Raw genomic sequence first — 230,686 nt, 5'->3', positions numbered from 1 at the left:
GTCGTCTTCGAGGCTCACAGCGATGCTCCCGGCTTGAGGGTCGGCGGGGTCAGGTCGGCGCGCAGCCGGGCCAGGCCGCGGGCGGCGTGCACCCGGACGGTGCTCGGCGAGGACCGCAGGATCTCGGCGATCTGCCGGTCGTCGAGGTCCTCGTAGTAGCGCAGCACCAGGACGGCGCGCTGCGTCCGGGTGAGGCCGGCGAGTAGGCCCCACATGTCCTCGCGAGCGGCGTGCTGGTCGGCGAAGTCGCCGAGGACCGCGGCGCGGGCCGGCTCCGCGCTCGGTCGCTCGCCGCTGGAACGACGGCGCAGCCAGGAGATGTGCGACCGGACCAGGGCGGTGCGCAGGTAGCTGTCCGGCTGCTCCGCCTCGATGCTCGCCCAGCGCCGGTGCGCCTTGACCAGCACCTCCTGCACCAGATCCTCGCCGAGGTGCCGGTCACCGCAGAGCAGGTGGGCGAAGCGGCACAACGCCTCGCCGCGCGCCCTCACGTACTGCTCGAATCCGCTGTGCACCCGTCCCCCCGCCCACCGCGCCGAAAGCCGTCTCCATCTAAGACGCCCCGTGCACGCCCATCCGCTTACCGGGCGGGCGGCAAAGGTTGACCGCCGGGCACAGAATCGACGCCATGCAGCCCTTCGCACCCTTCACCGGTGTCCTGGTGCTTCCCGACCGGGCGGTGTTCGGCAGCACGTCGCCGGTCACGCTCGGCAACGGCGAGCAGGTCGCGACCGTCCGCTGGCACAAGTGGACGGCGCGGGCCCGTTTCGAGCTCCTCGACGCCGCCGGATCGGCCGTGCTGGCCTCGGGATCCCGGACCGGCTTCTGGGGCCGCACCTACCAGGTGCTGGACTCGCGGCAGGAACCGGTCCTGGACCTGAGGATCAGCGGGTGGGGCCTGTCCGGGCGCTCCGTGATCACGCTCCCCGGCGGCCGCGTCCTGCACGCCAAGGGCAACTGGTCGGCACGCAGGTTCGCCGTCGCCGACGAGGACGGCGCGCCGGTCGCCCGGCTGGTCACCACCGGCTCGACCTTCAGCCTGCGGCCCGACAGCCTCGCCCTGGAGCTGACCGCACCGGTGCTCTCGATCGTCCAGGGCGCCGGGCTCGCGCAGTGCCTGCGCGCCGCCGCCGAGGCGGCGCGCGACTCCTCCGCCGCCGGCTGAACCGCACCCACCGCACCGATGGTCGTCGATACACATCGGGCTATGATCCGTAGCACGGTGTGTGAGCGGAGGTGCCGCGGTGGTCGGCAGCGGCGAGGGCCGGGGATGGTTCGAACCGTCGCCGCGTGCCGACGGTGACGAGGCGACCCAGGTCCATCCCGTGGTCCCCGCGCGGCCGCCGACGGTGGCCGCCCGCGCGGTGATCGTCTACGAGGAGCGGCCGCGCCGCCCCTGGCGGCTCTGGGTGTTCACGGTGGCGCTCGTCGCGCTGACCGTGGGTGTCGTCCTCGGGCAGACGGTCGCGTTCGAGCCGGTGTACCGGCAGGCGGCCGGCGCCGGGACCGTGCCGGACGGGTCCGCGTCGCCGGCACCGCCCGCACAGCCCTTTCCGGACGCCGCGCACCGGGTGACCGCGCCGCTCGGCTCGGTGCGTACCCGGCTTCTCGAGGTTGCCGGCGCCTCGGCCGTGGTGCGGGTGCGCAGCGAGGACCTCGGCGCGACGCTGTTCGACATCGCGACGACGGACCGGGGCGCGGTGCCGGTGCTGACCGAGAGCGCGCGGGGTCACCGGCTGGAGCTGCTCCGGACCGGCGAGGCCGGCACGGCGGGCGCCGAGATCCGGCTCAACGCGAAGGTGGCCTGGACCCTGCGGTTCACCGGCGGCGCTACGGAGCGGAACATCGACATGCGGGCCGGCGGCCTGCGCGGCGTCGCGGTCGACGGCGGCACCACACACCTCGTGCTGCAACTGGGTAAGCCGAAGGGCACGGTGCCGGTCACGATGGCCGGCCCGGTCGGCGAACTTGTCGTGTACGCCGGTGCCGGAACGCCGGTCCGGTTCCGGCTGGGCGGCGGCGCGGGAACCGCCGTCGTCGACGGGAACACCCGCCGCGGTGTCAAGGCCGGCGCCGAGCTCACCCCGGCCGGGTGGTCGGCCGCCAGGAACCGCTACGACGTGGTCAGCTCCGGCGCCGTCGCCTCCGTCGTCGCCGCGACGTTCCCCGCCGCTAGCCGTTCGGCCGGATGACGACCTTCAGGCCGGTACGCGCGGCGGCGGTGGCCATGGCGGCGCTCACCTCGCCGAGCCCGAAGACGTCCGAGACGAGCGGCGTCAGGTCGACGAGCTTCCGCGCGGCCAGGTCGATGGCGCGGGGGTAGACCTCGCCCATCCGGCGCACCAGCACCAGGGTCAGGCCCTTGCGGCGGGCCAGCGCCGCGCTGAACGTGGTGCTGTCGCCGTCGGGGATGCCGACCAGCACGATCCGGGCGCCGGGCCGGGCCAGCCGCAGCGCCGTGTCCACCGCGCCGTCCGAGCCGGAGACCTCGAAGACCACGTCCGCGACGCCCTCGGCGCCGGCCGGCTCCGCGCCGAACCCCGCCGCGGCCGCCATCCGGTGCGGCAACGGCTCGGCGGCGAGCACCCGGGTGGCGCCGTGCCCGCGCGCGAGCTGGACGAGCAGCAGGCCGATCGGGCCGCAGCCGACCACCGCCACCGTCGAGGCCATCCGCAGGTGCGCGAGGTCGAGCGCGTGCAGCGCGACGCCAAGCGGCTCCAGCAGGGCGCCGTCGTCGGCGGTGAGCCCGTCGGGCAGCGGGTGCAGGCGGTCGGCCGGCCAGGTCAGGAACTCCCGCAGGCCGCCGTCGCAGGAGCCGTGCCCGGCGAAGACGATGCCCGGGCAGAGGTTGCCGTGCCCCGCCCGGCAGGGCTCGCAGGCGCCGCACGGCTGTGCCGGGTCGATCGCGACCGCGATGCCGTCGTCCGGCCCGCCGCGGATCACGCCCGCCATCTCGTGGCCGAGCACGAGCGGGCGGGCCAGCACGGCGTCGCCGATCCCGCCCTCGGTGAACCAGTGCAGGTCGGAGCCGCACACCCCGACCGAGGTCACCTCGACGAGCCGCTCGCCGGCGCCGGCCGGCCGGGGCCGTTCCTCGGTGTGCAGCCGGACGTCCCCGGCGCCGTGCAGACGGGCCACTCGCATGCTCAGCTCGGTCACCTTTGGACGCTAACACCGGCGGCCGGGATCGCGGGCCGCCGATGGATCAGTCATGATCAGCAGATGGACCGACCCGAGGCGCACCGATCATGACCGCCGCCGACCTGCGGGCGATGCTCGTCGCCGGCCGCGTCACGCACGCACCGGGCGTCTACGACCCGGCCAGCGCCGCGCTCGCCGTCCGGGCGGGGCACCGGGCCGTGCACCTGTCCGGCCCGGCGGTCTCGGCCACCATGCTCGGCGTACCGGATCTCGGCTACGCACCGGCGACCCAGATCGCCGACCGGGCCGCCGTCCTGGTCCCGGCGCTCGGCGGCGTGCCGCTGCTGGCCGACGCGGACGTCGGCTACGACGGCGCGGACCACGCGGTGTGGACCGCGCTGGCCTACCAGCGGTCCGGCATCAGCGGGCTCTGCCTCGACGACGGCGAGGACGCCGGCCTGTCGGCGGTCCGGATCGCCGCGCTCGCCGAGGGCGTGCCCGGCGTCGCGCTGATCGCGCGGGTCCGCGGGGGCACCCTCGACGAGATCTTCGAGCGGTGCCGGGCGTACGCGGTGGCCGGCGCGGACGCCGTTCTCCCCGTCGGCGTCCCCGAGGCGGACGTCGGCAAGCTGCGAGCGGTGCTGCCCGGCGTACCCATGGTCGTCTGCCGGTCCGAGGACGAGGCCGGGGGCGACCGCCTGACCGACGCCGAGCTGGCCGGGTTCGGGGTCGGCCTGGTGCTGCATCCGCTCGCCGCCGTGCTCGCCGCGCTGAGGGCGGCGTCGCTCGCCTACCGCGCGATCGCCGAGGCGGGCGACGCGGCGCGGGTCGACCGGATGCCGCCGGCGGTCCTCGCCACGCTGATCGACCGGCCGCCGGCGGAGCCGGGCGGCGAGACGGACAAGATTGACACCTGACCGGGTGAATGATCCGTTCGAGTTCGAAGATCGTCTGTTCGGCCGGTATCCGCATGCCGGGAATTCTGTTTTAGTCGGGCGTTCTCTCTGTCTTACCAATCGTTAAGCTTGCCCGAGAAAAGGTAGTCATGCGGAAACTGGCGCCGATACACCGCAATCCCATCCTTCGTGCGGTGTTCTGCGTCGCGGTCGTGCTGCTGTCGGCGACGACCCTTACCCGGGCGGACGCGACCGTCACCGCGACCGCGGCGGCGACCGTCCAGCCGGGAACCTTCTCGGGACCCGCGTTCGACGCCTGCACGGCACCGTCGAGCGCGAGCATGGCGGCGTGGAAGGCCTCGCCCTACAAGGCGGTCGGCATCTACTTCGGCGGCAACAACCGGGGCTGCACCCAGGCCAATCTCACCGCCGAGTGGGTGCGCACCCAGGTCGCGGCCGGCTGGCGCCTGATCCCGCTCTACGTGGGCCCGCAGGCGTCCTGCACCCTCGCCACCAAGAAGAAGAACCTGATCGACAACGCGAAGGCCGCCGCGCAGGGCGCCGCCGCCGCGCAGGACGCCGCGGCGCAGGCGCGGGCGCTCGGCCTGGCCGCGCAGAGCGTGCTGATCTACGACATGGAGGCGTACAAGAACGGCGACGCCGCCTGCCGCTCCGGCGTCCTGGCGTTCATGGGCGCCTGGACCGCCCGGCTGCACGACCTCGGCTACCTCTCCGGCTTCTACAGCAGCATGGGCTCCGGCGTCGCCGACCAGGTCGCCAACTACGCCGTGCCCGGCTACGTGCGCCCCGACTACATCGACTTCGCCCGCTGGGACCAGGTCGCCACCGTCACCGACGCGGGCATCCCGGCCGGACACTGGACGCCGCACCGCCGGATGAAGCAGTACCACGGCGACCACAAGGAGACCTGGGGCGGCGTCACCATCAACATCGACAGCAACCTCGTCGACTTCGCGCCGCTGCCCGCCGCGAAGCTGGCCGACTACAACCGCAACGGCTGGTCGGACGTGCTGGCGCGGACGTCGAGCACCGGCAACCTCTTCCTCTACCCGGGCAACGGCACCTACGCCGACGAGAAGGCCCGGAAGAAGGTCGGCGGCGGCTGGAAGTCCATGAACGCGCTGGTCCGGATCGGCGACCTGAACCGCGACGGGTACACCGACGTGGTCGCGCGGGTGGCCTCCAACGGCTACCTGTACTTCTATCCGGGCAAGAGCGACGGCAAGCTCGGCGCGCGCAAGCTGCTCTCGAAGAGCTTCAAGAAGATGCGCGAGATCACCGCGATCGGCGACCTGAACAAGGACGGGTACGCCGACCTGATCGCGGCGCAGACCAGCAACCACAACCTGTACCTCTACCCGGGCGCGAAGGGCACCAAGCTGGGCACCCGCAAGGTGATCGGCGCGGGCGGCTGGCACACGATGAGCGAGCTGGCCGGCGTCGGTGACTTCAACCGCGACGGCCACGTCGACCTGGTCGCCCGCCAGACCTCGACCGGCAAGCTGTTCCTGTGCCCGGGCCGTGCGGGCGCGCTCGGCACCAAGAAGCAGATCGCCACCGGCTGGAACGGCATGCGCGACCTGATCGGCGCCGGCGACTTCGACCGGGACGGCTACACCGACCTGGCCGCGGTCCTCAAGTCCAACGGCAGCCTGACGCTGTATCGCGGCACCGGCACCGGGCTCCGCCCGGGCCTGCGCCTGGCGACCGGCTACGGCGGTCGCTCGCCGCTGCTCTGAACCGGGCCGCGGTCCGGGGAACCGAGGAACCCGCCCAGCAGGCGGGCCCATTCCCCGGGCCGCTCCAGGTGTACGTCGTGGCCGGCGTCCGGGATGACGGCGTGCGCGACGCCCGGCCGCAGCTCCAGCATGCGGATCACCTCGGCCGCGGTCGTGGTGCCGTTCCCCCCGTACGCGAGAAGGGTCGGCGCCCGCACCTCCCGCCATTCCTCCCAGCGGGCCCGCTCGGCCACCCCCTCGATGGCGGCCCGCATCACCTCGGGCTCGAACCGCGGCCACAGCCCGTCGGCGCGCCGCTCCAGGTCGCACAGCCACGACCGGGCTATCGGGGTCGAGCCGAGAAAACCGGCCGCGGCCCGCTCGTCGGCGAACGGCACCGGCCAGGACGCGAACCAGTCGCCAAGCCGGGCCGGATAGTCGTCGTCGGCCGCGCGACCGCCGACCCCCGCCTCCAGCATCACCAGCCGGCTCACCAGGCCGGGATACCGGGCGGCGGTCAGCATCGCGGTGTGCCCGCCCATCGACTGGCCGACAAGGGTCACCGGCCCGCCGTCCGCGAGCCGGTCGATGACGGCGGCCACGTCGTCGACGTACGCCGAGCGGGAGAGGTCGCCGGGCCGGCGGGTGGAGTGGCCGTGGCCGCGCTGGTCGATCGCGATGACGCGGCGGGCCGGCAGCAGGCTCTCGGCCGTCTGCCACATCTCCCGCGCGCTCCCGGCAAGGCCGTGCAGCAGGACCACCACGTCGCGGGCCGATCCGACGTCCAGGCAGGACAGTATGACGCCGTCGCGACGGATCTCCACTCTGCTCATCACGGCCATTGAACCCGGCGGCGCCGGCATGATCAACGGGAAATCGGCGGCCCGGTGACCTTTCCCGCGCGGGCGGCCGGAAGGCCGCGGACCTCGGCGAGCACGGCGGCCCACGGGAACGAGCCGCCCGGATCGTGGCGGGGGCGGTCCGGCCGGGTCTGCTCGGTGAGCACCACGCAGACGCCCTCGGCCCGCAGGCAGGCGATGCTGCGGGCGTAGGCGCCGTGGCCGGCCAGGGCGCGGTTCAGCCACGGGGCGACGATGATCGGCGTGCGGTCGCCGATCGCCTCGCAGACCACGCCGGCCGCGAGGGTGTCGCAGATGCCGTTGGCCAGCTTGTTGACGGTGTTGAAGCTGGCCGGTGCGACCACGCAGGCGTCGGCGCGGGGCAGGACGTCCGGGTCGGCGGGATTCTTGTACGCCGACCGGACCGGGTGGCCGGTGAGGTCGGCCAGGTGCGCCACGTCGACGAACCGGGCGCCCATCGGGGTGGTGATCGCACACACCCGCCAGCCGTCGTCGATGGTGTCGGCGATGAAGTCGTAGCTGCCGGCGGCGTTGCTCGCGCCGCAGATGACGACGTAGAGCACAGGCGATGCCAGGGTCAAGTTGTGCCTCCTGGGTGCGGATACGGGCGCGCGTGGGCCCGGCGTCCGGCGGTGCCGCGGTCGAGCACCGCCTGCCGGGCCCACGCGCCCTTGTCGTCCCGCCGGGACCTGCCGTCCCGGCCTCGTCGAAGACGCTCAGCCGGCGATGTCGAACTCGCCGTCCTTGGCGCCGCCCACGAACGCGGCCCACTCGGCGGTCGTGAAGACCAGCGCCGGCCCGTACGGGTCCTTGCTGTGCCGGACGGCCGCGCCGTCCTCGAGCAGCGCCACCTCGACGCAGTTGTTGCCGCCGTTGCCGTTGCTGCGGCTGCTCTTCTTCCACTGTGCGGCGTTCACCTCGGGAGGATTCATGATCGGGTCTCCATTCGCTGTGCGGGATCAACGGATCGCACGCCATCCACGCCGGCGGCCCTCGCTCGGCCGGGCCGCCGGCACGACGATCGTCGATGCCGTGCTGCAAACCAGGGTGTGTCCGCGTGGCGGCCCTGGGTTGCCTGGCTGGCAACGTCGCCGTGCAGGTCAGGAGTGGCCGAGGACGCCGCACCGTTCGGCGAGGCCGCGCAGGTCGGCGCCGCCGGCCCGGCGATGGCTCTTGTCCAGCAGTTCGCTGACGCAGCGCGACACGACGGGGCTGAGCCGGACCCGCAGCGGCGCCGCGCGCTCCGCGCGGCGGAACGCCTCGATCGCCTCCGGCCGGCGGTCCAGCTGCTCGAACGCCCGGCCGACGTCCACCCAGAGGTACGACATGCGCTCCCGGTTGGGCACGGGCCGCTGGCAGAGCGGGTACGCCGCGTCGACGGCGGCCGCGGGGTCGCCGCCCTCGACCTCGATCGCCACCCGGTGCATGATCACGTTCCAGGTGGCGAACGAGGTGTGCCGCGCGATCAGCGTCGGCCCGTCGAGCCGTTCGGCGAGCCGGCCGGCCTCCGCGACCAGTTCCCGGGCGCCGTCGATGTCGCCGAGCTTGGCGCTGGTGGAGGCGGCCACCAGCAGGCACGAGCCGCGCGCGGCCAGCCCCTCCCGGTCCGTGACGGGCATCGCCTGCGCCATGGCGTACGCCGCCGCCCGGGCCCGGCGCAGCGCGCCGGCACCCACCAGCGCATGCGCCTGCGCGTACGCGGCGAAGCCGAGCGTCGCCGGATCGACGGTGTGTTCCGCGGCCGCCCGCATCCGCTCGGCGGCCATCCACGCGAGGTCGTACTCGCCGAGGTTGCGCATCATGAACACCGCGGCGTACGCGGCGACGACGACCCGCTGGTACGCCGCGGGCGTGCCCAGCATCAGGGCGCTCTGCTGGGTCCAGCGCAGCAGGTCCGGCACCACCCGCGCCTGGCCGACCGGGTCGCTGGAGTTCATCAGCAGGTCGAGGCCGTCGACCCCGGACGCGATCTCCGCCTCGGAGCGGGGCGGCCCGCTCGGGTCGAGCAGCGCGAGCCGGGTCTCCGTCACCCCGGGCCGCAGGTCCGCCGCCGCCCGGCCCCGCGGGACGTACGGCTGATCGGTCAGGTCCGGCACCGGCACCTGTAGCGCCGACGAGATCCGGTTCAGCAGGGCCCGGGAGTTGAGCGAGCGCTCACCGCGCTCCAGCCGGGAGAGGTAGGGCTTGCTGATGCCGGCCAGCCCGGCCGCCTGATCGAGGCTCAGCCCACGCGAGCGCCGGTAGCGCCGGATCCGTTGGCCGATGCGCACGTCGTCGCTCATCAGTGCCCCCTCGTGACAGCCGCTAAGCGCAGTGACCTCGGTGAGGAACCTGATCAGATTCTGCGCGCCGGCGCGCGGGGGACACGCACGCCGCTGCTGTCGCAAGGTCTCCTAGTCGACCGGCACGGCCTCCGGTGTGGCCGGTTCGTCGTGCGGCGCCGGGCCGGCAACCGGTTCGATCCGGCCGCGGGCCTGTGCGTAGGTGACCAGCGCTGCCACGGCCCACAGCAGGTCACAGCACGCCGACGTCACGGTCAAGCCGACCGCACCCCAGGTCATGTTGGCCAGCTCGGGCAGGACGACCAGCGCCAGCGTGGCCGCGGCCAGTCCGATCACCGGAATGGGGGACAGCAGCCGCCAGGCCCGGGGCAGGCTCTGGCCGGGCTCCACCAGCACGACGCAGCCGACCATGCCGGCCACGGTGAGCGCCACGGTCCAGATCAGGTCCAGCGCGACGGTCATCGCCAGGTCGGTGGCCCTGTCGAGCATGACGCCGGACAGCGAGAACAGCAGCGAGGGCGTGAGCATGACGACGTAGCAGCCGGCCAGCCACAGCCAGAGCGTCCCGAGCCGGGCGGCGATCGACCGCCACACCACGGCGGGCCGGGTTTCCGCGGACGCCCTCGCCGACACCACGCCGACAGTGCCGGCCAGGCAGATCATCAGCGGAACCGGGGAGAGCACGATGAAGGCGAGGACCCACAGCGGAAGCATCACCGGACCGAAGCCGCCGACCAGCGTCACGAGCACGTCACCGGCCCGCACGATCAGGTGGTAGGTCGCCAGCGCGGCGAGCCCCACGATGAGCGCGAGCGGCGCGGCCGCCCCCCACAGGACCGCACCGGCCCCCTGGACCCACCCATGCAGCCCCGGACCGACCGACGGCACCGGCAGATCGGCGGCCTCCGCCTCCAGCTCCGCCGGCTCCAGCTCCTCGGGCTCCAGCTCCTCGGGCTCCAGCTCCTCGGGCTCCAGCTCCGCCGGCTCCAGCTCCGCCGGCTCCAGCTCCTCCGCCTCCGGCGGCGCCTCGCCGGCTTCGGCCGGCTGCGCCGCGGCGTCGTCGGACTCGGCTTCTTCCTGCGGAGCGTCGTCGGGCTCGGCCTCTTCCTGGGCGGCGTCGTCCGGGTCGGCGTCGTCCGGGTCGGCTTCCTCCGGCGCGGCCTCGTCGGGCTCGGCCGTGCCGGGCTCGGTGGGCTGCTCGGCCTCCGACGTCGTCGTCTCCGCCTGCCCCGATTCGGGGGAGTCCGGCGCGGGCACCGATGTTCCGGGGTCGTTCGATGCGGAGGCGGCGGCGTCCTCGGTGCCATTCATAGCGACACCCTGCACTACAAGTGGATCATGCGCTACCCCGTCGTGCCGCCGTCAGGACGGGGGAGCCGGCGGCCGGGGCAGGTCGCGGGTCAGCACCTTCCCGGTCGCGTTCCGCGGCAGCCGCGGCAGAAACACCACATCCCGGGGTACGCAGAAACGAGCCCGGTGACCACGCACGTGATCGCGGACCTCGTCCGGGGTGAGCGCCCCGCCGGGGTGAAGCACCAGATACGCCGCCAGCCGGCTGCCGTACTCGGCGTCGTCGACCCCGATCACGGCCACCTCGCGGACCTGGGGCAGGTCGGCGAGCAGGTTCTCGACCTCGGACGGGAACACGTTCTCCCCGCCGGAGACGATCATGTCGTCCTCGCGGCCGTCGACGAAGACCCGCCCGGCCGCGTCCAGGTGGCCGAGGTCGCCGGTGGCCAGCAGGCCGTCGCGGACCTCCCGGGACCGGCCGTTGGTGTAGCCCTCGAAGAGCATCTCGTTGCCGACGAACAGCCGCCCGGACGCGCCGGCCGGCACCGGGGCGCCGGCCGCGTCGAGCACCGCGACCCGGGTGCCGTGCGGTGGCCGGCCCGCCGTGTTCGGCGCGGCCCGCAGGTCGGCCGGGGTGGCGATCGACGCCCAGGACACCTCGGTGGAGCCGTACAGGTTGTAGAGGACGTCGCCGTACCGGTCCATGAAGCGGGTGGCCAGGCCGCCGGGCAGGGCGGAACCGCTGACCGCGACCACCCGCAGCGGCGGCCGGGTTCCGGCCGGCGCCACCTCCATGAGCTGCTGGAGCATGACCGGGACGGCGACAAGGGCGGTGCACTCGTGACGCACCATCGCGGCCAGCGCGTCGTCGGGATCGAACTTGCGGCGCAGCACGACGGTGGCGCGCAGCGCCAGCGCGATCTGCAGCCCGGCGTAGCCCCAGGTGTGGAACAGCGGCGCGGCGATCAGCACCCGCTCGCCGGCGCGCAGCGGGATCCGGTCGATCATCGAGCACAGCGGACCGAACCCGCCGGGGGTACGCCGCAGGGCGCCCTTGGGCACGCCGGTGGTGCCGGAGGTCAGCACGATCGTCCGCCCCTCGCGCTCGGGCGGGCCGAGCGGGCCGGGCGGGGCCTTGTCGATCAGCGCCGCGCGGGAGGCCTCGCCGATGCCGTCGACGCCGTCGGGCGGCGCGAACCCGTCGTCGTGGATCAGCGTCCGGAGCTCCTGGTCGCGGGCGACGGCGACGAGCTGGTGCCCGGAGAGGCCGGTGTTGATCAGCACCGGGTCGGCGCCGAGCGAGGTGACCGCGACCAGGGTCTCGATCATGCCGACGGAGTTGCGGCAGAGCAGTCCGACCCGGTCGCCGGGCCGGACGCCGGCCGTGTCGCGCAGGGCGCGGGCCAGGCGCTCGGCCCGGTCCAGCAGCTCGCGGTAGGTCAGGGCGTCGCGTTCGTCGACGACGGCGAGCCGCCCCGGGTCGCGGGCGGCGGCCTGCCGGAGCTCGCCGGCGAGGCCGAAGCCCCACCGGCGCAGCACGGAGAGCTGCCGCACGACGTCGGCCGGCGGCGCGGGCCGGAGCAGCCCGCGTCTGGCCAGCGTCGTGAGGAGGAACGGGACGGCCACTGTGTACCCCACCTGACGGGTCAGCGGATCGCCATGCCGGAGATCGCCCGGGAGATGACCAGCCGCTGGATCTCCGACGTGCCCTCGAAGATGGTGTAGATCTTGGCGTCGCGGTACATCCGCTCGACCGGGTGTTCGCGCAGGTAGCCCGCGCCGCCGAGGATCTGCACCGCCTTCTCGGTGGTCGCGACGGCCACCTCGCCGGCCTTGAGCTTCGACATCGAGCCCTCGCCCGCGGTGAACGGGCGGTCGTTGCGGCCCATCCAGGCGGCCCGCCAGACCAGCAGCCGGGCGGCGTCGATCTCCGTGCGCATGTCGGCGAGGGCGAACGCGACCGCCTGGTTCTCGATGATCGGCCGGCCGAACTGCACCCGGGTCCTGGCGTACTCGAGCGCGTACTCGTAGGCGGCCCGGGCGATGCCGATCGCCTGTGCGCCGACCGCCGGGCGGGACAGCTCGAAGGTGCGCATGGCGGCCTGCTTGCTCGCCCGCTGCCCGGTGCGGGCCCGGGCCAGCCGCTCGTCGAGCGCCTCCTTGCCGCCGAGCAGGCAGCTGCCGGGCACGCGTACGCCGTCGAGGAAGACGTCGGCGGTGTGCGAGGCACGCAGGCCGAGCTTCTTGAGCTTGCGGGTCGCGGCCAGGCCCGGCGTGCCGGGCGGGACGACGAAGGCGGCCTGCCCGCGCGAGCCGAGTCCCGGGTCGATCGAGGCGGTGACCACGTGGACGTTGGCGATGCCGCCGTTGGTGGCGAACGCCTTCTGTCCGTCGAGGACCCATTCGTCCTTGGCCTCGTCGTAGACGGCCCGGGTGCGTATCGCGCCGACGTCCGAGCCGGCCTCCGGCTCGGTGCTGCAGAACGCGCCGAGCTTGGGATCGGCGGCGTCGCCGAAGCACTGCGGCACCCACTCGACGAGCTGGTCCGGCGTGCCGGAACCGTAGATCGCGGCGACCGCGAGCGCGGTGCCGGAGATCGCCATGGCGATGCCGCCGTCGCCCCAGAACAGCTCCTCGTTGGCCAGCGGCAGCGAGAGGCCGGTCGGATCGGACCAGGTGTTGGCCAGGAACTCGAACCCGTACAGGCCGATCTTCGCCGCTTCCTGGATCACCGGCCAGGGCGTCTCCTCGCGCTCGTCCCACTCCGCGCCGGCCGGGCGGATGACTCCCTCGGCGAAGCCGTGCACCCACTCGCGCAGGTCGCGCTGCTCCTCGTTCAGGTCGAGCCAGAACTCCATGGCGGACCTCGCCTCCCGGCAGTTCGTAGAGTTATTACCCGCCGGTAACGCTACGGTCACGTAGGTTGCCCCGCAAGATGGCCGGTCAAGTGGATCCGGTCAGTGCCGGCGGAGCGCAGGTCGAACCGCCGGCCCTCGCCGTCCGGCATCACGGCGAAGGCCACGGTCGCCGGCAGCAGGATCGGCGCCTTGAAGGCCACGTCCACGGTGTACGCCGCCGGTAGCCGGCCCTCGAGCGCCGCGAGGCAGCGCGCCTTGCTCCACATGCCGTGCGCGATCGGGCGCGGGAAGCCGAACAGCCGCGCGCCCAGCCGCGAGGTGTGTATCGGGTTGTGGTCGCCGGAGGCGGCCGCGTAGTCGCCGCCCACCCGCGCCGGTACCGTCCAGCGCGCCGACGGCGCCGGCCCGGCCGGCCGCTCACCCTGCTCGCGGCGCTCGGCCGTGCCCTCCCTGCGCAGGTACGTGGAGACGCCGCGCCAGGCCTCCTCGCCGTCGACAACGGCGGTGGTGACGATGTCGAACTGCCGCCCGCGATGGTGCGGCCGCAGGTCCGCCGCGCGCACCGAGATCTCGAGGGGCGCGCCGGCGTCGATCGGCCGGCGCACGGTGATGCGGTTGGCGACGTGCACCAGCCCGACCACCGGGAACGGGAAGTCCGGCGCCGACATCAGGCGCAGCGCGAGCGGGAAGGCGAGCACGTGCGGGTAGGTGGCCGGCAGCGTGTCGGCGAGCCGGAAGCCGCACACCCGGTCGTACCGGGCGAGGTGCTCGCGGTCCACCGTCACCGCCAGGACGGCCGGCTCCCGCGCGGGCAGCGTCGCGGGGCGCCGCCGCGGCAGCAGTCCGAGGGCGGCCCGGGCGGTGGTCAGGGCCGCCACGACCTCACGCGCCCAGCAGGCTCTGGCCGCAGACCCGGACCACGTTGCCGGTGACCGTGCCGGAGCCGGGCGAGGCGAACCAGGCGATCGTCTCCGCCACGTCGACCGGCAGGCCGCCCTGCGCCATGCTGTTCATCCGGCGGCCGGCCTCGCGCAGCAGGACCGGGACCTTGGCGGTCATCGCGGTCTCGATGAACCCCGGCGCGACCGCGTTGACGGTGATGCCGCGGCCGGCCAGCACCGGGGCGGTCGACTCCACCAGGCCGATCACGCCGGCCTTGGAAGTGGCGTAGTTGGTCTGCCCCCGGTTGCCGGCGATGCCGGCGATCGAGGACACCCCGATGATCCGGCCGCCCTCGCCGATCAGGTCGCGCTCCAGCAGCACCTCGTTGATCCGCTCCTGGCTGGACAGGTTGACGTCGAGCACCGAGTCCCACCGCGCGGCGTCCATCCGGGCGAGCGTCCGGTCGCGGGTGATGCCCGCGTTGTGCACGAGCACGTCGACGCCGCCGGCGAGATGGGCGGCCAGCCGCTCGGCGGCGTCCGGCGCGGTCAGGTCGAGCTGCAGGGCCCGGCCGCGCACGTCGTTGGCGACGCCGGCCAGCGCGTCGCCGGCGGCCGGCACGTCGAGGGCGACCACCTCGGCGCCGTCGCGGGCGAGCACCCGGGCGATGGCCGCCCCGATGCCCCGCGCCGCGCCGGTGACCAGGGCGGTCCTGCCGTCCAGCGGGCGCTCCCAGTCGGCCGGCGCGGTCACCGTGCCGGCGCCGACCCGGATCACCTGGCCCGAGACGTACGCCGAGCGGCCGCTGAGCAGGAAGCGCAGCGTCGACTCGATCGCCGCCTCGCCGCCCGGCGCCACCAGGACCTGCTGGGCGGTGACGCCGTGGCCGAACTCCTTGCCGATGCTGCGGACCAGCCCCTCGACGGCGCGCTGCGCGGTCGCCTCCCGCGGCGATCCGCAGGCCTCGGGCGGGGTGCCCAGCACCACGACCCGGCCGGAGGCGAGCAGCGAGCGGGCCCGCGGGTGGAAGAAGTCGTAGAGGGCGCGCAGGCCGGCCGACTCGGTGACCCCGGTGGCGTCGAAGACCAGCGCGCCGTAGCGGGTGCCCTCGGCGGCGGACTCGGTGACATCGAGCAGCTTGCGCACCGGATCGGCGAGCCGGCCGCCGGGCGCCGCGCCGAGCAGCACCGGCCCCTGCGTCAGCGGGTCGCCGGGTTCGTGGCGCCGCAGCCGGGGCGGGTCGGGCAGCCCGAGCCGCCGCACCACGGTCCGGCCGAGATCGGAGTTCGCGAAGCTCGCATACCTGTCGCGCACGGGCGTAGCCTACCCGTGGGTAGGTCATCCGCAATGCAACTGGAGGAAGTCGTGCAGTCCGTGCGCCGCGTCGCCGTCGTGGGCGGAAACCGCATCCCGTTCGCCCGGTCCGGCGGCCCGTACGCGCAGGCCTCCAACCAGGACATGCTCACGGCCGCCCTGGACGGACTCGTCGCCCGGTACGGGCTGGCCGGGCAGCGGCTCGGCGAGGTGGTCGCCGGCGCGGTGCTCAAGCACTCCCGCGACTTCAACCTCACGCGCGAGGTGGTGCTCGGCTCGCGGCTGGACCCGCGCACGCCCGCGTACGACATCCAGCAGGCCTGCGGCACCGGGCTCGAGGCCGCCATCCTGGTCGCCAACAAGATCGCGCTGGGTCAGATCGACGCCGGCATCGCCGGCGGGGTCGACACCACCTCCGACGCGCCGCTCCAGCTCAACGAGGACATGCGGCGGGCGCTGCTCGAGCTCAACCGGGCCCGTACGCTCGGCGCCCGGCTCCGGGCCGCCGCCCGGCTGCGCCCGCAGCAGGCGTTCCGGCCGGAGGTCCCGCGCAACGCCGAGCCGCGCACCGGGCTGTCGATGGGCGAGCACGCCGCCGTCACGGCCGTGCGGTGGAACATCGACCGCGAGGCGCAGGACGAGCTGGCGCTCGCGTCGCACCAGCGCCTCGCGGCCGCGTACGAGCGGGGCTTCTTCGACGACCTGGTCACGCCCTACCTGGGGGTGAACCGCGACCAGAACCTGCGGGCCGACACCAGCATGGAGCGGCTCGCGCGGCTCAAGCCGGTCTTCGGCACCCGCGGACCGGACGCCGGCCGCGCCACCATGACCGCGGGCAACTCGTCGCCGCTGACCGACGGCGCGTCCACCGTGCTGCTCGCGTCCGAGCAGTGGGCGCAGGAGCGCTCGCTGCCGGTGCTTGCCTACCTCGCCGACTGCGAGACCGCGGCCGTCGACTTCGTGCACGGCGACGAGGGCCTGCTGATGGCGCCCGCGTACGCGGTGCCGCGGATGCTGGCCCGCAACGGCCTCACCCTCCAGGACTTCGACTTCTACGAGATCCACGAGGCGTTCGCCTCCCAGGTGCTGGCGACCCTCGCCGCCTGGGAGTCGCCGGAGTTCGCCAAGGAGCGCCTCGGCCTGGACTCCCCGCTCGGCCCGATCGACCGGGCCCGGCTCAACGTCAACGGCTCGTCGCTGGCGGCCGGCCACCCGTTCGCCGCGACCGGCGGCCGGATCGTGGCGAACCTGGCCCGGCTGCTCGCCGAGAGGGGCTCCGGCCGCGGCCTGATCTCCATCTGCGCCGCCGGCGGCCTCGGCGTCGTCGCGATCCTGGAACGCTGAACCACCAGATGGAGGGTTCATCGCACATCTGAGGGATCCTTGGCGGATTACTACGTGATCTAAGCTGCCGCTGGGAGTTGTCGGGGCCGAGCGGGACGATCGTGCGGTCCCACGATCTCAGGAGAACGCTGTGCGTAAATGGTGGCCGCTGATCGCGATCAGTCTCGGTACCTTCATGCTGCTCATCGACGTCACCATCGTGAACGTCGCGCTGCCCCAGATGGCGATCGATCTCGACACGTCGTTCGACTCGCTGCAATGGGTCGTCGACGGGTACGCGCTGTCGCTGGGTGTCCTGCTGCTGGGCGCCGGGGCGCTCGGCGACCGCATCGGGCACCGCCGGCTCTACCTGGCCGGGCTCGGCCTCTTCGCGCTCGCCTCGCTCGCCTGCGGGCTGGCGACCGACGATATCGCGCTGATCGGGGCCCGAGTGCTTCAGGGCGTCGGCGCGGCGGCCATGTTCACCACCACGTTCGCCCTGCTCAACAGCGCCTACCAGGGCCGCGACCGGGGCGTGGCGTACGGCGTCTGGGGCGGCGTCTCCGGCGCCGCCGCGGCGATCGGGCCGATCCTCGGCGGGCTGCTCACGCAGGCGCTGAGCTGGCGCTGGATCTTCCTGGTCAACCTGCCGGTCTGCCTCGCCGCGGTCGCGCTGACCCTGCTGGTGCTCGCCGCCGACCACGCGCCGCGCCGCGGCCGATTCGATCTGGCCGGGACGCTCGCGTTCACCGCCGCCGCCGGGGCGCTGACCCTGGCGGTCATCCGGGCCAACACCGCCGGCTGGGCCGCGGTGCAGACCTGGGGGCTGCTGATCCTCACCGCGCTGGCGGCGGTGGCCTTCGTGGCGATCGAACGGCGCAGCCCGCACGCCATGCTGGACCTGGCGCTGCTGCGCAACCGCTCGTTCGTCGGCTTCCTGCTCGCCGCGCTGCTCGTCAACTTCGGCGCGTTCGCGGCCTTCACCTACACCTCGATCTGGCTCCAGTCGGTCATCGGGCTGTCCCCGCTACAGGCGGGCCTGACCGGTCTGCCGATGTCGATCGCCGCGGTGCTGGTCTCCGGCGTCGTCGGCGCCCGGCTGCACGGCCGGTCACCGCGCCTGCTCATCGGCGGCGGCATGCTGCTGATCGGCGCCGGCGGCGCCCTGTGCGCGGCGTTGCTTGGCGCCGGGTCGAGCTGGCCGGCGCTGTTGCCCGGGTACGCGGTCATCGGTGTCGGTGTCGGCCTGGTCATGCCGACGCTCGCCGAATCGGCGATGGGCGCGGTGCCGGCCCAGCGCGGCGGGATGGCGGCGGGCGTGGTCAACACGGCCCGGCAGCTCGGCTTCGCGATCGGCATCGCGGTGCTCGGCACCGTCTTCGCCTCCCGGGCCGAGGGCTACCTCGGCGACGCGGGCGCGCCGGATCCCGCGCGGTCGGCGCACGGGCTCGCGGCCGGTCAGGCGGGCCGGATCCTGGCGGCGCTGCCGGACGGGCTGCGCGAGACCGTCGACCGGGCGCTGCACGGCGCGGCGGCGGCGGGGCTCGACGCGAGCTTCCTGGTCGCCGCCGGGGTCGCGGTGCTCGGCGGGATCGCCGTGCTGGTGCTGGTGCGACCGGGCGCGCCGGCCGCGTCAGACGACCGGCCCGCGGAGCACGCCGCCGTCCACCAGTGACATCGCCTGCTTGGCGCGGGTGAAGATGGGCACCGTCTCGCAGGTGCGCACCTCGGGGATCGCGGCGACATCGGTCGTCAGGTAGCGGTACAACTCACCGGCGTCGCGGCACAGCGCCGTGGCGGTGATGTTCGTGGCGCCGGTGATCGCCGCCGCCCAGGCCAGCTGCCGGTGGTCGGCGAGCCGGGCGCCGACCGCGGCCAGGTCGGAAGGTGCGACGGTGAACCACAGGTTGGCCACCGCCCGGAACCCGATGAGCGTCACCGCCGCGTCGATGTCGAACCGGACCGCGCGGCTGCCGGTCAGCGCCGCCAGCCGCAGGGCGACCTTGCGCTGGGTCCAGCCGGTTGCGGCGGCGAGCTGCGCGTAGCCGGCCCGGCCGTCGTGCGCGATCGCGGTCAGCAGCGCGCCGTCGCCGGGCTCCACGCACGCGCCGGAGTCCGGGTCGCCGTGCTCGGCGCCGTCCAGCAGCCGTTCCCGCTGCGCGGCGTCGAGCTGGTCGTCGGCGGCGATCCAGTTCGCCTCGCCGCGCCCGGCGAACTGGTGCAGGACCTGGTGCGCGCTCAGGGACAGCACGTTCGCGGCCCGGGGCAGCTGGTGCAGCAGGCCGTCCCGCAGGCCGCGGCGGTCCTCGGTGATCCACGTGGCGCAGGTGAGCTCGGCGCCGCCGGCGTCGATCGTGACCCAGGCGGTGTCGGTGCGCCGGGCGAGGGCCTCGGCGATGGCCGTCGCGGCGCCGGGGCGGCAGGAGATCCGCAGCGCCCAGGACGTCGTGCCCGGCATCCGGGCCGGGTCGGCCTGGCCGAAGACCCGGACCAGGCCCCGGGTGCGCATGCGCTGGTAGCGGCGGGCGGCGGTCTGCTCGGAGACGCCGAGGGCGGCGGCCAGCCGCGCGAAGGGCACCCGGGGAGCGATCCGCAGGCTGTGGAGGATCTGACGGTCCAGCCGGTCGATGGCGGCGGATTCCTCGTCCTTGCCCGTGATCATGGTGGGAATCCTACGCCAGATGGCTATATATCGATGGTCATTGACATCGATTCCGGAATGATGTGTCATTCATCAATGGCCCGAACCGCGGAACCCGGACGCCGGGACTCCATCCTGGACGCCGCGCACGCCGTCTTCGCCCGCAAGGGCTACGCCGCCGCGGGCATCGCCGACCTCGCCGGCGAGCTGGGCATCGGGCACGGCACCGTCTACCGGTACTTCGAGAACAAGCGCGACGTGGCCTCGGCCGTCCTCGACCGGGCGCTGGGGCGCATCGCCGAGGTGGTCGCCGCCGACCCGCCGGACGCCACCGCCGGCCTCGACGAATACCGGGCACAGGTCTGGCGCATCGGGCGCCGGCTCTACGCGCTGTTCGCCGCCGACCCGGCCCTGGGCCGGCTGGTCTTCTTCGACCTGGCGACCGTCGACGAACGGCTGCGCGAGCAGCACCGGGAGGCGCTCGACCGCTTCGCCGACTACACCGCCGCCTACCTGCGCAACGGGCAGGAGCGCGGCTTTCTCCGCGGCGACCTCGACGCGCGCGTGACCGCCCGGGTGGTCAACGGCATGGTCTTCGAGGGCGCCGCCCAGGTGGCCCGCGACCCCACCGCGGTGGCGCTGCGCGACGCCTGGATCCGGGCCGTCGTGATGCTGATGTTCGACGGGCTCGCCCAGCCCGGCCCGCCGTCCTGAAGGGAACCAGCCATGGTCCAGGTCGACGTCTTCTGGTCGTACGCCATCGGCGCGGGCTGCGGCGCGGCCGCCGCGCGCGCCGGCATGCGGGAGCCCGCCCGCGAACCGCTTGACGACCGGCGGCTCACCGCGACCGTGCTCTTCCTCGCCTGCGTGTTCGCGCCGAGCGGGATCTGGCTGCTCTGGCGGTTCCCCGGCTGGGAGACGATGCACGCGGCGGGCGCGCACGCGGACCTGCCCGGCTGGCTGGTCGCCGCGTTCGCGGTCACCAACATCAGCCAGGGCGTGATCGGCTATCTCGTCGCGCGGGAGCTGTGGCGGCGCGGCCACCACTACCTGTCCTGGCTACAGATGCCGCTCGGCTACCTCGCGATGTTCTTCGTCCTCGCGTACGGCTGGGACGGCACCGGGTACCGCCGGTTCTTCGCGCCGACCACGGCCGACTGGCGGGCCGGCGGGTTCGACCCGGCCGCGTTCCTCGCCAGCGACGTCGCGCTCACCCTGTACGCCATGGGGCTGGTGCTGGTGCCCCTGCTGCTGTGGATGACGGCGGGCTGGTGGTCGCGGGGCCTAGAACACCCGGACGCCCCGGGTCCGGCCCGGCTCGCCGGGCTCATGCTCCTCGCGATCTTCGGCCTCGGGCTGGGCACGGCGGCCGGCGCCGCGGCGCTGCTCACCGTGCTCGGCCCGGCCGCCGGGGCCGTCGCGGTGGCGGTGCTGGTGGCGGCCGCGGTGCACCCCCGGGGCGCGGGCGGCCTGCTGGCCCGCCCGTTCCTGGCCGGGGCCTGACTATGCTCACGCTGCGCCTACCCGAAAGGAAGATCACTTGGACAGCACCGCGGACCTCTTCGACAAGTACGGCGAGCAGCTCGGGTCCTGCGACACCCAGCTGCGCCAGTTCGGTGGCGAGGCCGCGTTCCACGGCCCGGCGGTGACCGTCTCCTGCTTCCAGGACAACGCGCTGCTCAAGTCGGTGCTGGGTGAGCCCGGTGCGGGCCGGGTCCTGGTGGTCGACGGCGCGGGCTCCCTGCACACCGCCCTGATGGGCGACCTCATCGCCGGGCTGGCCGTGGCGAACGGCTGGGCCGGCGTGATCATCCACGGCGCGGTCCGCGACGTCGCCGCGCTGCGCGCGCTGCCGATCGGGATCAAGGCGCTCGGCAGCAACCCGCGCAAGAGCACCAAGACCGGTGCCGGCGAGCGGGACGTGGTCGTCGAGTTCGGCGGCTGCCGGTTCACCCCCGGCGCGCAGGTCTTCAGCGACGACGACGGGATCGTCGTGCTCGACGAACGGTGACGGACCGGAACGGCGGCGCCGGCGTCCCGGTCCCGCCCGGTCACCGGTCGGTCAGTTCCCGCTTGAGGATCTTGCCGGTCGCGGTCATCGGCAGCGACTCGACGAACTCGACGAGGCGCGGGTACTTGTAGGCGGCCATGTTCTCCCGGCACCACGCGATCAGCTCGTCCTCGGTGACGTCCCCGCCGCGGATGACGAACGCCTTGACCTCCTCGCCGAGGCTGTCGTGCGGCACGCCGACGACCGCGGCGAGGGAGACGGCCGGGTGCGTCAGCAGCACCTCCTCGATCTCGCGGGGGTACACGTTGAAGCCGCCCCGGATGACCATGTCCTTGGCCCGGTCGACGATGTAGTAGAAGCCGTCGCCGTCGCGGCGCGCGAGGTCGCCGGTGCGGAACCAGCCGTCGCGCATCACCTCGGCGGTCGCCTCCGGCCGGTTGTAGTAGCCCTTCATGATGTTGTGCCCGCGGATGGCGATCTCGCCGACCTCGTCGGTGCCCTCGATCGTCTTCCACTCGGGGTCGATCAGCTTCACCCGTACGCCCCAGATCGGTACGCCGATCGAGCCGGGCCGCGGGTCCCGCTCCGGGTCGCTGAACGTGGCCACCGGCGAGGTCTCCGACAGGCCGTACCCCTCGAGGATCTGTACCCCGAACCGCTCCTTCACCTGCTTGATGATCTCCACGGGCAGCGAGGCGCCGCCGGAGACCGCCACCCGCAGGTTGCGGGCGATCTCCTCGACGTCGACGCTCCCGTCGAGGGCGCCGAGCAGCCCCCAGTACATCGTCGGCACGCCGGCGAAGAAGGTGATCTTCTCCCGTTGCAGCAGCCGGACCGCCTCGTCCGCCTGGAACCGCGGCATCAGCACCAGCGTCGAGCCGACCGCGAAGCCGGCGTTCATCTGCACCGTCGAGCCGAACGAGTGGAACAGCGGCAGCGTGATCAGGTGCCGCTCGTGCTCGGTGGCGAGGCCGCCGAACAGCCGGTTGCAGGTGAGCGCGTTGAACACCAGGTTGGCGTGCGTCAGTTCGGCGCCCTTCGGCTGCCCCGTCGTGCCGCTGGTGTAGAGGATGACCGCGGTGTCGGTCTCGTCGGTGTCCACCGACTCGAACGTGCCGTCGACGCCGGCGAGCGCCCGCCCGAGCGTCTGCGCACCCTCGATCGGCGAGGCGGCGGCCGGGTCGGCGGTGATGAGGAAGAACTCCTCGCACCCGTCGGTCTGCCCGAAGCCGGCGAAGCCCTCGGCGCCCATCGGCAGGTCGGCGGTCCCCTCGAAGCAGAGGTACGCCCGGGCCGCGGAGTCGGCCAGGTGGTAGGCGATCTCGCGGCCCTTGAGCAGCACGTTGAGCGGCACGACGACCGCGCCGGCCTTCAGGATGCCGTAGTACGCGATCGGGAAGTACGGCAGGTTCGGGCAGGACAGGGCGACCCGGTCGCCCGGCCGGACGCCCCGGCTCGCCAGCAGCCCGGCCACCCGGCCGGCGGCCGCGTCGAGCGCGGCGTACGAGAGCCGGGTCTCGCCGAGCACGACCGCGTCGCGATCCGGGTGCCGGCGGGCGCTGTCCTCCAGCAGGGTGGCCAGGTTCAGGGTCATCGGGGTGCCTCCGGGTGGTCGAGTTCCTTGATCAGTGGTTCGGCGCCGGGCCAGTCGCCGTAGCCGGACGCGGGGTTGAGGTGGCCGACGGCGCCGAGCTCGCGGTATTCGCTGCCCCAGGCGTCGGCAAGGGACCGGACCAGGGCCGGGTCGCCGAGCGCGTCGTCGGCGCTGGCGGCGACGATGCTCGGGAACGGCAGCGGCTGTCGCGGTATCGGGAGCCAGCCGAGGCCGGCCAGGGCGGACAGGGACGGGTACTCCGCCGGCAGCGGTCGCGACAGGTCCGGCGGGGTGGCGAGCAGGGCGCCGCGTACCCGTCCGGCGGTTCGGCCGGCGGCCCAGTGGACGGTCGTGATCACGCCGGCGCTGTGCGCGACGATCACCACGGGCCCGGCGGTCGCCTCGATCGTCTCTTGCAGCGCCGCCACCCGCTCGTCGAGGCTCGGGTTCTCCCGGCCGAGCGGCGGGACGGGCCGCACGTTCGGCAGCGCGGCGGCGAGCCGGGTCTGCCAGTGGTCCGGCACCGGCCCCCGCAGCCCGGGCACAGTGATGATCACTGTGCCCGGGCCGGAGGTCACGCCGGGCCCCCGTCCGTGGCGCCGGTCGTCTCGGCGAGCTCGAGCCGCCGGATGCTGGCGGGGTAGGCGCGCCGCCCCAGGAACAGCAGGACGACGGCGGCCACGGCGGCCAGCGGGACATACCTCATGGCGGTCGCCAGGCCCAGCCGGTCGGCGAGCACGCCCGTGATGACCGGGCCGGCGGCCAGGCCGAGCACGTTGTTGAAGAGGGTGAGCGTGCCGAACGCGGTGGCCCGGATGGACTCGTGGGTCAGCCGGGCCACCATGGCGCCGGTGGGCCCGGTCGTGCCGGCGGCGAAGAAGCAGCCGATGGCGAGCAGCAGCATCTGCGCCCCGCCCGGCTCGACGGCGAAGGCGGCGCCGAGGAAGACGAACGTCACGGTGGCGAAGACGATGGCGGTGGTCCACTTGCTGATCGGCCGGCTCCGCCCGACGCGGTCCGTGATCATGCCGCAGACGATCATGCCGGCGCCCATGATCAGAATGAACAGCGCGGCGACCTTGGCGGCCTTGTCCGGCGCCATGTCGTGCGCCCGGTTGAAGTAGCTGGGCAGCCAGGCGAAGAGCGAGCCGGCGATGAACAGCTGGAGGCCGCCGCCGACGTACGCGAAGATCACCGCGGGGGTGGAGAAGAGCGTGGACAGCTTGGCCCGCCGGTGCCTGGCGGCCAGCGCCGGCCCGGTGCCGGGCGCGTCGTCGACGCGGTGCGCGGCCAGCTTGCGCTCGTTGATCAGTACCCAGTAGAGGCCGGCGAGCACGAGGCCGAAGACGCCCATCACGGCGAACGCCCAGCGCCAGCCGAACTGGACGGCGAGCAGGCCGCCGAGCGCGACGCCCAGCACGGAGCCGAACGATCCGGCCGCCATGAACGCGCCGGTGAGCGAGGCACGCCGGCGCGCCGAGAAGACCGCGAGGACGACCGCGAGGCCGACGCTGCCGTACGCGGCCTCGCCGACACCGATCATGAGGCGGGCCGCGAGCAGGTGCCCGTAGCCGGCGGCGAGCGCGCAGCCCAGCGTGGCGAGGCTCCACACGACCGCCATGACGACGATCGCCCGTACCCGGCCCCAGCGGTCGCCGACCAGCGACAGCGGCACCGCGAGTACGCCGACGGCCAGGGCGACGATGCTGGTCAGGCTGCCCAGCTGGGTGTCGGTGAGGCCCCACTCTTCCTTCAGGAACGGGAAGACCGCCGACAGGACCTGCCGGGACATGTAGTCCGACAGCAGCAAACCGAAGGTGAGCGCGAAGACGACCCACGGAAACACCCGGGATATCCGGGCGAGAGGCGCGTCGGGGGCCGCGACTGCCGGTCTGACTTGCATGGCCATGATCGCTCCAAGAATGAGCCGGAGGGGTGAGGTAATAGGTATGACCAGACGGGTATGAGCGTGGGGTGCGGCGTACCGCACCCCACGCAGGCGGGTCGAGGGCTCAGGAGTGGAACGTGAAGCCGAGCTGGCCGGGCTTGCGGTTCGGCGGGAAGCCGAGCCGTGCGAGGGCCTCGTCGGTGCTGTCCCAGTACTCGCCGATCTTGTAGATGTCGCGGGCTTCCTTGCCGTCGGCGACCTTGCGGCCCAGCTCGTCGGCGATCCGGACCAGCTTCTCGACCTGCTGGACGGTGGTCATCTTCTCGCCCTTGAGGCCCCAGAGGGTGTCCTCGTTGCCGCAGCGGGTGTGCAGGCCCATCGCGATGCCCATGGTGTTGATCGGCAGGACCGCCCGCATGATCGATTCCAGGGTCAGCGACGCGCCGTCGGGCACGCGGCGGATGAACTCCATCATGTTGTACGGGTTCGGGCCGTCGAACCCGCCGCCGATGGCCACCCAGCTGATGTTGAGCGGTCCGGTGTAGAAACCGCGCCGCACGAGGCGTTCCACGGTCTCCAGCTGCGCGACGTTGGCGAGCTGGAAGTGCGGCTGGATCCCGGCGGCCCGCAGCCGCCGCAGGTGTTCCTCGACCCAGGCCGGCTCGGCCGGGACGACCATGTTCCGGAACGCCTCCCAGAGCGCGGGCCGTTCGAACGACGTGCCGGCGATGTCGTCGGCGGTCATCAGCTCGACGATGTTCATCTGGTTGGTGTTGATGGCGATGGTGACCTGGTCCGGTGCCGGGTCGAGAGTGGTCAGCAGGTGCCGGGCCTCGTCCTCCAGCCACTTGGCCTGCTCGCCCTCGTTCTCCGGGGTGAACGAGATCGACCCGCCGATCTGGAGGATCATGTCCGGCACGGCGTCACGGACCCGGCCGAGCAGCTCGTTGAACATCGACATCCGCTTGGAGCCCTTGCCGTTCAGCTCGCGGACGTGGATGTGCAGGACGGTGGCGCCGGCGTTGTAGCAGTCGACGGCGGCCTGGACCTGCTGGTCCATGGTGACCGGGATGTCCTCGGGGAAGTCGCCGGGTTCCCACTCGGGTCCGTAGGGTGCGGCGGTGATGACCAGCTTCTCCTGGGTCTCGGGCCACAGGGAGTCGTCGAGGAAGTGCATGGGGGGTCTCCTGTCCGGGGTTCAGTAGGTGGTCTCGCCGATGACCCCGGCGCGCTCCATCTTGCGAACGGCGGGCCAGTAGTCCTGCACGGCGTAGTGCTGGGTGCTGCGGTTGTCCCAGATCGCGAAGCTGTTGGGGGTCCACCGCCAGCGGACCTGGAACTCCGGCACCGCGGCCTGGCGGATCAGGTAGTTGAGGAGTTCGCTGCCGCCCGGGGTGTAGTCGAAGCCGAACCGGATCCGTTCCGGGGTGTGGTAGTTGGTGAAGTGGGTGGTGAAGGCGTTGACGAACAACACCTTTTCGCCGGTCTCCGGGTGAGTGCGCACCACCGGGTGCTCGGCGTCCGGGAACCGGGCGTGCAGGGCGAGACGCTGCTCGGTCGGCATGTTCGCGCCGAAGCTGGCCTCGATGCTGTGCCGTGCGCGGAGCCCGGCGATGCGCTCCTTGACGTCGTCGGGCAGTCGCCGGTAGGCCTCGGCCATGTTGACCCAGATGGTGTCGCCGCCGACCGGTGGACCCTCGACCATCCGCAGCACGCAGCCCATCGGCGGCGCCTCACGCCAGGTCGCGTCGCAGTGGTATGCGTTCTCGTAGTGTTCCGCCGGGCTGTCCAGGTCCTTGTAGATACGCACCAGGCCGGGGTGGTCCGGGTCGCTGCCCGCGACCGGGTGGTCCTCCAGCCGGCCGAAGCGTTCGGCGAGGGCCACGTGCTCGGCGCGGGTGATGTCCTGGTCACGGACGAACAGCACCTTGTGCCGCAGCAGCAGCGCCTTGAGCTCGGCGAACAGGTCGTCGTCGCGGGCGACCTCGGCCAGGTTCACCCCGCGCAGCTCGGCGCCGATGTGGACCGTCAACGGGTGCGCCTCGATGGAGCGCGTCGCGTTCTCGATGATGTCGGTCATGGGTGGTCTCCCAACGGGTGTCAGAGGCTGAAGACGGAGGAGCCGATGCTGCGGCCGGCCTCGAGGTCGCGGTGCGCCTGGACGGCGTCGTCGAGCGCGTACCGCTGATTGATCTGGATCTTGATCCGGCCGGCCGAGACGTGGCCGAAGAGCTCGCCCGCCAGGGCGGCGCGCTCGGTGTCGTCGGCGATGTAGTCGGCCAGCGCCGGCCGGGTGACGAACAGCGAGCCCTTGATCGCGAGCTGCATCGCGTCGATCGGCGGGACGGCGCCGGACGCCGTGCCGAAGCAGACGAGCAGCCCGCGGCGCCTCAGCGAGTTCAGGGACTGGTGGAACGTCGTCGCGCCGATGCTGTCGTAGACCACCGGCACCCCGTGGCCGCCGGTCAGCTCGCGTACCCGGGTGGCGACGTCCTCGCGGGTGTAGACGATGGTGTGCGCGCAGCCGTGAGCGCGGGCGACCGCCGCCTTCTCGTCGCTGGAGACGGTGCCGATCACGTCGATACCCAGCAGGCTCGCCCACTGCGTGAAGATGAGGCCGACGCCGCCGGCCGCGGCGTGCAGCAGCACGGTGTCGCCCGGCGCGAGCGGCGCGATCCGCCGCAGCAGGTACGCGCAGGTCAGGCCGCGCATCGTCATCGCCGCGGCGGTCTCGAAGCCGATGTCGTCCGGCAGCTTGATCAGCGGCGCCGCCGACATCACCCGTTCGGTGCTGTAAGCGCCGAGCGGGCTGCCGGTATACGTGACCCGGTCGCCCTCCTGAAAGCCGATGACCCCGGGCCCGACCGCCTCGACGACACCCGCCGCCTCGACGCCCATCCCGGCGGGCAGCGCGGCCGGGTAGAGGCCGCTGCGGAAGTACGTGTCCGCGAAGTTCAGCCCGACGGCGTGGTGCCGCACCCGCACCTCGCCCCGGCCCGGTTCACCCACCTCGACCGTTTCCGACCGCATGACCTCGGGGCCGCCGGGCTGATCGAAGCGGATGGCCTTGGCCACGTGTTGCCTCCCAGTGTTGTGCGCCGTGATGCAGGCAACAGTAGGCGTGATGCCCGCCACATGCTTTACTCGGTGAGACATATTCCTTATCCCTAGGGGACATCTGGTGGGCGGTTCGAAGCCTTCTATCCGGTACGCCACCCTCAGCGGCTACCTCCAGCTCACCCAGTCGTTCGGGGCGGACCCGGCCGCCCTGATGCGCGCCGTCGACCTCGACCCGGCCGACCTGGCCACGCCCGACAAGTGGGTGCCGGCGGTCCGCGCCGTGCGGCTGCTGGAGCTGTCCGCCCGCGCCTGCGACCACGCCGACTTCGGGCTCAAGCTCGCCGAGTTCCGCGGGCTGTCGACGCTGGGCCCGCTCAGCCTCGCCCTGCGCGGCGAGAACACCCTGCGCGACGCGCTCGGCCTGCTGATGCGCTACGAACACACCTACAACGAGGCGATCCGGATCCGGCTCGTGGAGACCGAGGGCCTCGCGTCCATCCGGCTGTGGTTCGAGCTGGGCGAGCCGGCGCCCTCGACCCAGGCCGAGGAGCTCGCGGTCGGCGCGCTGCACGGCATCGTCCGCGCGGTCCTCGGCCCGCGCTGGCAGCCCCTGTCGGCCTGCTTCTCGCACGCCGCACCGGCGGACGTCGAGACGCACACCGCGCTGTTCGGCGGGCGCGTGCACTTCGGCCACGACTTCACCGGCCTGGTCCTTTACGCCAAGGACCTCGACGCGCCGAACCTGCTCGCCGACACCGGGCCCGGGCGGCGACTCGACGAGCTGCTCACGTCGCTGGCCGCGCCGCGGGGCCGCACCACCTCGGACCGGGTCCGTGACCTCGTGGAGGTGCTGCTGCCGACCGGCCGCTGCGCCGTCGACCAGGTCGCCCGCACCGTCGGCATGGACCGGCGGACCCTGCACCGGCACCTCGCCGCCGAGGGGGAGACGTTCACCTCGATCGTCGACGTGGTCCGGGCCGGCCTGGCCGAGCGGTACCTGTCCAACGAGCGCTACCGGCTGACCGAGATCTCCGACCTGCTGGGCTTCGCCGCACCCAGCGCCTTCTCCCGCTGGTTCCGCAACCGCTTCGGCGACAGCCCCAGCCAATGGCGCGCCCGCCGAGCGGACCTGCCCGCCGCGTGACGGCTCAGGCGCGCCTGGTCATCACCCGCAGTGTGACGGCCAGGCCGGCCGCGCACCACGCCGTCAGCACCAGGAACGGGCGCGCCGCGACGCCGTCCGGCGGTGAGGTGAGCGCGTCGCGGACCGCCTCGGCCATGTACTGGAACGGCAGCACCTGGTGGATCGCCTGTAGCCAGCCCGGTAGCCGGTCGGCCGGGAAGTTGATCGGCGAGAACATCAGCGCGATGAAGACGATCAACTGCGTGACCATGTTGGTGACGGCCGGCGTGGTGGCGTACGCGATCGCGAAGCCGATGGTGGTCGCGGTGAGCGCGACCAGCAGCATTGCCGGACCGGCCGCCCAGCTCGGGTGCAGGGTGAAGTCGAAGCGCAGGGCCGCGACCAGCAGTCCCAGGATCAGCCCCGGAGCTCCGACTACCAGCCAGACCGTGACGTCCGCGCCGAGGACCGCGGTGCGCGGCACCGGCAGGGTCTGGTTGTAGGCGAACGTCCCCTCGGTCTTCGCGGTCGCGACGAGCTGCGGCGCCATGACCATGCCGATGGTGATGAGGCCCAGGGTCGGCGCCCCGGTGGACAGGTAGCGGGCGGTGGCCGGGTCGACCTGGGGGAGCAGGAACGCGAAGCCGATGACGATCCCGACGGACAGGAAGATCTGGATGACCATGACCAGCGGAAGCAGGAAGCGGAGCCGGATCGCCGACCAGCGCAGCAACAGCAGATAGCTACGGAACCAGTGCCGCATCGCGGTCGACCTCCGGGTCGTCGGAGAGGGCGAGGTAGACGTCCTCGAGGCTGACGGGGTTGAGGGAGTAGCGGGCGGTGAGCGACCGCGCCCAGGCGACGGCGAGGTGCGCGTCCGGCCCGGCGACGCCGACGGTGAGGCGGTCGCCCGCGCGGTCGGCGCGCAACGCCCAGGACGGCAGCGGGGGATCGGCGGGCAGGGTCAGCTCCAGGCTCATCTCGTGGCCCGCGGCCAGCGTCGCCGGCGTGCCCGCGGCGGTGACCCGGCCGTGGCGCAGGACCACGACGCGGTCGATCGCGCGCTCGGCCTCGGCGATGTTGTGGGTGACCAGGACGACCGCGCGGCCGTCGGCGGCCAGCGCGCGCACCTGCTCCCAGAGCAGCCGCCGGCGCACCGGGTCGACGTCGTTGGTCGGCTCGTCGAGCATGACCAGGCCGCCGGGCTCGACGATCGCCATGCAGAACGCGGTGAGGCGCCGCACGCCGCCGGAGAGCCGCTCGCCGGGCCGGTCGGCCCACTCCTCGATGTCCAGCGCGGCCAGCAACTCGGCCGTGCGCCGTCGCACCGCCCGGTGGCCGCCGCCCCGGATCCGGCCGGCGATCTCGATCGCCTGCCGGGTGGTGACGCCCATCAGCGGTGCCTGCGCCTGCGGCTGGAACGAGCAGACCGAGCGCGCCCAGGCGGGCTCCGCGACCGGGTCGCGGCCGAGCAGGGTGATCCGGCCGGCGGTCGGTCGCACCAGGCCGACGACCTGGCCGAGCAGCGTGCTCTTGCCGGCGCCGTTGTGCCCCAGCAGGCCGATCACCTCCCCGGCGGCCGCCTCCAGGCTGATGTCGGCGTTGGCCCGGACGCCGCGGCGGTAGACCTTGGTCAGGTTGTCGATGCGCAGCATGATCGCCTCACATACCGATCGGTATTCGAATACCATTCAGTATCTGGATACCGGACCGAATGTCAACCGGGTAGATTCGGCGCCATGACGGAGCGACTCACCCGGGCGCAGCAGCAGGCGGTCACCCGCACGCGCCTGCTGGACGCCGCGGAGACCCTCTTCGGCGACAAGGGGATCCACCAGACGTCGCTGGACGGGATCGCGGCGGCCGCGGGCCTGACCAAGGGCGCGGTCTACGCGAACTTCGCCAGCAAGCGGGACCTGATCGCGGCGATCCTGGAACGCAAGCTCGGCGCCGACGAGCCCGATCCGCCGAGCCCGTCCCTGGCGGCCTGGGCCGGCCGCCTCGGCGACAGCTACGAGTCGGCCGTCGACCGCCCCGAGATCCGCCGCTTCGCGATGGCGTTCGTCGAGCTCTGGCTGCACGGCATGCGCGACGAGTCCGCGCGGGCCCCGCTCACCCGCTGGTTGCAGAGCGTGCGGGACGCGCACGCGAGGGAGGCGGCCGAGCTGGCCGACGACCTGCCGATCCCGGCGGATCAGCTCGCCGCGCTGCTGCTCGCCCTCGACATCGGAGTGGGCCTCCAGCGATGGCTGGATCCCGAGGCGGTACCGGCCGACGTGTACACCGCCGGCCTCAAGGCGATCCTGGGGCGCGCACCGCGGTGACCGCCGCCGGGAGGCTGTGCACGATCGCGGCCTCCGCCGCCGCCCAGGTCGCGACGGGCCGCACCCAGCCGGGCGGCGGCGCGGTCTGCGGCCCGAAGAGGTACCGGTGCGCGACGACGCCGCGCAGCGCCCGGTGCACGTCGAGCCGGTCGTCGACGAAGTGAGTGATCCCCAGTTCGGCGCAGTGCACGGCCTTGTCGGGCCGCGCGCGGCAGAACCGGACGTCGTCCCGGGAGATACCGGTACGGGCCCAGAAGTGGTGGTGGTCGAGCCACTGCCGGGAGCGGCGCTGCACCCGCTCGCCGCACTTGGAGACCAGCCACACCCGCTCGAAGCGGGGCACGAGACGGGACAGCGCGTCGAACGCACCGGGTACGGCCGGCGTCGCCAGCATCCGGGCGGTGTCGCCACCGAAGAACTGCGTGTCGCTGCTGCCGGGTACGACGCCCCCGCCGATGATGACCCGGCCGATGTCGACACCGAGCCGGACTGTCTGCGTGTTCATGCCGATCAGTCTGGTGACCCGGGGAGCTACAGCAGAACTATCAATGTCGGCGCGGCTATAGTCTCCGGTTATGGATGAGCGGGCGGTGTCCGCCGACGCGCTGGCGTCGTTCGCCGTCTTCGCCGATCACCTCAACTTCACCCACGCCGCCGCCGAGCTGCACATCTCCCAGCCCGCCCTGCACGTGAAGATCCGCAAGTTGGCGCAGGCCCTCGGCCGGCCCCTCTATCACCGCAGCGGCCGGCGGCTGGTGCTCACCGCGGACGGCGCGGCGGTCGCCCGGTTCGCCCGCGCGCACGACGAGCGGCTCGCGCACTTCCTTGCCGAGTTCGCCGGGGTCGCGCCCAGCCGGCCGGTGGTGCTCGCCACGGGCCAGGGCGCCTACCTCTACCTGCTCGGCGACGCGATCCGGGCCGTGCTGGCCGAGGAGCCCACCCGGCTCCGTCTGATCAACTGCGACCACCGGCAGATGCTCGCCTGCGTCCGTACCGGACAGGCGCACCTCGGTGTCGGCGTGCTCGCCGCACCGCCCGACGACCTGAGCGCCGTCGAGCTGGCGTCGTTCCCGCAGACGCTGCTCGTGCCGGACGGCCACCGGCTGGCCCGGCGCCGGTCGGTGGCGCTGCGCGACCTGGCCGGCGCGAGCCTGGTCCTGCCGCCCCGGCCACGACCGCACCGGACGCTGCTGGAGCGCTCGCTCGCCGCCGCCCGGGTGGACTGGACGGTCGCCGTCGAGGCCGAGGGCTGGCCCCTGATCACGCACTTCGTCGCACTCGGCGTCGGCGTGGCGGTCGTCAACGGTTGCGTGCCGGCGCCGCCCGGGCTGGTCGCCCGGCCGGTCACCGACCTGCCGCCGGTCACCTACCACGCGGTGCACCAGCCGGCGGCCCTGTCGGACCCCAGGGTCGCCGGCCTGCTGGACCGCCTGCGGACACCCACGCCCTGACCGCGTGTCGACAGTGGACCGTTGTGGAAAATGTCGGACCCGGCCGCTACGGTCCCCGCATTCACGCGCCGAGGGCGCGCCGTAGATCATGCCGAAGGGTGGCTCCGATGCCAGCGGAAACGACGTACCTCGAGCTCTCCGAAGACGCGGGGAGCGCGCACAAGTTCTATGAGGTGGCCGTCGACGGCACGGAACTGACCGTCCGCTTCGGGCGGATCGGCGAGCGCGGCCAGGTCAAGCAGTCGTCCTTCACCAGCGCCGACAAGGCGAAGGCCGAGGCGTCGAAGAAAATCGGCGAGAAGATCCGAAAAGGGTACGCGCCGGCCGTGCAGGGAGGGCGGGCGCGACGTGCGGTCTCCCGGCGGCAGATCGTCAGCACCCGCTCGACGGCCACCCGGGCCCCGGTCCTGTGGCGCTACGCGTCGGGCAGCCCGGCGTTCGGCATCTTCGTCGACGACGACGTGTGCATGGTCGGCAACGAGAGCGGCCTGATCACGACGCTCAGCCACGACGCCGAGGTGGTGCGGCAGTTCAGGCTGCCCGAGGGCGTCAAGTGCATCGTCGCCGACGACGGCTGGATCTACGCCGGCTGCGACGACGGCAATGTCTACGACCTGTCCGGCAAGGTGCCCCGCATGGCCTACCGGATCGCGCCCGAGATCGACATCTACTGGCTCGACATCCACGACGGCGTCCTCGGCGTCTCCGACGCCGACGGCGGGATCTCCGCGATCGACCACGAGGACGAGTTCCTGTGGCAGCGGCCCGGGCGCGGCAACTCGGCCTGGATGGTCCGCTGCGACGCCGACGCCGTGCACCACGGCCACTCCCGCGGCGTGACGAGCTACGACTGGCGCACCGGCCGCGAGCTGTGGCACACCGGCACCGGCGCGGTCCTGTTCGGCTGGCAGGAACGGGACACGCTCTACGCCGGCACGGCCACCCGGCAGATCGTCGAGCTGGGCAAGGACGGCACGCAGCGCCAGACCTACCGCTGCGACGCGCCGGTCTACTCCTGCGCCACCGCGCAGAACGGCCGCTACGTCTTCGCGGGCGACAGCGCGTCGTCCATCTACTGCTTCGACGCCGACGGCACCCGGCTGTGGAAGCTCGGCACCGGCTGCGGCTCGGCCTACTCGATGCAGTACCGCGACGAGCGCCTCTACATCGTCACCACGGACGGCTCACTGGCCTGCATCGACGCCAGCGAGAGCGCGATCCGTTCCGCGGTGGGCGGCACCGTCCCCCAGGCGCGCGACGTGAAGGCGCCGCCGCGCATGCCGGCGGTGACACCGTCCAGCACGGTCGAGATCGTCCACGACGTCGCGGACGGCGTGCTGGTCGAGTGCATCGAGGACGGCGGCCGGCTGCGCGTGCGGGTCGTGTCGTCCGGCTACCACCAGGACTGGCAGGTCCAGTTCCCGAAGGGCATCCGCGAGCGCGGCAGCCGCTACGTGGTGACCGGTGTCCGGCCCGCGACCCGCGGCGGCTTCTACCGAGCCTACGGCGAGATCCGCCGCCTGCTCTAGGCGCCAGCACATGGGAGCGTCCCGCCCCCGGACGGCGGGCGGGACGCCGGACCGACCATCAGGCTGGTGTGGTCGTTCAGTACACCTCGATGAGCTTGAAACTCACCCTGGAATTTGGGCGGCTGTCGCTGTCATCGAATTCACACTCGACCCCCTCGGGGGTATCGCAAGTGTATTTGGTGTCGCCGGAGTCCGGGTTCCTCCAGTAGAAGTTCACCGGGCCCCATTCCGTCGCATAGGTGACGGTGCCCTCGGTGCCGTCGCTGTACTCGGCCGACACGGTGCCGAACGCGGCCTTCATTCCCTTCCCGATGGACTTCGGCGGTTCCTTCGTCCAGAAGCCGCGGTCGACCGAGTGCTCATCCCGGCTGAGCCGCAGGTCGGTCTGGTTATTGACCTTGACCGAAACGCTCCTCTCGTCCCAATTGAATGCGGCGGAGGGGGCGGCGTTGGCGATGCCTGGCAGCACCGCGGCGAAGGTGGTTGCAGCCAGTACGGCGGCACTCGTGGTACGCATCATCGAGGTGCGAGAACGAGACAGGTTCATGCGGTATTTCCTCCTGGAGATTAGCTTCAGCCCTTCTGCTTGCCGTGACCAGGACCGGTCTCGGGCGGGCCGTTGCCAAGTATTGCGGATATCGCTTCACCTTCTCCTATAAAACGATAGATATTGATCGAGTAAACGATTTGCATCGTTCCCTTACGTCGGACCTTTTGGCGTCCGATGTGGATAGCTGGGTGGGTGGTGGTGGTGCTACAGGCTGCATCCATGGGTGAGCCATTTTCAATCTCGCCCGGGCGGCAGTTTCCGGGCTCGTACACCCGGACCCGAGGTGTGGTGGGTGCGCGGCGGTGCGGGGCACCCCGCACGTGCGCCGCCCGCCGTGCCGGGAAGGACGGTATGCCGGTCCTTCCTGGGGACGTCCTCGCCGCGAACGGCGGCCGGACCGGCGCCTCGCCGGCGTCACGGCCGTTCGAACACCGTCCACAGTGTTCGAGCCGCTACCGTCGGCGGCATCGCGGATCACGCCCGGAGGACCGGGCCAGATTCGCCGGGCGGCGGCGGGGTCAGCCGTTGCCGAGTAGGTCCCAGCGGTTGCCGGCGATGTCGAGGAAGACGGCGACTCGGCCGTAGGGCTCGGTGCGTGGTTCGCGGAGGAACGTGACGCCGGCATCGGTCATCCGGCGGTGTGCCGCGTCGAAGTCGTCCACGTGGAGGAAGAAGCCGACCCGGCCGGCGGCCTGGTCGCCAACGGCGGTGCGTTGCCGGTCGCCGTCCGCGCGGGCCAGCAGGAGCCCGGTCTGCGCGCCCGGCGGGCGCACGACGACCCACCGCTTGGGGCGGCCGTCGTTGGTCAGCGACGGCGAGTCCTCCACGAGGTCGAAGCCCAGGACGTCCGTGAAGAACGCGATCGCGGGGTCGTATTCGTCGACGATGAGGGCTACCAGATCCATTCGCACGGGTCAGATTATCGCGATGCCGAGCCAGGCGGTCGCGACCGCGGCCACGAGCAGGGCGATGTTGAGCCCGATCAGCCGGGCCTCGCCGCGGGACAGGTGGACCGCGATGCCGCCGACCTGGATCAGCGCGAGGCCGATCGCGGCGGCGACGGCGAGCCAGGGCGCGATCCCGGTCAGCGGCGGCAGGATCAGGCCGGCCGCGCCGAGGAGCTCCAGCGTTCCGATGGTGCGTACCAGCGGCATGGGCACGGTGTCGACCCAGCCCATCATCGGCTGGAGCTGTTCCTGGCTCCGGGCGACCTTCATGCCGCCGGCGTACAGGTAGAACGCCGCCAGCAGCGCCGCGGTGATCCAGTAGGCGATCTCCATGAGGGTCCCTCGATGCCGTAGAAACAATGGGCCGTGAGCAACCACATGATGCGCGACCGTGGGACGGCTTACAAAAGGCACACGCGTGTGCCTGAGGCACAGGGGGTTGTCATGTCGCAGTACGAGCACACCTGCCTCATCCGGGGAGACGGCGGCCGGACGATCCGGGCGATCCTCGACCGGATCTGCAACAAGTGGGCGCTGCTGATCGTGACGACCCTCGACCAGGGGACGCTGCGCTTCACCGACCTGCAACGGCAGATACCGGGGATCTCGCAGCGGATGCTGACCCTGACCCTGCGGAACCTCGAACGCGACGGCCTGGTGGCCCGGACCGTCTACGCGGAGGTACCGCCCCGCGTCGAGTACGCGCTGACACCCACCGGCAAGAGCCTGATCCCGCCCGCGCTGGCCCTCGCCGGCTGGGCCATCGAGAACATCCCGCACATCGAGGCCAGCCGGGCGGCGTACCGATCGCGGTGAGAAAAGCGGTGGGAAAAGGGGGTTCAGGCGACGGCGCCCGCGCGGGTGGCGCGGCGGCGGTGCCGGTCTGCGGGTACGACCATCGGGGTGCCGGTCTCGGGGTCGGCGATCACGCGGCACGGCATGGCGAACACGTCCTCGACGAGCTCGGCCGTCATCACGTCCGCGGGCGCGCCCTGCGCGATCACCCGGCCGGCGCGCATGACGACGAGTTCGGTGGCGTAGCGGCAGGCGTGGTTGAGGTCGTGCAGCACCGCGATGACGGTGCGGCCCCGCTCGTGCAGCTCGGCGCAGAGGTCGAGGACCTCGAACTGGTGTGACAGGTCGAGGAACGTGGTCGGCTCGTCGAGCAGCAGGATCGGCGTCTGCTGCGCCAGGGCCATGGCCAGCCACACCCGCTGGCGCTGGCCGCCGGAGAGCTCGTCGACGAAGCGGTCGGCCAGGTCGGCGACCTCGGTCATCCGCATCGCCTCGGCCACCGCCTCCTCGTCCTGCCGCGACCACTGGCGCATCAGCCGCTGGTGTGCGAACCGTCCCCGGGCGACCAGCTCCTCCACGACGATGCCGCCGGGCACGACGGGTGACTGCGGGAGCATGCCGAGCTGCTTGGCGATGTGCTTGGCCGGGTACGAGGCGATCGCGTTGCCGTCGAGGTGCACGGCCCCGGCCTGCGGCTTCAGGACCCGGGCCAGGGCGCGCAGCAGGGTCGACTTGCCGCAGGCGTTGGGGCCGACGATGACGGTGAAGGAGCCGTCGGAGATCCGCACGTCGAGGTTCTCGGCGACCACCCTGCGGTCGTAGGCGAGGGTGAGGTCGGTGGCCCTCAGGCGGGCGTCGTCGGTCATGGGTGGTGGTTCCTCATCCTCGGGTGCGTCGTTCGCGGAACAGCAGCCAGGTCAGGTAGGCGCCGCCGAGGGCGGCGGTGATCACGCCGACCGGGATGTCGTGGCCGGGCAGCGCGTGCTGCGCGGCCCAGTCGCCCGCGGTGAGCAGGGCAGCGCCCATCGCGGCGCTCGGCAGGATTCCGGCGTGCGGGGAGCGGGCCAGCCGCGCGGCGAGCGGCGGCGCGGCGAGCGCGACGAAGGCGATCGGGCCGGCCGCCGCGGTCGCGCCGGCCGACAGGCCGACGGCGGCGAACGCGAGCACGGCCCGGCTGCGCCCCACGGGTACGCCGTGCAGGACGGCGATCTCGTCGCCGAGCGCGAGCATGCTCAGGTGGCGCCCGTGGTGCAGCACCACGGGCAGCAGGACGATGACGGCGACGGCGACCAGCACGACCTCGGTCCAGCCGCGGCCGTTGACGCTGCCGAGCAGCCAGACCTGCGCGGCGAGCGCCTCGTCCAGCCGGCCGCGGTAGATCAGGTAGGAGTTCGCGGCCTCCAGCAGCGCGGACACGCCGATGCCCATGAGCACGAGCCGGAACGGCTGCATGCCCCGGCGGAACGCCAGCAGGTAGATCGCCACCGCGCAGAGCAGGCAGCCGATGATCGCGCCCGCGGCGACCTGGATGCCGCCGCCGTCGAGGATCAGCATGACCACGAGCGCGCCGGTGGCCGCGCCGACGGTGAGGCCGACGAAGTCGGGGCTGCCGAGGGGGTTGCGGGTGAGGCCCTGGAAGACGGAGCCGCTGCCGCCCAGCGCCGCGCCGACGAGCAGCGTGATCAGCACCCGGGGCAGCCGCAGCTCGTAGACGATGAAGTCGGTGCCCGCGTCGCCCCGGCCGGCGAGGCTGCGGAGCACGTCCGCGACGGGTATGTCGAAGTCGCCGCTGGTCAGGTTGACGAGCGCGACGGCGAGCGCGGCGAGCGCCAGCGCGGCACCGGCGACCAGGGCGCGTACGTGCAGGCGGACGGAGAGGCCGCCGCCGCGGAGCACGATCTTCGGGCCGTGGGCGCTCACAGGGCACTCAGCCGGCGCCGGCGGCACATCGCGATGAACAGCGGCGCGCCGAGGAAGGCGGTGACCACCCCGACCGGCAGCTCGGCCGGCGCCACCGCGACCCGGCCGAGCACGTCCGAGGCGAGCAGCAGGGCTGGCCCGATGACCAGCGAGTAGGCGAGGATCCAGCGGTGGTCGGAGCCGGCGATCATGCGCGCGGCGTACGGGACGGCGAGGCCGAGGAAGAAGATCGGCCCGCAGGCCGCGGTCGCGGCGCCGCACAGCAGGGTGACCGTGACGATGCCGAGCGCCCGGATCCGGCCCGGGTGCGCGCCCAGTGACGTCGCCGACTCGTCGCCCATGCCGAGGGCGTTGAGCTGCCGGCCGAGGGCGAGCGCCAGCACGATGCCGGCCAGCAGGAACGGCATCACCTGGAGGATGGTGGCGGTCTCGCGGTCGGAGAGCGAGCCGACGTCCCAGTGCCGGTAGCGGTCGAACGCCTCGCGGCGGGTGACCAGGACGGCCCACACGATCGCGCCGAGCACCGAACTGAGCGAGACGCCGGCCAGGATCTGGCGCTCGGGGGTGTGCCCGCCGGCGGAGCCGCCGAGCGCGAAGACCGCGGCCGCGGTGAGCGCCGCGCCGGCGAACGCGAACCAGACGTAGCCGGTGGCGTTGACCACGCCGAGGAACGCGATGGCCAGTACGACGCCGGTCGAGGCGCCGAGGCTGACCCCGAGCAGGCCGGGCTCGGCAAGGGGGTTGCGGGTGAGCGCCTGCATGACGGCGCCGGCCAGGCCGAGTGCGGCGCCGACGCCGATGCCGAGCAGGGTGCGCGGCAGGCGCAGCTGGTGGACGATCACCGACTCGGGCGAGCCGTCGGGGTGCCAGAGCACCCGCCAGACGGTGCCGAGGTCGACGTTGCGGCTGCCGATCGCGATGCTCAGCGCCACCGCGGCGACCAGGACGGCGATGCCGACGGCCAGGCCGGTCCAGCGGCGCGCGGATCGGGAGGACGGCCGTCGCGGCCCGCCCGGCGGGCCCGTCCGCTGTTCCGGGCGTACGCCGGTGGTGCCCTGTGTCAACGCGTTCCCGTCCATCCCGCTCATGAAGTTAGGTGAGGCTAACCTACACTCTCGTCCGAGGTCGCCGACCCGGGGCCTCGTTACGAAGGGATCATCAGCCGTGCGGCTATTCACGATCCGGCGGACCGCCACGGTGGCGGCGGCCGGACTCATGCTTCTTCTCGGCGCCTGCGGACCGAACTCGGAGCCTCAGGGGAGCGGCGGCGGCAGCGCGGCGGCCGCGGCGACCGGCTTCCCGGTGGCTCTGCCGCACAAGTACGGGACAACCACGGTGAGCGCGGAGCCGAAGCGGATCGTCACCGTCGGCCTGGTCGAGCAGGACGCCCTGCTCGCGCTCGGTGTCGTGCCGACCGCGACCACCGAATGGTTCGGCGGCAAGCCCGGCGCGGTGTGGCCCTGGGCGCAGGCCGCGCTCGGCGGCGCGACGGCGCCGCAGGTGCTGACGAACACCGACGGCATCCAGTTCGAGAAGGTCGCGGCCCTGCGCCCGGACCTGATCCTGGCCGTCTACTCCGGACTGACCGCGGAGGACTACGCGACGCTGTCGAAGATCGCGCCGACCGTGGCGCAGCCGAAGGACACCGTCGACTACGGCGTCAGCTGGCAGGACCTCACCCGTACGGTCGGCTCGGCGGTGGGCCGCAAGGCGCAGGCCGACAAGGTCGTCGCCGACGTCGAGGCCCGCTTCGCGGCCGTGCGCAAGGAGCACCCGGAGTTCGCGGGCGCGACCGGCCTGATGGCCACCACGTGGGAGGGCTACTACGTGTACGGCCCGCAGGACTCGCGCGGCCGGCTCCTCACCGACCTGGGCTTCAAGCTGCCCGACGGTCTCGCCGAGGTGACCGGCAAGGAGTTCGGGGCGAACCTGAGCAAGGAGCGCACGGACCTGCTCGACGTCGGGGCGCTGGTCTGGCTGGTCGACAAGTACGCGCCGGACAAGGCGAAGGTGCAGGCCGACCCGCTCTACGCCAAGCTCAAGGTCAAGACCGAGGGCCGCGACGTCTACCTGGAGAACGAGGAGCTGGTCGGCGCGGCCACGTCGTTCGTCACGGTGCTGAGCCTGCCGCCGCTGCTCGACCAGTTGGTGCCGCAGCTCGCGGCCGCGGTGGACGGAAACCCGGCGACGGCCGTGCAGCGGGCCGCCGCCGGCTGACCGGAGCGAGACGCGCGGTGGGCGACGGGCCTGGGGCCCGTCGCCCACCGCTGTTTTGTGTCCGGTATTACCCGTCTGGCGAGGTTTTCCAGCGCCGAAATCCTCAAGTTTCGCCGTTCGGGTCGGTCGCAACCGGGCGGCACCTGTTCGGGACCGGGTCGCGCACCTGCCGCACCGGAATCTCTAGTCATGCCCGGCCGAACCTGGCGCCGGAACATGCGGGGGGAAACCAAAAAGTGCGTATCAAGTTTGCGAAGTCGTTGACCGTCCTGGCCGCCATGGCCGTCGGCGCCGGTACCGCGATGGCCGGCACCACCGCCGCGACCGCGGCGCCGGCCAAGCCGTGTGTCACCGACAAGAACTTGGTGCCCTCCTGTGGCGTGTTGTGGGGTGCCGCCGCGGGTGGTTTCACCACCAAGCCGCGCGACGTCGAGCTGAAGAACTGGGAGAAGCTGTCGGGCCGCACCGCTTCGATCTTCCACACCTACCACAAGGGTGACGAAGCGTTCCCGACCAAGGCCGAGATCGCGATGACCTCCGACCCGGCCAACCCCCGCGTCCTGCTGACCAACTGGAAGATCGCCTACGGCTCGAACTGGGCCAAGGTCGCCAAGGGCGAGCAGGACAAGCGCATCGACGCGTTCGCCGCCCGGATCAAGAAGACCTACGGCGACAAGAAGTTCTTCCTCGTGCTCAACCACGAGCCGGAGAACGACGTCATCGCCAAGAAGGGCTCCGGCTGGGAAGCCAAGGACTTCGCCGCCATGTACCGCCACACCATCAAGCGCCTCGAGAGCAAGGGCGTCGACAACGCGATCAACGTGATGGCGTACATGGGTAACGAGAAGTGGATGGCCCAGTCCTGGTGGGCCGACCTGTACCCCGGCGACGACGTCGTCGACTGGATCGGCCTCGACTCCTACGTCAGCGCGGAGAAGGGCTACTACCACTACGGCAAGTTCGCCGACCTGCTCGACCGTAAGGCCACCGGTAACAAGGGCCTGGGCTGGTACGACTGGGCCACCACCAAGCACGCGTCCAAGCCCATCATGATCGCCGAGTGGGGTGTCTACCACCGCATCGGTAAGCCCACCGACAAGACCGCCGGCTACAACTCGGTGCTGCCGGAGCTGGCCAAGCGGCCCGGGATCAAGGCCATCGTCTACTTCGACACCAAGAACGACGACGAAGGCAACCGCGACATCAGCATCAACTCGACCAAGAACAACCTGGCCGCGTTCAAGAAGCTCGCCGCCAACCCGATCTTCAACGTCAAGATCGGCTAACCCGCACGATCGCACTTCCCCACGAGCCGCCCGGCATCCGCCGGGCGGCTCGACCGCGTTCAGGGCACGTGGACCGGGCGGGGGATCCGGAGCGTGCAGAGCAGCGCGGCGAACAGCGAGGCCGCGAAGACCACCATTGCGATCGAGTACGACCGCGGGCTCGGCACGCCGCCCGACCCCGCCGACCAGGTCAGCACGGTCCCGCCCAGGGTCGCGCCGAGGCTCCCGCCGACCGTGCGCATGACGGTGTTGATCGCGGCGGACACCCCGGTCTGCTCGCGCGGCACCGCCTCGACCACCAGGGCGCCGACGGCCGCGAAGGCCAGGCCGACCCCCGCGCCCATCACCAGCACGGCGACGCACACCTGCGCGAGCGTGCCGTGCAGCACGGCCAGCATCAGGTACGCCGTTCCGGCCGTCGCGGTTCCGGCGGCGAGCGCCGCGCGCGGCCCGTGCCGGCGTACCAGCAGGCTCTGCACGGGCATCACCAGCAGCGTGCCCAGGGCCGTCGGCAGCATCACCAGCCCGACGACGGTGGGGCTGGCGCCGAAGCCGATCCCGCTGCTCGCCGGCTGGGCGACAAGCAGCGGCACCAGCATCCAGGAGCCGAACATGCCGACGCCGAGCAGCAGGGTGGCGGCGTTGGTGGCGCGCACCGTCGGCAGCGCCAGGGTGCGCAGGTCGACGAGCGGATGCCGGGTCCGGCGCTGGACGACCACCCACAGCGCCGCGACCGCCGGCACGGCCAGGCCGGGCACCAGCACCCGTGGCGACGTCCATCCGTAGGTGCCGGAGAGGCTGATCGCCAGCAGGAGCAGGCCGAGCCACGTCGCGAGCAGCACCGCGCCGGGCCAGTCGACGCGGCCGCCGTCGTCTCGCCGGGTGCCGCGCGGCAGCAGCGCCGCCACCGGGATCGCGGCCAGCGCGGACAGCAGCGCGGGGATGCCGAACAGCCACCGCGACGACGCCACCGAGAGCAGCGGCCCCGCGGCGACCGTTCCGGCGGCGCCGCCGACGCTCATCACGGTGGAGACGGCGACGAACGCACGGGGGCGGCGCTGTTGTGGCAGGTGGTCGCGGATCAGGGCGAAACAGAGCGGGAAGACCGCGCCGCCGAGGCCCTGCACCGCCCGCCCGGCGACCATCGGCCCGAGCCCGTCGGCGAGCGCCGACATCGTCGAGCCGACGCTCATCGCGGTGAGCGCGCCGAGCATGACGCGGCGCTTGCCGTGCAGGTCGGCGAGCCGGCCCAGCAGCGGCGTGGAGACCGACGCGCTGAGCAGGAACGCGGTGAGGATCCACGCGGCGCCCGACGGCGTGGTGCCGAGCTCGCGGCGGAAGACGCCGAGGGCGGGTACCACGAGCGACTGGAGCACCGAGTAGGCGGAGGTGGCCAGGCAGAGCCCGGCGAGGACGGCCGGTGCGCGGGGTGCGGTCAGGTTCGGCCGCCCCGGCGGCGGTCCGGCGGCGGCCTGCGCCGCCGGACCGCCACCGAGGACCGGGACCTCGGTCAAGATCGCAGTGCGGCGGGCGCCGCGGCCTTGGTGGTGGTGTTGCGGTTGGCGGGGCGTGGCAGCCCGTAGTGCTCGCGCAGCGTGCGACCGGTGTACTCGGTGCGGAACCGGCCGCGCTCCTGGAGGATCGGCACCACCTCGTCGACGAAGCGCGTGAGCGAGGACGGGAGCACCGGCGGCATGATGTTGAAGCCGTCCGCCGCGCCGTTGTCGTACCAGTTCTCGATCGCGTCGGCGACCTGCGCGGGCGTACCGGCGAAGGTGAGATGCCCGCGCCCGCCGCCCATCCGGGCGATGATCTGGCGGACGGTGAGCCGCTCGCGGCGGCCGAGGTTGACCACCAGCGTGCGGCGGCTCTTCGCGCCCTCGATCTCCTCCTCGGCCGGCAGGTTCGCCGGCAGCTCCTCGTCCAGCCGCAGGTCGGCGATGTCCACGCCGAGCAGCTCGGCCAGGATGGGCAGCGCGGTCTCGGCCCGGATCAGCCGGCTGAGCTCGGCCTCGAGCTCCCTCGCCTCGGCCTCGGTCGCGCCGATCAGCGGCACGATGCCCGGCAGGACCTTGACGTGGTCCGGGTCCCGGCCGTGCTCGGCGGCGCGCCGCTTGATGTCGTCGTAGAACTCCTGCGCGTCGGCGAGCGTCTGGTGCGCGGTGAAGATCGCCTCGGCGTAGCGGGCGGCGAAGTTGCGCCCGTTCTCCGACGAGCCGGCCTGCACCAGCAGGGGGTGGCCCTGCGGGGTGCGCGGCACGTTGAGCGCGCCGGCCACCCGGAAGTGCTTGCCGTTGTGCTCCGGCGGATAGATCTTCTCCTGGTCACCCCACACGCCGCTGGCCTTGTCGGCGAGCACCACGTCGTCGTCCCAGGAGTCCCAGAGCTTGAGCGAGACGTCGACGAACTCGGTGGCCCGCTCGTAGCGCTCCCGGTGTGTCGGCAGGTGGTCCAGGTTGAAGTTGCGGGCGGCGTCGAGGTTCGCCGTGGTGACGATGTTCCAGCCGGCCCGGCCACCGCTGATGACGTCGAGCGAGGCGAACCGCCGCGCCAGGTTGTAGGGCTCGTTGTAGGTGGTCGACGCGGTGGCGATCAGGCCGATCCGCTCGGTCGCCCCGGCGAGCGCGGTGAGCAGCACGGTCGGCTCGAGCACCCCGGACGGGCGGCGCCCGACCTGGTCCCAGAGCACCGGCCCGTCGGCGAGGAAGAGCGAGTCGAGCTTGCCCCGCTCGGCGATGCGGGCCAGGTTCTTGTAGTGCTCGACGTCGACCTCGGCGTGCGGGTCGCTCTCCGGCAGCCGCCACGCGGCCTCGTGGTGCCCGACACCCATCAGGAACGCGTTCAGGTGAAGCTGTCCCGGCCGGCGGCTCATGCCACCGCCTCCGCTGGCGCTCCGGCGGTGCCATTCGGTGGGCGCTGAGTTGATGGTTCGCTCGCAAGCTCGCTCACGCGGCCGGCCTGCGGGGTGTAGTGGCCGGCCTCGTCGCCCTCGAGCACGTGGCTCTTCGCGCCGTCCGCGCCGACCGGCACGTCGCCGGCGACGGTCACCCGATGCAGCTTGCGGGGCAGGTCGCCGTAGTCGTCGGCGGCGTAGTGCTGGGTGGTCCGGTTGTCGAAGACCACCACGTCGCCGACCGCCCAGTGGTGCCGCAGGGTGTTCTCCGGCCGGGTCACATAGGACTGGAAGAGGCGCAGCAGGTCGCGCGACTCGGTCTGGGACAGCCCGATGATGCTGCTCGCGAACCCGCCGATGAACAGGTTGGGCGCGCCGGACTCGGGGTGGATGCGGACCACCGGGTGCGCGGTGCGGTAGCGCTGCCCGACGAAGACCTTGTGGTACTCCTCGGCCTCGCTGGTGCGGAACTGCGGGTGCTCGGCGTAGTCGTGGTCGTTGGTGTGCACCGCCCACAGCCGGTCGGCGAGCAGCCGCAGGTGCTCGGGCAGGTCGGCGTAGGCGGCGGCGGTGTTCGCGAACAGGGTGTCGCCGCCGTACGGCGGGATGACCAGGCTGCGCAGCGTGGTCGCCTTGGGCGGGGCGACCACGAAGGTCACGTCGGTGTGCCAGGCGTTGGCGCGGGCACCCTCGCCGCCCTGTACCGCGAGGATGTTGGCCTGGCCGTCGACCGACGGCACGGTGGGGTGCGCGGTGGTCAGCGGGCCGAAGGCCCCGGCGAACCGCAGATGTGCCTCGTCGTCGAGGTGCTGGTCGCGGAAGACGAGCACCTTGTGCTCGACGAGCGCGGTGTTGAGCCGGGCGCCGAGGTCCGCGGTGATGTCCCGGGACAGGTCGACCCCGACGATCTCGGCGCCGATGCGGCCGCCGATGCGGCGCACGTCCGGGGTGGTGGGAGCGATCGTCATGATGCGGTTCCTTCCTAGCTGGTGGTGCGCCACGTGGAGAAGCGGCGTTCGGCGATGACCAGGAGCTGGTTCACCACGAGGCCGATCGCGGAGATCGTGATGATCCCGGCGTACATGTCGGGCACGGCGAAGTTGTACTGGGCGTAGTTGATGAGGTAGCCGAGCCCGGCCTTGGCGCCGACCATCTCGGCGGCGATCAGGATGAGGATCGAGTACGCGCCGGCCAGCCGGATCCCGGTGAAGATGGTGGGCACGGCGGCGGGCAGCACCACCTTCTGGAACAGCCGCAGCGGGCCGAGCCCGAGCGACCGGGCCGACTTGATCAGCAGCGGGTCGACGGTGCGCACGCCGCTCACCGTGTTGAGCAGGATGGGCCACGAGCAGGCGTAGAAGATGATCGCCACCTTGGACGTCTCGCCCAGGCCGAGGATCAGCACGAAGACCGGCAGCAGGGCCAGCGCCGCGGTGTTGCGGAACACCTCGAGCAGCGGATTGAGCAGGGTCGCCGCCGGCTTGTACCAGCCGATCAGCAGGCCGAGCGGGATGGCGGCGAGTACGGCCAGGCCGAACCCGGCGAGCGAGCGGCTCAGGCTCGCCTGGGTGTGGTCGAGCAGCTCGCCCGAGAGCACCAGCTGCCACCAGGCGCTGAGCACCTCCGAGAGCGGGGGCAGGAACGTCGCGTCGACCAGCCCGAGCCGGGGGAACACCTCCCAGACGACCGCGAGGGCGGTCACCGCGACCAGGCTCGTGGCGACGGAGCCCGCGCCGCGCAGGACGCGGCGGACCCGGGGGTAGCCGGCCGGCGCCGAGGCCACGACAACGGGGGAGGAGGGTGCGGCGACCGGCGCGGGCGGCGGCGCCTGGCGGATCGCGACCGGGGAATCGGTGAGGCTAGACACTGGCCGGCTCCTTCGTCTTGTTCTCCGGGCCCAGCTCCTCGCTGCGGGCCTTGGTCACCTCGTCGCGCAGCAGGGTCCAGATCTCGCGCCGGTACCGGGCGAACTGCGGGTCGGAGCGCAGGTCCTCGGTGGCCGAACGGGCGGTGATCGGGATGTCGACGACCTGCTTGATGCGTCCGGGACGGGCGGTCATCACCGCGACCCGCTGGCCCAGGTAGACCGCCTCCTCGATGCCGTGGGTGATGAAGACGACGGTCTTGCCGGTCTTCTCCCAGATCCGCAGCAGCTCGTCCTGGAGGCCGTCGCGGGTCTGCGCGTCCAGCGCCGCGAACGGCTCGTCCATCAGCAGCACGTCCGGGTCGAAGGCGAGGCTGCGGGCGATCGCCACCCGCTGCTTCATGCCGCCGGAGAGCTCGTGCGGGTACCGGTCGTGGAAGCCCGAGAGCCCGACCAGGTCCAGGTACTCCCGCGCCCGTTCCTTGCGCTCCCTCCGGGGTACGTGCTTGGCCTCCAGGCCGAACTCGACGTTGGCCAGCGCCGTGCGCCACGGCAGCAGGGCGTACTGCTGGAAGACGACGCCCCGGTCCAGGCCGGGCCCGGTGATCGGCCGGTCGTCGACGAGCACCCGTCCGCTTGTCGGTTTCGCGAGGCCGCCGAGCAGGTCGAGCAGGGTCGATTTGCCACAGCCGCTAGGGCCGACGATGACCAGGAACTCCCCGGCGCGTACCTCGAAATTGATCTCTTGCAGCGCGGTGACCGTCGTTCCGCGGGCCTGGAATACCTTGCCGACGTTCTCGAATTTGATCTTCGGGGTGCTCACTGCGCGCCGCCCGTGGCCAGCTCGTTGTACTCGTTGGTGTAGATGTCGGCGGGCTTGAGCTTGTCGTTCTTGAGCTCGCCGATGCTGTCCAGCCACTCGATCCAGGTGCTGAACTCGGTGTCGACGATCGTGCCGCCCTTGCCGGCCACGCCGTAGCTCTTCCAGAACTTGAGCTGGCTGTCGTCCTCGTTGCGGCCGCGCTTGGCGATGATCGTGCGGAACCGCTCGATCACGGTCTCGCGCGGCTGGGTGCGTGCCCACTCGATCGCCTTGGCGGTGCCGGTGACGAACGTGCGTACCGTGTCGGGGTTCTTCTTGAGGAAGTCGTTGCGCAGCACGTAGCTGCCGCCGGTGAACGGCCCGAGCAGCTCGAAGTCGGTGTACAGCGGGCGGACGCCGCCGCGCTCGAGCGCCTTGTCCCGCAGCGGGCCGCTGAGCGAGGCGACGTCGATCTGCTTCTGCCGCAGCGACTGCTCGGTGTTGACCGGGGGCACCACGACCAGCTCGACCTGCTTGATCTCCTCGGGCGTCAGGCCGTTGCGCTTCAGGTAGGTCTTGGTGATCGCCTCGGAGTGCGCGCCGAGCGTGTTGACGCCGATCTTCTTGCCGATCAGGTCCTTGGCGGTCTTGATCGGACTGTCGTTCAGCACGAAGAAGCCGTTGTAACTGTCCTTGTCGGAGCCGTAGTAGCCGATCACCGCGGTGATCGGCGCCTTGGACGCCTTGAGCTTGACGATCGCGCCGTTGAACGCGCCGCCGAAGTCGATGTCGCCGGTGGTCGCGGCCTGGATGTCCTGCGGGCCGCTGATGGTGTTGCCGATCCATTTGAGCTTCACGTCGCCGAGGTATCCGAGGTCCTCGGCCAGCTCGGTCGGCGTCACCTGACCCACCCAGCCCTGGTAGCGCAGCTCCTTGGTCTGTGCGCCGCCGGCGTCGTCGGACGAACCGCAGGCGGTGAGCGCGGAGGCGGCAAGCAGTACGCCGGCCAACGAGGCCGCGACGGCGAATCTGGGTGTCTTCATGGAACGCTCCTTGCGCTGGGTATGTGGCGACGACCGGCCGGTGTGGATCGCCGGTCGGTGTGAGGGCAGGTTTCATCGCGCCGCGTGCGTCAGTGCAGACGGCGTGGGGAGAGTGGTGACGGCGTGGTCAGATGACTGCTGTGCGGTGCGCGGCCGCCGTCGGACTCAACAGGCGCAGGTACACACCCGGAGGTAGTCGACGAAGCGGCGCCGCGTCAGGCGCTTGCTTCGATTCATGTGAGCAACCTAAGTGCCGCGGCATGTCCACGTCAGCTACTTTGTGATCCAGCTCACATACATATCCCATAGGTTGGATGGGATATCCGGAAGGGGTGCGGGTGGGTCGTTCGCTGGGGGCCGGGGGGAGGGCGCGGCGGCTATGGGACGGCACCCACCCTCACCTCCCCGGCTCGTCAGGTGAGGAGCAGGCGTTCCTTGCTGCCGTCCGGCCCCACGATGAAGACCGACTTGCCCTCGTCCTCGGCCTTGACGATGTAGGCGTAGACCTGGATCGCCCGGTTGAACGTGTCGGTCCGGTTGTCGCCGGTCACCTGGGTGGCGACCTCCAGTGCGCGAACGGCACGCCGGACCAGGTTGATCGTGAACTTCGTCAGTGTCGTGCCGGTTTCCGCTCGCTCTGCCACATCCGCGCTCGCCATGCGTCTCTCCTGCTCTTCGAGCGGGCTGACGCCCACTGAGTAACGGCCCTGAAAAAGGGCACCTGCTCATCCTCCTTCCGGAGGTGTGGGCATTCAATGCCCGCCCGGTCGCAGCGCGGTGATCATTCGGTTTCCGTGGCCGCGACAACTGGTCGCAGGTACCCGTCATACGCACCTCTCCGGGCAACTCTAACCCGTGTTCAGGAACGGTCCAACGGAACGTACAACGTCCGACAGAACTCACACCGGGTGCCCGCTGACCTGGGGTGGAGGGCACGCGTACGTCTTTAGCGCTACTACGGGAAAGGTATAACAACCCTGGTGTTCCGTGTATCCGTTTTTCTCGTCGGCGAATGCCATTCCGAGGAGACTCCTTGTTGCCGCGCGGAGCCTGGCGTATCTACATTTAACAGTAGGTAGTGATGGGCTTCCTGGAGGTTATTCAACAGACTTTTCGGCCAGGCGGAACCGAGGGGGAAGGCCTGTGTGGCAACTGCGCAAGCTGTGGGGGATGTCGGCCGGCCGCCGGATACAGCAGGAGCCAGAGCCGACACGACGGGTACAGGTCCGGCGGCCACCGGACGACGACCGTCCGTTCCTGATCGACGACGACGTCGCGGTCGACCCCGGTCCGGAGGAGGACCTGCGGCTGATCCCCGGCGAGGAACTGCACCCGGACCGGGCCGAGGTGCGCGGATCCATCGGGGCGATCTACGACCCCGAGACGAAGAAGTGGACGGTCGGCGTCATCGGCCGCGAACCGCTCGTGGTGTTCCTCGGCGGTTCGGGGATCGGCACCGCGGTGATCTGGCGCAGCGAGAGCCTCGCCGAGACCGCCGTGACGAAGAACCATCCCGGCCAGCTCCACCTGGCCGAGGTCGGCGTGGGGGCCGGCGTCCTGATCGTCCTGGCCTCCATCGCCGCCAGCTGGCGGGTCTCCCGCCGGAAGCCGGAGTGACCGGGGCCCGGCTCAGAGCCCCGTCATGCGCTGCTGCGCCTCGTTGTAACGGGCGCCCGCCACGCCGACGCGGGTGGCCGCCTGGTCCAGCGACGCGAGGTCGGCGCCGGACAGGTCGAGCCGGGTGGCGCCGAGGTTCTCGTCGAGGCGCGACCACCGCCGCGTTCCGGGAATCGGCACGAGCGAGGGGCGGCGGGCGAGCAGCCAGGCGAGGGCGACCTGCGCGGGCGTCGCGTCGTGCGCCTTGGCGACCTGACCGACCAGCTCGACGAGCGCCTGGTTGGCGGCCCGGTTCTCCGGGGTGAACCGGGGAATCGTGGCGCGGATGTCGTCGGGGGCGAAGTCGGTCGTGCTGCTGACGGCGCCGGTGAGGAAGCCCCGGCCGAGGGGGCTGAACGGCACCAGGCCGATGCCGAGCTCGTCGAGGACCGGCAGGATCTCGGCCTCGATCTCCCGGGTCCACAGTGAGTACTCGCTCTGCAGGGCGGTGACGGGGTGTACCGCGTGTGCGCGGCGGATGGTGCCGGCCGCGCACTCGGACAACCCGAAGTGCGCGACCTTGCCCGCCGCCACCAGCTCGGCGACGGCGCCCGCGACCTCCTCGATGGGCACGGCGGGGTCGACCCGGTGCTGGTAGAAGAGGTCGATCCGGTCGGTGCGCAGCCGCCGCAGCGACGCGTCGGCGACCCGGCGGATGTGCTCGGGACGGCTGTCCACGCCGTGCGTGCGGCCGCCGCCGATGTCGAAGCCGAACTTGGTGGCGATGACGACCCGGTCGCGCAGCGGCTCGAGGGCCTCGCCGACCAGCTCCTCGTTGACGTAGGGGCCGTAGACCTCGGCGGTGTCGAAGAACGTGACGCCGGCCTCGACGGCGCCACGCAGGACGCCGATCATCTCGTCGCGGTCGCCGGGGTTCGGCCCGTATGCCTGGCTCATGCCCATGCAGCCGAGGCCGAGGGCGGAGACCCGCAGTCCCTGGCCGAGCGTTCGAGTGTCCATGACGTCCTCCCGCCGACGACGCTATCAAGATACGGAGACGGCCGAGGCCCGCAGGCGGTCACCTGCGGGCCGGCGCCGGCTGACGGACCGTTACGCCTGTGTGAGGGCTCCTGAGGTGGTGACGAGGTCGATGACCTCGGTGAGCACGTCGGGCGTGCCGGGCACGGCGTCCATCGTGACGACGGTCTTGACCGTGCCGTCGCTGTAGCGCGCGACCACCTCGTAGCGGTAGCGGTCGCAGCAGGGGTTGGCGGGCAGGTAGGCCGGCCGCAGCACGCGGAACCGCAGCTCGGCGGTCACGCTCAGCGCCTCCTGCGCGCGTTCGTCGCGGTCGGTGGAGTCCACCGCGTACCACTCGGTGTGGCCGGCGAAGCCGCCGGAGCGGGTCACCGTGACCGACTCGGTGTGCGGCGCCGCGGCCGCGGCGGCCGGGTTGGCGGTGAGCAGGGCGGTCAGCACGGCGGCGGTCATGGTCAGGTTGCGGAACAGCTGCTTCATTGCATCGTCCTCGTCTCAGGCGTGGGAATTTCCGGGGTGGGTGTTCAGAAATCGAATACTTCGCCCGTGGCGCTGAGCAGGACGCAATGGTTCGGGAAAGTCTCGGTGTAGGCGACCGGGTCGCCCTGCCAGGTACCTCTCGCAATGGCGGTCACCGGCCGGTATTCCCGCGTGCAAATTGCATCGTCGTCGGCGAGTGCGGTGAGATCGCCGTCGACCTTGTGCAGATCGGCGCAGGCCGATCCCGCGGCCGCGTGGGTGCCGCCGTCCGGGTCGCACTCCAGGATCGCCAGCCGCAGTGGCCCGGTGGCCTGTCCTGCGGGAAAGACGGCGAGCGCCAGGCGGCTACTCGGCGCCGGTGCCGCCGGTGCCGCCGCGGCGGGCGTGCCCGGTGCGAGCAGCGCGGCCGTTGTGGACAGGCTGGTCGCCAGCACGCCGATGTGATGGATGGGGACCACGAATTCCTCCTTGTGGAAGGCACGGCTCATCGGGACGCATCCTTCTTGTGGAGGGCACGTCCGCGATTCGCTCGAATGGATCGCCCACACGCTAAGCTTTTCCCGGGAAAGCGTCAACTCGGCGCACTACATATTCGTAAATGGAATGCGAATATTTAATATCACGATTGTGTTGTCGCAGTGCGCGCCGTTGATCGGTTCAAGGGAACTTCACATCGATCGATATCGCCCGCCGGGCCGGGCCCACTCGGCGCCGACGGGCGATATCGGGCAAACCGGGCCTAGCCCGCCTGCGCGAAGATGCTGCTGCCGCGCACGTCGGCGGCGGTCAGCTCGGTCAGCTCGGCGAGGCCGACCGTCCCGCCGAGGGCGGCCAGCCGGATCGCCTGGCGCAGCCGGCACCGCTCGAGCGCGTTGCGGATGCTGCGCGCGTTGGCGAACCGCGGCATCGCCATCCGCAGCTCGACGTAGGACTCGAACGCCGCGCGCGCGTCCGGGGTGAACCGGTAGCTGTCGCGCGCCAGCATCAGCTCGGCGATCTGCACCAGCTCGTCGTGGCTGTAGTCGTCGAAGCGGATGTGGTGCGCCACCCGGGAGCTGAGCCCCGGGTTCGACGACAGGAACTTCTCCATCCGGTCCGCGTACCCGGCGAAGACCACCACCAGGGAGCCGCGCCCGGACTCCATCTCCTGGAGCAGGATCTCGACCGCCTCCTGGCCGTAGTCCCGCTCGTTCTCGGGGCGGTGCAGGTAGTACGCCTCGTCGATGAACAGCACCCCGCCGGCCGCCCGGGCGATCGCCTCCTTCGTCTTCGGCGCGGTGTGCCCGATGAACTGGCCGACCAGATCATCGCGGGTCACCGCGACCACCCGCGGCGTACGCAGGTAGCCGAGCCCGTGCAGCAGCTCGGCGATGCGCAGCGCCACCGTGGTCTTCCCCGTGCCGGGCCCGCCGGTGAAGCTCATGTGCAGCGACGGGCTGCTGGCCGACAGCCCGAACCGGGCGCGGGCCCGGCTCACCAGCAGCAGCGCCGCGATCTCGGCCAGGCGCCGCTTGACCGCGGTGAGCCCGACCGTCTCGGTGTCGAACCCGGCCAGCACCGCGCGGGCCTGCGCGGCGCCCTCGTCGGCGTTGATGTCGATGACCGCGTCCCCGGCCAGGAGCTCCCGCTCCGGCGCAGCCGGGCCGGGACGCATCGAGAATCCGCCGGTCATTCGGGCGAGTAGCGCGCGCCGGCGGGCGCCTCGGTCGCGTACGGCTGGAGGGTGTAGCGCTGGACCCGGTCGGTGGCCTCGGTGCGCTCCAGCCGGAAGCCCGGCTCGTGCGGCGGGCGCTGCACCAGGAAGCTCAGCGCCGTGGTCTGCCGGCCGAGCCGCGCGTCGTACGCGAGCACCCGGACGTAGTGCCGCGGGAACGCGGCGCGGCAGTCGTGGATCTCGTGCAGCACCGCGTCGGGCTCGGTCAGGTCGAACAGGGGCAGGCCCCACATCTCCCAGTAGACGTTGCGCGGGTGCGGGTCGTCCGTGTACTCGATCGAGACCGGCCAGCCGTTGTCGAGCGCGTACCGGATCTGGGCGGCCACCTCGTCGTCGGTCAGCTCGGGCAGGTAGGAGAAGGCTCCGTGGCGCAGGTACATGGGTGTGTCTCCTATCGGCTCGCGGTCGCGATGACATCGGGCGCGTCGGTGGCGGCGTAGTCGAACGTGACGTCCCCCCAGGTGGAGAGCGCCGCGTCGAGCGGGCCGCACCGCTGCGCGGCGGCGCGCAGCACGCCGGGACCCTCCCGCAGCAGGTCCTTGCCCTCGTTGCGGGCCTTGATGATCGCCTCGAGCGCCACCCGGTTCGCCTCGGCGCCGGCCGCGATGCCCATCGGGTGGCCGATCGTGCCGCCGCCGAACTGGAGGATGACGTCCTCGCCGAGCAGCTCGACGAGCTGGTGCATCTGGCCGGCGTGGATGCCGCCCGAGGCGACCGGCATGACGCCGGGCATGCTCGCCCAGTCCTGGTCGCAGTAGATGCCGTGCTCCGGGTTCGCCGGGATGTGATCCAGGCGCAGCGTGTCGTAGAAGCCGCGGGTGGTCGCCGGGTCGCCCTCGAGCTTGCCGACGACGGTCCCCGCGTGCACGTGGTCGATGCCGATCAGCCGGCACCACTTGGCGATGACGCGGAAGCTCACGCCGTGCGTCTTCTGCCGGGTGTACGTGGAGTGCCCGGCCCGGTGCAGGTGCAGCAGCACGCCGTTGCGGCGGGCCCAGTGGGCCATGGACTGCATGGCGGAGTACCCGATGGTGAGGTCGATCATGATGACGACGCTGCCGAGCTCCTTGGCGAACTCGGCCCGCTCGTACATCTCCTCGACGGTCGCCGCGGTGACGTTCAGGTAATGGCCCTTGATCTCACCGGTCTCCGCCATCGCCCGGTTCACGCCCTCCATGCAGTAGAGGAACCGGTCCCGCCAGCGCATGAACGGCTGCGAGTTGATGTTCTCGTCGTCCTTGGTGAAGTCGAGGCCGCCGCGGCAGGCCTCGAAGACCACCCGGCCGTAGTTGCGGGCCGACAGGCCGAGCTTCGGCTTGACGGTGGCGCCGAGCAGCGGGCGGCCGTACTTGTTGAGCATCTCGCGCTCCATCACGATGCCGTGCGCCGGACCCTGGAAGGTCTTCACGTACGCCACCGGGATCCGCATGTCCTCCAGCCGCAGCGCGAGCAGCGGCTTGAAGCCGAAGACGTTGCCGATGATGGACGAGGTCAGGTTCGCGATCGAACCCTCCTCGAACAGGTCGAGGTCGTAGGCGACGTGTGCGAAGTACTCGCCCGGCCGGCCGGGTACGGGATCGACCCGGTACGCCTTCGCCTGGTAGTGGGTGTTGGCGGTCAGCCGGTCGGTCCACACGACCGTCCAGGTGGCGGTCGACGACTCGCCGGCCACCGCGGCCGCCGCCTCCACCGGATCGACGCCGGGCTGCGGCGTCACCCGGAACACCGCCAGCACGTCGGTTTCCTTGGGTACGTAGTCGGCGTCGTAGTAGCCCATGCTCGCGTAGCTGCGTACCCCGGGGTTCCACCGGTCCTCACTGGTCATGCGATCGACCCTGCCGCTCGGACACTCCATCCGTCCAGCGAGCTTTCACCGGGTTCACTTGAGCGTTCGCTTGTCTATTGTGGGCCGATGACCCCGATCCGGTTGCAGACATTCCTGGCGATCGTCGAGTGTGGGTCCGCGCGCGCCGCCGCGCAGCGGTTGTCGGTCACCGAGTCGGCCGTCTCGGCCTCGCTGGCCGCGCTGCACCGCGAGGTCGGCGTCGTGCTGTTCGAGCGCAGCGGGCGGGGGCTGCGGCTGACCGAGGGCGGCGAGGTGTTCGCCGGTTACGCGCGGCGCATCCTCGGCCTGCTCGACGAGAGCGTCGCCGCGGCCCGGCGCGGCGTGGACGCGGAGCGCGGGCGGCTGCGGATCGGCGCGGTCACCACGGCCGGCGAGGCGCTCATCCCGGGCCTGCTCGCCTCGTTCCGCGAGCGCTACCCGCAGGTCGAGGTGACGCTCGACATCGGCGTCCGCGACCGGGTCGCGGCGCTGCTCGCCGATCACCGGCTGGACCTCGTCATCGGCGGCCGGCCCGGCGCCGGCCAGGTCACCCGGGCCACCCGGGCGAACTCGATGGTGGTCGTGGCCGCGCCGGGCGCGGAGCACGACCTCGCGACGGTGAACTGGCTGCTGCGGGAGGCCGGCTCGGGCACCCGGGACGCGACGCTCGCGCTGCTGCAACGGATGCAGATCGACCCGCCGCTGCTGACGCTCGGCTCGGTCGGCGCCGTGGTGTCGTCGGCGGCCCTCGGCCTCGGCATCACCCTCGTCTCCACCGACGCCGTCGAGGCGCACCTGCGCGCCGGAACGCTGCGCCGGATACCCGCGCCCGGCACGCCGCTGAGCCGGCCGTGGCACGCCGTCACCACGGCCGCGCCGACCGCCACCACCGAGCTGTTCCTGCGCCACCTCACCCAGCCGCGACACGCGGGCGAACTGGTGTTCCGGGTGGCCCGATCTCATCCGCCCACCCGCCCGCGCGGGTGAGGCACGCGGGCCGCCGCGCCCGTACGTTCGGCGCAGCCCGTGACGCCGCCGTCGCGGCCCGACCGTTGGGAGACCACCGTGCCCAACCTGACCGAGACCGCCGCCGGCCTGGTCGCGCCCCGCGGGCGCATCACGCTCACCCGGCACACCATCGAGCAGGAGCACCGGCATCTCGACTCGACGGGCGACTTCTCCGGCCTGCTCAACGCGATCGCCACGGCCGTGAAGATCATCGCCAACCAGGTCAACCGCGGCGGGCTGGCGGCACCGGCCGATCGCCTCGCCCGCGCGAGCAACGAGGTGATGACGGCGGAGACCCTGTGGGGCGGGCACCTGGCCGCCACCGCGTCCGCGGCGAGCGGGGGCATCGTGGCGGTGCCCGCGCCGTACCGGCGGGGCAAGTACCTGCTCGCCTACTCCCCGCTCGACGGCTCGGACGGCATCGACGTGAACCAGTCGGCCGGGACGATCTTCTCGGTGCTGCGCACCCCCCGCCCGGGCGCCGATCCGCGAATCGAGGACTTCCTGCAACCCGGCACCGAACAGGTCTGCGCGGGGTTCGCCCTGTACGGGCCGGCCACCATGCTCATCCTGACGACCGGCGACGGCGTCGACGGCTTCACCCTCGACCGCGACATCGGCGCGTTCGTGCTCACCCACCCGCGGATGCGGGTGCCCGAGCAGACCCGCGAGTTCGCCATCAACAGCGCCAACGAGCGCTTCTGGGAGGCGCCGGTGCGGCGGTACATCGGCGAGTGCCTGGCCGGGCGGAGCGGGCCCCGGGAACAGGACTTCACCATGCACTGGGTGGCTTCGCTGGTGGCGGACGCGTTCCGCATCCTCACCCGCGGCGGCGTCGTGCTCTACCCGGCCGACAGCAACCCCGGCCGGCCCGGCCGGCTGCGGCTCATGCACGCGTGCAACCCGATCGCGTTCCTCGTCGAGCAGGCGGGCGGGCGGGCCGGCACCGGGCGCGGCCGGACCATGGAGCTCGCCCCGGCGCGGCTGGACCAGGCCGCGCCGCTGGTGTTCGGCTCGCGGGCCGAGGTCGAGCGCATCGAGCGCTACCACGGCGAGCCGGGCGACGAGAGCTTCGACGGCTCGCTGTTCAACGTGCGCTCGATGTTCCGGGCCGGCTGATGTCGGCCGAGCACCCCGTCGTGGCCATCACCGGCTCATCGGGCGCCGGCACCACGTCGGTGACCCGTACGTTCCAGCACATCTTCCGCCGGGAGGGCCTCACCGCCGCCATCGTCGAGGGCGACTCGTTCCACCGCTTCGACCGGGAGGAGATGAAGAAGGAGACGGCCGCCGCCGCGGCGGGCGGCAACCCGAACTTCTGCCACTTCGGGCCGGAGGCGAACCTGCTGCCGGAGCTGGCGGCGCTCTTCGAGGAGTACGGCAAGACCGGCACCGGGCGGCTGCGCCGTTACCTGCACGACGACGAGGAGGCCGCGCCGTTCGGGCAGGACGCGGGCACCTTCACGCCGTGGGAGGAGATCCCGCCCGGCACCGACCTGCTCTTCTACGAGGGGCTGCACGGCGCGATCGTGACGCCGGACGCCGACGTGGCGCGCCACGCCGACCTGCGCATCGGCGTCGTGCCCATCATCAACCTGGAGTGGATACAGAAGCTGCACCGGGACCGTACCCAGCGCGGCTACTCCGAGGAGGCGGTGATGGACACGATCCTGCGCCGGCTGCCGGACTACGTGCACCACATCTGCCCGCAGTTCTCGCAGACACACATCAACTTCCAGCGGGTGCCCACGGTGGACACCTCGAACCCGTTCATCGCACGCACCATTCCGACCGCCGACGAGAGCTTCCTGGTCATCCGCTTCGCCGACCCGAAGGGCATCGACTTCCCGTACCTGCTGTCGATGCTGCACGACTCCTTCATGTCCCGGCCGAACGTGATCGTCGCGCCGGGCGGGAAGATGGAGCTCGCGATGCAGTTGATCTTCACCCCGATGATCCTGCGGCTGATGCGCCGCCGGATCCGGGCATGACCGCGGCGCGCGCCGCCGGCGGGCCTGTCGGCGCGCGCCCGGTCATGCTGGCGGTCGGCGGCGACAGCGGCTCGGGCAAGACCACGCTGGCGCGGGGGCTCGCCGAGGCGATCGGCCCGCGCCGCTGCACCTCGATCTGCGTGGACGACTACCACCGGTACGACCGGGCGCAGCGCTCGGCGTTGCGGCTGACCGCGCTGTCGCCGCAGGCCAACCACCTCGACATCATGGAACAGCACCTCCAGCTGCTCGCCATCGGCCAGCCGATCCTCAAGCCGGTCTACGACCACCGCCGCGGCACCTTCGCCCGGCCCGAATACCTGCGGCCGCGCCCGTTCGTCATCGTCGAGGGCCTGTTCCCGCTCTTCTCGAAGCTGTCGCGGGCCTGCTTCGACGTCACCGTCTTCGTCGACCCGCCGGAGGAGCTCCGGCACCGGTGGAAGATCCGCCGCGACACCACCGGCCGGGGCTACACCGAGGCCGAGGTGCGCCGCGAGCTCGCCCGCCGCGAGCCGGACTCGGCCGCGTACATCCGCCCGCAGCGCCGCTTCGCCGACATCGTCGTGCGGTTCGCGCCGGCACAGGACGGCTCCGACCCGCCGGGCGCGCCCTCCACCGCCGAGCTGCTGCTGCGCCCGACGGTGCAGCACCCGCCGCTGGCGAGCCTGCTCGCCGACGGCGCCGGCGCGGCAATGGACCTGGGCGTCGTCCGGGACGACGACGGCAACGCCGTCGACCGCCTCCGGGTGCACGGGCGCGCCGCACCCGAGGACGCCCGGCTGCCGGCCAGGGCGCTCTGGGAGGTGGTCGGCCGGGGCCGGGAGATTCCCCGCGGGCTCGGCCGGCTCGCCGACGGCGCGCACAGCGAGCCGCTCGCGATCACCCAGGAGATGCTGCTGTTCCACCTCATGCAGGAGGTGTACCAACGGTGAAGGCTTCCATGCCGCGCCCGCTGCGCGCGGTGATCTTCGACGTCGACGGCACCCTCGCGGAGACCGAGCGCGACGGGCACCGCCAGGCGTTCAATCAGGCGTTCCGCGACCACGGGCTGCCGTTCCACTGGGACGTGGCCGAGTACGGCCGGCTGCTTGCCGTGACCGGCGGCCGGTACCGGCTGGCGTGGTACCTCGCGGAGCAGGGCCTGAGCGACCCGGCCGGTGCGGCGCGGGTCCTGCACCGGACCAAGACCGCGCACTTCGCCGCCTGGCTGCGCGCCGGCCCGCTGTTCCCGCGCCCCGGCGTGCACGAGCTGCTGGCCGGGCTCCGCGACAGCGGCGTGCCCGTCGCGATCGCCACGACCGGCCGCCGGGAGTGGGTGAGCATCCTGCTCAAGCGACTGTTCGACGACATCGGGTTCGCCGCCGTCGTCACCGGGGACGACGTGGCGGAGCTCAAGCCGGACCCGGAGGCCTATCTGCGGGCCCTGTCCCGCCTGGACGTCGAGGCCCGGGAGGCCGTCGCCGTCGAGGACTCCCCGCCCGGGCTGGCCGCCGCGACCGCCGCGGGGATCACCTGCCTGGTGGTGGCCTCGGAGTACCACCTGGACATGCCGTTCCCGGGCGCCGCGGCGGTCCTGCCGGGCTTCCTGGCGACGGACCTGCCCGACGCGGGCCTGTCCGGCGTCTTCGCCGACGGGGTCACCGCGGACGCGCTGCGGTGGCTGCACTCGGCGGCTCAGGGCCGGGGCGCGCGCTGAGCGTGACTGTCCGATTACGACACCTCGACATCGACCGATGGCACCCGTACTATTCCCTGCAAATGCCGACCAATGACCGGGCCAGCCGCCCGGGCATCGGACCGGCATCGAGGCAACGGCGTCCGGCGCTGGTGACCAACCGGCGGGACCGGACGTGGTTGCGGCCGCGGCTGGACCACGCCCCGCCGCGGCTGACCGTGCGGCTGCCGCACGCGCCGGGCCCGAGCCCGTATTCGACCTCATCACCGACCGTTCACGCGGTGCGACGCCGCCTTCCCACCGGGGACACACCGCGGTACACGGCGGGGAACGGCTTGCTGGAGGAGTCCATCATGAGCAGCCCGCACCCGCCCGACCGGACGCCGATCCGGGTGCTGCTCGTCGACGACCACGAGATGGTGTTGCAGGGGCTGCGGGCCATGCTGGCCCGGTTCCCGGGCGAGGTCGAGGTGGTCGGCTCGGCCGGCGACGAGGCCGGGGCGGTTCGGGCCGTCACCGCGCACCGGCCCGACGTGGTGCTCTGCGACATCCGGCTGCGCCGCGACAGCGGCCTGGACGTGTGCCGCGCGATGCGGGCCGCGGAGCCGGCCACCCGGGTCGTCTTCCTCACCGTCTACGACGACGAGCAGCACCTTTACCAGGCGCTGCGCGCCGGCGCCTCGGGCTACCTGCTCAAGCGGATCGACGGCCACGAGCTGCTGCGTCACCTCGAGAACGTTCAGCTCGGCGACATCGTCATCGACCCCGGACTGGCCGGGCGGGTGGCGACGGCCGCCGCGCACCTGCGCCACGGCGAGTTCTGGCCCGGCGCCCGGCTGGGCCTGACCCAGCGCGAGAGCGAGGTACTGGCGCTGCTCGTCGGCGGCCTGTCCAACAAGGCCATCGCGGCGCGCCTGGTGGTCAGCGACGACACCGTCAAGACGCACCTCCGCGGCCTGTACCGCAAGCTCGAGGTCAACGACCGCGGCTCGGCCGTCGCCGTCGCGCTGCGCGAATGCCTCTTCCGATGAGCAGCTCATGACGGATCTTCTCGACCGCGTTCGCGGCTGGGTGACCCGCGAGCCGTCGCTGCCGGCGGTGCTCGACCGGGTGGCCGGCGCGCTGACCGGGGCGCTGGCGGCCGACGGATGCCTGGTGTTCCTCGTGGACGACGACGGCGACCTGGTGCTCGGCGCCGGCCACCCCGCGCCCGGCGAGCCCGGGCTTCGGCTTCCGCGCGGCTTCGGGGTGACCGGGCGGGTGGCCGCCGACGGGATCCCGGTCGTCCTGGTCGACGACCAGCCGCGCAACCCGCGCCACCGGGAGCTGCTGGGGCTCGGCGCCGGCGACCCGGTGTCGCGACTGTGCGTGCCCGCCCGGGTGCCGGACGGCGGATGCGTGGCCGTCCTGGCGGTGTTCAGCAGGCGGCGGCGCGCGTTCGGCGCCGACGAGGTCGACACGGCGCAGGCGGTGGCGGACCTCGTCGCGCTGCGGGTACACCTGTCCGCGCTGGCCGAGGCCGTCGACGGGTACCGGAACCTGCGTGACCGAGCGGTCGCGGACACGGTGTTCCTCCAGGAGGCCGAGCGCCGCCGGATCGCCGGTGATCTCCACGACGGGGTCACGCAGGCCATCGCCAGCCTCAGCTTCCGCCTGTCGGCCGCGAGGACGGCCCTGCGCGACGGCGACATCGGCGACGTCGCGAGGCAGGTCGACGCGGCGGCGTCGCTGGCCGATCTCGCCTTCGGCGAGACCCGCAGCGCCATCACCGGGCTCAGCAGCCCGATCCTCGACGACCTCGGCCTGCCGGCGGGCCTGGCCAGCCTGGCCCGCAACGTGCCCAACCTGCCGATCCGGGTCGACGCGCAGGACCTGTCGCTGCCGGACCACGTCACCACCTCGCTGTTCCGGGTGGCGCAGGAGGCGATCCACAACATCGTCCGGCACGCGGACGCCAGCCGCGCCGTGGTCCGGCTGGGCCGGCACGGGCGCACGGCCCTGCTGACCGTCACCGACGACGGGCGCGGCTTCGAGCCGGCGGCGGGGGAGTCGTGCCGGGTGCACCCCGGCGGCGCTCCGCGCGGCCTGCGCGGCATGGCCGAGCGGGTGCGCCTGCTGGGCGGCGAGCTCCGGGTCCGCTCCCGGCGCGACGAGGGGACCACGATCGAGGTACGGATTCCCGACGTCCTCTGAGCTAGCGGTGCCTCCGCCAGGACTCCCAGGCCGAGGCGACCGCCTCGGTCAGCGAGCTGCGCGGTCCGATGCTCATCCGCCGGGCGCGGCCCAGGTCGGCGACCACCTCCGCGGCGTCGCCGGCGCGGCGGGCGCCGGAGCGGAACGGCACCTCGGCGCCGGCCACCCGGCCGGCGATCCGGACGAGGTCGAGGACGGAGGTCCGCTCGCCGCTGCCCACGTTCACGGCGCGGCGCCGCCGCGGCGACCACGGTCGCGGGTCCGACAGGAGCTCGACGCCGCGCAGGTAGGCCCGGGCGACGTCCTCGACGTGTACGTAGTCGCGGACCGCGCTGCCGTCGCGGGTCGGGTAGTCGTGGCCCCGCACCACCAGTTCCGGCCCGTCGGTCAGCGCGCGGAAGACCGCCGGGAGCAGCCCGGTCGGCCCGGTGTCCGCCGCGTACGGGTGTGAGCCGGCGCCGACGACGTTGAACTGCCGCAGCGCCAGCGACCGCAGCGCGCCGCCGTACGCCGAGATGATCCGCTCGCCCTCGACCTTGGTGACGCCGTACGGGTTCACCGGCCTGAGCCGGTGCCGCTCCCGGACCCGGCGCCGGCCGGTGTCGCCGTACACCGCCGCGGACGAGGCGAACAGCAGCCGCCCGACGCCGGCCCGGGTCATCGCCGCGACGAGGTTGCGGACGCCGTCGACGTTGTCGGGCCAGTAGTGCCGGGCGTCGCGCGGGAACTCCGGCGCCGTCTTGCACGCGGCGAGGTGGACGACGCCGGCGGCCGGGTACCGCCCGAACAGCGTGTCGAGGTCGTCCGGGCTGGTCACCGAGCCCTTGACCACGGCGACGTGGCCGGGCAGGCGGTCGAGGCGGCCGGTGGAGAGGTTGTCGAAGACCACCACCTCGTGCCGTCGGCTCAGCAGGTGGACGACGTGCGCGCCGATGAACCCGGCCCCGCCGGTCACGATCCAGGTCAACGTCGTCCCTATCCAGCTCGCGGCTCCAGGCGCTGTCGTCGAGCACATGTTCACGGAAGGCGGCGGGTGTCCGGTCCCGCCACGCCGTGCGGTCGTCAGCGGTTCAGCGCGCCGATGATCACCACCGTCGCCACGATCGCCGTCGTGACGTAACCGGCGACGGCCGTCGGCACGCGGGCCGTCTCGGTGAACGTCCGGACGATCACGTAGGTGGCGCTGATGACCAGCCAGGTGACGCTGAGGATGGCGGCCAGCGCCGTCGCCGCGACGATGACGGCGGTCAGGTCGTGCGAGTATCCGCTCTCGGCGTACGGAGGGATTGCCACGATCGCTTCGGGGATTATGGTTTTCACGGGTGGGCCTTTCTGCGTCAACTGTCAGCGGGACCGCCCAGAACCAGCGGCGCCCTGGCCGGGGCAACGGCCGGGGCGCTCTGCTGTCCTGGAGGGGCGCGCGGCAACCGTCTGCCGGGCCGCGGCGGCTGACCCATCGAGGCCTCCCCAGGATCTACCTGTAGTACCTGTATCGATACTGTAAGTTACTGGAATTCTTCATCGCAACAACGATGGAGAGTGGACCATGCCTGTTCACTGTGCTGATTGCCTGTTCAGCCGTAGTACAGTGAACTTTTCTGGAGGTGCCCAGGTGGCCACTGTGGGCGATCCCGGCCGCGCCCTGGCCGTGCGACTGCGCAAGCTGCGCAAGTCCCGGTGGCCGGACATCTCGATCACCCAGGCGGAGCTGGCCGAGGCGCTGAGCGGGCGCAAGAAGGCGAGCGTCCAATTGGTCTCGTCGTGGGAGCGCACCTCGATCGTGACGCTGCCGCCGGAGGACCGTCTCAACGCCATCCTCACGTTCTTCTGCACCCGGCGATCGATCGAGGCGCGGCCCTACCGGCTGATCGGCGAGCAGGACCTGACGGCCGACGAGATCGAGGCGAGGGCCGTGCTCCGCGACGAGCTGTTCGCGCTGCGCGAGGCCGCACTCGCCCTCCCCGAGGCGCCGCCGGACGTACCGGCGCCGTCGCCGCGGAGCATCGTCGGTCGTGGACCGTGGCACTACAAGGTGGGCCCGGTCGTGATCGTCGTGGCCGATCCGGGCAACGAGGCGCCGTCGGCCAGCCTCGACCCGGACCGCTCGAAGCTGTCCCGCCTCGCCGACCTCGACTCCCTGATGGAGCTCTACGGCCATCTCCGGGCGGTCAACCCCGACCTCGACGTCCGCTACGTCAGTGCGCGGGACATGCAGGAGGACGACTGGACGGCACACCTGGTGCTGGTCGGCGGTATCGACTGGAACGAGGCGACGCAAGACGCCATGCGGCTGACCCCCGTCCCGGTGACGCAGCACTCCGACGACGACGATCCGAGTCGCGGGTGTTTCCGGGTCGTTGACCGGGGAGAGGACCTGTCGTTCGCCCCCGAGTTCGAGGATCGTGGCGGCGGCCGGGTCCTGGTACAGGACGTGGGCCAGTTCTTCCGGGCGCTCAATCCGATGAACCGGGAGAGGACCCTGACCGTATGCAACGGAATGTATGGCAGCGGAGTTTACGGAGCGGTGCGCACGCTCACCCACGACGTCTTCCGGGAGAAGAACGCCGAGTACCTGGCGCAGAGGTTCGCCGGTGACTCCTTCAGCCTGCTCTTCCGCGTGCAGGTGTTGAACGGGGTGGCGGTGACCCCGGACTGGACGGCGCCGGACACCGTCCTGCACGCCTGGCCGGAGGCGTAGGCGTGCCGGACCGGACGACGGTCCTGGACGCCAGGGAACTCCATCACGGATCACACGCGCACCTGCTGCGGGACGAGGACCTGCCGGACCGCGCGGCGACCGCGAGACTGGACGCGATCATCGTGCCGACCGCCTGGCCGGTCGACGCCCTGCGGCATGTCATGCGGGTCGGCAAGCGGATCGACTGTCCCGTGGTCGCGCTGTGCAGCCGGGCCGCCTCGGCCGAGCAGGCGCGCAAGCTCGCCGACCACGAGGAGGCCGCCCTGCTGGCGGTGGACGTCGACGACTCGCTCGCCCGGCTGCTGCCGTCGTTCGCCACCGACCGGCTGCTGCGCGGGGAGGGCTTCGGCAGCGTCAGCGACCTGAGCCTGAAACGCAACCTCGGGCTGGTCCTGGCGCGCGGCTCGGGCTGGCGGCGGGTGCTGTTCCTCGACGACGACATCCATGTCGACGACCCGCCGCAGCTGCACCGGGCGGCCGGTCTCGTCGACCGGTACCGGGCCGTCGGGCTGGCCAATCACGGGTACGCGGACAACTCGGTCGTCTGTCACGCGTACCGCAAGATCGGCGGGCCGCAGGACACCTTCATCGGCGGCGGCGCGATGATCGTCGACGCCGTCCGGACGACGTCGTTCTACCCGAACATCTACAACGAGGACTGGCTCTTCCTGCTCGGCGACGGCGTGCCGTTCCAGGCGGCGCGGGCCGGCGTGATGCGCCAGCGCGCCTACGATCCGTTCGCCAACCCGGCGCGGGCCGCGGCCGAGGAGCTCGGCGACACCCTGGCCGAGGGGCTGTACTGGCTGCTCGACTACGAGCGGAACATCGACACGGCGCGGCACGCGTACTGGGGTGACGCGCTGTTCCGGCGCCGCGCGTTCATCGACCTGATCATCGCGCGGCTGGGTGGCTCGGCCGAGCACGACCGGGTGCGCCGCTCGCTGGAGAAGGCGCGCGGCCGCAGCGCGGACATCACCCACTGGCTCTGCCAGAACTTCATGGTGTCGTGGAAGACGGATCTCGAGCGGTGGCGCGAGTTCCTCGCGGACGCGCCGGCCGGCTCCGGCCCGGACGAGGTCCTGCTCGAGTTCGGCGTGTCCGACCGCGCGCTGGCCTCCCGGACGTACGAGGACCGGTTCGTCTGCTGACAGCAGATCGGCTTGGTGCGCGGCCCGCGGCGGTCCCATTGTGGATCGAGTGGTCGCCTTCCGAGTACGAGGAGAAAGTCATGCAACTTGCCACCGGGATGACGCAGGGCAACGCCGGCTCGATCGACGACCAGCTGGCCACCCGGCTGCTGCATCAGCGCATCATCGTGCTCGGGACGGAGGTCGACGATCCGGTCGCGAACCGGCTCTGCGGTCAGCTGCTCCTGCTGTCGGCGGAGGATCCGTACGGAATGATCAGCCTCTACATCAACTCGCCGGGCGGCTCGGTCAGCGCCGGCCTCGCCATCTACGACACGATGCGGCTGATCCCCAACGACGTGAGCACGCTGGCGATGGGGCTGGCCGGCAGCATGGGGCAGTTCCTGCTCACCGCCGGCACGCCGGGCAAGCGGTTCAGCCTGCCGCACGCGCAGATCCTGATGCACCAGGGCTCGGCCGGCTTCGGCGGCACGGCGGCGGACGTCGAGATCTACGCCGACCAGCTCGAGCGGGTCGGCGCGACGCTGCTGCGGCTGACCGCGGAGCACACCGGGCAACCGATCGAGACGGTGGAGCGCGACAGCCGCCGCGACCGCTGGTTCACCGCGGAGGAGGCGCTCGAATACGGGCTGATCGACCACATCCTCGACCGCGTGGACGACGTGCGCCCCACCATGGGCCGCCAGCGGATGGGACTGGGCGCATGAGCCAGTACACGATCCCGACGGTTGTCGAGAAGACGCCCAATGGGGAGCGGGCGTTCGACATCTACTCGCGGCTGCTCTCCGACCGGATCATCTTTCTCGGCACCGAGATCGACGACGGCGTCGCCAACGTGGTGATCGCCCAGCTGATCCACCTGGAGTCCGCGGGAGACGGCGAGATCGGGCTCTACATCAACTCACCGGGCGGCTCCTTCAGCGCGCTGACCGCGATCTACGACACCATGCATTTCGTACGGTGCGACATCGCCACCATCTGCGTCGGGCAGGCGGCGTCCGCGGCGGCGGCCCTGCTCGCGGCGGGCACACCCGGCAGGCGCTCGGTGCTGCGGCACGCCAAGGTGACGCTGCACCAGCCGTCGAGCCAGGCCCGCGGGACGCTGCCGGACCTGGCGGTCGAGGCGAAGGAGGTGGCGAAGGTCCGCGCCGAGATGGATCAGATCCTCGCCGAGCACACCGGCCAGACGGCCGCCAGGATCCGGGCTGACACCGACCGGAGCATGACGCTGTCCGCGGAGCAGGCGGTGGAATACGGCCTCGCCGACCAGGTGATCACCGCCCGCCCGGCACGCCCGTTCCGCCTGGCCGAGGCCGGCTGATCAGGCGGCCAGCAGCATGACGGCGCCGCCGCCGTGCTGCTGCGGCCCCGCCGCGCGGTGCTGGCGCGGCGCGGAGCTCCCGAGCCGGATGAACACGGGGGCGCGGTCCATGGTGAGATCGCGCCCCACCTCGGCGAGCAGGTCGGACAGCTCGATCCGCAGCGAGTCGCAGACGGCGGCCAGGATCTCGGAGCTCGGCTCCTTGAGGCCGCGCTCGACCTCGGAGAGATATTGGACCGAGACGCACGCCTCCCGGGCGACCTCGGCCAGCGTGCGGCGCTGCTCCAGCCGGTGCCGGCGCAACACCTCGCCGACGAACGTGCGCAGCAGCGGCCGGGGCCGTGGCCTCCCGCCGGGACCGATGCGCGCGATGTCCGACATGCGGTCACGGTACCCACCGCCGGCGCGCCGCCGATACCCGCCGGCCGCCGGTTCCGCCAGCAGCGTAGAAGTCATCGCTCGGGATCACGCAGCGAGGTGGGTGAGAGGAACGGCCGGAGCGGGCCGTCGGCGGCGGCCGGCGGTAGGCGGCGGGCCATGCCGGCGAGGAGGTCGGCGATCTGCACCCGCGGGTCGTCGCGGGAGTCGACCGTCACGAGGCCGGCCAGCGGCGACGGGCCGGCGCCGTCGGACAGCGCCTGCTGAAGGCGGGTCAGCCGGCCGGCGGTCAGGGCGCTCTGCTCGTCGTGGATCACCAGCACCCGGCGGTGACCGCCGCTCCAGAACAGGACGGTCTCGGCGAGCGCCGGCAGCATCGGCTCCAGCGGTGGCGGTATCGACCGGTCGTCGTCGCTCAGCCGGGTCAGCACGGCCCACACGCGGGTGCGGCTGAGCCCGTCGAGGACGCCGCCGGCCGGTGCGCCGAGCCCGCCGCGTACCAGCGCGTCGCGGGCCTGGAAGAACCGCTCGAAGATCCGGTGGTCTGGGCGGTGCCGCCGCTTGATCCGGACCAGTTCGACGAAGGCGGCGAGGAACGCCGCCCAGTCGGGTCCGGCCGCGCGCCCGGCCCGGTACAGGCTGAGGGCGGCCGGGCGGTGGTCCTGGGTCAGGCGGGTGCCGGCCGCGTAGGACGGCTCGGCCAGGAACAGGTCGACGATGCGGGTGACGAGGTAGTACTCCTTGTCGACGACGTGGACGTGCGCCCGGCCGGTCAGCTCGGCCAGGAACCACTCCAGCGCGTCGGCCGCGTCCGGGCCGCGCAGGAACCGGCCGGACTTGAACTCGCTGGGCGAGTACCGGAAACCGGAGCGCAGCGCCGCGATTAGGGCGACCGCCTCGGCCACGCTCAGGTCGACGCTCGCGTGCGTGATCACCGGGGTGGCCGGATCGAGCAGGTTGGTGCCCGAGAACCCGGACTCGTCGCAGGCTATCTCCACGACGGCGCCGGTCACCGCCCCCGCCGGCGGCAGCCCGCCCTGAAGCGGCGTCCAGGCCCGTTCCCTCATGGCGACAATGCTCGCCCGCCCGGCGCGGGCGGGGCCACCCAATTGCGCCCCGCCCGCACCGGCCGGCGCTCAGCCCGCGTTCGGTGTGGCCGCGGCGACCGCCTCCTGTACCGCTCGGGCGCCGGCGGGTGTGCCCACCGGATCGGTGAAGGCGCCGTACGGGGTGACGTAGACCGGCGTGTCCCGCTGGGTGCGCCAGTTCTCGGCGAGCGGTCCGACGTCGACGGTGTCGTAACCGATGCGGTCGAGGAACTCGGTGACGGTGCGCTTGGCGTCGGCGTCGTCGCCCGCGATCGGCAGCGCGGTGCGGTCCGCCGCGCCGGCCGGGCGGTTCAGCGTCGCGAGGTGCTTGAAGTAGATGTTGTTGAAGCCCTTGACCACGTGGGCGTCGGCGAGGTGGCGCTGGAGCAGTTCGCCGGTGGTGGCCGCGCCTTCCTCGAGCTCGGTGATGACACCGTCGCGCTCGGGGTAGTAGTTGTTGGTGTCGATGACCACCTTTCCCTTGAGGGCGTCGGCCGGTACGGCACGGTAAGCCTTCAACGGGACCGTGACGACGGCGATGTCGCCGTCCGTCGCGGCCTGCTCCGGTGTGCCGGCGCGTGCTCGCGGGCCGAGCTCGGCGACCAGGTCACGCAGGGTTTCCGGGCCGCGGGAGTTGCTGAGCACGACGTCGTAGCCCGCGGCGACCGCCAGCCGCGCCACGGTCGAGCCGATGTTTCCGCTGCCGATGAGTCCGATTGTCGTCATGTCAGCGCGAACCTGCGGCCGTCGCGCGGGATTCCGGATCCGGGCCGCCCGTGACCGGCGGCACAGGTATCCGGCCGCCCGCCGGGCCGGCGGGGTATCTTCGGTGCGCTCGGGTACACGGAGGTTGATCATGGTGAAGGTGACCCGTCGGTTCGCCCTCTGGCAGGCGGATCTCGACGGCGGCGTCTGCGCCGTGCCGGAGGAGTGCGTCGACACCCTGCGTGAGCGGGAGCACATTCGGCTCGTGATCGAGCACCGGGTGCACGGCGGCGCGCCCGCGACCCGGGTCTTCGAGACCTCGCTGCGGCAGGACGTCGAGTGGCAGTTCGTCGACATCGCCTGGCCGCCGGACCTGCGGCCCGGCGTGCTCGTCACGGTCTCCTGGCAGGCCGCCAAGGACGAGGTCATGGTGCGCACCGCCGCCCTCGAGGAGCCGATGCGGGTCGACGGCGTCGACTACTTCCACGAGTACGACCCGAGGGTGGTCACCCGCGAGTTCGCCGCGGGCGGCTCGAACCGGGGGCAGGTGCTGCACGCGGTGCGCCGGCTGGGCCGGGTCTACTCCGACGGCAGCGCCGTGTTCGCCGAGTCGGGGCTCGCCGCGAGCTGCGGGCTCGGCCGGGGTGCCCGCGGGTCGTTCCTGCTCCGCAACGCCGTCGACCAGTTGATCCGCGAGGGCTACCTGACCCGGGTGCCGGGCAGCGTCGACGGTGCGGGCTATCCCTGCTATCCCGCCGCCGCCGGCCAGAAGGCCGCCGAGCTGCTGTTCTACTCGCCGCTGGTGGAGCCGGCGCCGTACCCGGACGAGGCGGAGGGCGCCGAGGGCGCCGACCGCCGCGACCACTGGGTCAACGGCTTCGTCCGCAGGCTGCCGCCGGGCGCGCAGCCGTCGGAGAAGCAGCTCACGCTCCACGAGCGGGCCGTCGAGAACGCGCAGGTCGCCACCGAACTCGCGCCCGGCTACACGTTCGTGAAGAAGCACCACCGCGGCGGCTGACCCGGGTGCCTTCAGGCGGCCGGCGGCGTGAAGACGAACCGTGAGCCGCCGGCCGGGTTGTCAGCGCGCCCGGCACATGGCTCAGCGTTGTCCCGGTCGTCGCCCTGGTGATCACGCCGTTCTACGGCTACACCGACATCGATCTCTGGCTGATGTACTTCGGCATCGCGCTGGCCATGGCCGCGGTCGACGGGCCGGTCGACCGCGTGCCGGCCGGGGTCTCAGAACGTGCCGCCGGTGCCGTCGTCCCGCTTGCTGTACGGATCCAGGCGTAGCCGCCCGCTTCCCGCGATGAAGCCGGGCTCGCTGTCGGCGGGCATCGAACCGGATCCGTTGCGGCGGCTGACGACGATCACCGCGCAGGTCGCGACCAGGACCGCCACGGCCCCGACCACCAGAAGAAAGATCATGTTTCGAGGCTGGCAGGCAGTATCGAGCAGCACGCTCCGGAAGTTCCATAAGCGCAGCGTCAACTTTCGGTGATGCGTCAGTCCGGTTGTAGGTCTTGCGACGGCGGGTCGAGCCTCGGAAATCCACCTGGTGGTGACCGTCAGGAAGCGTCGACGAAGGGCCTGGCGATTGACATTGTTCGATGCATTGCTCAACACTGGACGCATCCATCATGGGAGCGCTTCCATGGCACATCGCCCGAAAGTTTCGGGCCGTTGGCCGGCGTTGACCGCTTCCGACAGCCACGGAAGGAGGGTCCCGGTGACCACCAGATCGGGCCGCTTCAAGATCCGTTCGACGATCGTCGCGCTGGCGGTGACGGCGCTCGCGATAACGGCGGCGGCGACGTCGATACCGAAGGCCGCACCCGCCGCCGCGGCGGCGTCCGGCGTCGAGGACGAGGGCGCCGGCTGCGCGGTGCCCGGCCTGCCCGACGCGGGCTCGCTGCCCACCAACGCCAAGCTTCCCGACCCCTTCAAGAAGCTGGACGGCGCGCGCATCACCACCACCGCCGAGTGGCAGTGCCGCCGGGCGGAGATCAAGAAGCTGGCCGAGAAGTTCGTGTACGGCGAGAAGCCCGCGAAGCCGGCGAGCGTCACGGGAACCGTCTCCAGCACCGCCATCACCGTGAACGTGACGCACCAGGGCCGCAGCGCCGCCTTCTCCGCCAAGGTCGAGCTGCCCAGCGGTTCCGGGCCCTTCCCGGCCGTCGTCGTCCTCGGCGGCTTCGGCGCCGACACCGCCGCGATCAAGGCGGCCGGTGCGGCCGTCATCAACTACGACCCCTACGCGGTCGGCAAGGAGGGCACCCCGCGCAACAACAAGCAGGGCGCGTTCTACAGCGTCTACGGCTCGTCCAGCACGACCGGGCTGCTGATGGCCTGGGCCTGGGGCGTCAGCCGCATCATCGACGTCATCGAGCAGTCGAACGGCACGATCCTGCGGGCGGACGCGACCGGCGTCACCGGCTGCTCCCGGTTCGGCAAGGGCGCCTTCGTCATCGGCGCCTTCGACCAGCGCATCGCGCTGACCATGCCGATCGAGTCGGGCAGCGCGGGCGCGCCGATCTTCCGCGGCATTCCCGGCGAGGGCGCGCAGAGCCTGAGCAGCGCGTACGGCGAGCAGCCGTGGCTCGGCGACGCGTTCGGCACCTTCACCGGCAGCCCGGCCAGGCTGCCCGTCGACACGCACGAGATGGTGGCGATGGTCGCGCCGCGGGGACTGTTCATCATGGACAACCCGCACATCGTCAACCTGGGTCCGAAGTCCGCCAGCGTGGCCGCCCTCGGCGGGGCGGAGGTCTACAAGGCGCTCGGCGCGGGCGCGAACATCACGTACTGGTCCGACATCCAGGACGGCAACCACTGCGCCAACCGGGCCGAGTGGCGTACCCCGCTCCAGCAGCACATCCAGAAGTACCTGCTGGGCACGGGCAACGCGGCCGGCGCGATCCGGATCTCGAGCAAGGCGGCCGGCAACCTGGCCGAGTGGCGGGACTGGCAGACCCCGGTCCTCGGCTCCGGCCCGCCCAGCACGCCGCCGACCACCCCGCCCACAACGCCGCCGACCATCCCGCCCACGACGCCGCCGACCACCCCGCCCACGACGCCGCCCACCTCCCCGCCGACGGGCTCCGGCTGCACCGCCGCGGTGTCGGTCAACGCCTGGACCGGCGGGTTCGTGGCGACGGTGCGGGTCAGCGCGGGTGCGGCGGCGGTCAACGGCTGGCGGGTCGGCCTGACCCTGCCCGCGGGCGCCACCATCACCAACGCCTGGAACGCCGACCGCAGCGCCACCAGCGGCGCGGTCCAGTTCACCAACGTCGCCTACAACGGGTCGATCCCGGCCGGCGGGTACACCGAGTTCGGCTTCCAGGCCACCGGGACCAGCGCGCCGATGACACCCACCTGCGGCTCGCCCTGACCGCCGCGGTCACCGTCAGGGCGCGGTCACGCTCGACATCCAGCCCGGCTGGCCGTCGCCCTGGCGGTAGGCCATGACCCGGTACGCGGTCCCGGGCCGGCCCGCGGGGTCGGCCCACTGCTGCGTGCCGGTGCCGGCGACCAGGCCGAGCCGGTCGACGAGGTGCACGTTCCCGGCCGCCACCTTGTCGACCTGCACGAACACCTTGGCGTAGGCGGCTTTCGCCGGCGCGGCGCTGGTGTAGCCGCTGGTGATCCAGTTGCCGGCGCGGTCGACCGTGGCGGGGTTGTGGCCGGCGAGCCGGTTGATCCGGACCTTGTCGGCGTCGTAGTACTCGATGCCGGCGCGGGACCACCGCCCCGGCCCCGCGAGGGCCCGGAACGAGGCGACGGCGGTGTAGGTCCGGCCCGGCTTGACCGGGATCAGCCGGCCGGCGGCGTTGACGGATCCCGCGGCGACGGCGGTCAACGACAACGAGCCGGCGCCCAGCGCGCCGGCGCCGCTGCGGCGGGCCACCCGCGTGTTGGAGAACGCGGTCCAGCCGGAGGCGGTGGTCTCCATCCCGGCGTCGGCCTTGGCGACCAGGTTGGCCGGGATCGCCGCGCTGCCGACCGGCAGCTCGGCGACCAGTGCGCCCGCCCGGTACACCCGGTAGCCGGCGATCGGCGCATTGCCGGTCGGGTACGACTCCGCCCAGGTCAGGACCCTGTCCTTGACGATGAGCGGCGCCGGGGCGGCGGCAGCGGCCGCGGCCTTGCGCAGGGGGACGCCGATCACGCCGGCGGTGGTGGCGCCGGTCTTGGCGCCCGGGCCGGCGAGCACGGTGTTCGTGACGGTGCTGTTGGCGTTGCGGGCGCCGAGCTGGATGCCGTACCAGGTGGTGTGCGGGGTGCGGTCGTCGACGACCTTGTTGCCGTAGATCCGGTCGCCGTCGCCGATGGAGACGCCGATGCCGCTGGTCTCGAACGTGCCGCCGCCGGTCGACATCTCGGTCGAGCCGCCGTGGCCGGCGTTGACGATCGAGTTGCCGGTGATCGTGTCGGGGCGGTCCTTGACCCGGTCCATCATTCCGGCGATGAGGATGCCGGACTCGGCCGGGCGGACGATGACGTTGTCGCGGACGACGTTGCCGCCGCCCGGGCGCACGATGTGGTCGCCAGGCGCGGTGCTGCGGGTGTCCCAGTCGCCGACGGTGCCGTAGGTGCGGTCGGCGTCGGCGTAGTCGTCGTAGGTCACGGTCACGCCCGCGCCGAACGAGTCGTACAGGCGGTTGCCGCTCACTGTCGAGCCGCGCGGGTTGGTGATGTCCTTGTTCGCGCCCGCGTGCGAGTACTTGCCGTTCGACTGCAGGACGATGTGGCCGCCGCGCAGGTAGTTTCCGGTGACGGTGGCCTCCGGCACGCCCTCGAGGTACATGTCGCCGTACCCCGTGATCTTGCGCGCGACGGCGACGGCCCGGTCGGCGAAGACGGCGTTGGCCCGGATGGTGGTGCGGACCGCGTTGGTGATGTCGATCGAGTTGCCGCGGATCGTCCGGTCGAACTGGTTGTACTCGATCACCGCGCCGTCGTGGCGGCCGCCGCCGCCGATGTTGTCCTCGTCGCCGGACTCGGCGCCGCCCCAGTTGTCGAACCGGTTGTCGACGAGGTGCACGTCCTCGGCGTTGTGCAGCCAGAGCTTGAAGTACTCGAGGTTGGTGAAGCGAACCTGGCGCACCGTCCACCGGTCGCCGACGCTGACGCCGCCGCCGACGTTGGTGCCGGCGCCGCCGGCGCGGAAGTCGCAGACCTTGCCCGGTCGCGCGGGTAGGTCGGCCGGTTCCGGTGCGCCGGCGCCCTCCCGGCAGTTGCCGTTCACCGTCAGGTCGGAGACGAGGTTGGTGCTGCCGGGCGACGGCGCGGCGTCGTCCTGCGGGCGCACGAGGAAGCTGTAGCTGAAGCTGGGCCAGCTCGACGTGATCATCGAGAGGGTGGTGGCGGTGAGGCCGCTGCCCCGCAGATCGACGTTCGGCGGCAGGCGCAGGCCGGCGCCGAGCGTGTAGTCACCGGGCGACAGGAAGACCGTCGCCGGCCGCGCCGCGGTCAGCACGGCGCCGTCCGCGCCGACCTCGGCCGGTACCGCCAGCGCGGCGGCGGCCGCGACCGCCTTCTTGAGCGCGGGGTGGTTGTTGCCGGCGATCGGGGCGGGCGCCGCGACGCAGAGCGGATCGGCGGCGCAGCCGGCCGCGGTCATCGCCGCCGGGCTCACCGTCGCCGTGAGGGTGTACGTGGGCTCCGGCTCCTGCTCCTCGGCGAGCGCGTACGCGGTGGAGGCCGACAGGGCCGGCATCACCAGCAGCACCACGGCGAGCGCGCGGGAGGCGCGCGGGAACGGCAGCGGCATCGGTTCTCCGTGATCGGGGGGTGCGCCGGGCGCGGTTACGGATACGGTCGGAGCCTGCCTCAAGCTGGGCTCAAGGCAGGCTCAAGACTCATGCCCCGCCGTTGATGGCGCCGGTGCGCAGGGCGCCCTCCTTGACCTTCCACTCGTTCAGCAGCCGGTCGTAGGTGCCGTCGTTGATCAGCGAGTACAGGGCCGTCTGGATGGCGGTGGTGAGCTCCCGGCGGTCCTTCGCCACGCCGATGCCGTACGGGATGGCCTCGATCTGCGGACCGGAGAGCTCGAGCGTCGGCATCTTCTCGACGTCCAGCGCGGCGATGGGGAAGTCGTTGAGCGCCGCGTCGGCCTTGCCGTCGCGCACGGCCGCGGACGGGCCGGCCGTCGGCACGATGGTCAGGGACTTCTTGCCGCAGTCCTGCTTCTGCGCCTCGGCCATCTCGACGAACACGGTGTCCGGCTGAACGGCGACCCGGCGCCCGCAGAGCCCGGCCATGCCGCCGATGTCGCCCTGGCCCTTGGGGACCACGATCGACGTGCCGGCGTTGAGGTAGTTGACGAAGTCGGCCTTCTTCTGCCGCTCCGCGCGGTCGAACATCGACGACATCGAGAAGTCGACCTTATGGCCCTCGACCTGGTCGAGCAGGTCGCCGAAGCCGACGTTCTGCCACTCCACCTTGAGCCCCAGCCGCTCGGCGATGGCATTGCCGAGGCTGGCGTCCAGGCCGGAGAAGGTGGAGCCCTTCATGAAGGTCATCGGCTCGAAGCTCGGGTCGGTGCCGCCTTTCAGTACGCCGGCCTGTTTGACCGAGTCGGGCAGGGCGGCCCGGGCCTCGGCGAGCCGGTCCACCGGCTGACCGGTCTCCGGCTCGTCCTGGCCGGAGCAACCGGCGGCGCCCGTCAGCGTCAGTGCGACGCCCAGCAGCAGGGAAACGATCTTCATGACAACCTCCTGGGTACCTAACTGATCTCTTCGGTTCCCGGCGGGCCGACCTGAGCGGAAGGTGCCCGATATGAGCGCTTTCCGGTTAATCTTCGGTCAGGGAGGTTCCCGTGACGTTCACCATCCGGCGCCAGATCGCCGGCCTCGCCGTGATCGGGTTCGTGCTGGTGATCGTCGCCGGGGCGATCGGCTATCGCGGCACCTCGGCGCTGGCCGACCAGCAGGCGCAGGCGCGCAACTCGGCGGCGGCGCTCCAGGCGGTGCAGTCCACCGACCTGGCCCGGGCCCTGTACCGGGGCAACGTGCTGGCCGCACTGGTCACTAACAACGCGACCGAACGTCAGACGGTTCTGGACAGCATGGGTGCCAACGTGGCGCAGGCCCGGGCCGGCATCGACGACGTGATCCGGTACATGCCCGACATGCGGGAGCAGGCGGACGCCGTGCTGCCGACCCTGGACGAGCTGATCGCCTCCGGTCAGCGGATCGTGACGCTGGCCAGCCGGGTCGCCTCGGACCCGACCCGCTCCGCGGCCCTCGCGGCCCGGCCCGCCTACGACGAGGTCGACAAGAAGATGGCGCAGAGCCTGGACGCGCTGCGGTCCGAGATCACCGTGCGGGTCAAGGACTCCTACGACGAGGCCAACGCGGTCGCGGACCGGGCGAAGCTGCTCACCGTGGTCGTCGGCCTGCTGGCCGCGCTGGTCCTGGGCGGCGTCGCGCTGATGCTGGGCCGCCGGATCGCCCGCCGGGTGGACAGCTGCCTGTCGGCGGCCAAGTCCATCGCCGCCTACGACCTGACGGTGGACGCCTCCCTGTCGGGCAGCGACGAACTGACCCAGCTCGGTGCGAGCCTGAACGCGATCGTCGGCTCGCTGCGCGCCGCGCTGACCGAGATCTCCGGCAACGCGGGTTCGGTGGCGGCGGCCTCCGAGGAGCTGACCGCGACGAGCCGGCAGCTCTCCGAGGGCGCCGGCACGGCCTCGTCGGAGGCGGCGGCGGCGAGCCGCGACATCGGCATGGTCACGGCGAGCGTGGATCAGACGACGAGCGCGGCGCGGGGGCTGGAGGGCTCGATCCAGGACATCACCTCGGCCGTGACCGAGGCCGACACGGTGGCGAAGGAGGCGGTGGGGCTGGCGGTCACCACCAACCGCACCATCGAGCGGCTGCGCAGCTCCAGCGAGGAGGTGTCCGCGGTGGTCAGCATCATCACGGCCATCGCCGAGCAGACCAACCTGCTGGCCCTGAACGCGACGATCGAGGCCGCCCGCGCCGGCGAGCAGGGCAAGGGCTTCGCCGTGGTCGCCGGCGAGGTGAAGGACCTGTCCCGCGAGACGGCCTCCGCCACCGGGGACATCGCGGCGAAGGTGACCGCGATGCAGACCGACACCGCGCAGGCCTTCGAGGCGATCACCCGGATCAGCGCGGTGATCGACCGGATCGACGAGCTGCAACGCTCGATCTCCGAGGCGGTGGACGCGCAGACGAACGCGACCGGGCAGATCGTCGCGAGCATCTCGTCGGCGGTGGCGTCGGCGGCGGGGGTCTCCGACTCGATCGCCCGGGTGGCGGACACGACGAACCTGACCCACGAGGCGGCGAGCCAGACCGAGTCGGCGGCGGCCGAGCTGTCCCAGCTCTCCCAGCAGCTGCGCACGGTGTCCGACAAGTTCCGGCACTGAGCCCAGCCCGGCCGCCGTCAGGCCGCTACGGCCGCATCTCGTACGCGCCGCAGAGCGCGACGGTCTGGTCCCACACCGCGGCGGTGCGCGCCGCGTCGGCCACCGGGCGGCGGACCTGGGCCAGCGCCCACGCGGCCTGCTCGGCGGTGGTGGCGGCCTTGCCGTGCAGCTCGATCGCGTACGCGGAGAAGTCCTGCACGAGGATCGCGAAGATCTCGTCGACCAGGTGCCGGTCGAGTCCGGACAGCTCGGCCTGCTCCAGGATCAGCTGGCCGTAGACGACGAGCGCGAAGAGGTGGCCGATCGCGAGCAGGAAGTCCAGGTCGCGCTGCTGCTCCTCGCTGGGCGCGTCGCCGGTCAGCAGGGCACACAGGCCGTCGGCCTGCTCCCGGAAGCGCGCGACGTTGGGCAGGTCGGCGTGCGCGTCGTAGGCGATGCGCCAGTCGTGGAAGCGGATCGCGCCGAGGCCGCGGGCCGGGCCCTGCCGGAACAGGAACTCGTCGTCGGCCGGGTCGAAGCGCGGCGGCACCGGCGCGTACACGGCCGGGTTGAGCAGGTAGTTCGGCATGAACTTGAGGATCAGCGCGAGGTTGACGTGCACGGTGCCCTCGAGCTTGGGCAGGCCGCGGATGTCCTTGGCCGCCTTGTCGAAGTAGGTGTCCGCCTCGAAGCCCTTCGCGGCGATCACGTCCCAGAGCAGGTCGATGACCTTCTCGCCCTCGGTGGTGACCTTCATCTTGGTCATCGGGTTGAACAGCAGGTACCGGCGGTCGTCGGGGCCGGCGGACCGGAAGTAGTCGACGGCGCGGTCGCTGAACAGCTTCATCGCGACCAGCCGGGCGTACGCGTCGACGAGCTCGCGGCGCACGTGCGGGAAGTCGGTGACCGGCTTGCCGTAGAGCATCCGCCGGTGCGCGTGGGTGACGGCCTCGTACATCGCGTGCTCGCTGATGCCGATGGCGGCGGTGCAGAGGTTGAACTTGCCGACGTTGACGGTGTTGAGCGCGGCGTCGAACGCGGCGCGGCCGGTGTGCAGCACGTCCTGCTCGCGTACCGGGTAGTCCTCGAGCCGGAACTCGCTGACGTACATCTGCGCGTTCACGACGTTCTGCACCAGGTGGTACGCGGGGTGCCGGCTGTCGGCGGCGAAGAAGACGTAGCCGTCCGGCCCGTCGACGTCGGCGCGGCGGCCGAAGACCGACACGAGCCCGGCGACGTTGCCGTTGCCGATGTAGTACTTGGTGCCGCTCGCCAGGAAGCCGCCCGAGGCGTCCGGGGTGAGGATCATGTCGGTGGCGTAGATGTCGGCGCCGTGGCCGCGCTCGGAGAGCCCGAACGCCATGACGTGCCCGTCGGTGAGCAGCCGCGCCGCGTGTGCCCGGGCGACCGGGTTGGCGCTCTGCCAGACCGGGCCGAGGCCGAGGACGGTGACCTGCCAGGTGTACCAGTAGCCGAGGCCGTAGAAGCCGAGGATCTCGCTCAGGGCCGCGTTGCGGGCGGTGTCCCACCGCTTGGCGGGTTCGTCGCCGTCGGCCGCCGGGGTCAGGAACGTCGCGAACAGGCCTTCCTTGGCGGCGAAGTCCAGGAAGTCGCCGTACCAGGCCCGGTCGATGTAGCTGCCCAGGAGCTCCTTCTTACCGCGGTTCTCGAAGAAGTCGATGGTGGCGCGCAGCAGCCTGCGGGTCTCGGCGTCGAGGTGCGCGGGATCGTAGGTGTGCGGGTTGAACAGCAGCGAGTTCGCCATGACGGCGTTCCCCTTCCTCCGGGCGGGTGACGGGTGGGTGTAGAGGTCAGCGGTCGAGGCCGCGGAGCGTGGCGAGGACGTCGTCGAGCCAGTCGAGCACCATCCGCTCGTACGCGATGCCGCCGCGCAGCACCACGTGCTGGAGGCGTTGCCCGGTGTCGAGGGTGCCGGCGTCGGGGAAGTCCCGGCGCTCGCCGGTCAGGTAGCGGTCGAGGGTGTCCTCGTGGGTGGCGCGGTAGCGCTCGACCTCGGTGATCAGCGCCGCGCGCCCGCCGGCGTCGTCGAACGCGGCCCCGCGGATCTTGACGGCCAGCTCGTGGCGGACCGCCTCCGGCTGCACCGGTGCCCGCAGCCACGCGGTGAGCACGTCCCGGCCCGGCGCGGCAACAGACCAGGACCGCTTGTCGGGCCGCCCACCCTGGCCGATCTCGACGGCCGTGACCCAGCCGTCGGTCTCCATCCGCTTGAGGACGTGGTAGATCTGCTGATGCGTCGCGGTCCAGAAGCGGCCGATGGACCGCTCGAAGCGCCGGGCCAGCTCGTATCCGGACCCGGGCTGCTCCAGCAGGGAGACCAGTATCGCGTGCTCCAGGGCCATGGAGGCATCTTGCTATGCAACTCGTTGCATAGCAACGCCCGGAGCGGAAATCAATCGCGGGTCACACCCGACAGGTGTGGCCCGCAATTGATTCGTCACGCTATTCGGTGGTACCCGATCGGCTAGATCTGGAGGCTGTCGCCGTAGTCCTCGCCGAGGCCGGGGCCGTAGCCGTCGCCGTAGCCGTCGCCGAAGCCGTCCGGGTACCCGCCGTCGCCGAACCCGCCGTAGCCGCCGCCGTAGCCATAGCCGCCGGGCCAGTACGGGTTGTACAGCCCGTCGTCCTCGTCCCAGCCGTCGTACTGCCCGCTCGCGACCGAGCTGTTCGGGGCCGTGTGTCCGGTCGAGGGCGAAGCCTGAGCCGGTCCCGTGCCGAGCGTCGCGGCGGCGAGCAGGCCGAGGCCCATCGCCGCCATCCGTGTTGCCTTGTTCATGTCTCCCCTTCTGAGGCAGTCCTATTGCTCGCATATCGGACCATGTCCCACCGCCGGCTGTCCGCCGTTTACACGGAATGATTCCGGGCCGCATTGTCTACGGTTATCGCATTGGAAATATGCTCGAACAGCCTTTTATCTCGGCCTGACCTGGGCAAACGTGAATTGAATGCTCCCGTGCAATCGCACGGCTGTCGTGATACGCCGACGAATACAGAATCATCCCGAGCGGATGAGTCGCGGGATCGGGGTCACGGGTGAGGCTGGAACCCTGGCCCTACCGAAGGAGCGTCATGAGGATGCGGCCGGTGCGCCTCAACGCGGCGACCGCGAGCCTGTTCATCGTGGGCTCGTCCTGCTTCGTGCTGGGCTCGGTGCCGGCCTACAGCGACGCGGTCGGGGGAGTCGGCGACGCACTCACCTACTTCGTCGGCTCGATCTTCTTCACCTCGGCGTCGTACCTGCAACTCCTGCAGGCGCAGACCCCGGCGATGACCGATGTCGACGAGAGCGGGCAGCACGTGCCGCAGCCCGTGACGCTCTGGCGCCGGCGGCCGGACGACCGGGGCTGGCTCGCGGCGATCACGCAGTTCGCCGGGACGCTGTTCTTCAACATGAGCACCCTCGCAGCCCTGGTGCAGAACGCCTCGGTGCAGGCGCAGGACCGGCGGGTGTGGCGGCCGGACGCCGTGGGATCGACGCTCTTCCTGGTGTCGAGCGTCTTCGGCATCCTCGCGGTCGGGAGCCTCTGGTCCTGGCGGCCGCGGTCACTTCCGTGGACCGTCGCGTGGCTGAACATGGTCGGATCCATCTTCTTCATGGCGTCCGCCCTGGCCAGCTACGTCCTTCCCGGCACCGGCGACACGCTCGACGAACGGCTCGCCGTCGCCGGCACGCTGCTCGGCGCGCTGTGCTTCCTGGCCGGGGCCGTACTGATGTTCCCGGCCTGGAGACGGGCCGTCCGGCAGCGCCGGGTCCGCCCGGCGCCTGAACGACAGGAGAGCGAATGACCGCCATATCCGAGGCCGACGCCGCCTTGTTCGGCAACCGGTTCATCACCACGGAGGTGCCGTCCCGGGAGTTCCCGGCGACGGGCATGTCCGCGCAGGACGCGTTCCGCCTCGTCGTCGAGGACCTGGCGCTCGAGGGGGATCCGACGCGGAACCTGGCGACCTTCGTCACGACCTGGATGGAGCCGGAGGCGCAGCGGATCATCGCCGCGAACCTGCACCGCAACTTCATCGACCACGCGGAGTATCCGCGCACCGCCGAGATCGAGCAGCGCTGCATCCGGATGCTCGCCGACCTCTACCACGCGCCGGGCGAGACGACCGGCGCGCGCACGCAGGGCTCCTCCGAGGCGATCATGCTCGGCGGCCTCTCGCTCAAGTGGAACTGGCGCAAACGGCGCGGTAGCGCGACCGCGAACCCCAACCTCGTCTTCGGCGGCGACGTGCACGTGGTCTGGGAGAAGTTCTGCCGCTACTTCGACGTCGAGCCGCGGATCGTGCCGCTGCGGCCCGGCAAGTACACGATCGGCCCCGAGGACATCGAGGGACGCATCGACGAGAACACGATCGGCGTCGCGGCCGTGCTCGGCACCACCTTCACCGGGCACAAGGACGACATCGTCGGCATCAACGACCTGCTGGTGCGGATCAAGGGCGAGCGCGGGATCGACGTGCCGCTGCACGTGGACGCCGCCAGCGGAGGGTTCGTGTGGCCCTTCCTCTATCCCGACTCGGCCTGGGACTTCCGCCTCGAGCAGGTCCGCTCGATCAACGTCTCCGGGCACAAGTTCGGCCTCGTCTACCCGGGAATCGGCTGGCTGATCTTCCGCGAGACGGCCGACCTGGCCGAGGAACTCGTCTTCAAGGAGAACTACCTGGGAAAGACCGACTCGACGTTCACCCTGAACTTCTCCACCGGCTCGTCGATGGTGCTGGCCCAGTATTACAACCTCGTGCGGTACGGCCGGGCCGGATACACCTACGTCCTGAAGAACATGCAGACCAACGCCCGGGCACTCGGCGAGCAGCTGACGGCGATGGGCCTGTTCGAGCTGATCGGTTTCCATGACGAGCAGCTACCGCTGGTGGCGTTCCGCCTCGCCGCCGACAACGGTTTCGACGAGTTCGACATCGCCTGGCAGCTCTCGGCCGAGCGCGGCTGGATGGTGCCGGCGTACACCCTCCCGCCGGACGCGCAGGAGGTGACGATAATGCGGGCGCTGGTCAAGGAGACGATGTGCCGCGAGCACGTCGATACGCTCGCCCGCGACATCGCCGCGGCGTGCGCCACGCTCGCGAAGAAGGGCGGCGCGCACGAGTCCGAGCGACGCAAGATCGTCACGGGCTCCGGTCACTGAGCCGGCCCCCGGCATGCGCGAGGGCCGGGGCTCATGTCGAGCCCCGGCCCTTGCGATTCATCGGTTCGGTCAGTTACGCAGGTCCAGAACCACGGACCAGTAGAGCAGCGTCGCGGCCTCACCGGCGCTCAGCGGCGGGTTCTTGCCGACCGAGTTGACGATGACCTTGGCGCGGTAGTTCGAGTAGTTGTTCTTGGCCAGGGCCGACTCGAAGTCCTTGAGCGCCGCATCCTGGCCGCTGCCCAGGTACTCACGCGTCAGCTTGAGCAGCCAGGCGTCGCTCGCCTGGACCGTGTAGCTGACCGACACCGGCGCGGCGGCGTTGCCCGCCTTGTCGACGCCGCCCGAGCAGACCACGGTGTGCACGCCGAGGTCGTTGTTGCTGGTGGTCGCCGTCGCCTCGGTGGCGACGCCCGAGACCTGGTCCGCGGTGCGGCAGGTGGCGGACGGCACGCCCTCGGCGCCGTACCTGGCCCCGTTGGTCACGCCGGCCACCGACACCGCCGGTGCGGTCTTGTCGACGTTGAGCGCCAGCGTGCTGGTGGTGCCGTTGCCGGCCTTGTCGGTGCCCGTGCCCGCCACGCTGATGGCGGCGCCCTCGGTGGTGACCGCCTTGGCGGCGGGGCAGGCGGCCACGGCGGAGACCGTGTCGGTGCAGGCGTAACGCACGGTCGGTGCGGTCTTGTACCAGCCGGCGGCGTTCTTCGTGCCGTCCACCGTCGCGGCGATCTCCGGTGCCACCAGGTCGACGTTGACGCTGACCGCGGCGGTGGCGGTGTTGCCCGCCTTGTCGACGGCCGTACCGCTGATCTTCTGGGCGGCGCCGTTCGTGGTCACCGTCGTGTCGGCCGGGCAGGTGGCGATGCCGGAGCCCGTGTCGGTGCAGGTGAAGTGGACGGTCGGTGCGGTCTTGTACCAGCCGCCGGCGTTCGCCGTCTCCACGACCGTCGCCTTGATCGCCGGGGCGGTCCGGTCGACGTTCAGCGTGACGGAGGCGGTCTTGACGTGGCCGACCTTGTCCACCGCGGTACCCGCGACGACCTTGCTCGTGCCCTCCAGGTCGACGGGGGCGTCCGCCGGGCAGCTGGCGATGCCGGCGGCCGCGTCGGTGCAGGTGAAGTGGACGGTCGGTGCGGTCTTGTACCAGCCGTCGGCGTTCGCGTCGCCGATCACCGTCGCGGTGATCTCGGGCGCGGTCAGATCGGCGTTCAGCGTCACCGAGGCCTCGGCGGTGTTGCCGGCCCGGTCGACGGCGATGCCGCTGAGGGTCTGCGCCTTGCCGTCCTCGGTCACCTCGGTGTCCTCGGGGCAGACCGCGATGCCGGAGCCCGTGTCGGTGCAGGTGAAGTGGACGGTCGTCGCGGCGGTGTACCAGCCGTCGGCGTTCGCGGCGCCGGCCACCGTCGCGGTGATCACCGGGGCGGTGCGGTCCACGTCGACGAGCACGGTCGTGGTGGAGGTGTTGCCGGCACGGTCGACCGAGGTGCCGGTGACGGCCTGGTCCGCGCCCTCGCCGTTCACGGTCACGTCGGCCGGGCAGGTGGCGATGCCGGAGCCGGCGTCGTCACAGGTGAAGTGGACGGTGGGGTTGGACTTGTACCAGCCGTCCTCGCTCGCCGTACCGATCACGGTGGCGGCGATCGACGGGGCGGCCTGGTCGACGCTCAGGGTCACCGAGGTGGACGCGCTGTTGCCGGCCTTGTCGACAACGGTGCCGGTGATCTCCTGGCTCACGTCGTCCTTGGTGACCTTGCGGTCCTCGGGGCAGTCCGCGACGCCGGAGCCCGTGTCGGTGCAGGTGAAGTGGACGGTCGGCGCGGTGGTGTACCAGCCGTCGGCGTTGGTGTCGCCGGTGACGGTCGCGGTGATGACCGGGGCCACCCGGTCGACGCTGATGGTCACGGTGTCGGTGGCGAAGTTGCCCGCCTTGTCCCACGCGGTGCCGGTGAACTTCTGGTTGGCGCCGTCCTTGGTGACCGTGGTGCCGGTCGGGCAGACGGAGACGGTGTTCTGGCCCGAGACGGTGTCGGTGCAGGTGAAGGTGATCGACGGCGCGGAGGTGTACCAGCCGTCGGTGCCCTTGGTGCCGGAGACGTTGGTGACGACCACGGGCGGCGTCTGGTCGATGCTCAGCGCCTGCGTGACGGTGGCGGTGTTGCCGGCGGCGTCCGCGGCGGTGCCGGAGAAGCGCTGGCTCACCCCGTCCTTGTCCGCGAGCAGGTCGGCCGGGCAGGTCGCGATCGCGCTACCGCTGTCGGTGCAGGTGAAGTGGATCGTGACGGGCGTGTGGAACCAGCCGTTCTTCGGCGCCACCGAGAGCGTGGTGGTGATCGTCGGAGGCGTCCGGTCGTTGCCGGTGTTCACGGTCGTCGTGCTCGTGGTCGAGCCGTCGGCGGGCTCGGTCGCCGGGGTGCCGGGCGTCTCCGCCGGGTCGGTCGCCGCGGGGGCGCTCGGCGTGGGGTCGCCGGGCGTGACGGGCGGGGTCGGCTGGCTCGTCGGCGGGGTCGGTGCCGGCGTGGTCGTGGGCACCCAGACGGGCACCGTGCCGGTCACCGCGTTGCTGCCGCCGATCGCGTTGTAGGCCCGGACCTCGACCATCCACGACTTGGCGATGTCGAGGGTGAGCGTGGCCGAGGTGGCCGGCGCGTCGACCCGCAGCGACTTGGTGATCTTGTCGGTGCCGTAGCTCACCAGGTAGTAGGTGGGCGCGGGGCCGGACGGGGCCGGCTGCCACACCAGTTCGACGGTGCCCGCGGCGTCCGCGCGGCGCTGGAGGACCAGGCCGGTCGGGTCGGCCGGGCGGTACCGGTCGATCGTCGACTTGGCCGTCGCGCACTCGCCGAACTCGTTCGCGGAGGTGACGGAGAGGTTGTAGACGCGGGCCGGGTCGGCGCCCTCGTAGCGGAACGTGGTGTCCTTGGTGGTCTTGTCGACAAGCACGACACCGTCGCTGATGCGGGTGAAGACGACGTGGTAGCCGGTCAGCGGGGTGTAGCCGCCCCAGGAGGGAGCGGTCCACGACTCGGTGACGGTCGTGCCGTTGTCCTCGCGCCCGTTCACCACGCCGCCGACGTAGGTCGGGGCCAGCGACTTGAGGGTCCAGTACGTGGTGCTGGAGGTGTTACCGGCGGCGTCGGCCGCGCCAACGCGGATCTTGTAGTTGCTGCACACGTCGGGCGCGTCGACCGTGTAGCTCAGGCTCGTGGACGGCACGTTGACGACAGTCTCGACGTTGCCGGCGACGCTCTCGACGACGTAGTGGTGCGCGCCGGGGACCGCCTTCCAGCCCACGTTGATCTTCTTGACGTCGTCGCCCGCGCGGGCGACCGTAAAGCTCGTCGGTGCAGCCGGCGCGGCCGCGTACACCGCGTTCGGCGTGCCGACAACGATCACCGCCGCTCCGAGCAGTCCGAAGCTCACCTTGGTGAGCAATCGCCTCGCGTCCATCTGGCCTCTTCTCGATTTGTCACTTGTCGGTGGTCTCGATCGGCGAGAAAGCTCAAGCCGACCTCAAGCGCACCTCTGTTTTTGCGCAAGCTCGCGGCCCGGGGGCCGCACGGTCAGCGGGTCATGTCCGCCGCGACCGAGACCTGACCCGCGCCGGTGTGCCCGGCGGCGGGCAGGGTGAACCAGATCCGGGCGCCACGGCGCACGTTCGGGTCGGCGCCGATGGAGCCGCCGAGCCGCTGCACGATCCGCCGGCAGATGGTCAGGCCGAGCCCCGTGCCGGGGTAGGCGTCCGCGTGCGCCCGGTGCAGCTCGCCGAAGATCGCCTCGTGCTGCCCGTCGGGCACGCCGATTCCCTCGTCGGTCACCTCGACCATGACGAAACCGTCGTCACCGGTACGCGCGGCGATGTGCACCCGGGCCGGCTCGCCGGGCCGGACGTACTTGAGCGCGTTGCCGACCAGGTTCTCCAGCAGCCGCCGCAGCATCCCGTGGTCGCCGCGGACCGCCGGCAGGAAGTCCCAGGTGATCTGCGGCGCCGGCCAGGACGCGGCGCCGGGCCGCAGCTGTTCCACGGCTCGGTCCGCCACCACGTCGTCGACGAGCGCGGCGAGGTCGATCGTCGTCAGGTGCAGAGCCGTGCCGCTGACCGTCGAGTAGGCCAGCACGTCGTCGATCAGCCGGCTCATCCGGTCGGTGCCCCGGTTGATCTCCGCGACGAAGTCGTCGTAGTCCGCCGGGCGGGGGCTGCCGACGTCGAGGTAGGTGAGCAGCTGCGCGTACCCGCAGATGCCGGCCAGCGGCGCCTTCAGGTCGTGGCTGATCTCGCGGGCGAAGGCCTCGAGGTCCTGCACCGAGCGGCTCAGCTCGCTCACCCGTCGCTCCAGCTCCGCGTTGCGCAGGCGTTCGCGCTCAAGCTCGGCGTACACCTGCGCGGCGGGCCGCGGCGTCGTCGCGACGATGTACCGGCGGGGCAGCCGGACGATGCGCCGTCGGCGCAGCGACCACCGCTGTGCACGGGAGGACGCGAGTCGCATGGTCGGACCGTTTCGGGAGTCGTCGGACAGATCGGGGCTCGGGGAGTCAGCGTCGTACTGCACCATCGGCCCTCTCGTCGGCGAGGTATCCGGACATCACCCGGATCGCGCCGGCGACGGCGCTCTCCACGTCCGCGACCAGCGCGGTCAGGTCCTGTTCGCTGGTGCCGGCGATCGCGTTGCGCTCGACCTGGGCGCACGCCTCGGCCAGCGGATCGGCGCCCAGCAGGGCGCTCGACGACTTGAGCGTGTGCGCGGTGGCGCGCAGCGCGTCGTGGTCCTGCTTGCGCAGGGCCTCGGCCAGCGCCGAGCGGCGCCCGTCGAGCTGGGAGAGGAACGTGTTGACGGTGGTGACGACCAGCGCCCGGTCCTCGAGCTGCTCCTCCAGGTCGCGGAGCTTGCTCAGGTCCGGCAGGGCCTCGTCCGGCGCCGGCACGGGTTCGTCCGGCTCGGCCGCCGGTGCGGCCGAGAGGTACGGCGCCAGCGCGGCCCGCAGCTCGGGCAGCGTGATCGGTTTACTGAGGTGCCCGTTCATGCCGGCCTCGAGGCAGCGTTCCCGGTCGCCGCGCAGCGCCGTCGCGGTCAGGGCCAGGATCGGCGTGTCGCAGTCGGCCGAGCGGACCTGCCGGGTGGCCTCCAGCCCGTCTGTGCGGGGCATCTGCACGTCCATCAGCACCACGTCGTACGGCGTACCGCCGAGCAGCGCGCTCACGGCGGCGGAGCCGTCGGCGACCGTGTCGCACTCGACGCCAAGGAGCTCGATCATGCGACGGAAGACGGTCCGGTTGACGTCGTTGTCCTCGGCGAGCAGCACCCGGCCCCCGCCCAGCGGCGGCACCGTGATCGGCGCGCCGCGCACGCCCGTCCGCTCCCAGTTCAGCGCCGCCACCAGGCGGCGCAGCACCAGCGGGGCGGTCAGCACGTCGGGCTTGCGGACGATGCCGGTGCGCGGGTCGGTGGTGCTGATCATCTGGGCCCGGCCGGTGGGGCCGAGCAGCTCGATGACCGTGTCGGCGCGGCGCACGGCCTCCGGGTCGTGCGAGTCGTCGCACCACAGGACCGTGTCGACGTCCCGGACCCGCGTGGCGAGGTCCTCGAACGGCACCGGAACCGGCTCGGCGCCCGCGCTCGTGAGCAGCCAGGACAGGGCGAGCGTCGAGCGGGGCGACGGCGCGGCGACCGCGATCCGGCGGTGGGTCAGGGGCAGCGGCCCCTGCTCGCCCGGCGGCTGCGGCGCGGCAAGCAGCGGCAGCCGGATCAGGAACTCCGAGCCCTCGCCCGGCTGCGAGCGCACCGCGATCGTGCCGCCCATGCACTCCACGAGCCGGGCGGCCAGCGCCAGGCCCAGGCCGGCGCCCTCGTGCCGGCGCGCGGCGGAGGGGTCCGCCTGCACGAACGGTGCGAAGATGCGCGCCTGGTCGGACGCGGGAATGCCGGGCCCGGTGTCGGAGACGATGATCTGGTACGCGTCGTCGCCGTCGGGCGCGGCCGTGACGATGACCTCGCCGGTCTCGGTGAACTTGATCGCGTTGCCGACCACGCAGGTCAGCACCTGGCGCAGCCGGTGCACGTCGCCGAGCACCGTCGGCGGCAGGTTCGGCGCGGGCGCCGCCAGCAGCAGGATGCCCTTGCGGCGGGCCTGCTGCTGGAGCGGTTCGACGATCGACTCGAGCACCGGGCGTACCGCGACGGGCTCGCGCTCCACCCGCAGCACGCCGGTCTCCAGGCGGGCCAGGTCGAGCAGATCGTCGGTCAGGGCCTTGAGCGCGTGCACGGACCGGTGCACGCTGTCGACGACCTCGCGGACCTCCTGCTGCAACGGCTGGGCGCGCAGCAGCTCGACCGCGGCGACGACGGTGGTGACGGGCGTCCGGATCTCGTGCCCGAGCAGGGCCAGGAACTGCGACTTGGCCTGCGCCGCCGCGTCGTCCGGCCCGGCGTCGCCGTTCGCCGCCGCGCTCTCGACCGTGACCAGCCGCCGGTGCGCGCCGCAGTCGCTCTCCAGATGCGCGACCCGTACCCCGGTGCCGGGCGCGTCGCACCGGCAGGCCAGCACGGTCGGCGGCGACTGGGGCGTCAACTGGCGCGTGGCGGACAGCAGCCGGCCGTGCGCCGGGCAGCCGGCGTCCCCGTCGGCCAGCAGGACACCCTCGCCCGGGTACGCGGCGTCGCCGTCCGGCCGCCAGCGGCCGTTGGCGACCAGGACGCGGCCGTCGGCGTCCACGATCGCTGCCGGACCGGGGATCGCCTCGACGAGCGTGCGCGCCGCATATCCCATGCGCTGACCTTTCGGGGGAGCGGGACCCGGGGGGTCAGATCCACTCGCCAAAGGCTGGGGGCAGCTGGGGGCTTTCGGGGAAGCGTTCGGGAGCGGGTCGGTATCAGGCGGCGGAGGCGCGGGTCGAGCGGCGGCGGTGCAGGGCGCCCAGCAGGAGGCCGCCGACCGCGATCGCGCCGAGCGACCAGGGCAGGAAGTCGACCGGCCCGCGGACCGCGGCCCGCGGCGGGACCGCGGAGATCAGCACGCGCGACGCGCCGGAGACCGAGCGGCCGGCCACGATGATGCTGGCGCCGGACTGGCCGGCGGTGATGAGCGTCTGCGGCACCGAGACCCGGACCTGGCCGTTCTCGTCGCTGCGGGCCTGCTGGATCGGCTCGCTGCCGAGGCGGATGTCCACCACGGCCTTCGGCCGGTACGCGGAACCGCTCACCTGGAGCTCCTTGCCGCCGTCGGCCCAGCTGAGCACCAGCTTGTCGTTGCCGGACTTGGCGGCGGCAGCGGCCGGGACCGCCGGCGACAGGAGCAGTGCGCCGCACAGCCCGAGCATCGTCAGGATGGCGACGAGGACGAGGCGACCGGTGCTTGCTGAGTTCCGCATGTCCATCAGGTTGCGGCATCGCGGGCCCCGGTGGAATGGGTGCGAGTCAACCTTGCCCGCCGCCTGAGCCAACCTTGATGTTCGCTCCCAGCGCGGGCGGCGGGAAGGCTCAACCCGCGGCGGCGCACGCCGATGGAGGGAATACCGGACCCGGCTCGTCGTACAGGTGTCCGCCGATGCCGGGGAGAACGCGCCATGCCGTCCGAAGCGCCTCCGGGCCCGGCCCGCCACTACCGCGTCCTCGACCTGCCCCGGCTCGCCGACCGGCTGTGGCGGGTGCCGCTGGCCCTGGCCAGCGTCGTCTTCGCCGCCTGCGGGCCCGCGCACGCCCTCGGCAACACCGACCTCGTGTATTACGGCGCCCTCGTGGGCCTGGCGCTGAGCGCGTTCGCCGTGCCGCTCGGCCTGCTCGGGCTGCGCGCGCGGCCGCAATCCGACCGCTCCGACAGCGACACCCGGAGGAACACCCCATGACCCAAGCCGTCCGCGCACCGCGGCGGGCCGCGGTGCCCGCGCGACCCGGCCCGCACCGCGCGCTGAACGCGCTGCGGGCGGTCGCGGCCGTCCTGGTGGTCATGTACCACCTGCGCCAGCTGCTGCTCGTCGACCCGGAACAGGCCGGCGACGGCCTGCTCACCACCATCCTGTACGCGGTGACGGGCCTCGGCCCCGCGGCGGTGCTCGTCTTCTTCGTGCTCAGCGGCTACTGGGTCGGCGGCAGCGTCTTCGCCGCGTTCCGCCGGGAGCGCTTCCGCTGGGCGACCTACGCCACCGCCCGGCTCAGCCGGCTGTGGATCGTGCTCGTGCCGGCGCTCGCGCTCACCGCGCTGCTGGACCATCTCGGCCTGTCGCTGCTCTCCGGCACGTCCATCTACCTCGGCGACCCCGCCTACCACCACACGGTGCCGGTCGGGGACCTGGCCGGGCGGCTGGGCCTCGACACGGCCCTGGGCAACGTCGCCTTCCTCCAGACGATCGTCGTGCCCACGTACGGCACCAACGCCTCGCTGTGGTCGCTGAGCTACGAGGCGGTGTTCTACGCGATCCTGCCCCTGGCGCTGTACGCCTGGCGCGGCCGGGGCGGCGTACCCGCGCGCCTGCTGAACGCCGCGCTGCTGCTCGGCCTCTGCGCGCTCGCCGGACCGTCGGTGCTGATGTACCTGCCGGTCTGGCTGATGGGTGCCGCGGTGGCCTGGTACCGCGAGCGCATCGCCGGCTGGCTCGCCGCCCGCGGCCGGGGCTTCCTGGCCGTGGCCCGCGCCGGCGCGACGGCGGCGGTCGGCGTTGCGCTGTGGCTGACCCAGGCGAGCTACAGCGGGCGCAACGTGCTGCTGCTGGCGGGCACCACCACCGTGCTCCTGGTCCTGCTGGTCCGCGACCTCGAGTGGCGCGGGCTGCCCGGCGGCCTGCTCTCCACCGTCTCCCGGTACGCCGACTCCTCGTACTCGCTGTACGCGATGCACCTGCCGGTGGCCGCGATGATCGCCGCGCTGCTGACGCCGCGGGCCGGTAACCGCTGGCTGCCGACGCCGGCGCACTGGCTCGCCTACGCCGCGCTCTGCGCGCTGCTGATCCTGGCCGGGTGGCTCTTCGCGCAGGCGACCGAGCGGCACACCGACCGGGTACGCAAGGCCGCGGACCGCCTGATCCAGGCCGCCGGGCGGCGCGGCCGCGGGTAACGCCGGTGGGAGGCCCGCCGCCAACTCTCAGGGCGGCATCGCGGCAGCCGATGCTACGGGCAGCGCGCCCGGCCGGGCCGCGCCGCGGACGTGTTCGACGAGGAGGGGTGGCCAGGTGCGACGGCTCCTCCCGCGCTCCGCGTGGCCGGCCTCGCGGCCCTACCTGATCGTCCTCGCGCTCAACGCGCTCATCGTCAGCCAGTGGTTCCGCACCGGCACGTTCATCGCCGGCGGCGACATGGGCGCGTTCATCCGGCGCGGCTGGGCACCCGAGGCGACCTGGGCCTGGAACCATCAGACCACCGGCACCGGCTCGGCCGGGTACACCATGGCGCGGGGCTTCGAGTTCGTCCTGATCTACCTGTGCCGGGCCGTCGGGCTCACCGAGTACTCCGCGCAGTGGCTGTTCTATATCTGCATCTACGGGCTCGTCGGCTTCGGCGTGGCGTACCTGGCCGGCGCGTTCGTGCGCAACCAGGCGGCGATCGTGACGGCCGGCGCGTTCGGCCTGCTCAACGGCTTCTTCCTAACCCGGCTGCCGAACCCGCTGAACATCATCTCGGTCGGCTCGGTCGCCCTGATCACCGGCATCGCGATGCGGGTCGCGCAGGGCCGGCGGGTGCCGACGCCGATCGCCGGTTTCGCGCTGATGCCCACCTCGTTCCTCGCCTTCAACCCGCCGATGCTGGTGGTGGCCTACGCGTGGGCGGTCGGCGGCACCCCGCTGCTCGCCGCGCTGGTGCTGGGCCGCAAGCCGGCGGCGCGCCTGCTGAAGTGGTTCGTGTTCGCCGCGCCGTGGGCCATCGGGCTCAACGCGTACTGGCTGGTCCCGCTCGCGCAGAGCTTCGTCGGCGGCGGCGGCGCCACCGCGAACGCCACCTTCACCGACCCGACGAACTGGTCCTGGTCGCAGGTCAACAACGTGCCGCAGAACATCATCACGATGGTGGCCAACTGGGCCTGGTTCCGCCCGCAGTACCTGCCGTTCGCCGCGGACCTGGACCGGCCGTGGTGGCTCTGGATCCGCTACCTGCTGCCCGCGCTGGTGTTCCTGGCGCCGCTGCTGGCGCCGCGGCGGCTGCGCCGGGTCGCGTTCGGCCTGATCACCCTGGTCCTGGTGTTCGTGTTCCTGGCCAAGGGCCTGCGGCCGCCGTTCTCCGAGATCAACATGTTCCTGTACCAGCACGCGCCGGGCTTCTGGCTGTTCCGGGAGCCGATGAGCAAGCTGGGTCAGCTGCTCATCCTCTTCTTCGCCACGCTGCTCGCCATCGGCGTCGAGGGCACGGTGCTGCGGCTGAGGTCCCTGCCCCGCCTGCGGCTGCCGGGGTGGCCGCGGCGGCTGGCGTACGCCGGATCGGTCGTCCCGCTGCTGCTCGTGCTCGCCTATCCGTACCCGCTCTACACCGGCGGGGTGATGCCCGACGAGCGGCCGACCCAGCCGTCCACCCACGTGCGGGTCCCGGACGTGTGGTGGGACATGGCCGCACACATCGACGCCGACGAGCGGCCGGGCAAGGTGCTCGTCCTGCCGCTTGACGACTACTACCAGATGCCCACGACCTGGGGTTTCTTCGGCGCGGACAGCATCGCCAACCTGCTCATCGAGCACCCGGTCGTGGCGCCGAAGCCCGGCGGCTACTTCGGCGACGTGCCCGGCTTCGGCGCCGACGTGCACGCCGTGGAGACCGCGCTGCTCGCCGGCGACCTGGCGCCGGTGCCCAAGCTGCTCGACGCCATCGGGGTCAGCCGGGTCATCGTGCGGCACGACCTCGTCCGCGGCCTGCCCAACCGGTACTTCGCCGACGACCGCATCCTGGGCGCGGCGATGAGCCGGGTGCCCGGCGGGGAGCTCGCCGTCGACGGCACGTTGCAGCTGTTCCAGTTCAACGGCGGCGTCAGCCCCACCATGCGCACCTACGACCGGGTCCTGGACGCGCCGGCCCGCCCCGACGCGGGCGCCGCGGTGCTCGGCACGGTCGACACCCGTACGGCGATCGCCGCGCGCAAGGACACCTCGCCGGTCGCCCTGAGCCCCCAGGTGGACGACACCGTCACGGTCACGCCGGACGTCGTGCACTGGCCGGTGCCGGCCGTGGACAGCGGCACGCCCACCACGACCGTCGACATCGCGACGGCCGGCCGCTACACGCTCGCGCAGCGGGCCCGCGCGGCCGCGGTGCTCACGCCCCGCGTGGACGCCGCGAGGTCGCTGCTGCTGCTGGAGGACCCGACCGTGGTGAAGGTCGACGGCAAGGCCGTCTCCCGCCGCCCGGTCCTGGCGGTGCCGACACCCGCCGGCCGGAAGATCAAGGCGATAAGCACGGGCGGCCGTACCGTCTCGCTGGACGGCGCGGGCACCGCGGCGACGGTGCCGGTCGGCTCCGCGACCGACATCACCCTGCTGGCGAGCGCGCCGAAGCCGGCCGACACCACCGGGTATTCCCCGGTCTTCGACTGCAACAACTACGAGCCCCGGCCGTGGAAGGAGCTGGGGTTCACCCGGACCGTCACGGACACGGCGGCGGGCCGCACCGTGCGGCTCAGCGCCGCCGACCACGCCGCCTGCACCAAGGTGGTGGTCCGCAAGGCGGTACCGGGTCAGCTGTACCGGGTCCGCCTGGAGTACCGCAGCGTCACCGGCGCCCGCCCGCAGATCTGCCTGTGGCAGGCCGGGGTCGCCGGGTGCGAGCTGAGCGCCCGCCCGGTGCTCGACGACAAGTGGTCCACCTACGAGAAGACCGTCACGATGGACAGCCTCGCGGACGAGCTCCAGATCATCCTGCACGCCGACGTCGGCGAGCGGCTCAAGCCGAAGACGGTCACCGAGTACCGCAACCTGACCGTCGACGCGCTGGAGCCGGTCGACACCAAGACGGTCTTCCCGCCGGCCGTGCCCGAGGTCAAGGTGCACCTCACCGCGGGAAGTCACGAGTTGCGCGTAGAGGGCGGCATGTCCGGTTCGGCGCTCGCGCCGTTCGAGCCGCTGAACGACTGCTACCGCTACGACGACCAGACCGCCGAGCAGGCCGGGCTGGAGGCCGAGTCGGCCGTCGGCGCGGACGGGGAGACCACCTACACCCTCAAGGCGGTGCGGCACCTGGCCTGCATCGGCGCACCCGTCGCGGACATGGGCGCGTCGTCGCTGTACGAGCTGTCCCTCGAGGCGCGCAGCGTCGCCCTGCGCAACCCCAAGTTCTGCCTGTACCTGCGCGGCCCCGACCTGTGCCGCACGCTGCCGGCGGTGGCGCTGTACCAGGGCTGGACGTCGTACGAGGCGCTGGTCCCGCCCGACCCGGCCGCCGTCGACACCCGGCTCTACCTGTACGGGCTGCGCGACCTCGAGGAGGAGCGTCAGTCGCAGGTGGAGTATCGCGGGGTGCGGCTGCGCCCGGTGGCCACCACCAGCGCGATCGTGCTGGTGCGCGACGCCACGCCGGGTGATCGCTCCACGGTGGACTTCAAGATGGAGAATCCGGCCCGGTTCACCGGCACGATCACCAGCCCCGGCACCGTCACCGCGGTCGCGCTCGCCGAGAACGCCGCGCCCGGCTGGGTGCTCAGCGGCGTCAAGGGTGCCCGGAAGGTGACCCTCCAGGGCTGGATGAGCGGCTGGGTGCTGCCCGAGGGCGGCGGCACCGTGACCATGCAGTACGCACCGGCCGTGACCAGCCGCTACGCGATGTACCTGCTGCCGGTCGCGGTCGCCGCGTCCCTGTTGTTCATGTACGCGTTCCGGCTGCCCGCCGACCGCCCCGGGCTGTGGGCGATCCGGAACCGCTGGAACCGGCGGATGGGGTTGCTGCTGGCCCGCCGGCCGCGGCTGCGCCCGATGCTGCGCCCCGTGCTGCGCAAGCTGTGGAGGCGGTCCCGATGATCGGTAGTGCGCGCAGGCGGATCGGCGGTGTGCGCCGCCGCCGGCTGGTGGCGGCCGTCGCGCTGGTCGTGGTGCTGGTCCTCGCGGCGCTGGCATCGCTCAGCCGCTGCTCCACCGTGCCGGACGTCGTCCGGGTGGTCGCGGTCGGCGACATGGCCTGCGATCCGGACGACCCGGACTTCGCCACCGGCGCGAACGACCACTGTCGACACAAGCAGGTCTCGGACCTGGCGGTCGCGCTGAACCCGGACGTGCTGCTCGGCCTCGGCGACTACCAGTACGAGATGCCGACCCTGGAGGCGTACCGCACCGTGTACGGGCCGAGCTTCGGGCGGCTGCTGAGCCGCACCGTGCCGGTCGTCGGCAACCAGGAGTACAAGGTGCAGGACGCCAACTCGTACACCACGTACTTCGGCAAGCAGGTCAAGGACCCCGTCGGCTACTGGTCGCAGGAGATCGGCAGGTGGCACCTGGTGGTGCTCAACTCCAACTGCGCGGCGGTCGCCGGCGGCTGCGGCAAGGGATCGCCGCAGCAGACCTGGCTCGACGAGGACCTGAGGAAGACCGACCGCAAGTGCGTGATCGCCGCGTGGCACCACCCCCGCTGGTCGTCCGGCATCGCCGGCACCGACTCCCGCACCGCGGAGCTCTTCCGCACCCTCTACGAGCACCGGGTCGAACTGGTCCTCTCCGGCCACGAGGCCGACTACGAGCGGTTCGCCCCGCTCAACCCCGCGGGCAAGAACGACCCGCTCGGGGTGCGGCAGTACGTGGTCGGCACGGGCGGCCAGGCGCACTACCGCCCGGGCCCCAACGACGGCGGGCGCGACGAGCACGGCAAGCCGCCGCGGGGCGCCGTCAAGGGCGAGTTCGCGGACTTCGACCACCACGGCGTCCTCGACCTGGAACTGCGCCCGGACTCGTGGAGCTGGAGCTTCCGGGCGGTCGGCGCCGACCAGCCGCTCGACCGGGGCGAGGCGAACTGCCGATGACACCGGCGAAGAGCCGGCGCACCCGGGACTGATCTCCCACACCGTGCCACCCCCGCGACCCACGTCGCGGGGGCTTTGCCCTGTTCCCGCCGCAGGTCCCGATCCGGCGGGCAATCGAATGGAGAAACCTTGATCAGGAAATCCCCTCGGGCGTTGGTGGTGCTCGGCGCGACCGCGCTGACCACCCTCGGCGCCCAGCTCGCGTTCACACCGGCGGCACCGGCGTCGGTGCCGGAGGGGCCGGGGTACTCCCTGTCCCCGACGGTCGGCGACCCGGCACTGACCGCGGAGGCCTGCGCGGCCGACCCGGGCTGCGCGGTTGCCGCCGCGCCGCGCGGTGGCGGCCTTGACGACTACGCCGCGCTCAACGCCGCGATCACCGCGGCGGCCGCCCGCGGCACCTCCGCCGCACCGGCCACCGTGTTCCTGCCGGCCGGCGTCTTCACCCTGACCAAGGCGCTGAACCTGAAGCCGAACGTCAACCTGCGCGGCCGGGGCATGACCGAGACCACGCTGGTCATCGCGCCCGGCAGCCACGTGAACTTCAAGAACTCGTTCATCGTGCGGCCCGACTTCAACGCCACACCCGTCGCGGACAGCACCAACCTGATCTCGGACCTCGCGGTGAACGGCAACTGCAAGGCCGGCGCCGGGCTGACCGACGAGGTCGTCCCGCCGTCCAAGACCTGCGACCACGGCGCCGGCACCAACGCGGGCGGCGGCGTCTCGGCCGGCGACCGGTGGACCGTTCAGCACGTCCGGTTCACCAACGTCGAGTACTTCAAGCTGTGGATCCGGGGCACCACCGGCGTGCGGGCCATCGACAACCGCTTCGACAACCGCGGCGGCGCCGGCTCCGGCGACGAGGACAACGTCGGCGGCGGCGGCAACGCCACCGACACGGTGGTGGCGGACAACCAGTTCGACGGCACCGAACTCGGCAACGCCCTGGACTTCACCAACGCCAAGGGCCTGGTGTTCCACCACAACACCGTGTACGCCGACCCGGCGATGCTCACCTCGTTCAAGCGGGACGACAACGGCTCGGTCTACCTGGAGGCGGTCACCGACTCCACGGTGAGCGAGAACCTGTTCAACGGCGGGCACCTCGTTCTCAAGACCAACGTCGGTTACACCCCGACCGGCACCAACAAGGACGTCACCAACCCGGCGCGCAACATCGTGCGCGACAACCGGATCGTGGGCTCCTACTGGGCCGGCATCACGGTGAACTACCACGACTACAAGGACCCCGACCTCACCATCGGCCGGGTCGACGCGTACGTGGACCCCGCCGACACCACGAACCACACGGTGTGGTCCGGCGGCGGCAACGTGATCACCGGGAACAGCATCGAGAACCCGGCCGAGTCCGGCATCCTCGTGTACGGCTGCTACGAGGCCGCCAAGAGCATGGCCGACACCATCGCCGGCAACGTCATCACGGGTGCCGGTCAGGACGGTACGAGCAGCTACGGCACCGGCTGCGGCACCTTCGAGACGGTCGGCATCGGGCTGGGCGCCGGGCGCGGCGACAAGATCTACGGCAACGTCGTCACCGGCGGCACGAACACCTGGTACGGCGTCCAGATCGGGTCCCGCACGGCCACCACCACACCGGTCGGCACCGTGCTCACCGACCCTACCGGCACCTACCCGGACAACTCCTTCTTCGGCCACTTCGTGGTCGGCGACTACCGGTACGGGAAGAACACCCCGGAGACGGTCGAGGCGCAGCCCGCCGTCAGCACCCCGGAGGGGGTCAAGCTGAGCTGGAAGGACGTCTACGCGCTGCCCGACGTCTTCGTCGGCGGCTACCGGGTCTACCGCAACGGCGAGCTCGTGGCCGACCTGCCCGCGGGCGGGGAGATCCCCGCCAACCTGATGTCGGGTGACGCGGTCACGCTGGAGAACGGCCTCGGCGGCTGGACCGCCGCCAGCCGCACGTCGGTCAGCCGGATCACCGGCCCGGCCGCCCCGGGTGTCGGTGCCGCCTCGCTGGCGCTGACGACCACCGGTGCCGGCCAGATCGGTGCGGCCGGCCCGCTGACCCCGGTCACCGCGGGCCAGTCGTACACCGCGGTGGCCTCCTACAAGGCGCAGGGCGCAGGCCGCAAGGCGCGTACCGGCATCGCGTGGTTCGACGCGGCCGGGGTTGCGGTCGGCACGAAGCCGTACAGCACAAACAGCTTCACGTACGACGGCATGGACCGCTGGATCAACAGCACGGTCACGGCGACGGCCCCGGCCGGTGCGGCCTACGCCAAGGTGCTGTCGGCGATCGACAACGCAGTGGTCGGTGAGGTCCACCTGATGGATCGCATCGGGCTGGTCGCCGGCAACGTCACCGAGGGCTGGACCGACACGCAGGGCTCGGGCCCGTACGACATCGTCGCCTACCAGGTCGGCGGCCCGGCGGGCAGCGAGTACTCGATTCCCACCCGGGTATCGGCGCCGTAGTCCGAACGCGGCGCCGCCCCGGTGACGGGGCGGCGCCGCCAGGTCCTAGGACCGCAGCACGGCGGCGTACGCGTCGGCGGTCGTCTCGGCGACCCGGGCCCAGCCCATCCGCTGCGTCGCCGACTCCAGCCCCGCCTTTGCGTACCGCTGCCAGCTCTGCTCGTCGCGCAGCAGGGTGACCAGCGCGCGGGCCAGGGCCGGCGGGTCGGCCGGCGGCACGGAAAGGCCGTTCACGCCGTCCTCGAGGACCGCGCGGACGCAGGCGACGTCGGTGCCGACCACGGGCAGGCCGACGGCCATCGCCTCGACCAGCGCCATCGCCGGCGGCGAGGTGGTGTAGTCGAACTTGAACGGCCAGGTACCCACCTGCGCGGCGGCCAGCTCGGCCAGCAGGTCGGGCACGGGCTCGGTGACCACCTCGATGGCGTCGCCGGCCGCGCCGGCCCGGGCCAGGATCCGCGGCAGCTCCGGCCGGGGTATCAGCAGCAGCCGCAGCCGCGCGCCGGGTACCGCCGCCCGGACCCGGGTGAACGCGGCCAGCAGGGTGTCCAGGCCGCGGACGCTCTCCGCCCGGCCGGCGAAGACGATCGTCGGCCGCTCGGCGTCGAAGCGCGCCCGGCGCGGGTCGACCGGCGCGCCGGAGCTGAACCGGACCACGTTCAGGCCACGCCGGCGGCCGAGCCGGTCGGCGACCCGGGGGTCGGGGGTGAGCACGGTGGTCACCCCGGCCCGGCGCAGCGCGGCGGCGGCGAGCGGGACCGGTAGGACCGTGGTCACCAGGACCCGGGCCCGCAGCACGTTCGAGGCGCGCATCTCCGAGACGGTGGCCCGCCGCCACGCGCCCGGTCCGGGCAGCGTCGGCCACGCGTACGCGGTGAGCAGCTTGGGGTACGGCCGCAGCACCGGCAGCAGGGCCAGGAACGGGCCGAGCGCGCCGGCGTGCAGGTGCACCAGGTCCGGCCCGATCCGCCGCAGCGCCTCGCGCAGCTCGTCGGAGCGGCCGAGCGGGAACGTCTCCAGCGCGCCGCCGATCTCGTGCACGCCGGCGAACGCGTCCTGGCCGTCGAGCGCGTGGGTGGTGACGAGGTGGTGCTCGCCGGGCACCCGGGCGGCCATCTCGGTGACCGTGCGGCCCATCGCCTCCTTGGCGGAGAACTCGGCGATCACGTGCGCCACTCTGGTCACGCCGGGCCCCCGTGCCGCACCGCGAGGCGGTGCCGCACCTGGCCGACCGCGCCGGAGCCGAACTCGCCGACCTTCATCACCCACAGGCCGCCGTAGAGCAGCGGGTGCGAGAAGGCGTACGGGAAGTTCCTCAGGTACAGGCCGAAGCGGTGGAAGATGTTCGTCTGCCACCGGAACGCCTCCGGGTGCGCGGTGGCGAAGAGGTCGGCGGTGCCGGAGTACCCCAGCTTCTTGCGCATGGTCTTCTGGAGCCGCAGGTCGCCCTCGTTGTGGTAGAGGAAGTTGCGGGTGCGGCCGACCGCGTACCCGGCCTTGCGTACCCGCAGGTCGAAGTCCTTGTCCTCGGAGAAGACCATCCGCTCGTCGTGGCCGCCGAGCCGGTCGTAGACCGCGCGCCGCACGCAGCGCAGCGACTCGATCTCCTCCACCCCGTCGTAGATCTTCTTCTCCAGCCACTTGCACCGGGCCCAGAACGTGGTGCCGAACGCCTCCTCGGGGATGACCAGGGCGTCGTACCCGCCGGCGAGCAGCTCGACGCACTCGCCGAGCAGGCCGGGGGTGACCTTCATGTCGGAGTCCAGGTGCAGCAGGATCGATCCCCGCGCCTCGGCCGCGCCGCGCTTGCGGCCCTGCGCCATCGAGTGGTTCTCCCGCAGGTAGGTCACGTCCAGGCCGTCGGCCCGGAACTGTTCGGTCAGCGCCCGGGTGCCGTCCGTCGAGCGCAGGTCGTCGTTGATGATCACCTCGAAGTCGCGGTACTCCGAGGTGAGGCACGCGCCCAGGAAGTCACGCAGCAGCGGCGCGCTGTTGTAGGCGGGAACGATCACCGACACCACGGGGTGGCTTGTCATCGGGCAGTCTCCAAGGCTCCTGCGGGGCATTGCTCGTATTATGAGCCGCTTTCACCGCTTCGAGACCGATATCGCCGGGTCAGGCGTCGGCGCTGTGCAGTCGGCTCTCCTGCGCACGCCGGCTCTCGACCACGGTCGTGGCGTGCACGCCACGCGGCACCCGGGCGTGCTCCTCCACCGCGGCCAGGAGGGTCTCGGCGACCTCGTCCCAGTCGTGCGCACCGCCGTTCGGCAGCGCGGGGAACGGCTCGTTCATCCGGGACGGCAGCAGCTCGGCCAGCCGGCGCGCCAGCGCCGCCGGCTCCGGCGGCACCACGACGCCGCGCGCGGCCCGCGTCGAGTCGCGCAGGCCCGGCACGTCGTACGCGATGGTCGGCGTGCCCAGCGCGGCGGCCTCGGTGACGACCAGGCCCCAGCCCTCGCGGACGCTCGTCGCGAGGTGGATGTGCGCCCGGGCCATCCGGTCGTGCTTGACCTCCTCGGAGACCCGGCCGAGGAACTCGACGCCCTCCGGGGCGGCCGCGCGCAGCTTGGCCAGCATGGGTCCGCCGCCGATCATCCAGAGCCGCAGGTCGGGGATCTCCCGGCGGGCCGAGCGCACCGCCTCGATCACGTCCCACGGGCGCTTGTAGCTGACCATCCGGCCGCAGAACACGGCGGTCGGCCGCGCCTCCTTGGCGACCGACGGCAGGACCGGCGGCGACTCGTAGCCCTCCGGCACGACCGTGACGTCGTGTGCGCCGAAGCGGGCCAGCGCGTCGCGCGTCGAGTCCGACACCGCCAGGATCGGCGACCCGGCCATCCGGCGCATCCACGCCGGCTCGAGCAGGTACCGGCCGAGGTGCGCGGCCAGCGGCGGCGCGTTGTGGTGCCAGATCTCCTCGCAGGTCTGGTGCACCAGCGCGACGGTGCGGGCGCCGTCGTCGACCCACTCGTGCGCGCGGAACGGCACGGTGTTCGTCTCGTCGACGACCACGTCGAAGCGGCCCCGGCCGTAGCGCCGCCACCAGCGGCGGGCCTCGCGGTACACGGTGAACCGGCTGCCGGCGCGCACCACCCGGTAGCCGTCGACGATCTCGGCGGTGGGCTGCCCGGCGACGGCCGCGGCGAACAGGGTCACCTCGTGGCCGGCCCGCACCCAGCGGCGCAGGACCTGCTCGGTGTACACCTCCGCGCCGCCCGCGGCCGGGTGCTTGAGGTCGCGCCAGTTGAGAACGAGGATGCGCACGGGGCCTCCGGGGTCAGGCCGCGGTCGCGGCGGTAGGTGAACGATCGGCGCCGCCGGCGACGACCTGAGCCTTCGGGCGCGGTCCGCGGGCCCACTGCCGGCCCTCCAGCGCGGCCATCAGCAGCAGCGTCGGCAGGAGGGCGGCGGCCGAGCAGGCGGCGATCTGCGCCGCCGAGCCGTGCCACACCTCGATGAGCGCGATCTCCAGCACGGCGCCCGCCCAGGGGACCACGATCGTGCGCGACCGGCGGGCCAGCGCGGCGTGGGTGAGCACCGACACCAGGCAGGTCAGCGCCGCGACGCTCGCCAGCGCGCGGACCAGCCCGGCCGCGTCGGCGTACCCGTCGCCGTAGAGCACGGTCAGCACCAGCGACGGCACCGCGACGATCACCGCGGCGCCCAGCACGGCCGGCGCGGCGACGGCGGCGCCGCTGGTGAGCAGCGCCCGCCCCCGCCCGGCGGTCGGCCAGGCGGCGAGCAGCCGCGGGAAGACGGCTGCCATGATCCCCGCCGGCAGCGCCAGCACGGTCTTGGCGACGGTGGCGGCGGCAACGTAGGAGCCGGAGGCGGCGTCGCCCAGGTGGTGGCGGGCGAGCAGCAGGTCGGCGGTGGAGAACAGGAACATGCCGGTGACCGCGATCCCGGCGTACGCGACGGCGCCGAGCCGCAGCCCCGGGCTGCCCGCCGGACCGGCCGGTACGCGCAGCCGCCGGGCCGCGAGGAGCAGGGCGGCGAGCTCGGAGACGATGGTGCCGGCCAGCGCGCCGGAGACGCCGAACGGCACGACGAGCACCAGCCCCAGCGTCAGCCGGACCACGGTGGCGACCAGGTAGGTCATCGCGACCGTGCCCACCCGCCGGGCGCCGAGCAGCAGCCCGCGGGCCGCCGCGGTCACGGCGGCCACGATCAGGTACGGGGCCAGCTGCGCGGCCTCGGCGAGCGAGGCCAGGTGGAAGTAGTCGCGCAGCAGCGGCGCGCCGGCGAGGACGACGAGCGCCGGCGGCACGGACCACAGGGCGACCGAGCGCAGCGTACGGCGGATCGTGTCCCGGGTCAGGCCGTGCTCCGCGACCAGGGCCGAGGCGGCGGTCTGCAACGCGCCGAGCGGCACGCCCAGCATCACCATCGCGCTGAGCACCGCGCCGAGCGCGCCGTACGAGCCGGGATCCATCAGCCGGCCGACCACCGCGTGGAAGGCGAGGTTGCCCGCGCTCTGCACGGCGACGGCGACCGCGATCGGCGCGGCGCCCAGGGCGGCGAGGCGCGCGAGGCGGCCGGCAAGCAGGGTCACACCGTCTCTATCGACGACCGGGGCGCCGACCTGTCCGATTGTTGAGCGTTGTTGAGCGAACCTGGTCACGAAACCACGGACGCGGGGCCGGGCCCGGGGTCCATAATCGGGATGAAATGACTGATTATCGGCAACGAGCGGCCCGAATCGGCCGGCCCGGCCTGCTGGCGGCCGTCGCCGCCGCCCTCGACGCCGGCGGGCGGCCCTGGGCCTGGCAGGGCGAGGCGGGCGCGGCCGAGCGCTGGGCGGCCGACACCGGGCCCAAGGACCTCGACATCTGGTACGCCGCGCCGCCGTCGGACGGCGACCCGGTCGACGTGCTCGCCCGCGGGTACGCCGGCGCCCGGGTGGCGCAGGCGCACGACCCGCGCCGGCTGCGGCACGTGAGCCTGTCGATCGAGACCGCCACCGGCCCGGCCGTCGTCGACGTGACCTACGGCCACCTGTGCGTCGGGCCCGTGCTGCTCGTGCCTGTCACGCAGGTCACCACCGATCCGGCCACCCACCGGCTCACCGGCGTCGCCGCGGTCGCGGACCTGCTGGTCCGCCCGGTCCTGCGCGGCCGGGTGCCGCACCGGCACCGCCTCGACGAGGCGCGCGCCGCCTGGGTGGCGTCCGCACCCGGTCACCGCGAGGACTTCGCCCGGCGCCTCGCCGGGCAGCTCGGCCCCCGGGTCGCCGCCGAGCTGATCGCCGTCGCCGCCGGCGCGCCGCCCGCCGCCGACCTGACCCGGCGGGCCCGGCTGCGCCTGGCCGCCCGGAGCCTGGCGCCCACCGTGGTGGCGTCCACCTGGGCGCAGCGCCGCACGGTGGTGCCGGCGCTGTGGGCCGCCGGCCCGCTGGGCCTGCGCGCCCGCGGCGTCGTCGTCGCCCTGGTCGGCACGGACGGCTCCGGCAAGTCGACCGTCGCCGACGGGCTGCGCGAACGCCTGCACCGCTACGGGCTGCACACCAGCGCGGCGTACTTCGGCATGGCCCGGGGCAACCTGCCCGGCGTCGCCCTGGCCCGCCGCGTGCTCCGGGTCGGCTCCACCGCGCCGACGCCGGACGACGCCGCGCCGTCCCGGGTGCCGGCCACCGCGGCGGCGCCGGTGCCGTCCGACCACGCCGGGCTGCGCCGCGCGGCCGCGTGGTTCTACGCCGGCGAGTACCTCTGGCGTTACCTGAGCACGGTCGCGCCGGCGGTGGCCCGCCGCCGCGTGGTGATCGCCGACCGCTGGGTGTACGACCTGCGTGAGTCGCCGTGGCCCGGCTCCCGCGCCGCACGCTTCGCCGAACGGGTGGTGCCGGCGCCGGACGTGCTGGTCCTGCCGGACGCGCCGGCCGAGCTCATCCACGCCCGCAAGCCCGAGCGCAGCCTCACTGAGCAGGCGGGCCAGCAGCAGCGGTTCCGGGGACTGCTCGCCGAGCATCCCGCCCGGCACGCCGAGGTGGTCGTCGACACCTCCGGCCTGGTCGCCGATCCGCTGGCGCAGCTGGTCGCCGAGGTGGTGCAGGCGGTACACGGACCGCCGCGCCGCCGCCACCGGTGACGGCCGGACCGAAACGGGCCGGGGGCGCGCGGCCGGACCGGCGCGGGTCCGGCGCCCCTCCGGACGGGCTGCCGGACCGGCGGCGGCCCGGCGGCGGGCGGCGCGACACCCGGCTGACCGCCGAGTCGGCGCTGCTCGGCCTGGTCGCCGGTCTGATCGTCGTCGCGCCGTGGACCCGCGACGGATACCTGCTGCTGCTCGACTGGGTGTCCGGGCCGCACCAGGCCGTCGCGGCGGGCCTGTACGGCCTCGACCCGGCCGCGCTCGACGCGCTGCCGTACCGGCTGTTCACGCACGGGCTGCGTACCGTCGTCGGCGCGGGCGCGACGGGCTGGCTGATCGTCCTGTGCTACTTCCCGATCGTCGCGTCCGGGGTGTCCGCGCTCGCCGGCGGCGGCCGGGTGCGGCGCTACTTCGCGGCCCTGTTCGCGTGCTGCAACCCGTACGTCGTCGAGCGCGTCCAGGCCGGCCACGTCGCCTTCCTGCTCTCCGTCGGCCTGCTGAGCTGGCTGCTGGCCTCCGCGGTCTGGGCGCGGCGGCGCCGCGTGTGGTTCGCCGCCCGGCCCGCGGTCTGGTACGCGCTGGCCATGGTCGTCGGCCCGCACGCCGCCTGGCTGGGCGGGGCCTGCCTGCTCGCGGTGGCGCTGCTGCCGCGGCCGGGGCGCAAGGATCTCGTCCGCACCGCCCTGATCATCGCCTTCGCCGGGTGCGTCTACGCGTACGCGGTCGCGGTCATGCTGAACGCGATCCTGACCGTGCGGGTCGGCGGCCGGGAGCTGGAGGCGTACGCACCGCACGCCGGGCCCGGCGGGATGCTGCCGACGCTGCTGTCGCTGCGCGGATTCTGGCGCGGCGCCGCCGACAGCAGCCCGCAGGTCGCCCTGGGATTCGTGCCCGTGGTCGTCATGGCGACGGCCGCCGTCTGGGGCCTGGTCCGGCTCTGCCGCCGTGACCCGGTGGCCGGCGCGCCGGTGTCCGCGATCGCCGTCTGCGGCCTGCTGCTCGGCGCCGGCATACACGGCCCGCTGGCCGCGGTGTACCGGTGGGCGTTCGACGTCGTGCCCCTCTTCGCCGCGATGCGCGAGCAGCAGAAGTGGCTCGCGCTGACCATGCTGGCCTACGCCGTCGGCATCGGCGTCACCGCGGAGGCGCTCTACTACGCCTGCCGCCGGGCCGGCCGCCCCGCCCGGGTCCGCGTGGCCGCCGGCGCCGCGCTGCTGGCGGTCGCGGGCGCCTACGCCGCCGTCGCGCCGTCGCTCGCGTGGGGCCTCGGCGGCAGCGTCCGGGTGAGCCGGTACCCGGAGTCCTGGTACACGGCCGACAAGATCATGGGTAACGGCACCGGAGGCGTGCTCTTCCTGCCCTGGCACCTGTACCAGCCGTTCGGCTTCACCGACGGGCGCACCATCGCCACGCCGGCCGGCGCCTTCTTCCGCCGGCCCGTGTTCAGCAGCGACGCCGTCGAGCTCGGTGCGGTGCGGACGAACTCGGACTCGCTGCGCACGGCGTACGTGCAGCGCCTGCTCGCCGACGGCGTCACACAGGGCTTCGGCCGCCTGATCGCCCCGCTCGGCATCAGCTACGTCGTGCTGGCGCGGGACCGGGAGGCCGACGAGTACGCCTGGCTGGAGACCCAGAACGACCTGCGCCGGGTGCTGAGCACCCCGGACCTAGAGGTCTACCGCGTCGAGGTGACCGGAACCGGCCGGGTGGTCGGCGCCCGGACGGGCGGCTACGACGAGGCGGTCGACCTGGCCGCGCGGGGCGTGCTGGGCAGCGAGGCGATGCTGCCGGGCGGCCCGGAGCGGGGACCCCTGCCCTCGGCCGCGTCCGGCGGGATACACCGGGTCACCTCCACGAGCTGGCGGGTGCACGCCGGCGCGCCGGGCTGGGTGGTGATCCCCGAGGAGTGGTCATCGGGCTGGGCGGCGGGTGGCCTGCCCGCCCGGCGGACGGCGGCCGGTACGGTCGCGGTCGATGCCCGCGCCGAGGCGGTGACGGTGCACTACACGCCGTGGCGGTGGCTGCGGCTCGGGCTGTACGTGTCCCTGGTGGCGATCGCGGCGCTGCTGCTGTCGGGGCTGGTGGAGCACCGGCGTGACCTGTTGCGCTGGTGGAACACGCCGCGCCTGGAGCGCCGCGGCCGGGCCGGGCCGGGTGAACCGGAGGTCAGGCGGCCTCGGCGACCTGACCGGTCCACGAGTTCGCGGCGGCGGGGGCGTTCGGGCGGGTCGTGACCGCGGCGGCGGTGGCGACCGGGCGGTACTGGCGGGTCAGGTGCAGGCGGCCGAAGATGACGAACGTGTCGCGGATGGTGCGCAGGATCGCCTTGGAGGAGACCGTCGAGCCGGCGACCCGCTCCTCGAGCCGGACCGGCGCGCCGACGAAGCCGCGGATGCCGGCCGCCTTGGCGGCGACGAAGAACTCGAGGTCGAAGGCGAAGCGGCGCTCGCGCAGCCGGGGCAGCAGGTCGGCCAGCACGTCGCGGCGCAGCACCTTGCAGCCGGTCTGGGTGTCGCGCATCCCGAGCAGGAACAGCAGCGCCACGAGCGTGGAGTAGAACATCGACACCAGCTTGCGGAACGGCGAGGAGGCGCTCGCGGAGCCGGCGTGCCGCTTGTCGGCGTAGACGCCCGCGTGGTCGCCCTCGCGCGCCAGGCGCAGGTACTCGGTCAGGTGGCTCGGGTCGATGTCGCCGTCGGCGTCGACGAAGCCGACCCAGGCGCCGCGCGCGGCGGCGAAGCCCAGGTGCAGCGCGCCGCCCTTGCCCTGGTTGACGCCGCTGTCGATGACCCGGACGCCGGGCAGGCCGGCGAGGGTGCGCTCGGAGCCGTCGGTCGAGCCGTCCGAGACCGCGATGACCTCGTACCCGACCTGCTCGGCGGCGAGGCTCTGCACCAGCCGGGCCACCGTCGGGCGCAGCGCGGCGCCCGGGTTGTAGAACGGCACCACGACGGTGAGCTCGACGGCCGGGTCGGCCGCTGCCCACAACCGCGAGGCGTTGAAGAGCGCCGGGCGGACGGGGGCGGTAGCGGTCGAAGCGGGGGAGGAGAGCAGCGTCGCGGTCATGCCGTGTTGTTCGGCGGGCAACCTCAACGCAACCTCTACCCGGCTTCAAGCCGGGAGCAAGGATCGGTACGGTGCCCGGCGGGAACCGGTTTGGCAACCGGGGCGTGTCACTATCGGGCCATGATCAGTCACCGTCCCCGCCGTCTTGGCCCCTTCCTGCTGGCCGCCGCGGCGCTGGGCGCGTTCACCGGACCGGGCGCCGCGCTGGCCGACGGGCCGGGCTACGGCGGCACCGCCGACGCGCTCACCGTGCAGTGGCGGCCGCACGCGGCCGCCGGCGACGGGCTGGCCGTCTACGCCCTCGGCTTCAAGGGCGGATCACCGGTGAACCTGCGGGTCGGCGCCGCCGCGGAGCGGACCGTCGTCGCGGACGCCGCCGGCGCGCTGCGCGTCCTGGTCGTCAGCGCCGCCGCGACCCCCGCGCCCGCGCCGACGCCGGACACCACCGTGCTGCCGGTCACCGACGGCTCGACGGACCGCCTCTCCTCCGGCACGAGCGTGCTCGCGGTGGGCACGACCCCGGCCGGCGCGATGCGGACGCTCGTCGGCTCGGTCCCGCCGGAACAGGCCGGCCGGGGCATTCAGGACCTGGCGTGGTGGGCCGCCGCCGCCGCGGCGCTCGGCGCCGTGGCGTTCCGGTACCGCCGCCGCGGCCTCGCCACGGTGACCGGCGTCGTCGAGCGCCTGCGGCGCCGCGGCTGAGCCGCACCCGCGGTGCCCGGTGACCGGGTCCGGATACGACGAGGCCCACGCGCACCCGGTGCGCGTGGGCCTTTCGTACGGGTACGGAAGATCAGGGCTCGAAGCGGTAGCCCACGCCACGCACCGTGCGGATGTGCCGGGGCGCCGAGGCGGACTCGCCAAGCTTCTTCCGCAGGTTGCCGACGTGCACGTCGATGATGTGGTCGTCGCCGTACCAGTTGTCGCCCCAGACGTCCTCGAGCAGCTGGCCGCGGGTGAACGTGCGGCGCGGCGCGGAGGAGAGCAGGTCCAGGAAGCCGAACTCGATCTTGGTGAGCTCCAGCACCCGGCCGTCGAGGGTCACCTCGCGGACGTCGGGGTCGATGCGCAGCAGGCCGTACTCGCGGACCGCCGTGCTCGCCGCCGCCGCCGAGCTGCGGGGCCGGCGGCGCATCGCCTGGATGCGGGCGGCCAGCTCGCGGGGCGAGAAGGGCTTGGTGACGTAGTCGTCGGCGCCGACGGACAGGCCGACGATCTTGTCGACCTCGTCGGTGCGGCCGGTGACCATGACGATGTAGGCGTCGGTGAACTGCCGGATCTGGCGGCACACCTCGATGCCGTCGACGTCGGGCAGGCCGAGGTCGAGGATGGCGATGTCCGGGCGCTCCTTCTGCGCCTGTTCCACCGCGCCCTTGCCGTCGGTCGCGACGACGACGTCGAAGCCCTCCTTCTCCAGGAGGTGCTGGCAGAGCAGCATGAATTCGGGTGAGTCCTCGACGACGAGCGCGCGCGGCCTGGCCACGTGACCTCCAGTCTTCCTGACGAGCTGAGGGGACGGCACCGCGCACGGGGGTGGCGCGGTTCCGAGTCCTATCGGTCGGTCCGGCGGGAAACGAAGATTTCGCCGGCAGGTAGGCCCGTGGCGGTGATCTCGGCCCGGTCCGGCAGCGGCCCGGGCCGCGCCATGAAGTAGCCCTGCCCGAGCGTGACACCGAGCGCCTGGAGCTTCTCGTGCTCGGCGACGGTCTCGATGCCCTCGGCGATCAGCATGGCGCCGATGTCCTTCGCGAAGCCGACGAGCGAGCGCGCGAGGGCCATGCGGACCGGGTCGGTGTCGACGCCGCGGGTGAGGGTGATGTCGAGCTTGATGATGTCCGGGCGCAGCTGGAGGATGTGGCTCAGGCTGGCGAAGCCGGCGCCGGCGTCGTCGACGGCGATCAGGATGCCGGCGGCGCGCAGCTCCTCGGTGACCTTCACCAGCGTCGGGTAGTCGTGCACCTGGGTGTGCTCGGTCAGCTCGACGGCGATGCCGCGCTCGCAATGTTCGAGCAGGGTGGTGTGCACCCGCGGATCCAGCAGGGCCTCCACCGACAGGTTCGCGCTCAGCCAGGCCTCGGCCGGCATCTCGTCGAGGTACGCGAACGCCCGCTCGAGCGCGAGCAGTTCCAGGTCGACGCCGACGCCGGCCGCCAGCGCGGCGGCGAACGCGTCCGCCGGGTTGGGGAAGTGCGCCTTGTCGAACCGCGCGAGGGCCTCGTACGCCTTGACCACGCCGTCCTCGAGGCGGACTACCGGCTGGAACGTCGGCTGGATCGCCTGCGAGTGGATGACTTCCCGGAGGTTGCGCATGGCAGGCGCGTTGAGGGTCATGGTTCATGGTTCGGCAGCGACCCTCAAGGCAGGCTCAACCCGGTTTCAAGTCCACGGCAAGTCTCGACCGGGCCCGGACATGAACTGACCCCGGCGCGCGTGGGGGGCGCGGGCCGGGGTCAGGGGTTCGGGGTGGGACGGGTGGAGCGGGTGGTGCGAGGCTCAGGCCGCCACCGCGAGGGCGGCGTTCTCGCGGGCGCGGTGCAGGCACTCGATCAGCTCGTGCGGGTCGATCTCGGTCTCCATGTCCGCGTCGACGTCGATGCAGCCGACCCACTCGCCGCCGGCGGCGGCGATGCCGGACTGGAGGGCGGCGCCCTTGTCCTGGAGGTCGGGGTCGGCGATGACCCGCAGCCAGGGCAGGCCGTCGAGGGTGCGCGCCGAGCCGTCGCGCGTGCCGCCGGGGACGGCGATCATCTCGAACGAGATGTTCTGCGCGTACAGGGTCTCGGCGACCCGCTCGATCGCGCGGCGCAGCGTGGCGCCGGGGTTGTGGAAGGGGACGACGACGGAGAACTCGACGGCCGCCTCGCCCGCAGACGAAGCCTGCTGGGCGGGACCGGCGACGACGAACGGGGGAACGGCGATGAGGCGGGCGACAGTCATGCCCCGTAGTTCGGCGCGCTACCTCAACGCCGTCTCAGGCCGTTCTCAAGCCGGGCGCAAAGCTTCGCCGGGTGGCTGAAGTCAGCGCCCGCCGCGCGTGAGACGCCTGCGCAGCGCGCGCCGCGCGAGCGGCCCGAGGTCGTCCATGACCTCGATGAGCACCGCGAGCCGGTCGAGGGCGGCGAGCGCCTGGCCGGCGCCCGCCTCGTCGACGCCTTCGTACAGCTCGAGGCCGATGAACGCGGCCGAGACGGCCCGGGCCAGGCCGGGCACGTCGGCGATCTCCGCGGCGGGGGACCCGGCCAGCAGCCGGTCCAGCACCTTCTCGATCTCCACGACCCACAGCCGCAGGGCCGCCGCCGTGGTCTCGGCGATGCGCTCGCTGTGCTGCCCGGCGGCGAGCATGTGCGCCAGCACCGACACGTTGCCCTGCCGCACCTCCTCGGCGTGCAGCATGCGACCCACCCGTAGCAGCTCGCGCAGCGAGGTCACCGCCGCGAAATGCTCGGTGTACGCCGCGACGCGGGCCAGCGTCGCCTGCCGGCACGCGGCGGCGAGGAGCTCCTCCACCGTGCCGTAGTGGTAGAACACCAGCGCCTGGTTGACCCCGGCCGCCGCCGCGATCGTGCGCGCCGAGACGCCGGCGATGCCGTGCTCGCCCAGCGCGGCCAGGGTGCCGTCGAGGAGCCGCTGCTTGGTGTCGGTCATCCCTCTCCTAAGGCGTGCGCCGCCGGCCCGGCCGGGTGCGGCGGTGCGATCAGCGCGTCGGTGACGAGTTGCGCGAGCCGGTCGACGACCGGCAGTTGCAGGAACCACCCGGCGTACGCCCAGCCGAGCGTGACATGCCCCAGTCCGCGCGCCACCGCCGCCACCCCCGACGCGGGCACGTCGCCCGGCCCGGTGTATCGGGCCCGCCACAGCGGCACCGGGCTGTCCCGGGCGGGCAGCACGCGCAGGCCCGGCCCGCGGCGGCGGAAGAACCCGGCGACCGCGGTGCACGGCCCGCAGTCGTCGTCGAGCCACAGCCGGCCCGGCGGCCCCACCTCGTACGGCCGCAGCCGCGGCGACCAGTCCCGTACCTGCCGCCGATATGCCGCCCACGCGGCGCCGTGCCGGCGGCGCATGTCCTGGCGTTCGTGCGGCGCCGCGACGGCCGCGGCGAAGACGACCGAGATGAGCGAGCCCGCCGCCAGCGTCAGGCTCTGTGTCGCGGCCGCGAGCAGTAGCAGGAGCAGGGTGGCGCTGAGCTGCATCGGGTTGGCGAGATAGGCGTACGGCCCGGTGGTGACCAGGCGCCGCGGCGGATCCCAGGGGAACGGGGTGCCGCCGCCGTGCGTCACGAACTCGCGCACCGCCGCAAGCGCCGGCACCGCCAGCGCGACGGCGGCCTGTGCCAGCACCGGCAGCCACCCGGCGGGCACCCGGTCCCAGCCGCCGTCGCCCAGGGTGAACGCCGCCGTCGGCAGCAGCCAGAAGACCAGCCCGGTGAAGACGACGAGTTGCAGCAGCGCCCGTCCCGCCAGCCGCCGCCGGTCCGCCGTCCAGCGCCCGAGCAGCTGGGCCGGCAGCGCCACCGCCGCAAGCCCGAGCAGCTCACCGGCCGGCCAGCGCGGCCCGAGGTGCACCAGGAGCGGATCCAGCGCGGGCATCGCCACCATGTCGACCCAGAACACCAGGCCCAGCAGCACCGGCAGCGGCGCGGCGCGGCGCAGCAGCACAGGCAGCGGCCCCCACAGCACCGCCCAGCCGAGCCACAGGTCGACCGGCAGGCCGCGGTAGGAGCCGTCGAGGTGTGCGAAGGCGTACCAGCCGGCGGGGCCGGCGGCCTCGTGCAGCGCGGCGATCCCGACCAGCGCGGCGAGGAAGGCGAGGAGCGCACCGGCGCGTTCGCGCGGCTCCCGCCGCGCCCGCGCGGCGATCAGGACCGCGAGCGCCGGCAGCGCCAGGCACAGGTAGCGGGCCGTCGTCACGGCAGGGCCAGCATGTCGAGCAGGTGCTCGCCGCCGGCGTGCATGAGGCGGTCCTGGATCGGCCCGAAGTACCAGGACGGATCGAGGCGCCGCTGGTACGACAGCACGACCGTCACCTCGGTCCGGCCTGCGCCGGCGTCATGCCAGCGCACCGAGGCGCCGCGCCAGCGCAGCCAGCGTGCGGTGATCGTGTCGTCCGAGACCACGTCGAAGTCGATGCGCCGCGGTTCGGCCGCGCGCACCCGCGTGACGATCGCGCCGCCCGCGCCGTGCGAGCTGCCGTGGTAGCCGAACATCCACCGGTCGCCGGGCTCGAGCCCGGCGCCCATCACGTGTTCCGGCGCCGGCGCGCCCAGCAGCCGTAGCGGGAGCGGGCCGACGGCCACCGGCCGGGGCCCGGCCGCCAGCCGTTCGCGCACCGCGGCCGGATCGAGCGCGACCACCCGGCTGACCTCGACCGACTGGTCCGGCCGGATCCGCAGGTCCGGGCTGGTGCCCTCGATCCCGCCGGCCAGCAGCAGCGGCAGCGGCAGGATGGCCAGCGCGCGGGTGCCTCCCTGGCGGGCCATCCGGATCACGGCCGCGGTGCCGTGTGCGACGGCATAGACCAGCGGTGACGCGATCAGGACGCAGATGGCGCCCTCGTGCAGGGCGACGGCCGCGAGCAGCAGCGCGATCGTGGTCAGCCGGAAGACGCGGCCGTGGGTGGTCCGCCCCGGTGTCAGGGCGAGCGCGGCGGCCAGCAGCGCCGGGAGCACCACGAAGAGCAGGGCGCTGTCGGCCCGGCCGCTGGACACCGTGTAGCAGAAGGCCGCGAGCCCGAACGCGGCGATCAGCCCCGCCAGGATCCAGTTGGCCCGGCCCGGGCGTGGTTTCCGCATTGTCATCCTCAACCCCCGACTTGAGCGGTCGCTCAAAACTCTGCGGGGATGCTACACACGACTTGAGCGATCGCTCAAGTCGCTCCTGAGCAGGCGTTATTTGCAGCGAACCGGACGGGCGATACGTTTGCGGTTGATACCTGACGGGGTGCACGAACGACGTCGTCACGCCAATGATCCGAGGGAAGCCAGCATGGAGTCGTACACCATCACGGTCCTGCCCAACGACGGCAGCGGTAACAGCACCACCCTGGTCGTGGAGACCTCCGGTGATCAGGTCTGCATCACCGACGTCCGGCTGCACGCGCCGGGCGGTCTCACCGGCGGCAAGCTTCCGACGATCGATTTCGGTCTGCTGCTCAAGGCCGTTGCCCCGGCGGCCGCCCGGGCGGTGATCGAGTCCGGGTCCGAGCCCTCGCGGGCCGCCGTCGCGGCGCCGCCGCCCGGTCCCGCCGTCGTGGCGCCGCCGCCCGGTCCCGCCGCCGCGGAACCGCCTCCCGCCGCCGCGCCCGGGCCCGCCAACGACGACGCTCAGCCGGCGCCCGTCGCCGTGCCCCGGGCCCGCCGCGCCAAGCGGACACCCGCACCGGCACCCGCCGCCATCCGTAATGCCGCCGCGACGAAGGCCGCCGCGAAGACGACCGCCGCGAAGACGACCGCCGCGAGGAAGGTCGCCGTGAAGAAGGCCCCCGCGCCCAAGATCGCGGCGCCCAAGGTGGCCGTGAAACGCGCCGCGCGCGGGTCGGCGCCCGCGCGGAAGCCGGCGACGAAGGGCGGCGCCGCCGCGGCGGCCGACAGCCGGGCGTACCGGCGCATGCCGGACGACCTCGCCGCCGTGTACCGGCAGGCCGGCACGGCGGCCGCCATCGCGGACCACTACGACGTCCCCCGGCACACCGTGCAGGGCTGGCTCCGGCGGCTGAGGTCGGCCGGCAGCTGACCCACGGGTGTTCCCTTTCGGGCACGCTTGGCCTTAGATATAGACAAAGGCCAATGCTGTGGCTTGGGGGATCTGTGATCGTCTCGCGTCCCGCCGTTCGCGTCCCGCTCCTCTGCCTGCTCCTCACCCTCTCCGCGCTGCCGGCCCTGCCCGCGGCCGGCGCCGCGGCGGCCAACGGCCCGGCCGCCGCCGGCCCGGCCGCCGCGGGCTGGACGGCACCGCTGAGCACCCGCGGCCGCTACATCGTCGACGCCGACGGAATGCGGTTCAAGCTGATCTCCGGCAACTGGCACGGCGCCAGCGGAACCTGGAACGGCTCGGGCGACGACGCCGACGACGCCAACCACCACGCCGGCGAGAACGCGGGCCGGGTACCGCTCGGCCTCGACCGGGCGCCGCTCGCCGAGATCGTCGCCGGCTTCCGGTCGATCGGCCTCAACAGCCTGCGGCTCCCGTTCTCCGGCGAGATGCTGCACGACACCCGGCCGGTGACCGACGCGGCCGTCGCGGCCAACCCCGGGTTCCGGGGCATGACCCCGCTGCGGGTGTACGACGAGGTGGTCGCGGCGGCGACCGCCGCCGGGCTCGCGGTGATCATCAACAACCACACGAACACCACGCGCTGGTGCTGCGGCGTCGACGGCAACGAGCGGTGGAACGCGAGCCAGTCCACGGCGCACTGGGAGGACGACTGGCTCTTCATGGTCCGGCGCTACCGGGACAACCCCCGGGTGGTCGGCGCCGACCTCTACAACGAGGTACGCCGCTCGGTCTGGGACGACCCGAACTGGGGCGGCGGCGACGACCACGACTGGTTCGCCGCCTCCCAGCGGCTCGGCGACCGGATCCTGCGCGAGGCCAACCCGAACCTGCTGATCATCGTCGAGGGCATCAACTGGACCGGCATCCCGGTCGACGGCTTCGCGCACGGACGCCCGACGCTGCGGCCGGCCGCCACGCTCTCGCACACCCTCGTGCGGTCCGGCAAACTGGTCTACGCGGCGCACTTCTACGACTACACCGGGCCGAACCACACCGGCGCGACCGGTGTCGGCGAGACCAGCGACCCGCGGTACCGCGACCTGAGCCGCGCCGACCTCGCCGCCGTCCTGTACCGCGACGCGTTCTACGTGGGCGCCGAGCCCGGCCGGCACTTCACCGCCCCGGTGTGGATCAGCGAGTTCGGCGTGGACGGGAACGCGGCGCCCGGCTCGAAGCAGCGCGACTGGTTCGCCGCCTTCACCGACCAGCTCGTACAGGCCGACGCCGACTTCGCCTACTGGCCGGCGGTCGGCTGGGCCGAGAAGCGCGCCACGAACGGCTGGGCGCTGCTCCACTGGGACCGCGACGGCCGCCGCACCGGCCCCTACGACGGCGGCGACTGGCGGGCCGGGGACTGGAGCAGGCTGGTCACCTCCGCCGCCCGCACCGGGTACATCGACCCGGTGCCGCACTGGTCGATGCTGAGCCCGGACCACGGCGACTTCGTCCAGTCGCTGCGCATGCGCGACCGGCCGGACTGGGACTCCGGGGCCCGCAAGGCGGTCTGCCCGGACGGGCAGCGGCTGCTCGGCCTGGCGCACACCGGCAACCGGGGCCTGTGCACCGACACGACCGCCGGGGACCTGTGGGCACCCTCTGCGGCACACCAGGTCGTCACCGACGAGCGCCACGTCACCGGCGACTGGGCCGGTGGATACACCAAGCTCCAGTGCCCGTCCGGCTCCTTCGTCATCGGGTACGCGGTCCGCGGCGCCGCGGTGTCCAGCGTGCTGTGCGCGACGGCGACGACCGCGCTGTCGGGCAGCGGCCGGACGGTGTGGTTCGACCGCGGCGACAACCGCCCGGCGGGCAACCCGGGCGGCGACTTCGCCACCGGCAACTACAAGGGCCAGTGCGGCGCCGACGAGTACGTGGCCGGCATCGCGTACACCGCCCGGCTGTTCTCCTCCCGTACCCCCGACGCCCTCTACTGCCGACGGCTCACCTAGCCCGCGTCGGATCGATGACAGACGTCCCCGCCGAATGGGGCGAGAGTCAATTCGGTGGCCGCCGAGCCGGCACCCGGCGCCCTGGTGCCGAGGCAGCGCGATCTGGCAGGTCAGCCCGGAGGGCAGCGGTCGTCAATGCGCACACTGGGCATGCGGTGGCTCGGCCCGATCCTCGCGGTCGGCGCATGGCTGGCATGCCTGATCGTCCTCGGCCTGACCACGCCCGCGCCGCGGGCTGACGACAGCGACACAGGTTCGGCCGGTGACATCACCGCCGACACCGGCCCGGCCGCCGGGGCCGACGCCGACGACGTTCCGGCGCCGGAACCCGTCCTCGAGCTCCCGATGGTCTATCCAGCCTGGTACGAGCGCGTCCCACCGGACCGGACGCTGAGTATCGCGGCGACTGTCACGGAGACCTCGACGTACACCGCTCGCTGGCGAATCGGGTACACGGTGCGTACCAGGGCTGGCCGTGCAGGCGGCCCTGCCGTGGCGCCGAATCCGGCGGATCGGCTTCCGGGCTCTGGTCGCGCCGCTGCTCGTGGTGCTGATCACGGCGGCCTCCGCGGGGGCCACGTTGCTGGTCAACGCTCTACTGACCAACTGGATCCCGGGCAAGTGACCGACGTGTCCCACCGTCGGATCGTCGACAGGCGTCCTCGTATCTAGGCGGTGCACCCGGCCGTCTACGCGGCATGAGCTTGGCTTTTCCGCGATCGACGCCGCGCACACGATGGATAAACGACGCGCAAACGGTGGCTCGTTACGTTCCCGCTCATCCGGTCCCGGCGCCGGCGAGCAGGGGAGCCACCATGACAGCGATCCGTACCCGACGCAGCGATCTTCCCGACGTGCCGGTCGGCGGCGTCACCCTTCCCGGCCTGGTCCTGGCGCAGGCCGGCCGCCTCGGCGACAAGCCGGCCCTGGTCGACGGCGCGACCGGCCGGGCGATCAGCTACCGCGAGCTCGCGGCCGGCGTCGAGCGGGTCGCGGCCGCTCTGGCCGCCCGCGGCTTCGCACCCGGCGACGTACTGGCCCTGTACAGCCCCAACGTGCCCGCCTACGCCGTGGCGGCGTACGGGGCCATGGTCGCCGGCGGGACGGTCACCGGCGCCAATCCGATGCTCACGGCCGAGGAGCTGGCCGGTCAGCTCGCCGACTCCGGCGCGCGGATCCTGGTGACGATCCCGCCGCTGATCGAGCGGGCCCGGGCCGCCGCCGAGAAGGCCGGCGGCGTCGAGGTGCTGGGCTACGCGGACCTGGACGCGGGGGAGCACCCGCCGGTCCGGGTCGCGATCGACCCCGCGACGGCGCTCGCCGCGCTGCCGTACTCCAGCGGCACGACCGGGCTGCCCAAGGGCGTCGAGCTGACCCACTCCAGCATGGTCACCAACGTGCGGCAGAGCCGGGCGGTCCTCGGGCCCGAGGAGGACGACGTCGTGCTCGCCGTCGCGCCGTTCTTCCACGCCATGGGCTTCGGCCTGGTGCTGCCGGCGGCCCTGGCGGCCGGTGCCACCCTCGTCACGATGGCCCGCTTCGACCTGGAGGAGATGCTCCGGACGATCCAGGACCACCGAGTCACCTACACCGTCGTGGTCCCGCCGATCGCGCAGGCGCTCGCCGGGCATCCGCTGGTCGACCAGTTCGACCTGTCCTCGCTGCGTACCCTCGGCGTCGGCGCGGCGCCGCTCGGCGCCGATCACGAGCTGCGCTGCGCGCAGCGGCTCGGCTGCCGTACCGGTCAGGGTCTCGGCATGACCGAGACCGCGGCCCTGATCGCCGCCGGCCCGCTTGACGCGCCGCGCCGCGGCTCGGTGGGCCGGCTGATTCCCAACACCGAGGCGCGCATCGTCGACCCGGACAGCGGTACCGATCTCGCCGCCGGCCGCACCGGCGAGCTGTGGGTCCGCGGCCCGCAGCTCATGCGCGGCTACCGCGACCGCCCGGCGGCGACCGCCGCCACCGTCGACGCCGACGGCTGGCTGCACACCGGCGACCTGTGTTTCTTCGACGAGGACGGCTATCTGTACGTGACCGACCGGCTCAAGGAACTGATCAAGTACAAGGGGTACCAGGTGGCGCCGGCGGAGCTGGAGCGCCTGCTGCTGACGCACCCGGCGGTCGCCGACGCGGCGGTGGTGCCGCGGCCCGACCCGGACGCCGGCGAGCTGCCGGTCGGGTACGTGGTGCTGCGCGGGCCGGCGACGGCCGCGGAGCTGCTGGCGTATGTCGCCGAGCGGGTCGCGCCGTACAAGCGGCTGCGCGCCGTGCGCATCACCGCCGCGGTGCCGCGATCGCCCGCCGGCAAGCTGCTGCGCCGCGTCCTGGTCGAGGCGGAGCGAGGCGCCGCGTGGTGAGGCCGGTCGTGCGGTGGGCGGTCAGCATCGCCGCCACCGCCGCGTCGACGTACGCGCTGGACGCGGTCGCGACGGTCGCCGGGTTCGGCCTCGTCGCCCTCGGGCTGCTCGACGGCGCCGGCCGGCTCTGGCTGTCGGCGCTGCTCGTGGCGAGCTACGCGGCGTGGGGCTGGGGCCTGAGCAGCGGGCTGCGGGCCAACTGGCGGCTGCTGGCCGAGACGGGTACCAGCACCAACGTGCTGTCCAAGGCCGCGTACGACCTGACCCGGCGCCGGACGGCCGGGGTACGCGCGTCCCGGGTGGCGGCCGCGGCCGGATACGCCGGCACGGAGCTGGCCAAGGAGGCGCCCTACTACGCGGGCGCCTTCGGCGCCGCGCTGGTCAGCGACTCGGTCACCGCCGACCGGGCGCTGATCTTCCTGATCGGGGCGAATCTCGGCGCCGCGTTCTACGAGTACGGCCTGGCCGGCCTCACCAACGCGGTGCTGCGCCGCCGGCGCGGCGGTTACGCCTCCTTCGAGGCCGACTGGATACCGGCGGAGTACCTGTCCGGCTACTACCGCACCGTCGACCCGGACGAGATCGCCACCATCGCGTTCCTCGTCGCGGCGCTGCGCCGGGCCGAGCGCGACCGGCCGGTCCTGTTCTTCGGCGTCGGCCCGACCCTGCACCACGTCTTCGCCGCCGCCGAGGTCGCCTCCGAGATCCACCTCGGCGACTACCTGCCGGCGAACCTGGCCGAGATCCGGCGCTGGCTGGACCGGGCGCCCGGCGCGCACGACTGGCGGCCGTTCGTGCGCTACACCCTGCGGTGCGAGGGCAACCCGGACCCGACGGACGAGGACGTGGCGGCCCGGGAGGAGCTCACCAGGACGAAGGTCACCGCGCTGCTGCGGGTCGACGGCCGGGACCCGCGCCCGGTGGACCGGGAGTACGCGACGGTGGTCAGCGCCTACTGCGCGGACTCCGCCACCGCGGACCGGGGTACCTGGGCGGCGTTCATGCGGCACATCACCGGGCTGGTCCGCCCGGGCGGCCTCTTCGTCACCGCGGCCCTGCGCCGGTGCCGTGGCTACACCGTCGGGGGGAAGGTCTTTCCCGGCGCCGACGTCGACGAGCACGACCTGCGGGCGGTGCTGGGAACCGGCTTCGATGTGCCGGGCGGATCGATCGAGGTCGTTCCGATGGTGCGGTGGGCGCCGCACGGATACGCGGGGATCGTGCTCTGCGAGGCCCGCCGGCACGCCCTGAAAGTGGCCGTGACCACATAGATCGACATCTGTTGACTACCGTCCACAGTGGCGTTAGCGTCACCTCGCGGTGACGTCCGGTACGGGGATCGGGCGCACTCACGGGGGAAGGATGCGTCGATGGCGCGTCGGAGTTTCACACAGTCGCTTCGTGCCCGCCGCCGGGTCGCCGGCCTCACCGCGGTGCTGCTGGGGGCGACGGCCGCCCTCGCCGGCGTCGTGGCGCCGCCGGCGCTGGCGCAGCCGCCGCTCGACCAGCGGGCCTGCGCGTCGCCGCGGCCCGACGAGGCCGCCGCCGTCAAGGCCGCCCGGGAATGCCGGCGGACGGTCGAGATCACGGACCTGACCACCGGGACGGACCGCGCCTGGGCCGAGCCCGACGGCACGATCACCTGGGAACACCGGTACCGGCCGGTGCGCGTGCGCCGGGGCGAGGCCTGGGTGGACGTCGACACGACGCTGCGCCGCGCACCCGGCGGCCGGGTCGGCCCGCGCGCCGCGGCCGCCGACGTGACGTTCTCCGAAGGCGGCACGGGCCCGCTTGTCGTGCTGCGGCGCGGCGCGGCGCGGTTCAGCATCGGCTCGCCGTTCGGCCGCCTGCCCCGGCCGGTGCTCTCCGGCGACACGGCGACGTACGAGAACGTGCGTCCCGGCGTCGACCTGGTGGTCCGGGCCGATGTGGACGGCGTCCGGGTGCGCGCCGACGCGGCGGGGGAGCTGCGCCTGCGTACCACCGGCACGGGCCTCACGGCCCGAGCGGGCGAGCACGGCGACATCCGGATCGTCGACGGCTCCGGCGAGCCGGTCCTGCACGGCCTCGGCGCGAGCGTGCTGGGGCGCGACCTCGTCGCCGCGCCGGGCGAACAGCTGAGCCTCACCCTGGGCAGCAGCGCCTGGAGCGAGCTGGACTCGTCCAGCCCGGACACCGCCCGGTGGAACGCGCCCGGCCCGGCCCGGGCCGGCAGCCCCGCGGCGGGCACGGGTGTGTACCGGTCGGTCTTCGGCGCCGACCTGGCGCACTCGGCGGTCGCGGGCCGCAACGTGGTCTCCGGCCGGCTGCGCGTCGCGCCGGCCGAGGGCGCCGGGTGCGCCGCGGTGCCGGTCGAGCTCTGGGCCGCCGGCCCGCTGCGGTACGGCCAGACCTGGGCCGACCAGCCCCGCTGGGCCGGACGGCAGGGCAGCGCCGCGCCGGACCCCGCAGCCGGCTGCGTGATCGAACTGGACGCCACCGGCGCGGCGAAGGCGGCCGCGGCGTCCCGGACGGCGCTGACGCTTGGCCTGCGTTCGCCGCGCGAGCAGGACCCGGCGGCGTTCGCCGAGTTCGACAACAACCCGGCGCTGGTGCTCTCCATCGCGGCCGTCGCGCCGGTGGTCGGCGCCCGCACCATGGTCCCGGACGAGGCCTGCACCACCGGGACCGGCCGCCCGGTGATCGACACCGCCGCCCCCGAGCTGCGCGCCGTGATCACCGACGCCGACGGCGGCACGCTCTCCGCGACCATCGAATGGTGGGCGGTCACCGGCACCGCCGCGCTCGGCTCGGCGACGGTCGGCGGGCTCACCACTGGCAAGATCGCCGCGACCGCGGTGCCGGACGGCGCGCTGGCCGACAACGGCAACTACAAGTGGCGGGTCCGGGCCACCGACGGCACGCTGACCTCCGCCTGGTCGAGCTTCTGCGAGTTCACCGTGCGGGTGGAGGCGCCCGGCCAGCCGTATCCCTGGCTGGCCGACTACGACGCCTGGGCGGGCCGGCCCGCCGGGGTGAACCTCTTCCCGGCGAGCTGGACTGACGACCGTTACCTGCTGGCGCACTGGCCGCTGAACGACGGCACGGGCCAGGCCGCGGCCGACACCGCCTTCCTGGGGCGCAGCCCGCTGGCCGTCAGCGGCGCGACCTGGGCCGCGGACGCGGCCGGCTCCTATCTGAACTTCAACGGCACCAGCCAGTACGCCACGACGACCGACCCGGTGCTGCCGGTCGACGAGGGCTTCACCGTGATGGCCTGGGTCAAGGTGCCGACGGGCACGACCGGCAACCGCACGGTGCTGGCGCAGGAGGGCACCCGCGGCAACGCGTTCGCCCTCCAGTACGCGGGCGCCACCAAGCGCTGGGTGTTCAGCCGCACCTCGGCCGACACCGACACCGCCACCACCACCTCGGCCACCTCCGTGGCCGAGGCGCGGACCAACGTGTGGACGCACGTCGCCGGCGCCTACGACCCGCTGAACGGGCGGATCGTGCTGTACGTCGACGGCCTGCAGGTGGCGACGGCCGCGTTCACCACGCCGTGGCCCGCCCGCGAGGCGTTCGTCGTCGGCCGGGGCAAGCGGGCCGGCGCGGCCGCCGACTGGTGGTCGGGCGCGATCGACGACGTCCGGGCGTACAACTGGTTCCTCAACTTCGACTCGGTGGCGCACTACGCCGGCGAGGCCGGTTACGAGTACCAGCTGGACGGCGCCGCCGCGCCGACGGTGGTGCCCGCCCGCGGCACGACCCGCCTCGAGCTGACGCTGCCGGAGCGCGGCGACCGCACGCTGACCGTGTGGGCGCGCAACCGCGCCGGCCTGCGCTCCGAACCGGCGGAGGCGTCGTTCCACGTGAACAACGCGTCCGCGGCCCAGCCGCCGGCGGCGTCGATGGAACCGGCCCTGCCGTGTGTCACCGGCCCCGGCCGGCCCGTGCTGCGGACCACCACCCCGACCCTGTCCGGGACGCTGGGCACGGCCGACCGCTACTACAACGCCGGCTTCGCCGTCGAGCCGCTGTCGGCGCCGGGCGGCTCCCTCTCCGGATCCGGGTACGGCCAGGGACCCAAGGTGTCGTGGCAGGTGCCGTCGGGCAAGCTCGCGAACAGGTCCTCGTACCGGTGGTGGGTCGACTTCTCCGGCGTCGGGGAGAACTGGGAGAACACGCCGCGCTCGGCGCCGTGCGAGTTCACCGTCGACGCGCCCGTGCCCAACCCGCCCGCGGTGTCCTCGCCGGACTATCCCGAGGGCGATCAGCGGCACGGCACCGCCGGCCAGCCCGGCGCCTTCACGTTCGGCCAGGCCGTCGACGAGTCGCAGGCCGCGCTGCGGGTCAGCTTCAACAAGGGCAGCGGCAGCACCGCCGACAACGAGTCCGGCAGCGTGGTCACGACCACGCTGAACGGCGGCGCGGGCTGGGCGGGCGGGCCGACCGGCTCCGCGCTGAGCCTGAACGGCACCGGCGCGTACGCGAGCACCGACTCCCGGGTCATCAGCCCGGGCGAGGACTTCACCGTCGGCGCCTGGGTGAAGCCGACCGGGCTCGGCGCGGCCGCCACCGCGCTGAGCCAGCACTCGACCGTGCAGAGCATCTTCCGGCTCGGCTACTCCAAGACCGACAACCGGTGGGCGCTGATCCAGCCGGCGACGAACACCACGAACGCGCCGGTGGCCAAGGCGCTGTCGACCTCGGTACCGCAGGCGGGCGTCTGGACGCACCTGGTCGGCGTGCACGACTCCGCCCGCAAGCAGCTCCGGCTGTACGTCAACGGCCGGCTGGAGGGCACCGCGTTCTACACCACGCCGCTGCGCGACATCGAGATGCCGTTCCAGATCGGCCGCGGGTTGATCAACGGCGCGGGAGCCGAGTACTGGCCCGGCCAGATCGACGACGTGGTGGCCTGGACCCGGCGGCTCGGCGACGCCGAGATCGGCGAGCTGGCCCGGCCGGTGAGCTACACCTATCAGCTCGACGGGCAGGCCGCCGCCGAGGCGCCGGGCGCGACCGGCGCGGCGAAGGTGACGGTCACGCCCGACCGCAACGGGACGCGGACCCTCACGGTGCGGGCCCGCTCGGCGACTGGCGAGCTGTCGGCGCCGGCCACCTACCGGTTCCGGGTCGGCACCACCGGGGTGCCGGACATGCCGGTCGACCTCGCCACCGTCCCCGCCACGAGCTGCGCCACCGGCGCGGACCGGCCCTACCTGACCACGGCGACGCCGCAGCTGCAAGCGCTCGCCGACGACCCCGACTGGGACCGGATCACCACGACGTTCGAGTGGTGGGTGGTCGGCGGGGACAAGGCCGGCGAGGCATCGGTGACCGACTGGGCGTCGTACACGGCGTCGGTCACCGTGCCGGCCGGGCAGCTCGCCGACGGCACGGCGTACTCCTGGCGCGCCCGCGGCGCCGACGAGACCGGTGCCGGCCCCTGGTCGCCGTGGTGCGAGTTCACCGTGGACACCAGCGGGCCGCAGCCGCCGGTGGTGTCCTCGGAGGACTTCCCGGCCGACGGTACGGCGCACGGCAACGAGGGCATCCCGGGCCGGTTCACGCTGACCCCGGCGGACGGCACCACCGACCTGGCCGGCTTCGACTACCGGCTCGACACCGACGCGGCGGCCGTCGAGGTCGCCGCTACCGGCGCCCGGACCGTGCTGCTGAGCCCCGCCGCGGGCGCGCGCACCCTCACCGTGCGGGCCAAGGACCGGGCCGGGCACTGGTCCGAGCCCGCGACCTACAGCTTCGTCGTCGGCCCGCCGCTGCCGTACGAGCTGGTGCACGACGCGGCCGGGCAGCTGGTCGGCGCCGTCGACCCGCGCGGCGACACGGCCGCGTACGACTACGACCGGACCGGCAACCTCACGGCCGTGCGGCGCTACCCGTCGACGCAGCTCTCCGTGCTCAGCACGATCCCGGTGCGCGGCGCGCCCGGCACGCGGCTGAGCGTGCACGGCACCGGGTTCTCGGCGTCCGACACCGTCACCGTCAACGGGGTCACCGCCTCGGTGGTCGAGGCCACGTCGGTCAAGCTCGTCGTCACCGTGCCGGACGCCGCCACGACCGGCACGGTACGGGTGAGCCGCGCCGGCGGCGCCACGGCCGACGGCCCCGCGCCGTTCACGGTGGCCGTCGACGCCGCGAAGCCGGCCGTCACCGGGTTCAGCCCGGCGTCGGGCCCGGCCGGCACCAGCGTGACGATCACCGGAACCGGCTTCGCGCCCGAGACCGCCGGCAACACGGTGGCGTTCAACCGCACCCGCGCCCGGGTCACGGCCGCCTCCCGGACCAGCCTCACCGTGCTGGTGCCGGACGCGGTCACGGCCGGGCCGGTCTCCGTGCGCACCGCCGGCGGGCTCGCCACCACGGTCGCGGACTACCTGGTACCGCCGCCCGGTGTGCCGGCCGAGACCCTTGTCGACGGCGGCCGGGTGACGGTCGGCGGCGCGGGCGTGACCACGGCCGTGCCGGGCGGCCGGACGGCGGTGCTGCGCTTCAGCGGCACGGCGGGGCAGAAGCTCAGCCTCGCGTTCAGCGGCAACACGGTGGGCACCGCAAAGGTCGCGCTGCACACGCCGTACGGGCAGACCTTCGCCGCCGGGCAGTACGACAAGCCACGGCCGCTGAACGGCAACCAGAGCTTCGCGCTGCCGCCACTGCCGACGGCGGGCACCTACTCGATCGCGGTCGACCCCGACGGCACCGCGGCCGGATCGCTGACCGTGACCCTGTCCACGCAGGTCACCGGCGAGCTGAGCACGACCGGCGCGGGCACGCCGATGCCGCTGGACCGGGTCGGCCGGCACGGCGAGTTCACCTTCACCGCCGCCGAGAACCAGCGGTTCAGCTTCGCGTTCACCGACTGGACGTTCCCCAGCTCCGCCTACGGGGTGATCCGGCTCTACACGCCGTACGGCACCGAGCACCTGAACTGGACGGTCTTCGACCCCGGCGCCACCGGCTCGTTCACCACGCCCTGGCCCGGCACCTGGCGCGTCGTGGTGGGCACCCGGGACCTCAGCGTCGGCTCCGCCACCATGTGGCTCTCCGAGCAGGTCGACGGCGGCGCCATCGCGGTCGGCGGCGCGTCCGTCGGTGTCACCCTGGCGCGTCCCGGCCAGGCCGTGCGGCTCGGCTTCGACGGCACGGCCGGGCAGCGGCTCGGCCTCGGCTTCACCGGCATCAGCGGCCTGACCTACCCCCTGATCGGCCTCGTCGATCCGAGCGGCCGGGAGCAGAGCCTGGGCGGTGGCGAGGAGAGCGACCTGCCGGCGCTGACCGCCGCCGGACGGCACGAGCTGGTGCTCTCCGCGCCGCGGGCCGGCGCGCTGACCGTGTGGCTCTCGGCGGACCTGGACGCCGGCGCGCTGGCGATCGGCGCACCGGTACCCGTCTCGCTGACCCGGCCCGGACAGAACATCCGGCTGCGCTTCGACGGCACCGCCGGTCAGCGGCTGAGCCTCGGCTTCGGCGGCAAGACCCTCGAGGCGTACCTGCGTACCGAGGTGAGCCGGCCGGGCACGGCGGGACGGCTCGGCCTCTGGACCGCCCTGGACAACGTCGACCTGCCGCCGCTGCTCGACACCGGCACCCACGAGGTGTTCCTCGATCCGGACCGCGCGGCGACCGGCGACCTCACCCTGGCGCTGTCGGCCGAGATTCCCGCCGGGGAGGCCGGCACCGACACGCCGGCCACCCACCTGGACTTCGGCGCGGTCGGCCAGAACGCCCGCCTGCGCTTCTCCGCCACCGCCGGTCAGCGGCTCAGCCTGGGCTTCACCGGCGCGGGCGCGGGCCTGGAGTTCGTGTACGCCACCGTGCTCAAGCCCGACGGCACCCAGCTCGGCTCCGCCTCCTCGGTGTACACCCTGGACGACAAGGATCTCGGCGCGTTGCCCGCGACCGGCGTCTACCAGGTCGTCCTCGACCCGTACCAGGGCCGGACCGGCCCGCTCGACGTGACCCTCTCCGAGGAGGTCGCCGCCGGGGCGCTGACCGTCGGCGGCGCGGGCGTGCCGGTGTCCTTCGCCCGGCCGGGACAGGACGCCCGGCTGACGCTGGCCGGCACCACCGGGCAGCGCGCGCGGCTGGCGCTCTCGGACGGCACGCTGAACAACACATGGGTCACGCTGCGGGTGCTGGCGCCGGACGGCAGCACGTTCCTGAGCGACCGGATCCGGACCGCGGGGCAGACCGTCGACCTGCCGGCGTTCGTCGCGAGCGGCGACTACGCGGTGGTGCTGGATCCGTACAACGCGGGCGTCGGCCAGATCACGATCGCCGCGACCACCCTCGCCGCCGCGGCGGCGCCCACCGGCACCGAGCTCGTCCGGTACGCGGCGGCGGACCTGATGTCGGCGCTCAAGCCGCGGCCCGCACCGGTGACCACCGCCGCGGCCTGCGCGCCGGCCGCGGCACAGAAATCCGGACCGCCGCCCGCGCTGGTGCCGACCGCAGGCTCGCCGGTGGTGGGCTGGGCGGCCTGCCCGCAGGTCTCGGCCGCCGCGGCGCCGAAGGACGGCGGGCGCGCCACACCGGCGCGGCCGGCCGGCGGGTGGCGCCCCGGCGCCGACAACTTCGCCGGCAAGGGCTGGACCACCGGGTACGGCCCGGCGGCGGCACCGGGCGGCCTCTCGCAGGCGCCCAAGGGTGTGACCGCGCTGGCCGGTCAGGTCCGCACGGTCGACGGCCGGGAGCTGGGCAACGTCGCGGTCGGCGTCGGCGCGGTACGCGGCCGCACCGACGCGCACGGCCGCTTCCTGCTCGCCGGCGTGACGCCCGGGCACCGGGTGCTGCGGGTCGACGGCCGGACGGCGAGCACCCGCGCGGCCGCGTACGGCGTCTTCGACATCGGGGTCGACATCGGCGAGGGCACGACGCTCGCGCTGCCGTACACGATCTGGATGCAGGCCCTCGACCCGGCGGCGACCGTCAGTCTCCGGACGCCGACGGACAAGGAGGTCGTGCTCACGACCTCGGCGATCCCTGGCCTCGAGGTGCACGTGCCGGCCGGCACGATCGTGCGCGACGGCGACGGCAAGGTCGCCCGTGAGCTCAACCTGACGGCCATCCCGGTCGACCGGCCGCCGTTCCCGCTGCCGGAGTCGAACGTACCGGTCTACTTCACGATCCAGCCCGGCGGCGGGTCCGTCTTCCCGGCCGGCGTCCAGCTCGTCTACCCGAACTACACCCACCAGGCGCCCGGCACCCGGATGAACTTCTGGTCGTACGACCCGGAGGGCGCCGGCTGGCACGTCTACGGCAAGGGCACGGTCACCGCCGACGGCCGGCAGGTCACGCCGGACGCCGACACCAAGGTCTACCGCTTCACCGGCGCGATGACCGTGGTGCCCGGCTACAACCCGCCGCCGAAGTTCCCGTCCACCGGCGGCGGCGCCCGCTCCGGTGACCCGGTCGACCTGGCCACCGGCCTGATGGTCGACCAGACCACCGACCTCGAGATCGACGACGTCGTCCCGCTGAAGCTGACCCGGACCTACCAGCAGGGCGATCCGGAGACCCGGGCCTTCGGCATCGGCATGAACTTCAACTACAACCTGTACCCGTGGTCGAGCGCGATGCTCGAGTACCGCGAGGCGGACCTGATCCTGGTCGACGGCGCGCGGGTGCACTTCCGCCGGATCAGCCCGGGCAGCGGCAACGCCAGCTACGAGAGCGCCATCTTCCTGGCCGATCCGACGCCGACCGAGTACCACGGCGCGACCCTGGCCTGGAACGGCAACGGCTGGGACGTGACCCTCGTCGACGGCACGGTGATCCAGATCGGCGACGAGGCGCCGCTTCAGGCGATCCGCGACAAGTACGGCAACACCACGACCATCACCCGCGCGCCGATGCCGCCGGACGCCAACGGCACCGTCCGGTCCAGCGGCCGGATCACCCAGATCACCTCGCCCAACGGCAAGTGGATCAAGCTGACCTACGACGCGCAGCAGCGGGTGACCCGGGCCGAGGACAACTCCGGCCGGGGCGTCGACTACACGTACACCGCCGACGGCTACCTGTGGACGGTCACCAACCCGGCGGGCGGCGTGACCACGTACACGTGGGAGGCGGGCCGGCTCAAGAGCATCCGCGACCCGCGCAACATCGTCTACAACACCAACACGTACGACAGCGCCGGGCGGGTACGGACCCAGCAGGACGGCACGCTCGCCACCTGGCAGTTCGACTACACCACCGGCACCGACGGCAAGGTCACCACGACCCGGGTCACCGACCCGCGCGGGCACGTCCGCAGGGTCACCTTCGACGGCGCCGGGCAGGTCGTGACCGACACCGCGGCCGACGGCACCGCGCTCGCGCAGACCGTCTCCGTCGAGCGTGACCCGGGCAGCCCGCTGCCGCGCGCGGTGATAGACCAGCTCGGGCGGCGCACGGAGTACGAGTACGACGTCGCCGGCAACCCCACCACGATCACGGAGCTGGCCGGCACGGCGTTGCCGCGGGTCACCCGCTACACCTACGGCGGGCCGTTCCGGCAGCTCGACTCGGTCACCAACCCGCTGGGCAAGGTGACCCGCTACACCTACGACGCGCGCGGCGCCCTGACCGCCCGGACCGACCCGAGCGGCCGGACCGTGCGGCACACGGTCAACGACGCCGGGCAGAACCTGACGACTACGGACGACCTCGGCCGGACCACGACGGTCACGTACGAGCTGGGCGAGCCGGCCACGGTCACCGACCCCGCCGGCCGCACCTCGTCGACCGGCACCGACCAGCTCGGCCGGGTCACCCGGCTGGTGGCGCCGGGCGGCGCCACCACGACGACCCGCTACGACGCGCTCGGCCGTGTGCTCGAGCAGATCGACCCGCTGGAGCGCAGCACGTCGTACGAGTACGACGGCAACGGCAACCGGCGCACGGTCCGGGACGCCCGCAACCACGCCACGACGTTCACCTTCGACAACGCCGACCGGGTCAAGACGGTCACCGACCCGCTCGGCAAGGTCGAGTCGTACGACTACGACGGCAACGGCAACGTCGTGAAGTACACCAGCCGGCGCGGCAAGGTCAGCACGTTCGAGTTCGACGACCTCGACCGCGGCACGGTGTCGCGGTACGGGGTGTCCGGCAGCACCGTCGAGAGCACGGTCACGACCGGCTACGACGCGGGCGACCGGATCCGCACGGTGACCGACGCGACCACCGGCAAGCCGGTGCTGACCACCACGTACACCCCGGACGACCACGACCGGATCCGCACGGTGAGCCAGCCGAACGGCGTCGTCACCTACGACTACGACCTGGCCGACCGGCCGCTCTCCCTCCAGGCCGGCGGCCAGCCCGCCCTGCGGTACGGCTACGACGACGCCGACCGGCTGACCAGCGTGGAGCAGGACGGTCGGGTCCTGACCGCCACCGTCTACGACGAGGTGGGCCGCCCCGCCGACGTGCGCCGCGGCGACTACCACCAGACCTACGCGTACGACCGGACCGGCGAGATCACCACGATCAGCTACCGGCACGGCGAGCGGCTGCTGGGCTACCTCAACTACGGGTACGACGAGGACGGTCAACGGGCCCGCTTCGGCGGGGACCTGGCGCAACTCAGCATCCCGGCGGCGTTCGGGCCGGCGACCTACGACGACGCCGACCAGCTCAAGACCCTGCCCGGGCGCGCACTCGCCTACGACGACGACGGCAACCTCACCGCCGACGGCACCAGCTCGTACACCTGGAACGCGCGCGGCGAGCTGAGCGCGAGCTCCCGGACCGGGCTGGCGGCGTCGTTCACCTACGACGGCGAGGGCAACCGCACCACCGCGGTCGTCGGCGGGGCCACCCGCGGCTACACCTACGACGGCGCGAACCCGGTCCGCGAGACGGTGGGCGGCACCGGCTCGAACCTGGTGGCGACCGGCACGGACCAGTACCGGGCGCGGGTCGCCGACGCGGGCACCGTCACCGGCCTCCTGACCGACGCGCTGGGCAGCGTCATCGCCCTGGGCGACGAGTCCGGCGCGCTGGTCGCGCGGTACTCCTACGACCCGTTCGGCCAGACCGCCGCCGCCGGCACCGACGGCGGCAACACGCTGCGGTACACCGGGCGGGAGGACGACGGCACCGGCCTCTACTACCACCGGGCCCGGTACTACGACCCGGCGCTGCACCGCTTCATCAGCCGCGACCCGCTGGGCTTCGAGTCGGGCCAGATCAACCAGTACGCGTACGTCGGCAACAACCCGGTCTCGCTGATCGACCCGCTCGGCACCGCCGCGAAGAACCCGGGCATCACCGCCACCCAGTACAAGAACCGCAAGCTGCCGAACCTCGACAACCCCTGGAAGAAGTACCAGAAGCACGTCACCGGCCGTAACTACGAGGAGTCGTGGAAGCTCAGCACCGGCCGCAAGGTGCAGGTGGACGGGCGCCGCGCCGGCTACATCGTCGAGGCGAAGTGGACCGGCAACGAGAAGCAGTGGGGCTCCTCGAACTACAACCCGAACCACGCCTGGTACGACGAGCCGAAGTACGTCGACCAGGCCAGCCGGCTGCTCCAGCTCAACGAGGCGATCGGCGGCAAGGGCGTGCGGTACGCGGTCTCCAACGAGGAGGGCCGGGCGATGTTCCAGGCGCTGTTCGAGAGCAAGTTTCCACAGGCCGTTCAGAACGGCACCCTGCGCGTCTATGTTGTCCCGGGCAACGGGATGTGACCCGGAGGTGGTGGAGACCGTGGACGTGACGGAGCTGCTGCGGCGGCTGGCGGAGATCGAGTGGACGTGGACACCGGACGGCGTGCGGTCCGCGCTGGCCGGCGCGGGCTGGGCACCGGCCGGGGCGGCCGGCTCCCGGTGCACGTACCGGCTCGGCGACCGCAGCCTGGACACCTACGCCGACGGCGACCGCGTCGTGCGGGCCGAGGTCACCCTCGCCGCCTCCTGGCCGGACCCGGACGACGAGTACCAGGACGACCTGATCGACGAGTACTACCGGCTGTGGGAGGAGGCGGCCGAGGCGGCCGAGCCGGTGCTGGGCAAGCCGTCGTTCAACGACGGCTTCGGCAACGACGGCTTCCCGTCCGACCAGAACGCCGGCTGGGCGACCGTGTGGCCGCGGGACACCGCCCGCATCATGATCACTCAGGTGCACGAGGGCAAGGAGCTGCCGTTCCGGCTGCTGGTGGTGTGCGCCCCGCCCTGCCCGCGGGAGTGAGCCCGGTGCGGCGGCGCGCGCTGCTCGGCGGCGGCGTGGCCCTCGGCCTGGCCGGCTGCGGCTCCCCGGCCCCGGCCCCGGCCCCGGCCCCGGCCGGCAGCGCCTCCGCGACCGGCGCCGCGCCCCCGCCACCGCCGCACCAGGCCGGCATCGTCACGCCGCCGCCGGCCGCCGCGGAGTTCCGGGCCTACGACGTCGCCGCCACCGCCCGCGACGAGCTGGCCGCGCTGCTGGGCCGGATCGGCGACGTCGCGGCCCGGCCGCCCGCCTCGGTCACCGTGTCCGTCGGCGCGAGCCTGTTCGACGGGCGCTTCGGCCTGGCGGACCGGCGGCCCGCGAGGCTCACCGCCATGCCCGGATTCCCCGGCGACGTGCTCGATCCCGGCCGCTGCCACGGCGACCTGCTGGTGCAGGCCTGCGCCGCCACCCCGGCGGCCGCCCGGGCGCTCGCCGACGCGGTGGCGCGGGCCGCGGGCCCGGCCGTCCGGCGGCGCTGGTCGGCGACCGGGTTCCGCCACGAGAACGGGACCACCGCCGACGGCCGCCCCCGGGACCGCAACCTCTTCGGCTTCTCCGACGGCGCGGGCAACCCCGACCCCGCGGACGCCGCGACCATGGACGAGCTCGTCTGGGTCGGCGCCGGCTCCGGCGAGCCGGCCTGGGCGGTCGGCGGCAGCTACCAGGTGGTACGGCTGATCCGCTTCGCGATGGAGCTGTGGAACGCCGACCCGGTCGAGCGCCAGGAGGAGGTCTTCGGCCGCCGCCGCTCCGACGGCGCGCCGCTGGGCCGCGAACGCGAGCTCGACGACCCCGACTACGCCGCCGACCCGAACGGTCAGGCCATCCGCCTGGACGCGCACATCCGGCGCGCCAACCCGCGCACCCCCGAGACGCGCAACCAGCGGATCCTGCGGCGCGGCTACTCGTACCGGGCGGGAACGGACGCGGCCGGCCACCCCGACGAGGGCCTGATCTTCGTCTGCTTCCAGCAGGACCTGGAGCGCGGCTTCGCCACGATCCAGCGCCGCCTGGCCGGCGAGGCCCTGGAGCGCTACATCCTGCCGTTCGGCGGCGGCTACTGGTTCGCGCTGCCCGGCACGCGGGGCGCGCGCCCCGGCGAGCTCGGCCGCGGGCTGACGACGCCCTGAACCCGCGACCTCGGTGTCAGCTGGACCCGCGCACCCTGAGCGTGGTCGGCAACCGGCCCGGCGCCGGCAACGCGGGATCGAGCAGGTGATGAACCGCCGCGGCCGCCTCGTCCTCGACCGGCATGTAGACCGACGACAGATCCGCCGCCTCCGCGAGGGCGCTGCCGTCGAAGCCGACGACGGCGACGTCGTCCCGCACGTGCCGCCCTGCCTCACGCAGGGCCTGGAGCACGCCCATCGCGGTGACGTCACACGAGGCGAACACCGCATCGAGCCGAGGGTCGCGTGCCAGCAACTCCTTGGTCGCCGCATAGCCCTTGGCGCGGGTGAAGTCTCCATCGGCGGACACCACGGCCTGCGCCGCACCGGCCATCACCCGCAGGAATCCGGCTTTGCGTTCCTCAGCGCACGGCGTAGGCGGGCCGAAGACGGCACCGATCCGCCGCCGGCCGGTGGTCACCAGGTGAACGGCGGCCTGATAACCGCCGCCGTCGTTGTCGGGAGCGACGAAGGCAACGCCGGGCGCCGACCTTCCCAAGGAGACCGTGCGGGCACGCCGCGCACAGGCCGCACCGGCGGCACCGTGCACGTTGATCAGTAGCCGCCCGAACGGCGGGTCGGCGTCGCTCGCCGGCGGCGCCGAGACCCGGCGGATCTCCAGCGAGATGTCGCGGTCGCCGAGCGCGCGCATCGCGCCGGTCAACACGCGCCCGTAGAACGGTTTGGCGGTCATCGCGTCAGGATCCGGGTCGACGATCAGGACCTCGATGCGCTCGCGCCGGCTCGCACTCGTCCGGCCCGTCGCCAGCGCGCGCGCCACCGCGTGGGGCTCGAATCCGAGCTCGGCGGCGACGTCGCGCACGCGCTCGCGTACGGCCTCCGAGGAGCCGTACGCGCCGTTGATCGCGCGCGATGCCGTGGCCCGTGACACGCCGGCCACGCGGGCGACATCGGCGAGTGTGGGACGGCGGCTGTTCACGGTGGTGACGATATCGCGTGATCCACGCGATCAGGTCCCCGTCACGTCCGGGTCCGCAGGCAACTCGGCGGAGCATTTCAAGATCCGTCCGTCGCTGGTGCCGATGAGCAGCGCGTCCGGGCCGACGACGGTCAACGCGGTGGGTATCGCCTGCACCGCTGCGACGGTGAGGTGCCGGCGCCGGCGCACGGTGCCGTCCTGTAGATCGAGTGCGACGATCTCACCATCGTCGTAGGCGACATACGCGGTCTGCGCGTCGGCGTCGAGGTCGGTCGCCGTCCGGTCGGTCCGGAACACCCAGCGCGGCTCCCCGGTGCGTATCTCGCGGCGTACCACGAACGAGCCGCCGGGCTGCAATCCCTGGCCGTGATGCACGGTGCCGGCGTAGACGAGGCTGCCGTCCGTGGTCTCCACGCCGGGGCGGTCGATCTCCCGGAAATAGACCCGGCTGCCACGCCGGATACGAAGCCTGCCGCGCTCCCCGAGATCTCCGGCGGGCGCGAGGGCCGGCAGACCGTCGGCGCGGCACACCAGGGACGCCGGCGCGGACAGGGTGATGTGCTCGATCTGCGCACCGTCCTGGAGTGAGAGCCGGACCAGAGCCTGTGGAGGTTCCTCACAGGTGGGCCGCACCAGACCGACCCAGACCGAACGCTCGTCGGTGGCGACGACGAGGTCGCGGCCGCCCTTGTCGTCCGCGACAGTCCACTGCCGCTGCCCCGAGGGCAGCCAGGACTCCGCCCGCACCTCGTCGAGCGTCGCCAGAATCCTGCCGTCGGACAGTTCCTCGACCGCGCGGACGTTACGCCGCGGATCCCAGTCCCGGCTCAGGCCCGACACCGCGCGGCGAGCTTCCTCCCGGTGGTCGGGACGGGGCGCCGCGACCCGCGGTCCGGCCAGTTCCTGCCAGGTGATCGATGCGGGTGGTACGAGCCGCCAGTCGGGCCGGGACACCACGGCTACGTGTCCCTCGACCCATGCCTCGGCGTCGTCGCCATCGTGGGGCGGCGCCACCAGCACGCGGAGGTCCTGGCCGGTGAGCCACTCGAGGGCCAGCACCTGAGGGCCGAGCGGGCTGTCGATGAGCGACACCGCCCTGCCCGTCTCCAGATCCGTCAGGAGCAACTCGCCCATGAAGAAATATCCACCGTCGTAGCAGCCCGTGCCGATCGCCAGCAGAGGAAGGTCGGGGTGGAACGCCATCGCGGTCACGGGGTAATGCGAACGGACCAGAGCGCGGCGACCTAGATCATCGACGTCGTAGACACCCACCGGTGCCCTGCCCAGCGGGACCAGGTGGCCCCCGTGGGCGCCCGCTACTGCCAGCAGGCCACGCCTGTCGTCGGCGACGGCGAGGACGGGCTCACCGACCTCGGCGAACGGACGATCCCCGAGGACACGGCCGATACGCAGCGGAAACGTCACGCCGGTGATCATCTCAACCGCAGCGAACGAGACACCCTCGGACACCTCAAGGAACGGTCCGAACCTATGGTCGCCACGCGGACCGAAGCCACAAGCCGCCACGCAGGCGAGTGGCCGGCTCCACTCGCCCCCGTGGCGCCGACGGCGGATCATGCGCTATAGTTGCCGTGTTGCAGTTTTGATTTCCGTAGACGTTTTCCGGCGCCTGATGGGGTATCTGAACCCATCCAGGCGCTTTTCGTTTTAGTGTCGGTTTCGGCGCAGGTTATCAACGCGGCGGCGTAAGAGTCCGCACAGTGCGGTCTCTAACAGCCTGCGAAGGAGCAGACATGACTACAGGTACCGTGAAGTGGTTCAACGCCGACAAGGGCTTCGGCTTCATCACGCCGGACGACGGCGGCGCTGACGTCTTCGCCCACTTCTCCGCCATCGCGACGAGTGGCTACCGCAGCCTCGACGAGAACCAGAAGGTGGAGTTCGACATCACCCAGGGCCAGAAGGGCCCGCAGGCGGAGAACATTCGCCCGCTCTGATCCACGCTCTGCGAACGGCGGCCCGACTGATTCAGCGGGCTGCCGTTCCGCTTTGCGGGCACAGCGTCGGAAAATAGTCCGATCGGCAGCAGACCGGCCCTCCCGGGTGTGGATGCTGCCCAGCATCGCTCCCACGTCCTCGTCGCTGGATCGCTCTCAGCTGACGACAGGAGCTGCCCCGGCCCCTCGGGATAGCCTGAACTTGTCGGTAACGGGCCGAATCTCGCGCCGGCGCCGCCCTGACGGTTGAGCATTCACGGTCGCGGCCCAGATCAAGCACATCAATGGACGGACTCGATGCATCGTCCTTCTGATGGCGGTCAGACAGCCCGAACTGTGGTCTTCGCGCGACACCCCTGAAGGACATGATTATGACGACGACCTACTCGGGTCCTGCGAGGCTGATCCTGGCCGACGGCGCCCGCATATCCGGCATGATCTCCCTCAGTACCAACCACCGCGGAGGACTCAACGGCTGGGGCGGAACGTTCCGTCCGGACCAGGTCACGACGGACCTTCGCAACGCGGCCGAGGGGCTTCAATTGGAACTGCCCTACGACCGGGTGGGAGCAGTCGCCGTCACCGGCATGCGCAAGCTACTCGCCACACAGCTGTTGATCTCGTTGGCAGGTCAGGGACCCGCACCATTCTGATGGGTCCCGTCAGCGGGATGAGGCATGGCGGCCCAGGATCGGCATGTCGTCCAGGCGTGTGCCGGGCTGCCAGGGCCAGCGCTGGTACCGGTCCGGCCACACGATTTGCAGCGCCGCTACGGCGGCGGTAGGCGTGCCGGCATAGAACTGCGCGGCGACGGGCAGGTGGCGTTCCGGCTCGGTCACCGCGACGAACAGGACCTGGTGTCCCTCGAGAACGTCGTCTGCGTGTTGTCCCGCGACGCACGTGCGCCGGCCTGCGATGACGTCGCCGGCAACGGTATGCAGGGCGGGCCGCGAAATGTCCGGCGGTAGTCCGAACAAGATCAGCTCAGGGTGACCGCGGTCGGTCAGACCGATCGTGTACCAGCACGTCTCCAAGGGATTCGGCTGTGGCACGAACTCCAGGTGCACGCCGGAACGCTCAATGGTCTCGCCGATCCGGCGAAGCCCGGCGTCGTGCTGTCCGGCCGTCATCAGGCTCACCTTCCGCCCGGTCGCTGGAGTGCCCTTCCAAACCCTAGGCCGGTCACGGTTGTTCGGGGTGCTCCCGGCGGATGTAGCCGGGCCACCGGGTCGCCGGTGTGGGTCAGATAGGGCAACTGGCGAGGCCGGTCCGAGGCCTGCGCCAGCCAACCGCCCAGCACCGCGGCGAGCACGGCCTGCGGCAGGAAACTCAGCGAGCCGTGCATGTATCCGTCGGCCACCGCGGTGTACGCGGCGAAGAGCAGCCAGCCGACGAGCGGACGCAGGCGCCACTCGAACAGGAACCGCCCGGCCTTCCGCACCGAGCGGGCCTCCAGCGGCACCGCCATGCGGTGCGAGCCACGGAGCCCGTCCGTCGGGGCGTTCACCCAGACCACGTCGTCCGAGGCGTCGTCCAGGGCCCGCGGCGGGATGTCCAGGGAACCGGCGTGCCGGGCGGGAACGACGAGCGTCGTGCGGTTCACCGGCGGTCTGCTCCCGCCTCGGCCGGGTCGGCGGCGGGCAGGGCGGCCGCGAGCTGGTTCGACCACGCGCGCACGACACCGGCCCGGCGGCGGGAGTCGTCGGTCAGGACGTCCGCCAGGGCCAGGCCGCGGGCCAGGTCGAGGGTGGCCTGGATGAGGGCGCGCACGGCCGGGTCGGTGTCGTCGACGCCGAGCAGGCGTACCGCGCGGTGGTGCACGCCGCGGGCGAAGTGACGCTCCAGCGGGACCACGGCGGAGCGCAGCTCGGGCTCGGCGGCCGCCACGGTCCACACCTGAAGCGCCGCCCGGAACAGCTCGCCGCCGATGGCGTCGACCAGGCCGGTCACCACCGCGTGCACCCGCTCCGGGCCGGAGCCGCCGGGGTCGGGCAGCGCGTCGAGCAGCGCCGCCCGCTCGGCGAACATGTGCTCGAGGGCGGCCAGGATGAGCGCCTCCCGGGTACGGAAGTGGTGCTGCACCGCGCCCCGGCTGATGCCGGCCTCGGCGGCGATGAAGCCCACCGTCGAGGTCTCCCAGCCGTGGTTGGCCAGGCACCGGATCGCGGTCTCCAGCAGGTGCCGCCGGGTCGCCCGGGACCGGTCCTGCTTGGGTACGGCGCCGTCAGCCATCCGCGGGCTCCACCACCGCGAGCGTCGTGCCCTGGCCGACCTGCCGGCCGACGTCGACCGGCAGGTCCGCGACCGTGCCGGCGGCCGGGGCGCGCACCACGTGCTCCATCTTCATCGCCTCCAGCCAGATCAGCGGCTGACCGGCCGCGACGGTCTCGCCGACCCGGACACCCACCCGCACCACGGTGCCGGGCATCGGCGCCACCAGCGCGCCGGCCGGCAGCCGCGACGACGGGTCGGTGAAGCGCGGCAGCCGGCGCAGCTCGACCGAGCCCCGCGGGCCCTCGACGACCACCCGGCCGTCGAACCGGCCGACCGTCCAGGACCGCCGCACGCCGTCGACGTCGAGCACGACGCGATCGGCGCCCGCGTCGACGAGGGCGAGCGCGGTGACGCCGGGCGGCGGCGCCGCGAGCTCGAGACCGTCACGGCCGAACCGGTACCGGACCTCGAACTCCCGCTCGCCGGCGGCGTAGCCGCGGCTGCGGTAGCCGACGGGGATGCTGCGGAAACCGGCGGCGAGGCCGGGCAGCAGCGGGCCGCGCTGGTGGGCGGCGTCCGACAGGGCCGCGACCAGGGCGCCGAGGGCCGGCTCCAGCCCGGTGCCGGCGGTCAGCGCGGCCGGCGGGTTGGCGGCGTAGAAGCCGGTGTCGGCGGTCCCGGCCAGGAAGTCCGGGTGCAGCAGGCTCGCGACAAGCAGGTCCCTGTTGGTGGTGACACCGTGTACCCGGGTGCGGCGCAGCGCGGCGGCGAGCTGCCGGGCCGCGGCCTCGCGGGTCGGCGCGTACGCGACGACCTTGGCGAGCATGGCGTCGTAGTGGGTGCCGACGACGCTGCCGTGCTCGACGCCGGAGTCGAGGCGGATGCCGTCGGGTGCCGTGCGGTCGAACCGGGCGGTCACGCCGGGCACGTCGAAGGTGACCACCGTGCCGGTCTGCGGGCGCCAGTCGTCGGCGGGGCTCTCGGCGTACAGGCGGGCCTCGATGGCGTGGCCGGTCATCACCGGCTCGGTGCCGGTCAGCGGCTCGCCCGCGGCGACGTCGAGCTGGAGGCCGACCAGGTCGGTGCCGGTGACGCACTCGGTGACGGGGTGCTCGACCTGAAGGCGGGTGTTCATCTCCAGGAACCAGAAGTCGCCGTTGCCGTCGGCGAGGAACTCCACCGTCCCGGCGCCGCGATAGCCGACCGCGGCCGCGGCGTCGCGGCCGGCGGCGAGCAGCCGCTTGCGCAGGCCGCCCCCGATCCGGTCGACGAGCGGCGCGGGCGCCTCCTCGATGACCTTCTGGTGGCGGCGTTGCAGCGAGCACTCGCGCTCGCCCAGCGCCCAGACCGTGCCGTACGCGTCGGCAAGGATCTGCACCTCGACGTGGTGGCCGGTGGGCAGGTAGGGCTCGCAGAAGACGGTGTCGTCGCCGAACGCGGCGCCGGCCTCGCGGGCGGCGGAGGCCACCGCGTCCGGTAGCTCGGCGAGGGTGCGCACGATCCGCATGCCCCGGCCGCCACCGCCGGCCGACGCCTTGACCAGCACCGGGAGCTGGTCCTCGGTGATGGTGTCCGGGTCGAGCAGGTCGAGCACGGGCAGGCCGGCGGCGGCCATCCGGCGCTTCGACTCGACCTTGGAACCCATCACCTCGATCGCCTCGGGGTCCGGACCGATCCAGATCAGGCCCGCATCCCGTACGGAACGGGCGAAGTCCGCGTTCTCGGCGAGGAAGCCGTAGCCGGGGTGGATCGCGTCGGCACCGGAACGCAGGGCCGCCTCGATGAGGAGATCGCCACGCAGGTAGGTCTCGGCCGGCGCGGCGCCGGGCAGGCGTACCGCGCTGTCGGCCTCGCGGACGTGCGGGCTGCCGGCGTCCGGGTCGGAGAAGACGGCGACGGTGGCCAGGCCGCGGCGGCGGCAGGTGGCGAAGATCCGGCGGGCGATCTCGCCGCGGTTCGCCACGAGCACACTCGTGATGGGCCTGAGGTTCGGTGTCATGATCGCCTCACATCCGGAAGACGCCGAAGGCGTCGGTGCCCCGCACCGGCGCGGTGTGTATCGCGGACAGGGCGACACCGAGGACGTCGCGGGTGTCGCGGGGATCGATGATGCCGTCGTCGTAGACCATCCCGGACAGGACCATCGGCATCGCCTCCGCGGAGATCTGCTGCTCGATCATGTGCCGGACCACCTGAGCGCCGTCCTCGTCGAACGGCCTGCCCTGCGACAGCGCCGACGCCTTGGAGACCATGTAGGTGACGTCGGCGAGCTGCTGCGCGCCCATGACCGAGGAGCGGGCGCTCGGCCAGGCGAAGAGGAACCTGGGGTCGTAGGCCCGGCCGCACATGCCGTAGTGCCCGGCGCCGTAGGAGTTGCCGACGAGCAGGGAGATGTGCGGGACCGTCGAGTTCGACACCGCGTTGATCATCATGGCGCCGTGCTTGATGATCCCGCCCTGCTCGTACTCCTTGCCGACCATGTACCCGGTCGTGTTGTGCAGGAACAGCAGGGGAGTGTTGGACTTGTTGGCGAGCTGGATGAACTGCGCCGCCTTCTGCGCCTCGGCGCTGAACAGCACGCCGCGGGCGTTGGCCAGGATGCCGACCGCGTAGCCGTGCAGCTGGGCCCAGCCGGTCACCAGCGAGTCGCCGTACAGCGGCTTGAACTCGTCGAAGTCGCTGTCGTCGACGATCCGGGCGATGAGTTCCCGGGGGTCGAACGGCGACTTCAGGTCGGGCGGCACGATCGCCAGCAGCTCCTCGGCGGGGTACCGCGGCGGCCTCGGTTCGGCCGTCGCCGGCCCGGACGCCTTGCTGTGGTTCAGTCGCGCGACGATCCGCCGGCCGATCCGGATGGCGTCCTGTTCGTCGACGGCGTAGTAGTCGGCGAGGCCGGACACCCGGGCGTGCATCTCCGCGCCGCCCAGCGACTCGTCGTCGGACTCCTCGCCGGTGGCGGCCTTGACCAGGGGCGGGCCGGCGAGGAACACCTTGGACTGTTTCTCGATCATCACCACGTGGTCGCTCATGCCGGGCAGGTAGGCGCCGCCGGCCGTCGAGTTGCCGAAGACCAGCGCGATCGTCGGGATCCCGGCGGCGGACAGGCGGGTGAGGTCGCGGAAGACGGCCCCGCCGGGGATGAAGACCTCCTTCTGCGTCGGCAGGTCCGCGCCGCCGGACTCGACGAGCGCGATGATCGGCAGCCGGTTCCGCAGCGCGATCTCGTGCATCCGCAGCGACTTCCGCAGCGACCAGGGGTTGCTCGCGCCGCCCTTGACCGTGGGATCGTTCGCCACCAGCAGGCACTCCACGCCGCTGACCACGCCGATGCCGGCGACGACGCTGCCGCCGACGGTGAACTGCGAGCCGTAGCCGGCCAGCGCGGCCAGCTCCAGGAACGGCGAGTCCAGGTCGAGCAGCAGCTCGATCCGCTCCCGGGCGGTCATCTTGCCCCGCGCCCGGTGCCGGGCGGTCGCCTTCTCGCCGCCGCCGGCCACGGCCTTGGCGGTCTCGGCGGCGATCTCGTCGAGGGCGTCGAGCATCGCCTGCCGGGCGGCGCGGGCGTCCGCGCCGTCGGCGTCGATGGTGGACCGCAGGATGGTCACGGGTGCTCCTCGGGTACGGGTAGCAGCGAGACGGGGATGTCGACGTGCCGCGAGCGCAGCCACTCGCCGAGCCCCTTGGCCTGCGGGTCGAAGCGCGCCTGGTACGCAACGCCCTGGCCGAGCAGGCCTTCGATGACGACGTTGACGGCCCGGATGCCGGGCAGCCGGGTGATCCGCACCGGCAGCGCCGCGGCCTCCGGCAGCAGCTCGCGGACGGTGTCCTCGGTGATCAGCGCGGCGAGCCACGGGTACGCCGCGTCGTCGCGCACCCAGAGCCCGACGTTGGCGTTTCCGCCCTTGTCGCCGGAGCGCGCGCCGGCGATCGTCCCGAGCGGTAGGCGCACGACCGGACCCGGATCGCCGGGCGCGGGCCCGGGCGCCGGCCCCGGCAGGGGCTCGAGGGCGAGGGTGAGCGCCGGCGGCCCGACCGGCTCGACGGTCCCGTCGTCGTGCACGACCTCGTGCGCGACGACGCCCTGCGGCACGTACCCGGCGGTGAACACGCCGTACGGGTGCGCGCGCCCCGGCGGCGTCGTGCTGAAGAAGCCCGGGTACGAGGCGAGCGCGACCTCGACGGCGGGATTGGTGAACGCGCGGCCGGCCACCTTCTCGTCCGCGTCCCGGGCGACGACGGTCAGCAGGGCGGACGCCCGCTGCTGCGTCGGCGCGTCCACGGTGTCGACCCGGGCCAGGTGCCAGGTGACCTCGGCCGGCTCGGCCTTGCCACGGGCGTCCTCGAACTGGCGGCGGAACAGGTCGGCCTTTGCCTCGATGTCGAGGCCGGTCAGCACCACGGTCATCTCGTTGCGGTAGCCGCCGATCGAGGTGCACGACACCTTGAGGTCGGGCGGCGGCGCCTCACCGCGTACCCCGGTGATCTCCACCCGGTCCGGCCCGGCCTGCCGCAGCGAGACCGTGTCGAGGCGGGTGGTGACGTCGGGGCCGGCGTACCGGGCGTCGTCCACCTCGTACACGAGCTGGGCGGTCACCGTGCCGACGGTGACCGCGCCCGCGGTGCCCGGGTGCTTGGTGATGACGCTGGAGCCGTCCGGGTGGAGCTCGGCGATCGGGAAGCCTGGCCGGACCAGGTCGGCGATCTCGGTGAAGAACGGGTAGTTGCCGCCGGTGGCCTGCGTGCCGCACTCGATGACGTGGCCGGCGACGGTGGCGCCGGCGAGCGCGTCGAGGTCGGTGCGGCCCCAGCCGAAGTGCGCGATCGCCGGGCCGACGACCAGCGAGGCGTCGGTCACCCGCCCGGTGACGACGATGTCGGCGCCGCCGGCCAGGGCCCGGGCGATCCCGAACGCGCCGAGGTAGGCGTGCGCGCCGAGCGGCGAGCCCAGCCCGAGCGCGCCGGCCCGCGCGGTCAGGTCGTCGCCGCGCACCAGGGCGACCTTGGCGGGGCCCAGCTCGCGGATCGCGGCGACCAGGCCGGCCGGATTGACGCCGCCCGCGTTGGCGACGATGCGGACACCGCGGTCCAGCGCCAGCCGCAGGCAGTCCCGCAGCTGGGCGAGGAACGTCCGGGCGTAGCCGGCGGACGGGTCGGCCATCCGGTCCCGGCCGAGGATGAGCATTGTCAGCTCGGCCAGGTAGTCGCCGGTGAGCACGTCGAGCTCGCCGCCCTCGAGCATCTCCCGCATGGCCGAGAGCCGGTCACCGTAGAACCCGGAACAGTTGCCGACCCGCAGCGTCCCAGCGTTCGCAAGCTCGCTCATGCCATCCCCTCCGCTGGCGCTCCGGCGATGACATGAGTTTCAACCTGAGCTGATGATTCGCTCGCAAGCTCGCTCATGCCATCCCCTCCGCTGGCGCTCCGGCGATGACATGAGTTTCAACCTGAGCTGATGATTCGCTCGCAAGCTCGCTCATGCCACGGACACTGGCACAGCCGGGAAAAACAAGCAAGCACGCTTGTTTCTGCGGCGGGTCGTCGCTACCGTTCGGCGTATGCGCCTCAACGAGGACCACCGCGCCTTCGCCGACAGCGTCCGCCGGTTCGTCGACACCGAGATCAACCCGCATGTCGACGAGTGGGAGGCCGCCGGGCGCGCGCCCCTGCACGACGTGTTCCCCAAGGCCGCGGCCCTCGGCCTGCTCGGCCTGGAGTACGACCCGGCCTACGGCGGCGAGGGCGCCGACCACAGCTTCCAGCTCGTCGCCGCCGAGGAGTACGGGCGGATGCACGCGACCGGCGTCGGGATGGCCCTGGGCGTGCAGGCGATGATGGCGACGCCGTCGCTGCACGAGTTCGGGTCGGCCGAGCTCAAGGAGCGCTACCTCACGCCAGCCGTCGCCGGCACCGCGGTCACCGCGATCGCCGTCACCGAGCCGGACATCGGCTCCGACGTCTCCCGGCTGAGCACCCGCGCCGTGCGCGACGGCGACGACTGGGTCATCACCGGCCGCAAGATCTACATCACCAACGGCGCGCAGGCCGACTGGATCTGCCTGCTCGCGCGCACCTCGGACGAGGGCGGGCACCGCGGGATGTCGCAGATCCTCGTGCCGACCGACCTGCCCGGCTTCAGCGTCGCGCGCACCTTCGAGAAGCTCGGCAACCGCTGCTCCGACACCGCCGAGCTGGTGCTGGACGGCGTGCGCGTGCCGGTCGCCAACACCATCGGCGAGGTCGGGCGCGGCTTCCAGCAGCAGATGCGCCAGTTCGTCACCGAGCGGATGTTCGCCGCGTACACCACCGTCGGCCAGTGCCAGTACGCCCTGGATCGCACCCGCCGGTTCATCCACGACCGCACGGTCTTCGGCCGCCCGCTCGCCGACCGGCAGTACGTCGCCTTCCGCCTCACCGAGTTGCAGGCGGAGGTGGACCTGCTGCGCAGCCACAACCTGGTCACCTGCGAGGCGCTGATGGCCGGCGAGGACATCACCCGGATGGCGACGGTGGCGAAGCTCAAGGCGGGCCGGCTGATCCGCGAGGTGGCCGACCGGTGCCTGCAGTTCCACGGCGGCATGGGCTATCTCGAGGAGACCTGGACCGCCCGCATGCTGCGCGACACCCGGCTGACCTCGATCGGCGCGGGCGCCGACGAGGTGATGCTCCAGGTGCTCGCCCGCCTCGACGGCTTGCCCGCCTGACCTGAAATCCCCCTTTCGGGGCAAACTCGGGCAAAATATGTGATCATCGGGTCTCCACGTTGTACGTGCGCCTGCACATCTCAGGAGACCGACATGCACTCCCGCCTCTTTTCCACCCTCGCCGCCGTCGCCGTCGCCCTCGCGGGCGTCCTCGTGCCCGCCACGGCGGCGTCCGCCTCGATCAGGTTCGACCCCGCCACCGGCACCGGCTTCGTCGGCGGCGGCGACGTCAGGACCGCCTACCGCTGGAGCGCCGCGACGCTGCGCGCGGTCGCGGCCGGAGTCACCTTCAGCCACAGCACGTCGATCGAGGACACCTACTCCGTCGTCTGCGGCGGCACCCGGCCCGTGACCGTCGAGGTGACCCATCTGCGGCTGAGCGCGCGGGACGATCTGAGCTCGTCCGTCGCCTACGACACGACGGCCGGCTACGGCGCCGGCCGCGGTGGCCGGGTCGTCGGCTTCCGGCTCACCGGCGCGGTCAGCGGGATCTCGGGCACGACCGTGGGGCCGACGGTCGGCGCGCCCTGCCCGGCGGGCCGGTCCGGGACCGACACCATCGAGAAGGTACGGCTGAAGTCGTCCGCCACCACCTCGGCGCTGACCGCCTCCTACAAGGGCGTGGACCGCGACCTGCTGGTGACCCGCAGCTGAGCGCGCGGGCACCATCCGCGCGGGATGAAGCGGCGCGGCGCGGGCCGTGACCGGCGGTCCGGATCTCGTCCGCCGGGGGTGACGTGGGCGGGGGCCGGTGCGGCCGAGACTGGGAGCCAGCCCGGTCGGGTCGATGATGCTGGCCGCCCACCGCAGCTCGGGCGTGGGCGAGACGAAGGCGAGGCGAGATCATGTCACGCACGGGTTCCAGGGTGCGCCGTTCCGGCCTGCTCGCGGCCCTCACGCTGGTGCTGGCGGCACCCGCGTGCGGTTCCGGCGGCGACTCCGGCAGCACCGCGACCCCGCAGGTGGCCACCAGCGCGGCGGAGGCGGCGCCCAGCCGGGACCCGTCGCAGGCGGCCGTCTGCGACGCCCGCGACGAGCTGGAGACGTCGGTGGCGGCGCTGCGCGGGGTGGACCTGGCGACGGCCGGCGCGTCCGGGCTGGTGGCCGCGGCGCAGCAGGTGCATCAGGACCTCGACGCCGTCGGCGCCGCCGCGTCGGCCGCGTACAAGCCGACGATCGCCGCGCTGCGCGCGTCGCTGACCACGCTGACGGGTACGGCGTCCGGGGTGACCGACAAGGAGAGCCTCAAGGCCGCCATGCCCGAGCTGACCGCGCAGGTGGCGGCCGTCTCGGCGAGCTGGGCCGTGCTGCGGCAGCAGATGGACAACCGCTGCGGCTGATCGGTGCGGGACGCCGGGCTACTCGCCCGGCGCCGTGTCCCGCGGCTCGGTCTCCGGCACGGGATCGGGTTCCGGCTCGGGAACGGGCGGCGGGGCCGAGCCGCCGCCGGAGAGCAGCACGTTGATCCACTGGGTCGACGGGTCGACGTCGACGAGCAGCCCCTTGGTCAGCAGGCTCAGCGGGATGGCCAGCAGCGCGCCGAGCGGGCCGAGCACCCAGGCCCAGAAGACCAGGGACAGGAAGGACACGGTCGAGGACAGCCCCACCGCGTCCCCGACGATCTTGGGCTGGATCACCGACTGGATGACGAAGTTGACGACGCAGTACAGGACGATGACCGCCATCATCTTCTCGACGCCGCCGTCCAGCAGCCCGAGCAACGCCGGCGGCACCAGGCCGATGACGAAGCCGATGTTCGGGATGTAGTTGGTGATGAACGCGAGCAGGCCCCACAGCACCGGCAGCGGGATGTCCAAGGCCCACAGCATCAGGGTGTCGATCACCGCGACGATCAGGCCGAACACCGTCGAGACGAGCAGGTAGCTGCGGGTGCCGTGCGCGAAGGAGCGCAGCGCGCTGACGACCTGCGGGCGCTGGTCGGCGGTCGAGTTCAGCCGGGCGGGGAAGCTGACGGCGTCCAGGCACATGAACAGCAGCACGGCGAGCAGGAACACCGCGTCCGACAGGACGCTCGTGATCCCGCCGAACACCCATCCCACCAGGTCCGTGACCGCGCTCGGGCTCGCGCGCTCCAGCACGCTGGTGAGCTGGGACTCGCTGATGCCGAGCCTGCTCAGCGCCGAGACGATGTCGGCCTGGAGGTCCGCGAACTGGGTCTGGTAGGTCGGCAGCAGGTCGATCAGCTGAGCCACGGAGACGACCATGGCGGCGCCGAGGCCGAACAGCACGACGTACACGACGGTCACGGTGGCCAGCATGGCCACCCAGACCGGCGATCCGTGCCGGCGGAGCCACTCGCTCAGCGGGCTCACCGTCACGGTCAGCATCAGCGCCAGGAAGACCGGGGCGATCAGGTGGGCCACGCCGCGCAGCCCCGCGACCGCGATCACGACCCCGGCGATGCCGAGCAGGACGATGACCCCGCGAGGCAGGGCGGCGGGCGGCTCGGCGGCGGGCGGCTCGGCCGGGGCGCCGGTCACGCGGCGCCCCGGGCGCGCGACCCCGGCGCCGGCCCGTACCGGCGGGACACCGCACGGCTCACGGCCCGCTCCCTCCCGCGACGAGGGCCGGCCGTACGGCCGGCCCCGACTGTGGTGCGGTCAGTTCTTGAGCTCACGGCCGTGGACCGCGAGGGCGTAGATCACCAGGATGTCGACGGCGATCACGATGGTGGACCAGACCGGGTAGGCCGCCAGGAACAGCATGTTGGCGAACGCGCTGAGCACGGCGATCACGATGCCGGTCACCCGGGCCCAGGTCTGCCCGCTCAGGATGCCGACGCCGGCCGCGATGGCGACCAGGCCGATGAGCAGGTGCGTCCAGCCCCAGGCGGTGAAGTCCATGGTGAGGACCAGGCCGCCCGAGGTAGCCAGGAAGTACTCGTCGTTGAACAGGGCGACGAGCCCCTCGATGACCTGGAATCCGCCGAGCACCGTCAGCATGATGCCGCCGAAGATGACCAGGCCGACCCAGCCGCTCGCCGGGGCCTCGCTGCGTACGTTAGAAGGTTGAGCTGCGGTCATGCTGCACTCCTCGTACGGTCCGCCTGCCGGACCTTGGTCGTATCCTGTCGCCGCGGCAGTGACCACACGCCACCCCGGGCGAATGAACAACGCCCGGCCCGCCGCCGTTCATTCGCGCGGAATGAGGCCCGGGGCCGCCGTCTGTAGCTCACTGGGTGTACGCGAACCGTGGAGGGCAACGTGACGAACCGGGAACACGCCGCCGCTCCGGCCGCCGGGGACCCGCCGCCGGACGACGAACCTCCCGGAGGCGTCTCCCGCTGGATACCCGGCGTCCAGGTCGTCGCGAACTACCGGGCCGCCTGGCTGCCGCGCGACGCCGTCGCCGGCATCGTCCTGACGACCCTGCTGGTGCCACAGGGCATGGCGTACGCCGAACTGGCCGGCCTGCCGCCGATCACCGGGCTGTACACCTCGATCTTCTGCCTGCTCGCGTACGCCGTCTTCGGCCCGTCCCGGATCCTGGTGCTCGGGCCCGACTCGTCGCTGGGCCCGATGATCGCCGCGGTGCTGCTGGCCGCCCTCGGCTCGGCCGCCGACCCGGCACAGGCCGTCGCGCTCGCCTCCATGCTCGCGCTCATGGTCGGCGTGCTGCTGGTGGTCGCCGGCGTCGCCAAGCTCGGCTTCCTCGCCGACCTGCTGTCGCGGCCCACCCAGATCGGCTACATGAACGGCCTGGCCCTGACCATCCTGGTGGGCCAGTTGCCGAAGCTGTTCGGCTTCTCCGTCGACGGCGAAGGCCTGATCGAGGAGGCCACCGGCTTCGCCAAGGGCGTCGCCGCCGGCGAGACGGTGCCCGCGGCGATCTCCATCGGGCTGCTCGGGCTGGTCCTGATCGTGGTGCTGCAACGCTGGCTGCCGAAGGTGCCCGGTGTCCTCATCGCGGTCGTCGCCTCGATCGTGGTCGCCCAGATCTTCAACGTGGCCGACCGGGGCGTCGGGCTGGTCGGCGCGCTGCCGCAGGGTTTCCCGCCGCTCACCATCCCGACCATCTCGTGGTCGGACTTCAGCGTGCTCCTCGGCGGTGCGTTCGGCATCGCCCTGGTCTCGCTGACCGACACCATCTCCACCTCCTCGGCCTTCGCCGCGCGCAGCGGCCAGGAGGTCCGCGGCGATCAGGAGATGGTGGGCATCGGCGCCGCCAACATCGCGGCCTCCTTCTTCCAGGGCTTCCCGGTCAGCACGAGCGGCTCACGGACCGCGGTCGCCGAGCAGTCCGGCTCCCGTTCGCAGGTCACCGGCGTGGTCGGCGCGGCCGCCATCGCGCTCATGCTGGTCCTGGTGCCCGGCATGCTGCGCAACCTGCCCCAGCCGATCCTGGCGGCGGTCGTGATCGCCGCCTCGATGTCGCTGGCCGACATCCCGGGCACCGCGCGGCTGTGGCGGCAGCGGCGGGTGGAGTTCAGCCTCTCGATCGCCGCGTTCCTCGGCGTGGCGCTGCTCGGTGTCCTGCCCGGCATCGGCATCGCGGTCGCCCTGTCGGTGCTCAACGTGTTCCGCCGGGCGTGGTGGCCCTATCAGGCGGTGCTGGGCCGGGCGGCCGGCGTCGCCGGCTACCACGACCTGCGGGACTACCCGGACGCGGAGCACCTTCCGGGTCTGGTGCTGTTCCGCTTCGACGCGCCGCTGATCTTCGCGAACGTCCGGGTCTTCCGCGATCAGATCCGGCGGCTGGCCCGCTCGGATCCGCGGCCGAAGTGGATTGTGATCGCCACCGAACCGATCACCGACATCGACACCACGGCCGCCGACGTGCTGACCCAGCTCGACGAGGAGCTGAACGCCGAGGGCGTCTCGCTGGTCTTCGCCGAGATGAAGACGCCGGTCCGCACCAAGATCGAACGCTACGGACTGACCCGGACGATCAACCCGGAGCACTTCTTCCACACCATCGAGGACGCGGTGGACGCCTACCGGGCGGAGGCCGGTGTGGACTGGACGCCACGACCCGGGCGGCGGTGAGCGAAGCGCCGGACCCGCGGCGCTCCGCTCGTGTCCGCCCGCCGGCGCGGTACTACTCCGCGGCGGCCCGGGTGGCGGCCTCCGGCAGCGTCACCGGCCCCGCCGCGGCACCCGCACCGGTGGCCGGGGGCGGCGGGTACCCGGTGCCGGGCTCCTCCGCCCGCCAGGCGACGACCAGCCGCCGTACCGCCAGCGCCGCCACGGCGCCGACCGCGCACCCGGCCGCGGCGGCGGCCGCCAGCGCCGCGAAACCGCGCCGCGGCGGTGGCGCGCCACGCAGCACCGCCCAGGCGTCGCCGGTGCGGTGTGCCCCCTCGATGCCGGCGGCCGCTGCCCGCCGGCCGACCCGCCCGCCCGCCGTGGTCAGGCCGTGTCCGGAGTATCTTCCGGCCTCCAGCAGTGCGTCGAGCGCCCGGCCCGCGGCGACCATCGGTTCCAGCTCCTGAATTGCTCTCGACCTCACGTCAACCACCTCAAATGGCTAGGTTGCCTCCGAGCCTGTCCCGCGCGCGCGGGACAGGCCTCACCCGCGCGGAGTGAGCCGCGACGAACGCCGGCCATCGGACGGCGCTCGGGCGCCGCGCGCCGCGACCCTCACCCGGCACGGGTGATCCCCTGAGCGCGCGTTCAGCGAAGACTCGGCGATATGGCCCAGTCTCGTGTTACCGCGATATTTCTCACGCTGTCCTCGGCCGTGCTGCTCGCCGCCTGCGGCGACTCGGACTCGCCGTCGACGAACGGTTCAGCAGGCCCGGAAACGACGTCCGACGCGACCGTCGCCTGGGCCAACGGTGTGTGCACGGCGTCGACAGAGCTGGACGCCTCGGTGCAGAGCGCGGGCGACAAGATCCGGGCCGTCGACGCGTCGACCGCACCGGACGAGGTCCGCTCGCAGGTCAAGTCCAGCGTGACGGAGGTGCAGGACGCGGCGGCGAACCTGGCCCGGATCCTCGCCGGCAAGCCCGGCGGCGTCGTTCCCGAGACGGCGCAGGCGCAGGAGGATCTGCTGGTGGCCGGCGCCGCGGCGCAGAGCTCGGTGGACAAGCTCAACTCCGCCTCCGACCAGGTCGGCGACGCGAAGACGCCCGAGGAGCTCACCTCGAGCCTGGCGGGGCTGAAGACCGCGGCCACCGAGGCGGCGACCGGCCTCGCGGCCTACCGCGAGGCGGTCCGCAACGTCGCCGTCGGCAGCGCGGAGGCGGTCAAGTACGCGTTCCAGGCCGCGCCAGCGTGCCAGAGCCTGATCGTCGCGGCCTCGGCCTCGCCGTCGTCCTGATCCGGCGGCATCGCGCCGATACATAAATGGCCGTCGATCGACGGCCGCCGGTCCCGTTCACCCGCCACGGATGACGCCTATCCGGGTCGCGGGCCTCACGCTCGGTGCTCAGTGGCAGGTCCACAAAGGGCTCGCCGGTTCTTCTCTGGGGAGGGATAGGGATGTCCGATCAAGCGCAGGCTGGTGCCAGAGCGCACGCGGAGCCGACCGGCTGGGTGGGTTGGGTCGTCTTCAGCGGCATCATGATGGTCCTGCTCGGCTTCTTCCAGGGCCTCGTCGGCCTGGTCGCCCTGTTCAACGACACCTACTACCTCGTGACCCGGAACGGCCTGGTGCTCTCCTTCGACTACACCGTCTGGGGCTGGATCCACCTGCTCCTCGGCATCGTCGCGTTGCTCGCGGGCTTCGGTGTGCTGGTGGGCCAGACGTGGGCGCGGGTGACCGGCATCGTGCTGGCCGTGCTGAGCGCGATCGTGAACATCGCGTTCCTCGCGGCGTACCCGATCTGGAGCACGATCATCATCGCCGTCGACGTCCTCGTCATCTACGCGCTTGCGGTGCACGGCCGCGAGGTCAAGCCCTACGAATAGCCGGCGCCGGACGGCCTCCCGCCGGCCCCGGGGTGCCACCGCGGTCCCGCCGCGGCGGCACCCCGGGGCCGGCGACCGTCCGACTCACGTTCGCCAGTAGGGGGAGCCCATGGATGACGCGGCCGTCGCGCTGGTCATGCTGTTCGTCTTCGGCTGGGGCCTGTTCGCGACGCGGCTCGGCCGCGCGGACCTGAGCGCGCCCATCGTCTTCGTCACCGTCGGGCTGCTGCTCTCGCAGGTGGTGCACGTCGTCGACGCGGACATCCCGCACGAGGCCATCAAGCTGCTCGCCGAGGTGACCCTCGTCTGGGTGTTGTTCGTCGACGCCTCCCGGGTCGGGCTCCGGGACCTCCGCGCCGACGCCGGGCTTTACACCCGGCTGCTGGCGGTCGGGCTTCCGCTGACCATCGCGGCGGGCGCGCTGCTGGCGACGTGGTTCTTCGGCGACCTGGGCTTCTGGCTGGCGCTGGTGGTCGGCGCCGCGCTGGCGCCGACGGACGCGGCGCTGGGCGCCGCGGTGATGGCCGACCCCGCCGTGCCGGAACGGATCCGGCGGGTCCTCAACGTCGAGAGCGGGCTCAACGACGGCATAGCGACCCCGGTCGTGATGTTCGCGATCGCGGGCGCGGCGGTCGCCGGGAGCATCCAGGGTGGCGTGGACCAGGGCGGCGGCCTCATCGACCTCGCGATCGGCCTGGCCGTCGGTGTCGGCCTCGGCGCCGCGGGCGGCCGGGCGATTCGGGTCGCGCGCCGGCGGGGCTGGATGTCGGAGGACTTCGCCGGACCCGGCGTGCTGGCACTTGCCCTGGCCGCCTATGCCGGCACACTCTGGCTCGACGGCAACGGCTTCGTCGCGGCGTTCGTCGCCGGCCTGGCGTTCGGCAACTCCGCCGGCCGCGGCGGGGTCAAGGAGGTCTTCTACGTCGAGCAGACGGCCGGATTCGTGTCGCTGCTGACCTGGTTGACCTTCGGCGCGGTCGCCGTACCGATCGTCATCGAACAGATCGACTGGCAGGTGGCCGTCTACGCCGTCCTGAGCCTCACCGTGGTCCGGATGCTGCCGGTGGCGCTGGTACTCATCGGCGCGCGGCTGTCCCGCCCGACCGTGGCGTTCGTCGGATGGTTCGGGCCGCGCGGCCTTGCCTCGATCATTTTCGCGCTGATCGCCCTCGACGAGCTGCACGGCGAGGCCGACCGGGTCGTGGCCATCATCGGCACGACCGTGCTCTTCAGCGTGTTCGCCCACGGCGTGAGCGCCAAGCCGCTCGCGAGCCGGTACGGGGCGAGGGCCGGCGTCGCCGCCGCGCCGGCCGGGGCAACTCAGCTGCCGATCCGCGGGTTGCTGCACCGGCACATTCCGGCCGCCGAACCGGGCCGCCCGGCACCGGAGCCCGGCGACGGGCGCGCCGGCTGACTCACGCCCGCGCCGCGGCCGGACAGCCGACGGAGAGGTCGCACCGCTCGGGACCACATGTCGCGTCCTCGGCGCCGTTCCGGCGAGCCTCGCACCGCTGACCCGCGGGCGGCCCGCCGGGGGAGAAGCGGATCTCGTACACCGGCCGGAAGCGGTTCTCCAGCAGGGTGATCAGGCTCAGCAGCAGCACGAAGAACAGGGCCGCGGCCTCGTTGATCTCGCCGCCGGCGCGCGCCAGCAGCCAACCGGCCGACCAGACCATCGCGATGTTCATCAGCACCCGGAGGCAGAACGCCGGCAGCGCGCGCTCGACGCCCCGCCGCGACCGGGCCACCCAGAGGCTGACGGCGGCGTTGACCACCACGAACGCGGCGGTGCCGACGAAGGTCTGCACGCTGGAGGCCTGGGTGCCCGGCAGGACCTGGGAGTAGATCACCCAGATCAGGCCGACGAGCACGACGCTCTCGAAGGTCCGGGAGGACGCGAGCCGGCCGTGCGCCGCGATCCACCGGTTGCGCGCGGCAACGGTGGCGGCCTCCACGGGCAGCGGATCCGCGGCGACGTGCCAGGACCAGTCCGGCGGCCGCTGCCGCGGCCGCACCGCGAACCAGTAGATCAGGCAGATCGCGACGACGGCGACGACGATCGCCGGGCCGAACCACGGCACCGCGGCGATCATGTCGGTGACGTCGAGCTGCGCGACGTGGATCCACCACTCCTGCGGCAGCTTGACGAACACCCAGATGGCGGCCGCCGCGGTGATCCACGCGCGCAGGGACGCCCGCGCCGGGTTCCAGAACAACCGGTACGCCTCGTACGCGATGAAGAAGTACTCGAACGTGTTCGGGAAGATCAGCAGCAGCGGCCGCCAGTCGCTCAGCTCGAACGCGACGACGCCGATCAGCCGGTAGAAGTAGAGGAACTTGGCCACCTGCACGGCCGGCCGGCTCGTCCAGTTGCGCAGCGCCGACAGGTAGGCGATCGCCAGGTAGTAGACGTCCATCGCCTTGTCGTAGCCCTGGTAGCCGGGCGGGTCGTAGCCCATCGCCTGGAAGATCGTCTGGTCGACGCCGTCCAGGACCAGCGCCGCGATGATCGCCGGCAGGGGATACCGGGGAATCAGCAGGGGTACGAGGAACCGCGCGCTCACCACCGCGACGAATACGACCATCGCCGTCGTGTCCATGAACGCCTCGATTCGCCTCGGATCGGAACTGCTGCCAGCCTGCGGCAGGCCGGTCGGCCGGGCCTCATCCGACGGGGGTGAAGCCCGGCACCGGCCGTCAGGCTCATTCCCGTCGGGTGATCCGCAGGACCGGCCGGCGGGTCAGCCTGGAGGGGCAGTCTTTTCGCGAACACCCAAAGGGGGCCAGTCATGGCGCACGCACACGATCCCGTCGCCGGGTACCACGACGACCGGGTCACCGGATGGGTCGGCTGGGTTCTCTTCGCCGGCATCATCATGTTGACCGGCGGATTCTTCAACGTGATGGGTGGCATCGTCGCGCTGGTCCGCGACGACTTCTACCTGGTCGGTTCGAGCGGGCTGGTGCTCAGCGTCGACTACACCGCCTGGGGCTGGTTCCTGCTGCTCTTCGGCGTGCTGATGCTGTTCGCCGGCTACGGCGTCATGGTGGGCCAGACCTGGGCCCGGGTGACCGGCATCGTCCTGGCCGTCCTCAACGCGGTGATGCACATGGTCTTCATGCCCGCGTACCCGATCTGGTCGATCATCGTCATCACCCTCGACGTCTTCATCATCTTCGCCCTCGCGGTGCACGGACGGGAGACGAAGGAGATCAACCCCTGAGGCGCGGCGACCGTAGCCGAGGACGGGTGACAGTCGCGTGCACAGCCGGCTCCGTGTCGCTGACAACGCGGTACAACCACTTCTGCTGATGTTCCCGCTCGGCCTGCTCGCGAACGCGGTCATCTTCGACGTGGCCACCATGCTCGGGGCGCCGCGGATGATCGCGACGCTGGCGTTCTGGAACATCATCGCGGGTCTCGCCGGCGGCGTGCTGGCCATCTCGGTCGCGGTCATCGACATCACGCCGGCCCGGCCCGGCCGGGCCGCCCGCGCCGGCACCATCGGCGTGCTGCTCGACCTCTGCGTGCTGATCGTCTTCGCGGTGATCGCGCTGATCCGGCTGCGCAGCCCCGACCGCGGCACGGACGCGGGGCTCCTGCCGGTCGAGGTGCTCGGGCTCGCCGCCGCCGGGATCGGCACCTGGTTCGCTGGCCGGCTCGGCCCGCGGCGGCCGGTCGGCCGCACCGCGACCGACGGTGGCGTACGCGTGCCGGGTCCCCGGCGCCCGGTCACGGCGCAGCGCCGGCCGTCGGCGCGCGGCGTCCGCTGATACGGGGTGCGGGTACCGGGCCGGGCTCATCCGGGTCGGATGAGTCGTCGCGCGCGCGGCCGCTGCCACCATGAACCCATGACGAATGCGGCGTCACACGCTGAGCAGAACCGACTCCGTGAAGCCGACACCGCGGCGGGCGCCTGGCGCCGCTGGGGGCCCTACCTCAGCGAACGCCAGTGGGGCACCGTGCGGGAGGACTACAGCGCCGGCGGGGACGCGTGGGACTACTTCGGACACGACCAGGCGCGCTCGCGGGCGTACCGGTGGGGCGAGGACGGCATCGCCGGGATCAGCGACGACGAGCAGCGGCTGTGCTTCGCCCTCGCGATGTGGAACGGCCGCGACCCGATCCTCAAGGAGCGCTTCTTCGGCGTGACCAACGCCGAGGGCAACCACGGCGAGGACGTCAAGGAGCACTACTTCTACCTGGACAGCACGCCGACCCACTCGTACATGCGGATGCTCTACAAGTATCCGCAGCGCGAGTATCCGTACGAGGATCTGCTCGCGACCAACCGCTCGCGCGGCCGCGGCGACTTCGAGTACGAGCTGCTCGACACCGGGATCTTCGACGAGGGCCGCTACTTCGACGTCGTCGTCGAGTACGCCAAGGCCACCGAGGAGGACCTCCTCATCCGGGTCACCGTGCACAACCGGGGCCCCGAGGCGGCGACGCTGCGCCTGCTGCCGACCCTGTGGTTCCGCAACACCTGGTCCGGCGGATCGCCGGACGGCCGTCCGGCGCTGCGCGAGGTGCCGGACGTGCCCGGCCTGTCCGTGGTGCGGGCCGATCACGAGACGCTCGGCCGCCGCTGGCTGCTCTGCCAGGGCGACCACGACCTGCTGTTCACCGAGAACGAGACGAACTCCGAGCGGCTGTTCGGCAGCCCGAACGCGACGCCGTACGTCAAGGACGGCATCGGCCGGTTCGTGGTGCACGGCGAGGCCGGCTCGGTGAACCCGGCGCGTACCGGCACGAAGGTGGCCGCCGACGTCGTGCTGGAGCTGCCGCCCGGCGGCTCCGCGGCGGTCCGGCTCCGGCTCACCGACCAGGCACCCGCCGCCGACGGGCAGTCCTCCGCGGCCGACTTCGACGAGCTCCTCGATCGGCGCCGCGCCGAGGCCGACGAGTTCTACGCCGGCCGGATCGCGCCCGGGCTGGCCGAGCCCGAGCGGCTCGTGGTCCGCCAGGCCCTCGCGGGGATGCTGTGGAGCAAGCAGTACTTCGGCTACGACGTCGAACAGTGGCTCGCCGAGCACGGCCTCGACCCACTGGACGCCCAGGGCGTCCGCAACGGCGAATGGTTCCACCTGGACAGCCACGACATCATCTCGATGCCGGACACCTGGGAGTACCCGTGGTTCGCCGCCTGGGACCTCGCGTTCCACGCGGTCACCCTCGGCGTCGTCGACCTCGCGTTCGCCAAGGGGCAACTCGACCTGCTGCTGAGCCGGCGGTTTCTGCATCCCAACGGCCAGATACCGGCGTACGAGTGGAACTTCAGCGATGTCAACCCGCCGGTGCACGCCTGGGCCATCTACCTGCTGTACGAGCTGGAGAAGTCCCGGACCGGCCGCGGTGACCGGGCCTGGCTGGAGAACGCGTTCCACAAGCTGTCCAAGAACTTCACCTGGTGGCTGAACCGCAAGGACGTCGACGGCCGCAACGTCTTCCAGGGCGGCTTCCTCGGCCTCGACAACATCGGCGTCTTCGACCGCAGCGCCCCGCTGCCCACCGGCGGCCATCTGGACCAGGCGGACGGCACCGCCTGGATGGCGCTGTACTGCCAGAACATGCTCCAGATCGCGGTGGAGCTGGCCGCGGAGGACCCGGTCTACATCGAGCAGGCGCATACCTTCGTGGAGCACTTCGCCTGGATCGCGGTTGCGGTCAACCGCTCGGCCGGCAAGGCCGAGACGATGTGGGACGACCAGGACGGATTCTTCTACGACCTGCTGCGCCTGCCCGACGGCAGCGCCACGCGGATGAAGGTGCGCTCGCTGGTGGGGCTGCTGCCGCTGGCGGCCGCCACCGTGATCGGGCCCGACGTGACCGCCCGCTATCCGCAGCTGCTCGAACAGACCCGCGACTTCATCGCCCGCCACCCCAGCGTCGGCTCGGTGCTGTCCGGCGGGCGGTACGCCGGCGAGCGGGGCAACTTCATCCTGGCCCTCTTCGACGAGGAGCGGCTGCGCCGGATCCTCACGCGGATGCTCGACGAGGACGAGTTCCTCAGCCCCTACGGCATCCGCTCGCTGTCGCGGGCACACGCCGAGCAGCCGTTCGAGCTACGGGTCAACGGCGACGTCTACCGGGTTCCATACCTGCCGGCGGAGTCCGACACCGGCATGTTCGGCGGGAACTCCAACTGGCGTGGTCCGATCTGGTTCCCGATGAACGCCCTGCTCATCCGGGCCCTGCTCAACCTGCACGTGTGCTACGGGGACGAGTTCACCGTCGAGTGCCCCACCGGATCGGGTGTCACCATGACCCTGTTCGAGGTGGCCAAAGAGATCTCGGAACGCCTGACCCGGATCTTCCTGCCGGGTGAGGGCGGGCGCCGGCCCTGCTACGGCGGGAACCACATCTTCGCCGACGACGAGCACTGGCGCGACCTGCTGACGTTCAACGAATACTTCCACGGCGACAACGGCGCCGGCCTCGGCGCCAGTCACCAGACCGGCTGGACCGGGCTGGTCGCGGTGTTCCCCAACCTGTTCGCCAACATCAACAGCCAGGACCTGATCGAGCACGGACTGGTCGGCGGCTTCCGCCTCTCACCCGGTACGGTCGAGCGATGAGTGCCTGGCCGTCCGCACCGGTCGTCTACGAGGTCGACACCTGGCCGTGGCTCAGCGACCTGCACCGCCGCCTCGGCGCCCGGGCGACGCTCGCCGACCTACCCGCCGAGGTGTGGGACGAGCTGGCGAGCCACGGCGCGGACGCGGTGTGGCTGATGGGTGTGTGGGAACGCAGCCCGGCCGGGCTCGACATCGCCCGGCGGAACGAGGCGCTGGACCGGGCGTTCCGGGCCGCGCTGCCGGACCTGGCGCCCGAGGACGTCGCCGGCTCGCCGTACTGCGTCCGCAAGTATGTGGTCGACGCGCGCCTCGGCGGGCCGGCGGGCCTGGCCGTGGCCCGCGCGGAGCTGGCCCACCGCGGGCTGCGGCTGATCCTCGACTACGTGCCCAACCACGTCGCGCCCGACCACCCGGCCGTGACCGCGCACCCGGAGTGGTTCGTGACCGGCACGGCGCGGGACCACGAGGCCGCGCCGGAGGCCTGGTTCGACGCCGGCGGCCGGGTGGTGGCCCGCGGCCGGGACCCGTTCTTCCCGCCGTGGCCGGACGTGGTGCAGCTCAACGCGTTCGACCCCGGGCTGCGCGACGCCACCGTCGACGTGCTCGACGCCATCCTGGACCAGAGCGACGGCGTCCGGTGCGACATGGCGATGCTGCTGACCAACGAGGTGTTCGCCCGGACCTGGGGCGAGTACGCCGGGCCGCCGCCCGCCGAGGAGTTCTGGCCCCAGGTCATCGCCCGGGTGCGGGAGCGGCACCCGGACGCCGTTCTCATCGCCGAGGCGTACTGGGACATGGAGTGGACGCTCCAGCGGCAGGGCTTCGACTTCTGCTACGACAAGCGCCTCTACGATCGGCTCGCGCACGAGAACGCGGACGCGGTGCGCAAGCACCTCGGCGCGGGGCTCGACTATCAGCGCCGGTTGATCCGGTTCATCGAGAACCACGACGAGCCGCGCGCCGCCGCGGTGCTGCCCGGCGGCCGGGACCGGGCCGCCGCCGTTGCCGTCGCCACGCTGCCCGGCGCGACGCTCTGGCACGACGGCCAGTTCGACGGGCGGCGCGTGCACCTGCCGGTGTTCCTGTCCCGGCGCCCGCAGGAGCCGGCCGACGAGGCGCTCGCGGCGTTCTACCGCCGGCTGCTGGGCGCGGCCGGGGCGGTCCGGCGCGGCGACTGGCGGCTGCTGGACTGCGGGGGATGGCCGGACAACCCCTCACACCAGGACCTGCTGGCGTGGGCCTGGCACGACGAGCTGCCGCACCACCTCGTGGTCGTCAACCTGTCCGCCGGCCCCGCGCAGGCCCGGGTGGCGCTGCCGTGGCCGGGCCTGCGCGGCGGGCGGTGGCGGCTGGTCGACCTGCTGGACGACGACCGGGCCTACGACCGGGACGGTGGCGACCTCGCGGACCAGGGCCTCTACGTCGACCTTCCGCCGTGGGGCCGCCACGTGTTCCGGGTGGAACCGGCCTGAGCCCCGCCTACTGGCGCGGGACTGTCGCCGGGGTGGGCGGCGTCGAGGGTAGCCGCACCGCGGCCAGCAGCCCGATGAGGCTGATCACCCCCAGGGTGATCATCGCGAGCGCGTATGCGCGCCCCGGCCTGTCCGTCACCCCGGCGACGAGGATGGTGCCGGCGATCGCGGCACCCATTGACGAGCCGAGATTGGACACGCTGCGCGACAGCCCGGAGATCTCGCCCTGGAGGTCCTCGTCGAAGCTGGACTGCACGATGTTCACCGACGGGGTCAGCATGGCGCCGACGCCCAGGCCGATCAGGAAGAGCCCGGGCCCGAACGCCCAGACGCGGCTCTCGATGTCGACCATGGCGAGGAATACGACGATGCCGACGATCGTGATCACGAAGCCCGCCAGCACGAGGGTCCGCTGCGCCCGGCGCTTCGCCATGATCTCGGCCGTCAGCGACGACAGCAGCAGGCCGACCGTCGCCGCGGTGAAGATCAGGCCGGTCTCGATGGCGTTGTACCCGCGCACCACCTGTAGATAGGCCGAGACGACGAACGAGACACCCATCAGCACCAGCCACTGGATGTTCTGCGTGATCATGCCGAGGTTGGAGGTGCTGTTGCGGAACAGGGCCGTCGACAGCAGCGCCTCCCGGCCCGCGCGTTCCTTGGCGCGTACCGACAGGAAGAACCACACCAGGAAGAGCAGGCCCGCGGCGATCAGGCCGAGCATCAGCCAGATGTTGTTGTCCGTCGCCAGGATGCCCATGACGATGAGGATGAGGCCCACGGCCGACAACACCGCGCCGCCGGTGTCGAACGGGCGCGTCGGATCCGCCGGCAGCGGGTCCTCGACCCACCGCCGGCCCAGCACGATGATCACCACGATGACCAGGGCCTGGAAGACGAAGGCGGCCCGCCAGCTGATCGCCGACGTGATGAGGCCGCCGATCAGCGGACCCGCGGCCGCGCCGACGCCACCCGCCGCGCTGATCGCGCCGAACGCGCGGGCACGCGAGGCGACGCTGGTGAACAGCAGCGTGGTGAGGATGTAGACCGGCGGGATCAGCAGGGCCGTGCCGATGCCCTCGAGTATCGAGTTGCCGATGATGAGCACCGGCAGGCCGGGCGCGACCGCGCTGATCAGGGCGCCGACGCCGTACACGGCGAGACCGACGTTAAGGCAACGCTTGCGGCCGTACCGGTCGGTCAGCTTGCCGCCGGGGATCATCAGCGCGGCCATGACCAGTAGGAAGATCGTGATGGCGAGCTGCACGCCCTGCACGGTCGTGTTCAGGTCCTCGCTCATGTCGTTGATCATCACGTTCATGTTGGAGCCGGCGAAGCTGCAGATGAACTGGGCGAGAGCGAGGGGGATGAGGACACGTCGCAGCGCCTTCGACGGCCCTTCCGTCGAGGCTTGTGAAGTCATGCGGGCCTGCTTCCAATCGGGCCTCATCCGTTGCGGATGATCCGGGACGGGTGACGGGGCGGCGGGCTACAACCGCCGGGCCGTGGCGAGCGCGCTGAGCGCCTTCTCCGCGCCCGAGAACGCCCGCGCGCTGCCCACCAGCGGCGCGAGCGCGATCAGCACGCCGCGCACGTCGTCGGCGGTGATGCCGAGCTCGTCCGCGACGGTCAGGTTCACCACGTAGGACGAGGCCGGCGCGTCGACCGCCACCAGCGCCGCGATCCGCACCAGCAGGTAGGTGCGGTCATCGAGGCCGGACCGCGCCTGCACGTCGCTGTGCATCCGCATCAGCGTCTCCGCGAGCGGAGCCTCGCCGGGCAGCACCGATTCCAGCAACGCGGCGACTGCATCGTCCACAGACATGGTCGGGTCTCCGTCCGTCGGGTTGCGAGCGTTGTGGCCGAGTCTTCGCGGATGGGCACCGGCCTGCCTCATCCGCGTCGGAGGAAAGGGCGGCGCGCCGTCCGCCACGAGGGATGCGGCGCCGGGACGTACCCGCCGAGACTCGCACCATGAGCGTGCCGCGGACCGATCTCGTCCCACGTTGGCTCGCCCGGCTCGGCTGGTCCGGCTGGCTGATCGCGGGCGTGGTGCTCGGCGTCGCCGCGTTCATCGTGGCGGTCGCCGTCGTCCTGCCGTACCTGACGCCGGTGATCTTCGCGGTGATCCTCGCCGCGGTGCTCCAGCCCTGGGTCGGCTGGATGCGCCGGCGCCGGATCCCGCCGATCGCGGCCGCCGCGATCGCCGTCACCGCCGTGCCGGTGGTGGTCGGCCTGCTGATCGTCGTGGTCGTCATCGGCCTGCGCGGCCAGGGCGAGGCGTGGACGCAGACCATGGGGTCGGCCTCGGAGCGGCTCACCTCGGCCCTCGGCACCGATCCGCTGACCACGGTGGCCGACCCGGAGCGCCGGAAGGAGATCCTGCTCGGGCTCGCCGGCTCCGCGTTCACCGGCGCGGTCGCGGTCATCGCGCTGATCTTCATCGTGCTCGTCGCCCTCTACATCCTGTTCTTCCTGCTCATCGACGGCCCTCGGTTCGGCGCGGCGATCGAGCGGCACGCCTCGCCGCCGGCCGTCACGGTCCGGGTGATGCTCGCGGACGCCGCGGACGGGCTGCGCCGCTACATGGTCGGCACGACGTTCGTCGCGACGATGAACGCCGTGGTGATCGGGCTCGGTGCGGCGGTGCTGCGGCTGCCGCTGGTGTTCGTCATCGCGCTCGTCACGTTCTCCATGGCGTACGTGCCGTACCTGGGCGCCTGGCTGTCCGGGATCTTCGCGGTGCTGGTGGCGCTCGGCGCGGGCGGGATGGGCACGGCGCTGTGGATGCTCGCGGTCGTGCTGGTGACCCAGATCGTGCTCGAGGGGCTGGCGCGCCCGCTGGCCTTCGGCGCGACGCTGGACATGCATCCGCTGGCGGTCGTCGCGGTCACGGTGGCCGGCGGGATCCTCGGCGGCGTCCTGGGCGTCTTCATCGCGGTGCCGCTCGCCGCGATCGCCGTCTCCTGGCGGCGCACGCTGAGGCCGCCGCTTCATTCGGACGGGGTGATGCCCGCGCCGTGACCCGCTGCGACGATCCGGGCGACGGCAGGCCCGACGGGGAGGGAACAGGATGGTCGCGAGCAAGAGCACGGCGTGGGCCGGCATGGTGGTCTTCGCCGCCACCATGATGTTGATCATGAGTCTGCTCAACATCATCGAGGGCCTCCTGGTGCTGTTCAACGACGACCAGCTCGTCCTGGTCAGGGAGAAGTTCGTCCTGGTCGACCTGACCGCCTGGGGCTGGACGCTGCTGCTGTTCGGCCTGGCCCTGTTCGCGGTCGGCGTCGGCCTGCTCGCGACGCAGACCTGGGCCCGGATCGCCGGGATCATCGTGGTCGGCCTGCACGCCGTGTGGCAGGTCGCCTCGCTCGGCGCGTACCCGATCTGGTCGCTGCTGATGCTCGCGATCGACACCTTCGTGATCTTCGCGCTCACCGCACGGTGGTCGAGCGTGCGCCCGGAACCGGAAACGCTCATCGACCAGACATAGCCCCAGGACGGAGTGCAGATGGGTTGCCTGTTCGCCATCTTCGCGGCGGTGTTCCCGCGGTTGGCCCTTTTCATCATCTGGCTGGTCCGGCCGGGCTTCGTCGACGCCGCGTTCGACACGTGGATCTGGCCGCTGGTCGGGCTCCTCTTCCTGCCGTTCGCCACCCTGCTGTACGTCATCTTCTACACGCCGGGCGTCGGCCTCGTCGGCTGGGAATGGTTCTGGGTGGCCATCGCCGCGCTGTTCGACCTGGCCCATCTCGCGGCCGGCCTCTTCCAGCAGCGGTCCCGCGCCCGTTAGCCGTCCCGCCCGGGCGGCGGCACCCGGCGGGCCCAGCCTCGGCGGCCGCGGGCGAACAGCGCGACCGAGACGCACCACGCGCCGGCGGCCGCGAGCAGGGCGAAACCGCCGTAGGTCAGCAGCGCCCAGCCGACCTGCCGGTAGGCCCACCGCTGGCCCTGCGGGCGGCAGCCCTGCTCGGTGGCGTCGAACAGGCCGCACGGCGGCGCCTGCCTCGTCGCCGTCGCCGTCGCCTGCTCGCGGGTGGTCCGCTGCCGGTCGGCCACCGCGTCCGCCGAGCGGTCCCGCGCGGGCGTGCCGACGGCCTCCCGCGGCGTCATGGTCGCCTTCCCGGTCGCCCACCAGGTCTGGAAGACCCGCAGCATCGCGGCGTGCCCGCGCTCGTTGGGGTGCAGGCTGCTGTGCGTCCAGTTGGCCGGGTTGAAGCGCTGCTCGGCGATGCCGCGCACGGAGCGCAGGCCGATGAAGTTGATGCCGGGCCGCCCGTCGTTGAGCGGGTCGCACAGCTGGAGGTGCGCCCCGGCCAGCGCGTCCTGCATGCCCGCCAGGTAGTGGAAGCCGAACTCCTCGGCGGTCTGCCGGATGACCTGGTTCAGGCCGCCGGTCAGGAACTCGTGCACGAACCGCTGCTCCGCGCGGGAGAGCGCCACCTGCCGGCAGCCGTCCTCGCGGATGCTGATCGGGTCCGGGTACGGCACGACCACGACCGGCACGTCCGGGAACGCCGCGTCGACCTCCAGGTAGGTCGCGCGCAGCTGCCGGCGTACCTGGTCCAGCGAGTCGCGCCAGAGCCCGGCCCGGCCGGCGCAGTCGCCCGGCGCCACGCACATCACGCCGATGGTCGAGAAGCCCGCGTCGTTGCCGCCGATGCTCAGCACCACCAGCCGGGGCCGGAACGATCCGCGGATCCTCTGGTACGCGTCGAGCTGGGTGCGCCCCTCGCCGCGCTGCGGGCCCGGCGCCGGCATTCCCACCCGGGCCTGCACCGAGCGGGCGACGGGGTGCTCGGTGAGTACGTTCGCGGTGCGGGCGCCGGAGCAGGCCAGGAACGCCAGCCCGTCGAAGTTCGTCGCGTCCTGCGCGGCCATCGCCGCCCAGGCGGTCGGCGAACGCCGGCACTGGTTGCCGCCGCCGTCGTCGGTGCCCTCGAAGTAGATCGAGGCACCCTCGCCGGACATGTACGAGTCGCCGAGCGCCACCAGCACCCCGGCGCCGCCGCGCGGATCGAGCTGCCCGTGCTCGGACGCCTGCAGCGGGGTCACGCCCATCAGCGCGACGACGGCCATCACGGCGACGATGTCGGCCTGGGTGGTCGACACGCACGCGACGACGAGCAGCCCGAGCACCAGCATGACGCCGATCAGCCACCTCGAGTTCCACAGGCCGGCCGCGGCGGCGGTGACCGCGACGAAGACCGCACCGCCGGTCACGCCGAGGCCGAGCAGCCGGGCCCGGGCCTCGTCGCGGCGGCAGAGCCGGCGGATGACCTGCTCGGACCAGATGGCCAGGCCGACCGGGAGCAGCACCAGCACGGCGAGGACCAGGAGCAGCGCGCCGGGCACGATCTGCCCGGCGGGGCCGAGCAGGGCGGCGCCGCCGAACGCGAGCACGACGCCGGCCACGGTCAGCGGCAGGCCCCAGCGCATCGGGTGTATCTCGGCGAACCTCCGGCCGCCCCGCAGGCGCAGCAGGTGCACCGACTCGCTCTGCCGGACCTGCGCGACGGCGGAGCCGGCGACGAAGTACGCCAGGAGCACACCGATGACGGCGAACGATCCCTGGTCGAGCAGGTGGAACAGGACCACCAGGGCGACCGCGGCGGCCAGCAGGAGCTCGCCGAACCAGCGCGGGATCACCCACTGGCGTCCGTCGAGGCTGTCGGCGTACTGCCCGCGCAGCCAGATCGTCGCGGCGGCGATGAACGCGGTGAAGAGCACCTGGACGGTCAGCGAGGTCGCGCCGGAGCGGGCGAAGTAGAGCAGGGCGGCCAGCGCCGCGGCGAACACCAGGGTCCGCCGGATCGATCCGGCCCGGTCGAGGACGGCTTGCATGTCGGAGACCTCGCTTCCCGATGGGCGCCATCAGGGGTCCGAACCGACGGTCCCACCGCGGTGGGCGGGCGGTGAGCGCTTTGCGCCAAGCGCTCTGTCCGGTTCGCGACCGACGGGGTTCATCCCGGCGGGGTGAGCCGGGGCCGACGGTGGCCGGAGAGCCTGAGGGGAGCCCTCGTGAACGCCCGGGGCGGCGCCGCGATCGGAGGTGCTCGATGCGGGGAGGGTTCGGCCGGGCACTGCTCGCGGCCCTGATCCTCGCCGGCTCCGTCATCCCGGTTCCGGCGCCGGCGGCGGCATTCGGGACGATCGACGGCGGGGGACAGCGGCGCGAGCACGAGCGGATAACCCGCGCCGCGGTGGCCTGCCCGGCCGGCACCGGCTCGGACGGCGACTGCTTCGAGCCCCGGTCGGTGGCGCAGCTCGCGGGGCACGGCAGCAGGTTCGGCGCCGTCGGCGCCCCCGACCGTACCGAGGTGTCCGTGCCGGCCGCGCACTGCGACGACGCCGACTTCCTCGCCGGCGGCTACCCGCGCACCCGCGATCAGGCCACGGCGGGGCTCCGCGACTGCGTCGACCACCTGCGCGGCCGCTTCCGGGAGGCGGTCGGGAACGCGGCGGGGCTGCTCGACGGCGAGGGCCGGATCGTGAGCGCCGCCGTGGATCTCGGCACCGACTGCGTGCTCGACTCGGCGGCCGAGCAGCGGGCGAAGTGCACCTCGCTGGAGAGCTTCGGCCGGGCCCTGCACGGCGCGCAGGACTTCTACTCGCACAGCAACTGGGCCGACGCGGCGGACCCGGCCCGCCCGCCGGGCCCGGACAACCCGCCGGGCCTGAACCTGCCGGCGCCGAGCCCGGTCCTCGACCTGCGCGGCGGCGCCGCCCGGGCCGTGCCCCGCGACCTGACAACCGGGTGTTACGTGCTCGCGGACCAGGTCGAGGGCACCGGCATGTGCGAACTGCGGGTCACCCACGCCGCGCTCAACAAGGACAACGGGCTTGTCGATCCCGGCAGCGGCGCCGCGACGGATCCGACGACGCCGCGCGGCCGGGTGGGTGACAACTTCGCGAAGGCCGTGACCGGCGCCGTCGTCGAGACGCGGCACCAGTGGCAGGAGCTCCAGGTCGCGCTGGCCGACGAGTACGGCGCGGACCGGGCGGCGCTGATGGCGTGCGCACTCACCCACGACGATCCCGCGGACGGCTGCCGTGATCCGGCTCCGGTGGCGCGGGTGGCCGGCCGCGACGGCACGTCGCGCACGGTCGTCGCCGTCGCCGTACCGGGCGTGCTCCTCGGCGCCGCGATCCTGCTGCTGCTCCTGCTGCGCCGCCGGCGCCGCACCCGCAGTGGATGATCTCGGACCGCATCGACAGGGCTCAGGCCCGTCCCGCTTTCATCCGTTCCGGATGACGGCCGGGGCGGGCGCTGCGTGTTCTCCTGTTCACGGGCTGAGGAAGCTTCGCACCACTGCCCTGGCCAGCCGCAGCACCGCGATGAGTGCCATCGGGCCCATGACGAGTCAAAGGGGTTTCACGTGACGTTCGGCGAATTTCTCTGGAGCCTACTGATCTTCTACTTCATCTTCTTCTACTTCCTGATCCTGTTCCGGATCCTGACGGATCTGTTCGGCGACGGCGAGACGAGCGGCTGGATCAAGACCGTGTGGATCCTCGCACTGCTCTTCCTGCCGTTCATCACGATGATCGTCTACCTGGTCGCCCGCGGTAAGAGCATGGCCGAGCGCACGATTGCCCGGCACGAGGCCAGGGCCGCGGATCAGCAGGAGTACATCCGCCGCGTGGCCGGCAGCAACGGCGGTGGCGGCGACCCGGCGGCGCAGATCGCCAAGGGTCAGGAGCTGCTCCAGTCCGGGGCGATCACCCAGCAGGAGTTCGACTCCCTCAAGGCCAAGGCGCTCGCCTGACGGGTACGCCGGGGCCTCATCCGCACGGCCTGCGCGCACCACCGACGGATCACCCCGTCGGTGGTGCGCGCCGGTCCGGGCCTCATTCGGTACGCAGCGCCGCGGCGGTGCTGGTGCGGGCCGCCCAGCCGGCCGGCAGGAGCGAGCCGAGTACGGCGATGAACAGCCCGCCGAGGCCGAACAGCACCAGCTCGGCCGGGTGGTAGACGTCGATGATCGCGGCGGGCAGGTTGAAGCCCGAGATGCGGCCCATGTCGCCGAGGACCAGCCGCTGCAACAGCACACCGAGCGGCATGCCGACGACGCCGCCGGCCAGCCCCGTGACGACCACAGACGCGATGACCATGGCGATGGTCTGCCGCGGTGACATGCCGAGCGCCTTGTGCACGCCGAGGTCGTGTACGCGTTCGCGGGTCTCCAGGACGACCATGTTCAGCACGCCGAGGGCCGCGACGATCAGGAGCAGCAGGGTGAGCAGGGTGGTGAGCGAGTTGATGATGATCAGTAGTTCGTCGGTGCCGGTCTCGACGACCGTCGCCTGCGCGCCCAGCGGCGACAGGACCGCGCCCAGCGCCTCGGCGTAGGCGACCGGGTCGGTGCCGGGCCGCAGGACGACGTTGTACTCCATCGCCTGAAGCTCCGGTTCGGCGGCGGCGAGGGTCTCCGCGGCGGTGAGCAGTTGCAGGCCGTCGTTCTCGGTGTTGAAGACCTCCCCGACGATCCGGACGGTGATCTGCTTGCCGTGGTCGGTCAGCACCACGGTGTCCCCGATGCCGGCGCCGATGGCGGTCAGGAACGGCGTCGACACGACGATCTCGCCGGGCCCACCGAACCAGGCGCCGTCGACCATCTGGTAGCCGTACGACGACTTGTCGCCGGTGAACGCGAGCGCCTCGACGCTGCCGGTGAGCCCGGCGGCGGTCACCTCGGTCTGCGCGAAGCCGCTGTAACCGGCGGTGCCGTCCGCGGCGGTGATCGCCGCGACCACCGCCGCCGGGTCGATCGCCGGCGGCGGACCGGGTTCCGCGCCCGGCCCGGGCTCCGCGCCCGGTGCGGCGCCGGGCGGCGGCGCGCTGATCTGGTGGTTGGGGTGGATCACGATGTCGCCGTGGTTCTCGGTGGCCTGTACCCGGTTCAGGGAGGCGCCCAGCCCGACGGAGAACGTCACGGCGGCGGCGCCGAACGCGATCGCCGCGACGATCGTGGCCGACCGCAGGGGCCGGGCGAAGGGGTGTGCCAGGCCGAGGGTCACCGGGCGGGGCAGCGGGATCCGCGCCGACAGCCGGGCCGCGGCCTGGCCGCGGCCGGGCGTCGGGGTGCGCCCGACGGCGAGCGCGTCGACCGTGCGCAGCCGGCCGGCCCGGGACGCGGCGGCCCAGGCGGTCGCGGCGACCAGGGCGAGCGCACCGGCGACCACCGCGAGGTCGACCCACGGCGCGACCCCCGAGTCGGAGGTGCCGTAGATCCTGTTCGTCTCGGCCAGCAGCGGGACGGTGAGCGCGTTGCCGGCGACGACGCCGAGCGCGGCGCCGGCCAGTGCCGGCACCAGCGCCTGCGCCAGGTACGCCCGCACGACCTGGTTCGGGGTGAACCCGAGCGCCTTGAGGATGCCGATCCGGCGGGTGCCGGTGCCGACCGCGCCGGCGATCACGTTGCCGACGATGAGCACGGCCATCACCACGCCCAGCACCCCGAACGCGACGAGGAACGGGACGAGCAGCGCGGTGTTGTTGGCGCTCTCCGCCCGGGTGGTGAGCCAGGAGCGCGCCGCGGTCAGCGCACCGGCGGGCAGGGCCGCCTGCACCGCGGCGCGGCCCGCCTCGACCTGCGCGGCGCTGTCGGCCGCGGCGAGGCGGTAGAGCATCTGGTAGCCGCCGGCGGCGCCGGATCCGGTCAGCGCCGCGATCTGCTCCGGCACCACCCAGCCGTCGGCGGTCACGCTGACCGACCGGGCGACGCCCACGATGGTCAGGGCCGGGCTGCCGGGCAGGTCCGGCATCCGCCATTGCCGGCCGAGCAGCCGCATACCCCCGACGGGCCGGTCGCCGCCGGCGATCACGAGCTCGCCGGGCCCGGTCGCCCACCGCCCCTCGACCAGGGTGACCGCGTCGACGGCGCCGCCGGGTTCGGCCCGCCCGACCACCGTTGCCGGCGGGAAGGGCCGGTCGTGGTTGTCGACCGGGTTGATCACCGCGGTCGGGAACGGGCCGGCCGCGGCGGCGACCCCGGCGACGTGCGCGGACGCCGCGAGCTGCGCCTCGGTGGCCGCGCCCGCGTCGAACTGCGCGGTCAGGTGCGCGCCGCGCTGCTGGGCGAAGGCCCGGTCGAACGGCTCGTTGGAGGCAACCAGCAGCGACCCGCCGAGCACGGCCGAGGCCACCGCGATCATCACGACCAGGCCGATCACCACCGTCTGCACCCGGCGGCGGCCCACCCCGGAGCGGACGACCCGGCCGAGTGCGCTCATCGCCGGGCCGCCAAGGTGGTGTCGGCGGCGATCCGGCCGTCGACGAGCTGGACGGTGCGGGTCGCGCAGGACTCGGCAAGGGCCAGGTCGTGGGTGACCAGGACGATGGTCTGGCCGTCGGCGTGCAGCTCGTTGAGCAGCTGCCGGACGTCGTCGCCGGCGGCGGTGTCCAGTGCGCCGGTCGGCTCGTCGGCCAGCAGCAGCGCCGGGCGGTTCATCAGGGCCCGGGCCACCGCGACCCGCTGCCGCTCGCCGCCGGAGAGCCGCCCGGGGTACGCGGCGGAGTGCCGGTCCACGCCGAGCGTGCCGAGCAGTTCGGCCGCACGGCGCTGGGCGTCGGCGCGCGTCATCCCGGACAGCTGCGCCGGCAGCATGACGTTGTCGGCGACGGTCAGGTCGTCGAGGAGGTTGAAGAACTGGAACACCATGCCGATCCTGGCCCGCCGGTACCGTGCCGAGCCGGCCTCGCCGAGCTTGTCGACGCGGACCCCGTCGACCGTGACGGTGCCGGCGGTCGGCCGGTCCAGGCCGGCGATCAGGTTCAGCAGGGTCGACTTGCCGCTGCCGGACGGCCCGAGGATCGCGACCGCCTCGCCGGCCGAGACGCTCAGCGACACGTCCCGCAGGGCCGGCGGCCCCTCGTCGTACTTTCGGGTCACGTCGTGCAGCTCGATCACCGGCATGATGCTCTCCTCGGGTCCGTCCGCTTCCTGGCGGCCCCGACGCTAGGTCCGTTCGCGATCCGGACGCGTCGGCCCTCCGGGGCATCTTCGGTACGGCGCGGTGATGAGCGGGACCGGCGTCATCCTCGCGATGTAGGCGAGCGAGGTATCCGGGACGATCTCGGGAGCGATTCCGCCGGCCGGGGCCGGCGGCGACAATGGGCCGGTGATGAAGATGGCGCCGGCCGAGCGGCTGCGGGCCGCCGCCCGGCGGCTGCTGCAACCGTCCGGCACGCTGCCGCGACAGTCGTGGCGCGGCTGGGCCTTCGACGTGATCCTGGCGCTCTCCCTCGCGCTGGCCGCGATCGCGGCGGGCGGCGGCGACGTGCCCGACCGTCGCCCGGAACCCGTGATCATCTACGACCCGGCATACCCGCCGCCGATGCCGCCCATACCGGGGCGTGAGCTCTTCCTGCCGATCGAGGAGCAGCAGAGCGGCTGGGGATTCGTGATGCTCCTGGTCGTGCTCCCACTGGTGTTCCGGCGCCGGTACCCGCTCGCGGTGCTCTGGGCCGTAATGATCATGGCGCCGATGGTGGCCGACTACCACGCCGCGCTGCGGCTCTCCTTCTACGCCTGCGTCATCGCCGCGTTCACGGCGGCGGTGCACAGCCCCTACCGGGTGCCGGCGCTGGCGAGCCTGCCGGTGGCGGCGCTGCTCTACAGCGGGCTGCAGGAGGAGGCGGTGCCGACCGTCTCGGCCGACGTCGTCCCGTTCCTGATCCTGCTGCCGATCCTGGTGGCGGCCGACGGGCTCCGCCGCTGGAAGCGGCACGCCGACGAGGGCCGGGAGCGTCTCTCCGCGCTGGAACGCGAACAGGGCGAGGCGCTGCGCCGCGCCACCGAGCACGAGCGCGCCCGGATCGCCCGCGAGCTGCACGACGTGGTGACGCACAACGTCAGCGTGATGGTCATCCAGGCCGGCGCCGCGCGCAAGGTCATGGACGCCACCCCCGAGCAGGCCCGCGAGGCGCTGCTCGCGGTCGAGGCCGGCGGCCGGGCGGCGATGGCCGAGCTGCGCCACGTCATGGGCCTGCTCACCATGGACAGCGACGGCCCGGACCCGGCCGGCGCGGCCGGGCTCGCGCCGCAGCCGGGCCTGGACCGGCTGGACGAACTCGTCGAACGGGTGCGCGACAGCGGGGTGCCGGTCGAGCTGACCATGTCGGGCCAGGCGCGCCCGGTGCCGTCCGGCGTCGAGCTGGCCGCCTACCGGGTGGTGCAGGAGGCGCTGACAAACACCGTCAAGCACGCGGCGGGCGCGACCGCGTCGGTGGCCGTCGAGTACGGCGCCGACCGGCTGCGGGTGCTGGTCACCGACACCGGCGGCGCGCCGCGCACGCCGGTCGCCGCCGGCGCCGGGCGCGGCCTGATCGGACTGCGGGAACGGCTGGCCGTTTACGGTGGAACCCTGCAAGCCGGGCGACGCCCCGGCGGCGGCTACCGCGTCGACGCGCAGATCCCGCTGGAGGCTCCGTGACCGTACCGCTGCGTGTCGTCCTCGCCGACGACCAGGCGCTGGTCCGCGCCGGCTTCCGGATGATCCTGACCGCCGACGGCATCGACGTCGTCGGCGAGGCGGCCAACGGCGCCGAGGCCGTCGACGCGGTCCGGCGTACCCGGCCCGACGTGGTGCTGATGGACATCCGGATGCCGGAGCTGGACGGGCTGGAGGCGACGCGGCGCATCCTCGCCGACGCCGGCGCCGGGCCGCGGGTGATCATGCTGACGACGTTCGACCTCGACGAGTACGTCTACGCGGCGCTGACCGCCGGGGCCAGCGGCTTCCTGCTCAAGGACGTCACGCCCGAGCACCTGGTCGCCGCGGTCCGGCTGGTCCGCTCCGGCGACGCGCTGCTGGCGCCGGCCATCACCCGCCGGCTCGTCGAGCGGTTCGCGCGCCGCGACAGCGCGCCGGCGGCGGCGCACCGCGACCTGGCCGCGCTGACCCCGCGCGAACTCGAGGTGCTGTGCCTGCTGGCGCAGGGCCTGAGCAACGCCGAGCTCGCCGGGCGCCTGCACCTGTCCGAGGCGACGGTCAAGACCCACGTCGCCCGCATCCTCGCCAAGCTCGGGCTCCGCGACCGGGTGCAGGCCGTCGTCGTCGCGTACCGGAGCGGACTGGTCAGCCCGACGGCGCCGGGGTGAAGGGCCGGCGACAATTCCGATTCGCCTGCCGGGATGACGGTTATGCCCGATCATGGGCATCACGGGTGGTTCGAGACGCCCGTGGTCGTGACGCCGCATGCCACCAGGAGCCGTTGATGATGGAAGTCAGCTATGCCCCGACGCCTGACGTGGATCTGTCGGTCTACGTGCTGGCCGCCGTCGACGAGCATCTGGCGACCTTCCAGCGGATCCGGGAACTGCTGCGCGCCGGCTGCACCATCGACGCGGGCGAGCGCCGGGCGCTCGCCGTCGACAGCGTCGCCGTCGCCGCCCGGTACGCGGCGACGATGGGCAAGGCGCTGGACCCGGCGGCGGACCGGTACGCCGAGCCCGCGGCCGGCCAGCTCCGACGGGTGGAGTCCGCCGGCGCGGCATGAGCCGGGCGGGTGCCCGGATGTCACCAAGATGGACTTAGGGTGCCTCCACGTTGGAATCCGCCGTTGCCGCCGCATTTCAATGGGTGGGAAATGATCTGTCCACGATGGTCGCCGCCCATCGCGTAGCCCGTTCTTGCCCATGGCGTGGCGGGGACGGTCCGACCTTTCCTGAGGCTTCGTTCGGGTGCTGTGAAAAGCCTGTACCAACGGTGGATGGGCGCATGGCCCGATCGCCCGCGAAATCATGAATTCTGGGTTGCTGATCACTCTTAGTTGATCATCTGGGCGATGAAGTTGATCTCTACGCGCTCGCTCGACCGTGATCCACTGCGCCGCGTGATGTATGCGGAGCGTGTCTGGTTTATTACGTCCTCATTAAGATCACTTAAGGATAAACCCATGTCAGGGCGCCTTAACAAGTAAGTGACTAATGTAGACAGACGTAAAAACAGTGTCGGGATATCGATGGGCCTAGCACTCCAAGATGGACTGGTCAACGGCAGAATCGGGTCAGTCTCGGGACATCGAATGTGCTCGCGATGGTTGCTACCGTCCATCGTGGCTTCACCACGGGCCACCTTCGGGGATCTCACTGTGTCCAAATTCAACATCGACACACAGTGGTGATCCTTCCCCGCTCTGGAGGTCTTGGATGGTCCCCAATCTTCCCGTACGCCGTCGTGGATCGACGCGCCTGACTCTCATCGCGGCCGGTGTCGTGATGGTTCTGCTCGGCACCGCGAACCCCACCGTCGCGCAGGCGGCCGGCCCGCTCGCCCGGCCCGGCGCCCAGCCCCCAAACGTTCCCGGGCTCGCGCAGGTCGCGCGCCCCACCGAGAAGCGCCCCGGCCCGCTGCCGAAGCGCACCGGCAGCGTCAAGGTCGTCAAACCGGCGAAGCCGGTCGGCGCCGCGCCGAAGGCCGGTGCCGCGGCGGCCGCCGTGGCCGGACTCAACGACCAGGTCGCCCTGCGCGCACTGGTCATCGGCACCGACACCAACGACTTCGGCGTCGCCACCTGGAAGGCCACCCTGGATCGGGTCGGCGTGGCGTACGACGTGCTCTACAGCGCGACCACGCCCGTCACCACGAGCACGTTCGTGCGCCCCGACGGCGTCGGCCGCTACAACGCCGTCCTGCTCACCAACAGCATGCTGGTCTACGAGTCCGGCGGCAGCTACCTCGTCGGCCTCGACCCGGCCGAGTGGAACATCGTCTGGGCGTACGAGCGTAACTTCGGCGTCCGCCAGGCCGCCCTCTACACCAGCTACGGCACCTGGCCCGAGAACTACTGCCTGACCTCCGCCGGCGAGACCGGCGTCGGCAGCACGCCGATCAACCTCTCGCTCACCCCGACCGGCGCGGGCGTGTTCGACTACCTGAAGAGCACCGCACAGATCCCGCTGGTGCAGTCGTACGTCTACCGCACCGCGATCACCCCGGGCTGTGGCGCCGAGGCGACCCTGACCGAGGGCGGCAGCGTGCTCGGCGTGCGCACGACCTCCACCGACGGCCGGGAGCGGCTCGCGCTGACGTTCACCTCGAACCAGTACCTGCTCCACTCCGACCTGCTGGTCTACGGCATGGTCCGGTGGGCGACAAAGGGCATGTTCCTCGGCGAGCAGCGGCACCACCTGAACGTCGACGTCGACGACTGGTTCAACACCTCGGACCACTACTACCCGGACGGCCACGTCGAGTACTCGCCCGGCTGGCAGGTCAGCGGCCACGACGCGGTCAACCTCGACAACCAGCAGGTCGCCCTGCGCGCGGCACACCCGCAGGCCGCCGGCTTCAAGCTCAACCTGGCGTTCAACGGCGCCGACATCGACCCGTTCGCGGGCAGCGCCTGCGCACCGAACGGCGGGCCGACCGAGCTGACCGCGACCACCAAGTGCCTCAAGTCGAACTTCCGGTGGGTCAACCACACGCTGAACCACCCCGAGCTGAACAACACCAACTACGCCACCTCCTACTCCGAGATCAACGGCAACCGGGTCGCGGGCACCTCGATCGGCCTGAGCACCCCCGACACCGTGCTGAAGACCCCGGAGTACTCCGGCCTCGGCGTCTACAACCCGAACCCGGAGGACGACACCAGTCCTCCGGTCGACCACGGCCTCGAAGGCTCCAACCCGCAGCTGCTCCAGGCCGCCAAGGACCTGGGCGTGAAGTACCTGCACGGCAACATGTCGTTCGCCAGCCACGTGCCGGCGCACCTCAACGCCGCCAAGGTGCACCCGCTGGAGTCGAGCATCTCAGTGGTGCCGGACTGGCCGACGAACATCGCCTACTTCTGCACCACGCCGCAGGAGGAGACCGCGTTCTACAACTCCTTCTACGGGCCGAGCGGCCGGTTCCCGTACTGGCCGGCGAACCTGACCTACGAGCAGATCATCGACTACGAGGCCGGTGTCGCGCTCCAGCACGTGTCCACCGGCTCGATCTACTCGCACACGTTCCACATCGCCAACACGCGTGACTACGGCTCCGGCCGGACGCTGTTGACGGACTGGATCGGCTCCGTGATGACCAAGTACGAGGGCTACTACTCCGTACCGCTGATCAACCTGGAGTGGCCGGCCCTCGCGGCGTACACGACGGTCCGTAACGCGCACTTCGCGCAGCTCGGCGCCGGCGTCGACCCCGTGTACGACCGGTCGACCGGCACCGTGACGGTCACCTCGCCGGCCGCCGGCACCGTGCAGATCAGCGGCGTGAACGGCACCGGATCCAGCACCTACGGCACCGACGTCACGACCCCGCTCGTCCTGGTGGCGAACACGGCCGCGACGGTCACCGCAGTCCCGCGCCTGTGACAAGTACAACCCGGTAAAGGGGGCCCGGTGAAGATCACGCTGGTGTCGGAGGGCACCTACCCGTACGCGATGGGTGGTGTCAGCGTCTGGTGCGAGCAGCTCATCAAGGGCATGCCCGACTACCGCTGGGACGTCGTCGCGCTCACCGTCGACGGCGCCGAGCGAGCGGTCTTCCCGGCCCCCACCAACCTCGACAAGGTCCACTCGATCCCGCTCTGGGGTGCGCGGCCGCCCGGCCGCGCACTCCGGCGCGGGCCGGGACACCGGCCCGGCGCCTCGTTCAACGAGTCGTACGAGGTCTTCGTCCGGGCCCTCGTGACACCCATGGAGGCGACCCGCTCCGAACAGAGCGCGGTCAGCCGCAGCATGTTCCTGCTCGCCCTGCGCGGCATGTTCGAGTACGCCAGCGACGGCGGCGACCTGAGCGCGGCGCTGCTGTCCAACCAGGCGCTCACGATGATGCTCGACGCCTGGCGGGACCTGCGCGTCGACGAGATGGGGCCGGCGCCGACGGTCGCCGACGCGGTCGAGGCGGCCTGGCTCATCGAGCACATGCTGCGGCCGCTGAGCGCCGCCCCGGTCAAGGCCGACATCGTGCACGCCTCGATGAACGGGCTCGCCACGCTCGTCGGCATGACCTCGAAGTGGAAGCACGGCACCCCGCTGGTCATGTCGGAGCACGGCATCTACCTGCGGGAGCGCTACATCGCCAACCTGCACGACGACGCGTCGCACCCGGTCCGGGTGCTGGTGCTCAGCTTCTTCCGGTCGCTGGCCGGCGCGGCTTACCTGATCACCGACGTGCTCGCGCCGCACTCGATGTACAACCGGCGCTGGCAACTGCACAACGGCGCCGACCCGGACCGGATGTGGACCATGTACAACGGCGTCGAGCCGAAGGAGTTCCCGGCCGCCACCTCCGAGCCGCAGCTGCCGACGATCTCCTACATGGGCCGGGTCGACCCGCTCAAGGACCTGCACACCCTGATCCGCGCGTTCGCCCTGGTCCGGGCCGAGATCCCCGAGGCGCGCCTGCGCATCTTCGGCGGCACGCCGGCGGTCAACCGGATCTACCACGAGAGCTGCGAGCGGTTGATCGAGGAGCTCGGCCTGACCGGCGCCGCCATCCTGGAGGGGCGGATCGGCAACGCCGTCGACGCGTACCACGCGGGCAGCATCGTCGCGCTCACCAGCATCTCCGAGGGCTTCCCCTACACGGTCGTCGAGGCGATGGCCTGCGGGCGCCCGACCGTCTGCACCAACGTCGGCGGGGTGGCCGAGGCCGTCGGCGACACCGGCATCGTCGTGCCGCCCCGTGACTACGTCGCGGTGGCGGAGGCGTGCGTCAAGCTGCTGCGCGACAACGAGCTGCGGCACCGCCTCGGCATCATGGCCCGGGCCCGGGTGCTCGAGCACTTCACCCTGCGGCGCTCGCTGAAGATGTACCGCAACGTCTACGAGTCGCTGGCCACGCCGATCCGGCCGGCCACCCCGCCGCGGCACCTGAACGGCCGGGCGCAGGGCCGGGTCTCGGTACCCGGCCAGCGCGTCGCCGAAGTGCCGCAGCTTCAGCTGGACGGTGAGGCGCGGTGAGCCTGGACAGCGGCCTCGAGAGCGGTGTCGACAGCGGCCTCGATCCGGACAGTGACCTGGTCGGCGCGGGCACCACGCCGACCGCGACGGCCACCGCGCCGGACGAGCACACCGTCCTGCTGCCCAGGATCTCCACCGACCCGCTCGACGACCTGGTGGCGCGGGTGCGCCCGATGCTCGGCCAGGCGGTCGACTCCCTGCACGTGGCCGCCGCCCTCGAGGCCGACGGCCTCACCGACCGGGGCGCCCGCGTCGAGTACGGCTACCACGACGTATTCGCCCTGTCCACCGAGGTGTACCGTCGCCTCGGCCCGCGCCTGCCGCGGCAGCGCGACGTGGCGACCCGCGGCGCCGGCTCGTGGCGCGAGAGCCTGCGGCTGATCAGCCACGGCCCGCTGTACGTGCTGCCCTGCACCGCGTTCCCGGCCGTGCTGGCGATCGTCGGGCGGCGCTCGCTGGTGCTCGGCCTGGTCTTCGCGGGCATCCTCGGCTGGGTGTACGCCGGCGTCGCCTCGCACGCGGCTTACCGGATGCTGGGTTTCGGCCGGCCGCGCTCCGCCGGCCGGATCCTGATCGTCGCGACCGTGACCGTCCCGGTCGTCGGCGCGGCCGCCGGCGCCGGCCTGGTCTGGCTCACCGGCGGCGGGGTCGCGCTGGTCGCGATGATCACCTGTCAGGTCGCCTACCAGCTCACCAGCACGGTCATGGTCTTCTACCGCCGCGAGCTGTGGCTGGCGCTGGTCATGACGCCGGCCTTCCTGATCGGCGTGGCCTACCTGATCCTCGGCGCGGGGCTGCGGCCCTGGTCGGCCGCGGTGGCGGCCGGTTGCGTGGTGGCCGGGTTCGTGTTCGCGGTGGTGATCGCCGTCCGCCGCGCCGGCGCCGTTGACACGGTCGAGCCCCCGCTGCGCGACTCGCTGCGGCCGGAGGTGCCGGCGCTGTGGGCCGTCGGCGCGTACGGGTTGTGCTCGGCGGTGCTGCTGCTGCACGCCGAGGCGCCCTACCTGATGGGCCGGCTCGACGTGGCGATCGCCGCCGCGCCGCTGCTGCTGACCATGGGATTCATCGAGTGGCGGGCCGAGCGGTTCCGGCCGCAGGTGGTCACGCTGCTGCGCCGGGTCGAGCGCCCCCGGGAGTTCGTCCGCGGCGTCTGGCGGCTGCTGGCCCGCGAGACGGCGGTCTGCCTGCTCGCCCCCGCGGTACCGGCGGCGGCGATGCTGGCCGGGCTGTACTACCTGGACCTGCTCTCGGCCGCCGGCGTCGTGATGACCGCCGCGCACGTCGCGCTCGGCGGCGCCTACCTGCTCGCCTTCCAGCTCGCCGGCCGCGACCGGTTCGGCTGGCTCTGCTGGACGATGCTGGCCGCGATCCTGCTGCACGTCGTCGTCGGCGGCCTGCTCGGCGTCGCGCCGCTGCTGGGCCAGTCCGGTTCCGCGCTTGTGGACACCGCGCTCTACCTGGGCAGCGTGCTGCTGCTCCAGGCGCTTTTCGTGCTCGGACTGGCCCCGATTCTCGGCCAGGCCGTGCGCTACCGGTAGTTCCGAACTTGGGGGAGGCAGGTCAGCGATGCACGCAGTGATCCTTGCCGGCGGCAAAGGCGTCCGGTTGCGGCCGTACACGACGGCGTTGCCCAAGCCGCTGATGCCGATCGGGGACAACCATTCGATCCTGCAGATCGTGCTTGATCAGCTCGCGTCGTTCGGCTTCACGTCCGTGACACTGGCGATCAACCACCTCGGGCCGCTGATACGCGCGTTCGTCGGCGACGGCGCCCGCTGGGGCCTGCGCATCGACTACGTCGAGGAGAACGTGCCGCTCTCGACGATCGGGCCGCTGTTCGGGCTCAAGAACACGCTGCCCGACGAGTTCCTGGTGATGAACGGCGACATCCTGACCGACCTCAACTACGCCGACCTGCTCGCCGCGCACACCCTCGGCGGCGCCGCGCTGACGGTGGCCACCGCCGCGCAGGAGCACCGCATCGATTTCGGCGTCCTCGACGTCGAGGAGGGCCGCATCGTCGGTTTCCGCGAGAAGCCCGTGCTGAGCTACCCGGTCAGCATGGGCGTGTACGGCATGTCCCGCAAGGCGCTCGCGCCGTACCCGCCCGGCCTGCCGTTCGGCTTCGACCAGCTGGTGCTGGACCTGCTTGACCGCGGCGACAACCCGGCGACCTACCCGTTCGACGGCTTCTGGCTCGACATCGGCCGGCCCGAGGACTACGACGAGGCCAACCGCACCTGCGCCAGCCTGCTGCCGATCCTGCTGCCCCAGCGCTCCCGGGAGCCGGTATGAGCGAAGCTCCGGGCCGGCGGGTCGTGCTGTTCGGTGCCTCCGGGTTCATCGGCGGACACGTGCGTGCCGCGCTGGAGGCGGATACCCAGATCGACGCGGTGATCTGCCCCGGCCGCCGCGACCACGACCTGATCGACGGCGACCACCGGGGTCTGGTCCAGCTCATCGGCGAGCACCGGCCCACCGCGATCGTCTGCTGCGTCGGCCGCCTCGGCGGCACCGACTCGGAGCTGATCCGGGGCAACACCCTGGTCGCGACGACGCTGCTGGAGGCGGTGGCCGCGGCCGGTCCCGGCCTGCGGCTGGTGCGGCTCGGCTCCGCGGGGGAGTACGGCATCGTCGCCGACGGGCACGCCGTCACCGAGGAGGACCCGGCCACGCCGGTCGCCGCGTACGGCGTCAGCCACCTGGCCGGCACCCGCCTGTTCCAGCTCGCCGGCGACAACGGCCTTGCCGACACCGTGTCGCTGCGGGTGTTCAACCCGATCGGCCCGGGGATGTCGCAGGAGAACATGCTGGGCCGCGCCGCCGACCGGATCCGTTCGGCGCTGGCCACCGGCGCGGACGAGATCACCATGGGCCCGCTCTCGGCGTACCGGGACTTCGTCGACGTCCGCGACCTCGCGGAGATCGTCCCGGCGGTGCTCCGGCAGCCGCGGCTGCGCCACCGGGTCTTCAACGTCGGCAGCGGCCGCGCGGTCCGCTCGCGCCAGGCGGTGCGGCTGCTCGCCGAGACCGCCGGCTATCACGGCGAGATCCGCGAGCAGGGTGCCGGGCCGCGGCGCTCGGCCGCGGTGGACTGGATCGAGGCCGACGTCGGCCGGGCCCGCGCGGAGCTGGGCTGGGCGCCGAGCCGGGACCTGGCCACCTCCATCAAGGACATCTGGGCGGCGGGTGAGGCCGGATGAGGAACCGGCGGCGCGGGATGGTCCTCGCGGGCCTGCTCGCGGTGGCGCTGCTGGCGGTCGGCGCGGTCCTGGTGATCCGCGCCGGCACCGGCCGCGCGCCGACGGCGACCGGCACCGTGGCGCCACCGGCGTCCACGCCGCCGGTGTCCGCGCCGTCCGTCTCCGCACCGCCGTCCTCGGCGCCGGTGGTCTCCGGCGGCACGCTGCCGTTGCCGTCGGGGTCCGCCGCCGCGCCGGCGCCGGGCCGGATCTCCAGCTGGGCGTACCAGCTCCAGGAGTACCCCGACGGCCGGCTCGATCAGCTGGCCTCCGGGCCCTACCAGCTCGCGGTGGTCGACCTGGCCCGCGACGCGCACGCCGACTACTTCCGCGCCGACGAGATCCGCAAGGTGCGCGGCACCGGCAAGCGGGTCCTCGCGTACTTCGAGATCGGCAGCATCGAGGAGTTCCGGCCGGAGTATCCGGTGCTGCGCCGGGACGCGGGCGACCTGATCGCCAACGAGTGGGGCGACTGGCCGGGCGAGTACTTCGTGCGCTACTGGGACGAGCGCTGGTGGGAGCGGGTGATCCGGGGCCGCGTCGACCAGGCGCTCAAGGCCGGCTTCGACGGGGTCTACCTCGACACCCCGCTCGCCTACGAACAGATCGACACGCGGTACGCACAGGGCCGCGACCGCGCGGCGCTGGGCGCCGACATGGCCGCGCTCATCGCCCGGATCAGCGCGTACGCCAAGGCGCGCCGCCCGGGTTTCCTCATCGTCCCGCAGAACTCGCCGGAGCTGCGCCGCTTCGGCGGCTACACCAAGGCGATCGACGGCATCGCGATGGAGGAGCTGTTCTTCCTCGCCACCGACGAGCCGTGCACCGAGGACTTCTGCGCGGAGAACCTCGCCGACACCCGGGCCCTGCGCGACGCGGGCAAGTTCGTGCTCAGCGTCGACTACGCCACCCGGCCCGCCGACATCCGCTCGGCCTGCGGCCGGTACCGCAGCGAGCGCTTCGCCGGCACGGTCACCGTGCTGGAGCTGGACCGTCTCACCCCGCCCTGCGCCTGAGCGGCGGGACGCGCACCATGTCAACGGAAGGGAAAGGCAACATGCCCAAGACGATCGGGGTGGTCGGGCTCGGCTACGTGGGTCTCACACTCACCGCCGCGCTGGCCACTAAGGACTTCGTCGTTCACGGCTCCGACGTGTCACCCGGCGTTCTGGAGACGCTGTCGCACGGCCGGTCGCACATCTTCGAACCGGGCGTGGAGGAGGTGTTCGCCGAGCACATCGGCACCCGCATCCACGTCGGCACCGAGCTGCCGCCGAACACCGTCGAGGTGGCCGTGATCAGCGTGTCGACGCCCGTCGACGACAACACCCGGCGGCCCAACCTGGCCAACCTCGCGGCCGCCGCCCGCAGCGTCGCGGCCCGCTGCGCGCCCGGCACGCTCGTCGTGGTCCGCAGCACCGTCCCGGTCGGCACCAGCCGGCAGGTCGTCCTGCCGGAGCTGCGCGCGGCCTGGGGCGACGACGTCAAGCTGGTGATGGCGCCCGAGCGGACCATCCAGGGCCAGGCGCTGCGCGAGCTGGTCGAGCTGCCGCAGGTGATCGGCGGCCTGGACGAGGCCAGCCTGCGCGCCGGCGTCGAGTTCTTCTCCGGCCTGGCGCGGACCATCGTGGAGGTCTCCGACCTGGAGACCGCCGAGCTGGTCAAGCTCTCCAACAACTGCCACACCGACCTGATCTACTCGTTCGGCAACGAGATCGCGCTGATCGCCGAGCGGCACGGTCTCGACCCGCTCGAGGTGATCCGGGCGGCGAACGCGGACTACCCGCGGCCCGACCTGTCCAAGCCCGGCTACGTCGGCGGCGGGTGCCTCTCCAAGGACCCGTACATCATGATCGACAGCGCGCACGGGCGGGAGCCGTTCCTGGTCGGCCGGGCCCGCGAGCTCAACGAGTTCATGCCGGTGCACGTCGCCGAGACCGTCGTGGGGATGCTGCGGGAGGCACGCGGCGAGACCCGGGGCGCGCGGCTGGCGGTGCTCGGCTGGGCGTACAAGGGGTGGCCGCCCACCGATGACATGCGCGGCACCCCGATCGCCAGCATGATGCCGGCCTTCTCCGCGGCGGGCATCACCGTCATCGGCCACGACCCGATGGTCACCGACGACGTCATCCGCCAGTACGGCGGCGACCCGGTCAGCCTCGACAAGGCCTTCTCCGAGTCCGACGCGGTGCTGGTCATCAACGACCACCCCGACTACCGGGCGATCAGCATCCCGGAGATCCTCGGCGAGTCCCGGCCCGCGTTCATCTACGACTCGTGGCGGGTGCTCGACGCCGGCGCGGTCACCGCGGCCGGCATCCGCTACGCGGGCCTCGGCTACCTGCCCCGCTTCGACGCCAAGGCGTCGGCATGAGGGCGCTGCTGCTCGGCGGCGCCGGGTTCATCGGCCTGCACCTGGCCCGCCGGCTGGTCGCCGAGGGCCACGACGTCACCATCGTTGACGACTTCTCCCGCGGCCGCGACGACCGCGACCTGTCCGAGCTGCGCGCGGCTCCCGCCGTACAGGTGGTCTCCGGTGATCTGACCGATCCGGCCACCTTCGCCGCGCTGCCGCACGGCTGGGACCAGATCTACCTGCTGGCGGCCGTCGTCGGCGTGCGCAACGTGGAGGCCGACCCGGCCCGGGTGGTGCGGGTCAACACCCTCTCGGCGATGCACCTGCTCGACTGGGTGGCGCCCGGCGAGCGGGTCTTCTTCGCCTCGACCAGCGAGGTCTACGCGGGCGGCGTCGAGGCCGGCGTCGTCGCCGTGCCCACGGGTGAGGACATCCCGGTGATGATCTCCGACATCACCGCGCCGCGCTTCGCCTACGCCGTCAGCAAGCTGCTCGGCGAGGCCGCGTTCCTGCACACCGCGCGCGCGAAGGGCTTCGACGCGGTGGTCGGCCGCTTCCACAACGTGTACGGCCCGAGGATGGGCGCCGACCACGTGATCCCGGAGATGTCCCTGCGGGCGCTGCGCGGCGACGAGGTGTTCAGCGTTCCGGGCGCGGACCAGTTCCGGGCGTTCTGCCACGTCGACGACGCGGTCGAGGCGATGCTGCGGCTGATGGCGGCGCCGGGTGCCGCCGGGCAGATCGTGCACATCGGCAACGACCGGGAGGAGACCAACATCGGCGACCTCGCCAAGCTGGTGCTGCGGCTGGCCGAGGTGAGCCCGGTCGTCGAACCGCGGCCCGCGCCGGCGGGCTCGGTGCCGCGCCGCTGCCCGGACCTGTCCCGGCTGCGCGAGCTGACCGGCTACGAGCCGGCCGTGCCGCTCGAGGAGGGCGTCGCGACCACCTACGCCTGGTACCGCGAGAACGGATGGCCGTCGTGACCCGGCCGCCGATCTGCTTCTACTACGGCGACGGCCACCTGGAGGAGCTGGCGACGTACCCGCGGGTGGTGCTCCAGCCGGACTTCTACAGCCCGCAGGAGCTTGCCCTGCTGGCTGACAAGGGCGTGCAGACCCTCGGCTACCTGACGCTCTCGGAGGACCAGGGTCCGCCCGCGCCGTGGCAGCGCAAGGAGCGCAACCCGGACTGGGGCGGCGCGTTCGTGGAGGTCGGCCACCCCCTGTGGGTGGAGCACGTGGTCGGCCAGGCCAAGGACGCGATGGCGGCCGGGTTCGCCGGGCTGTTCATGGACACCCTCAACGTCGAGCTGACCTGGCCGGAGGACATCCCGCACCTGCTGACGCTGGTCGCGGCGATCCGCACCGAGGCCAAGCCGGGCTATCTGCTGGCGAACCGGGGCTTCGGCATGCTGCCCCAGCTGGCCGAGCTGGTCGACGGCGTGGTGTTCGAGTCGTTCTCGGCCCGCTGGACCGAGGAGGGCTACGCGCCGTGGCCGGCGGACGTGCTGGAGTTCCACGCGCAGATCGCCGAGCAGCTCCTCCAACTGGAGCTGGACCTGTACGCGCTGGACTACGCGGACACGCCGGGTCTGACGGACTTCGCGATGCGCCGGGCGCGGCAGTTCGGCATGCAGTGCGTGGTGAGCGACCGGGCACTGTCCCGGGTGTGAAACGGGTGGGCCCGGCTCCGGCCGGGCCCGCTCGTTGTCCGGAATTGATTGATCGGGCTGTCGGTCAATCGCGACCGCCGATACCAAGTGAGGGCAGGTGATGGACACCGGCACGAAGGGACTTGCTGATGAAGCGCATGAGATGGATACAGGCCGGTGTGGCCCTGGCGGCGAGCGCGATCATGGTCGTCGGTGCGCAGGGTTCCGCCTCCGCGAGCGGCGACGACGTGAGCGTCGACAAGAGCTGGGGCTTCTCGATGTTCTTCACCTACGGTGACGAACTGACGGTCTACGACAGGTCCGCCGACGACCACTCGGTGCACGCCGTGCTCCAGCACCTGGCCTGCGCCAACGTCGCCTGTGACGGCAAGGTCTGGCGGGACCTGCGCGACCACTGCGTCGACACCACCACGACCGGCACCGCCGGCTCCGAGGTCACGACCTGCAACTACGACGTCACCGAGAACCTCGAAGTGCGCATTTGTGCGGCCCGCTACCACGACGGCGTCATCAACGGCGGCTGGTACTGCAGCAGCATGACCAAGTCCTGATTCCGGGCTGACTCACGGGCCGCGTCCCCCAGGGGTGCGGCCCGGTTCCGTCAGAGGTCGTGCCAGGGCGCGGGCCGCCTCCCGGCCGGCGCGGGCCCCGGTGGCGGGGCGCCGGCCGCCTCGGGCGCCGGCCGGCGCGGCATCACGAGCTCCGGCAACGGGACCTCGTCCCGGTCGGCGTCGGGCCGCCGGGGCTCGGCCCAGGGCGGCTGCGTGCTCGGCGGGCTCCAGCCGAGCTCGCGGACCGGCGGCGCCGCCAGGGCCGCGGGGGTCCGGGCCGCGGGTATCCAGATCGGCGGCGGGCCCCACCAGATGACCCGCTCGCGGCCGCGCTGCGGCGCGGGCCGGGCCGGTGCGGCGGCCGCCGGTGCCGGTGCCGGTGCCGCCGGCAGTTCGGGCGTGGCCTGCGGCTCGTGGGTCGCGCTGGTCGCCGGCGCGGTGGCCAGCAGGACGGCCGCGGCGACGGTGACCAGCCCGGCGACCAGGGCCGGGATCTGCCAGCCGGGGCGGATGGCGTCGCCGAGCAGGAGCAGCGCGACGGCCGACGGCGCGACCACCTCGGCGGTCCAGTGCACCGCCGTCACCGGGCCCACCTGGCCGATGCCCAGCGCGTGCGCGTACATCATCATGCCGGTCACGGCGAACATCAGCAGGGCCGCCAGGAGCGGGTCGGTCACGATGTCCATCGGCGCCGCGGGCAGGGCGCGGCCGGTCAGCGCCGCGCCGCCGAGGCACAGCCCGCCGACCGCCGCGCACAGCCCCGCCGAGCCGGTCCTGGTCGCGCCCCAGCCGATCAGCGCCGCGCCGACCGCGGCGGCGCAGAACGCCACCCGCAGCCCGGTGGTCGCCACCACGTCGTGCTGCTCACCGGCCGACAGGGCGAGCACCGTCAGCGCGGCGAGGGAGGCCACCACGGCGGCGACGTCCCGGCCGCGCATCCGCGACTTCAGGATGAACCGCGCGGCCACCACGGTCACCGCGAGCGAACCGGCCAGGATGGACTCGACGACGTAGACCGCCAGCTCACGCAGGGCGATGATCGAGCCGATCCAGGCCATCATGTCGAAGCCGATGCCCGCCAGGTAGAACGGGTGGCCCATGGCCTTCATCGTGCTGGTGGTGCGCCGGGCGGCGACGGCCTGAAGTATCGCCGCGGTCGCGTAGCAGAAGGCGCCGAACACGGTGATCGCCAGCGCGATCGAACCCGCGGCGGTCATCTGCGCTCACCGACCGTCGTTACGTTTCGTGGATCGACCGATCACAATCAGATGATAGGTGGGCTCGCGCCCCGCCGCGACCCCGCTCCGGGGGCGCATCAATGAGCAATTTTCCACCTGGCCTCGGGCCAGAGGTATCTGAGTCGTCGACCGCCGCCGGGAGCTGCCGCCCGGGCCACGTTGAAAAAGGCTCACTCGCCGATCCGCAGCACCGAGATGGTGTCGTCGCCGCCGTTCGTCACGTAGGCCAGGCGCCCGTCGGGCGAGACCGCGACCGTACGCGGGCTGCGGCCGACCTTGACCGTCGCCGTCACCGCGCCGGTGCGTCCGTTCAGGACGGACACCGTGTTGTCGCCCTCGTTGACCACGTACGCGTGCTTGCCGTCGCCGGCGAAGGCCACGCTCTGCGGCTGCTTGCCGACCCGGAACGGCCCCGTGCGCCGCATCGTCTTCGCGTCGATCAGGTCCGCGGTGTCCGCCTCGTAGCCCGCGACCAGCACGGTGCCGCCGTCCGGCGACACGGCGACGCTGTGCGGCGAACGGCTCACCGGTACGGACCGGAGCACCCGGTCGGTGCGCATGTCGATGATCGTGACCGCGTTCGACTCGTGGTTGGCGGTGAACGCCCGCCGCTGGCTCGCGGAGAAGGCCACCGCGTGCGGGTTGGGCGGCACGATCACCTGGCCGTCCGGGCGCTGGTCGGCGGTGGCGTAGATCTCCACCCGGCCCTTGCCGTGGATCGGCACCCAGAGCCGGTCCTCCGGGCAGACGGCCAGGGTGAACGGCTGCACGCCGGTGGCGATGTAGCGCAGCACCCGGCGGCCGGCGGCGTCGACCACGGCCACCCCGCTGCCGGACATGTCCTTCTCGTACATCGACACGAAGACGAGCTTGCCGTCGCGGGAGGTGGTGACGAACCGGGGCGTGTGGCGCAGGGTCACCGCGGTCACCCGCCGGGTGGCGGCGTCCACGACGGACAGGATCCGGGAGCTCTGGTTCGCCACGTACACCGTCCGGCCGTCCGGGGAGACCGCGACGCCCTCGGGCTCGTTGCCCACCCGGATGGTGGCGACCGCGGTCGGCCGGCTGGTGCTCGCCGCGCGCAGTGCGAGCGGCACCCGCGCGAGGGCGGTCGGCGCGGGTGCGGCCGTACCCCGGCCGTCGACCTCCGCGGACAGCGGCGCCGGCGCCGCCGTGACCGGGGTGGCGGGCGCGGCGACCGTCGGCAGCTCGCGCTGCGCGCCGTTGGTCAGCGCCATCGCGACGCCCGCGCCGCCGAGCAGGGCGAGGGTGGTCAGCCCGGCGATGACCACCGCGGCGCCGGCACGCCGGCGCACCGGCGGCGCGGGGAGCACGGTCACGCGCGCCGCGTTACCGCCGCCGACCCCGGCCTCCGCCTGAAGCTGGGCCTCGAGGGCGGCCTGGAACGCGGGCTCCGACTGCGCGACCTGGCCGGTGACGCGTACCTCGGCCCAGCCGGCCGAGCCGTGCACCGTGATCGACCCGTCCAGCCAGTCCGAGCGGGGCTGCCACAGGATGCGCAGGTGGCGGCCCGTCAGCGCGGCGCGCAGGCCGGGGCCGGCGGCGGTGACGGTCGCGGTGGCGAAGGCGAGCGGCGGGCCCTCGACGATGACGTCGGCGACCAGGTGCGGCGTGCCGGCCGCCACCTCGCCGAAGTCCACGCGGTCGGGGTTGAGGCGGACCGCCGTGCGCCCGAGCACCGTCGCGGCGGCGGCGGCGACGGCGCGGCTGTCGTCCTCGGCGAGGCGCCGCAGCGCGAGCTGGGCGGCGCCCGCCATGGCGAGGTCGGAGCTGGTCACGATCTGGGCCAGTTCCCCCACGCCCAGCAGGCGAGACTCCCGGATCGGACTGTCGATCTCGGTCCGTACATGCCTTGGCAGGAATTCTTCACTCATCGTGACCCCTCGATCAGCATGCGGTGACGAGGTGGGTCATGGAAACCCGTTGAGCGAAATTAGCGTTTGCGCATTTTTCGATAAACGGGGCATTGCCGCCGATCGATCACGGTGACTCGGTCGCCGCGGCGGTCAGGATCCGGCGACGAGGGTCGTGCCCTCGAAGACTCCCAGCTCCTCGCGGTACAGCTCGATGCCGACGCCGTTGGGGTCGCGGACGTAGAGGCTGTCGTCCACGCCCCGGTCCGGGCCGAGGTACTTGATCCCGGCGGCGTCGAAGCGCTCCTTGGCGGCCGCGAACTGCTCCGGGCTCACCGACAGCGCGATGTGCTGCACCCCGCCGATCGTCTCCTGGAAGTCCGGGTGGTCGTGGCCGGGGAAGTCGAAGAAGCCGAGCAGGGTGCGGTTGCCGACGTCGAAGAAGAAGTGGCTGGAGCCGGCGTAGTCGCGGTTCTCCACCAGCTCCACCAGCGGGAAACCGATCACGTCCTGGTAGAAGCGGATGGTGGCCTCCACGTCGCGGCAGATCAGCGCGGCGTGGTGGATGCCCCGCCCGGTGGTCGCCGGCCGGTCGGCCGGCGCACGCAGGTAGGCCTCGCGCAGTGCCGCCCGACGCTCGCGTACGGCGTCGAGCTCGGCGCCCTCCGGCTGTGGCATGGCGTGCTCCTCTCGGGTCGGTACGGACAGCCTCGTGTGCCGCCGGCCGGGCCGTCAAACCGGCGCGCGGTACGCGGGCTCACGGCGTGGTCTCCGGCGGCTCCTGGTGCGCGGCGGCCGGCGGCGGCACGGGTGCGCGGCCCCGGGCGGCCGGGGACATCCCCACGGCCCGCACCGGCTCCCCGGCGACCTGCCCGTCCTCGACGGCGGCGCTCGGCGGGCCGCCACGGCGGCGCCGGGACCGGTCCGACATGATCAGGGCGACGGCCAGCAGCGCCACGAAGCCGGCGATCGGCCACCAGCGTGCGCCGGTCGCGGTGCCGGGCGGCGGGCCCGGCGGGAGCACGGGATCCGCGGGCACGACGGCGCCGCCGGTCAGGCTGAGGCCGCCGGTGTCGATCCGGACGGACACCCGGGCCGGCCGGTCCGCAGGGGTGGCGAACCGCACCAGATGGCGGCCCCGCAGCGTGGTCTCCACCTGGTCCAGTGCCGGCACCACCACCGGCGTGCCCGCCGGCGCGAAGAATCCGCCGGTGGCCCGGGCGGCGTCGGCCCAGTACGCGCCGTCGCCGGCGGCGCCGACCACGACCAGCATCGTCTCCGCACGCACCAGCCGGGCGGCGAGGGCCGCCGCGCTCTCCCCGCCCGCGTCGGCGGAGCTCGTGTAGACCACGACCACGCGGGGACCGGTCGCGGCGCCCGGGAACTGCCGCAGCGCGAGCGTCAACGCCGACGAGGTGCTGCGCCGCCCGCCCGCCCGTACCGAGCTCAGCGCCGCGACGACGCCCGCCGGCCCGCGCCCGGGCGGGGTGAGCAGGGCCGGCGGCGACGTGTCGGCGATCGCCGAGGCGCGCGTGCCGGACGGGACCTCCAGGACGAAGCGGGCGGCGGCGCTGAGCCACGCGGGCAGGGCGGGCGCGCCCGCGTCGGAGGCGTCCACGACGAGCACCACCGCGAGGCCGTCGGAGATCACCGGCGTCAGCTCGGCCCGCAGCGGGGCGCCGTCGACGGTGACCGTCGCGGTCCTGGCGGCGCCGGGCACGGCGCTCAGGTCGACCACCAGGCAGGTCCGCTCGGCGCCGGGCAGCACGGCGATGACGGGCAGCGGGATCGCCGCGGCGGCGGGTAGCGGGCCGGCGCACAGGACGACGAGCATCGTCAGCAGGGCCGCCGGCACCCGCACGGCGCGCCGGTCAGGCCGGGGTCGCGTAGACGATGACATTGTCCCGGTAGCTCCTCTGCGACTCGTCGAAGCCGCCACCGCAGGTCACCAGCCGCAGCGTCGGCTCGAGGGTGGGCGCGTAGACCAGGTCGGTCGGGAAGCGGGACTTCGGCACCCGCGACACCTCGGTCACCCGGAAGGCGACGGTGCTCCGGTCGGCGCGGTCGACGTGCACCATCGCGCCGGGCCGTATCCCGGCGAGGCCGAAGAAGACACCCGGCCCGGTCCGGGAGTCGACGTGACCGAGGACCACCGCCGGTCCGGGCTGGCCCGGGCGGGGCCCCTGTGCGTACCAGCCGGCGCGGTCCGGGCGGCCGGGCACCGCGATGGTGCCGTCGGCGAGGCGATCGAGGCGTTGCAGGGTGCTGTCGACGCCGAGCGCGGGGATCCGGAGCCGGACCGGCTCCGCGACGGCCGGGTAGGTGCGCACCGACCGGAACGTGTCGGCCGGTCCGCCCGGCGGCTCGGCGACCGGCGCGACGGCGACCGGCGTGCCCTGGGTCGGGGGACCGGACCGGGCCAGGCCGGTTGTCAGCAGCACCGCGAGGGCGACCAGCAGGGCGGCGCGGGCGATCATCTCAGCGTCTCTCCACGACGCCGGCCATCCCGCCGTCGCCGGTCGCCGCGCCGCCGACGGGCAGCCGGGCCGCGACGGTGGCCCCGAACGCGCCGGCCAGCAGCCGGGCCAGCTCGTACATGTGGTCGTAGGTCTCGGACGCCATCTCCTGCGCGGTGCCGTACTCCTTGGCGGCGAAGGCCTCGGCGTGCCGCAGGAGCATCTGGTCGTGCGCCAGCAGCGCGTCCGTGAGGCTCGTCGAGCGCAGCCGCTTGCCCGTCGCGCCCTCCAGGAACGCGGCCAGCCGGCCCTCGACGGCGTGCAGGCTCGCCCGGGCCTGTTCGCGGCGGGCGGAGTCCCGCGCCGCGGTCGCGGCGGCGTAGGCCACGACCTGGTCGACGTGGTGCGCCCACAGCGACTGGAACTCGCGCGCCGCCGCCGCGCCGAACATGCTGTCCATCGCGGACGCGAGATCGCGGGTGTTGGCGTTGAGCGTCTGCCCCGCGGCGGAGAAGTCCGGGCCGGCGGTGACGGCCGCCCTGGTCACGTCCTCCACCAGCACGACGTGTTCGGCGAGCAGCTTGCCGAGCTGGGACCGCAGGCGCCAGATCGGCGTGCGCAGCGCGGCCGCCTGTTTCGCCGGGAGCAGCGCGGCGGCGACGGTCCCGCCCAGGTCGTAGGTGTGCCGGTAGGACTCCCGGTACAGGCGGTCCGCCGCCGGGTAGTCGCGCGCCGCGTAGGCGTCGGCCTGGTCCAGGAGATGGTCGACGTGCATCCGCATGGCGCTGTTCGCGGCCCGGGTGGTCAGGCGCCCGTGCGAGGCGCCGACGAAGAACCCCGCCAGGTCCTGCTCGTACTCGAGCAGCTCCTCGCGCGCCTCGGCGCGCACGGCGTCGTCCTGATCGGCCAGACCGCCCGCGTAGGTGAACAGCTCGACGACGTGCTCCTGCCACAGCTCCGCGAACCTCTTCGCCGTTGCGGCGCCGAGCAGCTCGCCGAGGAGCTGGGCCATCGCGTCGGTGTTGCGGCCGAGCGCGGCGTTCGCGGACTGGGCGAAGTTCTCGTCGCCGCGGATCCTGCCGCGCATGAACTCCGCGGCCAGCACGGAGTGCTGACCGAGCAGCGCCTGGAGCCGCAGCGCCCGCTCGCCCGCCGAGGGCGCGGCGGCGGCGTGGTCGTGGCCGGCGGGCGTCGGCCGGGGCGGCAGGGCGGTCGCCGGCCCTGTCGGCAGCGTGACGATCAGTCCGAGGCACAGAATCGCGAACCGCCGCCCGTGCCGGCCCTTTCCCCGTATCCGCATCTGCCTCATCGCCCGGCGTCTCGTCAACAGTGGCCGCCGGACCGTGAAGTCCGGTGCCGGCGGTGGCGTCGGGGCCTGACTCTACGCTGGCCGTCCAGGGTGGTCGAGTCCGTCGTCGCGTCCCTCGTGCCGGTCCGCGCGGCCGGATTTCCGCACCGGAACGGCGCTTCGCCACCCGCCGGACGGGCCGGAGTCGCGGTCGGATTTCCGACAACTCCGGGGTCTGCGTCAATTGCACCGGATACCTGCCCGGACGGGCGTGAATCGCGCCGCCCCGCGCAGTACGGTCAGGGTGCAGCAGGCAGCACCGACCTTTCCGGACACGTGGGGTGACGGCATGCCGGGTGTGGGACACCGCGTCGCCGGGCGCTACCTGATCGCCCGCCCGCTCGGCTCCGGCGGCCTGGGCCGGGTCTGGCTCGCCGTCGACGAGATGCTGCACCGGGACGTGGCGATCAAGCAGTGCGCGGCGCCGGACGGTCTCGCGCCGGACGAGCGGGAACTGCTGCGCAGCTGGATGCCGATCGAGGCGCGGGCGGCCGGCCGGGTGAGCCATCCCAACGTGATCCAGATCTACGACGTGCTGCCCGGCGAGGACGAGTCGTGGATCGTGATGGAGTACGTGCCGTCGCGATCGCTGCTGGAGGTGATCAAGGAGTCCGGTCCGCTGCCGGTCAGGCGGGTGGCCGGGGTCGGGCTGGCGCTGCTGGCCGGCCTGGACGCGGCGCACCGGGTGGGCGTCCTGCACCTCGACGTCAAGCCGGGCAACGTGCTGATCGCCGACGACGGGCGCGTGGTGCTCACCGACTTCGGCCCGGCCGTCACCGGCGAGGGGATCGCCGCGCTGGCCCGCCGCGGCATGATCATGGGCTCGCCGAACTACGTCTCGCCCGAGCGGCTCTTCGACGGCGTCGCCACCGCGCAGGCCGACCTCTGGTCGCTCGGCGCGACGCTCTACCACGCGGTGGAGGGCCGGCCGCCGTACGTCCGGGAGACGCCGGAGGCCACCATGCGCGCGCTGGCCGGCAGCGCGCCGGACCCGTACCACCTTGCCGGGCCCCTCGCGGGCGTCCTCGACGGACTGCTGCGGCGTGACCCCGGCGCCCGGATGACGACGGTCGAGGCCGAGGACCGGCTGAGCGTGCTGGCCGGCTTCGCGCCGACGGTGGTGCCGGTCCCCGCCACCCGGCGCCCGGGGCCGGGCCTGGTGGCGCGCGGCGTGGCCGGCGCACGGACGCGGACGCGGGCGCGGTTCCGCGGATCAACGGCGGTGGTCGCCGCGGTGTGCGCCACCCTGGTGCTGGCCGGGCTGGCCGGCGCGGCCGTCCGCCGGCCCTGGGTGGACGACGGCGCGAATGCCCGGCCGGCCCGGGCCGCGCCGGTGCGGCAGGCGGCCCCGCCGCCGTCGCCCTTCGTCCTGCCCCGCGGCTACAGGTGGTGGGACGACCCGAGCGGCTACTCGGTCGCCGTGCCGACCGGGTGGACGGAGCGCCGGGACGCGCCCGGCGGGCGGGTCTTCACGGCGCCCGGCGGGCGGGCGGGCCTGCGGATCAGCCGCTGGGAGCCCGGCACCACGAACCTCGTGGCCGCGCTTATCGACCGGGAGCGGCAGGCCCCGCCCGCGGGCTACCGGCGCGTCCGGATCGAGGCGCTGCCCCGCGGCTCCGGCGCGGTCTGGGAGTACCTGTTCCGCGACCGCGCCGCCGGCCAGGCCCGCGCGCTCAAGCAGGTCGTGACCGTCGACGGCGGCACCTACCTCGTCGAATGGCACACCCCGAGGTCGGCGTGGACCGCCAACCTCCAGAAACTCGCGGTGGTGCTGGACAGCGTCCGGCCGCTGCGCGGCGCCTGAGCGCCCGCCGCCCGGGTGGTCCGCGCCGAGGCGGCGACGTGCACCGGTGGTCGGGCGTAGCTTGTGGAGTGGCAGGCCGTCCCTCCGTCATCCAGCGAGGAGCCACCGATGAACAAGCTCATCAACGACCCGGCGAACGTGGTCTCCGACGCGCTGCGCGGCGTCGCCGACGCCCACCCGGACCTGCGCGTCGACCACGAGCAACGCATCGTCTACCGCGCCGACTCCCCGGTACGGGGCAAGGTCGGCCTGATCTCGGGCGGCGGGTCCGGGCACGAGCCCCTGCACGCCGGGTTCGTCGGCCCCGGCATGCTGGACGCCGCCTGCGCCGGCGAGATCTTCACCTCGCCGGTGCCGGACCAGATGCTCGCCGCGACCAAGGCCGTCGACGGCGGCGCCGGGGTGCTGCACATCGTCAAGAACTACACCGGCGACGTCATGAACTTCGAGATGGCGGCCGAGCTCGCCGCGGCGGAGACCAAGGTCGCCGTCGCCTCCGTGGTGACCGACGACGACGTGGCCGTGCAGGACAGCCTGTACACGGCCGGGCGCCGCGGTGTCGGGGTGACCGTGCTGGTCGAGAAGATCGCCGGTGCCGCGGCCGAGCAGGGCAGGTCGCTGGCGGAGGTCACCGACGTCGCCCGCGCGGTCAACGCGAACGGCCGCAGCATGGGCATGGCGCTCACCTCCTGCACGGTCCCGGCCGCCGGCAAGCCCACGTTCGAGCTGCCGGACGGCCAGATGGAGATCGGCATCGGGATTCACGGCGAGCCGGGCCGCCGCCGGGTGCCGACGGCGTCGGCCGCCGAGGTCGCCGAGATGCTCGTCGGCCCGATCCTGAGCGATCTCGACTTCACCGGCGGCTCCGGGGTGATCGCCTTCGTCAACGGCATGGGCGCCACCCCGATGATCGAGCTGTACGTGATGTACCACGAGATCGCGACGATCCTCGCCAAGGCCGGCGTCACCGTCGCCCGCACGCTCGTCGGCTCGTACATCACCAGCCTCGACATGGCCGGCTGCTCGGTCACCCTGGTCAAGGCCGACGACGAGATCCTGGGGCTGTGGGACGCGCCGGTGCGTACCCCGGCGCTGCGGTGGTGATCCGCCCGCGATGACCGCCACGGTGGGAACCCCGGCACTCACGGCCTGGATCAGGGAGTTCGCCCGGCTGGTCGCGGCCAACCGGGACCTGCTCACGGAGCTCGACTCCGCGATCGGGGACGCCGACCACGGCGCCAACCTGGACCGCGGCATGACCGCCGTGCGCAAAGCGCTGGACGGCGAGGAACCCGGCACCCCGGCGATGCTGCTCAAGCGCACCGGGATGACGCTGATCAGCACCGTCGGCGGCGCCAGCGGCCCGCTCTACGGCACCGCGTTCCTGCGGATGGCCGCGGCGGCGGGCGACGCCGGCACCCTGGACGCGGGGGACTGCGCCCGGATGCTGCGCGCGGCCCTCGACGGGGTGGTCGCGCGCGGCAAGGCCACCGCCGGCGACAAGACGATGTACGACGCGCTCGCCCCCGCGGTGGACGCGCTGGACGCCGCGCTCGCCGCCGGGCGGGAACTCGGTGAGGCCCTGAAGGCCGCGGTACGGGCGGCCGAGGAGGGCACGGCGGCGACCATCCCGATGATCGCCCGCAAGGGCCGCGCCAGCTACCTCGGCGAGCGCAGCGCGGGGCACCAGGATCCGGGCGCGACGTCGGTGACGCTGCTGCTGACCGCCGCCGCGACGGCGCTGGCGGACGGGGTCTGACACCGGTGGTCGGCCTCGTGGTGGTCTGCCACAGCCGCGCGCTGGCCCGCGCCGCGGTGGCCCTCGCCGCGGAGGTGGTGCACGACCGGCCGGTTCCGGTCGAGGTCGCCGCCGGCCTCGACGAGACGACGTTCGGCACCGACGCGGTCGCCATCGCGGACGCCGTCGCCGCCGCCGACCGCGGCGACGGCGTGGTCGTCCTGATGGACCTGGGCAGCGCCGTGCTCTCCGCCGAGCTCGCGCTCGAACTGGTGGCGGACGACCTGCGCGAGCGGGTGGTGCTCTGCCCGGCCCCGCTGGTCGAGGGCCTGGTCGCCGCGGTCGTCACCGCGGCCGCGGGCTTCGGCCGCCGGGAGGTCTGCGACGAGGCCGTCGCGGCGATGGCGGGCAAGCAGTCCCACCTCGGCGCACCGGCGGCTGCCGAAGAGGACCCGGCGGCTGCCGAAGAGGACCCGGCGGCTGCCGAAGAGGACCCGGCGGCCGGCGCCGCGCCCGGGCCGTCCGCCGCGTTCACCGTGACCAACGCGCACGGCCTGCACGCGCGCCCGGCCGCGCGACTGGTCGCCGAGGCCCGCCGGTTCGACGCCGCCGTGGAGATCCGCAACCGCGGCACCGGATCGCCGTGGGTGTCCGCGTCCAGCCTCTCCCGGGTCGCCGTCCTCGGCGCGCTGCGCGGGCACGAGCTCGAGGTGCGCGCGTCGGGTGCGCAGGCGCGGGAGGCGGTCGACGGGGTCGTGGCGCTCGCCGCCCGCGCGTTCGACGAGGAGCCCGCCGAACCGGACGTCGGCGGGCAGGAGGCCGCCGGGGGTCGTTTCGACTCGGCGGCGGACGGCCTCGTCCAGCTCGGACGGCCGGCGTCGCCGGGCATCGGCATCGGTCCCGCCTGGCACCCCGGCGCGGCCGCGCCCCGGGTGCCCGACGTCGCGTCGCGGGGCGAGGCGGCGGAGTGGCGCCGGATCGAGGACGCCCTCGCGGCGGTCCGGCGGGACCTGCACCGGGTCCGCGGCAGCACCGCCCGCGACGCCGGCGAGGCCCACGCGGCGATCTTCGACGCCCACCTGCTGCTGCTCGACGACGCCGACCTGCTCGCCGACGTGCGCGCCCGGGTCGGCGCCGGCGCGAGCGCACCGCGGGCCTGGTCGGCGGCGACCGGCCGGATCGCCGCCGAGTTCGGCGCGCTGCCGCAGGAATACCTCCGGGCCCGGGAGGCCGACGTCCGCGCGGTCGCGGCGCAGGTGCTGCGGGCCCTGCTCGGTGACACCGCGCCGGCGGCGGCGGGTTCCGGCGTGCTGATCGCACCCGATCTCACCCCGGCGGAGGCGGCCGGCCTCGACGCCGGGCAGGTGGCCGGCGTGCTGCTCGCGTTCGGCGGCCCGACGTCGCACGCCGCGATCCTCGCCCGCGCCCGCGGTGTACCGGCGGTCGTCGGCCTGGGCGCGGCGGTGCTGGAGGTCCCCGTCGGCGCGCCCGTCGCCCTGGACGGCGGCACCGGCGAGGTCGTCGTGGCGCCGCCCGATTCCGTGCTGGCGGCGTTCCGGGAGCGGGCCGTCGCTCAGGCCGCGCGGCGCGAACGGGCGCGGGCCCGCGCGGCGGCGCCGGCCGTCACCCGGGACGGCGTGCGCGTCGCCGTCGGCGCGAACGTGGGATCGGCGGCCGACGCGCGCGCCGCCGCCGACCACGGCGCCGACCTGGCGGGGCTGGTGCGCACCGAGTTCCTGTTCCTGCGCCGCGACGCGGCGCCGGACGCGGAGGAGCAACTGGCCGCCTACCGGGAGATCGCGGACGCGCTCGGCGGGCGGCGGATCACCGTACGCACGCTCGACGTCGGCGGCGACAAGCCGCTGCGGTACGTGCCCGCGGCCGCCGAGGACAACCCGTACCTGGGCGTGCGCGGCATCCGGCACTCGCTGGAGCACCCGGCGCTGCTCCGCGAGCAGCTGCTGGCCATCGTCCGGCTGGCGCACGAGGCGCCGGTCAGCGTCATGTTCCCGATGGTCAGCACCGTGGACGAACTGCTGCGCGCGCGCCGGATGCTCGACGACGCCGTCACCCGCGCCGGCGGCGGCGCGCCCGCCGGCCTGCGGGTCGGGATGATGATGGAGGTACCGGCGGCCGCGCTGAAGACCGCCGCGTTCGCGCCGCACGTCGACTTCGTCAGCATCGGCACCAACGACCTGGCCCAGTACGCCCTCGCGGCCGAGCGCGGCAACGCCGCGCTGGCCGGCCTCTCCGACGGCACGGACCCGGGCGTGCTCCGGTTGATCGACGCGGTGTGCCGGGGTGCCGGCGGCCGGGTCGAGGTCGCGGTCTGCGGCGAGCTGGCCGGTGACGAGGCGGCGGTGCCGCTGCTGGCCGGGCTCGGCGTGCGGGAACTGAGCGTGGCGCCGCGGTCGGTGCCGGGCGTCAAGGAGGCCGTCCGCGCCACCGGCCTCGACGTCGCCGCCGACGTCGCGGCGCGGGCGCTGGACCTGGCCGACGCCGCGGCCGTGCGCGCCCTGCTGGCGGACGCCGGCCGTTGACATAAGTGTTAACGGTCACATAGATTCATGTAACTATGATTGCCACGCTGTTCAGGGCCCTTGCCGCCGCGCTCGCGACGAGCGCGACGGTGCTCGCCCTCACCGGGGTACCGGTCCGCGCGGCCGCCGTGACGATCACCAACGCGACCCAGTTCACCGACACCACGGGCGCCGTCGTGCACGCGCACGGCGGCGGCGTGATCAAGGTCGGCGGCTATTACTACTGGTTCGGCGAGAACCGCAATGCCGACAACACCTTCCGGTACGTCTCCGCGTACCGCTCCACCGACCTGCGCACCTGGGAGTTCCGCAACCACGTGCTCACCAGCGCGTCCGCCGCCGAGCTGGCGTCGGCCAACATCGAGCGGCCCAAGGTGATCTACAACGCCGCCACCGGCCAGTTCGTCATGTGGATGCACAAGGAGACCGCGACCGACTACGGCCAGGCCCGGGCCGCGGTCGCGGTGTCGGCAACGGTGGACGGCGCGTACAGCTACCGGGGCAGCTTCCGGCCGCTCGGCACGCACATGTCGCGCGACATCACGGCGTTCGTCGACGACGACGGCACCGGCTACATGGTCTCGTCCGCCAACGAGAACCGCGACCTGAACGTCTACCGGCTGAGCGCCGACTACACCGGCGTCGCCGCACTGGTGCGCAGCTGGCCCGGCGACGTCCGGGAGGCGCCGGCGCTGTTCAAGCGCAACGGCGTGTACTTCATGCTGACCTCCGGCGCCACCGGCTGGAGCCCCAACCAGCAGAAGTACTCGTCGGCCACCTCCATCACCGGCACCTGGAGCGCCTGGCGCAACGCCGGCGACGCGACCGCGTACGGGTCGCAGACCGCGTACGTGCTGCCGGTCGCCGGCACGTCGGCCACCTCGTACCTGTACCTGGGCGACCGGTGGGGCAACTCCATCGGCGGGACGGTGAACGACTCCCGCTACGTCTGGCTGCCGCTGCGCTTCCCGAGCGCCACCACCCTGGCGCTGGACTACTACCCGTCGCTGATCGTCGACGCGGCGGCCGGCACGGTGACCGGTCCGCCGGGCTCCTACCTCAACGTGGTGGCGCGCCACTCCGGCAAGTGCGTGGACGTGGTCGGCGCGGCCACGACCGATGGGGCCGAGGTCATCCAGTACACCTGCGGCGCCGGGATCAACCAGCAGTGGCGGCGCGTCGACCTGGGCAACGGCTACGTGCGCCTGGAGGCCCGGCACAGCGGCAAGTGCCTGGACGTGGCCGGTGCGTCCACCGCGGACAACGCCCGCGTCCTCCAGTACGCCTGCGGCGCGGGCACCAACCAGCAGTGGCAGGTGCAGGACGCCGGCGGCGGCTATCAGCGGTTCATGGCCCGCCACAGCGGCCGCTGCCTCGACGTGATCAGCGGCGGCACCGCCGACGGCGTCCGGCTCATCCAGTACGCCTGCGGCACGGGCGCCAACCAGCAGTGGCTCAGCCGGACGCCGTGACGGCCGGCGGCGGATCGAGCCGGACCGTCAGGACGTAGGAGATCGCGACCGCCACGATCACCAGCGGCATGACCGGGAATCCGTCGGTGCCCAGGAAGATCGTGGTCAGCAGCACCGCGGTCAGCGGAAGCCGGAGCATTCCCACCGTCATGGCCCCGATGCCCATGGCGGCGCCGGGCACGAGATCCAGCCCGGGCAGCAGCGACAACAGGATCCCGAGGGCGGCGCCGACGAACATGGCCGGGAAGATCGGCCCGCCGCGGAGGCTGCTCATCGACACGGCGTAGGCGAGCGCCTTGGCCGCGACCAGCAGCAGCAGCGCGGCGGCCGAGTAGGTGGCGCTGTTCTCGATCAGGCCGGGCAGCGCCTCCTGGCCGGAGAACAACACGTCGGAGGCGTCCTTGCCGGTGCTCGCGGCGTACCCGATCGCCAGCGCGGCAACGACCAGGCCGGCCAGCGGCGTCAGCAGCACGGGCCGGCGCTCCGAGTGTTTCCGCAGTGCCCGGGCCAGCCACCGGATACCCACGCAGAGCGGGGGAGCGGCCAGGCCGATGACGATGGCCCACCCGAACTCGCTCACCGTCGGCGCCACCACCGTCGGCAGGTCGGGTATCGCCAGCGAGAACTGGCCGAACCCGGTCAGCTCGTCAAGCCCGGTGAAGATCAGCGCGCCGATGCCGGCGCCGAGCAGCCCCGGCACCAGCACCAGCGACGCCGTGGCACCGCCGAGGCCGGACGCCTCCATCAGCAGGAACGCACCGGACAGCGGCGAGCCGAGCAGCGTGCTGATGGCGGCGAAGCTGCCCGTGGCGGCCACCGCCGCGCCGGCCTGCGCCGGCAGGTCGCGCCGGGCCAGGTGCGCGGCGAGGTACGCGAGCCCGCCGCCGAGCGCCACGAGCGGCCCCTCGGGCCCGACCACCGCGCCGAGGCCGATGCCGGCCGTCGCCGCGATCGCGATCCCGGGCAGGGCGCGCGGCTCGGGCAGCCCGCCCGGATGGAACCCGTCGACGGGCGACTCGCCGCCCCGGCCGGGCAGGTACCGGACGGTGAGCCCGACGATCGTGCCCGCCGCCACCAGCGGCACTACCGGCCACCAGAGCGGTGTGTCGGCGAATCCGAGCCCGTGCGGCAGGTCCGTGTACGCCCAGCCCTGCACGAGGGCCAGCAGCTTGAGGAACCCGTACGCGACGACGGCGATCGGCACACCGAGGGCCGCGGCGAACACCAGCAGCACGACGTAGCGGCGGCTGCGCAGCACCGCGACGGGATCGACGCTCATCACCCCTCCTCGGCCAGGCGGTCGCGCTGGTCCAGGGTGTACACCAGGACCAGGGCGGGCCCGACCAGCAGCACCGCGACGGCGAACCACACAAGCACCCAGCGCATCGTGGCCGGGGCGCCGGCACCCTGCTCGATGGTCAGGCCGAACGGCAGCAGGTACGGGTACTGCGCCACCGCCCAGGCCAACACCAGCGCGGCAACGCCGACCACCGCGGCCGGGCGCAGGCCCCGCCGCCGGCCCGGCGTCGCCAGCCAGAACGTCGCGCCGAGCGCCAGCACACCGATCGTCAGCAGCGGCCAGCCGCGCCCGACCAGCAGGTCGAACATCCGTCGCTGGTCGAAGTAGAGGGCCGTCAGCGCGGCGACCCCCGTCAGCAGGCCGGCGGCGCCGGCGACCCGCGCCCTGGCCCGGAACCAGGCCTCGAGCTCCGGCAGGCCCCGCCGGCCGGCCTCGGCCGCCAGGTAGCCGGCGGCGACGAACGCGCCGGTGACGACCGCCAGCAGGCCGACCAGGACCGCGGTGACCGTCAGCGGGGCCGGCCCCGTCGCGGCCGGCGGCACCCCGCCGGTCATCAGGGCGCCCAGCGTCAGCCCCAGGCAGAACGGGGTGAGTACCGATCCGATCCCGAACAGCCATCCGGCCAGGTGGCGCCCGCCGGAGCGGGCCGCGTCCTTGCGCACCGCGAAGCTCGCACCCCGCAGCACGATCCCCACGGCGGCCAGCGTGAGCGGCGCGAACAGCGCCGTCATGATCGCCGCGAACGCCGGCCCGAACGCGGTCCAGCACAGGATCAGCATGAAGATCAGCCACATGTGGTTGACCTCCCACACCGGGGTGACCGCGGCGTCGATCAGCGCCCGGCGCTGCCGGCCGCCCGCCCGGCCGCCGGCCGCCAGGTCCCACAGCCCGGCACCGAAGTCGGCGAGGCCCGAGCAGGCGTACAGCGTCATCGCGAGGACGATGATGATCGCGACGGCCTCGGCGGTGCTCATCGCGCGGCCGCCCGGCCGGCGTCGGGCGGGACGGCGGGGCGCGGCCCGTACGGCACGGCGTCGTCCGGCGTCTCGTCGTCGCGGCGCCACCGCCGCGACATGGCGCGCAGCGTGGCGACGGTCGCGGCGCCGACGACCGTGTAGAGCAGCACGATGACCGTGAAGCTCACCCAGACCCCGTCGGCCCGGGTGACCGCGTCCTCGGTGCGCAGGTGGCCGTAGACCACCCACGGCTGGCGGCCGACCTCGGTGACGATCCAGCCGGCCTCGAGGGCGACGTAGGTCAGGACACCCGCGCCGGCCGCGGCGTACAGGAAGAGCCGGGAGCGTGGCACGTCGCGCCGCCGCAGGTAGGCGATCGCGAACCACACCACCAGCAGGAACAGCAGCGTGCCGATGCCGACCATCACGTCGAACGCCCAGTGCACGACGTTGACGTTGGAGGGCCGCTCGTCGAGGGGGAACTGCGACAGCCCGGGTACGACGGTGTCCGTGCTGCCGCCGGCCAGCCACGAGTCGAGCCCGGGAATGCTGATGCCGCCGTGCACCGTGTTTGTCGCGCTGTCGTAGCGGCCGAACAGGATCTCCGGCTGGTGGCCGCCCGGCTCGGTCACCACCTCCATGGCGGCGAACTTCGCCGGCTGGTCCGCCAGGACACCGGCGGCGGCCAGGTCGCCGGTCACGAGCTGGAGCGGGGTCGCGATCGCCGCGACCGTCAGCGGGATCAGGATGCCCAGCCGGTGGTACCGGTCGCGGTGGCCCCGCAGCCAGCCGACGACATAGACGGACGCGACGGTGAAACCGGCGGCCATGTACGCCGCCGGCACGAAGTGCGACAGCTCGTACGGCAGCGCGGAAGTGAAGATGGCCGCGCCCGGGTCGATGTCGGTGATGCCGCCGTCCGCGGCGACGGTGAAGCCGGACGGCGTGTTCATCCAGGCGTTCGCCGAGATGATGGAGAACGTGCCCGCCAGCGCGACGAACGGTATCGGCAGCCCGAGCAGGAAGTGCGTGCGGGGTCTCAGCCGCCGCCACCCGTAGACGTACACCGCCATCAGGATCGCTTCCAGGAAGAACGCGACGCCCTCCATCGCGAACGGTATGCCGAACACCTCGCCGAACCGGCCGGTCAGGCCGGGCCACAGCAGGCCCATCTCGAACGACAGCACAGTGCCGGACGCCGCCCCCACGGCGAACGTGAGGGCCGCGACGTGCGACCAGCGCCGGGCCAGCTTCGAGGCGACGGCGTCGGCGCGGCGCAGGCCCTTGTACTCGGCGATCAGCATCAGGGCCGGCAGCGCCACCCCGATCGGCACGAAGATGATGTGGAACATCAGCGTGAACGCCATCTGCTGGCGCGCCGGGAGCAGCTGCGCGGGCTCCGCCAGGAAAGGCTCGGCCAGCACCCTCAGGCCGCTCACGGTGTCCTCCCCTCCGACGCGGCATGGCGTCACAACAATGTCGCCTCGGCGCCGGGGCGGGTCATCGTCCGGGCCGGATGAAAGACGCACGCGCGCCGCCGGCGCGCGGGCCAGGACTCATCCACCACGGGTGACGTTCGGTAACGCGCCACGCCCGATGCTGTTCCCGGACGACACTGAGATTTTGCATGAGCCCGGATGGGAAAGGCGGCTTCATGGCACGCGATCCGCGCTCCGCGGACGTCCTGGTCATCTTCGGCATCACCGGAGACCTGGCCAAGGTGATGACGTTCCGGTCGCTCTACCGGCTGGAGGCCCGCGACCTGCTCGACTGCCCGATCGTCGGGGTCGCCGTCGACGACTGGACCCGCGACGACCTCGCCACGCACGCCCGCGCCGCGATCGAGGCGGCCGGGGAGAAGATCGACGATCAGGTGTTCGACCGGTTCCTGGCGCGGATCTCATACGTCGCCGGCGACTTCGCCGCCGCGGCAACGTACGGGCGGGTGGCCGACGCGATCGGCGGCGCCCGGACGCCGGTCTTCTACCTGGAGATCCCGCCGTTCCTGTTCGGCCGCGTCGCGCAGGGCCTCGGCGACGCCGGCCTGATCCGCGACGGCCGGGTCGTGGTCGAGAAGCCGTTCGGCCACGACCTGGACTCCGCGCGGGCGCTCGCGGCGGAGATACACCAGCACGTCGACGAGTCGCAGCTTTTCCGCATCGACCACTTCCTCGGCAAGATGGGCCTGGACGAGCTGCTGTACCTCCGGTTCGCGAACACGATGCTCGAGCCGGTGTGGAACCGCAACTACGTCGAGTCCGTGCAGATCACCATGGCCGAGAGCTTCGGCATCGCCGACCGCGGGCACTTCTACGACCCGGTCGGCGCGCTGCGCGACGTCGTCGTCAACCACCTCATGCAGGTGCTCTCCGCCGGCGCCATGGAGCCGCCGGCCGGGCCCGACATCAGCCTGATCAAGGACACCCAGGTCGCGTTCTGGCGCGCCGTGGTCGACGCCGACCCCGCCCAGTACGTCCGCGGCCAGCACGACGGCTATCGCGACGTGCCCGGCGTGGCGGCCGACTCGACCACCGAGACCTACGCGGCGCTGCGCCTGGAGGTCGACAACTGGCGCTGGTCGGGCGTCCCGTTCTTCATCCGTACCGGCAAGCTCCTGCCGGTCACGCAGACCGAGTTCCGCCTCGTGTTCAAGCGCCCGCCGCGGCTCGGGCTGCGCCCGCGCGGCGAGTGGTCCCCCGACCGCAACGACCTCGTGATCAAGCTGGACCCGTCGACCGGCATCCGGATGGGCCTCCAGGCGCACCGGACCGGCTCGCGTCGTCCCGAGCCGATCACCCTGGACATGGACTTCGCGCAGCAGGGCGGTGACGCGCCCGAGCCGTACGAGGTGCTGCTGCGGGCCGCGATGGCCGGCGACGGCACGCGTTTCACCCGGCAGGACGGCGTCGAGGAGACCTGGCGGATCCTCCAGCCGTTGCTGGACTCGCCGCCACCGGTGCACCCCTACGCGCCGGGCTCGTGGGGTCCGGCCGCCGCGGCGGCGCTGACGGCCGACGTGGGCGGCTGGCGCGGCCCGTGGACGACCGTCTGAGGCATTTGGACAGAACTGAGCCCGTACGAGGCGAGTTGCGGCAGACCAGACGGTCGGCCGTCGCGCAAGTCCGAATCGGACCGTACTGAAAACCGTGTGACCCCTTACGTACTTTGGGTGACGAATCTAGGTTGCTGGATGTCGGAGTCCATCGTTACCGGAGGGGAGAACACATCGTGGTGTCTCGCTCGTTACGCCGCCGCCTGGGCGGCATCGCCGCCGCGGCGGTCCTGCTGGGGGCGTTCGTCGTCGCCGGACCGGCGCAGGCGACGTCCAGTGGCAACGGGGTCAGGCAGCTCACCAAGGCCGTCACCCTGGGCGGCGTGCTGCGCCACCTGACGGCGTTGCAGGTGATCGCGTCGCACAACGGCGGCAACCGGGGTTCCGGGCTGCCGGGATTCGACGCGAGCGCGGACTACGTGGCCACCCTGATGCGCCTGGCGGGATACCGCGTCACCCGCCAGCCGTTCCAGTTCAACTTCTGCGAGGACACCGCCTCGTCCTTCGCCCAGAACGCGCCCGCGCCGATCACCTATGTGGACCAGCAGGACTACGACGTCATGACCTGCTCGGGCGGCGGAACGGCGACCGGCGCGGTGGTGCCCGTCGACCTCCAGCTGACCACGCCGAACGCCAGCACCTCCGGCTGTGAGGCGGCCGACTTCGCCGGCGTGGCGGGCAACATCGCGCTGCTGCAGCGCGGCACCTGCCCGTTCGGCCAGAAGGTGGCGAACGCCGAGGCCGCCGGTGCCATCGGTGCCATCGTCATGAACCAGGGCAACACGACCGGCGCCGACCGCCAGGATCTCTTCCTCGGCACGCTGGGCACCCCGGTCGGCATCCCCGCCATCTCGATCTCGTACCCGCAGGGCGTCGCGTTCGCCGGCACGCCGGGGCTGAACGTGACCGTCTCGGCCGAGACCATCGCCGAGGTGCGCAACACCGAGAACGTCATCGCCGAGTCGCGCTACGGCAACCCCGACGAGGTCGTCATGGTCGGCGCGCACCTGGACTCCGTGCCGGGCGGGGCGGGCATCAACGACAACGGCTCCGGCAGCGCCGGCATCCTCGAGGTCGCGCTCCAGATGCGCAACTTCAAGACCAAGAACAAGGTGCGCTTCGCGTGGTGGGGCGCCGAGGAAGCCAACCTCGTCGGGTCGACGTTCTACGTGAACGGCCTCAGCGCCGAGGAGCACGCGAAGATCGCCCTGTACCTGAACTTCGACATGATCGGCTCGCCCAACTACCAGTTCGGCGTGTACGACGGCGACAACTCGGCGGGCGAGGGCGCGGGTCCCGGCCCGGCCGGCTCGGCGCAGATCGAGGCGGTCTTCGAGGCCTACTTCGCCTCCCAGCACCAGGCCACCGCGGCCTCCGACTTCACCGGCCGCTCCGACTACGGGCCGTTCATCGCCACCGGCATCCCGGCCGGCGGCCTGTTCACCGGCGCGGAGGTCGACAAGACCGCGGCGGACGTCGCGCTCTGGGGCGGCATCGCGGGCCAGCCGTACGACCCGTGCTACCACGACCCCTGCGACAGCCTGACCCCCGAGCGCAACGGCGCCGACGCCGCGGTCTACGCCCAGCTCCGGCGTGTGTACCACCTGTTCGGCAACGTCAACACGTTCGCCATCGACAAGAACGCCGACGCCGTCGCCACCGCGGTAGCCACGTTCGCGCACGACACCTCGTCGATCCCGCCGCGCGCCCCGGTGGCGGCGGCGCTGGCGGCGGCGGCGGCCGCCCCGGCGCCCGCGCAGACCGCTCAGGGTGACTGGATCGGGTGACCACGCCCGGCCCGGACACGGTGCCGGGGCCGCCCGCGCGGCGACCCCGGCACCACCGGGTCAGCTCAGCAGCTCCGGCAGGGTCAGGTTCGCCACCGACTCCGCCGAGGGCAGGCCCCGGCGCTCGCCCGCACCGGCGGCGAGGTCCTCGACGCGGCGGACGGGGTCGTGCCGCCGTACCTGGTGGGGGAGCGGGCCTGGGCCGAGTCCGAGGGCCTGCTGAGCGCCGCGACAAGTTTCTGAGCCGGACGGGTGATTTCATGTCGAGAGGCGCCGGCCGGCTCCGCTCTCCAGGTGAGGGCCGCCGCGGGCGCGGCCGATGACACCAGGAGATCACCATGCCGAAATATCTGCTTCTCAAGCACTACCGCGGCGCGCCGGAGCCGCACCGCCCCGTGCCCCCGATGGACCAGTGGGAGCCCGAGGACGTGGAGGCGCACATGGCCTTCCTCCGGCACGTCGCCGAGCTGCTCGAGAAGAACGGCGAGTACGTCGACGCGCAGGCGCTCACGCCGGCGCGCACCTGGGTGCGCTACGACGGCCCGGGCAGCGCGCCGGTCACCACCGACGGCCCCCTGCCCGAGACCAGCGATCTCGTGGCGGGCTGGTACATGATCGACGTCGAGTCGTACGAGCGCGCGCTCGAGCTGGCGGCCTACGTCTCCTCCGAGCCCGGCCCGGGCGGGAAGCCGCTGTACGAGTGGATCGCCGTCCAGGAGGTCATGTCCGGGGCGGTCGCGGCGACCGACCCGGCGTGACCGACGAGCCGGCGCATCGGCTGGACGAGGGCGCGCTGCGCGCCCTCGTCCCCGGGGTCCTCGCGAGCCTGGTCCGGCGGGGCGAGGACTTCGACGCCGCCGAGGACGCGCTCCAGGAGGCGCTGCTGGACGCGCTGCGGGCCTGGCCCGAACACCCGCCGCGCGACCTGCGCGCGTGGCTGGTGACGACCGCGACCCGGCGGCTGGTCGACGCCCGCCGCAGCGAGGCGGCCCGGCACCGCCGCGAGGAGGCCGTCCGCGCCGAGCCGCGGCCCGCCGCCGCCGAGGTCGGCGACGACACCCTGTTCCTGCTCTTCTGCTGCTGCCACCCCGACCTCTCGCCCGCCTCCCAGGTGGCGCTGACCCTGCGCGCCGTCGGCGGCCTGACCACCCGGGAGATCGCCGACGCCTTCTACGTGCCGGAGGCGACGATGGCGCAGCGGATCAGCCGGGCCAAGCGCGCCCTGCACGGGCGCCGCCTGGACCAGCCCGGCGACCTCGCCGTCGTGCTGCGGGTGCTCTACCTCGTCTACACGGCCGGCCACGCGGGCCGGGTGGACCTGGCGGGCGAGGCGATCCGGCTCGCCCGCCGGCTGACGCTGGCCACCGAGGAGCCGGAGGCGCGCGGGCTGCTCGCGCTGATGCTGCTCAACCACGCCCGCCTCCCGGCGCGGCTGGACGCGCAGGGCCGCATCGTCACCCTCGACCTGCAGGACCGCGGCCTGTGGGACACCCGCGAGATCGCCGAGGGCGTGCGGGTGCTCCAGTCGGCGCTGGCCCTTCAGCGGCCCGGCCGCTACCAGGTCGAGGCGGCGATCGCCGCCCTGCACGACGACGCGCCGAGCGCCGCGGAGACCGACTGGCCGCAGATCCTCTCCTGGTACGACGACCTCGTCGCCCTCGACGACGACCCGGTGCGGCAGAACCCGGCCGCTGTGCTGGGGCGCGCGGTCGCGGTCGGCCACGTCCTCGGCGCCGCCGCCGGGCTGCGCGAGACCGACCGGCTGCGCGAGGTCCTGGGCGGGCGGCACCGGTGGCACGCCGTCCGCGGCCACCTGCACGAGCTCGGCGGCGACCTCCCGGCGGCCGCCGCGGCGTACGCGGACGCCGCCCGCCTGGCCACCGACGTCGCCGAGCACGAACACCTCATCCGCCGCGCCGCCCACGCGAACAGGCGCTAGCGTCCTCGCCCGTGTCGCGGTGTCAGGCGATCAGGTCGTCCGTGGAGTCGTCGAGCAGGTCTCGGGGGTCCTCGTCGACCTCCGCCTGGTCGCCCTGTCGTTGGCCGAACGGGTACCAGTGAGGTGGGTCGTTCTTCCTGAGATGCCGCCACAGGAGATCGATCGCGGCGTCGCGCCGGCCCTCGCTCAACTCCGTTGCCGCCGCCGCGACAACGCCGTCGGCGCCCGCGGCCATCCGTAGCAGCAGGTCGACGTGGCCCTGGCGCCGGAGCACGCTGACCAGCGACTGCCGTGCCGGATCGTTCTGTCCCCAGGTCGCCGACCGCTCGACGTAGCCGCTGAGCATGGCGACCGCCTCGTCCGGTTGTCGCTGCTCGTGTGCCAGCTCGGCGAACCGGAGGCCGGCGAACGTGTCGCCGCGCTGGGCGCGCCGGCGCAGCTCGTCGACGTCGCCCCGCTCGCGCAGCAGCGCGGCGAGCCGGCGCCGGTTCTCCGAGCCCTGGCGCAGGTCGGCGCGCGGCCGCAGGAAGGCGATCGCCCCGTCGATGTCGCCGAGATCGGTGAGCAGCCCGAGCAGGTGGGGAACCGCCCGTTCGTCCCGGACGGCCCAGCTGCGCAGGCGCGCCACGTCTGTGCGGCGGCGAAGGAATTCGAAGAGGTATGTGCCGGCCGTCCGCGTGCCGGAGTACACCTCGTTCTGCGGCTCGCGCGCGGCACAGTCCCCGAGCACCTCGATCGCTTCGCGGATCTCATCGTGCTCGGTGTGCAGCTCCGCGAGCGTGATCGCGCACCAGCTGCTGCGGCCGGCGCGCCGCCTCAGCACCGTGATCGCGCGAGCCCGATCGCCGCGCCGCAGGAGCAGCTCGGCCAGTCGCTGTGCGGAACTGTCATTGCGGCGTGCGTGCTTGCGGAGCACCGCCACCGCCTCATCGAGGTTTCCGCGGAGGGTCAGCAGCCTCGCCAGTCCGTTCGCGGCGTCGGGGCTGCGCGCCGCGATCAGGCGGAGCACCGCGATCGCCTCGTCCGGCCTGCCGCCCTCCACGTACAGCCGCTCCAGCGCGAAGATGGCCCGATGGCTGGTCTCGGCCTTGACGAGCCGAAGCAGCCACGCGATGTCCTTGCGCTTCTCGAGGACGAGGACGAGGGCGCTCGCCGCGAAGTCGTCTCCCTCGGCGGCGCGGGCGGCCAGCGCCTCGGCGTCGTCGAGGTCGGCAAGCAGGTCGGCGAGCCGCTCCGCCGCGCGCCAGCTTCCCTGGTCCGCCAGCCGGGTCAGGCCGGCGACGTCCTGCTCGCGCGCCATCCGATAGATCTCGAGCAGCTCCTCGTCGTCACCATCCGTCGGCCGGTCGAAGGTCGGCATGGGTGGGTGCTGCTGCCGATATCGCCAGGCCCAGAACCACCCGGCCCGGTGCCGGGCCAGGTCCATCGTGTCCGGATCCACGTCCTCGCCGGGAATCGCGGCGATCCGCAGGGCATCGCGTCGTGGGGCGTTGCGCACGGCGGTACGCACCAGCGCGGCCGCGCCATCGGTGTCGCCGCGCTTGAGCAGCCGTGTCCGGAGATGCCTCACGGCCTGCACGGCACCCCGGTCGGCAAGCGCGCGGAGCTCCTCGGTGTCGCCGCGCTCGTCGAGCCGGTCGGCCAGCGCGTCTTTCGCGTCCTCGTGGCCGCGCCGGACACCCTGGCGGAGCACGGACAACCCGGCGTCCGTCTCGCCGCGGCCGTACAGCAGGTCGGCGAGCACCACCGTCGCGCCACGGTCGCGCCGGGCCACCCGGCGGCGCAGCAGGGCCAGCACCGCTTCGACGTCGCCGACCTCCGACGCCGAGTCGGCCAGCTCGCGTTGCGCGGCGTAGTGGCCCGTCGCCGCGAGCTGGACGAGCGACCGCCGCTGGGCGGGCCGGGCCAGCCGTTCGTTGATCAGGGCGTGCCGGAACTGCCAGACCGACCCGCTGCGGCGCATGACCCCGCGTTCGTAGGCGTCCCGCGCGAACCGTGTCGTCCGCAGCGGAAGCCAGCCACGCGCGACAAGCAGCAGGTGGCAGGCCCGGTCCCGGGCCAGGGGCCACCCGCGCAGGCTGAGCAGCGCGGCGCCGCCGATGATCACCGCGGCCGTCGCCGACCAGGCACCGACGCGGTCCGGAGCCCGCCACGCCGCGGCCGCCGCGAAGCCTCCCACGCCCAGCAGCGACCACAGCCAGGCCCGCAGGGCGGCCGGGCGCAGCGGTCGCCACGCGGTGGCGCCCGCATAGGCCAGGCCCGCGCAGGCGCCGGCGAGGCCGCCGGTCCAGGGTGCCCCGACCGCGATGCCGGTGGCGAACCCGGTGACCGACGCCAGCGCCGGCAGCGCGAAGTACCGCCCGACCAGGTGTTCGTCGCCGTGCAACGGCGCCCAGTACAGCGCGACGGCCGCCGCCACGATGGTCGCGGCGATCGCACCGCGCGCCGACCCCGCCGCGTAGCCGAGCGCGGCGACGGCCGCCACCCCACCGCACGACAACACCCACGCGGTGAGGTCGGCCCGCGGGTTCATCAGCGCGAGCGGCAGCGAGCGCCAGGTCAGGTCGAGCGTGCCCTGCCCGTACGAGTGAAAGGCGAGCGTGCCGAGCCACCGCGCCGCCCGGTCCGGCCGGTAGCGGCGCCCCGTCCGGCGGGCGACGAGCATCGGATCCGGGTCGTAGGCGATGCCCACGTACCTGTCGATCAGCCGGTCGCGGATCTCCGTCCTGGTCCTGAGCCGGGTCAGCTCGGCCGGGTCGCCGCCGCTCTCGCGGTACGCGGTGCGGGTCATCGTCACCGTGAGCGGCGTGGTCAGCGTCGCGGCGAGCACGCCGCCCGGCTCCCGCTCGAGATGGGCGAACACCGGCTCCCACCGGGCCCGGTCCGCCCTCGGCCGGCCGAGGAAAGCGATCACCTGCTCCAGCGCCACCGGCAGGATCTCCACCACGGCCGCCTGCTCCAGCGCCCCGCGCTCCTCCCGCATGATCAGCGCGTACTCGCGGCTGCGGCACGTCACGACCAGCGGGCGCCCGGCCGCCATGAACTCGTGCAGCTTCCTGATCGCCGCCGGGATGTGCTCGGCCCGCAGCTCGTCCAGGCCGTCCAGCACCGGCAGCACGTGCTGTACCGGCGGCCGGGCCCGGTCGACCCGCAGCGGCGTCATCAGCATGCGCGCCAGGTCGGCGCCGCGCCCGCGGAACACCTTCGGGTGCTCCAGCCGCAGCCGGGACGCCACGAACTCGTCGACCGTCTGCGCGGTCGGGTCCCAGGAGGAGATCGGCAGGAACACCGGAACCGGCTCGCCCGAGGTCCGCTTCTCCAGCAGCCGCCAGGAGAGCAGCAGCGCCAGGACGCTCTTGCCCGCGCCGGGCTCGCCGAGCACGATCAGCTGCCGCCGGGCCAGCGACAGGAAGGCCTCCACGATCTGGCTGACGTCGCCGCCCAGCAGGAACCGGTCCCAGCCGCGGTCCTCGCCGGAGCTTCCCGCCTCGTCGTCGGCGAGGGGTTCCCTGGTCGGCCGGAACCGCACGTCGATCTGCGTCGGGCTCGCGCCGTGCCGCAACGTCTGATCCGCGTACGCGACGAGCAGCTCCTGCTCCAGGTCGCGTACCGCGCCCTCGATGTCCTGATCGGTCACCGCGTCGCCGCCGCGCCGGGCGGCCTCGACGACCGCGGCGGCGACGAACAGCACCGCGACCAGGCTCCACATCAGGCCGCCCCACCAGGGCGCGTCGAACTCGATCGTCTCGGTGGCGAGGTTGCCGACCAAGGCGAGTGCCGTGGCGACGAAGATCGCCGCCGGCGAGTGTGACCACCACCGTTTTCCCGATCGACCCACACCAACTCCCGACTGCGCGAGCCCGCACTCTTGCACAGTGTCGCGGGCTCCTGCACGCTTGGTGCCGCCGGTTTCGCCGGACCGATATACGCGAGTTCCGCTCTGCTTATCCGTGCCGAGATCGCCGAATTCGCGCGGGGTGCACAGGTCTTGTGAGGCGGGCCTAGCGTCTACGGTGACCGGCTTCCTGATATCCGTAACCCTGGAGGTGCGACATGCGAATGTCGGTTCGCAGGACACTCATGGTCGCGCCCCTCTGCCTCGCGCTCGCCGCCTGCGGCGGCGAGGCGGCCGGCGGCCGGGCACCGTCGGCGACCTCCGGGCAGGGCGCCGCGCCGGTGGCCGAGCAGGCCGTTCCCGCGCTGGCCGCGGCGACGACCGCCGCGCCCTCATGCGGCATCACCTGGGGCAGCGCCGAGAAGAAGGCCGGCTCGCTCAGCACGGCCCGGCTGCTCACTGTGGAGACGGGCCGGCACGAGTGCTGGGACCGGGTGGTGTTCGAGTTCAACGGCACCGCGCAGGGATATCAGGTGCGCTACGCCGCCCAAGTGCCCACCGACGGCGAGGGCGTCGACCTCGCTCCGTACACGGCGGGCCCGGAGCATCTCTGGGTGACGCTGCTGGCGCCGGCCTACGACGCGAACAACGGCTCGACGATCGACGCCCGCGACGGCGACCGGGTGGCCAACGTGCTGCGCTACGACACGCTGCGCGACGTGGTGTACGGCGGCTCCTTCGAGGGCTACACGACCTTCGCCGTCGGCGTGCGGGCCCGGCTGCCGTTCCGGGTCACGCTGCTGGCCGGGCCCGGCACGCACAGCCGGATCGTGGTGGACGTCGCGCACCGCTGGTAGTGGCGTCAGGAGCTCTCGGCGGCCGCCGGGGTGATCCGGGCGCGGCCCAGCTCGGGGCCGACCGCGTTGCGGGCGCCGGGCTTGCGCCCGCGGCCCCAGCCGAGCTCGCGGCGGTAGCTGCCGAGCAGGCCGGTCCGGGTGACGTGCTCCTCGTCGCGAAACGGCGAGCCGGGCGGTGCCGGGTGGGTGAGCGGTGCGACGAACAGCGCGTCGGCCGGGCAGTGCGCCTCGCACATGAAGCAGGTCTGGCAGTCGCCCTGCCGGGCGATGACCGGTATGCCGTCGGTGCCGGCGTCGAAGACGTCGGTCGGGCACACCGCGATGCACACGTCGCAGGTCACGCACCTGCTCGCCGAGACGACCTCGATCACGACGCCACCGCCAGCTCCGGGCGCGCCGCGGACTCGGGGCGTACCCAGATCTCGTCGAGGCCGCCGACGGTGAGCCGCCGGCGCTGCGCGGGGTCGAGGCCGGGGAAGTCCTGCCGCCGGGCCATCCCGCGGCTCTCGGTGCGGGCCAGGGCGGCGGTGTACATCCACCGGGCGTGCGCCACCATCGCGGCGGCCTGCCGCAGCCGGGGCGTCGCGGCGGGTTCGGCGGTGGCGCCGGCGCGCAGCCGGGCCCACACCTCGTCCAGCTCGTCCAGCGCCGGCCGCAGCCGGTCGCCGTGCCGCAGGTAGTTCTTGTCGTACGGGTGCACCTGACGTCGCAGCACGTCCTTCGCCTCGGCGCCCGGGTCCCCGCCGTAGCTCGCGCCGCCGGTGGGCCGCAGGGCGACCCCTCCGGCGCCGGTGAGCCGCCGCCGGAGTGCCGAGGCGCCCAGCGCCGTCGCGAAGCGGGCCGCGCCGCCGCCGGCCCAGGTGCCGGAGGACATCGCCCACGCCGAGTTGTGGCTGCCGCCGCCGGTGAAGCCGCCGCAGATCAGCTCCCGGGTGGCGGCGTCGCCGGCGGCGTACAGGCCGGGGACGCTCGTCGCGCAGTCGTCGTCGACGAGCTGGATGCCGCCGGTGCCGCGCACCGTGCCCTCCAGCAGCAGGGTCACCGGGAACTTGTCGGTGAACGGGTTGATGCCGAGCCGGTCGAAGGTGAGGAAGAAGTTGGGCTGTCCGGAGCGCATCTGTGCCTGCTGCTCCGGGGTCGCCTGGTCGATCTGGCACAGCACGGTGCCGGCGCGCAGCAGCTCCGCGGCGATGACGGAGCGGCCGCCCTGGCTGCCCGCGCCGGCCAGCGGCGTGCCGTCCTGCTGGAAGAACGTGGCGAAGCCGTAGTAGGCCGTCTTTGTCACCGAGGTGAAGGTCGGCGCGATCCCGTACGCGTTGGAGAACTCCATCCCGGACATCGCCGCGCCCGCCTCGGCGGCGTACAGCGCGCCGTCGCCGGTGGCGACGTCGCAGCCCAGCGCCTTGGACAGGAACGCACAGCCGCCGGTGGCCAGGACGACGGCGCCGGCACGCACCCGGTAGCCGGTGTGGTGCTGGCGGCGGTGGCCGTGCACCCCCGCGACCGTGCCCGCGGCGTCGACGAGCAGCTCGGTGACGGGGCTGTGGTCGAGGATCCGCACCCCGGCACGCCGGATCCAGGAGCGCATCCGCCGCATGTACTCCGGGCCCTGCAACCCGCCCTTGAACGCCCGGCCGTCGACGACGGGGAACGGGTAGCGCGCCTCGGCGCCGAGCCGGTCCATGTTCTCGTAGGTCTGGTCGAGCACCCGGGCCATCCAGCGCCGGTCCTGCAGGTAACCGCCGAGCGCCTCCCGGCTGGCCATCGCCTTCTCGCGGGCCGCCGGCTCCGGCTGGACATACCAGACGCCGGTGCCGCCGGAGGCGGTCGGGCCGGAGGTGCCGCAGTATCCCTTGTCGAGCAGCAGGACGTCGGCGCCGGCGGTGGCGGCGGTCAGCGCGGCCCAGGTGCCGGCGGGCCCACCGCCGACGATGACGACGTCGGCGGTGAGATCCAGTGCGGTCGTGGTCATGCCACCAGGTTTATTCTCCAAAACCTATATGTCAAGTAGGTGTTCGCTCAGTGGAACGGCGGCTCGCCGAACACGTCCCGGATCCGGTAGAGATCGCGCAGGCGGGGCTCGGTGGCGCCGCTCACCCAGCGGCTCACCGTCTTCGTCGACACCTCGAGCCGGCGGGCCGCCGCCTCCATGGTCAGGCCCTCGGCCCGCAGCCGGGCCGACAGCCAGGCGGCGAACGACGGCGCGCCGGACACCGGTGCCGGATCCGCGGCGTCGGGCCCGGGCCGCCCGGCCGCGATCCGGGCGCCGCGGCCGGGTGCCGCCCCGGCCTGCGCCGGCGCCACGGCCCGGGCGGCACCGGCGCGCCCGGCCGCCGGATCCGGCTCCGGGTTGAAGAGCACGTCCACCTCGGCCGCGGTCGGGAAGATCCGCAGCGAGACCTGGATGGTGCCGCCCACGCCGGCCGCGTCCAGCAGGACGTCGGCGACCCGTTCGCACAGGGTGCGGATGTCCTCGTCGGCCACCGAGGTCGTGGTCAGCTGCCGGCGTACGAAATCGCGGACGTCCGGGAGCGCGGACGGCCGCGCCGGGAAGTCCTGCGCGACGACCACGATGGGCAGGATCTCGATGTGTTCCACGCCTGCTTCGAGCGATGCCGGCATCGCACCCCCTTCGGTGGTTCCGATTGTCCCGACCGGCCCGAGCTTACGGGCGCCGGGATCACCCGTTCGGGTGACGCGGGCGGCCGGCGTCTTCTCCCGCGGCCCGTGCGCCGCATAGGCTCGTCTCGATCGAGGGTCGAGACGATGGGCCCTGCCCAGAAACCGGACCGCGGACCGATCGGATGGTGACGGCTGGTGAATGTTCCATGGGCCGACGACGATCAGGTGCTGCACATCCTCTGGCTCAACGGCGGCCTGAGCTGCGACGGCGAGTCGGTGGCGCTGACCGCCGCGACGCAGCCCAGCATCGAGGACCTGGTGCTCGGCGCGCTGCCGGGCGTTCCGCAGATCGCGCTGCACTGGCCGTACCTCGGGTTCGAGACCGGACCCGACGGCGGCGCGGACAGCTTCATCGAATGGTTCCACCGGGCCGCCCGCGGTGAGCTGGACCCGTTCATCCTGATCGTCGAGGGCTCCGTGCCCGACGAGACGAACAAGGAGCAGGGCTACTGGAGCGGGTTCGGCAACGACCCGCTGACCGGGCAGCCGATCACCACCACCGAGTGGCTCGACCGGCTGGCGCCGAAGGCGACGGCCGTGATGGCCGTCGGCACCTGCGCGGCGTACGGCGGCATCCACGCGATGGCCGGCAACCCGACCGGCGCCATGGGCGTCCCCGACTACCTCGGCTGGCAGTGGCGGTCAAGGACCGGGCTGCCGATCGTCTGCGTGCCGGGCTGCCCGACCCACCCGGACAACCTCTCCGAGACCATCCTCCAGCTGCTCTACCAGATCAGCGGGCAGGCGCCGACGATCGCGCTCGACGAGTCGCTGCGCCCGCAGTGGCTGTTCGAGTCGACGGTGCACGCCGGTTGCGACCGTGCCTCCTATTACGACCAGAGCGACTTCGCCACCGGGTACGGGTCGTCGAGCTGCCTGGTCAAGGTGGGCTGCTGGGGGCAGGTGGTGCGGTGTAACGTCGCGAAACGAGGGTGGATAAACGGGGTGGGCGGATGCCCCAACGTCGGCGGCATCTGCATCGGGTGCACGATGCCCGGGTTCCCCGACAAGTTCATGCCGTTCATGGAGGCGCCGGCGGCCGGTGCCGTCCCGTCCGGCGCGGGATTCGCGCCGGTCGTGCAGACACTTCGCGGCTTCACCGTGCGCATGGCGGCGACCTGAGCGGCACCCGCGAGCAGCTGGAGGTCACGATGACCGCACCCGACCCGGCCGAGGCGGCCGCCCAGCGGGTGGATCAGCTTCTCGCGGAGCTGCGCGCGGGCCCCGACACCCGCGCCGCCGGCCTCGCCGAGGAGCTGACCCGCTGCCTGGTGCACCTGTACGGCGCCGGGCTGACCCGGATCGCGGCGCTGCTCCCCGCCGGCCGGCTCGCCGACCTCTGCGAGGATCCGCTGGTGGAGAGCCTGCTGCTGGTGCACGACCTGCATCCGCTGGACGCCACCGCGCGGATCCGGCGTGCGCTCGCCGGGCTGCGCCTGGCCGACGAGCCGGAACTCCTCGGCCTGGACGAGGCCGGGGTGGTGCGCCTGCGCGTGCCGTCGGGCGGCGGATGCCAGTCGTCCTTGCAGGCGGTGACGGCCCGGATCGAGGCGGCCGTCCGGTGCGCGGCGCCCGAGGTGACCGACGTCGTCATGGAGCTGCCGCCGCGCCCGCCGCCGCTGCTCCAGGTGTCGCTCCGCCCCGGTCTGGCCGTGCCGTGAGGCTGTCACCCACCCGTGGCGCACGATCCGGGCCCGGGGCGGACACAAGTGTCCGAAAGGGCCTCTGGCCAGGCAATTTGTCGTCGGCGGCCGGCGACGGCGGCGCCACATGTGTGCGGACACGCTTGGGTCTGGCGGCGACGGAATCCAACGTGCAGGCTTGGTCACCGTGCGTAGAACGCATCGTGGTGACTACAAAAGGGTGGCATCGTGATCTGGCAACGAATCTCTCAGGGCCGGTCGTCGGCGATATCGCGCGGCGACGGCAGGACGGCCACGCGGCGGATCCCGCGGAGCCGGAAGGAATGCCAGGTGCAGGCGCGCACACCGATAGTCGTGCGCGAACCCGAGGCGGCGTGGTGGCGGGTGCAGGCCGACCTCGACGGATGGGTCTCCGGCGGCGCGACGACGACCGTCGCGGTGCTCGAGGACCGCGACGACGCCGACGAATCGGTGCTGGCCAGCCTGGCCCGGCTCGCCGTCGCCGACGAACTGCTCGTGGTCTTCGGCGTCGCCTTCGGTTCCTACCCGGCGCAGCACGACATGATCACGGGACTGCGTGGCCGGCTGCCCCGGCACGAGGTGGTCGCGATGCACGTCCGGCACCGCGGCGCGGCGAGCCACTGGCAGGCCGCCCTCGACCTCTTCCTCGACGCCGGTCGCCTGCCGGTTGTCGTCACCGCGGCGACGGTCCTCCAGGAGGTCACCGCCGAGATCTCGAGCTACGTCCGCGCCGACCGGGTCCTGCGGGTGTTCGGCACCGGCTCCGGCGCCGACCTCTACCAGGTGTGGCGCCGACCCGAGCCGAGCGTCAATTGACCGCGCGGGCCCCGTCGTGAGTGGAGCCGACCGCGCCGGCGCTCCGCTCGCCGCGCTGCGCCAGCTCGCGCGCAGCGGGCCCGCACCGGCCGTCGGGGAGCGCTGCGACATGTGCGCGGCCGGCCTTCCCGCGGCGCACTCCCACGTGGTCGATCTGCACAGCCGGGCACTGCTGTGCGCCTGCCGCCCCTGCTACCTGTTGTTCACCGACGAGCACGCGAAGTTGCAGTACCGGGCCGTGCCGGAGCGCTACCTGTCGCTGCCCGATACCACGTTCGACGAACAGGCCTGGCACGAGTTGCAGATCCCGGTCGGGCTCGCGTTCCTGTTCCGCGACTCCGTGCAGGACCGGATCGTGGCCTCCTATCCGGGCCCGGCCGGGGCGACCGAGGCCGACGTGCCGCAGGCGGCCTGGGACCGGATCGTGGCGGGCGCACCGCAGCTCGCGATGCTGCGGCCCGACGTCGAGGCGGTGCTGGTGCGCCGCCCGGCCCGGGCCGGGGACGCGGACGCGCCGGACCCGGGGTGCTACCTGGTGCCCGTCGACGCGTGCTACGAGCTCGTCGGGCGGCTCCGCATGCTGTGGCGCGGTATCGACGGCGGGCGGGAGGCGCACGAGGCCATGGAGCAGTTCTTCGCCCGGGTACGGGCGTTCAGCCGGCCCGCGCCGCCGGTCGGCGCCGCATGAGCGACTACCGGTTCGCCGTCCTCGACGTGTTCGCCGAGCCGCACGCGATCGCGCCGCAGCTGACCGCGCGGCTGCGCGTCGAGGAGACAACCGGCCGGCGCGTCCACGCCATCGTGCTGCGCTGCCAGGTGCGCATCGAGCCGCAGCGCCGCCGCTACGCCCCCACCGAGCAGGACGGCCTGCGCGGGCTGTTCGGCGAGCGCGAGCGCTGGGCGGACACCCTCAAGCCGTTCCAGTGGATGCACTGCAACGCCACCGTGCCGGGCTTCACCGGCAGCACCGAGACCGACCTCGCGCTGCCCTGCACCTACGACCTCGAGGTGATCGGCACCCGCTACCTGCACGCGCTCGACGCCGGCGAGGTGCCGCTGACCTTTCTCTACTCCGGAACGGTCTTCACCCGCGACGGCAACGGCTTCGGCGTCGAACAGATCCCGTGGGCGTGCGAGGCCCGGCACGCGATGCCGGTCGCGGTCTGGCGGCAGATGATCTCGTCCTACTACCCGAACACCGGCTGGGTGCGGGTCGGTTCCGACGTGCTGGGCGAGCTCGCCGACTACCGGTCCCGGCACGGCCTGGTGAGCTGGGACGAGACGATGCAGAAGCTGCTGGCCGCCGAGGAGGGCACGCCCTAGTAGCGGAAGCGGGACACGAGGCTCTGCAGCTGCGTCGACATCGCCGCCAGCTCCTCGGCGGAGTGGCGGGTCGCCTCGATCGTGTCCGTGGTCCGCCGGGTGGCGTCCGAGACCCCGGTGATGGTCGCCGCGATGTTGCCGGCACCGTCGGCCGCCTCCGAGAGCGTGCGGTTCATCTCCTGGGTGGTGGCGGTCTGCTCCTCCACCGCGGAGGCGATCGTCGTCTGGATGGCGTTGATCCGCTCGATGATCGCCGCGATCTCGCCGATCGCGGCCACCGCACCGGAGGTGTCCGACTGGATCGTCTCGACCCGGCGGGTGATGTCCTCGGTCGCCTTGGCTGTCTCCTGTGCCAGGTCCTTGACCTCGCTCGCGACGACCGCGAAGCCCTTGCCCGCGTCGCCGGCGCGGGCGGCCTCGATCGTCGCGTTGAGCGCCAGGAGGTTTGTCTGCTCGGCGATCGAGGTGATGACCTTGACCACCGTGGCGATCTCGGTCGAGGAGTCGCCGAGCCGGGCGACGGTGGCGTTGGTGGCGGCCGCGACCTGCACCGCCTGCGCGGCGACGACGGTCGCCTCCGAGGTCGAGGTGCTGATCTCCCGGATTGACGCGCCCATCTCCTGGGAGCCGGCCGAGACGATCCGCAGGTTGTTGGAGACCACATCGGCTGCCGAGGCGACCGACCCGGCCTGCGTGGACGCCTCGGCGGCCGCCGTGCCGACCGCGCCGGAGACCGAGGTCAGGTTCTCGGCGGAGGCCTGGAGGGTGGTGGCGTTCTGCGCGAGCTGCACGATGTCCGCGCGGAGGCGGACGATGCCGTGGTCGAGCGCGGTCGCCATCCGGCCGACCTCGTCCTTGACGGTCACGTCGGACGTGCGGGTGATGTCGCCCTCGGCCAGGCCGACGGCCACGTGGGAGACGCCGGCGACGGCGCGGCGGATCCGGTTGGCCACCCGGAGGCCGAGGTAGACGCTGATCGTCACGCCGACGACGAGCACGGCCACCACGAGGCGGGTGGCCGAGGTCTTCTGGTCCTCGGCGACCTGGATCTGCGCGGCGACCTCCGCGGCAACGTACTTCTCCACCTCGGCGAGGTCCGCGAGGAGCTCATTGTGCCGCTCGGTGTACTCGGCGAGACTCGTGGCCTGCTGCTGCGGCGTGAGGGTCGGCGAGATGCCGGCCAGGAACTCCTTGAAGGCGGTCCAGTCGGCCTGCATCTTCGCGACGACCTGTTCGCCGTCCGTGCCGGCGAGGCTCGAGGCCAGCGACTGGAGGCCGGCGTCGACGTTCTTCTGCCGGACGGCCCTGAGCTGGGCGACCTGCCCCGCGAGCGCGGGGTATGCCTTCATCGCCGTATTCGCGCCGACATACGCTTCCAGGTTCACACCGGTGCTGGAGGATGCATTGAGTACCTGAAGGGCCCGCTTCTGCGCGTCGATCGAGGTCGAGCTCATCTCGAACAGCGCCTGCAACGACAGGACGGCGATGATCAGCCCCATGGCGGTTGCGGTCAGAACCGCCGAGTTGATCTTCGTTCGAAGCGAGCGGTTGTCGAACGCCGCCCCGAAGCCGCCGATACGTGCCACGCGATGTCTCCTGACTCGATGTGAACCCTCCTAGCCCTCTTCGGTCGTGGCGGTGTGAACCTGAGCACACATGGACAAGTCATGCGAAGTCAGGCGAGCGCGCAGGCGCCGCCGTTGAGGGTGAAGGCCGCCGGGCGGGGATTGGCGCCGGTGTGGCTCGCGTTGAAGCCGAACGTCGCCGTCGCGCCGGCCGCCAGGGACGGGTTCCACGCCTCGCCGGTGGCCGTGACGGCGGCGCCGGACTGCGTGACCCGCGCCGACCAGGCCTGGGTGACCTGCTGGCCGGCGGCGAAGGACCACTGAAGACTCCAGGTGCTTACCGCGGCCGTGCCGGTGTTGGTCACCGAGACGATGCCGGTGAAGCCGGTGTTCCAGTCGTTCGTCGAGTAGCTCACCCGGCAGGACCCGGTGCCCGTTCCGCCGGGCGCGGTCGTGACGGCCAGCGCCGCCGAGCGCGCCGAGCGGTTGCCCGCCGCGTCGCGGGCGGCCACCGTGAACTCGTACCGGGTGGCCGGGGTCAGGCCCGTCACCGTGTACGACGCGGTGGCGGTGGTGCCGGCGGCGGCCCCGTCGCGGTAGACGTCGTACCCGGCCAGCCCGCTGCCGCCGGTGTCGGTCGAGGCCGGCCAGGTGAGCGTCAGGCCGGTGGCGGTCACCCCGGACGCGACCGGGGTGCCCGGCACGCTGGGCGCGACCGTGTCGGCAGGCGACCCCGCGTAGGTCAGCCCGAATCCGTACGCGAAGAGCGGCGCCTTGCCGTCACCGTCGTTGATGGGCTGCTGGCCGGCGGACTGCATCCAGGTCACGGGCAGCTTGCCGGTCGGCGCGTGGTCGCCGAAGAGCACGTCGGCCACCCCGCCGCCCTCGCTGCCCGGCAGCCAGGCGGCGACCAGGGCGTTCCAGCGGCCGACCTCGGCGGCGACGTCGAGCGGGCGGCCGGAGACCAGGACCACGATCACCGGTACGCCCGCCGCCGTGAGCCGGGACAGCGTGGCCAGGTCGGTGGCGTCGAGGCTCATCGAACCGGGCCGGTCGCCCTCGCCCTCGGCGTACGGCGTCTCGCCCACGACGGCGATCGCCGCCCGGTACGAGCCGTCGATGCCGGTGCCGTCGCGCTGGTAGGTGACGGTGGCGCCGCCGCCGACGGCGTCGTGGATGCCCTGGAGGATGGACGTGCCGGGGATGGTGTTGCCGCTGGCGCCCTGCCAGGTGGTCGTCCAGCCGCCGCTCTGGTTGCCCAGGTCGTCGGCGCTCTTGCCGGCCACGAAGATCTTCCCGCCGGACTTGGCCAGCGGCAGGACGCCGCCCGCGTTCTTCAGCAGCACCTGAGACTCGCGGACGGCCTGCCGGGCCAGGGCGCGGTGCGCGGCGCCGCCGATGCCGGCCGCGTAGGTCCGGTCCGCGTACGGGTGCTCGAAGAGCCCCAGCTCGAACTTCTTGGTGAGGATCCGCCGGTTGGCGTCGTCTATCCGGGACATCGGGATCTGGCCGGCCTGCACCGCGGCCCGCAGCCGGGTGATGAAGGTGCGCCAGTCGTTCGGCACCATGATCATGTCGAGGCCGGCGTTGATCGCGGTGGCCACCTCGGCCTGCGTGAAGCCCGGCTGGCCGTCGAGCTGGTCGATCGCGGCCCAGTCCGAGACGGTGAAGCCGCCGAACCCGAGCTCGCCCTTGAGCAGGTCGGTGATGAGGTACCGGGAGCCGTGCAGCTTGGCGCCGTTCCAGCTGCTGAACGAGATCATCACCGAGCCGACGCCCCGCTGCACCGCGGCGGCGAACGGCGGCAGGTGCACGGCCCGCAGCTCCGCCTCGCTGAGCTGCGTGTTGCCCTGGTCGGTGCCGCCGGTGGTGCCGCCGTCGCCGACGTAGTGCTTCGCCGTGGCCAGCACCGAGGCGGGACCGTTCAGCGTGGCACCCTGCAACCCGTCCACGACGGTGGTCATCGCGGTGGCGATCTCCGGCTGCTCGCCGAACGACTCGTAGGTGCGGCCCCAGCGGTCGTTGCGCGCGACGCAGAGGCAGGGCGCGAAAGTCCAGTCCAGCCCGGCGCCGGTGACCTCCTCGGCGGTGGCCCGGCCGATCTGGCGTACCAGCGCGGGGTCGCGGGTGGCGCCCAGGCCGATGTTGTGCGGGAAGATCGTCGATCCGTACACGTTGTTGTCGCCGTGCACGGCGTCGATCCCGTAGATCATCGGTATCTGGAGGGGCGCGGCCATCGCGCCGCGCTGGAAGGTGTCGTACATGTCCGCCCAGGCGGCCGGGGTGTTCTGCGCGGGCGCGGAGCCGCCGCCGGAGAGCACGGAGCCGACCCGGTACGAGGTGATGTCGGCGGCGGTGATGGCGGCGCGCTCGGCCTGGGTCATCTGGCCGATCTTGTCGTCCAGGCTCATCCGGGCGAGCAGGTCGCTCACCCGCTGCGCGACCGGCAGGGCCGGATCCTGGTAGGGCAGCGCGGCGGCCGTCGACGGCGCGCAGGCGGCGAGGGCGGTCGCGAGGAGTCCGGTCAGCCCGAGATGCGCGAGGGCGCGAGCGTGAGATCGCATGCTGGTCCTGTCCGATGGCGGTCGGTCGGGGTCGTCATCGTCACATGGGAGCGCTCCCATTTCCAACGTGTGTCCACACTGTGAACGGAGCCGAATTCGATTGCCGCGCCCGGCGGTCTCCGCGACGATGGTGCGCATGACGTTCTGACGGACCGCACCCGACTCCCTTGGCCCACCCGCGCGGATACCGCGCCGTGGTGCCGTCCGCCCGTACCGTTCACGGAGAAACGTCTTGTCTGAGCCACACACCCGGGCCACCGTCTCTGTTTTCGCCTCCCCGACGAGCTGGATCGAGTCCGGCGCCGTCGCGCAGTGCGAACAGGTCGCCGCCTTCGACGGCATGATCCACGTCGCCGCCATGCCGGACCTGCACCCCGGCAAGGGCGCACCCATCGGCGCCGCCATGACGTCGAGCGTGCTGTACCCGTTCCTGGTCGGCTCCGACATCGGCTGCGGCATCGCGGTGTTCCCCGTCGGCCTCAAGCGCGCCGTACCCGAGAAGCTCGCCGCCCGCTTCCCCGACCTCGACCGCGCGCCGGACCCCGACGATCCGGCCTGGACCGTCCTCGACGGCGACGTACCCGCCGGCCACCTCGACGGCCTGGGCACGGTCGGCCGCGGCAACCACTTCGTCGAACTCGCGCGGATCGAGACCGTCTTCGAGCCGGACCACGCGAGCCGCCTCGGCCTCACCGCCGGCGACCTGGTGCTCATCGTCCACAGCGGCTCACGCGGCCTGGGCGAGCGGATCCTGCGGGCGCACACCGCGCTGCACGGCGCCGGCCCGGCACCCGACCCCGCCGCCTACCTGGCCGCCCACGACGACGCCGTCCGCTGGGGATCGCTCAACCGGCGGCTGATGGCGGCCCGGGTCGCACACGCCCTCGGCGCCGACCACACCGAGCCGATCGTCGACCAGTGCCACAACCTGGTCGAACTCCGCGACGGCGCCTACCTGCACCGCAAGGGCGCGGCACCCGGCGACGGCACCGACGTGCTCGTCGCCGGCACCCGCGGCACCCGCTCCTACCTGGTCGCGGCCCACGCGGGCCCGGCGGCCAACCACTCGGTGGCACACGGCGCGGGCCGTAAGATGTCCCGCGGGGACGCCCTGCGCCGGGGCCGCGCCAAGCACACGGTCGACGAACTGCGCCGCACCCCGGTCGGTTCGCTGGTGGTGTGCGGCGACCGGCAACTGCTCTTCGAGGAGGCGCCGACCGCCTACAAGCGCATCGAACAGGTGATCGGCGACCTGGTCGCCCACGACCTGGCCACGCCCGTCGCCACCACCGTCCCCCTGGTCACCTACAAGACAGCCGACCTCGCCCCGGCGCCGGCCCGGGACCGTCGCCGCCGGCGGGGCCGGCAATAGCCGGCCTACGCGGCACCGTCGTCGAGGGCGGTGATGAGGGCGTCGACGAGATCGGGGCTCACATTGGCCCGGAGGACGCGCTGGAAGTCGTCCGGATCAGACACCTGGCGAATGCTGTTCAGGGTTGTCAGGGTGTCTTCGGGCCAGACCTCGTACAACTCCCACCACAGGGCGGCCGCCTTGGCGAACGCGGCCGCGGCCTCGTCGTACCGCTGCTGGTCCTGCGCGAGACCGCCGAGCTGGTGGTAGGCGGTGGCGGCGCCGTGCCGGTCGTTGAATTCCAGGAGGAGGTCGAGGGTCTGCCGGTAGTGGCTTTCGGCCTGTTCGAATCGCCCCTGTTCATGGGCGACCCTGCCGAGTTGGTGGTGCGCGGTGGCCGCGCGGTGCCGGTCGTCGAATTCCAGGAGGAGGTCGAGGGTCTGCCGGTAGTGGTTCTCGGCCTGTTCGAGCCTGCCCTGCCCCTGTGCGATCCGGCCGAGCTGGTGGTATGCGAGGGAGGCGCCGTGCCGGTCGCCGACCTGCAGTCGGAGCTCCAGGGACCGTCGGTAGTCGATCTCGGCCTGTTCGAAATCGCCCTGGCTCTGTGCGATCATGCCGAGCTGGTGGTAGGCGCTGGAGGCGCCGTCCCGGTCGCCGAATTCCAGAAAGACGCCGAGGGAACGGCGATGGTGGGTCTCGGCCTCTTCGAATCGGCCCTGTTCCTCCGCGATCACACCGAGCTGGTGGTAGGCGTTGGCGGTGCCGTGCCGGTCGTCGAGTTCCGTGAGGATTTCGATGGCCTGCCGGTAGTGGGCTTCGGCCTGATCGTGCCGCCGCTGTTCCTGCGCGAGAATGCCGAGCTGGTGGTAGGCGCTCGCGGTGCCGCGCCGGTCGTCGAATTCCAGCAGGAGTTCGAGCGCCTGTCCGTAGTAGGTTTCGGCCTGGTCGAACTGCCGCTGTTCCTGCGCGACGATGCCGAGCTGGCCGTAGATGTTGGCGGCGCGGTGCCGGTCGTCGAACTCCAGGAAGAGCTCGATGGCCTGCCGGTAGAGGGTCTCGGCCCGTTCGAACCGGCGTTGATCGTGCGCGACCCGGCCGGCGAGGTTGTTCAGCTGAGCGAGTTCCAGTCGGAGATCGTCGCGGTCGGTTCCGCGGTCGGCGCCGATGGCGGTATCGAGAAGCTGCCGGCGGGTCTCCTGCTGCTTCGTCTGGTCCAGGTACTCCTCCAGCGCCCCGATGATCGAGCTGATGGGCTGGATGGTGCGCAGACCGTGGTCGAGTGCCGTGGTCAGGTTCGCGTATTCGGTACGCGCCGCCGTGTGCCCGACGGCCCGCTGCTGCGGCTCGTTCGAGGTGAGCAGGTTCTGGATCTGCTGCCCGAGCGCCATGTACACCTGGTAGTGCGCCTGCCGGGCGGCGTCGTGCAGGGCGGGGTGATGGTGGATGCGGGTGCGCAGGAAGTACGGCAGCACCGGCAGGATCTGCATCCAGTCGGCAAGGTGGGGGTGGGGTGCGGCCAGCCCGACCCGGGCGGCCTCGGCCACCGCGGTGGATAGGTCGATCGCACCGAGGTCCTTGACCGCGTCGTGGTCGGTGAGAAGTTCCTGGTAGGCGCCGATGGCGATGGTCGGGATGCTGGCGGTGAACGGGGCGAGCAGCAGCAGGGAGTTCTGGGTGGTCGGGTCGAGTTTGCCGTGGCTGTACTCGATGGCCCGGCTGATCAGGCCGATCGGTTCGACGTCGTTGCCGCCCTGCCGCAGCTCGGCGACGATCTCCGCCGGGGTGTGGGTGCGCAGGGCGGGCAGGACCACCGTCAGCGGGAGCGGATACCCGCCGAGCAGCGTCGTCAGCTCGTCCAGGGCCTTGCGCTGGTCCGCGTCGGTGAGGTGGCGGGTGCCGCCGTGCCGGGTGAGGATCGCCTCGATCAACGTGGACGCTGCCTGGTCGTCCAGGCCGGGCAGCGGGTACAGGTTGTCGGCGAAGGTGCGCGGGCCGATCCACTCCTCGTCCTCCCGCGAGCCGAACAGCACCAGCGTCCGCCCGCCCCGCAGCCGGGCCAGGAACGTGGCGAGGCGTTCGCGTTCCGGTTCGGGCAGGGCGTGCGGGATCGCCGCCGGGGTCGCGGTGATCGACTCGGTGTTGTCCAGGATCAGCAGGTAGCGCCGTGCCCGCAGCAGCTGCGCCAGCCGTTCCGGCTGGGCGGCGGCGGGCAACATCTCCAGCTTCGCCTGCTCGACCCGGTCCAGCAGCTTCGCGGCGATGTCGTGGATCATCTGGTCGAGGGTCCAGGCCCGGTCCTCGTAGCTGAACCGGAACACCATCTCCACCAGGCCGGTGCGCTGCCACCACCAGCCCAGGTGGTCGAGCAGCGTCGACTTCCCGGCGCCGGCCATGCCCTTGACGAGCAGCATGTTGTGGTCCTCGCGGACCAGCAGGCGCCGTTCGATGGCCTGGATGTCCAGGTCGCGGCCGACGAACCCGTACTCGGTGCCGGGTTCGTCGCCGACCAGCGCCTCCCGTTCGAAGTAGCGGGTCTGCTGCTCCAGCGTCATCTCCGAGAGCTGGAGCCGAACCTCGCGCTGGGCGAACACCACCGGCAGGACCCAGTCCTCGAGGTTCAGGCTCTGGTCGAAGTACGCCCGGCGGGCCTTGTCGTCGAACAGGCTGCGCCGCGCGGTCTGCATCGCCGTGACCGGGTCGTCGCCGCGGGCCAGGCCGGTGTAGAGCAGCGGCATCGCCTTCTCGGCGGCCGACACCGTCACCGAGTACGCCATGCCGACCGTCACCGGCACGCCGGCGGCGACGAGCCGCTGGGCGAGGCTGGCCTCGCTGGCCGGTTCCTTCGCCGACTGGCAGGCGTTGAGCACCGCGACCGGTACCCGGTGCTCGGCCAGCAGGTCGGCCACCTGCTGCGCCGACACCGGCTCCGACTTGCCGTCGGCCGCGGTCTCGAAGAACAGGAACGCCCGCTCGCCCTCGAACGCCGCCGGGCGCCCGGAACCGAACAGGTACCGCTCGGCGGCGCGGCCGGCCTCCAGCTCGTCGAATCCGGCCACCGCGCCGTGCACGTCGAAGTGGATCACCTGGTAGTAGCCCGACCCGTGCCGCTTCGTCGCGTCCCGCAGTTGCCGCTCCACCGCCTGCCAGGTGCCCGGGCGCACGAGATCGACCACCACCGGCCGGTCCGCGGTGCGCAGCCCGTCGAGCAGCGGCCGGGAGATCGTGCGGAAGCCGACGTCGGCCCGGCCGGCGGGGCGGGCGGTGACGACCAGGATGTTCAGCGTGGAGCGCTCGGGCGGCAGCTCGAACCCGGGCGGGGCCAGGTCGACGCGGCGGGTCACCGGCAGCCGCAGCACCGCCGGCACCGGTAGCTGCGGGTCGAACAGCGCCTCCCAGTGCAGCCGGTGGAACGCCGCCGTGCCCCGCACCTCCAGGCGGCAGCCGTCGAAGCCTCGCTGGGCCAGCGTCCGGTAGCCGATCGCGGCGGCGCCGCCGAAGACCTGTTCGAACAGCCGCTGCCCGTAGGCGCGCAGCCGGCGCACCGCGTCGTCGTCCCAGTCCTGGTCCAGGAACGGGAACCGCAGGTGCTCCTCGAAGTACCAGGCCAGCCGGTCCTCGTCGCCGTCGACCGCGGGATCGGTGACGACGACGTCATGGTCGGTCGCGTCGGGAAAGGACACCCGCACGACGAACGACCCGTCCGCGCCGCACGACCGCTCGGCGACGCCGATGACGGCGGTCACCCGATGCTCCGCCGGACCCGGACGACCACCACCCGATCATCGCCGGACACCGTCTCGGTCAGCTCCAGCTCCGTCACGTCCACCGCGGGGCGCTGCTGCGCCACCAGCCGGCGGATCAGGTCGTATACCACGCTGCTGGCCAGGTTCACCGCGAGCGGAACCCAGATCAACTCCGCCAGTCCGGGCAGGAACGTGCCCGGCGCGGGAGCACCTGTCGAGGCGCCGCCCAGCGCGGCGGCCTCCTCGTCGCCGTCCCACGCCTTCGCCAATGCCGCGGGCTCGACACCCACCGCCGGGTCCACCGCCATCACCAGCCGAGTCATCCCCACCCCCAGATCATCTGAACGCAACGTGTCACCACGATGACACAGCGATCAATATGGCGACATGGGACGAACACGTGAGGGTGATCCGACGGGCG

General features: G+C 72.8%; 196 protein-coding genes and 1 pseudogene (1 of these 197 running past the window's edge). 96 read left to right on the top strand and 101 right to left on the bottom strand.

Translation table 11 applies throughout. From position 1 onward, the window contains the following. Positions 1–18: the beginning of a hypothetical protein gene (locus BJ971_RS23170; protein ID WP_184995331.1), read on the bottom strand. It extends 981 nt beyond the left edge of the window; 18 of the gene's 999 nt are visible here — the first part of the coding sequence; it begins with the start codon at positions 16–18; the stop codon falls past the left edge of the window. Beyond that, the gene (locus BJ971_RS23165; RefSeq protein ID WP_184995330.1) at positions 15–515 is read right to left on the bottom strand and encodes a SigE family RNA polymerase sigma factor; all 501 of its coding nucleotides are present in this window, start codon (positions 513–515) and stop codon (positions 15–17) included. The genes BJ971_RS23170 and BJ971_RS23165 overlap by 4 nt, the downstream gene beginning before the upstream one ends. A 113-nt stretch (positions 516–628) precedes the next feature. Here BJ971_RS23165 and BJ971_RS23160 point away from each other — a divergent pair, with 113 nt between their 5' ends. Both BJ971_RS23160 and BJ971_RS23155 read left to right on the top strand, forming a co-directional pair. Next, positions 629–1,165, top strand: a complete 537-nt coding sequence (locus tag BJ971_RS23160; RefSeq protein ID WP_184995329.1) for an LURP-one-related family protein — start codon at positions 629–631, stop codon at positions 1,163–1,165. 61 nt (positions 1,166–1,226) lie between these two features. Then, positions 1,227–2,192, top strand: coding sequence for a hypothetical protein (locus BJ971_RS23155; protein WP_184995328.1), 966 nt, complete (start codon positions 1,227–1,229; stop codon positions 2,190–2,192). Here the strand turns inward: BJ971_RS23155 and BJ971_RS23150 are convergent. Continuing rightward, complete coding sequence (locus tag BJ971_RS23150; RefSeq protein ID WP_239087766.1) at positions 2,173–3,159, bottom strand: zinc-dependent alcohol dehydrogenase; 987 nt, start codon at positions 3,157–3,159, stop codon at positions 2,173–2,175. The genes BJ971_RS23155 and BJ971_RS23150 overlap by 20 nt on opposite strands. An 89-nt stretch (positions 3,160–3,248) precedes the next feature. Here BJ971_RS23150 and BJ971_RS23145 point away from each other — a divergent pair, with 89 nt between their 5' ends. Together BJ971_RS23145 and BJ971_RS23140 are read left to right on the top strand one after the other, a co-directional pair. After that, the gene (locus BJ971_RS23145; RefSeq protein ID WP_184995327.1) at positions 3,249–4,058 is read left to right on the top strand and encodes an isocitrate lyase/phosphoenolpyruvate mutase family protein; all 810 of its coding nucleotides are present in this window, start codon (positions 3,249–3,251) and stop codon (positions 4,056–4,058) included. A 173-nt stretch (positions 4,059–4,231) separates the two neighbouring features. Continuing rightward, the gene (locus BJ971_RS23140) at positions 4,232–5,797 is read left to right on the top strand and encodes a glycoside hydrolase domain-containing protein (RefSeq protein ID WP_239087765.1); all 1,566 of its coding nucleotides are present in this window, start codon (positions 4,232–4,234) and stop codon (positions 5,795–5,797) included. Here BJ971_RS23140 and BJ971_RS23135 read toward each other — a convergent pair. The 9 genes from BJ971_RS23135 to BJ971_RS23095 form a co-directional block, all read right to left on the bottom strand. Further along, the gene (locus tag BJ971_RS23135) at positions 5,770–6,609 is read right to left on the bottom strand and encodes an alpha/beta fold hydrolase (RefSeq protein WP_184995325.1); all 840 of its coding nucleotides are present in this window, start codon (positions 6,607–6,609) and stop codon (positions 5,770–5,772) included. The two genes, BJ971_RS23140 and BJ971_RS23135, sit on opposite strands and share 28 nt — an antisense overlap. Positions 6,610–6,641: 32 nt before the next feature. Beyond that, positions 6,642–7,217 (bottom strand): flavoprotein, encoded by a 576-nt coding sequence (locus tag BJ971_RS23130; RefSeq protein ID WP_203709607.1) that lies wholly within the window; start codon positions 7,215–7,217, stop codon positions 6,642–6,644. 135 nt (positions 7,218–7,352) lie between these two features. Continuing rightward, positions 7,353–7,568: a DUF397 domain-containing protein gene (locus tag BJ971_RS23125; RefSeq protein WP_184995324.1), complete on the bottom strand. Its 216-nt coding sequence runs from the start codon at positions 7,566–7,568 to the stop codon at positions 7,353–7,355. A gap of 168 nt (positions 7,569–7,736) precedes the next feature. Continuing rightward, the gene (locus BJ971_RS23120) at positions 7,737–8,918 is read right to left on the bottom strand and encodes a helix-turn-helix domain-containing protein (RefSeq protein ID WP_184995323.1); all 1,182 of its coding nucleotides are present in this window, start codon (positions 8,916–8,918) and stop codon (positions 7,737–7,739) included. A 111-nt stretch (positions 8,919–9,029) separates the two neighbouring features. Beyond that, positions 9,030–10,229, bottom strand: a complete 1,200-nt coding sequence (locus tag BJ971_RS23115) for a hypothetical protein (protein ID WP_184995322.1) — start codon at positions 10,227–10,229, stop codon at positions 9,030–9,032. Positions 10,230–10,280: 51 nt separating this feature from the next. Beyond that, positions 10,281–11,834 (bottom strand): AMP-binding protein, encoded by a 1,554-nt coding sequence (locus BJ971_RS23110; protein WP_184995321.1) that lies wholly within the window; start codon positions 11,832–11,834, stop codon positions 10,281–10,283. Positions 11,835–11,854: 20 nt separating this feature from the next. After that, the gene (locus BJ971_RS23105; RefSeq protein ID WP_184995320.1) at positions 11,855–13,066 is read right to left on the bottom strand and encodes an acyl-CoA dehydrogenase family protein; all 1,212 of its coding nucleotides are present in this window, start codon (positions 13,064–13,066) and stop codon (positions 11,855–11,857) included. A gap of 56 nt (positions 13,067–13,122) precedes the next feature. Continuing rightward, the gene (locus BJ971_RS23100) at positions 13,123–13,944 is read right to left on the bottom strand and encodes a MaoC/PaaZ C-terminal domain-containing protein (RefSeq protein ID WP_184995319.1); all 822 of its coding nucleotides are present in this window, start codon (positions 13,942–13,944) and stop codon (positions 13,123–13,125) included. Positions 13,945–13,948: 4 nt separating this feature from the next. Next, positions 13,949–15,262: a 3-oxoacyl-ACP reductase gene (locus tag BJ971_RS23095; protein WP_184995318.1), complete on the bottom strand. Its 1,314-nt coding sequence runs from the start codon at positions 15,260–15,262 to the stop codon at positions 13,949–13,951. Between the two features lie 51 nt (positions 15,263–15,313). Between BJ971_RS23095 and BJ971_RS23090 the strand changes: the two genes are divergently transcribed. Together BJ971_RS23090 and BJ971_RS23085 are read left to right on the top strand one after the other, a co-directional pair. Further along, positions 15,314–16,606, top strand: coding sequence for an acetyl-CoA C-acetyltransferase (locus BJ971_RS23090; RefSeq protein ID WP_184999047.1), 1,293 nt, complete (start codon positions 15,314–15,316; stop codon positions 16,604–16,606). A 130-nt stretch (positions 16,607–16,736) separates the two neighbouring features. Next, entirely contained in the window at positions 16,737–18,260 is a 1,524-nt protein-coding gene (locus BJ971_RS23085) for an MFS transporter (protein WP_184995317.1), read from the top strand. Here the strand turns inward: BJ971_RS23085 and BJ971_RS23080 are convergent. Beyond that, positions 18,219–19,247, bottom strand: a complete 1,029-nt coding sequence (locus tag BJ971_RS23080) for an Lrp/AsnC family transcriptional regulator (protein ID WP_184995316.1) — start codon at positions 19,245–19,247, stop codon at positions 18,219–18,221. The two genes, BJ971_RS23085 and BJ971_RS23080, sit on opposite strands and share 42 nt — an antisense overlap. Positions 19,248–19,322: 75 nt before the next feature. Between BJ971_RS23080 and BJ971_RS23075 the strand changes: the two genes are divergently transcribed. From BJ971_RS23075 to rraA, 3 genes are read left to right on the top strand one after another with little or no spacing between them, the layout of a single operon-like run. Then, on the top strand, positions 19,323–19,940 hold the full coding sequence (locus BJ971_RS23075; RefSeq protein ID WP_184995315.1) for a TetR/AcrR family transcriptional regulator: 618 nt from the start codon (positions 19,323–19,325) through the stop codon (positions 19,938–19,940). 12 nt (positions 19,941–19,952) lie between these two features. After that, positions 19,953–20,729, top strand: a complete 777-nt coding sequence (locus BJ971_RS23070; RefSeq protein ID WP_184995314.1) for a hypothetical protein — start codon at positions 19,953–19,955, stop codon at positions 20,727–20,729. A 37-nt stretch (positions 20,730–20,766) separates the two neighbouring features. Then, positions 20,767–21,237, top strand: a complete 471-nt coding sequence (gene rraA / locus BJ971_RS23065) for a ribonuclease E activity regulator RraA (protein ID WP_184995313.1) — start codon at positions 20,767–20,769, stop codon at positions 21,235–21,237. 40 nt (positions 21,238–21,277) lie between these two features. On the opposite strand, the gene BJ971_RS23060 is transcribed toward rraA, so the two are convergent. The 6 genes from BJ971_RS23060 to BJ971_RS23035 form a co-directional block, all read right to left on the bottom strand. After that, positions 21,278–22,831 (bottom strand): long-chain-fatty-acid--CoA ligase, encoded by a 1,554-nt coding sequence (locus BJ971_RS23060; RefSeq protein WP_184995312.1) that lies wholly within the window; start codon positions 22,829–22,831, stop codon positions 21,278–21,280. Next, complete coding sequence (locus BJ971_RS23055; RefSeq protein ID WP_184995311.1) at positions 22,828–23,409, bottom strand: RBBP9/YdeN family alpha/beta hydrolase; 582 nt, start codon at positions 23,407–23,409, stop codon at positions 22,828–22,830. The genes BJ971_RS23060 and BJ971_RS23055 overlap by 4 nt, the downstream gene beginning before the upstream one ends. Next, positions 23,406–24,677: an MFS transporter gene (locus BJ971_RS23050; protein ID WP_203709605.1), complete on the bottom strand. Its 1,272-nt coding sequence runs from the start codon at positions 24,675–24,677 to the stop codon at positions 23,406–23,408. The genes BJ971_RS23055 and BJ971_RS23050 overlap by 4 nt, the downstream gene beginning before the upstream one ends. A 166-nt stretch (positions 24,678–24,843) precedes the next feature. Further along, positions 24,844–25,896 carry a beta-keto acid cleavage family enzyme gene (locus tag BJ971_RS23045; RefSeq protein ID WP_184995309.1) on the bottom strand — a complete coding sequence of 351 codons (1,053 nt, stop codon included), beginning with the start codon at positions 25,894–25,896 and terminating at the stop codon, positions 24,844–24,846. Between the two features lie 21 nt (positions 25,897–25,917). Then, positions 25,918–26,799, bottom strand: a complete 882-nt coding sequence (locus BJ971_RS23040) for a TauD/TfdA dioxygenase family protein (protein ID WP_184995308.1) — start codon at positions 26,797–26,799, stop codon at positions 25,918–25,920. A 20-nt stretch (positions 26,800–26,819) separates the two neighbouring features. After that, on the bottom strand, positions 26,820–27,794 hold the full coding sequence (locus BJ971_RS23035) for a quinone oxidoreductase family protein (RefSeq protein ID WP_184995307.1): 975 nt from the start codon (positions 27,792–27,794) through the stop codon (positions 26,820–26,822). A gap of 106 nt (positions 27,795–27,900) precedes the next feature. Between BJ971_RS23035 and BJ971_RS23030 the strand changes: the two genes are divergently transcribed. Beyond that, positions 27,901–28,923: an AraC family transcriptional regulator gene (locus BJ971_RS23030; RefSeq protein ID WP_203709603.1), complete on the top strand. Its 1,023-nt coding sequence runs from the start codon at positions 27,901–27,903 to the stop codon at positions 28,921–28,923. Between the two features lie 4 nt (positions 28,924–28,927). Here BJ971_RS23030 and BJ971_RS23025 read toward each other — a convergent pair whose 3' ends face one another. Further along, positions 28,928–29,665, bottom strand: a complete 738-nt coding sequence (locus tag BJ971_RS23025) for an ABC transporter permease (RefSeq protein WP_184995306.1) — start codon at positions 29,663–29,665, stop codon at positions 28,928–28,930. After that, positions 29,646–30,557, bottom strand: coding sequence for an ABC transporter ATP-binding protein (locus BJ971_RS23020; protein ID WP_184995305.1), 912 nt, complete (start codon positions 30,555–30,557; stop codon positions 29,646–29,648). The genes BJ971_RS23025 and BJ971_RS23020 overlap by 20 nt, the downstream gene beginning before the upstream one ends. Positions 30,558–30,641: 84 nt before the next feature. Here BJ971_RS23020 and BJ971_RS23015 point away from each other — a divergent pair, with 84 nt between their 5' ends. Continuing rightward, positions 30,642–31,226 (top strand): TetR/AcrR family transcriptional regulator, encoded by a 585-nt coding sequence (locus BJ971_RS23015; RefSeq protein ID WP_184995304.1) that lies wholly within the window; start codon positions 30,642–30,644, stop codon positions 31,224–31,226. On the opposite strand, the gene BJ971_RS23010 is transcribed toward BJ971_RS23015, so the two are convergent. Then, positions 31,195–31,731 (bottom strand): hypothetical protein, encoded by a 537-nt coding sequence (locus tag BJ971_RS23010; RefSeq protein WP_184995303.1) that lies wholly within the window; start codon positions 31,729–31,731, stop codon positions 31,195–31,197. The genes BJ971_RS23015 and BJ971_RS23010 overlap by 32 nt on opposite strands. 70 nt (positions 31,732–31,801) lie before the next feature. Here BJ971_RS23010 and BJ971_RS23005 point away from each other — a divergent pair, with 70 nt between their 5' ends. Both BJ971_RS23005 and BJ971_RS23000 read left to right on the top strand, forming a co-directional pair. Further along, positions 31,802–32,677, top strand: a complete 876-nt coding sequence (locus BJ971_RS23005; RefSeq protein ID WP_184995302.1) for a LysR family transcriptional regulator — start codon at positions 31,802–31,804, stop codon at positions 32,675–32,677. Positions 32,678–32,784: 107 nt separating this feature from the next. Next, positions 32,785–34,206, top strand: coding sequence for a WGR domain-containing protein (locus tag BJ971_RS23000; RefSeq protein ID WP_184995301.1), 1,422 nt, complete (start codon positions 32,785–32,787; stop codon positions 34,204–34,206). 76 nt (positions 34,207–34,282) lie between these two features. On the opposite strand, the gene BJ971_RS22995 is transcribed toward BJ971_RS23000, so the two are convergent. From BJ971_RS22995 to BJ971_RS22985, 3 genes are all read right to left on the bottom strand, one after another. Then, positions 34,283–34,753: a hypothetical protein gene (locus BJ971_RS22995; RefSeq protein WP_184995300.1), complete on the bottom strand. Its 471-nt coding sequence runs from the start codon at positions 34,751–34,753 to the stop codon at positions 34,283–34,285. Between the two features lie 521 nt (positions 34,754–35,274). Beyond that, complete coding sequence (locus BJ971_RS22990) at positions 35,275–35,661, bottom strand: VOC family protein (RefSeq protein WP_184995299.1); 387 nt, start codon at positions 35,659–35,661, stop codon at positions 35,275–35,277. A gap of 9 nt (positions 35,662–35,670) precedes the next feature. Next, a complete protein-coding gene (locus BJ971_RS22985) occupies positions 35,671–36,036 on the bottom strand; it encodes a DoxX family protein (RefSeq protein WP_184995298.1) in 366 nt (121 codons plus the stop codon). 111 nt (positions 36,037–36,147) lie between these two features. On the opposite strand from BJ971_RS22985, the gene BJ971_RS22980 reads away from it, so the two are divergent. Further along, entirely contained in the window at positions 36,148–36,519 is a 372-nt protein-coding gene (locus BJ971_RS22980; protein WP_184995297.1) for a winged helix-turn-helix transcriptional regulator, read from the top strand. 23 nt (positions 36,520–36,542) lie between these two features. Here BJ971_RS22980 and BJ971_RS22975 read toward each other — a convergent pair whose 3' ends face one another. From BJ971_RS22975 to BJ971_RS22965, 3 genes are read right to left on the bottom strand one after another with little or no spacing between them, the layout of a single operon-like run. Beyond that, positions 36,543–37,364: an ABC transporter ATP-binding protein gene (locus BJ971_RS22975; RefSeq protein ID WP_184995296.1), complete on the bottom strand. Its 822-nt coding sequence runs from the start codon at positions 37,362–37,364 to the stop codon at positions 36,543–36,545. 13 nt (positions 37,365–37,377) lie between these two features. Next, positions 37,378–38,418 (bottom strand): FecCD family ABC transporter permease, encoded by a 1,041-nt coding sequence (locus tag BJ971_RS22970; RefSeq protein WP_184995295.1) that lies wholly within the window; start codon positions 38,416–38,418, stop codon positions 37,378–37,380. Further along, a complete protein-coding gene (locus BJ971_RS22965) occupies positions 38,415–39,506 on the bottom strand; it encodes a FecCD family ABC transporter permease (RefSeq protein ID WP_239087764.1) in 1,092 nt (363 codons plus the stop codon). Before BJ971_RS22965 ends, BJ971_RS22970 begins: the two co-directional genes overlap by 4 nt. A gap of 76 nt (positions 39,507–39,582) precedes the next feature. On the opposite strand from BJ971_RS22965, the gene BJ971_RS22960 reads away from it, so the two are divergent. Both BJ971_RS22960 and BJ971_RS22955 read left to right on the top strand, forming a co-directional pair. Then, entirely contained in the window at positions 39,583–40,635 is a 1,053-nt protein-coding gene (locus BJ971_RS22960) for an iron-siderophore ABC transporter substrate-binding protein (RefSeq protein WP_203709601.1), read from the top strand. 236 nt (positions 40,636–40,871) lie between these two features. Then, positions 40,872–41,921 (top strand): glycoside hydrolase family 26 protein, encoded by a 1,050-nt coding sequence (locus BJ971_RS22955; protein ID WP_311772780.1) that lies wholly within the window; start codon positions 40,872–40,874, stop codon positions 41,919–41,921. Positions 41,922–41,980: 59 nt separating this feature from the next. On the opposite strand, the gene BJ971_RS22950 is transcribed toward BJ971_RS22955, so the two are convergent. The 7 genes from BJ971_RS22950 to BJ971_RS22920 form a co-directional block, all read right to left on the bottom strand. Then, complete coding sequence (locus BJ971_RS22950; RefSeq protein WP_184995293.1) at positions 41,981–43,435, bottom strand: MFS transporter; 1,455 nt, start codon at positions 43,433–43,435, stop codon at positions 41,981–41,983. Beyond that, a complete protein-coding gene (locus BJ971_RS22945; protein WP_184995292.1) occupies positions 43,432–44,793 on the bottom strand; it encodes an LLM class flavin-dependent oxidoreductase in 1,362 nt (453 codons plus the stop codon). The genes BJ971_RS22950 and BJ971_RS22945 overlap by 4 nt, the downstream gene beginning before the upstream one ends. Further along, complete coding sequence (locus BJ971_RS22940; protein WP_184995291.1) at positions 44,790–45,782, bottom strand: TauD/TfdA dioxygenase family protein; 993 nt, start codon at positions 45,780–45,782, stop codon at positions 44,790–44,792. The genes BJ971_RS22945 and BJ971_RS22940 overlap by 4 nt, the downstream gene beginning before the upstream one ends. A gap of 14 nt (positions 45,783–45,796) precedes the next feature. Further along, positions 45,797–46,681 carry an ABC transporter permease gene (locus tag BJ971_RS42245; protein WP_239087425.1) on the bottom strand — a complete coding sequence of 295 codons (885 nt, stop codon included), beginning with the start codon at positions 46,679–46,681 and terminating at the stop codon, positions 45,797–45,799. After that, positions 46,674–47,501 carry an ABC transporter ATP-binding protein gene (locus BJ971_RS22930; RefSeq protein WP_184995290.1) on the bottom strand — a complete coding sequence of 276 codons (828 nt, stop codon included), beginning with the start codon at positions 47,499–47,501 and terminating at the stop codon, positions 46,674–46,676. Before BJ971_RS22930 ends, BJ971_RS42245 begins: the two co-directional genes overlap by 8 nt. Then, the gene (locus tag BJ971_RS22925; protein WP_184995289.1) at positions 47,498–48,523 is read right to left on the bottom strand and encodes an ABC transporter substrate-binding protein; all 1,026 of its coding nucleotides are present in this window, start codon (positions 48,521–48,523) and stop codon (positions 47,498–47,500) included. Before BJ971_RS22925 ends, BJ971_RS22930 begins: the two co-directional genes overlap by 4 nt. 413 nt (positions 48,524–48,936) lie before the next feature. Then, on the bottom strand, positions 48,937–49,182 hold the full coding sequence (locus BJ971_RS22920; protein ID WP_184995288.1) for a hypothetical protein: 246 nt from the start codon (positions 49,180–49,182) through the stop codon (positions 48,937–48,939). 484 nt (positions 49,183–49,666) lie between these two features. Here BJ971_RS22920 and BJ971_RS22915 point away from each other — a divergent pair, with 484 nt between their 5' ends. Continuing rightward, on the top strand, positions 49,667–50,140 hold the full coding sequence (locus tag BJ971_RS22915) for a hypothetical protein (RefSeq protein WP_184995287.1): 474 nt from the start codon (positions 49,667–49,669) through the stop codon (positions 50,138–50,140). Between the two features lie 12 nt (positions 50,141–50,152). Here the strand turns inward: BJ971_RS22915 and BJ971_RS22910 are convergent, their stop codons facing one another. From BJ971_RS22910 to BJ971_RS22885, 6 genes are all read right to left on the bottom strand, one after another. After that, positions 50,153–51,139 (bottom strand): aldo/keto reductase, encoded by a 987-nt coding sequence (locus BJ971_RS22910; protein ID WP_184995286.1) that lies wholly within the window; start codon positions 51,137–51,139, stop codon positions 50,153–50,155. A gap of 90 nt (positions 51,140–51,229) precedes the next feature. Further along, positions 51,230–51,637, bottom strand: a complete 408-nt coding sequence (locus tag BJ971_RS22905) for a hypothetical protein (protein ID WP_184995285.1) — start codon at positions 51,635–51,637, stop codon at positions 51,230–51,232. 44 nt (positions 51,638–51,681) lie between these two features. Continuing rightward, positions 51,682–52,125 (bottom strand): SSI family serine proteinase inhibitor, encoded by a 444-nt coding sequence (locus BJ971_RS22900; RefSeq protein ID WP_184995284.1) that lies wholly within the window; start codon positions 52,123–52,125, stop codon positions 51,682–51,684. Positions 52,126–52,376: 251 nt separating this feature from the next. Continuing rightward, positions 52,377–53,309: an AAA family ATPase gene (locus BJ971_RS22895; RefSeq protein ID WP_184995283.1), complete on the bottom strand. Its 933-nt coding sequence runs from the start codon at positions 53,307–53,309 to the stop codon at positions 52,377–52,379. Beyond that, positions 53,306–53,731 (bottom strand): ribulose bisphosphate carboxylase small subunit, encoded by a 426-nt coding sequence (locus BJ971_RS22890; RefSeq protein WP_184995282.1) that lies wholly within the window; start codon positions 53,729–53,731, stop codon positions 53,306–53,308. Before BJ971_RS22890 ends, BJ971_RS22895 begins: the two co-directional genes overlap by 4 nt. Before the next feature lie 11 nt (positions 53,732–53,742). After that, positions 53,743–55,176 carry a form I ribulose bisphosphate carboxylase large subunit gene (locus BJ971_RS22885; RefSeq protein WP_184995281.1) on the bottom strand — a complete coding sequence of 478 codons (1,434 nt, stop codon included), beginning with the start codon at positions 55,174–55,176 and terminating at the stop codon, positions 53,743–53,745. Between the two features lie 87 nt (positions 55,177–55,263). On the opposite strand from BJ971_RS22885, the gene BJ971_RS22880 reads away from it, so the two are divergent. From BJ971_RS22880 to BJ971_RS22850, 7 genes are all read left to right on the top strand, one after another. Continuing rightward, positions 55,264–56,163, top strand: a complete 900-nt coding sequence (locus BJ971_RS22880; RefSeq protein WP_184995280.1) for a LysR family transcriptional regulator — start codon at positions 55,264–55,266, stop codon at positions 56,161–56,163. A 78-nt stretch (positions 56,164–56,241) separates the two neighbouring features. Continuing rightward, on the top strand, positions 56,242–57,303 hold the full coding sequence (locus BJ971_RS22875; protein WP_221478825.1) for a class 1 fructose-bisphosphatase: 1,062 nt from the start codon (positions 56,242–56,244) through the stop codon (positions 57,301–57,303). Next, complete coding sequence (locus BJ971_RS22870; protein WP_184995279.1) at positions 57,303–58,175, top strand: phosphoribulokinase; 873 nt, start codon at positions 57,303–57,305, stop codon at positions 58,173–58,175. The genes BJ971_RS22875 and BJ971_RS22870 overlap by 1 nt, the downstream gene beginning before the upstream one ends. Continuing rightward, complete coding sequence (locus BJ971_RS22865) at positions 58,172–59,107, top strand: phosphoribulokinase (protein ID WP_203709259.1); 936 nt, start codon at positions 58,172–58,174, stop codon at positions 59,105–59,107. The genes BJ971_RS22870 and BJ971_RS22865 overlap by 4 nt, the downstream gene beginning before the upstream one ends. Continuing rightward, positions 59,104–59,871 (top strand): HAD-IA family hydrolase, encoded by a 768-nt coding sequence (locus tag BJ971_RS22860; protein WP_184995278.1) that lies wholly within the window; start codon positions 59,104–59,106, stop codon positions 59,869–59,871. Before BJ971_RS22865 ends, BJ971_RS22860 begins: the two co-directional genes overlap by 4 nt. A gap of 332 nt (positions 59,872–60,203) precedes the next feature. Beyond that, on the top strand, positions 60,204–60,881 hold the full coding sequence (locus tag BJ971_RS22855; RefSeq protein WP_184995277.1) for a response regulator: 678 nt from the start codon (positions 60,204–60,206) through the stop codon (positions 60,879–60,881). A 7-nt stretch (positions 60,882–60,888) separates the two neighbouring features. Further along, entirely contained in the window at positions 60,889–62,043 is a 1,155-nt protein-coding gene (locus tag BJ971_RS22850; protein WP_184995276.1) for a GAF domain-containing sensor histidine kinase, read from the top strand. Position 62,044: 1 nt separating this feature from the next. Here the strand turns inward: BJ971_RS22850 and BJ971_RS22845 are convergent, their stop codons facing one another. Further along, on the bottom strand, positions 62,045–63,010 hold the full coding sequence (locus BJ971_RS22845) for an NAD-dependent epimerase/dehydratase family protein (RefSeq protein WP_184995275.1): 966 nt from the start codon (positions 63,008–63,010) through the stop codon (positions 62,045–62,047). 95 nt (positions 63,011–63,105) lie between these two features. Then, positions 63,106–63,336 (bottom strand): hypothetical protein, encoded by a 231-nt coding sequence (locus tag BJ971_RS22840; protein ID WP_184995274.1) that lies wholly within the window; start codon positions 63,334–63,336, stop codon positions 63,106–63,108. 319 nt (positions 63,337–63,655) lie between these two features. Between BJ971_RS22840 and BJ971_RS22835 the strand changes: the two genes are divergently transcribed. The 4 genes from BJ971_RS22835 (at position 63,656) to BJ971_RS22820 (ending at position 67,210) form a co-directional block, all read left to right on the top strand. After that, positions 63,656–64,741 carry a helix-turn-helix domain-containing protein gene (locus tag BJ971_RS22835; protein WP_239087424.1) on the top strand — a complete coding sequence of 362 codons (1,086 nt, stop codon included), beginning with the start codon at positions 63,656–63,658 and terminating at the stop codon, positions 64,739–64,741. A gap of 2 nt (positions 64,742–64,743) precedes the next feature. Continuing rightward, positions 64,744–65,889, top strand: a complete 1,146-nt coding sequence (locus BJ971_RS22830; protein ID WP_184995273.1) for a hypothetical protein — start codon at positions 64,744–64,746, stop codon at positions 65,887–65,889. A gap of 80 nt (positions 65,890–65,969) precedes the next feature. After that, positions 65,970–66,596, top strand: coding sequence for a ClpP family protease (locus BJ971_RS22825; protein ID WP_184995272.1), 627 nt, complete (start codon positions 65,970–65,972; stop codon positions 66,594–66,596). Continuing rightward, complete coding sequence (locus BJ971_RS22820; RefSeq protein WP_184995271.1) at positions 66,593–67,210, top strand: ClpP family protease; 618 nt, start codon at positions 66,593–66,595, stop codon at positions 67,208–67,210. The genes BJ971_RS22825 and BJ971_RS22820 overlap by 4 nt, the downstream gene beginning before the upstream one ends. Here BJ971_RS22820 and BJ971_RS22815 read toward each other — a convergent pair whose 3' ends face one another. The 3 genes from BJ971_RS22815 to BJ971_RS22805 form a co-directional block, all read right to left on the bottom strand. Continuing rightward, the gene (locus BJ971_RS22815) at positions 67,211–67,591 is read right to left on the bottom strand and encodes a helix-turn-helix domain-containing protein (RefSeq protein WP_184995270.1); all 381 of its coding nucleotides are present in this window, start codon (positions 67,589–67,591) and stop codon (positions 67,211–67,213) included. A 71-nt stretch (positions 67,592–67,662) separates the two neighbouring features. Further along, positions 67,663–68,655: a hypothetical protein gene (locus BJ971_RS22810; protein ID WP_184995269.1), complete on the bottom strand. Its 993-nt coding sequence runs from the start codon at positions 68,653–68,655 to the stop codon at positions 67,663–67,665. Positions 68,656–68,724: 69 nt separating this feature from the next. Further along, positions 68,725–69,534 (bottom strand): NADPH-dependent F420 reductase, encoded by an 810-nt coding sequence (locus BJ971_RS22805; RefSeq protein ID WP_184995268.1) that lies wholly within the window; start codon positions 69,532–69,534, stop codon positions 68,725–68,727. Here BJ971_RS22805 and BJ971_RS22800 point away from each other — a divergent pair. Further along, positions 69,533–70,399, top strand: coding sequence for a hypothetical protein (locus BJ971_RS22800; RefSeq protein ID WP_184995267.1), 867 nt, complete (start codon positions 69,533–69,535; stop codon positions 70,397–70,399). The genes BJ971_RS22805 and BJ971_RS22800 overlap by 2 nt on opposite strands. Before the next feature lie 221 nt (positions 70,400–70,620). On the opposite strand, the gene BJ971_RS22795 is transcribed toward BJ971_RS22800, so the two are convergent. Further along, a complete protein-coding gene (locus BJ971_RS22795) occupies positions 70,621–70,809 on the bottom strand; it encodes a hypothetical protein (protein WP_184995266.1) in 189 nt (62 codons plus the stop codon). A gap of 301 nt (positions 70,810–71,110) precedes the next feature. Here BJ971_RS22795 and BJ971_RS22790 point away from each other — a divergent pair, with 301 nt between their 5' ends. Further along, on the top strand, positions 71,111–72,772 hold the full coding sequence (locus BJ971_RS22790; RefSeq protein ID WP_184995265.1) for a glucuronyl esterase domain-containing protein: 1,662 nt from the start codon (positions 71,111–71,113) through the stop codon (positions 72,770–72,772). Positions 72,773–72,787: 15 nt separating this feature from the next. On the opposite strand, the gene BJ971_RS22785 is transcribed toward BJ971_RS22790, so the two are convergent. Together BJ971_RS22785 and BJ971_RS22780 are read right to left on the bottom strand one after the other, a co-directional pair. Further along, positions 72,788–75,154, bottom strand: a complete 2,367-nt coding sequence (locus tag BJ971_RS22785) for a right-handed parallel beta-helix repeat-containing protein (protein WP_184995264.1) — start codon at positions 75,152–75,154, stop codon at positions 72,788–72,790. An 88-nt stretch (positions 75,155–75,242) separates the two neighbouring features. Next, a complete protein-coding gene (locus tag BJ971_RS22780) occupies positions 75,243–76,091 on the bottom strand; it encodes an ABC transporter substrate-binding protein (RefSeq protein ID WP_184995263.1) in 849 nt (282 codons plus the stop codon). 110 nt (positions 76,092–76,201) lie between these two features. Here BJ971_RS22780 and BJ971_RS42240 point away from each other — a divergent pair, with 110 nt between their 5' ends. After that, positions 76,202–77,776, top strand: coding sequence for a methyl-accepting chemotaxis protein (locus BJ971_RS42240; protein ID WP_184995262.1), 1,575 nt, complete (start codon positions 76,202–76,204; stop codon positions 77,774–77,776). Between the two features lie 25 nt (positions 77,777–77,801). Here the strand turns inward: BJ971_RS42240 and BJ971_RS22770 are convergent, their stop codons facing one another. From BJ971_RS22770 to BJ971_RS22760, 3 genes are all read right to left on the bottom strand, one after another. After that, complete coding sequence (locus BJ971_RS22770) at positions 77,802–79,520, bottom strand: acyl-CoA dehydrogenase family protein (protein WP_184995261.1); 1,719 nt, start codon at positions 79,518–79,520, stop codon at positions 77,802–77,804. A gap of 46 nt (positions 79,521–79,566) precedes the next feature. After that, positions 79,567–80,118, bottom strand: a complete 552-nt coding sequence (locus BJ971_RS22765; protein WP_184995260.1) for a PadR family transcriptional regulator — start codon at positions 80,116–80,118, stop codon at positions 79,567–79,569. Positions 80,119–80,240: 122 nt separating this feature from the next. After that, positions 80,241–80,552: a hypothetical protein gene (locus tag BJ971_RS22760; protein ID WP_184995259.1), complete on the bottom strand. Its 312-nt coding sequence runs from the start codon at positions 80,550–80,552 to the stop codon at positions 80,241–80,243. A gap of 293 nt (positions 80,553–80,845) precedes the next feature. Between BJ971_RS22760 and BJ971_RS22755 the strand changes: the two genes are divergently transcribed. Next, a complete protein-coding gene (locus tag BJ971_RS22755; RefSeq protein ID WP_184995258.1) occupies positions 80,846–81,562 on the top strand; it encodes a hypothetical protein in 717 nt (238 codons plus the stop codon). After that, a complete protein-coding gene (gad, locus tag BJ971_RS22750; protein ID WP_184995257.1) occupies positions 81,559–82,920 on the top strand; it encodes a glutamate decarboxylase in 1,362 nt (453 codons plus the stop codon). The genes BJ971_RS22755 and gad overlap by 4 nt, the downstream gene beginning before the upstream one ends. Before the next feature lie 69 nt (positions 82,921–82,989). Here the strand turns inward: gad and BJ971_RS22745 are convergent, their stop codons facing one another. The 4 genes from BJ971_RS22745 to BJ971_RS22730 form a co-directional block, all read right to left on the bottom strand. Further along, the gene (locus BJ971_RS22745; protein ID WP_184995256.1) at positions 82,990–86,367 is read right to left on the bottom strand and encodes a fibronectin type III domain-containing protein; all 3,378 of its coding nucleotides are present in this window, start codon (positions 86,365–86,367) and stop codon (positions 82,990–82,992) included. 113 nt (positions 86,368–86,480) lie between these two features. After that, the gene (locus BJ971_RS22740; RefSeq protein ID WP_184995255.1) at positions 86,481–87,404 is read right to left on the bottom strand and encodes a sensor histidine kinase; all 924 of its coding nucleotides are present in this window, start codon (positions 87,402–87,404) and stop codon (positions 86,481–86,483) included. Between the two features lie 46 nt (positions 87,405–87,450). Then, on the bottom strand, positions 87,451–89,682 hold the full coding sequence (locus tag BJ971_RS22735; protein ID WP_184995254.1) for an ATP-binding protein: 2,232 nt from the start codon (positions 89,680–89,682) through the stop codon (positions 87,451–87,453). Between the two features lie 103 nt (positions 89,683–89,785). After that, positions 89,786–90,283, bottom strand: a complete 498-nt coding sequence (locus BJ971_RS22730; RefSeq protein ID WP_184995253.1) for a hypothetical protein — start codon at positions 90,281–90,283, stop codon at positions 89,786–89,788. Positions 90,284–90,478: 195 nt separating this feature from the next. Here BJ971_RS22730 and BJ971_RS22725 point away from each other — a divergent pair, with 195 nt between their 5' ends. The 5 genes from BJ971_RS22725 (at position 90,479) to BJ971_RS22705 (ending at position 99,288) form a co-directional block, all read left to right on the top strand. Continuing rightward, the gene (locus BJ971_RS22725; protein WP_184995252.1) at positions 90,479–90,757 is read left to right on the top strand and encodes a hypothetical protein; all 279 of its coding nucleotides are present in this window, start codon (positions 90,479–90,481) and stop codon (positions 90,755–90,757) included. Further along, positions 90,754–91,962, top strand: a complete 1,209-nt coding sequence (locus BJ971_RS22720; RefSeq protein ID WP_184995251.1) for an acyltransferase family protein — start codon at positions 90,754–90,756, stop codon at positions 91,960–91,962. The genes BJ971_RS22725 and BJ971_RS22720 overlap by 4 nt, the downstream gene beginning before the upstream one ends. Before the next feature lie 115 nt (positions 91,963–92,077). Then, the gene (locus BJ971_RS22715; protein ID WP_239087422.1) at positions 92,078–95,836 is read left to right on the top strand and encodes an ABC transporter permease; all 3,759 of its coding nucleotides are present in this window, start codon (positions 92,078–92,080) and stop codon (positions 95,834–95,836) included. Further along, a complete protein-coding gene (locus BJ971_RS22710; protein ID WP_221478823.1) occupies positions 95,833–96,828 on the top strand; it encodes a metallophosphoesterase in 996 nt (331 codons plus the stop codon). Before BJ971_RS22715 ends, BJ971_RS22710 begins: the two co-directional genes overlap by 4 nt. Before the next feature lie 129 nt (positions 96,829–96,957). After that, a complete protein-coding gene (locus tag BJ971_RS22705) occupies positions 96,958–99,288 on the top strand; it encodes a glycosyl hydrolase family 28-related protein (protein ID WP_184995250.1) in 2,331 nt (776 codons plus the stop codon). A 45-nt stretch (positions 99,289–99,333) separates the two neighbouring features. Here the strand turns inward: BJ971_RS22705 and BJ971_RS22700 are convergent, their stop codons facing one another. The 4 genes from BJ971_RS22700 to BJ971_RS22685 form a co-directional block, all read right to left on the bottom strand. Continuing rightward, positions 99,334–100,473, bottom strand: a complete 1,140-nt coding sequence (locus tag BJ971_RS22700) for a glycosyltransferase family 4 protein (RefSeq protein WP_184995249.1) — start codon at positions 100,471–100,473, stop codon at positions 99,334–99,336. Beyond that, positions 100,470–101,324, bottom strand: a complete 855-nt coding sequence (locus BJ971_RS22695) for a glycosyltransferase family 2 protein (RefSeq protein WP_184995248.1) — start codon at positions 101,322–101,324, stop codon at positions 100,470–100,472. The genes BJ971_RS22700 and BJ971_RS22695 overlap by 4 nt, the downstream gene beginning before the upstream one ends. Positions 101,325–101,403: 79 nt before the next feature. Next, entirely contained in the window at positions 101,404–102,552 is a 1,149-nt protein-coding gene (locus tag BJ971_RS42235; protein WP_184995247.1) for a glycosyltransferase family 4 protein, read from the bottom strand. Positions 102,553–102,565: 13 nt separating this feature from the next. Further along, entirely contained in the window at positions 102,566–103,843 is a 1,278-nt protein-coding gene (locus BJ971_RS22685; RefSeq protein WP_184995246.1) for a lipopolysaccharide biosynthesis protein, read from the bottom strand. A gap of 116 nt (positions 103,844–103,959) precedes the next feature. Here BJ971_RS22685 and BJ971_RS22680 point away from each other — a divergent pair, with 116 nt between their 5' ends. Together BJ971_RS22680 and BJ971_RS22675 are read left to right on the top strand one after the other, a co-directional pair. Next, positions 103,960–105,375, top strand: coding sequence for a thymidylate kinase (locus BJ971_RS22680; protein WP_184995245.1), 1,416 nt, complete (start codon positions 103,960–103,962; stop codon positions 105,373–105,375). Then, positions 105,372–107,612, top strand: coding sequence for a hypothetical protein (locus BJ971_RS22675; protein WP_239087421.1), 2,241 nt, complete (start codon positions 105,372–105,374; stop codon positions 107,610–107,612). The genes BJ971_RS22680 and BJ971_RS22675 overlap by 4 nt, the downstream gene beginning before the upstream one ends. Here the strand turns inward: BJ971_RS22675 and BJ971_RS22670 are convergent. Next, entirely contained in the window at positions 107,545–108,444 is a 900-nt protein-coding gene (locus BJ971_RS22670; protein WP_184995244.1) for a glycosyltransferase family 2 protein, read from the bottom strand. The genes BJ971_RS22675 and BJ971_RS22670 overlap by 68 nt on opposite strands. Before the next feature lie 120 nt (positions 108,445–108,564). Between BJ971_RS22670 and BJ971_RS22665 the strand changes: the two genes are divergently transcribed. After that, positions 108,565–109,146, top strand: a complete 582-nt coding sequence (locus tag BJ971_RS22665; protein WP_184995243.1) for a hypothetical protein — start codon at positions 108,565–108,567, stop codon at positions 109,144–109,146. Between the two features lie 91 nt (positions 109,147–109,237). Here BJ971_RS22665 and BJ971_RS42230 read toward each other — a convergent pair whose 3' ends face one another. From BJ971_RS42230 to BJ971_RS22635, 6 genes and pseudogenes are all read right to left on the bottom strand, one after another. Next, positions 109,238–109,927 (bottom strand): response regulator transcription factor, encoded by a 690-nt coding sequence (locus BJ971_RS42230; protein ID WP_184995242.1) that lies wholly within the window; start codon positions 109,925–109,927, stop codon positions 109,238–109,240. A 68-nt stretch (positions 109,928–109,995) separates the two neighbouring features. After that, on the bottom strand, positions 109,996–110,775 hold the full coding sequence (locus BJ971_RS22655; RefSeq protein ID WP_184995241.1) for an EAL domain-containing protein: 780 nt from the start codon (positions 110,773–110,775) through the stop codon (positions 109,996–109,998). A gap of 162 nt (positions 110,776–110,937) precedes the next feature. Beyond that, positions 110,938–111,381, bottom strand: coding sequence for a glycosyltransferase family 2 protein (locus BJ971_RS22650; protein ID WP_184995240.1), 444 nt, complete (start codon positions 111,379–111,381; stop codon positions 110,938–110,940). An 81-nt stretch (positions 111,382–111,462) separates the two neighbouring features. After that, positions 111,463–112,029 (bottom strand): TetR family transcriptional regulator, encoded by a 567-nt coding sequence (locus BJ971_RS22645; protein ID WP_239087427.1) that lies wholly within the window; start codon positions 112,027–112,029, stop codon positions 111,463–111,465. After that, positions 112,002–113,351, bottom strand: a pseudogene (locus tag BJ971_RS22640) (hypothetical protein); the annotation flags it as partial. The gene BJ971_RS22645 and the pseudogene BJ971_RS22640, both read right to left, overlap by 28 nt. After that, positions 113,348–114,232 (bottom strand): hypothetical protein, encoded by an 885-nt coding sequence (locus tag BJ971_RS22635; protein ID WP_377885270.1) that lies wholly within the window; start codon positions 114,230–114,232, stop codon positions 113,348–113,350. The pseudogene BJ971_RS22640 and the gene BJ971_RS22635, both read right to left, overlap by 4 nt. Before the next feature lie 193 nt (positions 114,233–114,425). On the opposite strand from BJ971_RS22635, the gene BJ971_RS22630 reads away from it, so the two are divergent. From BJ971_RS22630 to BJ971_RS22595, 8 genes are all read left to right on the top strand, one after another. Beyond that, a complete protein-coding gene (locus BJ971_RS22630) occupies positions 114,426–115,172 on the top strand; it encodes a hypothetical protein (RefSeq protein WP_184995236.1) in 747 nt (248 codons plus the stop codon). A gap of 74 nt (positions 115,173–115,246) precedes the next feature. Further along, on the top strand, positions 115,247–117,163 hold the full coding sequence (locus BJ971_RS22625) for a glycoside hydrolase family 5 protein (RefSeq protein WP_239087420.1): 1,917 nt from the start codon (positions 115,247–115,249) through the stop codon (positions 117,161–117,163). 475 nt (positions 117,164–117,638) lie between these two features. Next, the gene (locus BJ971_RS22620) at positions 117,639–117,788 is read left to right on the top strand and encodes a hypothetical protein (protein ID WP_184995234.1); all 150 of its coding nucleotides are present in this window, start codon (positions 117,639–117,641) and stop codon (positions 117,786–117,788) included. Positions 117,789–117,978: 190 nt separating this feature from the next. Further along, the gene (locus tag BJ971_RS22615) at positions 117,979–119,523 is read left to right on the top strand and encodes an AMP-binding protein (protein ID WP_184995233.1); all 1,545 of its coding nucleotides are present in this window, start codon (positions 117,979–117,981) and stop codon (positions 119,521–119,523) included. Then, the gene (gntF, locus tag BJ971_RS42225) at positions 119,517–120,794 is read left to right on the top strand and encodes a guanitoxin biosynthesis pre-guanitoxin forming N-methyltransferase GntF (protein WP_184995232.1); all 1,278 of its coding nucleotides are present in this window, start codon (positions 119,517–119,519) and stop codon (positions 120,792–120,794) included. The genes BJ971_RS22615 and gntF overlap by 7 nt, the downstream gene beginning before the upstream one ends. Before the next feature lie 99 nt (positions 120,795–120,893). Then, on the top strand, positions 120,894–132,203 hold the full coding sequence (locus BJ971_RS22605; protein ID WP_184995231.1) for a LamG-like jellyroll fold domain-containing protein: 11,310 nt from the start codon (positions 120,894–120,896) through the stop codon (positions 132,201–132,203). Between the two features lie 19 nt (positions 132,204–132,222). Then, complete coding sequence (locus BJ971_RS22600; RefSeq protein WP_184995230.1) at positions 132,223–132,702, top strand: DUF6301 family protein; 480 nt, start codon at positions 132,223–132,225, stop codon at positions 132,700–132,702. A 5-nt stretch (positions 132,703–132,707) separates the two neighbouring features. Further along, complete coding sequence (locus BJ971_RS22595) at positions 132,708–133,850, top strand: Dyp-type peroxidase (protein WP_203709258.1); 1,143 nt, start codon at positions 132,708–132,710, stop codon at positions 133,848–133,850. Positions 133,851–133,866: 16 nt separating this feature from the next. Here BJ971_RS22595 and BJ971_RS22590 read toward each other — a convergent pair whose 3' ends face one another. Together BJ971_RS22590 and BJ971_RS22585 are read right to left on the bottom strand one after the other, a co-directional pair. Then, the gene (locus BJ971_RS22590; RefSeq protein ID WP_184995228.1) at positions 133,867–134,829 is read right to left on the bottom strand and encodes a LacI family DNA-binding transcriptional regulator; all 963 of its coding nucleotides are present in this window, start codon (positions 134,827–134,829) and stop codon (positions 133,867–133,869) included. A 30-nt stretch (positions 134,830–134,859) separates the two neighbouring features. Continuing rightward, positions 134,860–136,254 (bottom strand): outer membrane protein assembly factor BamB family protein, encoded by a 1,395-nt coding sequence (locus BJ971_RS22585; protein WP_184995227.1) that lies wholly within the window; start codon positions 136,252–136,254, stop codon positions 134,860–134,862. A 329-nt stretch (positions 136,255–136,583) separates the two neighbouring features. Between BJ971_RS22585 and cspE the strand changes: the two genes are divergently transcribed. Then, positions 136,584–136,787, top strand: a complete 204-nt coding sequence (gene cspE, locus BJ971_RS22580; RefSeq protein ID WP_184995226.1) for a transcription antiterminator/RNA stability regulator CspE — start codon at positions 136,584–136,586, stop codon at positions 136,785–136,787. 371 nt (positions 136,788–137,158) lie between these two features. Next, the gene (locus BJ971_RS22575; protein ID WP_184995225.1) at positions 137,159–137,440 is read left to right on the top strand and encodes a hypothetical protein; all 282 of its coding nucleotides are present in this window, start codon (positions 137,159–137,161) and stop codon (positions 137,438–137,440) included. A 9-nt stretch (positions 137,441–137,449) separates the two neighbouring features. On the opposite strand, the gene BJ971_RS22570 is transcribed toward BJ971_RS22575, so the two are convergent. The 6 genes from BJ971_RS22570 to BJ971_RS22545 are packed head-to-tail and all read right to left on the bottom strand — an operon-like array spanning position 137,450 to position 144,324. After that, positions 137,450–137,917 carry a DUF4262 domain-containing protein gene (locus tag BJ971_RS22570; protein ID WP_184995224.1) on the bottom strand — a complete coding sequence of 156 codons (468 nt, stop codon included), beginning with the start codon at positions 137,915–137,917 and terminating at the stop codon, positions 137,450–137,452. Positions 137,918–137,922: 5 nt separating this feature from the next. Then, entirely contained in the window at positions 137,923–138,390 is a 468-nt protein-coding gene (locus BJ971_RS22565; RefSeq protein WP_184995223.1) for a hypothetical protein, read from the bottom strand. After that, positions 138,387–139,019, bottom strand: coding sequence for a TetR/AcrR family transcriptional regulator (locus BJ971_RS22560; protein WP_184995222.1), 633 nt, complete (start codon positions 139,017–139,019; stop codon positions 138,387–138,389). The genes BJ971_RS22565 and BJ971_RS22560 overlap by 4 nt, the downstream gene beginning before the upstream one ends. Then, on the bottom strand, positions 139,012–141,000 hold the full coding sequence (locus BJ971_RS22555) for an ATP-binding protein (protein WP_184995221.1): 1,989 nt from the start codon (positions 140,998–141,000) through the stop codon (positions 139,012–139,014). The genes BJ971_RS22560 and BJ971_RS22555 overlap by 8 nt, the downstream gene beginning before the upstream one ends. A gap of 7 nt (positions 141,001–141,007) precedes the next feature. Then, entirely contained in the window at positions 141,008–142,606 is a 1,599-nt protein-coding gene (locus tag BJ971_RS22550; protein ID WP_184995220.1) for an acyl-CoA carboxylase subunit beta, read from the bottom strand. Further along, positions 142,603–144,324: an acyclic terpene utilization AtuA family protein gene (locus BJ971_RS22545; RefSeq protein ID WP_184995219.1), complete on the bottom strand. Its 1,722-nt coding sequence runs from the start codon at positions 144,322–144,324 to the stop codon at positions 142,603–142,605. The genes BJ971_RS22550 and BJ971_RS22545 overlap by 4 nt, the downstream gene beginning before the upstream one ends. A gap of 232 nt (positions 144,325–144,556) precedes the next feature. On the opposite strand from BJ971_RS22545, the gene BJ971_RS22540 reads away from it, so the two are divergent. The 3 genes from BJ971_RS22540 to BJ971_RS22530 all read left to right on the top strand — a co-directional run bounded on the left by BJ971_RS22540 (position 144,557) and on the right by BJ971_RS22530 (position 147,042). After that, complete coding sequence (locus BJ971_RS22540; RefSeq protein WP_184995218.1) at positions 144,557–145,702, top strand: acyl-CoA dehydrogenase family protein; 1,146 nt, start codon at positions 144,557–144,559, stop codon at positions 145,700–145,702. Between the two features lie 93 nt (positions 145,703–145,795). After that, entirely contained in the window at positions 145,796–146,356 is a 561-nt protein-coding gene (locus BJ971_RS22535; RefSeq protein ID WP_184995217.1) for a hypothetical protein, read from the top strand. 191 nt (positions 146,357–146,547) lie between these two features. Continuing rightward, entirely contained in the window at positions 146,548–147,042 is a 495-nt protein-coding gene (locus BJ971_RS22530; RefSeq protein ID WP_184995216.1) for a hypothetical protein, read from the top strand. 18 nt (positions 147,043–147,060) lie between these two features. On the opposite strand, the gene BJ971_RS22525 is transcribed toward BJ971_RS22530, so the two are convergent. Then, positions 147,061–148,203 (bottom strand): AI-2E family transporter, encoded by a 1,143-nt coding sequence (locus BJ971_RS22525; protein ID WP_184995215.1) that lies wholly within the window; start codon positions 148,201–148,203, stop codon positions 147,061–147,063. A gap of 120 nt (positions 148,204–148,323) precedes the next feature. Further along, on the bottom strand, positions 148,324–148,746 hold the full coding sequence (locus BJ971_RS22520) for a DUF7144 family membrane protein (RefSeq protein ID WP_184995214.1): 423 nt from the start codon (positions 148,744–148,746) through the stop codon (positions 148,324–148,326). A gap of 180 nt (positions 148,747–148,926) precedes the next feature. On the opposite strand from BJ971_RS22520, the gene BJ971_RS22515 reads away from it, so the two are divergent. Further along, complete coding sequence (locus BJ971_RS22515; RefSeq protein ID WP_239087419.1) at positions 148,927–150,708, top strand: SulP family inorganic anion transporter; 1,782 nt, start codon at positions 148,927–148,929, stop codon at positions 150,706–150,708. 52 nt (positions 150,709–150,760) lie between these two features. Here BJ971_RS22515 and BJ971_RS22510 read toward each other — a convergent pair whose 3' ends face one another. Further along, positions 150,761–151,171 carry a hypothetical protein gene (locus BJ971_RS22510; protein ID WP_184995213.1) on the bottom strand — a complete coding sequence of 137 codons (411 nt, stop codon included), beginning with the start codon at positions 151,169–151,171 and terminating at the stop codon, positions 150,761–150,763. A gap of 183 nt (positions 151,172–151,354) precedes the next feature. Between BJ971_RS22510 and BJ971_RS22505 the strand changes: the two genes are divergently transcribed. From BJ971_RS22505 to BJ971_RS22495, 3 genes are all read left to right on the top strand, one after another. After that, positions 151,355–151,984, top strand: coding sequence for a hypothetical protein (locus BJ971_RS22505; RefSeq protein ID WP_184995212.1), 630 nt, complete (start codon positions 151,355–151,357; stop codon positions 151,982–151,984). Positions 151,985–152,145: 161 nt separating this feature from the next. Beyond that, positions 152,146–152,574, top strand: a complete 429-nt coding sequence (locus BJ971_RS22500; RefSeq protein WP_184995211.1) for a DUF7144 family membrane protein — start codon at positions 152,146–152,148, stop codon at positions 152,572–152,574. A 109-nt stretch (positions 152,575–152,683) separates the two neighbouring features. Further along, complete coding sequence (locus BJ971_RS22495) at positions 152,684–153,988, top strand: cation:proton antiporter (RefSeq protein ID WP_184995210.1); 1,305 nt, start codon at positions 152,684–152,686, stop codon at positions 153,986–153,988. Position 153,989: 1 nt separating this feature from the next. Here BJ971_RS22495 and BJ971_RS22490 read toward each other — a convergent pair whose 3' ends face one another. Further along, a complete protein-coding gene (locus tag BJ971_RS22490) occupies positions 153,990–155,174 on the bottom strand; it encodes a hypothetical protein (protein ID WP_184995209.1) in 1,185 nt (394 codons plus the stop codon). Positions 155,175–155,363: 189 nt separating this feature from the next. Between BJ971_RS22490 and BJ971_RS22485 the strand changes: the two genes are divergently transcribed. The 4 genes from BJ971_RS22485 to BJ971_RS22470 all read left to right on the top strand — a co-directional run bounded on the left by BJ971_RS22485 (position 155,364) and on the right by BJ971_RS22470 (position 160,625). Next, entirely contained in the window at positions 155,364–155,798 is a 435-nt protein-coding gene (locus tag BJ971_RS22485; protein ID WP_184995208.1) for a DUF7144 family membrane protein, read from the top strand. 88 nt (positions 155,799–155,886) lie between these two features. After that, positions 155,887–156,348, top strand: coding sequence for a DUF2231 domain-containing protein (locus tag BJ971_RS22480; RefSeq protein WP_184995207.1), 462 nt, complete (start codon positions 155,887–155,889; stop codon positions 156,346–156,348). 78 nt (positions 156,349–156,426) lie between these two features. Then, a complete protein-coding gene (locus BJ971_RS22475; RefSeq protein WP_184995206.1) occupies positions 156,427–159,153 on the top strand; it encodes an MGH1-like glycoside hydrolase domain-containing protein in 2,727 nt (908 codons plus the stop codon). Beyond that, on the top strand, positions 159,150–160,625 hold the full coding sequence (locus BJ971_RS22470; protein WP_184995205.1) for an alpha-amylase family glycosyl hydrolase: 1,476 nt from the start codon (positions 159,150–159,152) through the stop codon (positions 160,623–160,625). The genes BJ971_RS22475 and BJ971_RS22470 overlap by 4 nt, the downstream gene beginning before the upstream one ends. Positions 160,626–160,632: 7 nt before the next feature. On the opposite strand, the gene BJ971_RS22465 is transcribed toward BJ971_RS22470, so the two are convergent. Further along, positions 160,633–162,048, bottom strand: a complete 1,416-nt coding sequence (locus BJ971_RS22465) for an MFS transporter (protein ID WP_184995204.1) — start codon at positions 162,046–162,048, stop codon at positions 160,633–160,635. A gap of 66 nt (positions 162,049–162,114) precedes the next feature. Then, positions 162,115–162,450, bottom strand: coding sequence for a carboxymuconolactone decarboxylase family protein (locus tag BJ971_RS22460; protein ID WP_184995203.1), 336 nt, complete (start codon positions 162,448–162,450; stop codon positions 162,115–162,117). A 149-nt stretch (positions 162,451–162,599) separates the two neighbouring features. Between BJ971_RS22460 and BJ971_RS22455 the strand changes: the two genes are divergently transcribed. The 3 genes from BJ971_RS22455 to BJ971_RS22445 are packed head-to-tail and all read left to right on the top strand — an operon-like array spanning position 162,600 to position 164,418. Beyond that, positions 162,600–163,649 (top strand): AI-2E family transporter, encoded by a 1,050-nt coding sequence (locus BJ971_RS22455; protein ID WP_184995202.1) that lies wholly within the window; start codon positions 162,600–162,602, stop codon positions 163,647–163,649. A 49-nt stretch (positions 163,650–163,698) separates the two neighbouring features. Then, complete coding sequence (locus BJ971_RS22450; RefSeq protein WP_184995201.1) at positions 163,699–164,118, top strand: DUF7144 family membrane protein; 420 nt, start codon at positions 163,699–163,701, stop codon at positions 164,116–164,118. An 18-nt stretch (positions 164,119–164,136) separates the two neighbouring features. Beyond that, positions 164,137–164,418, top strand: a complete 282-nt coding sequence (locus BJ971_RS22445; protein ID WP_184995200.1) for a hypothetical protein — start codon at positions 164,137–164,139, stop codon at positions 164,416–164,418. Here BJ971_RS22445 and BJ971_RS22440 read toward each other — a convergent pair. Then, positions 164,415–166,469: a GDSL-type esterase/lipase family protein gene (locus tag BJ971_RS22440; protein WP_184995199.1), complete on the bottom strand. Its 2,055-nt coding sequence runs from the start codon at positions 166,467–166,469 to the stop codon at positions 164,415–164,417. The genes BJ971_RS22445 and BJ971_RS22440 overlap by 4 nt on opposite strands. A gap of 215 nt (positions 166,470–166,684) precedes the next feature. Between BJ971_RS22440 and BJ971_RS22435 the strand changes: the two genes are divergently transcribed. After that, positions 166,685–167,824, top strand: a complete 1,140-nt coding sequence (locus BJ971_RS22435; protein WP_184995198.1) for a CinY protein — start codon at positions 166,685–166,687, stop codon at positions 167,822–167,824. Between the two features lie 180 nt (positions 167,825–168,004). Next, positions 168,005–168,394: an SHOCT domain-containing protein gene (locus BJ971_RS22430; RefSeq protein ID WP_184995197.1), complete on the top strand. Its 390-nt coding sequence runs from the start codon at positions 168,005–168,007 to the stop codon at positions 168,392–168,394. An 82-nt stretch (positions 168,395–168,476) separates the two neighbouring features. On the opposite strand, the gene BJ971_RS22425 is transcribed toward BJ971_RS22430, so the two are convergent. Together BJ971_RS22425 and BJ971_RS22420 are read right to left on the bottom strand one after the other, a co-directional pair. Next, complete coding sequence (locus tag BJ971_RS22425; protein WP_184995196.1) at positions 168,477–170,861, bottom strand: ABC transporter permease; 2,385 nt, start codon at positions 170,859–170,861, stop codon at positions 168,477–168,479. Beyond that, entirely contained in the window at positions 170,858–171,544 is a 687-nt protein-coding gene (locus BJ971_RS22420) for an ABC transporter ATP-binding protein (protein WP_184995195.1), read from the bottom strand. Before BJ971_RS22420 ends, BJ971_RS22425 begins: the two co-directional genes overlap by 4 nt. Before the next feature lie 208 nt (positions 171,545–171,752). On the opposite strand from BJ971_RS22420, the gene BJ971_RS22415 reads away from it, so the two are divergent. From BJ971_RS22415 to BJ971_RS22355, 13 genes are all read left to right on the top strand, one after another. Then, positions 171,753–173,063, top strand: coding sequence for a sensor histidine kinase (locus BJ971_RS22415; RefSeq protein ID WP_184999036.1), 1,311 nt, complete (start codon positions 171,753–171,755; stop codon positions 173,061–173,063). Beyond that, on the top strand, positions 173,060–173,731 hold the full coding sequence (locus BJ971_RS22410; protein WP_184995194.1) for a response regulator: 672 nt from the start codon (positions 173,060–173,062) through the stop codon (positions 173,729–173,731). The genes BJ971_RS22415 and BJ971_RS22410 overlap by 4 nt, the downstream gene beginning before the upstream one ends. Positions 173,732–173,847: 116 nt before the next feature. Then, a complete protein-coding gene (locus tag BJ971_RS22405; RefSeq protein WP_184995193.1) occupies positions 173,848–174,129 on the top strand; it encodes a hypothetical protein in 282 nt (93 codons plus the stop codon). Between the two features lie 652 nt (positions 174,130–174,781). Beyond that, positions 174,782–176,947, top strand: coding sequence for an Agd3-related carbohydrate-binding protein (locus BJ971_RS22400; protein ID WP_184995192.1), 2,166 nt, complete (start codon positions 174,782–174,784; stop codon positions 176,945–176,947). Between the two features lie 27 nt (positions 176,948–176,974). Then, on the top strand, positions 176,975–178,540 hold the full coding sequence (pelF, locus tag BJ971_RS22395; RefSeq protein ID WP_184995191.1) for a GT4 family glycosyltransferase PelF: 1,566 nt from the start codon (positions 176,975–176,977) through the stop codon (positions 178,538–178,540). Further along, positions 178,537–180,078: a hypothetical protein gene (locus BJ971_RS22390; protein WP_184995190.1), complete on the top strand. Its 1,542-nt coding sequence runs from the start codon at positions 178,537–178,539 to the stop codon at positions 180,076–180,078. The genes pelF and BJ971_RS22390 overlap by 4 nt, the downstream gene beginning before the upstream one ends. Before the next feature lie 28 nt (positions 180,079–180,106). Next, positions 180,107–180,835 (top strand): sugar phosphate nucleotidyltransferase, encoded by a 729-nt coding sequence (locus tag BJ971_RS22385; protein ID WP_184995189.1) that lies wholly within the window; start codon positions 180,107–180,109, stop codon positions 180,833–180,835. Continuing rightward, positions 180,832–181,743, top strand: a complete 912-nt coding sequence (locus BJ971_RS22380) for an NAD-dependent epimerase/dehydratase family protein (RefSeq protein WP_184995188.1) — start codon at positions 180,832–180,834, stop codon at positions 181,741–181,743. Before BJ971_RS22385 ends, BJ971_RS22380 begins: the two co-directional genes overlap by 4 nt. After that, positions 181,740–182,798 (top strand): endo alpha-1,4 polygalactosaminidase, encoded by a 1,059-nt coding sequence (locus BJ971_RS22375; protein WP_239087418.1) that lies wholly within the window; start codon positions 181,740–181,742, stop codon positions 182,796–182,798. The genes BJ971_RS22380 and BJ971_RS22375 overlap by 4 nt, the downstream gene beginning before the upstream one ends. Positions 182,799–182,839: 41 nt before the next feature. Beyond that, positions 182,840–184,156 (top strand): nucleotide sugar dehydrogenase, encoded by a 1,317-nt coding sequence (locus BJ971_RS22370; protein ID WP_239087417.1) that lies wholly within the window; start codon positions 182,840–182,842, stop codon positions 184,154–184,156. Then, entirely contained in the window at positions 184,153–185,121 is a 969-nt protein-coding gene (locus BJ971_RS22365) for an NAD-dependent epimerase/dehydratase family protein (protein ID WP_184995186.1), read from the top strand. Before BJ971_RS22370 ends, BJ971_RS22365 begins: the two co-directional genes overlap by 4 nt. Continuing rightward, positions 185,118–185,810 (top strand): putative glycoside hydrolase, encoded by a 693-nt coding sequence (locus tag BJ971_RS22360; RefSeq protein WP_377921528.1) that lies wholly within the window; start codon positions 185,118–185,120, stop codon positions 185,808–185,810. Before BJ971_RS22365 ends, BJ971_RS22360 begins: the two co-directional genes overlap by 4 nt. Before the next feature lie 128 nt (positions 185,811–185,938). After that, the gene (locus BJ971_RS22355) at positions 185,939–186,361 is read left to right on the top strand and encodes a hypothetical protein (RefSeq protein ID WP_184995184.1); all 423 of its coding nucleotides are present in this window, start codon (positions 185,939–185,941) and stop codon (positions 186,359–186,361) included. 50 nt (positions 186,362–186,411) lie between these two features. Here the strand turns inward: BJ971_RS22355 and BJ971_RS22350 are convergent, their stop codons facing one another. The 6 genes from BJ971_RS22350 to BJ971_RS22325 all read right to left on the bottom strand — a co-directional run bounded on the left by BJ971_RS22350 (position 186,412) and on the right by BJ971_RS22325 (position 193,229). Further along, positions 186,412–187,578 (bottom strand): hypothetical protein, encoded by a 1,167-nt coding sequence (locus BJ971_RS22350; RefSeq protein WP_184995183.1) that lies wholly within the window; start codon positions 187,576–187,578, stop codon positions 186,412–186,414. Between the two features lie 191 nt (positions 187,579–187,769). Further along, positions 187,770–189,494 (bottom strand): YncE family protein, encoded by a 1,725-nt coding sequence (locus BJ971_RS22345; RefSeq protein WP_184995182.1) that lies wholly within the window; start codon positions 189,492–189,494, stop codon positions 187,770–187,772. A gap of 132 nt (positions 189,495–189,626) precedes the next feature. Next, complete coding sequence (locus BJ971_RS22340) at positions 189,627–190,151, bottom strand: VOC family protein (RefSeq protein ID WP_184995181.1); 525 nt, start codon at positions 190,149–190,151, stop codon at positions 189,627–189,629. A gap of 79 nt (positions 190,152–190,230) precedes the next feature. Continuing rightward, positions 190,231–191,334 (bottom strand): vWA domain-containing protein, encoded by a 1,104-nt coding sequence (locus tag BJ971_RS22335; protein WP_184995180.1) that lies wholly within the window; start codon positions 191,332–191,334, stop codon positions 190,231–190,233. A 10-nt stretch (positions 191,335–191,344) separates the two neighbouring features. Next, complete coding sequence (locus BJ971_RS22330; RefSeq protein ID WP_184995179.1) at positions 191,345–191,950, bottom strand: class F sortase; 606 nt, start codon at positions 191,948–191,950, stop codon at positions 191,345–191,347. Position 191,951: 1 nt separating this feature from the next. After that, positions 191,952–193,229, bottom strand: a complete 1,278-nt coding sequence (locus tag BJ971_RS22325; RefSeq protein WP_239087416.1) for a hypothetical protein — start codon at positions 193,227–193,229, stop codon at positions 191,952–191,954. A 337-nt stretch (positions 193,230–193,566) separates the two neighbouring features. Here BJ971_RS22325 and BJ971_RS22320 point away from each other — a divergent pair, with 337 nt between their 5' ends. The 5 genes from BJ971_RS22320 to BJ971_RS22300 all read left to right on the top strand — a co-directional run bounded on the left by BJ971_RS22320 (position 193,567) and on the right by BJ971_RS22300 (position 200,831). Further along, on the top strand, positions 193,567–195,081 hold the full coding sequence (locus tag BJ971_RS22320; RefSeq protein ID WP_184995178.1) for a serine/threonine-protein kinase: 1,515 nt from the start codon (positions 193,567–193,569) through the stop codon (positions 195,079–195,081). 108 nt (positions 195,082–195,189) lie between these two features. Further along, positions 195,190–196,185: a dihydroxyacetone kinase subunit DhaK gene (gene dhaK, locus BJ971_RS22315; RefSeq protein WP_184995177.1), complete on the top strand. Its 996-nt coding sequence runs from the start codon at positions 195,190–195,192 to the stop codon at positions 196,183–196,185. Positions 196,186–196,195: 10 nt separating this feature from the next. Continuing rightward, positions 196,196–196,840, top strand: a complete 645-nt coding sequence (gene dhaL / locus BJ971_RS22310) for a dihydroxyacetone kinase subunit DhaL (protein WP_184995176.1) — start codon at positions 196,196–196,198, stop codon at positions 196,838–196,840. Between the two features lie 5 nt (positions 196,841–196,845). After that, a complete protein-coding gene (ptsP, locus tag BJ971_RS22305) occupies positions 196,846–199,359 on the top strand; it encodes a phosphoenolpyruvate--protein phosphotransferase (RefSeq protein WP_184995175.1) in 2,514 nt (837 codons plus the stop codon). Positions 199,360–199,394: 35 nt separating this feature from the next. Then, a complete protein-coding gene (locus BJ971_RS22300; protein ID WP_184995174.1) occupies positions 199,395–200,831 on the top strand; it encodes an RICIN domain-containing protein in 1,437 nt (478 codons plus the stop codon). On the opposite strand, the gene BJ971_RS22295 is transcribed toward BJ971_RS22300, so the two are convergent. The 3 genes from BJ971_RS22295 to BJ971_RS22285 are packed head-to-tail and all read right to left on the bottom strand — an operon-like array spanning position 200,815 to position 204,526. After that, positions 200,815–202,110 (bottom strand): chloride channel protein, encoded by a 1,296-nt coding sequence (locus BJ971_RS22295; protein ID WP_184995173.1) that lies wholly within the window; start codon positions 202,108–202,110, stop codon positions 200,815–200,817. The two genes, BJ971_RS22300 and BJ971_RS22295, sit on opposite strands and share 17 nt — an antisense overlap. Beyond that, on the bottom strand, positions 202,110–203,105 hold the full coding sequence (locus BJ971_RS22290) for a cytochrome d ubiquinol oxidase subunit II (protein ID WP_184995172.1): 996 nt from the start codon (positions 203,103–203,105) through the stop codon (positions 202,110–202,112). Before BJ971_RS22290 ends, BJ971_RS22295 begins: the two co-directional genes overlap by 1 nt. Next, the gene (locus tag BJ971_RS22285; RefSeq protein WP_239087415.1) at positions 203,102–204,526 is read right to left on the bottom strand and encodes a cytochrome ubiquinol oxidase subunit I; all 1,425 of its coding nucleotides are present in this window, start codon (positions 204,524–204,526) and stop codon (positions 203,102–203,104) included. The genes BJ971_RS22290 and BJ971_RS22285 overlap by 4 nt, the downstream gene beginning before the upstream one ends. Positions 204,527–204,741: 215 nt before the next feature. On the opposite strand from BJ971_RS22285, the gene zwf reads away from it, so the two are divergent. From zwf to BJ971_RS22265, 4 genes are all read left to right on the top strand, one after another. Then, entirely contained in the window at positions 204,742–206,139 is a 1,398-nt protein-coding gene (gene zwf / locus BJ971_RS22280; RefSeq protein ID WP_184995171.1) for a glucose-6-phosphate dehydrogenase, read from the top strand. A gap of 176 nt (positions 206,140–206,315) precedes the next feature. After that, complete coding sequence (locus tag BJ971_RS42670; RefSeq protein WP_184995170.1) at positions 206,316–207,926, top strand: M28 family peptidase; 1,611 nt, start codon at positions 206,316–206,318, stop codon at positions 207,924–207,926. A gap of 338 nt (positions 207,927–208,264) precedes the next feature. After that, entirely contained in the window at positions 208,265–208,684 is a 420-nt protein-coding gene (locus BJ971_RS22270) for a YciI family protein (protein WP_184995169.1), read from the top strand. Positions 208,685–208,704: 20 nt separating this feature from the next. Further along, the gene (locus BJ971_RS22265) at positions 208,705–209,865 is read left to right on the top strand and encodes an RNA polymerase sigma factor (protein WP_203709265.1); all 1,161 of its coding nucleotides are present in this window, start codon (positions 208,705–208,707) and stop codon (positions 209,863–209,865) included. A gap of 22 nt (positions 209,866–209,887) precedes the next feature. Here the strand turns inward: BJ971_RS22265 and BJ971_RS22260 are convergent, their stop codons facing one another. After that, positions 209,888–213,703 (bottom strand): CDC27 family protein, encoded by a 3,816-nt coding sequence (locus tag BJ971_RS22260; RefSeq protein WP_184995167.1) that lies wholly within the window; start codon positions 213,701–213,703, stop codon positions 209,888–209,890. 215 nt (positions 213,704–213,918) lie between these two features. On the opposite strand from BJ971_RS22260, the gene BJ971_RS22255 reads away from it, so the two are divergent. Then, a complete protein-coding gene (locus tag BJ971_RS22255; protein WP_203709257.1) occupies positions 213,919–214,557 on the top strand; it encodes an AMIN-like domain-containing (lipo)protein in 639 nt (212 codons plus the stop codon). Between the two features lie 5 nt (positions 214,558–214,562). On the opposite strand, the gene BJ971_RS22250 is transcribed toward BJ971_RS22255, so the two are convergent. The 3 genes from BJ971_RS22250 to BJ971_RS22240 are packed head-to-tail and all read right to left on the bottom strand — an operon-like array spanning position 214,563 to position 217,179. Then, a complete protein-coding gene (locus BJ971_RS22250; RefSeq protein WP_184995166.1) occupies positions 214,563–214,928 on the bottom strand; it encodes a 4Fe-4S dicluster domain-containing protein in 366 nt (121 codons plus the stop codon). Next, positions 214,925–216,529, bottom strand: a complete 1,605-nt coding sequence (locus tag BJ971_RS22245) for an FAD-dependent oxidoreductase (RefSeq protein WP_184995165.1) — start codon at positions 216,527–216,529, stop codon at positions 214,925–214,927. The genes BJ971_RS22250 and BJ971_RS22245 overlap by 4 nt, the downstream gene beginning before the upstream one ends. 47 nt (positions 216,530–216,576) lie before the next feature. Next, entirely contained in the window at positions 216,577–217,179 is a 603-nt protein-coding gene (locus BJ971_RS22240) for a helix-turn-helix transcriptional regulator (RefSeq protein ID WP_184995164.1), read from the bottom strand. Positions 217,180–217,374: 195 nt separating this feature from the next. Between BJ971_RS22240 and BJ971_RS22235 the strand changes: the two genes are divergently transcribed. From BJ971_RS22235 to BJ971_RS22215, 5 genes are all read left to right on the top strand, one after another. Next, complete coding sequence (locus BJ971_RS22235) at positions 217,375–218,361, top strand: NADH-quinone oxidoreductase subunit B family protein (protein WP_184995163.1); 987 nt, start codon at positions 217,375–217,377, stop codon at positions 218,359–218,361. Positions 218,362–218,390: 29 nt separating this feature from the next. After that, positions 218,391–218,900, top strand: coding sequence for a NifU-related iron-sulfur-binding protein (locus BJ971_RS22230; protein WP_184995162.1), 510 nt, complete (start codon positions 218,391–218,393; stop codon positions 218,898–218,900). A gap of 312 nt (positions 218,901–219,212) precedes the next feature. Further along, complete coding sequence (locus tag BJ971_RS22225) at positions 219,213–219,719, top strand: hypothetical protein (RefSeq protein WP_184995161.1); 507 nt, start codon at positions 219,213–219,215, stop codon at positions 219,717–219,719. A 16-nt stretch (positions 219,720–219,735) separates the two neighbouring features. Further along, positions 219,736–220,407 carry a DUF5947 family protein gene (locus BJ971_RS22220; RefSeq protein WP_184995160.1) on the top strand — a complete coding sequence of 224 codons (672 nt, stop codon included), beginning with the start codon at positions 219,736–219,738 and terminating at the stop codon, positions 220,405–220,407. Continuing rightward, the gene (locus BJ971_RS22215) at positions 220,404–221,042 is read left to right on the top strand and encodes a DUF6084 family protein (RefSeq protein WP_184995159.1); all 639 of its coding nucleotides are present in this window, start codon (positions 220,404–220,406) and stop codon (positions 221,040–221,042) included. Before BJ971_RS22220 ends, BJ971_RS22215 begins: the two co-directional genes overlap by 4 nt. Here the strand turns inward: BJ971_RS22215 and BJ971_RS22210 are convergent. Both BJ971_RS22210 and BJ971_RS22205 read right to left on the bottom strand, forming a co-directional pair. Continuing rightward, on the bottom strand, positions 221,039–222,628 hold the full coding sequence (locus BJ971_RS22210; protein ID WP_239087414.1) for a methyl-accepting chemotaxis protein: 1,590 nt from the start codon (positions 222,626–222,628) through the stop codon (positions 221,039–221,041). The two genes, BJ971_RS22215 and BJ971_RS22210, sit on opposite strands and share 4 nt — an antisense overlap. Before the next feature lie 89 nt (positions 222,629–222,717). Continuing rightward, entirely contained in the window at positions 222,718–225,171 is a 2,454-nt protein-coding gene (locus BJ971_RS22205) for a glycoside hydrolase family 3 N-terminal domain-containing protein (protein ID WP_184995158.1), read from the bottom strand. Positions 225,172–225,403: 232 nt separating this feature from the next. Here BJ971_RS22205 and BJ971_RS22200 point away from each other — a divergent pair, with 232 nt between their 5' ends. Next, the gene (locus BJ971_RS22200) at positions 225,404–226,543 is read left to right on the top strand and encodes an RNA ligase RtcB family protein (protein ID WP_184995157.1); all 1,140 of its coding nucleotides are present in this window, start codon (positions 225,404–225,406) and stop codon (positions 226,541–226,543) included. Positions 226,544–226,548: 5 nt separating this feature from the next. Here BJ971_RS22200 and BJ971_RS22195 read toward each other — a convergent pair whose 3' ends face one another. Both BJ971_RS22195 and BJ971_RS22190 read right to left on the bottom strand, forming a co-directional pair. Next, positions 226,549–230,265, bottom strand: a complete 3,717-nt coding sequence (locus tag BJ971_RS22195) for a CHAT domain-containing tetratricopeptide repeat protein (protein WP_184995156.1) — start codon at positions 230,263–230,265, stop codon at positions 226,549–226,551. Then, complete coding sequence (locus tag BJ971_RS22190; RefSeq protein WP_184995155.1) at positions 230,262–230,588, bottom strand: hypothetical protein; 327 nt, start codon at positions 230,586–230,588, stop codon at positions 230,262–230,264. Before BJ971_RS22190 ends, BJ971_RS22195 begins: the two co-directional genes overlap by 4 nt. Positions 230,589–230,686 lie beyond the last annotated feature (98 nt).

Origin of the sequence: Amorphoplanes digitatis, assembly GCF_014205335.1 — a bacterium.
In the GTDB taxonomy this organism is placed as follows: domain Bacteria; phylum Actinomycetota; class Actinomycetes; order Mycobacteriales; family Micromonosporaceae; genus Actinoplanes; species Actinoplanes digitatus.
Note: the sequence above shows the minus strand (reverse complement) of the source record. Positions and strands in the feature narration are given on the sequence as shown.

What these genes read in the sequence shown, in the direction of transcription:
- BJ971_RS22520 (WP_184995214.1), bottom strand. Translation starts at nt 148,746, where the DNA reads ATGACCGCAGCTCAACCTTCTAACGTACGCAGCGAGGCCCCGGCGAGC.
- BJ971_RS23070 (WP_184995314.1), top strand. Translation starts at nt 19,953, where the DNA reads ATGGTCCAGGTCGACGTCTTCTGGTCGTACGCCATCGGCGCGGGCTGC.
- BJ971_RS22370 (WP_239087417.1), top strand. Translation starts at nt 182,840, where the DNA reads ATGCCCAAGACGATCGGGGTGGTCGGGCTCGGCTACGTGGGTCTCACA.
- BJ971_RS22730 (WP_184995253.1), bottom strand. Translation starts at nt 90,283, where the DNA reads ATGCGGAACTCAGCAAGCACCGGTCGCCTCGTCCTCGTCGCCATCCTG.
- BJ971_RS22245 (WP_184995165.1), bottom strand. Translation starts at nt 216,529, where the DNA reads ATGACCACGACCGCACTGGATCTCACCGCCGACGTCGTCATCGTCGGC.
- BJ971_RS22720 (WP_184995251.1), top strand. Translation starts at nt 90,754, where the DNA reads ATGACCCAAGCCGTCCGCGCACCGCGGCGGGCCGCGGTGCCCGCGCGA.
- BJ971_RS22290 (WP_184995172.1), bottom strand. Translation starts at nt 203,105, where the DNA reads ATGAGCACCGCCGAGGCCGTCGCGATCATCATCGTCCTCGCGATGACG.
- BJ971_RS22870 (WP_184995279.1), top strand. Translation starts at nt 57,303, where the DNA reads ATGTCGGCCGAGCACCCCGTCGTGGCCATCACCGGCTCATCGGGCGCC.
- BJ971_RS22465 (WP_184995204.1), bottom strand. Translation starts at nt 162,048, where the DNA reads ATGACTTCACAAGCCTCGACGGAAGGGCCGTCGAAGGCGCTGCGACGT.
- BJ971_RS22500 (WP_184995211.1), top strand. Translation starts at nt 152,146, where the DNA reads ATGTCCGATCAAGCGCAGGCTGGTGCCAGAGCGCACGCGGAGCCGACC.
- BJ971_RS22920 (WP_184995288.1), bottom strand. Translation starts at nt 49,182, where the DNA reads ATGGCGAGCGCGGATGTGGCAGAGCGAGCGGAAACCGGCACGACACTG.
- BJ971_RS22905 (WP_184995285.1), bottom strand. Translation starts at nt 51,637, where the DNA reads ATGAAGCAGCTGTTCCGCAACCTGACCATGACCGCCGCCGTGCTGACC.
- BJ971_RS22495 (WP_184995210.1), top strand. Translation starts at nt 152,684, where the DNA reads ATGGATGACGCGGCCGTCGCGCTGGTCATGCTGTTCGTCTTCGGCTGG.
- BJ971_RS22805 (WP_184995268.1), bottom strand. Translation starts at nt 69,534, where the DNA reads ATGATCAACCTCCGTGTACCCGAGCGCACCGAAGATACCCCGCCGGCC.
- BJ971_RS22745 (WP_184995256.1), bottom strand. Translation starts at nt 86,367, where the DNA reads ATGGACGCGAGGCGATTGCTCACCAAGGTGAGCTTCGGACTGCTCGGA.
- BJ971_RS22415 (WP_184999036.1), top strand. Translation starts at nt 171,753, where the DNA reads ATGAAGATGGCGCCGGCCGAGCGGCTGCGGGCCGCCGCCCGGCGGCTG.
- BJ971_RS22445 (WP_184995200.1), top strand. Translation starts at nt 164,137, where the DNA reads ATGGGTTGCCTGTTCGCCATCTTCGCGGCGGTGTTCCCGCGGTTGGCC.
- BJ971_RS23020 (WP_184995305.1), bottom strand. Translation starts at nt 30,557, where the DNA reads ATGCTGCGCATCGACAACCTGACCAAGGTCTACCGCCGCGGCGTCCGG.
- BJ971_RS22855 (WP_184995277.1), top strand. Translation starts at nt 60,204, where the DNA reads ATGAGCAGCCCGCACCCGCCCGACCGGACGCCGATCCGGGTGCTGCTC.
- BJ971_RS22725 (WP_184995252.1), top strand. Translation starts at nt 90,479, where the DNA reads ATGCCGTCCGAAGCGCCTCCGGGCCCGGCCCGCCACTACCGCGTCCTC.
- BJ971_RS22405 (WP_184995193.1), top strand. Translation starts at nt 173,848, where the DNA reads ATGATGGAAGTCAGCTATGCCCCGACGCCTGACGTGGATCTGTCGGTC.
- BJ971_RS22230 (WP_184995162.1), top strand. Translation starts at nt 218,391, where the DNA reads ATGACCGCACCCGACCCGGCCGAGGCGGCCGCCCAGCGGGTGGATCAG.
- BJ971_RS23160 (WP_184995329.1), top strand. Translation starts at nt 629, where the DNA reads ATGCAGCCCTTCGCACCCTTCACCGGTGTCCTGGTGCTTCCCGACCGG.
- BJ971_RS22735 (WP_184995254.1), bottom strand. Translation starts at nt 89,682, where the DNA reads ATGGGATATGCGGCGCGCACGCTCGTCGAGGCGATCCCCGGTCCGGCA.
- dhaL (WP_184995176.1), top strand. Translation starts at nt 196,196, where the DNA reads ATGACCGCCACGGTGGGAACCCCGGCACTCACGGCCTGGATCAGGGAG.
- BJ971_RS22270 (WP_184995169.1), top strand. Translation starts at nt 208,265, where the DNA reads ATGCCGAAATATCTGCTTCTCAAGCACTACCGCGGCGCGCCGGAGCCG.
- BJ971_RS22985 (WP_184995298.1), bottom strand. Translation starts at nt 36,036, where the DNA reads ATGGAGATCGCCTACTGGATCACCGCGGCGCTGCTGGCGGCGTTCTAC.
- BJ971_RS22760 (WP_184995259.1), bottom strand. Translation starts at nt 80,552, where the DNA reads ATGAACAAGGCAACACGGATGGCGGCGATGGGCCTCGGCCTGCTCGCC.
- BJ971_RS22895 (WP_184995283.1), bottom strand. Translation starts at nt 53,309, where the DNA reads ATGACCGGCGGATTCTCGATGCGTCCCGGCCCGGCTGCGCCGGAGCGG.
- BJ971_RS22575 (WP_184995225.1), top strand. Translation starts at nt 137,159, where the DNA reads ATGACGACGACCTACTCGGGTCCTGCGAGGCTGATCCTGGCCGACGGC.
- BJ971_RS22440 (WP_184995199.1), bottom strand. Translation starts at nt 166,469, where the DNA reads ATGCAAGCCGTCCTCGACCGGGCCGGATCGATCCGGCGGACCCTGGTG.
- cspE (WP_184995226.1), top strand. Translation starts at nt 136,584, where the DNA reads ATGACTACAGGTACCGTGAAGTGGTTCAACGCCGACAAGGGCTTCGGC.
- BJ971_RS22965 (WP_239087764.1), bottom strand. Translation starts at nt 39,506, where the DNA reads ATGAGCGGGATGGACGGGAACGCGTTGACACAGGGCACCACCGGCGTA.
- BJ971_RS22320 (WP_184995178.1), top strand. Translation starts at nt 193,567, where the DNA reads ATGCCGGGTGTGGGACACCGCGTCGCCGGGCGCTACCTGATCGCCCGC.
- BJ971_RS22605 (WP_184995231.1), top strand. Translation starts at nt 120,894, where the DNA reads ATGGCGCGTCGGAGTTTCACACAGTCGCTTCGTGCCCGCCGCCGGGTC.
- BJ971_RS22890 (WP_184995282.1), bottom strand. Translation starts at nt 53,731, where the DNA reads ATGTACCTGCGCCACGGAGCCTTCTCCTACCTGCCCGAGCTGACCGAC.
- BJ971_RS23115 (WP_184995322.1), bottom strand. Translation starts at nt 10,229, where the DNA reads ATGAATGGCACCGAGGACGCCGCCGCCTCCGCATCGAACGACCCCGGA.
- BJ971_RS22800 (WP_184995267.1), top strand. Translation starts at nt 69,533, where the DNA reads ATGGTGAAGGTGACCCGTCGGTTCGCCCTCTGGCAGGCGGATCTCGAC.
- BJ971_RS22815 (WP_184995270.1), bottom strand. Translation starts at nt 67,591, where the DNA reads ATGTCGGACATCGCGCGCATCGGTCCCGGCGGGAGGCCACGGCCCCGG.
- BJ971_RS22355 (WP_184995184.1), top strand. Translation starts at nt 185,939, where the DNA reads ATGAAGCGCATGAGATGGATACAGGCCGGTGTGGCCCTGGCGGCGAGC.
- BJ971_RS22900 (WP_184995284.1), bottom strand. Translation starts at nt 52,125, where the DNA reads ATGAGCCGTGCCTTCCACAAGGAGGAATTCGTGGTCCCCATCCATCAC.
- BJ971_RS22995 (WP_184995300.1), bottom strand. Translation starts at nt 34,753, where the DNA reads ATGAACCTGTCTCGTTCTCGCACCTCGATGATGCGTACCACGAGTGCC.
- BJ971_RS22470 (WP_184995205.1), top strand. Translation starts at nt 159,150, where the DNA reads ATGAGTGCCTGGCCGTCCGCACCGGTCGTCTACGAGGTCGACACCTGG.
- BJ971_RS22435 (WP_184995198.1), top strand. Translation starts at nt 166,685, where the DNA reads ATGCGGGGAGGGTTCGGCCGGGCACTGCTCGCGGCCCTGATCCTCGCC.
- BJ971_RS23125 (WP_184995324.1), bottom strand. Translation starts at nt 7,568, where the DNA reads ATGAATCCTCCCGAGGTGAACGCCGCACAGTGGAAGAAGAGCAGCCGC.
- BJ971_RS22380 (WP_184995188.1), top strand. Translation starts at nt 180,832, where the DNA reads ATGAGCGAAGCTCCGGGCCGGCGGGTCGTGCTGTTCGGTGCCTCCGGG.
- BJ971_RS22300 (WP_184995174.1), top strand. Translation starts at nt 199,395, where the DNA reads ATGATTGCCACGCTGTTCAGGGCCCTTGCCGCCGCGCTCGCGACGAGC.
- BJ971_RS22460 (WP_184995203.1), bottom strand. Translation starts at nt 162,450, where the DNA reads ATGTCTGTGGACGATGCAGTCGCCGCGTTGCTGGAATCGGTGCTGCCC.
- BJ971_RS22635 (WP_377885270.1), bottom strand. Translation starts at nt 114,232, where the DNA reads ATGCGGAAACCACGCCCGGGCCGGGCCAACTGGATCCTGGCGGGGCTG.
- BJ971_RS23015 (WP_184995304.1), top strand. Translation starts at nt 30,642, where the DNA reads ATGACGGAGCGACTCACCCGGGCGCAGCAGCAGGCGGTCACCCGCACG.
- BJ971_RS22665 (WP_184995243.1), top strand. Translation starts at nt 108,565, where the DNA reads ATGATCAGTCACCGTCCCCGCCGTCTTGGCCCCTTCCTGCTGGCCGCC.
- BJ971_RS22340 (WP_184995181.1), bottom strand. Translation starts at nt 190,151, where the DNA reads ATGCCACAGCCGGAGGGCGCCGAGCTCGACGCCGTACGCGAGCGTCGG.
- BJ971_RS22450 (WP_184995201.1), top strand. Translation starts at nt 163,699, where the DNA reads ATGGTCGCGAGCAAGAGCACGGCGTGGGCCGGCATGGTGGTCTTCGCC.
- BJ971_RS22810 (WP_184995269.1), bottom strand. Translation starts at nt 68,655, where the DNA reads ATGAGGGAACGGGCCTGGACGCCGCTTCAGGGCGGGCTGCCGCCGGCG.
- BJ971_RS22755 (WP_184995258.1), top strand. Translation starts at nt 80,846, where the DNA reads ATGAGGATGCGGCCGGTGCGCCTCAACGCGGCGACCGCGAGCCTGTTC.
- BJ971_RS22255 (WP_203709257.1), top strand. Translation starts at nt 213,919, where the DNA reads ATGCGAATGTCGGTTCGCAGGACACTCATGGTCGCGCCCCTCTGCCTC.
- BJ971_RS22385 (WP_184995189.1), top strand. Translation starts at nt 180,107, where the DNA reads ATGCACGCAGTGATCCTTGCCGGCGGCAAAGGCGTCCGGTTGCGGCCG.
- BJ971_RS22560 (WP_184995222.1), bottom strand. Translation starts at nt 139,019, where the DNA reads ATGGCTGACGGCGCCGTACCCAAGCAGGACCGGTCCCGGGCGACCCGG.
- BJ971_RS23010 (WP_184995303.1), bottom strand. Translation starts at nt 31,731, where the DNA reads ATGAACACGCAGACAGTCCGGCTCGGTGTCGACATCGGCCGGGTCATC.
- BJ971_RS22980 (WP_184995297.1), top strand. Translation starts at nt 36,148, where the DNA reads ATGTCGCAGTACGAGCACACCTGCCTCATCCGGGGAGACGGCGGCCGG.
- BJ971_RS23060 (WP_184995312.1), bottom strand. Translation starts at nt 22,831, where the DNA reads ATGACCCTGAACCTGGCCACCCTGCTGGAGGACAGCGCCCGCCGGCAC.
- BJ971_RS22485 (WP_184995208.1), top strand. Translation starts at nt 155,364, where the DNA reads ATGGCGCACGCACACGATCCCGTCGCCGGGTACCACGACGACCGGGTC.
- BJ971_RS22545 (WP_184995219.1), bottom strand. Translation starts at nt 144,324, where the DNA reads ATGAGCGAGCTTGCGAACGCTGGGACGCTGCGGGTCGGCAACTGTTCC.
- BJ971_RS22345 (WP_184995182.1), bottom strand. Translation starts at nt 189,494, where the DNA reads ATGAGTGAAGAATTCCTGCCAAGGCATGTACGGACCGAGATCGACAGT.
- BJ971_RS22850 (WP_184995276.1), top strand. Translation starts at nt 60,889, where the DNA reads ATGACGGATCTTCTCGACCGCGTTCGCGGCTGGGTGACCCGCGAGCCG.
- BJ971_RS22630 (WP_184995236.1), top strand. Translation starts at nt 114,426, where the DNA reads ATGGAGTCGTACACCATCACGGTCCTGCCCAACGACGGCAGCGGTAAC.
- BJ971_RS22910 (WP_184995286.1), bottom strand. Translation starts at nt 51,139, where the DNA reads ATGGACACTCGAACGCTCGGCCAGGGACTGCGGGTCTCCGCCCTCGGC.
- BJ971_RS22570 (WP_184995224.1), bottom strand. Translation starts at nt 137,917, where the DNA reads ATGACGGCCGGACAGCACGACGCCGGGCTTCGCCGGATCGGCGAGACC.
- BJ971_RS22480 (WP_184995207.1), top strand. Translation starts at nt 155,887, where the DNA reads ATGTTCCCGCTCGGCCTGCTCGCGAACGCGGTCATCTTCGACGTGGCC.
- BJ971_RS22680 (WP_184995245.1), top strand. Translation starts at nt 103,960, where the DNA reads ATGACTGATTATCGGCAACGAGCGGCCCGAATCGGCCGGCCCGGCCTG.
- BJ971_RS23025 (WP_184995306.1), bottom strand. Translation starts at nt 29,665, where the DNA reads ATGCGGCACTGGTTCCGTAGCTATCTGCTGTTGCTGCGCTGGTCGGCG.
- BJ971_RS22555 (WP_184995221.1), bottom strand. Translation starts at nt 141,000, where the DNA reads ATGACACCGAACCTCAGGCCCATCACGAGTGTGCTCGTGGCGAACCGC.
- BJ971_RS22695 (WP_184995248.1), bottom strand. Translation starts at nt 101,324, where the DNA reads ATGACAAGCCACCCCGTGGTGTCGGTGATCGTTCCCGCCTACAACAGC.
- BJ971_RS22765 (WP_184995260.1), bottom strand. Translation starts at nt 80,118, where the DNA reads ATGGCCCTGGAGCACGCGATACTGGTCTCCCTGCTGGAGCAGCCCGGG.
- dhaK (WP_184995177.1), top strand. Translation starts at nt 195,190, where the DNA reads ATGAACAAGCTCATCAACGACCCGGCGAACGTGGTCTCCGACGCGCTG.
- BJ971_RS22475 (WP_184995206.1), top strand. Translation starts at nt 156,427, where the DNA reads ATGACGAATGCGGCGTCACACGCTGAGCAGAACCGACTCCGTGAAGCC.
- zwf (WP_184995171.1), top strand. Translation starts at nt 204,742, where the DNA reads ATGGCACGCGATCCGCGCTCCGCGGACGTCCTGGTCATCTTCGGCATC.
- BJ971_RS22325 (WP_239087416.1), bottom strand. Translation starts at nt 193,229, where the DNA reads ATGCGGATACGGGGAAAGGGCCGGCACGGGCGGCGGTTCGCGATTCTG.
- BJ971_RS22770 (WP_184995261.1), bottom strand. Translation starts at nt 79,520, where the DNA reads ATGGCGAACTCGCTGCTGTTCAACCCGCACACCTACGATCCCGCGCAC.
- BJ971_RS22740 (WP_184995255.1), bottom strand. Translation starts at nt 87,404, where the DNA reads ATGCGACTCGCGTCCTCCCGTGCACAGCGGTGGTCGCTGCGCCGACGG.
- BJ971_RS22535 (WP_184995217.1), top strand. Translation starts at nt 145,796, where the DNA reads ATGCACTCCCGCCTCTTTTCCACCCTCGCCGCCGTCGCCGTCGCCCTC.
- BJ971_RS22880 (WP_184995280.1), top strand. Translation starts at nt 55,264, where the DNA reads ATGACCCCGATCCGGTTGCAGACATTCCTGGCGATCGTCGAGTGTGGG.
- BJ971_RS22530 (WP_184995216.1), top strand. Translation starts at nt 146,548, where the DNA reads ATGTCACGCACGGGTTCCAGGGTGCGCCGTTCCGGCCTGCTCGCGGCC.
- BJ971_RS22780 (WP_184995263.1), bottom strand. Translation starts at nt 76,091, where the DNA reads ATGAAGATCGTTTCCCTGCTGCTGGGCGTCGCACTGACGCTGACGGGC.
- BJ971_RS22455 (WP_184995202.1), top strand. Translation starts at nt 162,600, where the DNA reads ATGAGCGTGCCGCGGACCGATCTCGTCCCACGTTGGCTCGCCCGGCTC.
- BJ971_RS22205 (WP_184995158.1), bottom strand. Translation starts at nt 225,171, where the DNA reads ATGCGATCTCACGCTCGCGCCCTCGCGCATCTCGGGCTGACCGGACTC.
- BJ971_RS22990 (WP_184995299.1), bottom strand. Translation starts at nt 35,661, where the DNA reads ATGGATCTGGTAGCCCTCATCGTCGACGAATACGACCCCGCGATCGCG.
- BJ971_RS23120 (WP_184995323.1), bottom strand. Translation starts at nt 8,918, where the DNA reads ATGAGCGACGACGTGCGCATCGGCCAACGGATCCGGCGCTACCGGCGC.
- BJ971_RS22420 (WP_184995195.1), bottom strand. Translation starts at nt 171,544, where the DNA reads ATGCCGGTGATCGAGCTGCACGACGTGACCCGAAAGTACGACGAGGGG.
- BJ971_RS22825 (WP_184995272.1), top strand. Translation starts at nt 65,970, where the DNA reads ATGCAACTTGCCACCGGGATGACGCAGGGCAACGCCGGCTCGATCGAC.
- BJ971_RS22940 (WP_184995291.1), bottom strand. Translation starts at nt 45,782, where the DNA reads ATGACGATCGCTCCCACCACCCCGGACGTGCGCCGCATCGGCGGCCGC.
- BJ971_RS23135 (WP_184995325.1), bottom strand. Translation starts at nt 6,609, where the DNA reads ATGAGCAGAGTGGAGATCCGTCGCGACGGCGTCATACTGTCCTGCCTG.
- BJ971_RS23145 (WP_184995327.1), top strand. Translation starts at nt 3,249, where the DNA reads ATGACCGCCGCCGACCTGCGGGCGATGCTCGTCGCCGGCCGCGTCACG.
- BJ971_RS22650 (WP_184995240.1), bottom strand. Translation starts at nt 111,381, where the DNA reads ATGACTGTCGCCCGCCTCATCGCCGTTCCCCCGTTCGTCGTCGCCGGT.
- BJ971_RS22350 (WP_184995183.1), bottom strand. Translation starts at nt 187,578, where the DNA reads ATGACCGCCGCGGGTTCGATCGCGCTGGCGATCACCGTGTTCGGCGCC.
- BJ971_RS22925 (WP_184995289.1), bottom strand. Translation starts at nt 48,523, where the DNA reads ATGAAGACACCCAGATTCGCCGTCGCGGCCTCGTTGGCCGGCGTACTG.
- BJ971_RS22820 (WP_184995271.1), top strand. Translation starts at nt 66,593, where the DNA reads ATGAGCCAGTACACGATCCCGACGGTTGTCGAGAAGACGCCCAATGGG.
- BJ971_RS23000 (WP_184995301.1), top strand. Translation starts at nt 32,785, where the DNA reads ATGCCAGCGGAAACGACGTACCTCGAGCTCTCCGAAGACGCGGGGAGC.
- BJ971_RS22795 (WP_184995266.1), bottom strand. Translation starts at nt 70,809, where the DNA reads ATGATCTTTCTTCTGGTGGTCGGGGCCGTGGCGGTCCTGGTCGCGACC.
- BJ971_RS22365 (WP_184995186.1), top strand. Translation starts at nt 184,153, where the DNA reads ATGAGGGCGCTGCTGCTCGGCGGCGCCGGGTTCATCGGCCTGCACCTG.
- BJ971_RS22865 (WP_203709259.1), top strand. Translation starts at nt 58,172, where the DNA reads ATGACCGCGGCGCGCGCCGCCGGCGGGCCTGTCGGCGCGCGCCCGGTC.
- BJ971_RS22670 (WP_184995244.1), bottom strand. Translation starts at nt 108,444, where the DNA reads ATGACCGCGACGCTGCTCTCCTCCCCCGCTTCGACCGCTACCGCCCCC.
- BJ971_RS22490 (WP_184995209.1), bottom strand. Translation starts at nt 155,174, where the DNA reads ATGGACACGACGGCGATGGTCGTATTCGTCGCGGTGGTGAGCGCGCGG.
- BJ971_RS22540 (WP_184995218.1), top strand. Translation starts at nt 144,557, where the DNA reads ATGCGCCTCAACGAGGACCACCGCGCCTTCGCCGACAGCGTCCGCCGG.
- BJ971_RS22215 (WP_184995159.1), top strand. Translation starts at nt 220,404, where the DNA reads ATGAGCGACTACCGGTTCGCCGTCCTCGACGTGTTCGCCGAGCCGCAC.
- BJ971_RS22295 (WP_184995173.1), bottom strand. Translation starts at nt 202,110, where the DNA reads ATGAGCGTCGATCCCGTCGCGGTGCTGCGCAGCCGCCGCTACGTCGTG.
- BJ971_RS22375 (WP_239087418.1), top strand. Translation starts at nt 181,740, where the DNA reads ATGAGGAACCGGCGGCGCGGGATGGTCCTCGCGGGCCTGCTCGCGGTG.
- BJ971_RS22615 (WP_184995233.1), top strand. Translation starts at nt 117,979, where the DNA reads ATGACAGCGATCCGTACCCGACGCAGCGATCTTCCCGACGTGCCGGTC.
- BJ971_RS22400 (WP_184995192.1), top strand. Translation starts at nt 174,782, where the DNA reads ATGGTCCCCAATCTTCCCGTACGCCGTCGTGGATCGACGCGCCTGACT.
- BJ971_RS22945 (WP_184995292.1), bottom strand. Translation starts at nt 44,793, where the DNA reads ATGAGCCGCCGGCCGGGACAGCTTCACCTGAACGCGTTCCTGATGGGT.
- BJ971_RS23105 (WP_184995320.1), bottom strand. Translation starts at nt 13,066, where the DNA reads ATGGAGTTCTGGCTCGACCTGAACGAGGAGCAGCGCGACCTGCGCGAG.
- BJ971_RS22330 (WP_184995179.1), bottom strand. Translation starts at nt 191,950, where the DNA reads ATGATCGCCCGCGCCGCCCTGCTGGTCGCCCTCGCGGTGCTGCTGACA.
- BJ971_RS22505 (WP_184995212.1), top strand. Translation starts at nt 151,355, where the DNA reads ATGGCCCAGTCTCGTGTTACCGCGATATTTCTCACGCTGTCCTCGGCC.
- BJ971_RS22710 (WP_221478823.1), top strand. Translation starts at nt 95,833, where the DNA reads ATGATCGGTAGTGCGCGCAGGCGGATCGGCGGTGTGCGCCGCCGCCGG.
- BJ971_RS22885 (WP_184995281.1), bottom strand. Translation starts at nt 55,176, where the DNA reads ATGACCAGTGAGGACCGGTGGAACCCCGGGGTACGCAGCTACGCGAGC.
- BJ971_RS22190 (WP_184995155.1), bottom strand. Translation starts at nt 230,588, where the DNA reads ATGACTCGGCTGGTGATGGCGGTGGACCCGGCGGTGGGTGTCGAGCCC.
- BJ971_RS22425 (WP_184995196.1), bottom strand. Translation starts at nt 170,861, where the DNA reads ATGAGCGCACTCGGCCGGGTCGTCCGCTCCGGGGTGGGCCGCCGCCGG.
- BJ971_RS23045 (WP_184995309.1), bottom strand. Translation starts at nt 25,896, where the DNA reads ATGCACTTCCTCGACGACTCCCTGTGGCCCGAGACCCAGGAGAAGCTG.
- BJ971_RS22975 (WP_184995296.1), bottom strand. Translation starts at nt 37,364, where the DNA reads ATGACCGACGACGCCCGCCTGAGGGCCACCGACCTCACCCTCGCCTAC.
- BJ971_RS23005 (WP_184995302.1), top strand. Translation starts at nt 31,802, where the DNA reads ATGGATGAGCGGGCGGTGTCCGCCGACGCGCTGGCGTCGTTCGCCGTC.
- BJ971_RS23080 (WP_184995316.1), bottom strand. Translation starts at nt 19,247, where the DNA reads ATGATCACGGGCAAGGACGAGGAATCCGCCGCCATCGACCGGCTGGAC.
- BJ971_RS22240 (WP_184995164.1), bottom strand. Translation starts at nt 217,179, where the DNA reads ATGCCGGCATCGCTCGAAGCAGGCGTGGAACACATCGAGATCCTGCCC.
- BJ971_RS22655 (WP_184995241.1), bottom strand. Translation starts at nt 110,775, where the DNA reads ATGACCCTCAACGCGCCTGCCATGCGCAACCTCCGGGAAGTCATCCAC.
- gad (WP_184995257.1), top strand. Translation starts at nt 81,559, where the DNA reads ATGACCGCCATATCCGAGGCCGACGCCGCCTTGTTCGGCAACCGGTTC.
- BJ971_RS23075 (WP_184995315.1), top strand. Translation starts at nt 19,323, where the DNA reads ATGGCCCGAACCGCGGAACCCGGACGCCGGGACTCCATCCTGGACGCC.
- BJ971_RS23040 (WP_184995308.1), bottom strand. Translation starts at nt 26,799, where the DNA reads ATGACCGACATCATCGAGAACGCGACGCGCTCCATCGAGGCGCACCCG.
- BJ971_RS22785 (WP_184995264.1), bottom strand. Translation starts at nt 75,154, where the DNA reads ATGCCGCTGCCGTTCCCGCGCGCCTCCCGCGCGCTCGCCGTGGTGCTG.